A 230,686-nucleotide genomic window follows, 5' to 3' on the forward strand; every position below is an offset into this window, starting at 1 on the left:
GATTGTTCGTATTCGTAAAAGGAAATTTTTTATCTTATTTTATGAATGAAACAATGATTTTGTCCTGCATCTTGATATCTTTGCATGCACCACACACGTAACAGATGGGAATCCCTAAAACTTTTATAAAGAAGCACGAATGTTTTTTACAGTTTACCCTCAAAACAAAAAGAAAAGAATCCTGCATAAAGCAGAATCCTTCTATTAATGATTCCGTTTTAAATAATTTAATATTTCGTTCAAAACAAGTTGGAATACCGTTTCCATGTCCTGCTCGGCATCAATTTTTTTGATTCTTTCAGGAAATTCTTCTAAAAGATGATAGTAGCCTTCTCTCACTTTACGGTGAAAATCCAACGACTCCAAATCCAGACGATTGACTTCCCGGTCTCCGTTTTTCCGTATCCTTGAAAGCCCCACCTCGGGAGAGACATCCAAAAATAAAGTCAAATGAGGCATATAACCATCAATCGCAAATTGGTTAATGGTCAATATTTCTTCTATTCCAAGACCTCTGGCATATCCTTGATATGTTAAACTGCTGTCTATATATCGGTCACATAATACGATACTGCCTTTTTCTAATGCTGGAATAACCTTTTCTACAAGATGCTGTCTTCTTGCAGCAGCATACAAAAGCGCTTCTGTCTTTGCATCCATCCTTACATTCTTTTTGTCCAAAATGATATTTCGAATCTGTTCCGCAATTTCAATTCCTCCAGGTTCTCTCGTACAAACGACTTCATACCCCTGTTGAACCAAGTATTCCGCTAATCGTTTCAGGACCGTACTTTTTCCTGCACCTTCTCCACCTTCAAAACTGATTAAATATCCCACAAGTTGTTCCTCCAATGAATGTTTTTTTTCATGCCGATTAAGGCTTTACGACACAAAGGAGCTTTTCTTCAAGCCGAATTTCCCCTTGGAACGCAGCTCCTACTGCGATCAATTCTTCCAATTGACTCAGTTTTGACACCGTAATTTTTTCCCCGGATATAAACAAAGGGATTCCCGGTGGATATGGTATCACCATGCCCGCTGACACTCTGCCCATGGCTCGCACATAAGGAATCCATTCGGTCTCCATATCCGCCAATTCATCGAAAGAGTACTCGGGAATGGAGATTTTCTGGATTTCTTTCAACGGATTTGATAATACGTTTGTTTTTTCCCTTTTCTTCAAAGAAGCAACAGCTTCTTTTATTTGGATTCTTGTTTCTGCAAAAGGGAAATTTTGACCTTGCTTCAATAGAGGCAAGATCAATAACACTTGATGGACATCAGCCATTTCCGGATATATCCCACTATTCTCCAACGATTCTTTCAACTGGAAACCAGTGTAGCCTGGCACCCTAAGCAGCACTTTTAACGGATCGTCGACTTCGATAACTTCCAGCGGCTGGATTGAGCGCAATGCCTCAATCCATTGGTTCCGTTTTTCAAAGAAATAGCTTGCATCAATTTCTGAATACGTTTGAACATAATGCCTTGCATCATCCAATGATGCGAGCAATAAATAGGATGGACTGCTGGATTGCAACATGCGCAAATAACGGTTCACCCGTTCCGCATCCACAATGTTCGATTTAATATGTAAAAATGAAGCCATCGTCATTGCCGGCAATGTTTTATGGGCGGATTGGACAACAATATCCGCGCCGACATCCAATGCCGATTCCGGAAATCGTTTGCTCGCAGATAAATGGGCTCCGTGGGCTTCATCCACCAGCACCGGGATCCCCAATTCATGACATAGAGCTATTTGCTGTTTCAATTCCTTCGATACGGCTCCGTAATAAGTTGGGGAAGTTAAAATGACCGCTTTGACGTCTTGGTGAAGCAGTAACACCTCTTTCAAAGTCGATAACGACACATGGGTGGCCGTCCGGGTTTCCCCGTCCCATTCCGGCGAAACATAGATCGGTTTAGCCCCCACCAATTGAAGGCCGTGAAATATCGATTTGTGCGCATTTCTTTGCACAATCACTTTTTCATTTCTTTTGCACGTGGCATAAATCATTGCTAAATTTCCAACCGTTGAGCCATTCACTAAAAAGAAACTTCGATCTGCACCATAGGTTTGGGCCAATAGCTGTTCCGCTTCATAGATGGCCCCTTCCGGATGATGAAAATCATCAAGGCCCGTCAATTCCGTTAAATCAAAGGGGAGTGCCCCTTGCAATTCTTTAGGCAGTCCGGATATGAACCCATTTTTATGGCCCGGTACATGAAAGGATGTGGGCTGTTTTTCTACAAATTTCTTTAGTGTTTCAACTAATGGACGTCCTATTCTCATCGTCTTCCCCCCTGTACTACTGACTTTTATTATAGTCTGAATGGAAGAAAAACTCATCTTCTGATAATGAATTCATTGAATATGAATTCATCCATTCGGGGAAGCTCACTGTATCCCCGTTGTCAAAATATTAAGATGCCATTTTTTTTGGCACGATGAAAAATTTGATGACCAAAGACGGTTTGGCATAAAATATAGAAAAATTAGGAAACGAAAATTATGAATAAGCTATTGAATTTCTTTTATCCTAGGGGGAAGAAAAATGGCAGAAGACAAAAAATCACCTGAAGCGAGAAGAGAAAGCATGAGGCGAATGGAAAGATAACCAGCCAACTGGAAATTAAGAATGAATAGACTTTCGGTCTTTAATAGGAGGGGGCAAATAAATAATTAACCTCTAAATAACTTGTATCGTTTTTAATTCCATTCCGTTTCCTTATATAAATGAATGAAAAAGCAGAAAACTAAAATATAGTGATTTTTATTAACGGCGTCCTACTCTCGCAGGGGATCCCCCCAACTACCATCGGCGCGAACTCCGAAGCACGTTGACCGGCTACTCTCGTCAGCTTCGGCGGTCCGGTGCTCACGTACCCGACGCTTGCGCTCCGGGCCGCCTCGCTTCCTCGATCTTCTTGGTCCCCGTGCTTCTCGTCTGCTTCTAATCGGCTTGCCGCTTCACTTTTTGGTTCCTGCTACTGTATCGCGCCGAACTGACCTCCGGTCTTTGGTAGTTAAGGGCGTTTTTGGCAATTAAAAAGCACCACTTTTGCAGTGGTGCTTTCTTGCGAAGCGACGTCCTACTCTCGCAGAGGGAAGCCCTCAACTACCATCGGCGCTAAAGAGCTTAACTTCCGTGTTCGGTATGGGAACGGGTGTGACCTCTTTGCCATCGTCACTTCACCAAATTTAGTTGAGAGGTTGTTCTCTCAAAACTGGATAACGGCATTGAAAGCTTTTCTTTTGGTTAAGTCCTCGATCGATTAGTATCCGTCAGCTCCACACGTCACCGTGCTTCCACCCCGGACCTATCTACCTCATCGTCTTTGAGGGATCTTACTTGCTTATGCAATGGGAAATCTCATCTTGAGGGGGGCTTCATGCTTAGATGCTTTCAGCACTTATCCCGTCCACACATAGCTACCCAGCTGTGCCTTTGGCAAGACAACTGGTACACCAGCGGTGTGTCCATCCCGGTCCTCTCGTACTAAGGACAGCTCCTCTCAAATTTCCTGCGCCCACGACGGATAGGGACCGAACTGTCTCACGACGTTCTGAACCCAGCTCGCGTACCGCTTTAATGGGCGAACAGCCCAACCCTTGGGACCGACTACAGCCCCAGGATGCGATGAGCCGACATCGAGGTGCCAAACCTCCCCGTCGATGTGGACTCTTGGGGGAGATAAGCCTGTTATCCCCGGGGTAGCTTTTATCCGTTGAGCGATGGCCCTTCCATGCGGAACCACCGGATCACTAAGCCCGTCTTTCGACCCTGCTCGACTTGTAGGTCTCGCAGTCAAGCTCCCTTATGCCTTTACACTCTGCGAATGATTTCCAACCATTCTGAGGGAACCTTTGGGCGCCTCCGTTACCTTTTGGGAGGCGACCGCCCCAGTCAAACTGTCCACCTGACACTGTCTCCCAAGCCGATCAGGCTTGCGGGTTAGAATTTCAGTACAACCAGGGTAGTATCCCAAGGGCGCCTCCAGGGAAGCTGGCGCTCCCCCTTCTACGGCTCCTACCTATCCTGTACAAGTTGCACCGAAATTCAATATCAGGTTACAGTAAAGCTCCACGGGGTCTTTCCGTCCTGTCGCGGGTAACCTGCATCTTCACAGGTACTATAATTTCACCGAGTCTCTCGTTGAGACAGTGCCCAGATCGTTACGCCTTTCGTGCGGGTCGGAACTTACCCGACAAGGAATTTCGCTACCTTAGGACCGTTATAGTTACGGCCGCCGTTTACTGGGGCTTCAATTCGGAGCTTCGCTTGCGCTAACTCCTCCTCTTAACCTTCCAGCACCGGGCAGGCGTCAGCCCCTATACGTCACCTTGCGGTTTTGCAGAGACCTGTGTTTTTGATAAACAGTCGCCTGGGCCTATTCACTGCGGCTCATCGGGGCTTGCACCCCAATGAGCACCCCTTCTCCCGAAGTTACGGGGTCATTTTGCCGAGTTCCTTAACGAGAGTTCTCTCGCTCACCTTAGGATTCTCTCCTCGACTACCTGTGTCGGTTTGCGGTACGGGCACCTCCCGCCTCGCTAGAGGCTTTTCTTGGCAGTGTGAAATCAGGAACTTCGCCTCCAAAGAGGCTCCCCATCACCGCTTGGCGTTATGGGAAGCGGATTTGCCTACTTCCCCGCCTTGCGGCTTGGACACGCGCGACCAACGGCGTGCTTTCCCTATCCTCCTGCGTCCCCCCATTGCTCAAACGGCGGGGAGGTGGTACAGGAATATCAACCTGTTGTCCATCGCCTACGCCTTTCGGCCTCGGCTTAGGTCCCGACTAACCCTGAGCGGACGAGCCTTCCTCAGGAAACCTTAGTCATTCGGTGGATGGGATTCTCACCCATCTTTCGCTACTCATACCGGCATTCTCACTTCTAAGCGCTCCACCAGTCCTTCCGGTCTGACTTCTGCGCACTTAGAACGCTCTCCTACCACTCGTGCGAAGCACGAATCCACAGCTTCGGTGAACCGTTTAGCCCCGATACATTTTCGGCGCAGCGTCACTCGACCAGTGAGCTATTACGCACTCTTTAAATGATGGCTGCTTCTAAGCCAACATCCTGGTTGTCTAAGCAACGCCACATCCTTTTCCACTTAACGGTTACTTTGGGACCTTAGCTGGTGGTCTGGGCTGTTTCCCTCTTGACCACGGATCTTATCACTCGTAGTCTGACTCCCGCGTCTAAATAGCTGGCATTCGGAGTTTGTCTGAATTCGGTAACCCGAGGTGGGCCCCTAGTCCAAACAGTGCTCTACCTCCAGTATTCGTTACGCGAGGCTAGCCCTAAAGCTATTTCGGAGAGAACCAGCTATCTCCAAGTTCGATTGGAATTTCTCCGCTACCCACACCTCATCCCCGCACTTTTCAACGTGCGTGGGTTCGGGCCTCCAGTGAGTGTTACCTCACCTTCACCCTGGACATGGGTAGATCACCTGGTTTCGGGTCTACGACCACGTACTCTTTCGCCCTATTCAGACTCGCTTTCGCTGCGGCTCCGTCTCCTCGACTTAACCTTGCACGTAATCGTAACTCGCCGGTTCATTCTACAAAAGGCACGCCATCACCCGTTAACGGGCTCTGACTACTTGTAGGCACACGGTTTCAGGTTCTCTTTCACTCCCCTCCCGGGGTGCTTTTCACCTTTCCCTCACGGTACTGGTTCACTATCGGTCACTAGGGAGTATTTAGCCTTGGGAGATGGTCCTCCCGGATTCCGACGGAATTTCACGTGTTCCGCCGTACTCAGGATCCACTCTGGAGAGGATGGATTTTCGACTACAGGGCTGTTACCTTCTACGGCCGTCCTTTCCAGAACGGTTCGTCTAACCCATCCTTTTGTAACTCCGTATAGAGTGTCCTACAACCCCAAGAGGCAAGCCTCTTGGTTTGGGCTGTTCCCGTTTCGCTCGCCGCTACTCAGGGAATCGATGTTTCTTTCTTCTCCTCCAGGTACTTAGATGTTTCAGTTCCCTGGGTGTGCCCTCTTAACGCTATGAATTCACGTTAAGATACTGCTCCATTACGAGCAGTGGGTTGCCCCATTCGGAAATCTCCGGATCAAAGCTTACTTACAGCTCCCCGAAGCATATCGGTGTTAGTCCCGTCCTTCATCGGCTCCTAGTGCCAAGGCATCCACCGTGCGCCCTTACTAACTTAACCTTGCGGCTTACGATTTGCTTGCGCCTCGTAACCCTTGATGGTTTGCTTTTCTATCAGAAAAGCGTAAGAACTTTACAGTAAATTTCTTGCTTTCAATGTCGTTTATCCAGTTTTCAAAGAACAAGCCTACTGACTTCGTTCGCAACTTGAATTTACGTCAGCGAATCAGCTCCATGCAGGCTTGCGACGAGTAATGATTTCACTTCTCGAATACGCATCGCGCAGGAGCAACGTTTGAAGGTATGAACCTTCAAAACTGAACCCAAAACGTTAATGTTTTCCGTTTATATCCTTAGAAAGGAGGTGATCCAGCCGCACCTTCCGATACGGCTACCTTGTTACGACTTCACCCCAATCATCTGTCCCACCTTCGGCGGCTGGCTCCCGGAGGGTTACCTCACCGACTTCGGGTGTTACAGACTCTCGTGGTGTGACGGGCGGTGTGTACAAGGCCCGGGAACGTATTCACCGCGGCATGCTGATCCGCGATTACTAGCGATTCCGGCTTCATGCAGGCGAGTTGCAGCCTGCAATCCGAACTGAGAGTGGCTTTTTGGGATTCGCTCCCCCTCGCGGGTTTGCTGCCCTTTGTACCACCCATTGTAGCACGTGTGTAGCCCAGGTCATAAGGGGCATGATGATTTGACGTCATCCCCACCTTCCTCCGTATTTGTACGGCAGTCTCCTTAGAGTGCCCAACTGAATGATGGCAACTAAGGACAAGGGTTGCGCTCGTTGCGGGACTTAACCCAACATCTCACGACACGAGCTGACGACAACCATGCACCACCTGTCACCGCTGTCCCCGAAGGGAAGGCCATGTCTCCATGGCGGTCAGCGGGATGTCAAGACCTGGTAAGGTTCTTCGCGTTGCTTCGAATTAAACCACATGCTCCACCGCTTGTGCGGGCCCCCGTCAATTCCTTTGAGTTTCAGTCTTGCGACCGTACTCCCCAGGCGGAGTGCTTAATGCGTTAGCTGCAGCACTAAGGGGCGGAAACCCCCTAACACCTAGCACTCATCGTTTACGGCGTGGACTACCAGGGTATCTAATCCTGTTTGCTCCCCACGCTTTCGCGCCTCAGCGTCAGTTACAGGCCAGGAAGCCGCCTTCGCCACTGGTGTTCCTCCATATCTCTACGCATTTCACCGCTACACATGGAATTCCACTTCCCTCTCCTGCACTCAAGTCTCCCAGTTTCCAATGACCCTCCCCGGTTGAGCCGGGGGCTTTCACATCAGACTTAAGAGACCGCCTGCGCGCGCTTTACGCCCAATAATTCCGGACAACGCTTGCCACCTACGTATTACCGCGGCTGCTGGCACGTAGTTAGCCGTGGCTTTCTAGTAAGGTACCGTCAGGGCGCAGCCAGTGACTGCTGCGCTTGTTCTTCCCTTACAACAGAGCTTTACGATCCGAAGACCTTCTTCGCTCACGCGGCGTTGCTCCATCAGGCTTTCGCCCATTGTGGAAGATTCCCTACTGCTGCCTCCCGTAGGAGTCTGGGCCGTGTCTCAGTCCCAGTGTGGCCGATCACCCTCTCAGGTCGGCTACGCATCGTCGCCTTGGTAGGCCGTTACCCCACCAACTAGCTAATGCGCCGCGGGCCCATCCTATAGTGATAGCAGAACCATCTTTCAACCCCGAAGCATGCGCTTCGGTGTGTTATCCGGTATTAGCACGCGTTTCCGCGAGTTATCCCGGTCTATAGGGCAGGTTACCCACGTGTTACTCACCCGTCCGCCGCTAACCAATCAAAAAGCAAGCTTTCTAATTGGTCCGCTCGACTTGCATGTATTAGGCACGCCGCCAGCGTTCGTCCTGAGCCAGGATCAAACTCTCCATAAAAGAAAATTTGATTAGCTCAAACTTTTGTCCGTATCCAATCCGTCAACGAGGGTTAACGAATCGGAAAAATTTATAACATTAACGTTTCGGTGTTCAGTTTTCAAGGTTCATCCAGGTAATTTGTTGTGACATTACGAAATTATATCACATTTTTTTATTAATTCAAGTATTTTTTCGCTCTTTTTTAGCGAGCTTTTATATTGTAGCTAAATTACTTTCCGTTGTCAACATTTTTATTTCCTTTTCGACTTTCATCTCGAAGGGAAATCTATTGTATCAACTTATTCAAAAAGATGCAACATTTTTTATGGATTTATTGCAATAAAGTTAAGACCGCTATGCATAACACGCCTGGCAAACCCAGAATCGTGATTGTGAGTGCCGAAAAAAAGTTTACAGGGATGATAATATCAAATCCATCCAATGTAATGTGCGCAATATATAAAAAAGTGAAAGAACATGCCAGACGGAACCAAAAAACCGTCAGCTTTTCAATGATTAGACCGTAACCGATTTTTTTGCCCATTAAAAGTAAAATCATGAGTAGCACGCATATAGCACCCAAACCAAAGTATGTACCCATTCAATCCCCTTCCGAATTAAAGTACATAGGAAACATATGCTATTACGGCTACTCTTAGTATCGTTTTCAACAAACATTCCTTTTTGCCTTGACATGTATGAAATGCTTGCCTTTAACACCGTCTCTATGAATTGGCAAATTCCTTAATTAAAAATGATCCATATTTAACGAATCATTATTTTTCTGATTCGTGCTTCTTTGAACAAATAAAAATGAAGACTTTCCGCTATTTTGCTTTGAGCGATTACATCCAGATTATAATCTTCCGTCAGTTCTTCAAGCTGCTTTGCATAATTCCAATCATCTTTTGTTTCTTTTATCAAACGAATCAGTTGTTCATCAAATTCTTTTTTCAATTTCCCTTTACGACTGAATAAACCCACCTTATATTTCACGCCGCCCTTCCAAAGCTTTTGATAACGTCACTTCATCTGCATACTCAAGATCGCCGCCCACCGGTAATCCGTGTGCAATACGGGTTGTCCGGATTCCCGAGGGCTTCACAAGACGTGAAATATACATCGCTGTTGCTTCTCCTTCGATCGTTGGATTAGTCGCCAATATAAGTTCCTTTACCCTTTCATCTTTCAATCGGTTGATTAAAGACGCCACATTAATATCTTCCGGTCCAACGCCATCCATCGGTGAGATGGCTCCATGCAAAACGTGGTACAGACCATGGTAATCTTTCATTTTTTCCATGGCGATTACGTCTTTCGGATCCTGTACAACACAAATCGTTGATACATCCCGAGTTTGGTCGGAGCAAATGTGGCAAGGGTCCACATCTGTAATATGTCCACAAATCGAGCAGTAGGTCAAATCCCTCTTTGCATCGACTAATGCTTTGGCGAAGGATAAAACTTCATCTTCCTTCATGGTTAAAACGAAAAATGCCAGTCGAGCCGCAGTTTTCGGACCGATGCCTGGCAATTTCATAAAGCTATCAATGAGCTTTGATATTGGTTCAGGATAATACATGAAAAATTGCCCCCTAGAATGGAAGGTTTAAACCTTGAGTGAATTTGCCCATTGTTGCAGCAGTTTCTTCTTCCACTTTCTTTAATGCCTCATTCGTTGCAACGACAATCAAATCTTGCAGCATTTCCACATCTTCCGGATCCACAACGGAAGGATCTATGTTGACCTCAAGCACTTTGCGTTCCCCGCTTACAATTACCTTTACCATGCCGCCGCCAGCAGTACCTTCAAATTGTTTTGCATTTAATTCTTCCTGTGCCTGAAGCATTTCTTTTTGCATTTTTTGCACTTTTTTCATCATGTTTTGCATATTTCCCATTCCACGCATGAAAACGTCCTCCTTCATTGCATTCATTAAAAGGGATGCTGAATCTCCTCAATCATCCACTACCTCAACAAAATCTTTTCCAAACATCTTTTCCGCTTCTTTCACAATCGGATCTTCCGATTCCGCCTCTCTCACATCATCGATATAGGGCGCTTCCGGAGCACTTTCCTGAACCTTGTTTTCCGTATTTTGGGCTTTTTTGGAGTTTAAACCGTTCTCACGGATAAAATTTTCCCGCAAAACGGTCCATTGTCTTTCCGGAATACATAAAATTTCATACATGTTCCCGGTTTGTTGGAAAAGAATTTGTGAAAATGCAGCAGTGAGATCCCTGTTTTCAGCAACCATTTGACAATGTATATCATACTTGAATTTTATCACAAATGCACTAGAAGATGCTGCAACTGGTTCCGCTTCCGCGAAAAGGGCGGATTGGGATTTTTGCAGCTGGTTTAAAGCCGGCATCCAGGCATTTTTCACTTGCATAATATCCTTTTTCGTAGCCGCTTTTAATACCTCTTTTATTCTTCCCTCAGGCACTCTGTATCCATTCGTGATTTTTATTCTTTGGCGATTCTCTTCTTTTGCCGGTGTGTTTGAAGGAGAAATCGTTGCTCCATTTTCGAGTTGTTCTTTCAATTGAAAAATCATTTTCTCCAATTGGGCAACTTTATTGCCCAGAGCGGGATCCGCCTGCGGTGCATTAGACGTGCCGGCATTTGATATTTGGGCCATTTTCAACAAAGCCGTTTCCAAATACACCTTTGTATGATGGGAAAATCTCATATCCTGTTGGGTTTTCGAAAGTATATCTATATATCCATAAAGCTTATCCGCCGAAAACTCCCGGGACAGCTCCACAAATTTTTCCTCGGGCGTAACCAGCTCAAGCAATTCCTCCAAATCCCCGCTTGTTTGAAGCAACAATAAATCCCGGAAAAAAGTAATCAAGTCTTCCGATAACCTTAGCGGATCTTTCCCTTCCGCAATCAACTCTTCCAATAAGGAAAGAACATGAGCGATGTCCTTATCCTTTAAAGCGGCCGCCAAATCATAAAACACATCCTGGCTAATGGAACCGCTCACGAGCAATGCATTTTCCAGCGTCAACTTTTCTCCGCTGAAGGATACGACTTGATCCAATAAACTTAAAGCGTCCCGCATCCCGCCGCTTGCCGCTTGCGCAATCACTTTCAATGCCTGTTCTTCATAAGGCAGTTGGATATCTTCCAACACCAATTTCATCCGTTCCACGATATCGCTCGATGACAGGCGTTTAAAATCGAATCGTTGACAACGGGAAATGATGGTTGCCGGCAGCTTATGCGGCTCAGTGGTTGCCAAAATAAACACCGCGTGGGCTGGAGGTTCTTCCAACGTTTTTAACAATGCATTAAAAGCGCTCGTTGAAAGCATATGCACTTCGTCGATAATATACACTTTATAGCGGGCGCTTGCCGGAGCGAACCTTACTTTTTCAATAATGTCGCGGATTTCTTCAACGCGGGAATTGGAGGCGGCGTCGAATTCAATGACATCCGGATGCGAACCTTCCGTTATGCTGATGCAAGTGGGACATTCATTGCACGGTTCGTTTGTCGGTGCTTTTTCACAATTCAATGCTTTAGCAAAAATTTTGGCCGTACTTGTTTTCCCTGTACCCCGGGGGCCGGAGAACAAATACGCATGGGTTGTTTTATTTGCCAGGAGAGCATTTTGGAGCGTTCTTTTCACGTGGGTTTGACCGGACATTTCGCGGAAACTTTGCGGCCTGTAAACACGATAAAATGCTTGATACGTCAACGATTTCCTCTCCTTTTACTTTCTCGACATACTTGTAGCTTCATTATAACACTTCTTTTTGTCGAAGCGGTAACAAAGGATGATTGAAAAAGATGGTGCCACCTCTCCATGGCACCATCCCAAATCTATTTTTTCTTCATCCCTTTTAAAATTTGAGCCACGTTCGTTTCTTCTTCCGAAATTTCACGATCCGGCGAATCTTTCTTTGGCTGCGCCACCTGCTTGAAGAAAGACCAGCCAAATCGTCGAAGGGTTATATCAATAAAGAAAAACAACAAGCTGGCAAACAGGAGAATCGTGGAAATACTTTGACGCGTTGCACCCTGGTCTTTGAAGGCCCGGAACACTTCTTGCGGCTCTTCAATAAGTTTTCCGCCGGTTTTTTCAGCCATTTCTTTCAGCAGTTCTTTGTCCGCCGGCTGCAAATCATATTCCGCGCTATACGGCACCGTCAATCCTGCTTGATAGACATCGTCCCCTTTGGAAATGCTGAAAAACACAAGTCCCGGTTTTGCATCCACCACTGCCCGGACTTTACTTGCCGAAACCGGCTCCAATTGGACTTCTAACTCATTTCCAAGTTCATCAACGGCTGCCACATCGATAAAGGCTGCTTGATTTGTTGGATCCGTAATGACGAACGAGCCGTCCCGATCCATTTTGATGTCGTACGCAATTTCATTATAATTCGGCAATAATCTGGAAACGGCTGTATGCCAAAAATCCACCCATTTGTCCCAACGAGCCCAATCGCCTGTCCAGGCACCCGTTGAATCGGATGTAAACGCAATGGTCCGCCCTAAGCCATATTGCCATTCCACAAGCACCGGATCTTCCTTTTCGCTTTCCGCAATCACATGGGATGCCGCTTTTGCCGTTGTGGCAATATAGGCATTCATTTGTGGAACGCCCTCTTCAAACAATGGATTCCATCCTTCCGAGCGGTAAATAACCGGATAAAAAGGGTGATCTTCAATATATGTCCGGGAAATCATCGCCGTCTCCCGGGATAAAATTGATGGAATCGTTGTTGCATCCGACACGTCATAAAATCTACCGCCGGCCAGTTCACTCAAACTTTCCAGTAAACGCCGATCTGCATCCTCCCCGATGGCAACCGTTGACAATGTAACTAGATTGTCCTTTCCGTCTTCGATGAGAGCTTCATAACTTCCGGATGCGACCGACTGTCCATCGGTCAACAGAATAATATGTTTTCGCTGTAATTTTAAATGCGACAAATTTCCATAGGCCAATGAAAGGGCAGGATATATATTGGTGCCCCCTCCCGGCGGTATAGATAAGATCGTTTCGATGACTTCTTCTTTATTTTTTAACGGGCTTGTTTCAATGAGCTCCCATGGTTCGGAGTCGAAAGCGATAAGCCCGAACGTATCCCCGTTCCGGAGCAATTCCACAGAGCGAACAGCAGCTTCCCTTGCCAGTTCCATCTTCATTCCGGCCATACTGCCGGAACGGTCAATGACTAGAACAAGGCCCAAAGATGGCAATTGATGTTCCCCCTGCACTTCCATTTCAACCGGCAACAGGCGTTCAATCGGCGTTTTAAAATATCCTCCAAGGCCGAAACTGTTTTCACCGCCGACCATCATAAAGCCTACGCCAAAGTTCTTCACCGCCTGTTCGATGACGCCCATTTTCGCTTCCCCGACAAGATGGCCGGGGACATTGTCAAAAATGATGGCGTTATACTTCAAGATGCTGGATAAGGAACTTGGCAATTCTTCGGCAGCCACTTCATCAAACTGAATGGAAGAAGGGTTCAAAAGATCGGCGATTGGCGACCCTTCCTCCCGATTGCTCACAATCAGCAGCCGGGGAGCGCTTTGGACAATGGTTACGCTTGTCAATTTATTATTTTCCAAAATCGCATCTTCGTCCGTTTGAATGGACGCTTCGTATTTCACTAAACCTTCCTTGCTTCCTTTATGGCGGTACGTAAACACATTTTTTCCTTCTTGCAGCTGAACCTTTTCCCTGTGAATAAGCTGATCATTTTCATACAACAATAACTCACCGGTTGTATCTTTCGTCGACTCAATTTCCGCCGTCAATGGCTGTTCTTCCCCTTGATAGGACACTTGAGGCGTCGTAAAACTCCGAACGGCGACATCGTGAGCAACATCTCTGCTGAGCGGGACAACATCAACGGAAATTTTTGAACCGGCCATTTTCGCTATGCTTTCCAGTGCTTCCCCTTTTGTTTGCAATCCATCCGTCAGAAGTACGATACGTGCAGCCTTGTCCTTGTCAACGATGCCCGACGAAAGCTGTAAGGCTTGTTCGATGTTCGTTTCGTCCACTTCGTCCATTTCACTTAATTTTGGGGCATGTTCCAATGTTTTGGAAAGGATTGCTTCCGTTTGAAAATTTGATGCGAAGGAATAGATTCCCACCAAGTGGTTGTCTTTCTTCGATTCCAAACTTTCTTCAATGAAATCCAGCACTTCTTCTTCCGTGCCGGCCATCGAAGCGGAACGGTCAATCAGGAACAATACTTGCTCCTCTTTTACCGGCAAAAGTAAATAGGGGGAGGCAACGGCGAAAACAAGCATGGTCACAGCAATGATGCGGATAACGAAAACGATTTTATGTTCTTTCTTCAAAACCGCACGGTGATGCCGCCACGTCCAAATAAAATATGCCAAGAGTGGTATGAGCAAAAGCAGGAATATTGGATAATCAATTCGCAAATCCACGTCTTCTTTGCACCTCCCACTCTATGATGAGCAATAATAAAATGACGGGCACAATCCATCGCGCCAGGGATTCATTCCTTACTTCCTCCTGTCCGCCTTTGACATTACCCAACTCAAAACTGTCCCCTTCCTGAATCGTCCGTTCCGTCTTCGGCAATTGAACAATAAACGGTTTTTCTTCATGCTCAGAACGTGCAACATAATATCCAGGCTTTGCCGGCGCCCGAAACTCCTGCGACCGTTCAAAGGAAGACACGTATTTTCCATCCGCGGTGTAAATGGACCAATCGCCCGGAACCAACGATACGGCCCGTTGTTCATTTGGTGTGAATATGCCTAATGAACCTTTCCCTTCCGTCAGCTCATTTTGGACACTCCATAAAAATAAAGGGAACGAAGGATGTAGAGGCCAATCGGTTGATTGGATATCCGTCAAAATCACGATATCCCCTTTCGGCGACCGTTGGATCAGCGGATGACCATCCACCTTGGCAATCGTTTCAAAGTTTTCAAAAGGAGGATAAACGGCGCCTACATATACATCTTCCAATGAGCTGAAGGCAAACAGTTCATCTTGGGAAACTTCCACTTTTCCACTTACTTCGCTTTCTATCTCGTCATCACGTCCAATCAATATGATCGGTTCAACCCGTTCGAGAAGTTCTGTTTGATTCGTCACGACAATGGTTCCCTTCAACGACTTCAATTGTTGTTCCGGAACAGATTTCACATCTACGCCCAACGATTGGAATCCCACTTGCACCAATTTATGCATATCTTGCCCTATCGCAATTTCATACGGATCGCTTCCAACGATCGTCATGATCGAATTGTCCGCTTCATAATCATCGTTGACTTGAATCGCTGCATTAAGCACATCACTTTCAGGCAATGATTCAAAAGTGTTGATCCATTCTTCTTTTGGTTGCAACGTAATCGTTTTTTCCAAAAGTTCCTTGCCATCTCCATCGGAAAAAGAGAGGCGCACGGTTTGATTTTCTTCCGTTTCGTTTTTCAGCTGCAATAAAGCAAGAGTTTCACCATTTACGTTCGTTGCAGCCAAACGGGTAACGGATACATTCTCAAATTTTGCATCGGCCCCCTTTACAACCCATTTCACCTGTTCGCTTTCAATCGGCAATTCTGTACGGGAAACGGCGTCCGTAAATAAATAAATCGTTGTTGGCGTATTCCCCACAAAGGCATTAGCCATATCAATCGCTTTCGTTAACTGCTCTTCTTCATAGGTAACAGCCAATTCATCGATGGCTTTTTCAATTTGCCGCGCATTGGTTTCTTGCCGGAGAACCGCCTTTGGTTCACTTCCGGTTGTAATGATGGTTAAAGGCCTTTCACCCACCGATTTGACGAGAGAACGCATTTCATCCCGATGTTTCTCAAATATCGTTTTTTCTTTTCCCGCAAGCATTGTCGCAGATGTATCAACAATCCAGATCACTTGCTCACCGCTGATTTCCTTCGTTTTGACATATGGATTCATCAGTGCAAGGACGAATAAGAGCAGCGCCAACATTTGGAAATAAAACAACGCATTCCGCTGCAAATGTTTTAAGTAAGGTGATACTTTGGTTTCTTGCATCACTTGTTCCCAAAAAAGGGTGGAAGATACTTCTTGTTTTTTATATTTTTTCCGAAAGAAATAATATAAAAGAACAATGATTGGGAAAATTATCGCCCATAGAAAGAAGGTTTGACTAAAACCCAAAGTGTATCACCTCACTGTACCCACCGATTCTTTAATAGTTGATGAAAAATGGCCCGCTGAATCCCGTCTTCCGCAACTAATTGGATGGTTTTAATGCCAAAACGGTTACAGATGGCATAAAATGCTTTCTCATGCTCATCCCGTTCTTTTTGATACTGCTCCAGCACCTTATTCGACATCGAAACATTCAGTTCTTCATCGCTTTCTGCATCAATCAGCCGAACATCTCCGGTAAAGGTTGGATGCAATTCTTCTTCCGTCACAATTTGAATGCACCGGACATCCCCTGAAAAGCGGGGGAGCTTGCGGAAAAAATGTTCCCATTCTTCCAGAGGCTCCAAACCGTCCGTCACAACAAAAAGGACGGTGCAGTCTTTTGGAATGGCCTTTATACCATTTCGGGCAAAACTGCCTTTAATGTTTGCCTCCTGCATGTTTGTCACCATTTGCAAGTAGGCTTTCCGATAAGCGGCCCCTTTTTTTCTGAAAAACGTATTTTCTTCTAATGTGGAAAAGGAAAGCCGGTCGTCCCGGTTCAAGACCATAAAGCCTAAAGCACAGGCAATCTGCCTTGCAAACAGCCACTTTTTCCCCTCCCCCATCGAGCGGGAAGAATCCAGCAAAATATGGACCCTCATTTCTTGTTCATCCAAAAACCGCTTAATAAAATATTTTTCCGTTCTTGCATAGACATTCCAGTCCACTTGCCGCACGTCATCCCCCAAGGCATATTCCCGATAGTCGGAAAAATCAAGGGATGAACCGATACGCGAGGAGCGATGGGAACCTTTATGGTGTCCCCTCAATTTGGAAGATGTGGCAACCGATAAGCGCCCCAATTTTGCAATTAAATCATCCGGCAGAATGAAATGACTCATGATGAAGCTCCTTGAGGAATCTCATTTAAAATTTCTTCAATTAACGCGTCTGTCGTTTTTCCTGTTGCTTCCCCTTCATAATTCAATAGAATCCGATGGCGCAATGCCGGCTTGGCCACAGCTTTAATATCCGCAATGGCTACATGGAATCTTCCGTTATACACTGCCCGCGCTTTCGCAAGTTTAATGATGCTTTGGAATCCCCTTGGCCCGCTTCCGTACATGACGTATTGCTTCACAAACGGAAGGGCGCCGTCCTCTTTCGGATGGGTGGCCACCACCAAATCAGCTGCATATTCCAGCATTTCATCGGCCACCAATACTTCCTTGACCATTTGCTGCGCAACAATCAACCGCTCCGCATCCATCACTTTTTCCAACTGCACATTTTGCGAACCGGTTGTCCGTTTAACAATTTCGATCAACTCTTCTTTGCCAGGATAAGGTACCAATATTTTGCATAAAAATCGGTCCATTTGCGCCTCTGGCAAAGGATAGGTTCCTTCCATTTCAATCGGGTTTTGCGTCGCCAATACGAAAAACGGTTTCGCCATAGGCTTTGTATCGCCCAAAATCGTCACCGTCTTTTCCCCCATCGCTTCCAATAAGGCGCTCTGGGTTTTCGGCGTCGCCCGGTTGATTTCATCGGCCAACACCATTTGGCTGAAAATCGGGCCCGGCTGAAATTCAAATTGCTGCATGCCGCTTTCGGTGCGCTGAATGATATTTGTCCCTGTAATATCGGCAGGCATCAAATCCGGCGTAAATTGAATGCGGGAAAAAGATAAATCCAATACCTTTGAAATCGTCCGAATCAACATCGTTTTCCCCATGCCTGGCAAGCCTTCCAATAAGGCGTGGCCATCCGCTAAGATGGAAAACAGCGTATATTCGATGGCCTCTTCCTGGCCGACAATGAACTTGCCGATTTCTTCCCTTACCCGCTGCAATTGTTCGGCCATTTCCGCATATTGTTGTTCACTAAACAAACGAATTCCCCCTACTCCTCAGACTGAATCGATGAAAAATACGACTCCACGACATTTTGTAAATCCCTCGGCAATTGTAGACGTTTTGTACTTTGCATGTACCGCTCTTCATATTGTCCGACCACTTCTTCATATGGCCGTACCGTTCCTTTCGTCACCGGAACCGTTCCTTTTTGTTCTCCCGCAGAGTCTCCTTCACCTAATGGACCGCCGTCTACAGTAGGACCGCCGCTTTCTCCCACCCGTTCAGAAGGGATGGAGAGCAGGCTGCGGCCTCCCATTCCTGTTCCGGCACCGCTCCCAGCTGATGCTCCGCCTCCTTGTCCACCAGATCCGGAACCGCCGCCCTGTCCTTGGCCACTTGTCCCGCTGCCGCTTCCTTGTCCTTGACCACTTCCGGATCCGGTCCTTCCTTGCCCTTGATTGTTGCCGGAGCCGTTGTTTCCTTGGCCCTGATTGTTGCCGGAACCGGTACTTCCTTGACCTGTCTGACCGTTATTTTGCTGTTGGTTATTTCCTGTCCCGCTCGGATTGTTGGAAGTTTTTCCGCTGGTTGTGCCGTTTTGAGATTCAGCCATTTTGCTGATGGTGTTTTGCAGATCAATGCTGATCGGCTTTCCCAGTTTGCTTAAAGCCGTCTGAGTGCCGGATGCACTTTTCGCAAGCGCATTCTTGATTTCCGCAATATCTTTCAGCTTCTGCACTTCTTCATCCGTCAACCCTGCTCCTTCTCCATTTTCAGCCAGTTTCTTATCTTGCAGCTTTTGTTCTTGCAGGTTCAATTCCTTTTGCTTTTTCACCACTTCACGCAGGGCTTGTTCGGAAGTTTCCACTTCTTTCAACTTTTCAAGCAGCTCTTTCATTTCTTTTTTCGCATCTTCCGATTGGGCTTTTTTCTCCAGTTTGGCTACTTCCTTTTCAATTTCCCGGATGATTTCCTTTTCTTTTTCAGCCACTTGCGCATTCTGCTGCGTTTCTGAAGGAAAAATCAACAAAGTCCCCGTTATAATGGCGGCGATTAATATACCCACCAACGTTTTTGGCCGCCAATAATGTTTCTTGCGTTTTTTAAACCGTTCATAGGCTTCTTCCGACTCATTGGCCGCTTTATTCAGGATGGAATCTGCCAATGGGTGTTCATCCTGTTTAAAAGAAAAAGCCGTGACAAGCTCGTTATATGGATAAAAAGCGTCCAACTTTCTCAGCGCTTCTTTTGTGCGAACGCGCTTGAACCACATATATCCGACCGTTGCAACAAACGCCGCGCAGGCAATCATCAAAGCCGTTTCATCGTAATAGGCAAAAACAAAGAAGCGAGAAACGATGAGGATCGCCAAACCGGATATTAATGACAGGAAAATCCCGTATTGCAACATAGGCAGCAGTTTTTCGGCATTCAAGCTTCGTTGTGCCCGCTTTACATAGTTCATCAACTGTTTTTGACGATCCATCTTTCTCACTCCTTAGCGATTGGTTTTCATATTTGCCCGCAATTTGCGAATGGCGATGGTTAAACATACCACAGTGATCAGCACATAAAAGATTAAATATACAATCCAATTTGGAAAACTGATTCCCACCATTTCCTGCAATCCATTCTTTATGTCCGGGGAGAGCAAAGTGGCAATCAGTACGCCCGGATTGATACATGCCCAGAAATAGGAAATCGGCGAAAATGGCGTCAGATTTTGGGCGTTTTGATTTGTGACCATCATCTCCAATGAGTAGCCAATGAAAAAGAAGAATAAGGTAATAGCCCCCAAAAAAATCATTGACCCGTAGGTTGCAATCATGGAAACAATCGTTCTTTTCGTAATCGTGGAGAACATGATGCCGATGCTGCCAATGGCAATGAGCGTCACCAGATAAAAGAAAAACATGGTGACGAATTGCCATGGAGATACGCCTCCAAACAGAAACACGATGCTATAAAGCGGTAGCCCGGCAATCAGCATTAAAATAAGGAATGCCACGGACGACAGCAACTTTCCGACAATAATTTGCGACGACGTTTGGGTTGTTGTCAGCAAAATATTTAATGTTTGTTTTTCCCGCTCTGTACTGATGGCTCCGGCGGTTAGCCCCGGAGTAATGAACATAACAAGGGCCATTTGCAATACGGAAAGTACGACAAACATCGTAAAACTGTCGCTCGGTCTAAAAAAGCCGGACACCGAAAATTCAGTGAATACAAGCAGGAAGCCGGACACAAATATGATCAATGACGCCAAATAAAACATCAAACCGGAAAAGCTTTTAAAGGCGCGGAAACGCAATTTCAGTTCCTTCAGCAATACGGGATTCAATATCAGTCCTTTCATTTCGCATCCGCTCCTTTCGTAATCGCCATATAAACATCTTCCAAATCTTTTTGCTCCTCCATGAAAGCATAGATGGAAAGTCCCGCGGAAACCGCTTTTCTCAATAATTTCATTTGTTCCTCGGCAGATCCTTTATAAACAAAAGTGATTTCATTATTTCCTTCCAAGACTTCAATGGATGAAATAAACGGATCTTCCTCCAAAAACTTCACCGTCTTTTCAATTTCGTCCAATACTTTCACCGATATATGCTTATCGCCTTGCAATTGGGCCTGAATCGTTGCAACACTGCCTTGGGTAATCAACTTGCCGCGATCGATGACGCCTATTTCATCACACATCTCCGCAAGTTCAGGAAGAATATGGGATGAAATCAGGATGGTTTTTCCCATTTGTTTTAGCTGCTTGATGATTTCCCGCATTTCTACCCTCGCCCGCGGATCCAAACCGGAAGCGGGTTCATCCAAAATCAAAACTTTTGGATCATGGATGAGCGAGCGCGCCAAACATAGCCGTTGTTTCATCCCCCGGGATAATAAATCCACATACTCATACCGCTTATCCGACAAATTCACAAGCTCCAAAAGCTGCGGTATGAGCACTTTTCTCTCTTTTTCCGTAAGCCCGTAACAGGCGCCATAAAAATCTAAATATTCATCGGTTTTCAACTGGTCGTACACGCCGAAAAAGTCAGGCATGTAGCCTATCAATCTCCGCACTTCCTGAGGTTCTTTCACAACGCTTTTGCCATTAATGAACGCATCCCCTGATGTCGGCGAAAGAAGGGTGGCAAGGATGGAGAAGGTTGTGGTTTTTCCTGCCCCATTGGCACCGACAAAACCGAAAACAACTCCTTCTTCAACCGTCATATTCAAACCATCAAGCGCTTTAAAATTGCCAAACATTTTTGTGAGATTTTGAATTTCAATCATTCTTTTGCCACCCCCTTAACTTCAACAGACGGTATATGCATCAGCGATTCATCGGCATTCGCGCCGACTTGCAGCAATATCAAAATTTCCCGGCCTTCAGAAATGTATTGGTCAATCTTTTCGTTTATTTCATGTTCCTGCCCGGTAATGGCCTCATATTGATTTGTCGAATTGTTCCAAATTGACATGGTTATACTGTTCTTCTCATGATTTTTTATCTTTATTTGAGTCAATTCGAAGTTATGTTTATATACTTCTTCCGGAACTTGGATCCGATATTCATACTCTCCAGGGCTTATGCTCCATTCTTTTGTTTGCTCATCAACCAATTCGGCATATCCCTCATCCACAGGATACACCCATGTTTCCATCATGCTGTCATTGATTGAAAATTCCCCTTTGATTTCCATCTTCGGTTGGAATGTTTGAATAATGACCGCGATTGGGCTCACTTCAGCACTGCCTTCCAATTGGATGCCGACAAGCGATTCTTCCACCCAGCCGACCAATGCCGGTTGATTTTCATCGATCAGATTGAGAGCCTGGTAATTTAATTGATCGATCCTTTTCGGAATTAATTCATCCGCTTTTTTCGGCTCAAACCAATAGTTTGAAGGGGCAACCGGTTTTAATAAAATGGTGCTGTTCAACTGTTTTGAGACTTGCACGGTTTCATTCGGCCCGATATCCCCGATTTCAATTTTCCGGGAACCGGTCCAAATGGTTGCATCTTTTATCACAAATGGGAAATTATTTTTTACTGTTCCTTCAATTCCGGAATCTTTCACGGTTAAATCAATTTCAAAATTTCCGGCATCCGGGATATTTGTTTCCCCAATAACCGATTGCACAGACCAATAATTCAAATTTCTCAAATGAATGCTTGAGCCATTCCCCTGATTTTTTGTATAAGCTTTCTCATGCAACCTTCCCATATTGGCCACACTATAATCAACCGTTGCAAAAGCGGAGGTATTTTCATCCATCGTCAAAACAAAATCCCCGCCCCGGTTCGTTAAAATGGACTCCACATAATATCCCGACAGATCGTTTCCATCCACTTTATAAAAAGCGGACTGATTAATTTGCGACTGCATGATGCGGTCTTTGGCACCAACAATGAACATCAATAAAGTGAGCACAATCGAAAGTGCCGGGATCACCCACCATGCATGTTCCCTTTTGTCCATCTTTTTCAATAGGAAATATAAAATCGGTCCAACAATGAACATATAAAGGATGATTGTGGCGATGATCAATACGGTATTCACTTGGAAGTAAGGGAATAATTCGTTGAAATTTCTGACTTCATAAGATAATGAGTCCAAATAATCCCCGCTTACCCAACCTAATAAACTCGTTTGGACATCCAAAATTTCGTTTAACAATTTCCCGTATCCATCCATCGTGGAAAGAGGCTGATCCCCCAACGAAAAAGTCGTCTGAATAATTTTCCCTTTTCCTAAATCAACGGAAGAAGCGAGAACGGTATCCCCATCAGCAAGGATTCTTTTGCTCCCTTCCCGTTCGGTTGCCTGAAACACTTCAATATTTTCCGTAAAAAGGCCGCCTTTGGACAATGTGCCCAACGTTTCTTTTGTAACAACGTTTTTTTCATTGGACAGTTTTAAAGGAAGATATTCGCTGAATATTCCCATGGAACGCTCAACCTGCTCCGACGCCCCGACGAGAAGAATTCCTCCCTTCTTGACCCATTCAAAAATCGCCCGTTGTTCCTCTTCCGGTAAATCAGCTATGTTCATCTCATCCACAACGAATAAATCCGCCATTGCAAACCCTTTTACATCCGAAGGAAACTCATAACCGGAAATTTGGTTCAGATGAAAAATTTCAATATTATAGTTCGGCACATATTGGCTTAAACGCAACAGGGCTGCCAAACGGTCGCTATTTTCTGTATAGGTGAAAACAAAAGCGGTATCTCCGTCATGAAAATATCGAAACCGCGGATTTTTATCTCCTGAAAAGTCGATTGCTTTGCCCTTTTCAATTCCGCCTTCATAGAAAGTGAAAAGGGGGTCGTTTTGTGTGCGATAAATATAATCGTCAGAAAAACCATCCAAATAAATCGATAATGTCTTCGTTTCGCCTTCCGCCAAATCTAACGGAAATACTTGGGCAGATCCGGCTGAATAAGTGACAGCCGCATCAATGACCAAATCGCCGGAAAAGGAACTTCCGTTATTGGTGATGGTTAATTTTAACGGCAATGGTTGATATAATTTGACGGTATTATTGACCCCAATTTCGGCCTTCACTTCCAATTGGGGCGCAGCGCGAGCTGTATCAAGATGAATAAAAAAGGTTAAAAAAACCAACGTCATTAAAACAAAGAATTTTCTGTACACCCGTTCACATCTCCTTTACTTCGCCTTTTTAAATTAGTACGTTTATTTAATTGTATAGTTCCTAAAATTTAGAAAAAATAAGAAATTTTTAATAATTTATTAAGAAATTGTTCGCCTATGGATTTCTTATTACCGCTATTATCCCTGGAACAAATAAAAAAACTGTAGAAATCCAATTTAATTTGAATTTCTACAGTTATTTCAAAAAACCTTTTTTATTTTATCTCAACTTTCGCACACAGTAATATTTAAGCATTGCTTGATATAATTAGGTATAGTAACCAACCATTTATTCATTTGATTTTTAAAGATGTCCATGTTTAAAGAAACCTTGGATTCCGCCAAAGTTTGGAAAAGGTCAATAAGCGATTGAAGGGCAGTAATAAAATCTATGTCTTTTACATCTTCGCAAAGGATGTAAAAAAGGTTGCCAATCGTCTTAGGATCCTCCTCTTTTCGCATTTGCCAGGCAATGAGAATATATCGTGTAAAAACAATGGTTGTATGGCTAATTAACATGTCGTATGAACGACCCTGGAATTCTTTCCCTAAATTTAAAAAGGATTTATTGCATTTGAAGAAGACTTCAATGTCCCAACGCATGCCGTAAATACGAATGATCTCTTCATTTTCTAATGTTGTATCTGTGCTGAGAATAGCAAGCCATTCGCTCCGTTTATTACGGTTTCGTACAAATAGAATTTTTACTGGAATTCCATTGTCTAAAGTAGCATAAACGGATCCGAGAATGTCTTTTTTACCCATGTGCGTTTTTGCCAATTTGTAAAGTTGATTCAGTGTGAAACGTTCACCATTGTAAACGTATCGCTGCTTTAATTGCTTCACCATGCCAATGACAAATAACCCTTTGTTCGTAATCTTCTCAATTAAAGGCGCTTGTGTAAACCAGGAATCCATGAGAACATAGTCAGCTATAATCCCTTTTTCAAGCGCATGATCAAGTAAAGCTGAAGCCACGTCCGGTTTTGATTTCAGAGCTTCCTGGCGACGCTTATAGCCAGATGTTCGTTTATCAATATTGGTATTGATTTCTTGCAGGCGATTTTCCTTTTTCGGTGAACTTAGAAGAGCAAAATCAATAGGAATAAAAGTAAAACTATCGGTCCAGCCAAGGGTAAGCATTTGAAACCCTTTCAAGTACTGATGCGTAGAGTGATCAAAAACCTTAGCCAACAGTTCAACCGACTTACTACGGTTTCGTGAAAAGACAGAATCATCAATCACAAAAGCTGTGACACGATCTTTTGAAGTTAATGGTTGAAGCAGACGGATCATTTCACTGCTTAATGAAAGCAGAAACTTTCTCCAATGATAGGTTGGTGTATTTAAAAAGCGATAGACTGTATCCTTTCCGGGCAGATCCTGAGATCGTTTACTCATAAAAGCACGAAACCAGTTCTTATATTGGAAGACTAAAAGAAAAATCAGTTTGAAAACAGTAAGACAAGAATACCCGGAAAGTTTCGTAATATTCGCTTTTCTTATATGATATCCAATATTTAATTCGGAAAATCCTTGTTTAATTTCTTTTGGTAATTGCGCAAAGTAGTCTTTATTCGTTATCATAGTGGTGACACCTTTCTTTTGGATTTGGTTTCGTCACCAATATTTTACCAAAAGAATAGGTGTCTTTCTTTATGTTTTAAAAAATGTCAAATGATAATTTTGTACTTCCAAAACCCATTTACATCAAGCATTTAAACAAGATTTTGGACTGCGAAAGTTGAGTTTTATTATAAAAAACAATCATGAATTTTCATTCACAACCCTGGCATGAAAATGGATATTTCTTTCCCATAATGTAGATAACACAAACAGTTAACAATACGTAGGCTTTTATGGTGGATGATACCCTGAATAAAAAACTGTTTGAGTGGATTTGGTGAACAACCCATTGTTAGCTCATTCATTTGGAATGATGACTACGTACAGAAAAATGCTTATATTTCAAATTCACTCGCTGTTTGTGAATCTACTTTATGGGAGGGATTATATTGGATGTACTGATGACACGTTGTGCAGGATTAGATGTACATGCTGAAACAATTGTTGCTTGTGTCATGATTGGCGAACAGGACGATGAATTATTCATTGAAACAGAAACTTTCCCCACTTTAACAAAGGATCTCTTTCGTTTACTAAAGTGGTTGGAAAACCATGGCATTACGCACATTGCGATGGAGAGTACTGGAGTTTATTGGAAACCTGTTTATAACATTTTGGAGGATTACTTTGATATTACATTAGCGAATGCTCAAAGAATCAAGAATGTCCCTGGAAGAAAAACAGATGTTTCGGATGCAGAGTGGATTGCGAAGTTATTGCGTTATGGACTGATTGAAAAAAGTTTTGTTCCACCAGAAGATATACGAAACCTTCGTGATTTAACTCGGCTTCGTAAAAAATGGATCGGCCATTTGACTTCAGAAAAAAATAGGATTCTGAAAGTATTAGAATGCTCAAATGTTAAACTAAATTCAGTTATTTCAGATGTGTTTGGTGTTTCTGGAAGAAAACTTCTATCCAAATTAATTCAAAATGGATATGTTGATTCCATTGATGTAGAAATTAGTATTCACGGAAGAATGAAGCACAAAAAACAAATGATTACAGACTCTTTATTCGGTACTTTAAACGATCATCAAATCTTTCTAATCAAACAATCTTGGCAACACATCGTTTATTTAGAATCATTAATCAGCCAAATCGAGGAAAGAATAGATGAAATTCTGAAGAATTATAAAGAAGAAGTGGAGTTATTACTAACGATTCCGGGTATTAAAAAGGATTCCGCAGCAATTATTATTGCAGAGATTGGGGTGAACATGGAACAATTTCCTACCTCTCAACACTTAGCGTCTTGGGCCGGAGTTGCTCCAGGAAATCATGAAAGTGCAGGAAAACGAAAGTCAACTAAAACGACTAAAGGGAATCCTCATATCAAAACTGTACTGTGCGAAGTAGCATGGGCAATCTCTAGAAGTAGGAATCGTTGGTTAGCTGCTAAATATTGGTCGATTGCTGCAAGAAGAGGAAAGAAAAAAGCACTCGTTGCCATATCGCATCGAATGCTTCGAATCATTTACTCCATGCTAATTAATAAGGAGCCTTATAAAGAACCTTTAATTAATTAGTATAACCAAAGAAGAATAAGTTTAAACAAAGTTACCTTCCATTAGGTAGCTCTGCTTTCTTATTGTCTTTTTTAGGTTATTTATATATTACCCTCAATAGATTGAAGCTATTCATGGGCTAAGTGGAATTAAATTATTTTCACAGAAAAAGCCTGTACGGCACTCGATTCTTTAATCAATAATGCCGTGCACCTTTTCTCGACTGAGGCACATAGGTGCTACTCTTGTCGCCAGCTCGGGTCAGGCTACCCCACGGCACATGGGTGAAACCACTTAATGCTGCTTCCTTCCGGACCTGACATGGTTCATGGCTACCCATTGCGCGGGACCCAACCTTCAACGCTACGTGCAAGAGGCAAACCCTACATGCACACAGCCTCAAAAAGGAATTCAGTCTCGCTGGAGCGGATTGCGAGTTACAGGGCACCGCTACCTCCCCACCTAGCACGGCATAAATTAGTATACCTCATTTAAAAGAGGGTTTGCAATGTTTTGTTCTGGTGATTATTCAATTAATGACACAAACTACCTTTATCTCCCTATACATCCTTCAATTTTATAAAATTTGAATATTGACTTGTAAAAAAAATTATGATACATTACTTTTTGTCGAAATGGAGGAATACCCAAGTCTGGCTGAAGGGATCGGTCTTGAAAACCGACAGGCGGGTCAAACCGCGCGGGGGTTCGAATCCCTCTTCCTCCACCATACGAAGAAAGCTCAACCACTACTGAAAACAGTAGTGGTTTTTTTCATGCAAGCAATGAATGATTACTTTTTATTTTCCTTTTATTTTCGATTAGAATAGGGAAAGAACCATTTATTCAAGGAGTTTAAAATGGAACAATCAAAATCCATCATCAAACGGCATGATGTTTTGTTGATCTTCGCTGTTGCCATTGTAACCGCCATCGCCAGTGAAGTGAAAGTCATACCTTATGAGGGAGCTCCATTCCGCTTCGGATTGGGAACCGTCATGTTTTTATTGGCGGTATTAATTCTTCCTTTACCGCTGATTCATACCGGCTTCATTACCGGAATCGTCATTGTATTGTTCCGCACAATCTTGGACGTTGCCTTTTTTGAAAGCGCTTTTACAAATGCCATTTTTACACACTTGCCAGCCGGTCTGTTTTATATTTTATTTGCTTTCGGTTTATACATGATCAAACTTGAACAGCTTAAATCGAAACCGTTCCTGTTGGCCAGTTTGGTCACCATTATTGAATTTGCGAGCAATTCAGTTGAACAATTGGCAACTTCTTTATTTATAACCAACATTCCATTGACGATGAAAGAAATTGTATTGTTGCTTCTTGTTGCCTTCATCCGAAGTTTCTTTGTCGTGGGCATTTATAGTTCCATTACGGTAAAGGAACAAAAAAGGCAAGTGCAGCAATTATTAAATTTCATCTCCACTCTATACGTCGAAGCATTATATTTAAAAAAATCGATGAATGAAATCGAACAAATTACCGCGGATAGTTACAGTTTGTATGACCAATTAAAAAAGATCGACCCAATGTTGAGCATGAAAGCCCTGTCCATTGCCCAAGAAATTCACGAAGTAAAAAAAGATGAACAACGGATTTATGCAGGTCTCGCCAAAATACTGAATATGGAACAATTGGATGCTTATTTCATCTCAGAATTGCTTCAATATGTAAAAGAAGCAAATGAAAAATATAGTGAAATGCTAAACAAAAAGATTGAAATTGCCATTTCTTGCAATCATGATTTCCGTACGAAAGAACACATTCCATTACTGGCGCTCATGAATAATCTAGTCGCGAATGCCGTGGAAGCGATTGAAAAGGAAGGGACAATCCGTATCTCCATCAATACTTCGAAAGATTTTGCAACCATTACCGTGGAAGATACAGGAGCAGGAATTTCAAAAAATTTGATTCCTGTCATTTTCGACCCGGGATTTACGACAAAATTTAACCGCCAAGGAGTACCTTCAACGGGGATCGGCTTATCCCATGTGCAAGCAATCGTCGATAAATTCAACGGAACCATTCATGTGGAAAGCAATGAAACAACCGTATTTTCAATAAAAATTCCGATTAACAATTTATAAGAAGGGGTCTAAAGATGAGATATTTTATAGTGGATGACGATCGGGCAAGCCGTGCCATGCTCTCCCAAATCATTGAAGATAGTCAACTCGGAACGGTTATTGGAGAAGCTTCCAATGGGGAAGAAGCGATAAACCAAATTCTCGTGATGCAGCCGGACTTTGTCATCATTGATCTGTTGATGCCGAAATTGGACGGTTTGGCAACAATCGAACAGCTCCGTGAATACCATTACGATGGAAAATTCATCATGATCTCCCAAGTGGTCAATAAAGATATGGTTGCCCAAGCTTACGAAAAGGGGATTGAATTTTTTATCCATAAACCCATCAATAAAGTGGAAGTGGAGATGGTTTTGAGAAAAACGGAGGAACAATACCGGTTAAAAAACTCCATTTCCGCTATACGTGAGTCCCTTTCAAATATTGAAACACCGAATATCCATCAATCAAAAAAATCCACCCGCGACCATGTTTTAAGCATCCTGAATGATATGGGCATCATCGGGGAAGTGGGAAGCGAAGATATCACTAAAATTATTGAATTGTTGATGATGGATAGACAAAAAAATACTCCCCTTCCTCCATTAAAAGAATTATATGAACGGGTTGCAAAACTGACAAAAACAACCCCAGACGAAATCATAAAAGAAAGCAAATCGATTGAACAGCGTATACGCCGCACGATTTTGGCTGCAATGATCAATTTGGCCAATTTAGGTTTGGTGGATTATACAAATTCCGAGTTTGAATATTATGCCCCCCGCTATTTTGAATTTACAGAAATACGGAAATTGATGAGTCAAATCAAAAATAATGAAGAAAGAAAAGTAAAAATTAACATAAAAAAATTCATCCAAGTGTTGTTTGCAGATATCGCAAGTAAAACAAATTAAAAAAAATTTTTCTCGGATTTTGTCGGATTTTGTAAGTGTCTGATTATTATAAACTCGTATTTTTTTACTTAAACAGGGGGGGAATCTTTTGAAAAGAAAATTCAAACTCAGTTTAGCGGCACAGATTTTGATCGCGTTAGTATTGGGGATTGTTGTAGGGGCTGTATTTTATGGAAATCCAGCAGTCGAAACATATTTGAAACCACTTGGCACCATCTTTTTGAACTTGATTAAAATGATTGTTGTGCCAATCATCGTTTCGACGCTTATTGTCGGAGTTGCCGGCACTGGCGATTTGAAACAACTCGGCCGTCTTGGCGGTAAAACATTGATATATTTTGAAATTATCACGACCATTGCCATCATCCTCGGTTTACTGATCACAAACGTGTTTAAACCGGGCGAAGGCATCGATATGAATCAATTGGAGCAAACGGATATTTCATCCTATGTGGAAACCGCTGAACAAGTTGAACATGATGGAGGTTTCATCGATACCATCGTAGGAATTGTACCGACAAACTTCATTGATTCCATGGCTCAAGGTGACATGTTATCCGTCATCTTCTTCTCCGTATTGTTCGGTTTAGGTGTTGCAGCAATTGGAGAACGGGGAAAACCGGTTCTTGCCGTCGCACAAGGTGTGGCTGACGCCATGTTCTGGGTGACAAACCTTGTGATGAAATTCGCTCCATTCGGGGTATTCGGTTTAATGGCTGTAACCGTTTCAAAATTTGGATTGGCATCCTTGATTCCGCTTGGAAAATTGGTAATTGTCGTTTATGCAGCGATGATTTTCTTTGTCATCGTCGTATTGGGCGTTACAGCGAAAATTGTCAATGTGAATATTTTCCAAGTAATTAAAGTGCTAAAGGACGAGCTGATCTTGGCTTACTCCACATCCAGTTCCGAAACGGTATTGCCGCGCATTATGCAAAAAATGGAACGTTTTGGCTGTCCAAAGGATATTACATCCTTCGTCATTCCAACAGGATATTCATTTAATTTGGACGGTTCTACATTATATCAATCCATTGCCGCGATTTTCATTGCCCAGTTGTACGGAATCGATTTGTCCATTGTTGAACAAATTACGTTAGTGCTTGTATTGATGGTGACTTCCAAAGGAATTGCGGGAGTGCCGGGCGTATCTTTCGTCGTTCTACTTGCAACTTTGGGCTCTGTAGGAATTCCATTGGAAGGGCTTGCCTTTATCGCCGGTATCGACCGTATCCTCGACATGGCACGTACAGCTGTAAACGTTGTTGGTAACTCTTTGGCGGCGATTGTTATGTCAAAATGGGAACGCCGATTTGATGAGAATCAGATGAATGAATATGTAACCGAATTAGCAAAATAAAGTTGATTTCAAGCATAAAAAGGAGCCTTTTGACAGGCTCCCTTCAAATCATTTTATAACCATCCTGGAATATAAACGGTTTTATTTATATCGGCTGAATGGAAAGGATCAAACTTTCTATTCAGTTTTTATTTTGCCAAAGCTTTCTCAAGATATTTGCGGATGGATTCTTCTCCATTGGCCAAAGCCTCTTTTTCTCTTGCTTCATCTTTCGCCATTTTTTCTTCCGCTTTTTTCAAAATTTCTTCTTCTTCCCCTTGCGGAATGACAACGACCCCGTCCACATCCCCGACAATAAAGTCTCCTGGTTGGACGCTGACGCCGCCGATGGCAATCGGAACATTCACTTTTCCACCGCCGTGTTTATTTCCGCTTGCGACTGTTGTCCCTAAAGCGAAAATCGGGAAATCCAGTTCACGCATCGCAGCAATATCACGGATTACACCATTCACAACAAACCCTTGGATTCCTAATCCCTTTGCAAGAGAAGCGACAAAATCTCCTGCCACGGCCCGGTTGGTATTTCCTTTCGCATCAATTACGAGAATATCCCCTTTTTGTGCAATGCTGATGGCTTCAAGCACCGCTTTATTCTCCCCATCCGGCAATCGGACTGTAACAGCTCGTCCAGCAATTTTATAATGGTCGCTCAACGGCTTAATGTTTGCATCTAAATTTGTATGTCCTCCTGTCGCATCAGAAATGGCTGTAGTTGGCACCGCTAAAAATCGTTCGACTAAGTTTGACATTTCAACATAACCCCTTTGAATTCACTAAATATTTCAACAATTCTATATTATAGGATAAAGTTTCCTTTTTCCATATAATTTTCAATTTCCTTCGTTAAAATTTAAAAAGAAAATCTTTTTTTGTCTCATTGCTCCCGGGAAAGTCTGAAAAAAATCCCCACTATTCTTCATCCGCTTTTATTGGCGGCTGCTTGTTCCCATCAATGAATTTCTCGCCATGGCAAGTATCGCTTTTTGGAGCAATTCGAACAGATCATGGGTTGCATACAATCCATAGCGTCCAAGCAACTCATTCATCTTTTCAATGGGGTCTCCCGAAGCAATCTCCTCAAACAATTCCTTGCTGAAATGCCTGAATCCATGGCCGCTGATCCCTTCATGGCGCAAATCGATTAAACCGATCAGCCAATCTTGGGTGAAGTCCCGCACCAACTCTTGATAATATTTATTTCTTGGATTTTCTTTAGCCTTTTCCAAAATGATTTTTAAATAACTGTAAAAGTGACGGGATATCGGCCGTTTAAAAGGGACGCTTCTCTTCGCGTTTTTCCGCACCCAATAATAATTGCTGTCATTCACATCCCATCCCATGGCAAATAATAACGATTCCTCGGCCAGCCGGTAATAAAGCACAATGAAATCAATCAACTCTTCTGTTTTATACATTTGCTTGCAATAATTTTGCAAAAAGTAAATGAACGGACGTTGCTTGCCACTGGCCAGTCCCTTCATCACATGGATGAATTGCAATTCTTCCTTGTCATGATCAATGCTTTTTAATACCCTTTGCAATAAATTGAAATAGAATAATTCATTGTGGGAATCGATAAAAGTTGCATTGCCGTTGAGCAGATGTTGGCCAAACTGGAGCAAATGGAAAAGATCGTTGTCGCCTGAGTAATTCTTTAAAATCAACTCCGCAATTTGATATTTATTCAAATAAATTAAATGATGGACCAGTTGATAGATTTCCTCACCTTCCCCATGGATATCGGAGTTTCTCCATATCTCCTGCTTCATTCTCATCTCCGTTTTTAACGGAAAATGGGTCATGCAAAAATGAACGGCAGCATCCGTCAACACATTTCCATGGGGTTCCACGATCAGCCGAATTTTCTTTGCCTGCATTGCCAGGTTTTCCAGATATTCTTCCAAATCGTCCAATTTTTCCTGAAGCGTTTCACCATGAAGCCGAATGTTTTCAACATCCGGTATGTTTGCCGTTTCCATCGAGGAATGAATCATGATCATTTCCTCATCGGAAATCACATTCTCCCAAAATTTCTCTAAATTGATTTCTCCTTTTGCCGGAGGGATGATCCATATGGTTTTAATCAACTTTTACAGCCCCTTCCCGTGCCGCACTGAACATCAATTCGATCAGATACAGATTCATTGCTTCCAAATTATCATCCAATGCACCGCCCAAATCACGGAGCATGATGCGAGTATCTCCCAAAAACCGCTCTGTTGCTTGGGGAATTTTAATATTTTTTGAACCGTAATATTCATGGAAGATGGCATTTTTTGAAATTGATTTGCGATTATGTCCGATGAAACTTTTATTGCGGACATTCAGCGCATTGGCCACATTGGAACTTTTTATGTAAAAATAGACACCGAAATACCGATTGATTTTCCCCTCTTCATACAGTTCCTCCACTTGATTGATGAACTGATAAATGGAAGAAGCTCTGGGAATGTCGATTTTTTCATCAGGACCATACTTGACGATATATCGTAATACCGCTTCCCTTGCACGATAAAATCGGACCAAAAACGCAGGATAATCCCCTTTTAAAAGAAGGGCTTTAATATGGCGATACAGTTCCTGAATCTGTTCCAGTTCTTTTTTCTGTTCCCCCTGCTCGCCGTTTAAACATTGCAGGATTAGTTCCGTCTCCAACAACCGTAAATTGGAAGCTGGATGTATTTTCTTGGCTTCCATAAATTTTTCCAAGGCTTTTTCAAAATTGAAATTTTGCCGTAACAGCTGGACTTCCAAAAGATATTTAATAAACCGCGTTCGATCGTTTTTTTCAAGTCCTTCCATTAATTTTAAAGCTCCAACGTAATTGTAATCATGGATTAAATGTTGGAATAATTGAAGCCAGGACTTTTTATATGGGGAATCATGGAATTGTTGTCTGATCAGTTCCCCTGTTGCTTGATCTTGCAACATCAAACAGAAACGGTTCGCAAAAGTCTTGATTCCTCCGATAAGGACAGCCTGTTGCAATTGGGAATGTTCTCCTCTTGAAATCAATACCATTTCCTCAAAGGGTTCTTCAATGCAAATCCTATGGATCTCGCGATTGACTTCAATAAGTTCATTCTCAAACCATTTTCCTTTTTTTCTGTCGAGCACAATCAATTCCACATTCTGGTGGATTTTCTTTCGCAATTCTTTTTCCCATCGTTCCTCAAACTCCATTTGTTGCCGGATGGAAAAAGGGCGATGAAGACGTACCCAAATATAAACTTTCTTTATTTCATTCTGGTGCGCCAATGCAAATGCTTCCAATTGATGTATCGATTCTTCAATATCAACCCGGTATAAATCATCAATTTGGTTCACCTCATTCGGCAATACCCATTGCAATAACCAGCTCATCCTTCTCTCACCTCGTACAATTTCCCATATTTAAAATATCTTACAATTCAGAGCGATTTCGTACAATCAATATTTCCTTTTCCAACCCTCCAACGGAAAGATAAGAATGAAAAGAAAAACAGGCTGCCCACCTTCCAGACAGCCCGCTTTTCTATAACTATTAAAAAATATCAATTGCCTTCCTTCAATGCTTCGTTCAAGCCATCCAAAATAAAGAGCAATTCTTCCACCGTTGTCACTGCCTGAAACAGACTATGCTGATGTTCTCTCAAAAATCCTTCTTCCATCATCTTTTCAAAATGTTGTATAAGGGCATCATAAAAGCCGTTGACGTTGTATAAAATGACCGGTTTTGAATGGATGCCGATTTGCGCCCAAGTAAAAGCTTCAAAATATTCATCCAACGTTCCGCAACCACCCGGCAACGCGACAAATGCATGGGAAAGATCCGACATTTTCTTCTTTCGGGTATGCATGGAATCAACGATATATAGTTCCGTCAATCCTGTATGTAATTTTTCTTTTTTATTCATCAACTGTTTTGGCATCACTCCAATGACTTCCCCGCCTTCGGAAAGAGCCGCATCCGCCACTTTCCCCATCAATCCTTGGGTGGAACCGCCATAAACAACACCATATTTTTTCTTTGCCAATGCTTTCCCTAGTTCAATGGCCGCTTCCTCATAAACCGGTGATTTCCCCGAAGACGATCCGCAATAAACTGCTACACGCAAATATGTCACCTTCTCCTTTTTCTTTCATTATATCGAATGAATGTGTAGTCCATGTAACAGAATTATAAATTTTCCTGCTATTCAATACCAATATGGAGAAATTGGGAGGTTTCATGTTACACTTACACCGAAGGAGAGAGGAAAGTGGCATTACACGAAAAAGATCAATTTTTTATGAGAGAAGCGATGATCGAAGCAAAAAAAGCGGAAGCCCTCGGCGAAGTTCCCATTGGTGCTGTGATAGTTTATCAGGACAAAATCATTGCCCGTTCCCATAATTTAAGAGAATCGACTCAAAATGCTGTCACCCACGCAGAGCTTATGGCCATACAAGAAGCCTGCAAAGTTTTGGGAAGCTGGCGGTTGGAAGAAACCACATTATATGTGACGTTGGAGCCTTGTCCCATGTGCGCAGGAGCCATCTTACAATCAAGAATTCCCCGGGTTGTATACGGTGCCCGTGACCCGAAGGCCGGATGTGTCGATTCTCTATACCGCTTATTAAACGACCCTCGTTTCAACCACGAATGCGATGTGACGGAGGGTGTATTGGCCGATGAATGCGGCTCCCTGTTAACCCATTTCTTTAAAGGAATTCGCGAACGGAAAAAGGCGGAAAAAGAGAAACTGAAAAAAACGGAAGAAAAGGATAGTGATTGAGAGCATCAATCACTTTTTCTTTTTTGGAGGTTGATATTTTATTTGCAAAACGGGAAATCTATTATTTTATTAATATTTTTATAATAGAATCAATTTCATAAATCATAGTTTTTCTGAAGTATAGAGTACCCCTATACTAAAAACTTTGTTTTTTTTAAATTATGCAACTTGGTTTTGTTGCTGTAATAAAGCATTGATTCGATCAACTGCTAGTTTGCAGGTATTATAAATTAACGTCACCAGATTGAAATGCATTTTTGCTTTCTTTCCTGTACGATGACGGACATTGTTTAATTGAAAGTATTCCTTTAAATAAGCGTTAACGCGTTCGACTGCTGTACGTTCTTGATAAAGCTGTTTCCATCGTTCTGTCCCACGTGCTGGATAGGTAAATTTACGGATATCTATATCACATTTGATTTTGAAAACTTTTTGGCAAAGGGTGTCTTCTCGTAATGGGCAAGTTGCACATTCCTTTGGACGTGTGAATTTTAATGTATTGTACTTAGCGTCAAAGCTGTCATATTGGTAACTATGTTCACGCACACAGGTTGGACGAAAATGTTCATCGAATCCTATATATTCTCCTTCTCGGCGAACGTTGTAAGGAATCACGACTCGCATGGACTGTGATACGGCTTGACGGTAAATAGGTTCAACATCATAACCAGCATCAAATATAGCGATTGTAAATTGACCGTTTCCTAAGTGATGAAGTTTTTTCAATAATGGAATCGCAGCTTTACAATCACTTAAATTACCTGAGGACATCAAACGAGTGATGATATATTGACTTTTCGTCGAAACAGCTAAATGTGCTTTATAACCAAACCAGAATGTATTTTTTCCTTTACTATTCTTTTTCACACCCCATTTTGGCTCAATCGGTACATCCTTCCAAAGGGTTTCTAATGGGATATCCAGCTGTTCTTTCAGTTCTTTTTCATAGGTTGATTGATTTCCTTTTTTCTCTACTTGTTCGGCTAACCAAACAGCTCGTTCAGCTTTCGTTTTACGACCACGTTTTTTAGGAGTTTTAGGTGCTTTCTTTTCTGATGGTGTGAAAGCATCACGAGCTTCAAAGTGACTCGCATCGATGGCGACATGTTCATCATTTAGAAAGCCTTCCAACATCGCTGTTTTGATGAGTGTATCGTTCATTTTATCTAGCACATCTGATTCACTAATGACTTGAATCATGCGTGAATAAGAGCTTTCAGATGGTACGACATCAGACACAAGGAATCCACAGTCGAAACGAAATAAAGGATCATGGACCAAACGTTTGACTAAATCCTTCATTGTTGGAATTCGTTCGACAATACGAATAATCAGCGATTGAATCATTGCACCATAATTCAATTCACGTGGTGCACCTTTCAATGTCTTTTTAGAAAACAATTGAAATATAGGCTGAATGTCGATAGCACTAAAAATGGCTTCATAACGATGGGAACTTTCCATTTCTAATAATTGATGGATGTCAAAAAGAGAAATTTGTTTTACAATAGTCATAGGGTACTCACCTCTTTCGTATGGTTTGTTTGGTTACCTACCATTATAACGAAATTTGGGGAGGTACCCATTTTTTATTGTCTTGAATCCCTTGAAAATCAAGGGGTGAGAATTATGAAATTAACTCAATAAAAATAGTAATAAAAAATCATATTTTTACCTGATTCCTCGTATCTATGAAATATACAAGCTTTCAGAAAATCAGGAGGATCAGGAACACATGAAATTTTTAACAAGACTATCAAACACAATAATGGAAAAATATTTACCGGATCCATATATTTTCGTAGCAATATTAACAGTACTTGTTGTACTGCTGGGCATTGGACTCACACCATCTTCCCCCCTTGAGATGGTGATCTACTGGGGAGATGGATTCTGGGGTTTGTTGGCCTTTACAATGCAAATGGTCATTGTTTTGACGGCCGGCCACGTTTTAGCGAACAGCCCTTTATTTAAGAAATTTTTGACCGCTGTCGCAAGCAAAATCAAGTCCCCCGGGGCGGCCATCATTTTGGTCACATTCATTTCATTAATTGCCTGCTGGATCAACTGGGGCTTCGGTTTAGTCATCGGTGCCATCTTCGCAAAAGAAATTGCCCGACATGTGAAAAAAGTGGATTACCGGTTATTAATTGCCAGTGCCTATTCAGGATTTATTATTTGGCACGGTGGACTTGCAGGATCTATCCCGCTTTCTGTTGCAACGGAAGGACATCCTTTTGAAGAAATCATGGGTGTGGTTCCGACTTCCGGAACCCTTTTCACTCCATACAATCTATTTATTGTACTCGTGATTCTCTTTACGCTTCCATTCTTCAACCGTTGGATGATGCCGAAAGAAGAAGATGTAGTGGAAGTGGATCCAGCGTTATTGGCTGAGGAAGAGCAAAAACTCCCGCCGCCTGAAAACACGTTTGCTTCCCGTTCCGAAAGAAGCTATATTTTAACCATTTTAATCGGCATCATCGGTGTGGCTTATCTCATTTATCATTTTGCCACAAAAGGGTTTGCCCTTGATTTAAACATCGTAAATACCATCTTTGTCATCTTGGGGATCATTTTGCATGGAACGCCTCAGCGTTTCCTTGCCGCCACCCAAAATGCCATTAAAACCGCAAGCGGCATCGTATTCCAATTTCCGTTTTATGCAGGCATTATGGGCATGATGACAAATTCCGGACTTGCGGCAGTCTTTTCCGAATGGTTTATTGCCATTTCCAACGAAACGACGTTTTATTTATTTACATTCTTTTCCGCCGGTTTAGTCAACTTCTTTATCCCTTCCGGCGGTGGCCAATGGGCAGTTCAGGCGCCGATCATGCTGGAAGCGGCCCAAGTAATGGGGGCCGATTATGCAAAGACGGCGATGGCCATCGCCTGGGGAGATGCCTGGACGAATATGATCCAGCCTTTCTGGGCATTGCCGGCTCTTGCCATTGCCGGCTTAAAAGCGAAAGACATTATGGGATTCTGTGTGTTTGTTCTGATTTTTACAGGAGTGATTATCAGCATCGGCTTTTTATTCTTCTGACAATCGAGTAGGAGGGAGCGATTAACTCCCGTCCTCTCACACCACCGTACGTACGATTCCGTATACGGCGGTTCAATTAAGATCATTGACGCAAGTTTTTATAACTTCCGTGAATAGCTGTTCTCTTTATGCCAGTGGTCACTCCACCCTCCAAGAGGTCTCCCACGGGATTCACCGCTTCCTTCCTCAAGTGAGGTACTACGTTTTCTGTGTTCATCATGACTCACTGAATGCCAAGGGCTATTCTCTCTTCATTGTTCGGTCCTTCTTAGTAGTTCTAAACCAACTAATACTATGACCTCTGCTGACTTCTGACGGTTCAGCTACTGATCACTAAGTAGGTTATGAAGAGTATTTCACCTATCCGCCAGACCTCCCCGGGTAAGAATGTAATCTTTCCTTCCATCTATCTGCTTCATTTACTCTGTACCACCTTTGGCAGAAAGGACTTTGTTTTGTTTAGCAAACTCATCCAATGATACCTAGCCTTATATGAAGTTCGTGTTCCTCAGACCGGAAGTTTGCCGCTCGCTTCCTTCAGATTCCGCGTCACCACAGACACCCTTGCGTTAAGCTAACCGTTACTTCTGCCTTCACGGCTCGGGACTTGCACCCTATAGATTACATCCATGCCAGGCGCACACAAAAAAACAGCGGCAAGTTGGATGATACTTGTCGCTGTTTTAATTAAAACACGATTAAAGTTTCCTAAATTTTTTCAATGCTAGTGTGTTCAATATATAAAGGATGAATGTGTATCCAATCAACCCAAGAAGATAACCCCATATTTGAAGGAATCCTCCACCGTAAACCATTACACTCTTAATAGCTTCTACACCATAATAAACTGGCATGAGGTAACACAAATTCCCTAGATGGTATGGAATCAAATCTAATGGAATCAATCCCGAAAAGAATACTTGTGGAATAATCGTAAATGGTATTAGTGTAAACTTTCATTTTATCTCATCTAAAAAGAGTACGATTTTTTCAAATTCCTTCGGAATCATCTTTGCCATCCTCTGAAAAAATGTGCTAAATTTTTTGTGAATTATTTCATAGGGGGATGGAAGATCTGTGATCTTGATTCATGATTTTGGAGTCGATCTCGAAACCTATCATGAATTAGGAAAAAACAATGACTTTCCTATGGTGGAGGAGTGCCCACATTGTCATGCGAAGCATTCCCTTCATCGCCATGGTTTTTATGAACGGAATGCCATCACCGCAGAAAAGGAATATCGTCTCTTGATCTGCCGTTTTCGTTGTTCGATTTGTTTCCAAACGGTGTCCATCCTCCCTCACTTTCTTCTCCCATACTTTCAACATACGACTCGTACCATCGTTCAATGGCTCCATGATGTGCTTCATCAAACCGGCACAAATCCATCAAAAAGACAACTCATTTCTTTCTATCTCCGACGATTTATCCAAACAATTTCATGGATTTATATGTATTTTGCTTCTGTGAAGAAATCTTTCGGTTGGGAGCGAGATACCCAACAACAAGCTTGTCGATCGATCGGGAAAATCCAACAATGGGGAGAGGAACGGTTTGTCAAAGAGTCGTGGGGGTATTTGTCGACCTACTTTATGGCACATTGTTTTGGACGATAAGGAAGCGCATCTAGGTGTTGAGGCCGTCCCACATACCTTTTGCCTCGACAGGTAGAAAAGAAGAATTTATCATCAAAGGTGAAATGGATAGCCGGCTGTCCTTCGAAATGAAAAAGGAGGATGGAAACGATGGACGAACACATGAGAGAACAAATTGCCTTATTCCGATTCGGATTGATTGCCCCACTTTTGAATGAACAAGTAGATCCGAAGAGCTACCTCACTGAGATGGCTAATCGCATTCATGAAATGCCGTATTACGGAGAGAAACGGATCGCTGCGAAAACGATTCAAGACTGGTACTTGCGTTATCGGAAAATGGGATTTGAGGGATTAAAACCGAAGAAGCGCTCGGATCGTGGACATTCCCGAAAGCTGTCTCCAGAAGATGAGGATTATATTCTAGCGATGAGAAAAAAATTTCCCCAAGTGCCAGTGACGGTTTTTTACCAACAACTGGTACACCAAGGGGAAATCAACCCAAAACAAATTTCTTATTTTACTATATACCGATTATTAAAAAAATTCAACCTTGTCGGCAAAGAAATTTTACCGATGCCGGAGAGAAAACGTTTTGCGCATGATCAAGTGAACGCCTTATGGCAAGGAGACCTTTCTTACGGTCCGTATGTTCCAATCAACGGGAAGAAGAAAAGAACGTTTCTCATCGCTTACATCGATGATTGTTCACGCATCGTGCCATACGCTCAATTTTTCTCTTCCGAGAAATTTGATGGGCTGCGAGTTGTCACCAAAGAAGCGCTCATTCGGTATGGAAAGCCGAAAATGATTTACTCGGATAACGGAAAGATTTATCGTTCCGAAACTCTTCAGTATGCGTGTGCACAGTTAGGGATCACCCTCGTTCATACGCAGCCATATGACCCGCAAAGCAAGGGCAAAATTGAGCGCTTTTTCAAGACGGTGCAGACGCGTTTTTATCCGTTATTAGACATGAATCCGGTTCATTCACTCGAAGAGTTGAATGAACGATTTTGGAGATGGCTGGAGGAAGATTATCATCGTAAACCCCATGCATCGCTCAATGGAAAAACGCCTCATGAAATCTTTCTGTCTCAAAACCATACGGTTCAATTTCTAGAAGATCCGACGGTGTTGGATTCAATTTTTCTGAAACGCGAGTTTCGGAAAGTGAAGGCCGATGGAACGATTTCGCTCAACAAACAATTGTACGAAGTGCCTCCTCGTTTCATTGGCCAATCCGTCGATATTCGTTACGATGATCATGGTGTATATGTATATGAGGATGGCAAGGAAGTCGCTCAAGCCAAACCTGTATGCCTGCATGATAACGCCCATGTGAAACGAAATCGGTCCCCGTTTTCGTTGAATACAGAATGGGCAAAGGGGGAAGGAAATCATGTATAAAACCTTCTACTCCCTTTCTCATGAACCCTTTTCGAAAGAAATGAAGCCGTCGGATGCCTATCTCGCTACTTCGTATCGAGAAGCATTGGCGGGATTGGATTATATCAAACGAACGAGAGGAATCGGTCTATTCATTGGTGAACCGGGATCTGGAAAAACGTTTACGTTACGAACGTTTAAAGAGTCGTTGAATCCATCGTTGTATCATGTCGTCTATTTTCCTCTTTCCACAGGAGGAGTGATGGATTTTTACCGAGGGCTTGCGCTTGGGTTGGGAGAAGAGCCAAAATACCGGAAGGTCGATTTGTTTTATCAAATTCAGCAAGGAATCGAACGATTGTACACCGAACGAAGAATCACTCCTGTCTTGATTTTGGATGAGATGCATCTGGCTAAAGATGCCTTTCTGCAAGATCTTGCGATTTTGTTTAATTTTCAAATGGATTCGACGAATCCATTTGTCTTGATTTTAGCTGGCCTTCCGCATTTACAAACGCGGCTTCGGCTCAACCAGCATCGGCCGTTGAATCAACGTATCATCATGCGATATCAAATGGGGCCATTGACGAAAGAAGAAGTTGGTCAATATATAGAACAGCGAATGAAAATGGCGGGAGCGAAGATTCCGATTTTTACTCCAGCAGCGCTAGAGGCCATCGCTTTACAATCTCAAGGATGGCCAAGAGTGATCAATATCCTAGCCACGACTTGCCTCTTGTATGGATACCAAATGAAAAAAGAACAGATCGATGAAGAAATCGTTCGAATGGCGGCAGAGGAACATCATCTTTACTAAGCGATCGGAGCTCTTTGTACGGAGGGCTCCATTTTTTTCGAAGAGGGGCGGAAAAATCATCGAAAAACGACCGGAAAAATGTGCAAAGAACCTGGGGAAAATCGCAAAATCTAAAATAATCCGCAAAAAAATTGCACATTATTTCAGAAAACGAACCAAAATAATTTGAAAAAGTCAGCCTGAAATAATGTGAAAATTTACAGTATTAGTTGTACTACTTGTAACTCTGAAGTAGAGAACACAGAAATCATCGCACCAAACGAAACGGCAGTAATAGCTAATAATACCATGGCAACTACAATCCAACCTATGTTTCCAATGGAATCTAATTTCAGCACATAAAACGAATAGAAAACAATCAGTATGGCTTGTATAATAGCAAATACTCCATATCCTAACGTATACCCAAGTATAACCTCGCCTCGTTTGATAGGAGTCATCATTAATCTTTCTAACGTACCACCACTTCGTTCCCTAACAAGGGCCATACCTGAAATAATAAATACCAGTAAAAACGCGAATAAACCTAGAAACACATATCCAAGGGAATCAAACGTTGAATTGTCTTGTGCACCATATACATACGACATATTTATCTTTGCTGACGGGTTTAGGGAAGATAAAGCTTTTTGTATTTCAGATATTGCTTTTGCACTTTTTTTAGATGGTTCATACATGATAATATTTACACTGGCATTCTCTGAAATGGTAAAGACGGCATCCACGTCAAGATGATCCTTTAAATATTGCTTTGGATGTTGGAAATCATCATTCGGTACCTCTATTACCTTCAAATCTTGTGCTTTCAACTCTGTAACAAGAGGGGCTGGCATGGTATTTTCATTGATTCCAACTGTCGCTGTATAGTCTGAATCACCAAGCAAAAAGTAAATTAAAGTTAAAGCAAATAGTGGTGCAATGAAAATCATCATAACACTTCGTTTATCATTTAAAGTTTGAAGGATTACACGCTTGGCTAAATGGATCAATTTACACCACCGCCTCTACTCGAAGCCATTAAGAATAGTTCTTCCACTCGACCTGTATTGGTTTTTTTTAGTAATTTTTCAACACTATCGTATTCAATCAAAGAACCATTATAAATGAGAGCCGCTTTATCACACTCTGTTACTTCATCCATAACATGTGTGGAAACAATAATCGTCGTTCCAGATTTTTTAATTTCCTGAAACTGATCCCAAATGGTACGACGCAACACTGGGTCGATGCCTACTGTCGGTTCATCCAAAAATAAAACATCTGGTTGATGTAAAATGGAAGCGGCTAAAGAAAGTCGTTTTTTCATCCCACCAGAAAAATTCCTTACCAATTTCTTTCTATGCTCTGTTAAATCTACTAATTCAAGAACTTCTTCAATGCGCTGATCTAATTTACTTTTACCTAAATGATAAAGTCCTCCAAAAAACCGCAAATTGGATTCTGCCGATAAATCATCATACAAAGCATCATTCTGTGGCATATATCCGATCTTTTTTAATATTTTCAAATTAGGCATTTGAATAACCCGAACCGGAAGGTTCAAGCAAACAGCATATTTCTCCGGAAGGAATCGTAAATGTGATATCTTTAATAACTTCCTTTTTTTCAAAGCTTTTGCTAACATTTGAAATTTTAATATCCACCGGATTCTTCCCCCTCTAATTTAGAGTAATAACAACTCATAATAATTTATATATGAATCTACTCTCCCTCAAAAACGGACAACGTGTTGTTTTTATACTTTTTATTCATTATAATAAACCGTAATATATCATTACAATAATCAAAAATGCTGATTGTGTCGGATAACCAACACCATCTTCAAATGTGTTGAATAATGTTTGGGGGAACAATAATGCGTAATGGAAATATGGATATACGTGTCATACGTACAAAAGAAGCGATTAGAAATGCATTGGTGGAATTAATTGAAGAAAAAGGTTTAGATGCCCTTACTGTAAAAGAGATTACTACGAAAGCGAAAATTAACCGAGGAACTTTTTATGTTTATTACCAGGACAAGTATGATTTAGTTAACAAATGTGAGGATGAGTTTTTACAAGAGTTAGCTGATATGATCATAGAAAACTTTTCGAAAACCATGAATGAAAAGAAAACGAATCCTTCGGCAACGATTCCTGTTACCCTTGCTATCTCCATTTTTGAACATATAGACCGAAATAGAAAATTTATGAAAGCTATATTAGGACCAAAAGGAGATTTATCGTTCCATACAAAGATGAAAGAATTCATGTGGAAAACATTATTTGAAAACAACAAATTCATTCAGCAAGAAAATCTCTTAGTTCCTATCGAATACCTCATTTCCTATATTTCGTCTGCACATTTAGGCGTTATACAACAATGGTTGAATAGTGATAAAAATGAATCTCCTCAAGAGATGGCTCATATTTTATACACCATGACTGCTAATGGTCCTTTCTATGCTGCAGGCTTAAAACGTTAATAGATTAGGGGCAGTACTAAATTATGCAAAATGGTCCCAAATTTGGTCTTTGTTCGATTATAAATCGAGTAGGAGGGAGCGATTAACTCCCGTCCTCTCACACCACCGTACGTACGGTTCCGTATACGGCGGTTCAATTAAGATAATTGACGCAAGTTTTCATAACGAGCTTCAAGACTTTTCAGCCCTTGGTTTCTCCAATAGGAGTTACCAAGGGTTCTGTGTAATATTGGACTATTTGAAATACGCCAATAACTCTTCCGAGTATTTCCCCATTCATACGCTTGCCATTGTGCGAAGTCCTGCTCGTTTACTTTTCACGTAAATGTTACAGTCATCCGCATATCGAACGAATTTGTGTCCTCTTCTTTCCAATTCTTTATCTAGTTCATCTAGTACAATATTAGACAGTAGCGGACTTAATGGTCCTCCTTGTGGAGTTCCTTCTAATGTGCTTGACACCACACCATTTATCATGACTCCCGATTGTAAATACTTACGAATCAATTTCAGTAATGGTTTATCTTGGATTCTCTTCGCGAGTGTACCCATTAATCTGTCATGGTTGACCTTATCAAAGAATTTCTCCAAGTCCATATCTACAACCCATCGATGTCCATCTCTTATATATTCTTTCGCTTTCCTCACCGCATCATGGGCACTTCGGTTTGGTCTAAATCCGTAGCTGTTTTCAGAGAATGTAGGGTCATACACTTTTGAAAGTACTTGGGCGATTGCTTGTTGAATCAAACGGTCTGTTACGGTAGGGATTCCTAGTAAACGAACACCGCCGTCAGGTTTCGGGATTTCGACTCTGCGGACTGGCATTGGTTCATAAGTTCCCTTGAGAATTGCCTCCTTAATAGATAGCCAGTTTTCGACTATGTGCTGTCGTAGGTTTTGTACGGGCATCATATCTACTCCGTGGCTTCCTTTATTCTGTTCTACACGTTTTAGTGCTTGAAGCATGTTCTCCCGTGACAGGATTTGATTCAAAAGCATCGTTATTCTCCTTCCGTGAATAGCTGTTCTCTTTATGCCAGTGGTCACTCCACCCTCCAAGAGGTCCCCCACGGGATTCACCGCTTCCTTCCTCAAGTGAGGTACTACGTTTTCTGTTTCATCATGACTCACTGAATGCCAAGGGCTATTCTCTCTTAATTGTTCGGTCCTTCTTAGTTGTTCTAAACCAACTAATACTATGACCTCTGCTGACTTCTGACGGTTCAGCTACTTATCACTAAGTAGGTTATGAAGCGTACTTCACCTATCCGCCAGACCTCCCCGGGTAAGTACATGCACTTTCACACCATCTATCCGCCTCATTTACTCGATATGACCTTCGACAGAAAGAGCTTTGTTTTGTTTCGCAAACTCACTCAATCATACCTAGCCTTATATGAGGTTCGTGTTCCTCGGACCGGTGTTTTGCCTCCAGCTTCCTTCAGATTCCGCGTCACCACGGACACCCTTGCTCTTGGCTAACCTCTACTTCTGTCTTCGGGGTTCGGGACTTACACCCTATAGTGCATGTACATGCCGGGCGCACAAAAACACCATTTTCTCCCGGGAGAAAATGGTGTTTTTATCTTTTGTCCCAGCCTCTTTTTCATTATTTGTCAGGAGTAATAACTTCTTTTCCACCCATATAAGGTCTTAATACTTTTGGAATTACGACGCTTCCATCCTCTTGTTGATAATTTTCCAAAATGGCTGCAACTGTCCGGCCAATGGCTAGCCCTGAACCGTTCAATGTATGAACATATTCCGGTTTTGCCCCGTGTTCGCGGCGGAATCGAATATTGGCGCGTCTTGCTTGGAAGTCTTCAAAGTTAGAGCAAGATGAAATTTCGCGGTATTTATTTTGGGCCGGCATCCATACTTCCAAATCGTATTTTTTGGCAGCTGTAAAACCTAAGTCAGCTGTACACATTTTCACCCGTTGATAAGGAAGTTCCAATAATTGAAGCACTTTTTCCGCATGACTTGTCAACAATTCCAGCTGCTCATAAGATTCTTCCGGTTTGACAAAGCGGACAAGCTCCACTTTATTGAATTGGTGCTGACGAATCAATCCGCGCGTATCACGGCCTGCTGAACCTGCTTCAGAACGGAAACATGCACTATAGGCAGCAAAAGCTTTCGGCAACATATCGGCACTCAAAATTTCATCGCGGTAGAAGTTTGTCACAGGCACTTCTGCTGTTGGAATCATGAAATAATCCGTTTCCGCCAATTTAAATACGTCTTCTTCAAATTTTGGCAATTGTCCTGTTCCCAATAAACTGTCGCGGTTGACAATGACAGGAGGAAGCATTTCTTCATATCCATGTTCTTCCACATGCAAGTCCAGCATGAAATTTGCCAGTGCCCGTTCGAGTTTTGCACCTAAACCACGGTAGAATACAAAACGGCTTCCTGTTACTTTTGCCGCACGCTCAAAATCGATAATGCCCAAATCCGTTGCCAAATCCCAGTGAGGTTTCACTTCAAAATCAAATTTTGGCACGTCCCCCCAAGTGTATTCCACTACATTGTCGTCTTCGCTCTCACCAATCGGAACAGATTCATGAGGAAGGTTTGGAAGACGCATCATCATATCTTTGAACTTTTCTTCAATTTCTACGAGTTCCGCATCCAACTTTTTGATTTCTTCACCCACTTCACGCATGCGGGCAATCAAATCATCAGCATTTTCTTTATTGCGTTTCATGACAGCAATTTGTTCTGATACTTTATTGCGCTCAGCTTTTAATTCTTCCGTTTTTGCAATTAGTTCACGACGTTTGGAATCAAGGGTTTCAAATTCATCAAAATTTCCTAAATCTTCGTTGCGTGTTAAAAGAATTTTTTTCACTTCTTCATAGTTTTCACGGACACGTCTAATATCTAGCATGTTTATTCCTCCAAACTTGAAAAATTATTCCATATAAAAAGCTCTCAATCCCATAAAGGGACGAGAGCTACCCGCGTTGCCACCCTAGTTGATTAAACAAAATGTTTAATCCTCTTATTTCATAACGGCTTTACAACCGACCCAATCCTACTAAGCATTTCAGCTGGGCAACTCATGGATGGATTCACAAGGGTTTTTATCAGCTTCCACCAACCGCTGACTCTCTTAAAAAAACTGACTTGCTACTACTTCCAATCATCGCATTATCGTTAATCGATTTTAACCATAGCGTACTATATCCCGTTAAATTTTGCAAGAAAAGACTTTATTAACTTTATTTTGACAAATCTCATCTAACTTGCAAAAGTTCTTCTTTGGAAAGAGTAGCAATATCAATACCTTTCATAGGATTACCTAAATCCTTTGAAAGTTCAGCTATAAGTGGGTAATCATTATAATTTTTTGTCGCTTCAACAATAGCTCTTGCAAACTTTTCTGGATTTTCCGATTTAAATATACCGGAACCAACAAACACTCCATCTGCTCCTAATTCCATCATTAATGCGGCATCGGCTGGTGTGGCAACCCCTCCTGCTGCATAATTTAATACAGGCAACCGTCCTCGTTCTTTAATTTGTAGCAACAACTCATAAGGCGCACCTAATTTTTTTGCTTCCACCATTAATTCATCTTGACTCATGTTAACAATTTGACGTACTTGGGCATTTACTTTTCGAATATGACGTACAGCTTCTACAATGTTTCCTGTACCTGCTTCACCTTTCGTACGCAACATGACTGCCCCTTCTCCAATTCTCCGCGCTGCTTCTCCTAAATCGCGACACCCACAAACAAAAGGTACGTTAAACTCCTTTTTTAACAAATGGAATTCATCATCCGCTGGTGTTAATACTTCACTTTCATCAATCATATCTACACCTATTGATTCTAAAATACGTGCCTCCACAATATGGCCAATTCTTACTTTTGCCATCACCGGAATGGATATGGCATTCTTTACTTCCTCAATAATGCGAAGATCAGCCATCCTAGCTACTCCGCCTTCTTTTCGTATATCTGATGGAACTTTTTCTAATGCCATTACCGCAACAGCACCTGCCGCTTCTGCAATTTTTGCTTGCTCAGCATTCACAACATCCATGATTACGCCGCCTCGGGGGATATTAATTTCTTTAAAATTTTCCATATTATTACCTCCTATTATTTGTTGATTTTTAGTATAATGATTTTTGACAATATAAAAAGTTCCAAAATTACAAAAATTTATATGGTCAGTTGGAGGTATATACGATGGACATGCTGATCTTCCAATTGGAAAAAGAAAATGCTAAACCTTTGTATGAACAACTCTACAGCGGCATAAAAAATGCAATTATTCAAAAACAAATTGAAGTAGGAACGAAATTGCCATCTAAGCGAAAATTAGCGGAGTTTTTAAATATTAGTCAAACTACCATTGAAATTGCATATTCTCAATTATTAGCGGAAGGATATATTACATCTATTCCCCGTGTAGGTTATTTTGTTGAAGAAATTGATGAACTGCCTTACGTAGAAAAAAAACAAACGACAATCGAAATTCCCCAAAAAGAACAAAAACAATATCGATATGATTTTCATCCTGGTAAAGTTGATGAAGAATCCTTTCCTTTTGTTGTATGGAGAAAGTATGTAAAAGATATATTTGATATTACTTCAAAAGAGTTGTTACAAATGGGTGAACCCCAAGGAGAAGTAGAGTTACGAAAGGAAATCGCCAATTATTTATTTCAATCGAGAGGTATTCATTGCAAACCTGAGCAAATCGTTATTAGCTCTGGAACTGAGCTTTTATTACCGATGATTTTGCGCTTATTTGAAGATGATTTCATATTAGCCCTTGAAAACCCTGGTTACTCAGCAATACCGAGAATTCATTTAAATAATAATGCCATTCCTATTTCTGTGGATGAGGAAGGTTTAGTAGTTGATGAACTTGAACAAACAAATGCTAATATCGTCTATATTACTCCATCACATCAATTCCCGACAGGGGCAGTGCTGTCAGCTACAAGAAGAACTCAACTACTGAAATGGGCAAGCAAAGCACCTAATCGATATATTATTGAAGATGATTATGATAGTGAGTTTCGCTACATTGGCAAACCCATTCCAGCCCTACATGGTTTAGATCAAAATGATAAAGTGATTTATATGAGCACATTTACAAAATCATTGATGCCATCACTTAGGGTTGCTTATATGGTATTGCCTCATCATTTATTAATGAAATATAAAGAAATATTTAGTTATTACTCAGCAACGGTCCCACGTTTCGTTCAACACATATTAGCCAATTTTATGAAAGATGGTCATTTCTCTAAACATTTAAATCGCATGAGGAAAATTTATCGAAAAAAACATGATAAATTAAAACATACGCTAACTACTTTTTATCCTGATATAAAAATAACAGGAGACCAAGCTGGAATGCATGTGCTAATCTCGATTCCTAGCGGTAAAAATGTTGACCAACTGAAGCAAATTGCAAATCATCATGGCATCAACATTACTCCTGTAACCAATTATTTGTTAAAGCCCATTGAATATAAACATCCTACCTTCTTGCTTGGATTCGGAGGTATTCCTTTAAATCAAATAGAGGAAAGTATCCACCAATTGATGGAATGTTGGAACGTACAAAAAAATAAAAAACTCGCTAAACTATAGATGTCTTAGCGAGTTTTTTATATTAGTATATTATACATATATTTCCCATAAATATTTCCCAAGCAATATTTTTTCTTTAATCTGCATATTTCTTTTTTAATTGTTCTGAACCAGTTCCACCAATAATCATTAATACTAATGGTAAGAAATTTGAAATTACTTTAGGTAAACCATCGGGAATTGTTATATTCGTATAAAAAAATAAATTGGAACCTAGAATGATGATTTTAATGAGTATTAATAATACCCCTAGTAAAAATAAACTGTCAAAAAACGATTTTAATTTGGGGTGAGCTAATTTTTTACTATCTTGAATTACTTTTTCCTTCAAATCATTGTCACTCCTTAACATTTCATCTATTGTAATACCAAATAAATCGCTTAGTGCAATAATTACTTCAATACTTGGATAGTTCTTTCCAGTTTCCCATTTTGATACTGATTGACGACTGACATGAAGTTTATCTGCAAGATCTGCTTGTGTCCAACCTCGTTTTTCCCTTTCATTTTTTAATCGTTCACTAAATGTCATCGACGGCAACTCCTTTCTTATGTCAATATAAATTAAAAGTAGTATGAAGTAAAGAGAGCTATGGGCGCATGATGATGCAACGGATAGTTGCCATCACCAAACGCCAATTATATACCATTTTATATAAAATTTACATTTAATTTCCAAAAGTATTAGAATATATATCAAAGAAAAAAGCTAAGAATCCACATCTAGTGGTTCCTAGCTTTCTTGAAATAAATTCTATTAGCGAAAAGTTTTAATTGCCTAATTTGTTATGAAAATAAGCCTCCTACAAAACCAGTAATGCCTCCCCAAAGATTACTGAAGAAATTACCGATTCCTTGGAAGAATAATGAGATAAATCCTGCTCGTTCAACATCGTCTGCTGTTACTACATCAACAGCCATTTCTTTACCATCGATAAAACCGTAATCAGAACCTTCTTTTCTTTCAATTACAACTTTCCCAACTACCGTCCCTTTTTCAACTTTCGCTTCAAGGGACTCTTTATCTAACACTAACTTTGGTTGATATAAATCTTTTTCTGATGTTTTTACAAGCATGGATAAAGGTTCTTTTACAGCAATTTTTACTTTATCTTCTTTTCCTTTAATGACTTTAATAGATTCTTTTCCTTTTTCAGAAAAGTCGGCTGGAATAATTTCTTGTTTTGCAAATTGGCTAAAACCATAATCGAACAATTTTGCTGTTGCATCAAAACGCGCTTTATATGAACCAACACCGTTTGAATCAACAGCATTCATTACAACTGAAATTAAACGTGTACCATTTCGTTCAGCAGTTCCTGTGAAACAGTAACCGGCTAAATTTGTTGTACCTGTTTTTAATCCGTCAACACCTTGATATTGATATACCAACCCTGGCAACATGAAGTTCCAGTTTTCCATCTTAATGGCATCATCTGTACCTTCTCTGAACGTTTTTCTCGGAATGCTAGCAGTCTCTAAAACTTCAGGATAATCTTTCAGTAAATGATAGGCAAGTTTTGCAACTGAGCGAGCTGGCATTACGTTTTCATCTTCCGGACCTGTCCCAGCAGGATGCATGCCCATTAAATCAGCATTATTTAATCCTGTTGAATTGACAAATTTATAACCTTCAAGACCCAATTCTTTCGCTTTTTTATTCATTAATTTGACAAACTCTGTTTCCGTTCCAGCAACCATTTCGGCAATTGCCACTGTCGCCGCATTGGCAGAGTAGATTGCCATGGCTTCATATAATTCTCTTAATTTATAAGTTCCATCCGCTCTTAGTGGCACATTACTTAATGCGCGATTTTGTGACAATTTATACACATATTCTGAGACTTTATATTCCTGATCCCATGAAACTTTGCCATCTTTAATGGCATCTAATAGAATATACTCCGTCATCATTTTGGACATACTTGCAATTCCAAGGGGTGTGTCCGCATTTTGCTCATATAAAATTTTCCCTGAATCTGCGTCAATTAATATGGCAGCTCCTACCGTCAATCCTAAATCTGTTTCAGCATTTGCTTGTGGCGTCGTTACAAACATGCTAAAAAGCAGAATAGGAATTAATAATAAGCCAATCAAAGATGTCTTCCTAGCTTTTTTCACAAAACGTACCTCCACTCATTATTATCATCTTCGCTCATTTTATCATAGATTACGTTCCCTGTGTGTGAAAGAACGATAAAAAACCACTCTTCCAACATCTACCTTGACGTTGAAAGAGTGGCCAGGTTTCATCCAATTATTGTAGAGAGTAGTTTGGAGCTTCTTTAGTAATTTGAACAGTGTGTGGATGGGATTCACGAAGACCGGCATTGGTAATGCGGACAAATTGAGAATACTCGCGCAAATGTTCCAAGTTTGGCGCGCCGCAGTATCCCATACCTGAACGAACTCCGCCGACCAATTGATGGATTGTATCAGCAAGAGGCCCTTTGTATGGTACACGTCCTTCAATACCTTCAGGCACCAATTTTTTTGCATCTTCTTGGAAATAACGATCTTTTGAACCTTGTTCCATCGCAGAAAGGGAACCCATACCGCGGTATACTTTGAAACGGCGTCCTTGGAAAATTTCTGTTTCCCCTGGTGATTCAGTTGTACCGGCAAGCAATGAACCAAGCATTACGGCATGTCCACCTGCTGCAAGAGCTTTTACGATATCACCGGAATATTTGATACCACCGTCGGCAATAATCGTTTTGCCATATTCACGGGCTACTGTAGCACAATCGTAAATGGCTGTAATTTGTGGTACACCTACACCTGCAACAACCCGAGTCGTACAGATGGATCCAGGGCCGATACCTACTTTTACCACATCCGCTCCAGCTTCATATAATGCACGAGTTGCTTCTGCAGTCGCCACGTTACCAGCGATAATTTCCAAATCCGGATACTCTTTGCGAATATTTTTTACAGTATCAATAACGCCTTGGGAATGACCGTGAGCCGTATCGATCACAATAATATCCACTTGCGCTTCCACTAATTTTTTCACACGGGCATACGTATCACTTGAAACGCCAACCGCCGCGCCAACAATCAATCGTCCGATGCTGTCTTTTGCTGCATTAGGGAACTCAATCACTTTTTCAATATCTTTTATTGTGATTAACCCTTTTAATTTTCCTTCTTCATCTACAATTGGAAGTTTTTCGATTTTATATTTTTGCAGGATTTTTTCTGCTTCTTCCAATGTCGTTCCTACAGGAGCTGTGATCAAATCTTCTTTTGTCATGACTTCTTCGATTCTCAATGAATAATCGGAAATGAAGCGCAAATCACGATTCGTAATAATTCCAACTAATTTTTGTTCTTCTTCATTATTTACAATTGGAACACCCGAAATGCGATATTTACCCATTAAATGTTCAGCATCAAATACCTGATGTTGAGGTGTTAAAAAGAAAGGATTGGTAATAACCCCATTTTCTGAACGCTTTACTTTTTCGACTTCTTCTGCCTGTTCTTCAATGGACATGTTTTTGTGGATGATTCCAAGCCCACCTTGACGTGCCATGGCGATTGCCATTTTTGACTCAGTGACTGTGTCCATTCCCGCACTAATAATCGGAATATTTAATTTGATTTTTGGCGTCAGTTGCACAGATATATCAACTTCTCTAGGCAATACTGTTGAATGCGCTGGTACTAACAATACATCGTCAAACGTTAAGCCTTCTTTGGCAAACTTCGTCTCCCACATTTCGATTATTCCTCCTAGTATAAACGAATATTATTAGTAAGATTAACAACATGTTTTCCCAGTGTCAAGAATCTGATAAATAGAAAAAGTATTCGGATTATTGAAAATTGTCTACATGTTTTTTCAAATGATGAAGTGTGTCAAACTAGCTTTATTTTGTTCTTTTTCACATTAATTATGAAAATTGCTATTGTTTGATCAAAAATGGCTTGTGAAAGTGGAGTTTTTATGTACTGTTGATTTCTGTTTTTTAGACTAAAACAGAATAGTTGTTTTTTTGGTGGGGGGATGGTGGGTACGAAACTTTCTTGATTTTCTTGTATCTTCTTAATACTTTTTATTTTTATTTAAATTCTGCCTCCATATAAAAATGAATAAACTTTCGGTCTTTCTTTGTAAAGATTTTTAGTTTTAATAAATAAAATGCAGAAAACTAAAATAGTAATTTTTATTAACTACGTCCCACTCTCGCAGGGGATTCCCCCAATTACCATCGGCGCGAACTACGAAGCACGTTGACCGGCTACTCTCGTCAGTTTCGGCGGTCCGGTGCTCACGTACCCGACGCTTGCGCTCCGTGCCGCCTCACTTCCTTGATCTTCTTGGTCCCCGTGCTTCTCGTCTACTACTAATGGTTCTTCTGCTTGACTCTTTTATTCCTGTTTCTGTATCGCGCCGAGCTGACCTCCGGTCTTTGGTAGTTGGGGGCTTATTTTGGGCAATAAAAGAGGCTGGGACATAACTAATAAAGTGAACGAGCTGCAAAAAAAAATTTTGTAAAAAATTGATATCACAGAAAATTGATTGGAGTGACGGGGCGACTCCTGCGGGAACAGCCCGAGTCTCGAGACCCCGCAGGAGCGAAGGTTTGAGCTCCGAGGAGGCTCGAGCCGGGCCCGCGGAAAGCGTCCCCGGAACGGAAATCAATTTTCTTCAATTATCAAAAAAACACCATTTTTCTCCCGTGAGAAAATGGTGTTTTTTATCTTTTGTCCCAGCCTCCTGCTTGCGAAGCGACGTCCTACTCTCGCAGGGGGAAGCCCCCAACTACCATCGGCGCTAAAGAGCTTAACTTCCGTGTTCGGTATGGGAACGGGTGTGACCTCTTTGCCATCATCACTTCACAAGGACTGAGAGGTTGTTCTCTCAAAACTGGATAACGGCATTGAAAGCTTTTCTTTTGGTTAAGTCCTCGATCGATTAGTATCCGTCAGCTCCACACGTCACCGTGCTTCCACCTCGGACCTATCTACCTCATCGTCTTTGAGGGATCTTACTTGCTTATGCAATGGGAAATCTCATCTTGAGGGGGGCTTCATGCTTAGATGCTTTCAGCACTTATCCCGTCCACACATAGCTACCCAGCTGTGCCTTTGGCAAGACAACTGGTACACCAGCGGTGTGTCCATCCCGGTCCTCTCGTACTAAGGACAGCTCCTCTCAAATTTCCTGCGCCCACGACGGATAGGGACCGAACTGTCTCACGACGTTCTGAACCCAGCTCGCGTACCGCTTTAATGGGCGAACAGCCCAACCCTTGGGACCGACTACAGCCCCAGGATGCGATGAGCCGACATCGAGGTGCCAAACCTCCCCGTCGATGTGGACTCTTGGGGGAGATAAGCCTGTTATCCCCGGGGTAGCTTTTATCCGTTGAGCGATGGCCCTTCCATGCGGAACCACCGGATCACTAAGCCCGTCTTTCGACCCTGCTCGACTTGTAGGTCTCGCAGTCAAGCTCCCTTATGCCTTTACACTCTGCGAATGATTTCCAACCATTCTGAGGGAACCTTTGGGCGCCTCCGTTACCTTTTGGGAGGCGACCGCCCCAGTCAAACTGTCCACCTGACACTGTCTCCCAAGCCGATCAGGCTTGCGGGTTAGAATTTCAGTACAACCAGGGTAGTATCCCAAGGGCGCCTCCAGGGAAGCTGGCGCTCCCCCTTCTACGGCTCCTACCTATCCTGTACAAGTTGCACCGAAATTCAATATCAGGTTACAGTAAAGCTCCACGGGGTCTTTCCGTCCTGTCGCGGGTAACCTGCATCTTCACAGGTACTATAATTTCACCGAGTCTCTCGTTGAGACAGTGCCCAGATCGTTACGCCTTTCGTGCGGGTCGGAACTTACCCGACAAGGAATTTCGCTACCTTAGGACCGTTATAGTTACGGCCGCCGTTTACTGGGGCTTCAATTCGGAGCTTCGCTTGCGCTAACTCCTCCTCTTAACCTTCCAGCACCGGGCAGGCGTCAGCCCCTATACGTCACCTTGCGGTTTTGCAGAGACCTGTGTTTTTGATAAACAGTCGCCTGGGCCTATTCACTGCGGCTCATCGGGGCTTGCACCCCAATGAGCACCCCTTCTCCCGAAGTTACGGGGTCATTTTGCCGAGTTCCTTAACGAGAGTTCTCTCGCTCACCTTAGGATTCTCTCCTCGACTACCTGTGTCGGTTTGCGGTACGGGCACCTCCCGCCTCGCTAGAGGCTTTTCTTGGCAGTGTGAAATCAGGAACTTCGCCTCCTAAGAGGCTCCCCATCACCGCTTGGCGTTACGGGAAGCGGATTTGCCTACTTCCCCGCCTTGCGGCTTGGACACGCGCGACCAACGGCGTGCTTTCCCTATCCTCCTGCGTCCCCCCATTGCTCAAACGGCGGGGAGGTGGTACAGGAATATCAACCTGTTGTCCATCGCCTACGCCTTTCGGCCTCGGCTTAGGTCCCGACTAACCCTGAGCGGACGAGCCTTCCTCAGGAAACCTTAGTCATTCGGTGGATGGGATTCTCACCCATCTTTCGCTACTCATACCGGCATTCTCACTTCTAAGCGCTCCACCAGTCCTTCCGGTCTGACTTCTGCGCACTTAGAACGCTCTCCTACCACTCGTGCGAAGCACGAATCCACAGCTTCGGTGAACCGTTTAGCCCCGATACATTTTCGGCGCAGCGTCACTCGACCAGTGAGCTATTACGCACTCTTTAAATGATGGCTGCTTCTAAGCCAACATCCTGGTTGTCTAAGCAACGCCACATCCTTTTCCACTTAACGGTTACTTTGGGACCTTAGCTGGTGGTCTGGGCTGTTTCCCTCTTGACCACGGATCTTATCACTCGTAGTCTGACTCCCGCGTCTAAATAGCTGGCATTCGGAGTTTGTCTGAATTCGGTAACCCGAGGTGGGCCCCTAGTCCAAACAGTGCTCTACCTCCAGTATTCGTTACGCGAGGCTAGCCCTAAAGCTATTTCGGAGAGAACCAGCTATCTCCAAGTTCGATTGGAATTTCTCCGCTACCCACACCTCATCCCCGCACTTTTCAACGTGCGTGGGTTCGGGCCTCCAGTGAGTGTTACCTCACCTTCACCCTGGACATGGGTAGATCACCTGGTTTCGGGTCTACGACCACGTACTCTTTCGCCCTATTCAGACTCGCTTTCGCTGCGGCTCCGTCTCCTCGACTTAACCTTGCACGTAATCGTAACTCGCCGGTTCATTCTACAAAAGGCACGCCATCACCCGTTAACGGGCTCTGACTACTTGTAGGCACACGGTTTCAGGTTCTCTTTCACTCCCCTCCCGGGGTGCTTTTCACCTTTCCCTCACGGTACTGGTTCACTATCGGTCACTAGGGAGTATTTAGCCTTGGGAGATGGTCCTCCCGGATTCCGACGGAATTTCACGTGTTCCGCCGTACTCAGGATCCACTCTGGAGAGGATGGATTTTCGACTACAGGGCTGTTACCTTCTACGGCCGTCCTTTCCAGAACGGTTCGTCTAACCCATCCTTTTGTAACTCCGTATAGAGTGTCCTACAACCCCAAGAGGCAAGCCTCTTGGTTTGGGCTGTTCCCGTTTCGCTCGCCGCTACTCAGGGAATCGATGTTTCTTTCTTCTCCTCCAGGTACTTAGATGTTTCAGTTCCCTGGGTGTGCCCTCTTAACGCTATGAATTCACGTTAAGATACTGCTCCATTACGAGCAGTGGGTTGCCCCATTCGGAAATCTCCGGATCAAAGCTTACTTACAGCTCCCCGAAGCATATCGGTGTTAGTCCCGTCCTTCATCGGCTCCTAGTGCCAAGGCATCCACCGTGCGCCCTTACTAACTTAACCTTGCGGCTTACGACTTGCTTGCGCCTCGTAACCCTTGATGGTTTGCTTTTCTATCAGAAAAGCGTAAGAACTTTACAGTAAATTACTTACTTTCAATGTCGTTTATCCAGTTTTCAAAGAACAACAGCAATATTCTAATCCGGTATAACCTCGAGATGAATCATTTCATCTGCGAATGTCATACAAGTATGGAATATATGGTGGAGCATAGCGGGATCGAACCGCTGACCTCCTGCGTGCAAAGCAGGCGCTCTCCCAGCTGAGCTAATGCCCCAAAAATATGGTGGGCCTAAATGGACTTGAACCATCGACCTCACGCTTATCAGGCGTGCGCTCTAACCAGCTGAGCTATAGGCCCATATTTTGAGGTTTTATAAACCCTCAAAACTGAACACAAAACGCTAATGTTTTCCGTTTATATCCTTAGAAAGGAGGTGATCCAGCCGCACCTTCCGATACGGCTACCTTGTTACGACTTCACCCCAATCATCTGTCCCACCTTCGGCGGCTGGCTCCCGGAGGGTTACCTCACCGACTTCGGGTGTTACAGACTCTCGTGGTGTGACGGGCGGTGTGTACAAGGCCCGGGAACGTATTCACCGCGGCATGCTGATCCGCGATTACTAGCGATTCCGGCTTCATGCAGGCGAGTTGCAGCCTGCAATCCGAACTGAGAGTGGCTTTTTGGGATTCGCTCCCCCTCGCGGGTTCGCCGCCCTTTGTACCACCCATTGTAGCACGTGTGTAGCCCAGGTCATAAGGGGCATGATGATTTGACGTCATCCCCACCTTCCTCCGTATTTGTACGGCAGTCTCCTTAGAGTGCCCAACTGAATGATGGCAACTAAGGACAAGGGTTGCGCTCGTTGCGGGACTTAACCCAACATCTCACGACACGAGCTGACGACAACCATGCACCACCTGTCACCGCTGTCCCCGAAGGGAAGGCCATGTCTCCATGGCGGTCAGCGGGATGTCAAGACCTGGTAAGGTTCTTCGCGTTGCTTCGAATTAAACCACATGCTCCACCGCTTGTGCGGGCCCCCGTCAATTCCTTTGAGTTTCAGTCTTGCGACCGTACTCCCCAGGCGGAGTGCTTAATGCGTTAGCTGCAGCACTAAGGGGCGGAAACCCCCTAACACCTAGCACTCATCGTTTACGGCGTGGACTACCAGGGTATCTAATCCTGTTTGCTCCCCACGCTTTCGCGCCTCAGCGTCAGTTACAGGCCAGGAAGCCGCCTTCGCCACTGGTGTTCCTCCATATCTCTACGCATTTCACCGCTACACATGGAATTCCGCTTCCCTCTCCTGCACTCAAGTCTCCCAGTTTCCAATGACCCTCCCCGGTTGAGCCGGGGGCTTTCACATCAGACTTAAGAGACCGCCTGCGCGCGCTTTACGCCCAATAATTCCGGACAACGCTTGCCACCTACGTATTACCGCGGCTGCTGGCACGTAGTTAGCCGTGGCTTTCTAGTAAGGTACCGTCAGGGCGCAGCCAGTGACTGCTGCGCTTGTTCTTCCCTTACAACAGAGCTTTACGATCCGAAGACCTTCTTCGCTCACGCGGCGTTGCTCCATCAGGCTTTCGCCCATTGTGGAAGATTCCCTACTGCTGCCTCCCGTAGGAGTCTGGGCCGTGTCTCAGTCCCAGTGTGGCCGATCACCCTCTCAGGTCGGCTACGCATCGTCGCCTTGGTAGGCCGTTACCCCACCAACTAGCTAATGCGCCGCGGGCCCATCCTATAGTGATAGCAGAACCATCTTTCAACCCCGAAGCATGCGCTTCGGTGTGTTATCCGGTATTAGCACGCGTTTCCGCGAGTTATCCCGGTCTATAGGGCAGGTTACCCACGTGTTACTCACCCGTCCGCCGCTAACCAATTAAAAAGCAAGCTTTCTAATTGGTCCGCTCGACTTGCATGTATTAGGCACGCCGCCAGCGTTCGTCCTGAGCCAGGATCAAACTCTCCAAAAAAGAGATTTGATTAGCTCAAAAATTACTTGTCCGAATCCGGTTGTCAACGAGGGTTAACAACCGGAAGTATTATTACATCAACGTTTTAGTGTTCAGTTTTCAAGGTTCATATCCTATCGCCTCGCAGCGACTTAATTATAATAACAATTTTCAAAATGTATGTCAATAAAAATTTCAAATTATTTTTTTAACAAATCATTTTTAAGAAAAAACTTTTAATAAAAAACGATTTGTTCTTGGAAAACGGCTTTTTATTGACATGAAAAAGAAGTATTCAGATATGAAAATTATTTGGATCATTCACGAGATAGAATTCTATTATAGAATGATAAAAAAATCAAGCTTTATTATCATTTTTTAATCGTTTGGTATGACTCGGGAAATCATTAGCGCATTTTGTTTGGATAAATCGATAATCTCTCCATTTTTTAATAGCCTGATAATAGGGCGGGTTGGGTAAAACTGATTGACAAAAATTACTTCCGCTTTTTCCAGGTTTGTTAATTCCACCTTTGTTCCAATCGGCAAATCGGCCACTAAGTTTGTTAAAGTATTGACCACCTGGATATCAAATTTTCCAAATTCCGTTTCTTTAATCATTTCAATGACTTTGAATAAAGATTCCTTTGACCGATATACGCGATCGCAAGTCATGGCATGGAATGTATCAGCCACAGCAATGATTTGCGCCAATTGGGACACTCTTCCCATTTTAATTCCTATCGGGTAGCCGCTGCCATCCAAGCGTTCGTGATGTTGTAGTACGGCGAGTTTCATTTCAGGCTTTAAAGCGGCCAATTCTTTCACCATGTTATAACTATAAACCGGATGTCTACGGATTTCGTCGTATTCATTTTTCGTAAGGGCACCCTTTTTATTCCGTATAATCTTAGGAACTTTTGCCATCCCGCAATCTGCAAGGGCTCCAGCAATGCCGATTTGCAACGTATTTCCCCGGTCAAAGCCCAGCTTGTTTGCAAGTGTGGCCGCAATTAATCCTGTAGCGATGCAATGGTGGTACAGATAATCATTTGGTGTGGAATAATGGGTCAAATCAAAAAGATACGACCGGTCTTCCAAAACTTTTTCGATTAATGGGAAAATGACCTCTCTCACTTTAATCAGGTCAATTTTTGCGCCAGCTTCCCATTTACTGAATTCTTTTTTAAATATTTCTAAATTCGCCAAATATTCCTTCCCGAACGTACTAAGTTGATTATCTTGTTCGGCAATCACGCTTTCTTCTTTCTCCACTTTTTTATTTGAAACACGTTTTTTCTTCTCATCAAAAAGAATTGGCACTTCCTGAATATTGAACGCTCTGAATACATGCAAAAGTTCGGAAGTAATGGGTGTATTTTTTGCAACGATCGGATATCTAGTATTTGCGTAAATATCTTTTCCGACAATATCTCCAAAATCCAAATTATTGATGTGAACCATTGTTATCTTCAATCTGAAAACCCCCTTTTCTGATTATTCATAAATCCATCCTCCATGCAAAATTATACAATATTTTACTTATTCATTTTGGATATTTTTATGAATAAAAAAAACAGAAACATCATAATAAAGCGATGTTTCTGTTTAAGGAATTTATTCATGTTTTTATTTCATTTTCCTTTACATATCAGGCTTTATCATTTTCTTCTTTTTCTGTTATATCGTTTTCATCGGAATTTTCTTCTTTCTTCACTCTAGCTACTGTTGCCACGCATTCATCTTCGGCCAAGCGGATTAGCCGTACCCCTTGCGTATTTCTGCCGATACAAGATATATCATTCACGTCCATACGGATGAGTATGCCATTGTTTGTAATCAACATGATGTCTTCTGTGCCGTCCACGGTTTTTACCGCGCACATTGGGCCGTTTTTCTCTGTAATCTGAATCGTTTTTATGCCTACTCCACCCCGGTTTTGCAGGCGATATTCAGATTCAGGCGTCCGTTTTCCGTAACCTTTTTCAGTTACGACCAAAATATCTTGACCCGGTTCGACGATTTCCATACCGACTACCCAATCGCCTTCGCGAAGTTTAATACCGCGTACTCCGGCTGCGGTACGGCCCATTTCACGAATATCCTGTTCTTCAAAACGGATTAACATGCCGTTTCTGGTACCAATGACAACATGTTTTGAACCGTCTGTTAATCGGACAGAAATCAATTCATCATCTTCGTTCAAATGAATTGCAATTAAACCGTTATTGCGGATATTGGCAAATTGGGATAAAGAAGTGCGCTTTGTAATCCCCATTTTTGTCGTAAAGACGAAGAACGCATTTTCATCATATTCTTTTACACCAATCATCGCCGTAACTTTTTCTTCTTTCTCAAGATTTAACAAGTTAACGATTGGTAAACCTTTTGCTGTACGTCCGTATTCAGGGATTTCATATCCTTTTGCCCGATACACTTTCCCTTTGGAAGTGAAGAATAAAATGACGTCATGGGTAGATGTGAACAATAAATGTTCCACAAAATCATCTTCGTGGGTATTCATTCCTTGCACTCCGCGGCCGCCGCGTCTTTGACTGCGATATGTGTTGGCCGCCAATCTCTTAATATATCCTCTATGGGTCAATGTAACGACGGAATCTTCCCTTGGGATCAAATCTTCATCTTCAATCATTTCCGGACCGCCGGGAGCAATTTCAGTTTTGCGTTGGTCATTATATTTTTCTTTAATTTCTAACAGTTCTTTTTTAATAATGTCAATAATTTTTGACTCATCAGCTAAAATGGCTTTTAATTCGCCTATAAGTTTTTGCAAATCATGATATTCATTCTCTATTTTTTCTCTTTCCAGTCCGCTCAAACGAACGAGGCGCATATCGAGGATGGCTTGTGCTTGTTTTTCCGATAAGTTAAAGCGCTCCATTAAAATGGGTTTTGCTTCTTCTCCTGTGCGAGAAGAACGAATGATATTGATGATTTCATCGATATGATCAAGAGCAATGCGCAAGCCCTCTAAAATATGTGCCCGATCTTCCGCTTTCTTCAATTCATATTGAGTACGGCGGGTGATGACTTCTTTTTGATGTTCTAAATATTGATAAAGCACTTCTTTTAAACTTAATACTTTTGGTTGGCCGTGAACGAGGGCAAGCATGTTCACGCTAAAATTCATTTGCATGGCCGTTTGTTTGTATAAGTTGTTCAACACCACATTGGCATTGGCATCTTTTCTTACTTCTATAACAATCCGCATGCCCCGGCGGTCAGATTCATCACGAAGATTGGAAATTCCTTCGATTTTTTTATCCCGAACGAGCTCAGCAATTTTTTCAATTAACTTCGCTTTATTCACTTGATATGGAATTTCTGTTACAACAATGGTTTCTTTTCCAGTCGAACTTGTTTCAATTTCCACTTTTGCACGCACAACAATTGTGCCACGTCCTGTTTCATAAGCGCGACGAATTCCGCTTCGTCCTAAAATAATCCCGCCTGTCGGAAAATCTGGCCCTGGAATAATTTCCATCAACTCATCTGTTGTAATTTCAGGATTTTCCGCTACTGCGATAACCGCATCAATTGTTTCTCCCAATTGATGCGGAGGAATATTTGTTGCCATACCAACAGCAATTCCTGAAGCTCCGTTTACGAGCAAGTTAGGGAACCGAGAAGGCAATACTTTTGGTTCCTTTTCAGTTCCTTCATAGTTTGGATCATAATCAATCGTATTTTTATTGATATCCCGAAGCATCTCCATCGCAATTTTTGACATGCGGGCTTCCGTATAACGCATGGCAGCAGCGCCGTCTCCATCAACTGAACCAAAGTTGCCATGTCCATCCACTAAAACGTAACGATAGCTAAAGTCCTGCGCCATCCGCACAAGTGCATCATAGATGGAAGAGTCTCCGTGGGGATGGTATTTCCCCATTACATCTCCTACGATGCGGGCACATTTTTTATACGGTTTATCTGAATGGTTTCCCAATTCATACATGCCGTAAAGAATACGGCGTTGAACAGGTTTCAAGCCGTCTCTCACATCCGGCAGGGCACGGGAAACAATGACGCTCATTGCATAATCTAAAAAAGATTTTTGAACTTCTTCGCTAATTTTCACTTGTTTGATTTCTGAATTAATATTTTCAGCCATGGATGAGCCCTCCTTTCATGCATATTAAACGTCTAGATTTTCAACATATACTGCATTTTCTTCAATAAATTGTCTACGGGGCTCTACTTCATCGCCCATTAGTTGTCTAAAGATTTGATCGGCTTTAATGGCATCATCCAATTGGATTTGAAGCAACGTACGTCTTTCTGGATTCATCGTTGTTTCCCATAGTTGTTCAGCATTCATTTCTCCTAAACCTTTATATCGTTGAATTGTAGGTTTTGGATTATCTGGAAGGCGTTTTAAAATTTCCTGAAGTTCTTCATCTGAATAACAGTACTCTACATGCTTTCCTTGCTTTACTTGATAAAGAGGCGGTTGGGCAGCATATACATATCCTGCTTCGATAAGCGGACGCATGAATCGGAAGAAGAATGTTAGCAATAGAATGCGGATATGTGCTCCATCGACATCAGCATCGGTCATAATGATGATTTTATGATATCGGGCTTTTTCTAGATCAAATTCATCTCCGATACCTGTACCAAAGGCTGTGATCATGGCGCGAATTTCCGCATTGGATAAAATGCGGTTTAAATTGGCTTTTTCCACATTTAAAATTTTTCCGCGCAAAGGCAAGATGGCTTGGAAGTAACGGTCACGACCTGATTTAGCCGATCCGCCCGCTGAATCCCCTTCGACAATGAAAATTTCAGATTCTGCCGGATTTGTAGAAGTACAGTCAGCAAGCTTCCCTGGTAAATTTGAAATTTCCAACGCTGATTTTCTTCTTGTAAATTCCCGGGCTTTTTTGGCCGCAACACGAGCTCTAGCAGCCATTATTCCTTTTTCAACAATTTTTCTAGCAATCGATGGATTTTCTAATAAAAATCGTTCAAAGCTTTCCGAAAAGATTTGGTTTGTAATGGCACTTACTTCCGAATTTCCTAATTTCGTTTTTGTTTGCCCTTCAAATTGAGGATTCGGATGTTTTACAGATATAATGGCAGTTAAACCTTCGCGGACATCTTCACCTGTTAAATTTGCATCGTTATCTTTAATCATGCCGCTTTTTCGTGCATATTCATTAATGACACGAGTCAAAGCCATTTTAAACCCAGATTCATGGGTACCGCCTTCATAAGTGTTGATATTATTTGCAAAGGAATAAATGTCAGTGGAGTATCCCGCATTATATTGCAATGCAATTTCAACGGAAATTCCATCCTTTTCCCCCATAATATCAATCGTTTCATGAATCGGCTCTTTCGACTCATTTAGATGCTCTACATACTCTCGAATTCCGCCTTCGTAATAATAAGTATCAGAATGCACTTCATCCCCGCGCTCATCTGTCAATGTCAGCCTAATGCCGCGGTTTAAATAAGCCAGTTCACGCAAGCGGGTTGCCAATGTCTCGTAATCATATACAGTCGTTTCCTTAAAAATTTCCGGATCCGCTTTAAAACGTGTTGTCGTTCCAGTTTCATCTGTATCTCCCAACACTTTTAGCGGTACAACCGTATTCCCTCTAGCAAACTTAATATAATAAATATGACCATCCCGTTTTACATACACTTCAGTTTCTTCGGAAAGCGCATTTACTACAGAAGCTCCAACACCATGCAAACCTCCGGAAACTTTATAGCCGCCGCTTCCAAATTTTCCTCCAGCGTGGAGTACAGTCATAATTACTTCAACGGCAGGAATACCCATTTTTTCATGGATGCTTACCGGTATCCCCCTGCCGTTATCTTCCACACGAATCCAATTATCTTTTTCTATCGTTACATGAATTTTATCGCAATAACCAGCTAATGCTTCATCAATACTATTGTCTACAATCTCCCACACTAAATGGTGTAAACCTTTTGAATTTGTTGAACCAATATACATTCCTGGACGTTTGCGGACAGCTTCTAATCCTTCTAAAACTTGTATTTGTTCAGCATCATAATTTCCCTGAACTTTACTATCTTCTAAAGCCACCACGTTCACCTACTCTTTCATACCCTAGTATGCATTTATTTCATCACATAAAATCCTATAAAATCCAATGATCAACTATTCAGTCTCTATTTTTCCTTGTTTCACGTGAAACATTTTTGCGTGTTGTAATGTCTCATGGTGAATTCCATCAACACTTGTAGTCGTAACAAAGGTCTGAACTTCTCCTTGAATCGTGTTCAGCAAATGGGATTGACGGAAATCATCCAATTCTGACAATACATCATCCAAAAGCAATATAGGTGATTCTCCTGTTTCTTGCTTAATTAATTCAATTTCAGCCAACTTTAAAGAAAGGGCAGTTGTCCTTTGTTGTCCTTGCGATCCATAAACCTGAACATCATAATCGTTGACTAAAAATTGCAAGTCATCACGATGAGGTCCGATGAGTGTCAGGCCCCTTTCCATTTCCTTTTCTTTCACTTGAGCGAATTTTTCCGCTAAGTATGTAGATATATCGGTGATGGACCAATCTTTATCAATTCCTTTGGTTGTGAAGTATTTTATTTTTAACTTTTCCATTCCTTGAGAGATGCCGGAATGGATCTTTTCCGCCCATTCCTGTAATAGATCAACAAATTCAAAACGCTTACGAATAATTTGTACAGCGGATTGAATATATTGTTCTGTGTAAATATCAAATAATACTTCATCGATTTTTTGTTTTTCTTGATAACTTTTCAATAACTGGTTTCTCTGCTTTAAGAGCTTATGGAAATTCAGCAGTTCATGCAAATAAACGGGGGAAATTTGGCCAATTTCCATATCAATAAAACGTCTGCGCACTTGCGGACTTCCTTTTACGATGTTCAAGTCCTCCGGCGCAAACATGACAACGTTAATTTGACCTATATAGTTACTTAGTTTCGATTGTTCAATATGGTTAACTTTTCCCTTTTTCCCTTTTTTAGTAATTAAAAGCTCCAAAGGAAAGCTAACATGTCGTTTTTTGATTTCCCCTTTTATTTTACCATAGTCTGTTTCCCAACGTATCAATTCTTTATCATTGCTCGTCCGGTGGGATTTGGCCATCGCCAATACATAGATGGATTCTAAAATATTCGTCTTTCCTTGGGCATTTTCTCCAATGAGGACATTGATTTTTGGAGAAAACTCTAAATTGAGAGATTCATAATTGCGGTAATTGGTAAGTTGTAAACGTTCAATAATCATTCCTTTTCTCCGTTCTTGTTTACAATTACATATCTTCCACAACCAGGAATATTGATGAAATCGCCATGTCTTAATTTTCGTCCACGTCGTCTTTCAATTTCACCGTTGACATACACATTGTTTTCTTCCAAATACCATTTGGCCATACCACCAGAGCCGATCACATTGGTCACTTTCAACACCTGACCGAGCGTGATGAATTCCGTGTCAATAACTAATTCATTCAAATAAATTCAGCCTCCGTTAAACGAACATCTATCAATTAATCTTACCTTAATTTTCGCCAATAAGCCAGAAAAGCAACGGATGCCTACCTTAATTTTTGACGAAAAGCTTCTAATTCAAACCTTTATTCATGCTTACATACTTCTCCAATCAGAATTAAAAAACGAATATTAAAATCGTTTCAACTAAAATTTTTTGATTTTTAGTATAAAAAAAGTTTCACAACATATAATGTCGTAAAACCTGCCGCCAAATCCCGTGTTTTAATGAAAGACCCAATACGTTTTGAGTAAAAAAAATGTGTAGACAAGCCTGAAATTCGGCTATATCTACACTTTTCAAAAATTAATATGTTCTCACCGGCAGTATCAACTGAAGGATGGCATCATCATTCACTGAACGTAGAATGAATGGTCTCATTGCACCGGTAAATTGAATGATTACTTCCTGCCCTTGCCCATCAATCGCTTTTAATGCTTCCATCATGTATTTTGCACTAAATGAAATAACCAGTTCTTCACCTTCGTTTGAGTGAACCGGAATTTGTTCTTCCACTTTTCCGATTTCCGGTGAATTGGATGAAATTTTCACACCTTCATCTTCCAATGTTTCAAAACGGACAACGTTGTTCCGATCTTCTCTGGCCACAAGAGAGGCGCGGTCAATTGCTTGCAATAATGTTTTTCCATCCAACGTAATATTGGTTTTGAATTCCGTTGGTATTAAGCGGGAAGTATCCGGATAATTTCCTTCCAGCAAACGGGAGAAGAATAATACGTGATCCGTTTTGAATAAAATTTGTTGGTTGGACATTGTGATTTCAACAGGATTGCTTGTTTCATCCAAAATTTTATTCAATTCATTGAGACTTTTTCCAGGAATGACGATTGACTCAATATCGCCCGGTAAAGTTTCCAGTTTCACTTTTCTCCGCGCCAAACGATGGCTATCTGTTGCAACACAGATCAATTCGTCGTTTTCTATCATCCATTTTACCCCTGTGAGCACAGGTCTGCTTTCGCTTGTTGCAACCGCAAATACTGTTTCGCGAATAATCGCTTTCAATAAATCGGCCGGTATTTCGAATTTATTATCGTTGGAGATCTCCGGCAATAACGGATATTCGGATGCATCCAAACCGATCAAATGGAATTCCGTTTTTCCTGAGCGAATATGAGTTTGAAAATCATTCACCACTTCGATTTCAACATCATTTGTAGGAAGTTTTCTTACGATTTCGTTGAACATTCGGGCTTGTAAAACGATGGATCCAGTTTCCACAATGTTGATAATTTGATCGCCGTTTTCTTCGGCTGGAATAAATGTTTGGATGGTGATATCTGCATCTGATCCTGTCAACAGAATGCCGTTGTTTCTGACATCTATTTTTATCCCGGTCAGGATAGGGATCGTTGTTTTGGAACTGATGGCTTTTGTTACATCATTTAGCCCATCCAACAGTCGATCTCGCATGATTTCAAATTTCATCGTCATACCTCACTTATTAAATTATTATTTTTTAAAATAAAAAGAGTAGGAATAGTAATAGTCGCTGTGGATTTGTGGATAAGCGTGATTTTTTCTGTTCAGACAACATATCCACATGTTAATACATTGTGAATAACCCTGTAAAAGAAAATGAAGGTTATCCACAACCTTATTTGCCAAGCATGCTGCGAATCCGCTTGATTTCTTCCTGCAGATGTTGATCCACTTTTAACAATTTTTCAATCTTCTCATGAGCATGAATAACCGTTGTGTGATCTCTTCCACCAAATTCTTCCCCAATTTTAGGCAAAGAAAAATCCGTTAATTCTCTTGATAAATACATCGCCACTTGTCGGGGGAATGCAATGGATTTTGTGCGTTTTTTTGAAGTGAAATCCTCTAATCGGATATTGAAATGTTCCCCCACAACCTTTTGAATGTCCTGAATTGTTACTGTTTTTGGTTTTGTGTTAGGCATTATGTCTTTTAACGCTTCTTGTGCCAATTCTACGGTGATGTCCTGATTAACTAAAGACGAATAAGCGACGACACGAATCAATGCTCCTTCCAGCTCGCGAATATTCGTGTCAATTTGGTTTGCTATGTAATGCATCACTTCATTCGGTATATCAAGTCCATCCGCTTTTGCCTTTTTGCGCAAGATCGCTATCCGCGTTTCTAGATCCGGAGGGGTGATGTCCGTAATCAATCCCCATTCAAACCGTGAGCGCAGGCGATCTTCCAATGTCGGAATTTCTTTTGGTGGACGGTCACTGGAAATGACGATTTGTTTTGATTCCGTATGCAATGTATTGAATGTGTGGAAAAATTCCTCTTGAGTTGATTCTTTTCCAGCCAAAAATTGAATATCATCAATTAATAATACATCCACGTTGCGATATTTGTTTCGGAAGTCTTCGGCCTTATTATCCCGGATTGAGTTGATGAACTCATTTGTAAATTTTTCTGAAGATAAATAGACCACTTTCGCATTTGGATTATGTTCAAGAACATAATGGCCGATTGCATGCATTAAATGGGTTTTTCCTAAACCAACCCCACCGTAAATGAACAATGGATTGTAGGCTTTGGCAGGTGCTTCCGCAACCGCGAGAGATGCTGCATGGGCGAAACGGTTGCCCGAACCGATGACAAAGGTATCAAAGGTATATTTAGGATTAAGCATGCTATGTGGGCTTTCTTGAGGCTCATTTGACTTCGTTTGAATGACCGGTGCCGGAATATCAAAATCATCGTTGTCCTGATCCTTTTGAACAACAAATTTAATATACAGATCTTCTCCGGTTAATTCGGACAAGATTCCTGCAATTAAATGTACATAGTGGTTTTCGAGCCATTCACGCGCGAAAGAAGTGGGCGCCGCGATTGTCACATTATTTCCTTTGTAAGAGAGCAATTTAGTCGATTTTAACCACGTCTCAAAGCTTGGTTTTGAAATTTGTTGCTCTACTCGGGCCAGGACCTTGCTCCATAACTCGTCTAAATGTTCCAAGCTTGTGACTCCTTTACTAAATATTTTTTTACAGTTTATATGAAAAACGGATCCATCATTTATTATTAAAACACAAAATCACAACCTGTGGATAACTTTTTCCATAGGTTGTGTTTATTTTTATCCACAGGTTATTAACAGTTGGGGATAAAATATTTCCCAAGATACTTTTCCACAAGGTAAAGCACAATTATCCTATCAAAAAAATTAAGCAGTTTCAATAGCTCCATAAACTTATCCACATTATTCATACGAATCCGTAAATTTTTTTCCACAAGGTATGTTTATGTGAAAAAGTTGTCAATAACAATTGTGGATAAAAAAATGGTGAAAAAAATTATCCACAATCCTTGTGATTATCTACAACTATCCTGTGGATAATTTATTAAAATATTTTGAAAATATCCCAAGGGGTTTTTTCACTTTCCTGTAATTAATCGCTATTTGACAATCTGAATGTAGTTTTTATATAATAGTCAGGTCTATATGTAAAAATTGAAACTGAACAATCACTTTGGAGGTGTAAATATAGATGAAACGCACATATCAACCATCAAAACTTAAGCGCAAAAAAGAACACGGATTCCGTAAACGCATGAGCACAAAAAACGGTCGTAAAGTTTTAGCAGCACGTCGTCGTAAAGGAAGAAAAGTATTATCTGCATAAGTCCACTGATTCTTCAGTGGTCTTTTTTTTCTCAATTTTAGAAAAGAAAAGCAGGTGATCGAGTGAGGAAGCGCCAGAGGATAAAGAAAAATAAAGAATTTCAGCAAGTGTTTAAAGAAGGGAAATCTTACGCAAATCGCCAGTTTGTCATATATTGTTTGCCAAAGGAAGGACAAAAGGAATTTCGAATCGGCCTTTCGGTGGGAAAAAAAATCGGGAATGCCGTTACACGGAATCAAGTGAAGCGCTATATCCGCCAAGTTTTTTTTGAATTAAAAGATGAAATCCGTCAAGATATGGATTATGTCATTATCGCCAGATTGCCGGCGGCCGATTTAAATTACCATGAAACGAAAAAAAGTTTGGAACATGTATTAAAAATTTCTAAGGCATTGAATAGAAGAAAAGAGGAATAAGGCAAGTTTCCTTCGCTTTGTAAGCGCCATCAATTTTGTGCCGATGGAAAGAAACTATCTGTGGAGCAAAGGCGTAAAATCATGGTAAAATAGCTGAAGATGATGAAAAAAAGAAGAAAGATCTGTAAAACTGTAGGAGGAGCAGCGTTGAAAAAAAAATATTGGATACTGTTAACCTTATCTATAGCCACCATCTTGCTTAGCGGCTGTACCGAATATCGCGAACCGATTTCAGAAGACAGCGAAGGTTTTTGGAATCAATTTATTGTTTGGCCGATCGTCTCCATTATCAAATATTTCTCAGATCTATTAGGATCTTATGGATTGGGAATTATCGCTGTCACAATTATCATTCGATTGGCAATTCTTCCGCTCACAATAAAACAGGTGCAGAGTTCGAAAAAAATGCAGGAACTGCAACCAAAAATGCAGGAACTTCAAAAGAAATACAGTTCAAAAGATGCTGTAACACAACAAAAATATCAACAAGAATTGATGGAATTAATGAAAACAAGCGGCGTCAATCCAATGATGGGCTGCTTACCTGCTTTGATTCAAATGCCGATCATCATCGGACTCTATCATGCAATCAGCCGGATGAATGTGACACCGGAGTTTGAACTTGGCACGTTTCTCGTTTTCCCATTGGCGGAACCAAGTATTGTTCTAGCTATTGCGGCCGGCGTCATCCAATATATTGTATTAATGACTGGTCCGGCGGTGGACAATCCTCAAATGAAAATGATGTTATATATTATGCCTCTGATGATCATTGGATTTGGTATGGCCTTACCGGCGGCATTGTCATTATATTGGGTGGTCGGAAATATTATTTCAGTAGTGCAAAATATCTTTATTTATAAGAAACCTTGGGAAAAGAAGGAATCTGAAAAACCTGCGACAACTGGAGGAGCGAAAAAGTGAAACAAATAACACAAACTGGCTCAACGAAGGATGAAGCAATCGCTTTAGCGTTACAACAGCTTGGGGCGACACGGGATCAAGTGGAAATAGAGGTATTGCAAGAAGCAAAAAAGGGGTTTTTGGGATTTGGTGCCCGTCCTGCAGAGGTTCGGGTAACTTTAATTGAACCTTTGACAGAAGAAAAAGAAATTCAAGAAGAAATCCCATCGGAAAAGGATGAACCGGAAACAGTTGTTGAAGCGGTTGAACCAAATGAAATAAAGGGCGAGAATGCAATACAAACAATGGATGAGGTTCAGGAAGATTACGCTGATCCTATCGAAAGTGCCGTTCAATATTTGACAGACATCGCAAAAGCATTGGGAATTAACGATTTGAAAATTGAAACGGAAACGGAAGGTAAAACGATTCTTTTCAAACTGGAAAGTGAAAAGGCGGCACTCCTTATTGGAAAACACGGAAGCAATTTAAATGCTTTGCAACAATTAACCCAATTGGTTGTAAGCAAAAATGCAAAATCATATGTGACGGTAAGTCTGGATGTTGAAAACTATCGCGAGCGCCGTCAAATTGCTTTGGAGCAATTGGCTGAGCGAATGGCGGACAAGGCAATCCGGACAGGAAAAAAAGTTGCATTGGAACCGATGCCTTCTTACGAACGGAAAATTATCCATAATGCTTTAGCGAATCGGTTGGATGTGGAAACATATTCGGAAGGCGTGGAACCGAATCGCCATCTAGTCATCGAACCGGTGAAATAAATTTGAGGCTGGGACATAACTAATAAAGTGAACGAGCTGCAAAAAAATTTTTTGTAAAAAATTGATATCACAGAAAAATGATTGGAGTGACGGGGCGACTCCTGCGGGAACAGCCCGAGTCTCGAGACCCCGCAGGAGCGAAGGTTTGAGCTCCGAGGAGGCTCGAGCCGGGCCCGCGGAAAGCGTCCCCGGAACGGAAATCAATTTTCTTCAATTATCAAAAAAGAGGCTGGGACAAAACCCTCCTCTAATATGGAAACAGCCCATGAAATGTTGGAATGAAATTTCATGGGCTGTTCTTCATTTTTTCAATAAAAAATAAGGACCTCTTCTGTTAAAATTAAGTTACCACCAAAACTAACAGAAAGAAGGGTCCTTATGTTTAAATATTATAACATGAATCAATTAGTTTTACCTCTAGATTTAGAAATAAAATTACAAGAAAATGATATTGCCTTCCATATTCACTATTTAGTTGAAAGTATTCCAGATGAAGCCTTCCTGCCGTTTCTTCGAAATACAGGTTGTCCTGCTTATCATCCACGCATGATGCTAAAAATTATTTTGTGTGCCTATTCGCAGTCTGTCTTTTCAGGTCGAAAAATTGAAGCGCTATTAAAGGACAGTATACGAATGATGTGGTTGGCACAAGGATATGAACCAAGTTATCGGACGATCAATCGTTTTCGTGTGCATCCGGAAGTAAAAGAATTAATTCGTCAATGTTTTGTCCAATTCCGTTGCCAACTGGTGGAAGAAAAGTTAATCGATCAAGAAGCCATTTTTATCGATGGTACGAAGATTGAAGCGAATGCCAATAAATTTACTTTCGTATGGAAGAAATCCATTGAAAAATACAACCAAAGCTTAATTGAAAAATCCAATCAGCTCTACAACGAACTGTTAGAGAAGGAAATCATCCCTGAAATGGAGCGGGAAAATGAGGGAGAACTGTCCGTTGAAGAACTCGCTCAAATGGTGCAACAAGTCGATGAAGTGATTACGGAATATGACCAAAAGATAGAAGCATCGCCCGATGCCACAGAACGAAAAGCATTAAGAAGCGAACGGAAATATCCGAAGCGAGTGTACAAACAGTTGATTGACTTGATTTTACGTAAACAAAAGTATCAAAAAGACTTCGAAATCTTGGGTGAACGGAATAGTTATTCCAAAACAGACTTAGATGCGACGTTCATGCGAATGAAAGACGACTATATGAAAAACGGTCAATTGAAGGCTGGATACAACGTACAAATCGCAACAGAAGGTCAATACGCACTAGCTTATAGCATCTTTCCAAATCCTACTGATACACGTACATTAATTCCGTTCTTGAATAAGATAGAAAAGGATTATTTTCCGTTGCCAAAGTATATTGTCGCAGATGCTGGTTATGGTAGTGAACAAAACTATGAAGACATCCTTTCGAATCGAAAATGTGAGGCACTCATTCCATATACCATGTATGAGAAAGAACAAAAGAAGAAATATAAACAAAATCCATTTCATCCAGACAATTGGATGTACGACGAAGAAAGTGATACCTACATTTGTCCAAATCAGCAGCGAGTAACCTTCCGTTATCGTTCTGTACGTACAGATAAGACTGGTTTCAAACGAGAATTGAAAATCTATGAATGTGAAAACTGTTCAGGATGTCCATTTCGTTCATCATGCACAAAAGCAAAGGAAGGCAATCACCGAAAGGTCATGGTGAATGAAAAATGGGAACAACAAAAAGAATATGTAAGAGCGAAGCTTTCAGAAGAAAAAGCTGGTTCTATTTTCCGTCAACGTAAAATAGACGTAGAACCAGTTTTTGGATTCTTGAAGGCTAATTTGCGTTTCACTCGATTTTCCGTTCGAGGAAAATCGAAAGTGGAAAATGAAATGGGCATTGCCTTAATGGCCGTGAATTTACGAAAATACACGGCCAACAAAGATCAACTAACCAAAAATAATGGGGATAAATGGAAAAAGGAGAATTTGAGCCAACTCAAATTCTCCTTTTTCCTATCTAGAAGCTAGTTTTGTCCCAGCCTCTTTTTATCTTTTGTTCCAGCCTCTTTTTTTTTGGCTGTTTTTTGATGAAACATAACTATCCACATGTGGAAAAGTTACTATACTTTCGATTTAATGTGATTTGTGTTAATCTATTTTGTTAGTGAGAAGTTCGGAAAGTATCCACATGTGGATAGGTAAAGGAGTGAATGAATTGGAAACAGATACAATTGCTGCGATATCCACACCGATGGGAGAAGGGGCCATTGCCATCGTTCGTTTAAGCGGGGATGAAGCCGTTCAAATAGCGGATAAAATATTCAAATCCCCCAATAATAAAAAATTACAAGACCAACCAACTCATACAATTCATTACGGCCATCTAATCGATCCGAAAACGGAAAAAGCGGTGGAAGAAGTGATGGTATCGGTCATGAGGGCTCCGAAAACATTCACACGTGAGGATGTTGTGGAAATCAACTGTCACGGGGGAATTGTTTCCGTTAACCGGGTGTTGAACCTTGTGTTAAGAAATGGAGCACGTCTGGCTGAACCTGGCGAATTTACGAAGCGCGCTTTCTTAAATGGACGTATTGACTTATCGCAAGCTGAAGCGGTGATGGATTTAATCCGGGCAAAAACGGACCGAGCGATGAATATTGCCCTTAATCAAATGGAAGGAAAACTCTCAAAATTAATTAAAGAGTTGCGACAAGCGTTGATTGAAACATTGGCCCATGTGGAAGTGAACATCGATTATCCGGAATATGATGATGTGGAAGAAATGACCGTTCCAATGTTGCTTGAAAAATGTACATGGGTGCGGGATGAAATAAAAAAATTACTTCAAACCTCCAGCCAAGGGAAAATATTGCGTGAAGGCTTGTCAACGGTGATTTTGGGAAGACCGAATGTGGGAAAATCATCGCTATTAAATACATTGGTGCAAGAAAATAAAGCCATTGTCACAGATATCGCAGGGACAACTCGTGATATTATAGAAGAGTATGTCAACATCCACGGTGTCCCTTTACGTTTAGTGGATACGGCCGGAATTCGTGAAACCGAAGATATCGTTGAACGGATAGGGGTGGAAAGATCCCGGCAGGTGTTAAAAGAAGCGGATTTGATATTACTTGTATTAAATGGTGCTGAACCATTGACAGAGGAAGATGAACGTTTGTTTGAGACGATACGGAACATGAATTTTATCGTCGTTGTCAATAAAACCGATTTGCCGCAGCGGATCGATTTGGAAAAAGTGAAGGCCCTTGCAAACGGCAGAAGAATGGTAACGACTTCTTTATTAAAAGAAGAAGGCGTGGAGGAATTGGAAGAGGCGATCGCTGAATTGTTCTTTGAAGGGCAGATCGAATCCGATGACTTAACGTATGTTTCCAATGCACGGCATATTTCCGTATTGCAAAAGGCATTGGATGCCATTGAAGATGCCATTGAATCGGCCGAAGCCGGCGTGCCCGTGGATATTGTCCAAATTGATGTGACGAGAACGTGGGAATTGCTCGGTGAAATTATCGGTGACACCGTTCATGAAAGTTTGATTGATCAGTTGTTCTCACAATTCTGTTTAGGAAAATAAATTGAAACTTACGAATAGAAGGGAAGATTTTTTCGGCATGACAAATTACGAAGCAGGAATTTATGATGTCATAGTGGTCGGTGCCGGTCATGCTGGTGTGGAAGCAGCCCATGCTGCTGCAAAAATGGGGGCAAAAACCCTCATGTTGACAATCAGCTTGGAAAATATCGCTTTTATGCCTTGTAATCCATCCATCGGCGGTCCTGCAAAAGGGATTGTCGTACGGGAAATTGATGCATTGGGCGGTTTAATGGGGAAAGTCATTGATAGAACTCATGTTCAAATGAGAATGTTGAACACCGGAAAAGGTCCGGCGGTTCGGGCATTGCGGGCTCAAGCGGATAAAGTGTTATACCAACGGGAAATGAAACGCGTCTTGGAAAAACAGGAGAACCTTCATATCCAACAAGCGATGGTGGAAGAGTTAATTATTGAAGATGGAGAAGTAAAAGGGGTTATTACAAGAACAGGCGGAGTTTTCCGGGGAAACGCGGTCATTTTGACAACAGGGACGTATTTGCGCGGAGAAATTATCATCGGTGATATCAAATATTCTAGCGGACCTAACAACATGCAGCCTTCCATTAAGCTTGCCGATCAATTAAAAGAGTTGGGCTTTGACATTGTGCGCTTTAAAACGGGGACACCGCCTCGCTTAAACGGAAGAACGGTTGATTATAGCAAAATGGAAATTCAACCGGGTGATGATGTACCAAGGGCATTCAGCTATGAAACGACGGAATATATTATGGATCAAATCCCATGCTGGTTGACGTATACATCACCGGAAACCCATGAGATCATCAACAGCAATTTGGATAAAGCGCCGATGTTTACGGGTCTCATTACAGGTCCTGGCCCAAGATATTGTCCATCCATCGAAACAAAGGTCGTTCGTTTCAATGATAAACCCCGTCATCAAATCTTTATTGAACCGGAAGGACGGGAAACGGATGAAGTCTATGTGCAAGGTTTATCAACGAGCATGCCGGAAGATATTCAATTGAAGATGATCGCTTCCATTCCTGGATTGGAAAATGCCCAAATGATGCGTCCTGGTTACGCCATCGAGTATGATGCGATTGTTCCGACCCAATTGTGGCCAACCCTTGAAACAAAGCGGATCAAACACCTTTATACAGCCGGCCAAATCAATGGTACAAGCGGCTACGAAGAGGCGGCTGGCCAAGGAATCATTGCAGGAATCAACGCAGCAGCTAAAGTATTGGGAAAAGAAGAACTCATTTTGAAACGTTCAGAAGCCTATATCGGCGTGTTAATTGATGATTTGGTGACGAAAGGAACAAATGAGCCATACCGCTTGCTGACATCCCGTGCAGAATATCGCCTTCTTCTCAGACATGACAATGCAGACCTGCGCTTAACAGATATCGGTTATAAAGTGGGATTAATTTCAGAAGAACGTTATCAAAAATTCTTGAAAAAGAAAGAACAAATCGTAAATGAAATGGCCCGTCTCCGTGAAGTGATCATCAAACCGAATGAGAAAACGCAAGAAGTGATCCGTTCCGTTGGCGGTTCGGAATTAAAAGACGGTATCCGCGCGGCTGACTTGTTGAGACGCCCTGAAATGACTTATGACTTGGTGGCAACACTTACGCCGCCGGAAGAAGAATTAAGCGAAGAAGTAAAAGAGCAAGTGGAAATCCAAATCAAATATGAAGGTTACATCCAAAAAGCATTGCAACAAGTGGAACGTCTTCATAAATTGGAAAGCAAAAAAATACCTGAAGATATCGATTATGATGATGTGCCAAACTTGGCCTCCGAAGCCCGTGAAAAATTAAAAGAAGTGCGTCCGTTAACCATTGCCCAAGCTTCACGGATATCCGGAGTGAATCCGGCCGATATATCCATTTTGCTTGTGTACATTGAACAAGGAAAAATTGCAAGAATCAGCAACTCTTAACAAAATAAAGCGTTCGAGCAATCTTTATCTCGAACGCTTATTTGTTATATGCATAATAGAAAAACACTATTTGAAAAGGAGCAAGAAATGAACGAGCAACTTTTTATCCAAAGCTTAAAAGATAACGGGATTGAGTTGAACGGAACACAGGTCGAACAGTTTCGCAAATATTTTGAAATTCTTGTTGAATGGAACGAAAAAATGAATTTAACGGCCATTACCAATTTGGAAGGGGTATATTTAAAGCATTTTTATGACTCCATCAGTGCCGCTTTTTACTTTGACTTTACAAAAGTCGAAACCCTTTGCGATGTTGGGGCAGGTGCCGGATTCCCAAGCATTCCGCTGAAAATCTGCCACCCTCATTTAAAGGTCACGATTGTGGATTCTTTAAATAAACGCATTACATTTTTAAATCATTTAAGTGAACAATTAAACTTGGACAATTGCCATTTTGTCCATGCGAGAGCGGAAGAATTCGGTCAAAATCCAGCCTATCGTGAACAGTTTGATATTGTCACAGCAAGAGCCGTGGCCCGATTGAATGTGCTTTCGGAACTTTGCATTCCTCTGGCAAAAGAGGGCGGATATTTTCTTGCATTAAAAGCGGCTGCTGCCGATGAAGAGTTTAAAGAAGCGAAAAAAGCCATCCAAGTGCTCGGGGCAACTTTGAAAGAAAAATTTGATTATCATTTGCCAATTGAACATAGTGAACGAACAATCTTTGTTTTTGAAAAAATCAAAAAAACACCGAAAAAATATCCAAGAAAACCCGGTGTACCAAACAAATCGCCGATCAAATAAGGTAGTTGCGCTCAATCTCCTTTTAATTGTCCCATAATTCTTTTCGGTTAAAAGGAAATTTCATGTATAATTATTAATTAATTAATTATAGTAGGCCAATAATAGATTCAACCATTCTATTTCTTTAGATTCTGGATGGATCGTTTCACGTGAAACTTATTAAATAGATCCGGGACTGGAAAAATATAATTTATATTATTCATGACGATTTCATAGATTTTACTTCTATTAGACTCTGTACAAAACATATAGAATATTAAATAATAAAATATAGCGCAGATAGTTTCCAAAAGGTGGTGCCATTGAATGAAAAGTCCTTTTTCACGATTTTTTGGAGGCGGAGAAAAACTGGCTTCTGAAAAAAAAAGTGAAATAGAATTGGAAGATAAAGAGAAAAAGCATTCGGAAGAAGTAGTAAAAATTCCGATTGATCAAATTGTACCGAACCGATATCAGCCACGCACAGTTTTTGATGAAGAGAAAATTGAAGAATTATCTCGGACGATTCATACCCATGGAGTGATTCAACCAATCGTCGTTCGCCGTCTGGAAGATAACCGATACGAAATTATTGCGGGAGAAAGACGGTACCGTGCGATAAAAAAATTGAACTGGACGGAAGTACCTGCAATTGTTCGGGATTTAAATGATAAAGAAACCGCATCAATCGCGTTAATTGAAAACTTGCAACGGGAAGAATTGACGGCAATTGAAGAAGCTTTGGCTTATCAGCAGCTGATTGAGCTTCATCATTTGACGCAGGAAGCGCTGGCTCAACGCCTTGGAAAAGGGCAATCCACCATTGCAAATAAATTAAGGCTTTTAAAATTGCCGAAATATGTTCAAGACGCCATTTTAAAGCGGGAAATTACCGAGCGGCATGCGCGGGCGTTAATCGGCATCAAAGATGAAGAATTGCAAATGAAGTTGGTCGATTTAATCAAGGAAAATGATTGGAACGTTCGCCAACTTGAGGAATATATTCAGCAATTCACGAAAGCGAATGAAACGGAAGAAGAGAAAAAAGCGAAACCAAAACGCAAAGCAATCAGCAAAGATATCCGCATTGCGTTAAATACAATCAAACAATCTTTATCGATGGTATCAAAAAGCGGAATCCATATAAAAACGGAAGAAGAAGATACGGAAGATTATTATCAAATCACAGTGAAAATCCCTAAGAAAAAATCGTGATGGTTTCACGTGAAACGGAAGGTCGTCTCTTTATGACAGGAGGCGGCCGCTTTTTCTATATAAAATTTTTCAGAAATAATAGCATATAGAATACAACTTGGTTATAAATTTGATAGAATGAAAGAGGTAAAAAAATTATCATTGTACAATAGATTATCAATCATTTGATAAAGATGAAAGCAGGTGCACAAAATTGGGAAGAATTATTGCAATCGCCAACCAAAAAGGCGGTGTTGGTAAAACGACAACATCAGTGAATTTGAGCGCTTGCCTTGCTTATTTAGGAAAAAAAGTATTGCTGATTGACATCGATCCTCAAGGAAATGCGACAAGCGGAGTCGGCATAAGCAAAGGGGAAACATCCAGCTGTATATATGATGTACTGATCGATGATGAAGATGTAAAAAAAGTCATACAACAAACGAAAGTAGAAAATTTATATGTCATACCGGCCACGATTTCATTGGCAGGAGCAGAAATCGAACTAGTTTCCACCATTTCACGGGAAGTGCGTTTAAAACACGCATTGGAAGACATCAAAAGTGATTATGATTATATCATTATAGATTGCCCTCCATCTTTAGGCTTGTTGACAATCAACGCCTTGACAGCCTCCGATGCAGTCATCATTCCAGTTCAATGTGAATATTACGCCTTAGAGGGTCTCAGTCAATTATTATCAACGGTCAGATTGGTACAAAAACATTTAAATCCAAGTTTGACAATTGACGGTGTTTTATTGACGATGTTGGATGCTCGCACAAATCTGGGACTCCAAGTCATTGAGGAAGTAAAAAAATATTTCCAGGATAAAGTTTATAAAACCATCATTCCTCGAAATGTCCGGTTAAGCGAAGCACCAAGTTTTGGAGAACCGATTATCATCTATGATCCGAAATCTCGCGGCGCTGAAGTGTATTTAGAGTTGGCAAGGGAAGTGATTAAAAATGGCTAGAGGACTAGGAAAAGGGATAGGAGCTCTATTTCCTTCTGAAACGTTGGAGTCCATTCAAAAAGATGAACATGTTGAAAAAATTCCATTGCAAAAACTTGTAGCGAACCCGTTTCAACCACGGAAGAAATTTGATGATGAAGCGATTGGGGAATTGGCTCAATCCATTCGAGAACACGGCATCATCCAACCCATCGTAGTAAGAAAAAAAGGGAAAAAATATGAAATTGTCGTAGGAGAACGCAGATACCGCGCGGCAAAATTGGCAAACTTGGAAGAAATCCCGGCAATTATTAAAGAAATGACAGAAGAACAGATGATGGAACTGGCAATCTTGGAAAATTTACAGCGAGAAGACTTGACACCAATTGAAGAAGCGGAGGCCTATCAAAATCTGATTGAGAAATTAAATTTCACGCAGGATGATTTGGCCAAACGGTTAGGGAAAAGCCGTCCGCATATCACAAATATGATCCGATTGCTCCAATTGCCGGAAGAAGTAAGGCAAATGCTGAATGAGGGCCAACTTTCAATGGGTCACGGAAGGGCGTTATTAGGTTTAAAAAATAAAAGACAAATGATTGAGGTAGCGAAGAAAACGATTAATCAATCATTGAATGTACGCCAATTGGAAGCATTGATTAAACAATTGAATGAAAATGTTTCACGTGAAACAAAAAAGAAGACTCCGAAAAAGGATATTTTTGTCCAGGCTACTGAATCACAGTTAAGAGAATTCTTTGGAACAAATGTTCAAATAAAGAAAACAAAAAACAAAGGAAAAATCGAGATTGAATTTTACTCGGAAGATGATTTGGAACGAATTTTGGAAATATTAAATTTGGATCATGATGAGATGTAATAAGGGCGCCAGTTACGGCGCTCTATTTTTACAGAGAAAGAGGATCACTACATATGGTACTGTTTGGAACAATCGTTAATGCATTATTGATTATCATCGGTTCGATCATCGGCCGCTTTCTGGGCAATTTGCCGGAAAAAATGAAAAGCACTTTGCTTTCCATTATTGGCTTGGCTGTGGCTTTGCTGGGGATCCAAATGGGATTGGAAACGAGCAACTTTATTATCTTGATTTTCAGTTTGGTCGTTGGAGCAATTATAGGGGAATGGATTGATTTGGATTCCCTATTCAACAGATTTGGAAAATGGATGGAAAGTATAATTGTCAAAAATAAAGAATCAAACAGCAACATAGCAGAAGGATTCATTACAGCATCCCTTATTTTTGTCATTGGCTCAATGGGTATCATCGGTGCGTTGGACAGCGGATTAAGAAATGATCATGATATCCTCATTACCAAAGGAATTATTGACGGTTTTACATCCATTATCTTGACATCGACATTAGGGATGGGAGTATTATTGTCAGCTTTTCCGGTGTTGATTTATCAAGGCTTGATCGCCGTTTTTTCCGGATTGATCAGTAAATATATCCCTGAAGCGGCATTGAATCTTTTTATTCAAGAAATGACCGCAACGGGCGGCGTCATGATTTTGGCGATTGGCTTAAACATTGCAGGATTAACGAAAATTCGGATAGCCAATTTGCTTCCAGGCATTGTTGTAGTGGCCGTCATGGTTGCCATATTGTTTCCTTTTCAATAGATGACGTTGATAAGCAAGGAGCATCGCCCGGGCAATTTTATGGCTCATTGAATAAGTGACATGTAATCGGGTGTTTTGCAAAACAAGCATTTCCATAAACCCTCCCACGTTGACCACGCCTTTAATGGAAATGTCACCGATGGGAGGCAATTCTTTATTGACCGCTTTTCCAGGAAATAGAGGGCCTTGTTCCACAATGATTTGACCGATGCTTTTTTCCCTGCCAAGGCAAGCGTCAATAGCTACGACAAAAGGAAAAGTGGTCATTTGTTGTAATTCCTTGACAGTCAATGATAAATTGGTAGCATGAAGAGGATTTTCCAACGTTCCAATGATTCTGAATGGAAAATGATAATTGGAGAGCAAACTTCCCGTTAACGGTCCTAATGCATCACCGGTTGAGCGATCTGTACCGATGCAGCAAAAAACGAGATTCTCATGTTCAAAAGGGATATGCTGTAAAAACAATTCGCTTAAACGCCAGATTGCTCCGGTTTCTTCATAATGAATGGCCGTTTTCAGTGGTTCTTTGGAGATATTTTGCATACAATTCCTACTTTCATTTTATGTTTTAATCATGGAATGCCTATATTATTTTTTAGAAGTATAACCATTAATTTACTTTTATATTCCAGAGGTGGGGAAATGTCGGAAGATAAGGTAGAAATTGTGGAAACCGTGGAAAATGAAACAAAAGATTTTGTAAGTATCAGCCAAAAAATATGGGAATATTTTTCAAGCGAACAGTTTTGGGATTTCATTGTCGGTGCATCTATCAAAATCCTAGCCATTATGTTGGTTTCTTATATCGTTGTATTTATAGGAAAACGCATTATTGCGCGATTTTTTAAACTCAGAATGAAATCGCCATTAAAATATTCTGAACGAAGGCAAAAAACGCTCTTAAAATTGTCGCAAAGCGTGTTGTCTTACATCGTTTACTTTTCAGCGATCATCGGCGTATTGTCTTCATTGAATATCAATGTGGCAGGTTTGCTTGCCGGAGCAGGGATAGCCGGCCTTGCCATCGGTTTTGGCGCTCAAAACTTGGTCAAAGATGTGATTACCGGATTTTTCATTATTTTTGAAGATCAGTTCGGTGTCGGAGATTACGTTCGAATCAATACTGCAAGCGCAGCGGAAGGGACCGTTACGGAAATCGGGTTAAGAACGACAAAAATAATTGGTTCAACCGGGGAAGTTTATATTATTCCGAACGGACAGATTACGGAAGTGGTCAACTTTTCTTTGAACAACTCAAAAGCAATCATCGATATGCAAGTCGGCATTGAAGCGGATGTTGAAAAAATTGAAAAATTGGTGACGGAATATTTAAAAACGTTGCCTTCCAAATATGAAGAGTTGGTGGATGTACCGAAATTCGTTGGCGTCCAAAATGTGGCGGGGGCGGAAATGACGATTCGCATCACTGCCGAAACAAAACCTCAACAGCATTATGGCATCGCAAGAATCATTCGGAGAGATGTCAAAAAGATATTAGAGAAAAATGGAATTCCAATGGCTTATCCAAAAATGATGATATATGATTCTAGTAAAGCAATGTCGAGGGGAGATGAGAATGATGGAGACAAAAACGTTTAAATTGAATGACATTGTGGAAATGAAAAAGCCGCATCCATGCGGAACCAACGCCTGGAAAATTATCCGTATGGGGGCAGATATCAGAATCAAGTGTCAAGGATGCGGCCACAGTGTATTATTGCCTCGCAGGGAATTTGCGAAAAAAATGAAAAGGGTCATTCAAGAAGCGGAAGAATAATGTTTTCTCCAAAAATCATAAAAAAATGGCATCGTTCTGTTGATTATCCCCACCCAGCATCTTCAACGTGGGGATTTCATCATTTGGGGAAAAATGAATGGAAAATAGACTTTTTATGCCGAAATCCATATAATTAACACTAGTGTAAAAATAATAGTCATGTTTCTTATAAGAAAGGTAGTGAGTCGATGTCACTAACAGCTGGAATTGTCGGTCTGCCGAACGTAGGAAAGTCTACATTATTTAATGCGATTACAAAAGCGGGCGCCCTCGCGGCGAACTATCCTTTTGCGACAATTGATCCAAATGTGGGCGTTGTAGATGTGCCAGACCCTCGATTAGACAAACTGACAGAACTTGTAAAACCTCAGAAGAAAGTTCCAACATCTTTTGAATTTACAGATATTGCCGGTATCGTCAAAGGCGCTTCCAAAGGGGAAGGGTTAGGAAATAAATTTCTTTCCCACATTCGGGAAGTGGACGCGATTTGCCAAGTAGTGCGTTGTTTTGATGATGAAAACATCACCCACGTGGCAGGAAAAGTTGATCCAATTGCAGATATTGAAGTCATCAACTTGGAGCTGATTTTAGCCGATTTGGAATCGGTGGATAAACGTCTTCAAAGAGTAAGTAAAATCGCCAAACAAAAAGATAAAGACGCAATGATGGAAGAGCCGATTTTAATCAAAATCAAAGAAGCTCTTGAAAATGAAAAGCCGGCCCGCTCTGTGGAATTGACGGAAGATGAGAAAAAAGTAATCAAAGGATTGAATTTATTAACATTAAAGCCGATGCTTTATGTGGCAAACGTTTCGGAAGATGAAGTGGCGAATGCGGATGACAATGAATATGTAAAGCAAGTCCGCGCCTATGCAGAAGCGGAAGGCTCAAAGGTCATAACGGTTTGTGCAAAAATTGAGGAAGAAATTGCCCAATTAGATGAAGAGGAAAAGAAAATGTTCCTTGAAGAATTGGGTATCAAAGAATCAGGATTAGATCAGTTGATTCGCGCCGCTTATGATTTGCTTGGCCTTGCCACATACTTCACGGCGGGGGAAAAAGAAGTCCGCGCTTGGACATTCAAAAAAGGGATGAAAGCGCCGGAATGTGCAGGTATCATTCACTCCGACTTTGAACGCGGCTTCATCCGGGCGGAAACGGTTTCCTTTGAAGATTTATTGGCGGCAGGCTCTATGCAACAAGCGAAAGAACAAGGAAAAGTGCGCCTGGAAGGAAAAGACTACGTCGTGCAAGACGGCGATATCATGTTATTCCGATTCAATGTGTAATGAAAGCAAAGTGGAATTTACGTTAGGAGGAAGTAATGAACCCCTTAACCGTAAATCCCACTTTATTCTTTTGGATATACATACAATTTTGGCAGCTGGGGATCATCTTTTACAAGAGCGTCGTTTGGAAATTTCCGCAGCTCTTTATACATATAAAAATCACCAATCGCACCGGCAATCAAAAAAGCGCCTAATAAGAGAACCAACTGATTGTTGAATATTAACCCCATCACGGCTGGAATCATTCCCGTAGTCCAAAAGGGCAGCATCAGCGCTTTTTTCATTGCATGATTCGGCAACGATTTTTTCGTGGTTGCATAGGCGACTCCCAATTTTGCGTTAATCCCGTAATCCAGCTGTTTCCATTTGGCTTTGCCAAAAATCACAAATCCGATCAAATGAAATAATTCATGCAAAACAATCAGTGCAAAATACCCCGCAAGAAATAACATGAAATTCCAAAAGGTGATTTCAAAGCGGAATTGATGATGAGCGATGCTGTTCAACGCTAAAAACAGGATGCTTAATGATGCGGTCAACCAAAAATTCACTTTTGCGATTTTCATGATATCCAATTCAATAATGGTCGGTTCTTTTTCTTCCATAAAACATTCAGCCCCTTTTCCCCATTATATCGAAATGACAAAGCCCAGAAAATCTCCGATAGCCATTCGATGTTTGTTGCTATTCATAAAAGTATATGTTACAATTCAAAGATGTGAGTAATAGAAATTTACTCCTTGCTCCCTTGAAATAAAGGAGAGCCAAAGTCCATAAGGAGGTGCAAAAAGCGATGAGAAAATATGAATTAATGTACATTATCCGCCCAGACATCGAAGAGGAAGAAAAAAAAGCGTTAGTGCAACGTTTTGATGAAATCCTTACTTCAAATGGTGCGGAAATCATCGAGTCAAAAGAATGGGGCAAACGTCGTCTTGCTTACGAAATTAAAAAATATCGCGAAGGTATCTACCATATCGTGAAAGCAAACGCTCCAGCAAAAGCAATCGATGAATATAACCGTTTAGCAAACATTAACGAAGACATCATTCGTCATATCGCTGTTCGTGACGAAGAATAATTCTATTGGAATTTAATGCTGAAGAGGAGGTTGTCAAATTGATCAATCGTGTCGTATTAGTAGGTAGGCTAACAAAAGACCCTGAACTACGATACACGCCAAATGGAGTACCGGTAACCCGTTTTACGGTTGCTGTAAATCGTACATTTACGAACCAACAAGGTGAAAGAGAAGCGGATTTCATTAGTTGTGTAGCATGGCGAAAACAAGCTGAGAACCTCGCAAACTACATGAGAAAAGGAAGCCTCATCGGCATCGATGGACGCATCCAAACCGGCAGTTATGAGGGTCCGGACGGCAAACGTGTTTATACAACTGAAGTCGTAGCTGATTCCGTGCAATTTTTGGAACCTAGAAGTGCCCAAGGACAACCGCCTGGAGGACAACCATCCTACGGTGCAGGACAACCTTCATACGGTGTTCCGCAATCAGATCCATTTGGCACACCATTCCCAAGTCAACCTCCTCAAAATCAGCCGAATTATACACGTGTAGATGAAGACCCATTTGCTTCAAGCAAAGGTCCGATTGAAGTTTCGGAAGACGATTTACCGTTCTAAGGTATTCGGATAACGGAGAAAGCATTCAAAAAGGAGGGAAATTCGATGGCACAACGTCGCGGAGGTCGCAAACGTCGCAAAGTTTGCTACTTTACTTCAAATAACATTACACACATCGACTACAAAGATGTAGATTTACTTAAAAAATTCATTTCTGAACGCGGAAAAATCCTTCCACGTCGCGTAACTGGTACAAGTGCAAAATATCAACGCAAATTAACTACAGCGATTAAACGCGCTCGTATCATGGCGCTTCTTCCATTCGTAGCGGAAGATAAATAATAAATGGATGAAACCAACAGAGGCTGTGAATCAGCTTCTGTTGGTTTTTGTTTTTTTTTTTCCTAAATTCCCTTTGGCTTTATCGTAATTTTGTCCTACTTTATAAAAAATGGTACAATATACGAATGTAAAGATTTATTGAATTGTAAAAAAGGAAGGTATCTTATGCCGAACAATCAAACACAGAGGCTTACACATGGCGCAATGATGATTGCAATCTTTGCCATCCTCATTGCTATTGCATATTATGTACCAATCATCAGCTTAGTGGCGACATTGTTTGCACCATTGCCAATCGCTTGGTATAGCGCAAAATATGATCGCGCATCTTCCATTATTTTAGGAGTCCTTGGGTGCATTGTCACTTTTTTCTTTGGGGGAATCGTCATTTTGCCATTCTCCATGATTTTTGCTGTATGTGGCGTCGTCATGGGAGATGCATTGCGGACTGGAAAAAGTAAAGCATATTTATTTATGGCGACTGGAATATCGTTATTAATTACTTTTGCAATTCAATATATCATTTCTGTAAAGCTGTTTAATATGGATTTTATTAAAGAATCCTTTCAATTAATGCGCGACAGCTATATGCAATCTTTTCAATTCGCAGAAAATCTCACTGGTGAAACGCCCATCACCGAAGAAGTATTGAATTTAATGTTCCAACAGATGGAGATTGCCATTCCTGCTACGGTTACATTGGCCGTATTCTTCATGGCATTTCTTTTGATTTCAATAAATTTGCCGATATTAAAACGCCTGGGCATTGCTGTTCCAAAATTTAGCGCTTTTAAAGATTTACGCTTGCCTCGTACAATTTTATGGATTTATTTGATTGTTTTATCAATTCAATTGTTTGTTCGCCCTGAATTAGGAACATCACTATATATAATTATTTTGAATTTTTCAATGGTGTTATGGGTGTTGTTAACCATTCAAGGCATTTCTTTCCTGCACTTTGTATTGGATGCTTATAAGGCACCAAAGTTTCTGAAGGGATTAGCGACCGTCTTGTCGATTCCACTGTATAATTTTGTGATGCTCATTGGAATTTTAGATTTAGGTTTCGATATCCGTTCATACGTGTCAGGGAAGATTCGAAAGTAAGGGGCTGATTACATGGATACTTACAGGAAGCGGAAAATCCATTATCCACTTCTCCATTTGGCATTATTCGGGTTAGTGGGGATCGTTGGATTATTTGTTTTGAATGTCTGGATTGGAGCAGCTTTTACTTTATTGGTTGCCATTGTCATCATCCATGATTGGCGAAAAGAAAAAATATCCCATCTGGCGATTGAAAAATATATCGAATCTTTGGCATTTCGAATGAAAAAAGTCGGGCAGGAAGCTCTATTGGAGATGCCGATAGGAGTCGTATTAATCAACGATAAATATGAAATTGAATGGGCAAACCCGTACATGACGAGGCTTATGGGGATGCCGACGTTGACAGGTCAAGATTTGTTTGTTCTATCTGAAGAATTGCAAAATATTCGAAAATCCGATGAGAAACAAAATTGCGTTGTAACCATTCAGGATCGTAAATTCAAAGTCCTTCATAAACAAGAAGAAAAACTGCTCTATTTCTTTGATGTAACCGATCAAGTGGAAATCGAAAAACAATATCATGACGATCGGACGGTCATCGCCATTCTGTTCATTGACAACTATGATGATATTACCCAGGGAATGGATGATCAAACAAAGAGCATGACGAATTCAACGGTGACATCCATCATCAATGATTGGGCGGAAGAACACGACATTTATATCAAACGGATTGATACGGACCGCTTTTTGGCGGTTATGAATGAAGCCACTTTAAATGAATTGGAGAAAAAGAAATTCTCCATTTTGGATGATGTCCGTGAAAAAACAGCGAAGAAAAATCTATCTCTGACTTTGAGTATTGGAATAGGTGCAGGTTCTCCATCATTGATTGAACTGGGCGAACTGGCCCAATCGAGTTTGGACCTGGTGTTGGGCCGTGGCGGTGACCAAGTGGCCATAAAACAGCCGAATGGAAAAATTAAGTTTTATGGCGGCAAAACGAACCCGGTTGAGAAACGTACAAGAGTTCGGGCACGCGTCATATCCCACGCTTTGAAAGATTTGATCCAGGATAGCGATAGGGTCTTTATCATGGGCCATAAAAATCCGGATATGGATTCGATTGGAGCGGGAATCGGTGTACGGAAAATCGCTCAAATGAACAAGGTGGAAGGCTACATCGTTTTAGATTTTGATGAATTGAACGGCAGTGTTGAGCGGCTGGTCAAAGAAATTAAAAAGGAATCCAGTTTGGAAGAGTTTTTTATCTCACCGGATGAAGCACTGACGATCATGACGGAACAATCATTATTGGTGGTAGTGGACACCCATCGCCCGAGCCTTGTAGTGGATGAGACCTTATTAAAACGGTTTGAAAAGATAGTAGTCATTGACCACCATCGACGTGGTGAGGAGTTTATCAACAATTCGACCCTCGTTTATATGGAACCATATGCATCCTCCACTTCCGAACTTGTAACGGAGCTATTGGAATATCAGCCCGATGAAGAGAAACTTTCGAAATTGGAAGCGACTGCACTGCTTGCCGGAATCATTGTGGATACAAAAAGTTTCACCCTTAGAACGGGAGCGAGAACTTTTGAAGCAGCGTCCTATTTAAGAACGTACGGAGCGGACACGGTGCTCGTACAACGCCTTTTAAAAGAAGATATCGACACATTTATTGAACGGTCAAAAATCATTCAAAATGTCCGTTTTATATATCCAGGAATTGCAGTTGCCCATGGAGAAGAAGGAAAAGAATACGATTCTGTATTGATCGCCCAAACGGCAGATATTTTGCTTGCGATGAAAGATGTAAATGCTTCGTTTGTCATTGCCCGTCGCCAGGATGGTTTAATGGGAATCAGTGCCCGTTCATTGGGGGATGTGAATGTGCAAGTGATTATGGAGAAACTCGGTGGAGGCGGCCATTTAACAAATGCCGCATGCCAATTGAATGTTGAAACAATCGATGAAGCTTTATCATTATTGAAAAATGCCATTATCGAAACGTTAGAAGGGAGCCAGAAAGAATGAAAGTTGTATTTTTGAAAGATGTGAAAGGTCAAGGGAAAAAAGGTGAAGTGAAAAACGTTGCCGATGGGTATGCGCAAAACTATTTGATTAAAAGAGGTTTGGCTGTTGAAGCGACAAAAGAAGCTTTAAGCAAGTTAGAGGCCCAAAAAAGACATGAAGAGAAACTTGCGGCACAAGAACTGCAAGAAGCAAAAGCATTAAAAGAAAAATTGGAAAGCATCACGTTGGAAATCAAAGCAAAAGCGGGTGAAGGCGGACGCCTGTTTGGTTCCGTATCAACGAAACAAATTTCGGAAAGCTTACAAAAAAATTTCGGTATCAAAGTGGATAAAAGAAAAATGGAATGTAATGAAGGCATTCGCTCATTGGGCGTGACAAACGTTCCAGTGAAATTGCATCCGGAAGTAAAAGCGACTTTAAAAGTCCATGTGAAGGAAGAATAAGGAGCGAAATTCGATGAGTGATCTAATAGATCGCGTTCCACCGCATAATCACGAAGCTGAACAATCTGTTCTCGGTGCCATCTTTTTGGATCCGCAAGCGTTAATTACGGCATCGGAGATTTTAGTTCCGGAAGATTTTTATCGCATTGCCCATCAAAAAATTTTCCAAACCATGCTGGATTTGAGCGATAAAGGCAATGCCATTGACGTGGTTACCGTTACCGAAGAGCTGTCTGCAAGAAAAGAGCTGGAGGATGTCGGCGGCCTTTCCTATTTGATGGAACTGGCAAATGCCGTCCCTACGGCAGCCAATGTCAGCTACTATGCGAAAATCGTAGAAGAAAAATCCATTTTAAGAAGATTGATTCGTACTGCCACAAAAATTGTTGAAGAAAGCTTTACACGGGAAGATGAAGTAGAAGAACTATTATCCGAAGCTGAAAAAAGAATCATGGAAGTGGCCAATCGGAAAAATGCCGGCGACTTCAAACATGTGAAAGATGTTCTTGTGGAAACGTATGATAAAATTGAACAGCTTCAAAACCGTTCGGGAGATGTGACCGGCATTCCAACCGGGTTTACGGATTTGGATCGCATGACAGCCGGTTTTCAGAGGAATGATTTGATTATTGTAGCGGCCCGTCCATCTGTAGGGAAAACCGCTTTTGCATTAAATATCGCCCAAAATGTGGCGGTCAAAGCCCGTGAAAATGTGGCAATCTTCTCGTTGGAAATGGGTGCTGAACAATTAGTCATGCGTATGCTTTGTGCCGAAGGGAACATCGATGCCCAAGTATTAAGAACAGGGGCGCTCACTGCCGAAGATTGGAGCAAGCTGACAATTGCGATGGGCACGTTGTCGAATGCAGGAATTTATATCGACGACACGCCGGGCCTTCGTGTTAATGAAATTCGGGCAAAATGCCGCCGTCTGGCCCAAGAAAAAGGGCTGGGAATGGTGGTCATCGATTACTTGCAATTGATCCAAGGCAGCGGAAGAAGAGGAGAAAACCGTCAGCAGGAAGTATCTGAAATCTCCCGCTCCCTCAAAGCGTTGGCCCGTGAATTGCATGTTCCCGTCATCGCCCTGTCCCAGTTATCCCGCGGAGTGGAGCAGCGCCAAGACAAGCGCCCGATGATGAGTGATATTCGTGAATCAGGAAGTATCGAACAGGATGCGGATATCGTCGCTTTCCTATACCGCGATGATTATTATGATAAAGAAACAGAAAACAAAAACATGATTGAAATCATCATTGCCAAACAGCGGAACGGTCCTACGGGAACGGTGACCCTTGCCTTTAAGAAAGAGTTTAATAAATTTTTAAATATTGATTGGTCTCAACGGCAAGAGCCAATTCATGCATAACAGAGAGAAAAAAGCCGCATAATAATATAAACTTTTTAGAACACGAACAATAATTTATAATACAAATTATTTGTTCGTGTTTTTTTCTTGTTATGCATTGACGAATACTCTATTTCACTGTAAAATGAATCTGTTTGATAAAGGACGCATAATGCGCGGAGGTGCTGAAATGACTTCAGTTGTTGTTGTAGGAACTCAATGGGGAGACGAAGGAAAAGGGAAAATTACCGATTTCCTTTCAAAAAAGGCGGATGTGATTGCTCGTTTTTCAGGCGGTGACAATGCTGGACATACAATCAAAATCGGTGAAGAAACATATAAATTGCATTTGATTCCATCCGGTATTTTCTATAAAGAGAAAACTTCCGTGATGGGCAATGGAATGGTGATCAATCCGAAATCATTGGTAAATGAGCTGAAAGGTTTGCAGGCTCGCGGCATTGATACGTCAAACTTACGCATTTCCAACCGTGCCCATGTCATTCTTCCTTACCACATTTATCAAGATAAAATTGAAGAAGAATCCCGTGGCGACAAAAAAATCGGAACAACTTGCAAAGGGATTGGGCCATGCTATCAAGACAAAATCGCCCGCATGGGAATCCGAATTGCAGATTTATTGGATAAAGAAGTATTCGAACAAAAATTGAGAGAAAACCTCGAAAAGAAAAACCGTTTATTTGAAAAATATTACGAGGTGGAAGGCCTAAAATTTGAAGACATTTTTGAAGAGTATTATGGTTACGGTCAAGAAATCAAAGAATACGTGACAGACACATCAAAAGTGTTAAATGACGTTTTAGATCAAGGCGGACGTGTATTGTTTGAAGGTGCCCAAGGAGTCATGTTGGATGTGGATCACGGAACATATCCGTTTGTCACTTCTTCCAATCCGGTAGCCGGCGGAGTGACAACAGGTACGGGAATTGGCCCTTCCTATGTTTCAAGAGTGGTTGGGGTATGCAAAGCTTATACATCCCGCGTAGGCGATGGACCGTTCCCGACAGAATTATTTGATGAAGTTGGCCATCAAATTCGCGAAGTGGGCCGTGAATATGGCACAACGACTGGCCGTCCTCGCCGTGTAGGCTGGTTTGATGCAGTGGTCGTACGCCATTCCCGCCGCGTATCAGGCATTACGGACTTGGCTTTAAACTCCATCGACGTATTGACAGGTTTGGAAACTGTGAAAATTTGTACAGCATATAAATATAAAGATCAAATCATCACGGAATATCCTGCAAGCTTACATGTTCTTGAAGAATGCGAACCGGTGTATGAAGAACTTCCAGGATGGACGGAAGATATTACAGGTGTACGTTCATTTGATGAGTTGCCAAAGAATGCCCAAAATTATGTCAACCGCATCGTTGAATTAACAGGCATTCGGTTAATGACATTCTCCGTAGGACCAGCCCGTGAGCAAACTAATATTGTAAATGATGTATGGGAATAACATATTAGAAGCGATTGGCAGCTTTGGTGACGGCAGCTTCAAGTGTTAGAAATAAATAAGAACGGAAAATGATCGGGGCTGGGACAAAACTAATAAAGTGAACGAGCTGCAAAAAAAAATTTTTGTAAAAAATTGATATCACAGAAAATAGATTGGAGTGACGGGGCGACTCCTGCGGGAACAGCCCGAGTCTCGAGACCCCGCAGGAGCGAAGGTTTGAGCTCCGAGGAGGCTCGAGCCGGGCCCGCGGAAAGCGTCCCCGGAACGGAAATCAATTTTCTTCAATTATCAAAAAAACACCATTTTTCTCCCGTGAGAAAATGGTGTTTTTTATCTTTTGTCCCAGCCTCGATTTTTTTTATTTGCTCCGGACTTTTGAAAACCGCGTGTAAGTCCCCCTTCCTTTCGGCCTGCTCCTTTGATTTGATCTATTCACGAACTTCTTAAATGTAATAAACCGATAATATTCATTTCTCCATTTATATCAGCTAAAAAATAAGAGAAAATGTATAAACCTGATGAATATGGTGAATAATACTAAAAATTTTTCATATTTCAACATGATTTTTCATTTTGTAACAAAAGTTGCTAAAATAATACATTTTCATTACAAAACGCTGAAACGGTTCATTCCAAATTGGCGTTATGATACATTTTATAATTGTGAGAGTATGGAAGCAATTCCTTTGGTGAGCAGGACGAGATATTGGAAGGGGCTTGATTATGAATACGAAATGGAAAATTGGTCACCACAGTAGTCATAATGTAAGTCTTCTAAATCAGCATAAAAACGGATTATTGGTAAAGGCATTCGTAACTGCAGTACTTCTATCGACAATCACTTTCAATTTGGCATTTGCGAATGAGGGCGATGTCGGCTCCATCGACAAAATTTATCATGTGTATTTAGAAGACAAATATATCGGTTCAGTATCCGATGAAAAGAAAGTGAAAAAAGTTATTGAAGCCAAAGAAAAAGAGGCAAGTGAAAAATACAAAGGTTATGAAGTGGATGCAGATGCACTGGTCACAATTGTTCCTGAACAAGTGTTTTCTTATAAAACAAATGATTCAGAAACTCTAAAAATGTTAGACGAACAATTGGAAGTACAGACTGATGCTTATGCCTTTGAAGTAAATGGAAAAGCGGTTCTCTACTTGAAAAATAAAGAAGATTATGAAGAAACCCTTAAGAAACTGAAGCTTCAATATGTTCCGGAAGAAAAATTGAAAGTGTTTGAGGAATCAAAAGGATCTGCCCAAAACCAGCCATTAAAAGAAAATGATAAAAAAATCATCGATGTTCTGCTATCAGAAACTGTTTCAGGTAAAGAAGCAAAAATTAGTCCTGCAAAAATCCTTACACCTGATCAAGCGGTGCAATATATTAAGACTGGGTCAATCGAAAAGCAGGTTTATGTTGTGAAAAAAGGCGATGTTCTTGGAAAAATAGCGAAGGAGCATGGCTTGACAACAAAAGAATTATTGGCTCTAAATCCAGGTCTGACAGTGGATTCGCTTTTACAAATTGGACAAGAAATCAACGTTACGGTAGAAAAGCCTTTAGTTAACGTACAGGTTGTATATGAAACATTAAACACAGAAACAATTGACTACGAAAAAGTAGTTCAGGAAGATGCTTCCATGTTTAAAGGAGAAAAAGAAATCATCCAAAAAGGCAGCCCCGGTAAAAAAGAAGTGTCTTACCTGGTTACTGAAGTAAATGGACAAGTAGTAAATAAGAAAGTAACAAATGAAAAAGTATTGGTTGAACCTAAAAAACATATCGAAAAAGTAGGAACAAAGGTGATCTCATCCAGAGGTACAGGCAATTTTATTTGGCCAACGAGCGGCGGATACATTTCAAGCGGCATGGGATCGCGTTGGGGCAGCTTCCATAGGGGAATCGATATTGCCCGTCCGTCGAATTACAACATCAAAGCAAGTGATAATGGTGTTGTAACATTCGCTGGCTGGGATGGTACTTATGGAAATAAAATTGTGGTGAACCACAATAATGGATACCAAACATTATATGCCCATTTATCAGAAATTAAAGTTTCAGTGGGACAAGTAGTGCCACAAGGTGCCGTTATCGGTATAATGGGGTCTACCGGCAATTCCACTGGAGTGCATTTGCATTTTGAAGTGCTCAAAAATGGATCACTCATTAATCCATTAACCGTATTGAATTGATATAGGTAAAGGCAATGGACACAACAAGTGCCATTGCCTCTTTTTTTTGGGAAATATTCGAAATGAAAAATATGTCGAAATATTTCCCAGAAAATAATGCCCATTTTTCAAACACGGTAAAATAAAATGAATACACAATAATTTAGGACAATAATTTTTGTTATAATAGTTTTGGCATGCATGAAAACACGAAGCATGATAGATTTAATAATAATGGCATATTAGCAGATGACAGTTTTGATTGATATAGATTCACTTATTAGATAAAGGAGGATTATATAATGGACGGCAAAACAATCTTGGTTGTCGATGATGAAAAACCCATTGCGGATATTTTGCAGTTTAATTTAGTAAAAGAAGGATATAAAGTGATTTGCGCCTATGACGGAGAAGAAGCATTGAAAATGGTGGAAGAACAGCAACCGGATTTAATGTTGCTTGATATCATGCTTCCAAAAAAGGACGGCATGGAAGTTTGCCGCGAGGTTCGTAAAAAATACGATTTTCCCATTATCATGCTTACAGCAAAAGGATCCGAAATCGACAAAGTACTGGGCCTTGAAATGGGAGCGGATGATTATGTGACAAAACCTTTCAGCACGCGGGAATTGATTGCCCGCGTAAAAGCGAATATGCGGCGTCTGAAAGCCTCTGCGCAAAATGAGGAAGCGAAAGAGGAATCAAACAATATTACAGTTGGTTCATTAATCATCCAACCGGACGCTTATATTGTCCAAAAACGCGGTGAAACGATCGAATTGACCCACCGTGAATTTGAACTCTTGCATTACTTGGCAAAACATATTGGTCAAGTGATGACCCGGGAGCATTTATTGCAAACCGTTTGGGGATATGACTATTTCGGTGATGTCCGGACAGTGGATGTAACGATTCGACGTCTCCGTGAAAAAATTGAAGATAATCCAAGCCACCCGACATGGATTGTCACTCGCCGCGGCGTCGGCTATTACTTGCGAAATCCTGAACAGGAGTAGAATGAATGCAGAAAGTCAGTTTTTTCCGTTCGATTCATGTAAAGCTTGTATTAATTTACGTACTGCTTATTATTATCGCATTGCAAATTATCGGAATCTATTTCTCCAATAAGTTGGAAGACAGCTTAAAGTCCAACTTTGAAGATTCCGTTCTTCAACGAATCGATTTAATTGAATACAGTATCCGCGAAGAGTTGACAAAGGAACGGGATGAAACAACACCTACTTTGGAACAAAGTTTGAATGCCGCTTTGCGGGAATTTGCAACAGGCGATATCAATGAGATTCGGGTCATCGATCGGCGCAATCGGGTAATCGCCACTTCCGATTCGGAAAACCAGGCCATTATCGGGCAGCGTTCCAATGATGATATTGTAAAGAAAGTCATTTCTTCTGAAACGGACCAAGAGGAAATTGCTTTGGATCCGGAAACGAATACAAGGGTTTGGGTCATTGCAACGCCCATTTTAAGTACCGTTGATCCGAACAGCGAAGTGATCGGTGCAATTTATATAGAGTCCAACATTGAAAAAGTATATGACCAAATGAATGACATTAACCGCATATTCGCTGTTGGTACAGCCATTTCCTTGGTCATCACGGTCATCCTGGGTATTCTGATTGCAAGAACAATCACCAGACCCATTTTGGATATGCGTAAGCAAGCGCAAGCGATGTCCAGAGGAAACTTTTCAAGAAAAGTGCGAGTGTACGGCGATGACGAAATTGGTCAATTGGCGATTGCGTTCAACCACTTAACGAATCGCTTGCAGGAAGCCCAATCTTCAACGGAAGCGGAGCGAAGAAAATTGGCTTCCGTCTTGGCCAATATGACGGATGGGGTAATCGCTACAGACCGCAAAGGGAAAATCATTTTGATCAATGATCCTGCGTTAAACTTTTTAAAAGTGACCAGGGAGGATACGTTAAACCGACCGATTGCCTCTGTTCTGGGAATTGAAGATAACTACAGTTTCGAAGATTTGATTCATATGAAAGAACCAATCAATTTGGATATCAGCACAGAAGAATCACCGCTTATTTTGAGGGCGAGCTTCTCTGTGATCCAAAAAGAAACCGGTTTTGTGAACGGTTTGATTACGGTATTGCACGATATTACAGAGCAGGAAAAAATCGAGATGGAACGCCGTGAATTCGTAGCGAATGTTTCCCATGAACTGCGGACGCCTTTGACAACCATGAGAAGTTATTTGGAAGCTCTTGCGGATGGTTCTTGGCAGGACGAAAACATTGCTCCTCATTTTATCAATGTAGTACAGACGGAAACGGAGCGGATGATTCGCCTTGTGAACGATTTGCTGAGTCTATCCAAAATGGATTCAAAGGACTATCAATTGAATAAGGAAGTCGTTGAATTTAATAGTTTCTTCCATCGGATTATTGACCGGTTTGAGATGTCAAAATCCCAAAATGTGAAATTCATTCGCTATATACCGGAAACGCCTTATTTTGTGGAAATTGATACTGACAAGTTGACACAAGTCATCGATAATATCATTTCGAATGCCATCAAATACTCCCCTGACGGCGGCAACATTCGATTTGGCTTCACCGTTCAAGGGAATATGTTGAAAGTGATGATTTCCGATGATGGAATGGGAATACCAAAGGAAAATCTGGGTAAAATCTTTGACCGATTCTACCGTGTAGATAAAGCCCGATCCCGGGCGATGGGCGGAACCGGACTGGGACTTGCGATTGCCAAAGAAATGATTAAAGCCCACAACGGAACAATTTGGGCTGAAAGTGAAGAGGGAGTAGGTACAACGATATTCTTCACTTTACCGTATGAAATAGATGGGGCTGGTGATTGGGAATGAAGTATATCGAGCAAATCAAATCCATTGTTCTTCTTTTCCTTGTCCTATTAAGCATTGTTTTAACGTTTTCCATTTGGACCTATACACCAAGCCTCCAGGTAATTGAAGAATCATCGCAAGTGGATCAGTTGATGGTTGGAAAGAAAAAGAATCTTCAGGAGGTCATCAAACCTTACCGGATATTGGTCAGGGATCGAGGTGAATGGAAAGGAACGATTGGTTCAACAGCCATCAATGATTTGATGGACATTCTGCCAAACTGGAAAGGTTCCGAACTTATTCCGGTTCAAAATAATATGTCCATTAAAAAAATGAATGATTTTATTCGGATGGATCAACGCATTACGTTCTTCTTTTCCGAAGAAGTGCCAATCAAGGTATTCCACTCCATTGTTCCTTTTTCCCAGGATGATTTGCCGGAATTGACGTTCAACAAACTGATCATGGATTGGAGCAAAGTCGATTCGGAAAAGGTGCTGACGGTTTATTTTTTGAGCGGAACCCATCGGACTTTATATAGCACAGAAATCAAAATGAACGAAGTATATTTTCAATCGACGGTTTTACAAGCGTTGGAAGGATTGGTCGCTTATCAGGAAGTGGAGCGTTCCAATGGACTTTCATTATATGTGCCGAAAGATGAAATTGAATTGGTACAATATACGTACTATATTGATGAAATACATCCGGATACTTTCAGGGATATATTGTTCTATGACCCGGCGATTGTCCGGAAAAACGTTGAGAGTCAAGAATTGTTAAAATATACAGATGGTATGACGTTAATGACGGTGGATGTAAAAAATCGATATCTGAATTACGTGAACCCATCTACTGAAAGCATGGCGGAATTGCCGGCTTCCCGCTTACTGCTCGACAGTTTTGAATTTGTAAATGAGCACGGAGGTTTTACCGGGGATTACCGATTAACTTCCATCAATGAACAGAAACATATTGTCGAATATCAATTGTACAAGCAAGGTTTCCCTGTTTTCAGCACAGATACCACAACAAGGATTACAACGACGTGGGGGGAAAATCAATTATTCAGATATAAAAGACCGTATTTTCTGCTGGATTTGGATATAAACTCTGAAAAATCCCAACGGAAAGTATCGCCAGGGCTCTCGGCCGTCGATGTTCTTGAAAAATCAAAACAACTCCAGTTGAATGAAGTGGATGATATCATTCTTGGATACTATTTAAAACAAAATGACAATAATCTATTATTTACGTTGGAACCTGGTTGGTTTGCGTTAAGTCAAGACAGCTGGAAACGCATTGCGCCGGAAGCGACAGGAGGGGGAAAGAATGGACTGGAGTAAATCCAAAACCATATTCATTATCGTGTTCTTCATCTTGGATGTTTTCCTTTTCTCCCTCTATTTGAACCGTCATATCGAAGCCCAACAAGTGAAAGTTTCCGGTGGCAAAACCATTGAAGCGAGATTAAAAGATGATCACATTACGTTTAATTTGCTTCCGACGGTTGAAAGTGCCCCTTATATTTCAGCAAAGGTGACGGATTTCAACGAGGAAAACATTCAACTGAAAAACTATCAACAAATGACAGTAGAAAATGACAACAAACTGATCGTGACCTTGAAGGAACCGGTGAAACTTCGGAATATTAAAGAAAAATCGAGTTTCAATGAGTTCATCAGAAATAACGTATATAAAGGCTCCGCATATTCGGTGTGGAAAATAAACGAGGAAGAACGGACGGCGATTTTCTTTCAAAATTTCGATGACAAAACCATCTATTATAACATTCACGGCATCGTAAAAATTTATTGGAATGAAGATTTGGAAGTGACGAAATATGAACAGACGATGCTAAGCAATTTCGAAGAATTCGAGGAAGAAGAAACCCTTCTCCCTCCATATCAAGTTATTCAAATTTTATATGCGCGGGACTTGCTAAAACCAAATTCCCGGATTGCCGAAATCAAACTTGGCTATTCAACCCTCGTACAGCTGACGCAAACCCAAGTGTTTGTGCCTACATGGAAAGTAAGGGTTGTGACGGCTACTGGAACAGAAGAGGAATATTTCGTCAATGCTGTAGACGGAAAAATCATTGATGTACAATCTGATTTGACGGTAGATGTAGATGAAACAGATGAACTGGAACAATTGAAAGAAATAGAAGAAGAATAGGGTGTACAATATGCGGTTTAGTGTGTTAGCGAGCGGCAGTACCGGAAATGCCATCTATGTGGAAACAGATGAACATGCCTTTTTGGTGGATGTCGGATTGAGCGGGAAAAAGATGGAGCAGCTCTTTGCCAAAATCGGCCGCGAAATGGGCAAACTCTCAGGCATTTTAGTGACCCATGAACATAGCGACCATATAAAAGGGCTCGGTGTCATTGCAAGGAAATATAAACTGCCAATCTATGCAAACGAAAAAACATGGAAAGCATTGGATGAACATGTAGGAAATATTCCGGTGGATCAACGTTTTCTGTTTAACATGGAATCGGTAAAATCATTCGGCTCTTTGGATATTGAATCCTTTGCCGTATCCCATGATGCGATCGATCCGATGTTTTATGTATTCCATGAAAACGGAAGGAAGCTGGCCATCATCACGGATACAGGCTATGTAAGCGACCGGATGAAAGGAATCATCCGCGGCGCCGATGCATTCGTTTTCGAAAGCAATCATGACGTGGGCATGCTCCAAATGGGGAAATACCCTTGGTCCATCAAGCGCCGAATATTAAGCGATGTCGGACATGTTTCCAACGAAGATGCAGGAGTCGCCATCAGCGAAGTGGTTGAAGAGAAACCTACCCACGTCTATTTATCCCATTTAAGCAAGGAAAACAATATGAAGGAACTTGCCCGTATGACCGTCAAGCAAGTATTGGCCTCTTATGGCATCAAAGAAGGGGAATTTTTGCATTTGCATGATACGGATGCGGAAGAACCGACATTGCTTGTGCCGGTATAAAAATTTTGATGATCAGGAGGCTGGGACATAACTAATAAAGTGAACGAGCTGCAAAAAAAAATTTTTGTAAAAAATTGATATCACAGAAAATAGATTGGAGTGACGGGGCGACTCCTGCGGGAACAGCCCGAGTCTCGAGACCCCGCAGGAGCGAAGGTTTGAGCTCCGAGGAGGCTCGAGCCGGGCCCGCGGAAAGCGTCCCCGGAACGGAAATCAATTTTCTTCAATTATCAAAAAAACACCATTTTTCTCCCGTGAGAAAATGGTGTTTTTTATCTTTTGTCCCAGCCTCCTTTTTTGTTTATCAAGAATAATTGTTAAAATTTGAGTGTTAGGACCTTAATGAATGAAGATTTGAAATTTTTAGGTGCGCATTCATGTAATTTTATTGAATTAGATGTATCATATTGACGATGAGAGAATGAAAGGAGAAGGATTATGAGTTTTTATCAAAATGATGATCAGAATAAATCGGATAAGGATTTTTCATCGTACTCTCCTTTACAAGAACAATTAAGAAGAGAAGAAGAGGAAAAGAAAAGTCGGCAAAAGAACAAAAATCGGGGAGCATTCGGTTATTTCTTCGTCGGATTTTTTGGGGTCATTGTGGGCGCCCTGCTGGTTTGGCTACTTATGATCCCTTCTTTGGAAGATGATTCAGGCAGCATCGCAAATAATCGGACGGAAAATACGCCGAAAATTACACAAACGGCAACGGAAGTGACAACGGATGTAACGAAAGCCGTTGAAAAAGTGTCCAAAGCCGTTGTGGGAATTACAAACATTCAGGAAGTGTCAAACTTCTGGACGCGCCAATCACAGGAAACGGAGGCCGGCAGCGGTTCAGGGGTCATCTATAAAGTGGATGGAGGCAAAGCCTATATAGTTACCAACTACCATGTGGTGGAAAACGCCAAACAATTGGAAGTGACGTTACCTGATGGAACGAAAGAAAATGCGGAATTAGTGGGAAGCGATATTTGGACAGACTTGGCGGTTGTGACCATCCCAAGTAAAAACGTCGACACTGTTGCGCAGTTCGGCGACTCTGATGTCTTAAAACAAGGGGAAACGGTCATCGCCATTGGCAATCCTTTGGGATTAGATTTCTATGGTTCCGTGACGACCGGTGTCATTTCCGGTAAAGATCGATCTGTTCCTGTTGATTTGAATGGGGATGGTTATGAAGATTGGGAAACGGAAGTATTGCAAACAGACGCTGCCATCAACCCTGGTAACAGTGGAGGCGCCTTGGTCAACATCTCCGGTGAATTGGTGGGCATCAACTCAATGAAAATTGCGGAGTCCACTGTGGAAGGTTTAGGATTTGCCATCCCAATCAATACAGTGATTCCGATTATCGAAGAACTTGAGCGAAATGGTGAAGTCAAACGGCCGACAATGGGAATCGGTTTGTTGGATTTGACGGAAGTGCCAGCCTACTATCAAAAACAAACTTTGAGATTGCCTGATGATGTGACAACAGGTGTCGTTGTGACGGAAGTGGTACCAGGTTCTCCAGCTGATAAGGGGGGTATGGAGAAATACGATGTCATTGTGGAGATGGATGGAAAAACAATCGAAAACTCCATTGACTTGCGGCAACATCTATATAATGATACAAAAATCGGGGATACCATGAAAGTGAAAGTCTACCGCCAAGGAAAAATGATGGAACTTCAAGTGAAATTAACCGAGGGCAGTCAACTATAATTGTGGATAAATCCCACTTATCCACATGATTTATTCACAAAAGAGTAGGAATGAAAAAATCCATTATTTCCTACTCTTTTTTTGTTTGTTACAATGTTTTGTGGATAAAATAAGAAAAATGTGAATAACTTTGTGGAAAAATGAATCAAGAAGGAGGGATTGGAAATGAAAAAATTTTGCTGTGAAACGCACGTAAATCATGCATTGGACATGATGGTTGCTGAAACAAAAGAATATCCGATATTAGAGAAAGTGGATGAGGAACAACAATTATCCACAAAGTGCGATTACTGTGAAAACGAAGCGAAATATATTGTATCAAGAAAATAACTTTACACAAAATATAGATTTTGGTTGTGGATATGTGTAAAACTTTTGTGGATAACTTGTTTATAAATAAAAATCCAATGTGGATTGGCTGTGAATTTCTAAATTATATGATTTGTTAAACAATTGGAGTGAATCAAGTTAAAGGTGAGAAGATGAATATTTCAATTATTTCAGTCGGAAAGTTAAAAGAAAAATATTTAAAAATGGGTATGGATGAGTATGTGAAGCGCCTTTCCGGTTATGCAAAAATCGAACTGATCGAAGTGCCGGATGAAAAAGCGCCTGAAGAATTGAGCGAGGCGGAAATGGAGTTGGTGAAAAAGAAGGAAGGAGAAAGGATTTTATCTAAAATTCCAGATGGTACATATGTGTACGCCCTTGCTATCGAAGGAAAAATGAAAACATCCGAAGAATTTGCAGAAGGCTTGGAAAAACTGATGACCTATGGTACAAGCAAAATCGCCTTTGTCATCGGCGGCTCCCTCGGTTTACATAAAGATGTATTAAATCGGGCAAATGAAAAAATCAGCTTCGGCCGCATGACCTTTCCCCATCAACTCATGCGGCTCATCTTGCTAGAGCAAATTTACCGCGGTTTCCGGATTATGAAGGGGGAACCGTACCATAAGTAAGTGCGGTTTTGAATAAAACTACCTAGAAGTGTTGAATGTACATTCTAGGTAGTTTTTATTTTGACTATTCCGTTTAGATAATTTTTAAATTTTCCTCACAATCAATTGTCCTGTCGCTGCATCGATTCCCACAATCGGTTGCTTTGTTTCGAAGTGACCGAGTTTGTATGTTAATATTTCCTCCTCCTTTTCCTCATAGTTACTGGACCATTGTAAAAAGGCATCGACTCCTTTTAAAACAGGCATTATTTTTTCGAATGGTTGAATCGTTGAAGCTTCATAAGATTGAAGAAGCTCTAAGTCAATATGAGGAGACCATAAGAGATCGATGAATCCGGTCGTTTTGTTTACCCCAACGTAAAAACGTTCTCCTTCGATTGGCAAGCCTGGAGCTACGTGGAGTGGAAAATTGAAAAATGCGCAATTAGCTCTATTAAAGGATGGTTTCTTGCTTTGTAACTGTAAATAAGGAATATACTCTTCAAAATAGGTGGCAATAAAGGCACAAGCAATGTCACGGCAAGCTTCAAAGGAAAGATTAAGCCCCCCAGTACGCTCTTTAAACCATATGAATTCCTTTAACTTTCCCGAATGTTTATCAATAGTTGCCTTTACCGTATCTTCCATACGTTCAAGAAGGAAGCTTTCGATTGTTTTATCTTTTGGAGCTTGCCAATCTTTTACTCTCCATACAATACCAATTGTATTTTCATCTATTTCCGTTTCTCGCAACTTTATCATATCATCAGATACACCAATGATTTCCTCAATCGTTTTACGCTTTTCCAATACCCCTACTTTTGGAAAAGGAATGAATGTCTCTGGCTCTTCCGGTTCATGTTCAAAAGTAGTCTCTCCATTTACAGCATTAAAAGTCTGATATACAATCGGACTTTCATAAATCGGGTACAAACCGGATTTTGGAACGGAATAAAGGTCGCTTAATAAATACTTCACAGATAGCTTCCAAGGGGCTTCATAAACTTGTTGCAAAATAACTTCTTTATTAGCAAGCTGGGCTGGGGATGTCGGTGGTGATTTTGTGTAGCCACCGTATTTAAAGTCAATGATTTCACCGTATTTTGAAACGACCATTTTTGTCGTATAGCTTTCGAGAGGATAGCCTCCTACATATTGTTTATACAAAAAAGTAGTTTGTTCTTCCTTATCAATCATCCTAGACAAAGTTAAATAATCAAGTGCTTCGGGGTATTGGGATGCTAAAAATTGTTCTGCCATTGTTTGCCGTTTCTCTATTGATACAAGTGGCCCATTCGTTGAAGGCGGTCTAGTTAACTCGATTAATTTTCCGTTTTGATCAAGTGTCACTTGAATTCCGTTGTCTAAATCATCTGTTGACCACATAAAGGTCGCTTGATTATTTGAATAATCTTCTACAAGCAATTGGTGGTCTTGAGGAATGGACACAAAATGTAATGCCAATTTTGCTAGTTGATCTTTTAACAAATGGATCACCTCTGTCTCATGGATTGATTTGTTCATTTGCTGTTCTAGGAGCTTTTTCACTTGGATGCGACTGCGATGTAGATGGATTTTTATGGTATTGATTGGCTTATCTAAGAAATTCGCAATTTCTTGTATGGTAAAATCATAAAAATAAAATAAGATAAGTACGGTTTGATAATCCTTTCGAAGCATGGATAGTGCTTCATGGACAAATTCATATGTAGTGGATTCGTCATGCTCTATGAGTTGTTGCTGAAGATTGGTTTCCACTATGAGTGTTTTCTTTTTTTACGGAGGAAAGCAAAACATTGTCGTAACAAAATTTTAAATAGCCACGTAGAGAAATATTTTGGTTCTTTTAATTGATGAATCGATTTATAAGCCTGTAGCAATGTTTCTTGTACAATGTCTGCTGCGTCTTCTTTGGTGCCTACATAAGAGTAAGCTTTTGCGAAAAGCTTGGACTTTTCAGTTTTTATGAGTTGTTCAAATGCTTCTTGATGTCCTTCAATTGCTGCTCTTACCAATTGTTCCATTTAGCCACCTCCTATATAGTTAGAGTCATATTTAAGGTCAAAAGGTTTCACTAAAGAAAATAAGTATGTTTTAGAAAGTTGCACGAAACTAAGTAAGGGATTTTTTTCATCTTTATGCTACGAATGTTAACATCAATGTTATGCTCCGTTGGTAGATTTACTAATAACATAGCATTTTGTTTTTGGCAAGTAGAAAATGGCTCTTACGCAATTTTGGTGAAGGCCTATAATTTTACTTTTATAGTATAATAAAAGAAAAGGTGTGATGAATGATGAATCGTCAAATCCATTGGTCTTCACCGGATCCTTTCCTAGAAGTTCTGGATATTCAAGAAGAACCATCCTCCATTACCTTTATTGTTCGAAGCACTCATGAATCCTGCCCTTGTCCTCATTGCCAAGTGCCTTCCACACGTCCACACAGCCGATATACACGCATGATTCAAGATTTGCCGATTGCCGGAAAAGCTGTTTCCATCCTGCTTATCACAAGAAAATGGTTTTGCGACCAACCCAATTGCACCCAAAAAATTTTTACTGAACGGTATGATTGGATTTCCAAAAATGGACGCCGAACTTTACGGTCCGAAGAAGTATTACGTAAAATCGCGTTTTCCACCAGCTGCCTCAATGGCGAAAAAGTAGCGAAAGCCCTGTCCCTCCCTGTCAGCCATGACGTATTGCTCTCCCTTATTCGGAAAACGGAGATTCATCAAGAGGTGTCCCCCTTTTATCGGAATCGATGACTTTGCTTTTCGGAAAGGACACAGCTATGGCACGATCATTTGTGATCTGAGCACGCACAAGCCTGTTGCATTACTTCCGGAACGTTATCCGGAAACCATATCAGAATGGCTAAAAAATCATCAAAACATCCAAGTTGTCAGTCGTGATGGCTATCAGGCTTTTCGGAAAGGGATTCAGAACGCTTCGCAAAGTATTTTGCAAGTATATGACCGATGGCATTTTGTCCGGGCGGTAAAGAAGCAGATCGATGCTTGCCTCACCTCGATTCTTCCTTCCGTCATCACGTTGGAAAAAGAAGAAACGGACCAACAAACCTTTCCGCATGAAACCAAACTGCAAAGGAGACAAAAAGAAAGAGCCGAAAAGAAATGGATGATGATCAAAAGCATTCAACAGGAATACAAAAAAGGAAAGAAAAAAGTGGAGTTGGCCAGAGAATTTCATATGGATCCCCGAACCATTTCAAAATATCTCAACATAACCGAGATGCCGGTTCAAGTAAAAAGAAAGCGAAAACGGCAAACCGATGGTTTTGAGCAATACATTCAGCAACTCGAACAAGAGGGCAAGACCATCCGTGAAATTGATGAGCAACTTCGTAAATATGGATATACGGGGACACTTTCAGGTGTCCGCGTTGCAGTCGAAAGCATACGAAAAGAAAGAAAACGGCAGGGGATTAAGGAATCTTCCGTTCGAATTTCCAGACGGCAAATGATTTCATATGTTTGGAAACGAAAATCTAGACTTTTAGAAAAGGAACTGCAACTTCTTGAACAATCCTTTAAGATGTACCCATCCCTTCATTCTTTCCACCAAATGGTTCAAACATTTAGAGAAGCATTTGATGAACGGAACTATCCGGCATTTTTCAAATGGTTGGAAAAACAATTGTCTTCTCCAAACAATCATTTATATGATTGTGCACTTCGACTCCGTAGGGATTTACAGTCGATTAAGCTGGCATTTAGTACTTCCTACAGTAACGGAGTTGTGGAAGGCCATGTTCACCGATTGAAGCTGATGAAACGAATCATGTATGGCCGGGCAAAGCTGGATTTACTTGAAAAACGAGTGTTATATCATTTGAGTTAATTTCATAATTCTCACCCCTTGATTTTCAAGGGATTCAAGACAATAAAAAATGGGTACCTCCCCAAATTTCGTTATAATGGTAGGTAACCAAACAAACCATACGAAAGAGGTGAGTACCCTATGACTATTGTAAAACAAATTTCTCTTTTTGACATCCATCAATTATTAGAAATGGAAAGTTCCCATCGTTATGAAGCCATTTTTAGTGTGATCGACATTCAGCCTATATTTCAATAGTTTTCTAAAAAGACATTGAAAGGTGCACCACGTGAATTGAATTATGGTGCAATGATTCAATCGCTGATTATACGTATTGTCGAACGTATTCCAACTATCAAGGATTTAGTCAAACGTTTGGTTCATGATCCTTTATTTCGTTTCGACTGTGGATTCCTTGTGTCTGATGTCGTACCATCTGAAAGCTCTTATTCACGCATGATTCAAGTCATTAGTGAATCAGATGTGCTAGATAAAATGAACGATACACTCATCAAAACAGCGATGTTGGAAGGCTTTCTAAATGATGAACATGTCGCCATCGATGCGAGTCACTTTGAAGCTCGTGATGCTTTCACACCATCAGAAAAGAAAGCACCTAAAACTCCTAAAAAACGTGGTCGTAAAACGAAAGCTGAACGAGCTGTTTGGTTAGCCGAACAAGTAGAGAAAAAAGGAAATCAATCAACCTATGAAAAAGAACTGAAAGAACAGCTGGATATCCCATTAGAAACCCTTTGGAAGGATGTACCGATTGAGCCAAAATGGGGTGTGAAAAAGAATAGTAAAGGAAAAAATACATTCTGGTTTGGTTATAAAGCACATTTAGCTGTTTCGACGAAAAGTCAATATATCATCACTCGTTTGATGTCCTCAGGTAATTTAAGTGATTGTAAAGCTGCGATTCCATTATTGAAAAAACTTCATCACTTAGGAAACGGTCAATTTACAATCGCTATATTTGATGCTGGTTATGATGTTGAACCTATTTACCGTCAAGCCGTATCACAGTCCATGCGAGTCGTGATTCCTTACAACGTTCGCCGAGAAGGAGAATATATAGGATTCGATGAACATTTTCGTCCAACCTGTGTGCGTGAACATAGTTACCAATATGACAGCTTTGACGCTAAGTACAATACATTAAAATTCACACGTCCAAAGGAATGTGCAACTTGCCCATTACGAGAAGACACCCTTTGCCAAAAAGTTTTCAAAATCAAATGTGATATAGATATCCGTAAATTTACCTATCCAGCACGTGGGACAGAACGATGGAAACAGCTTTATCAAGAACGTACAGCAGTCGAACGCGTTAACGCTTATTTAAAGGAATACTTTCAATTAAACAATGTCCGTCATCGTACAGGAAAGAAAGCAAAAATGCATTTCAATCTGGTGACGTTAATTTATAATACCTGCAAACTAGCTGTTGATCGAATCAATGCTTTATTACAGCAACAAAACCAAGTTGCATAATTTAAAAAAAACAAAGTTTTTAGTATAGGGGTACTCTATACTTCAGAAAAACTATGATTTATGAAATTGATTCATTTATAGAGTTAATTTCATAATTCTCACCCCTTGATTTTCAAGGGATTCAAGACAATAAAAAATGGGTACCTCCCCAAATTTCGTTATAATGGTAGGTAACCAAACAAACCATACGAAAGAGGTGAGTACCCTATGACTATTGTAAAACAAATTTCTCTTTTTGACATCCATCAATTATTAGAAATGGAAAGTTCCCATCGTTATGAAGCCATTTTTAGTGCTATCGACATTCAGCCTATATTTCAATTGTTTTCTAAAAAGACATTGAAAGGTGCACCACGTGAATTGAATTATGGTGCAATGATTCAATCGCTGATTATTCGTATTGTCGAACGAATTCCAACAATGAAGGATTTAGTCAAACGTTTGGTCCATGATCCTTTATTTCGTTTCGACTGTGGATTCCTTGTGTCTGATGTCGTACCATCTGAAAGCTCTTATTCACGCATGATTCAAGTCATTAGTGAATCAGATGTGCTAGATAAAATGAACGATACACTCATCAAAACAGCGATGTTGGAAGGCTTTCTAAATGATGAACATGTCGCCATCGATGCGAGTCACTTTGAAGCTCGTGATGCTTTCACACCATCAGAAAAGAAAGCACCTAAAACTCCTAAAAAACGTGGTCGTAAAACGAAAGCTGAACGAGCTGTTTGGTTAGCCGAACAAGTAGAGAAAAAAGGAAATCAATCAACCTATGAAAAAGAACTGAAAGAACAGCTGGATATCCCATTAGAAACCCTTTGGAAGGATGTACCGATTGAGCCAAAATGGGGTGTGAAAAAGAATAGTAAAGGAAAAAATACATTCTGGTTTGGTTATAAAGCACATTTAGCTGTTTCGACGAAAAGTCAATATATCATCACTCGTTTGATGTCCTCAGGTAATTTAAGTGATTGTAAAGCTGCGATTCCATTATTGAAAAAACTTCATCACTTAGGAAACGGTCAATTTACAATCGCTATATTTGATGCTGGTTATGATGTTGAACCTATTTACCGTCAAGCCGTATCACAGTCCATGCGAGTCGTGATTCCTTACAACGTTCGCCGAGAAGGAGAATATATAGGATTCGATGAACATTTTCGTCCAACCTGTGTGCGTGAACATAGTTACCAATATGACAGCTTTGACGCTAAGTACAATACATTAAAATTCACACGTCCAAAGGAATGTGCAACTTGCCCATTACGAGAAGACACCCTTTGCCAAAAAGTTTTCAAAATCAAATGTGATATAGATATCCGTAAATTTACCTATCCAGCACGTGGGACAGAACGATGGAAACAGCTTTATCAAGAACGTACAGCAGTCGAACGCGTTAACGCTTATTTAAAGGAATACTTTCAATTAAACAATGTCCGTCATCGTACAGGAAAGAAAGCAAAAATGCATTTCAATCTGGTGACGTTAATTTATAATACCTGCAAACTAGCAGTTGATCGAATCAATGCTTTATTACAGCAACAAAACCAAGTTGCATAATTTAAAAAAAACAAAGTTTTTAGTATAGGGGTACTCTATACTTCAGAAAAACTATGATTTATGAAATTGATTCTTATAAAATGTTTTTTTAAAAAATTAATAAAGAGATGAAGGACTGTACATATATGGTTTCACCAAAAGAACGTAAGAGCCATTTTTAGTTTGCCATAAACACTAATCAATGAGGCGTTTAAAGAAATTGAAAAAATTAAACCGGATACATCTTATGAAAAAGAATGGATTAAAAAACAATAAAAATAAGAGACCATTGCGGACAAAGGCTGTGACTTCAAACCCTTTTTCTAATGCTTGTTTTACGACATGACGTCCCACAGCGCCAGTTGCTCCAAAGACAATAATTTTCATTGCGCTCCCCCCTTCCGTTCGACGGTAAATCTCCCTTGTGAATCAATAGAATTGAGAGATTTGAACGCTAGCAAGCTGCCTAGTTTGGGGCATTAAAAAAGCGGCAAAATGTTGTGCAATCAACATCCTGCCGTTTTCATAGAAAATGTTTATTGATCTTCAATGACAATATAAGTTGCTTTTACGGGGCCATGCACGCCGACAATCAATACGGATTCTATATCTGCTGAATTGCTTGGTCCTGACATAAATAAAATGCAGGATGGCACTTGTTGACCCTTTTCGATTTGCTTGCGGATTTTTTGGGCAGCTTGCGTCATTCTAGGGACAATGGAACTTTTCGGAATAAGCACGATCACTTTTTGCGGCAAAAAGTTCATTGTGCGTCCCCGGTTTGGATGACTGGTAAGCATAGCGGTGGCGGATTCGGCCAATGTCGTTTCGCTGATCGTTATACCGATATTCGCCTTTTCGGCCTGGCGAATGTTTTCCTCAGGGGTGTCCGGATTCCACTCGTAAAAGTGGATGCCGTTTTCCGGCAAATTTTCCATCCATTTCTTCACCCCGAATTTTTCAAAGCGGTCGTCTTTCCATGTGATGACCGATTCACCTCCATAATCGTTCACCACTTGATGAAGTACATTCGGCAAATCCGCGGTTGTTGTTTGGACGAACGTTGTATGGATGTTTTCGCATTGCTGTTTCAACACTTCCACCAGTTCATCTTGGGATGCATTTTTTAACACTTCATGTTGGGGGCAATATTTCCAAACGGGAAGTTCCACTTTTGTTCGAACAGGGCGGCCGAGGCTTTTGGCAATTTGATTTAGGAATTCATCGCGATTTTGAATCGTCATGATTGCTCTCCTTTCTGACGCTGCTTCATCCAATGGCGGAAGCTTTCTTTATTTGGGGCAGGAAAATCCCGCACTTCCGTCCAAGCTTTTAATGGGCCTGGTCCGCTTGTGATTTTGTCATCTTTTACAAAAGGAGACATGATAGGTGAAGCGACTTTTGTTGCCATATTAAAGAGCGGCGAAGTTGATGCCCCTAGCCCAAAGGCTTTCATAATTAAACGTTCTGAAATCGGGGCTTTTCCTTCCTGTTCCACTATTTTTTGGCGATGCAAATGTAATAATTGATGCAAAGGGATTTTTACAGGGCAAACTTCTGTACAAGCACCGCAAAGGCTTGATGCATACGGCAGTTCTTTGAAATCTTCATATCCTCCAAGCAGCGGAGATAAAACAGCGCCGATTGGGCCAGAATAAATTGACCCGTAAGTGTGGCCGCCTACATGGCGATACACTGGGCAAACATTGACACATGCTGCACAGCGGATGCATTGTAGTATAGGCTGGAATTCCGTGCCTAAAATTTTCGAGCGTCCATTATCTACAATGACTAAGTGGAATTCTTCCGGACCGTCTGTTTCGTTTTCTCCTTTTGGGCCTGTCAGCAATGTGATATAGCTTGTTAATCGTTGGCCGACCGAGCTGCGAGTTAATAGGCTGACGAGAACTTCCATTTCCTCAAAGGTTGGTACAATTCTTTCCATCCCCATTACCACGATTTGAGTTTTTGGCAGAGCTGAGACAAGGTCTGCATTTCCTTCATTTGTCACTAAAGTCACTGTGCCGCTTTCGGCAATGGCAAAGTTGCATCCTGTAATGCCGATGTCTGCTGTTAAATATTCCTCGCGCAGCTTTTTGCGGGCAAACAGCGCCATTTCTTCAGGTTGTTCTGATTTGTCGTAGCCAACTTTTGCAAAGATTTCCCGTATTTGATGGCGGTTTTTATGCAATGATGGCACAATAATGTGTGAAGGTGGTTCATGGTCATTTAATTGTAAAATGAACTCTGCCAGATCGGTTTCCACCACTTTGCAGCCGGCTTCTTCCAACGCTGCGTTTAGATTGATTTCTTCTGTCACCATCGATTTAGATTTAACAATTTTTTTCGCTTCTTTTTGAATGGCGATGTTTTTTATATAGTTCGATGCGTCTTCTTTTGTTTTCGCGAAAAATACATGGCCGCCGCGTTTGACCACATTTTCGCTCAACTCATAAAGATATGCATCTAAATTTTCTAAAACGTGTTTTCGAATTTCTTCTCCATGGGCTCTCCATTCTTCCCAATTTCCTAATTCCTCCACGCGAGCTTGACGGCGGGTTTGAAATCGGGCTTGGGCAGCGGATATGGCGCCGCGCATAAAGGTATCGTTTAAGTTCGTCTCTACGCGCTCTTTAAATTGCTCATCACTTGTTTTCATAGCCATAACTAATCCCCCCTTAGCGACTATTTAACACTTCTGCAATATGCATGACTCGAATCGGTTTTCCGGTGCGGCTAATTCGTCCACCGATATTAATGAGGCATCCGGCATCTGCACCAACTAAAATGTCTGCCCCTGTTTCCTCAATATTGCGCACTTTTTCATCGACCATTTCACCGGAAATATTCCCCATTTTCACGGAGAATGTACCGCCAAATCCACAGCAGCGCTCTTTTCCTGGAAGTTCAACATATTCCAGTCCTTCTACATTTTTGAGTAATCGGATGGGTGCATCTTTTACCCCTAAAAGCCTCGTCATATGGCATGAGGTATGATATGTGGCTTTGCCTTTTAACCGGGCTCCGACATTTTCAATTTTTAAAACGTTTACAATAAAGTCGGTTAATTCATAGGTTTTATCTGCTAAATTTTGGGCTTTTTGTTCCCATTCCGGATCCCCTTTAAAAATATGCGGATACTCTTTGAACATATATGCGCAGGAACCGGATGGCGTTACAACATATTCTGCATGTTCAAATGCTTTAATCATGTTTTTCATGGAACCTTTTGACTTTTCTACATATCCGCTGTTATAAGCCGGCTGTCCGCAGCAAACTTGTGATGTTGGGAAATCGATTTCACAACCAAGTCGCTCAAGAAGTTCCACAGTCGCCTTTCCTACATTTCCTTGAAACATATCTACAAGGCATGTCACAAATAATGAGACTTTCATTATGAATCCCCCTATAATTCCTTCAAAAATCAACAGGTCATCAGATGACTAAAATAGTATCACGTTTTTTCAAATTCTACTATAATTTTTTGAAAATACAAAACATAAAAGTGCAGAAGCTGGATAAACTTCAACACCTTTTCTCATTCTGTCGTATCGAAATATTTCATTAAAATTTCTTCTACGTTATTTAAATGGGAATACATGGCGAGTTCTGCTAGTTCGGGATTTTGTTGTTTGATAGCTAAATAAATTTGCATATGTTCATCATATAATTGTTCAATCGTGGTTTGTTTAGAAAATAACCAAATGCGCCTTGTTTCTCGCATTAATTCAATCGTAAGCCCGGATACTTGGTTTAGTAAATTAGGTAGCAGAGGGTTGTGGGAAGCATTTGCAATGGCCTTATGGAATTCGAAATCCGCTTTTTCACCAAGCTCTTCATCCCCTTCTACGTTTTTCATTTCCTCAAGGATTCCTTCTAAAATGACAAGATCTTCTTTTGTTCTGTTTTTCGCTGCGCTTCTTGCCGTCCCAACTTCAAGAATTTTTCTTAATTCAAGCAAATGAGGGACGTATTCTCTGTATGTAATAATGGCCGTAGAAAGAGGAAATTCCAGTTTTTGTTTAGGGAAGTTTTTCACAAATGTGCCAGAGCCTTGTTTTATTTCAATCAGCCCCATTGCTTTTAAGGCTGATAATGCTTCACGGACAGCGGATCTACTGACTTGTAATTGCTCTGCTAAATATTCAACAGAATTTAAACGGTCACCTGGTTTTAGTTCGCCTGTACGGATTTTTTCATAAAGAATTTCACAAACTTCTTCGTAAATTTTTTTCGTTTTTACTTTTGCAAGTTTCAAATAGTCCACCTCGTTTTTCAAGCAAAATCGGTAAATTAATTATACATTATACCGAAAGTACAATGAAAAATCTTCTCGTTCAGAGAAGATAAAAGTGTAACTCAAGTAAAACAACATTGAATTTTAAAAAAATTCAATTTATAATCTAAGTCATAAGGTCATCAGATGACTTGATAGGGGATATTTTGAAACATTGGGGGAAAGAGAATGACGTTTACGCAAAATTTTACAGCAGTTGGAAACAGTTTAGGGTGGACAGCCCTGGTTGCAACAATTCCTATTTTATATTTTTTCTGGGCGCTTGCTATTAAAAAAATGAAAGGGTATATGGCGGGACTGACCACCTTAATTATAGCTATCGTCATTGCAGTTTTCGCGTTTAAGGTGCCGGTTGTGACTGCAATGGCATCTGCTTCGCAAGGGGCTGTGTATGGAATTATTCCAATTGGTTGGATTATCATTACATCCGTTTTTTTATATAACTTGACGGTAAAAACCGGGTACTTTGATGTAATTCGTTCATCGGTGTTATCTATTACAGAAGACCGTCGTATTCAAGCTCTATTGATAGCGTTTTCCTTTGGAGCATTTTTGGAAGGGGCAGCGGGATTTGGTGCACCGGTTGCCATTACAGCGGCATTGCTAGTAGGTTTGGGCTTTAAGCCGTTGCAAGCGGCAGGTCTTTGTTTAATTGCAAACACAGCTCCTGTGGCTTTCGGTGCTATTGGCGTACCAATCACGGTAATGGAAGGGATTACTGGAATTTCTGCTTTAGAAATTTCAAAGATGGTTGGCCGTCAATTGCCTTTGATTGCCGTATTTATTCCATTTGTTTTAGTAGTGATTATGGTCGGCTTTAAACGGGCTTTTGAAGTGTTGCCTGCGGTTTTAGTATCCGGTATTTCATTTGCAGTGGCACAATTTTTAAGTTCCAATTATTTGGGTGCCGAATTACCGGATATTATTTCATCCTTAGTATCCTTAGTAGCTTTAGCGATTTTCTTACGCTTTTGGCAGCCGAAAAATATTTATCGTTTTGAAACGGACAGCCAAGTGGAGGATACAAAAAATCACTATACGGGTGGGCAAATTTTAAGAGCTTGGTCTCCATTTATTGTATTAACGCTATTTATATCTGCTTGGGGAATTCCATCCTTCAAAAAGGCGTTATTAGGTACATATGAAGGCGGGAACGCATTTTTAACCTTTGTGAATAACATTGGTGGTGCGCTCACGTTCTATCCAGAAGTCCCGTTTTTACACAATCAGGTAATCGATGGTTCAACAGGTAAGGAAATTGCAGCAGTGTATAAATTTGAATTATTAGGTGCTGCGGGAACAGCCATTTTATTTGCTGCTATACTCTCTAAGTTTCTATTAAAAGTTTCTTGGGGTAAATGGGTAAAAACTTTTGGCGAAACTATCAACGAAATTAAATTCCCGCTTTTAACTATTTGTTGTGTTGTTGGTTATGCCTATGTAGCAAACACAGCCGGCATGATGACTACTTTAGGTTTAGTGTTGGCAAAAACAGGGGCTTTATTCCCGTTCTTCTCGCCGGTGCTTGGATGGATTGGTGTGTTTGTTACAGGTTCCGATACTTCTTCCAACGTATTATTTGCCAAGTTGCAGCAAGTTACTTCTGAATCTATCGGGATGGATCCGGTTCTTGCGCTGGCTGCCAATACTGCAGGAGGCGTGACAGGAAAAATGATTTCGCCGCAAACATTAGCTGTGGCTGCTGCAGCTGTGGGATTAATTGGAAGAGAATCAGAGTTGTTAAAATTCGCCTTAAAATACAGTGTCATTTTACTTGTCTGCATGTGTATCATTACATTTTTGCAAAGCACCGTACTTACATGGATGATTCCATAAGTTTTGAAGTCTTGGCAGTATCGTCTGTTATAGATGATGCTGCTAGCAATTTTGAGTAATGGGGGGAGACTTATGAAAAAAATTGAAAAAGTCTTAGTCGCAAACCGCGGTGAAATCGCTATCCGCATTTTCCGCGCATGTACTGAATTAAAACTAAAAACGGTCGCTATTTATTCCCACGAGGATAGCGGTGCCATTCATCGTTTTAAAGCGGATGAATCCTATTTGGTAGGCAAAGGGAAAAAGCCAATTGATGCTTATTTAGATATTGAAGGAATTTTAGAAATAGCAAAAGATGCAAATGTAGATGCTATTCACCCGGGATATGGCTTTTTATCAGAGAATGTAGAGTTTGCTCGCCGTTGCGAAGAAGAAGGAATCATCTTCATTGGCCCAAAATCAAAACATTTAAGCATATTTGGGGATAAAGTAAAGGCTCGCGAACAAGCCATCGCTGCTGGAATTCCTGTCATTCCAGGTACAGATAGGCCAGTAAAAAGTTTGGAAGAAGTTGAACAGTTTGCAGATTCATACGGCTACCCCATTATGATTAAAGCAGCCCTTGGCGGTGGAGGCAGAGGAATGCGCCTTGTGGAAAAGGCAAGCGATTTAAAAGAGGCTTTTGAACGGGCCAAATCCGAAGCAAAAGCGGCTTTTGGTTCGGATGAGGTTTACGTGGAAAAAGCCATTGTTAAACCAAAACATATAGAGGTTCAAATTTTAGGGGATGAAGCCGGCAATATCGTGCATTTATATGAACGAGATTGCTCAATTCAACGCCGCCATCAAAAAGTGGTAGAGATTGCGCCATCTATCTCAATTTCAGAAGAGTTGCGCCGCCGCATTTGCGAAGCAGCTGTAAAATTGATGAAAAATGTGCAGTATGTGAATGCAGGGACAGTGGAGTTTTTAGTAACGGGCGATAATTTTTACTTTATTGAGGTAAACCCGCGCATTCAAGTGGAACATACCATTACCGAAATGATTACAGGAGTTGATATTGTTCAGGCGCAAATTAAAATTGCGGAAGGTTATGAGCTACACAGTCAAGCAATTGGGATTCCTGAGCAAGAAAAGATTCCTTTATTTGGCTATGCCATTCAATCACGGATTACAACGGAAGATCCAAAAAATCATTTTATGCCGGATACAGGAAAAATTATGGTGTATCGCTCATCTGGCGGTTTTGGTGTCCGTTTAGATGCAGGGAACGGTTTCCAAGGCGCAGTCGTTACGCCGCACTATGATTCGCTGCTTGTGAAACTATCGACTTGGGGAAGAACCTTTGAAGAAGCAGCGCAAAAAATGGATCGCAATTTGCGGGAGTTCCGTATTCGAGGTGTGAAAACCAATATTCCGTTTTTAGAAAATGTCGTAAACCATGAGAAATTTTTAAGCGGCCAATTCGATACAAGCTTTATTGATACAACACCGGAATTATTTGAATTTAAAGAACGGAAAGACCGTGCGACAAAGCTGTTAAACTATATCGGCAATGTGACATTAAATGGCTTCCCTGGAATCGAAAAGCGGCCAAAACCAATCTTTGTTCAGCCTCATATTCCGACTGTACCTGAAAAAAAGGTAACTGGTACAAAACAAATTTTAGATGAACAAGGCGTGGCTGGACTTATCCAATGGATTAAAGCCCAAGATGATGTACTGCTTACTGATACAACATTCCGGGATGCCCATCAATCGCTCCTTGCCACACGCGTTCGTTCGAAAGATATGTTTGAAATTGCCGATGCTACAAGCCAATTGATGAACGATTTCTTCTCCCTTGAAATGTGGGGAGGTGCAACTTTCGATGTAGCGTATCGCTTTTTAAAAGAAGACCCTTGGGATCGGTTGGAAACATTACGCAAAAAAATTCCAAATATCTTGTTCCAAATGTTATTTAGAGGAAGCAATGCGGTAGGGTATTCCAACTATCCGGATAACGTCATCCGCGAATTTATTAAATTATCCGCTCAGTCCGGTATTGACGTATTCCGCATTTTCGATTCATTGAACTGGGTAAAAGCGATGGAAGTGGCCATCGATGAAGTTCGCCTCAATGGAAAAGTGGCAGAAGCAGCAATCTGCTATACGGGCGATATTTTAGATGATGGAAGAGCAAAATATACGGTGCAATATTACAAGGAAATGGCCAAACAATTAGAACAAGCCGGCGCGCATATTTTAGCCATTAAAGATATGGCAGGGCTGCTCAAACCAAATGCCGCTTACCGTTTAATTTCCGAATTGAAGGAAACAACCGATTTGCCAATTCATCTCCATACTCATGATACAAGCGGAAATGGTATTTTCGTTTATGCAAAAGCCATTGAAGCTGGAGTGGACATCATTGATACGGCATTAGGTTCCATGGCAGGTTTAACATCTCAACCAAGCGCCAATTCGCTCTACTATGCCTTAAGTGGCGAAAAACGGCAAGTCAGAGCGGATATTGAATCCCTTGAAAAGCTGTCATATTATTGGGCGGATGTGCGCAAATATTATGTGGATTTCGAAAGCGGTATGAATGCCCCTCATTCAGAAGTGTATGTACATGAAATGCCTGGCGGACAATATAGCAACTTGCAGCAACAAGCGAAAGCAGTTGGACTAGGGGACCGCTGGGAGCAAGTGAAGAAAATGTATTCCCGCGTCAATTTAATGTTTGGCGATATTGTAAAAGTAACGCCATCTTCAAAAGTGGTTGGCGATATGGCGCTCTTTATGGTGCAAAATGATTTAGATGAAGAAAATATTTTTGAACGCGGGAAAACGCTTGACTTCCCTGATTCCGTCATTGAATTTTTCCAAGGTTATCTAGGACAGCCTTATGGCGGATTCCCAGAAAAACTGCAAAAGCTCATACTAAAAGACCGCAAGCCAATTACAGTGCGCCCTGGTGAACTACTTGAGCCAGTTGATTTTAGTAAACTTGCTGTTGAGCTGGAAGAAAAAGTCGGATTCAAACCGACAGAGAAAGACTTAATCGCCTACGCACTATATCCAAAAGTATTTGAAGAATACGCTAAAGTGCGTGCCCAATACGGTGACATTTCTGTATTAGATACGCCGACATTCCTATACGGTTTGCGCCTAGGCGAAGAAATTGAAGTGGAAATTGAAAAAGGAAAAACATTGATTATTAAATTAGTGTCCATTGGTGAGCCGCAACATGATGGTACACGAGTGATATACTTTGAAATTAACGGTCAACCTCGGGAAATTATCGTACAAGATATGACGGTGGAGGTAAAGGGTAATAAAGCCGTCAAAGCGGACCCATCCAATCCAAATCAAATTGGCGCAACGATGCCAGGTACAATATTGAAAGTGGTAGTATCTAAAGGCAGTCCGGTAAAACGGGGCGACCATCTATTAATTACAGAAGCCATGAAGATGGAGACAACTGTGCAAGCGCCAAAAGATGGTGTGGTAAAAGAAATTTACGTTAAAGAGGGCGACTCCATTTCCACTGGCGACCTATTAATTGAAATCGAATAACAAAGGTGATTTAAGCCAGCAAGGATATCTTCTTGCTGGCTTGAAATGTTAATGGAAGAATTTGGCCTTGCAAAACTTAAAAGAATCCCCATATCCCTTGTATGAAATCCTCCTTTAAATGAAAAGATAAAAATATAAGGAGGTATGATAATGAAAGTTTTGCAAAGAATTGCTCTTGTACTAGCCATTATCGGTGCCATCAATTGGGGACTCATTGGATTTTTTAATTTTGATTTAGTTGCTACTTTGTTTGGAGGGCAAGATTCCGTTATCTCACGTATTATTTATGGCTTGGTAGGGTTGAGCGGTTTATTTTGCTTAACGCTCTTGTTTGAGCCTTGGGATGAATTAGATCGGGAAGATACAACGAGTTCTGTCAGCCAGCCAAATCAAAGTCAGATGAACTACAGAACAGAATTTGGTGAAGAAGAAGATCTCTCTTCATTAAAGAAATCAAACGAGAATGAACAATGAATTTTTCGCGGTGCAGTACTTTGCAGGAAAGATGGCAGAGTGCTGCACTTTTTTATGCAGCATCCGAAAAATAGACAATGGCACATTTTTCGCGAACATTGCATATATTGCAATGGACTTGTGAAAAGGGGTGTTGCAGTATGAATGGAAATTGGAAGCTCAGCGATCCGTATGTATATGAATCATTAAAAAGTCTGCAAAATCAATCTATCGCTGTTCAAACAATTCGAGGCAGTTTACGCGGCACATTAAAAACAGTGATGCCAGACCATGTTGTTGTTGAAATGGGAGGATCACCGTTTTATGTAAGAACGGAGCAAATTATTTGGGTACAACCAATAAAAGAGTCATAATTCAATCTCCATCCAACATAAGATACAATTGGTTAAAATTTATGGATGGAGGCATACTCAAATTATGTTTAAACGAGTAAATAAAATTCTTATTGAATTGCCGATTCCGAAGCATGGCGATATGAATGCAGCGGCTGCTGTTCAAGAATTGCTTGGCGGAAAATATGGTGAAATGTCTACGTTAAACAATTATATGTTTCAATCCTTTAATTTCCGAGGCAAGAAAAAGTTCAAACCTTTTTATGATTTAGTAGCAAGTATTACGGCAGAGGAATTTGGCCATGTAGAATTAGTATCGACGGCCATCAACCTTCTCTCCACAGGAAATACTGTTCCAACAGGACCTGACACAGCCCCACTACAAAACGGAAAAGATGCCCGTTATTCCCTCCACTTTACGTCAACTGCTCAAACCGCTTATCCAGGAGATTCAATGGGAAGACCATGGACTGGTGAATTTGTTACAAATACAGGCAACCTCGTAGCAGATCTTCTTTTCAATTATATGTTGGAAATCGGTGCAAGAACCCATAAAATGCGGGTTTATGAGATGACGACCCATCCGACGGCACTCACAATGATTGGATACTTGCTTGTTCGAGGCGGCACGCACATTATCGCTTATGCCAAAGCCATTGAAATGGTAACAGGAGTCGATGTATCAAAAATGCTCCCAGTTCCAAGCTTAGACAACAGCAAATTTGATTACGCCAAACCATTTATGGAACAAGGATTATTTAATGTTTTATACACATGGGGAGAAGAAGATTACCGGGATATTAATCAAATTTGGAAAGGGAAAAACCCCGAAACGGGAGAAGAGTTAAGAGTAATTCACGGAACTCCGGAAGGTGCGCCAGTTCCGGATCTTCCAGAACTTCCGGAAGAATTTGCTCCTGGAATTGATCGGGATGATTATCTCCGCATCTTAAAAAGACTCCAGAGTAACTTGTAAAAACAATTGCATGAAAGTAAAAAATCGCCGTTCCACGTACAAATCCTTGTGGAACGGATTATTTATGTTATTCAACAACCAAATGGAATTTCCTTTTAAAACAGAAAAATGTATGTTTTTTCGAGAATAAATGAAACTGAAAGAAGGTTAAATCGTACTACTAATAAATAGATTGTTTTTTAAGATTGGCAGGTATTTACTGTAAAAAATGATGGAATGAATTCCAAATAAAAAACGGTTCACCATAGGTTGAGGGGGCTTTTTGTGGAAAAAAGAATCCAAGTATTAGATATAGCCAGAGGATTGGCCATTATTGGAACCTTGGGTACAAATATTTGGATTTTTAGTAAACTGGGAAACTATGATTTTATGCTCGGTTTTGGAATGAATGACTATTCACTCGATACCATATTAGAATCACTCGTATGATTTTTAACCAATGGCAAGTTTTTGGGGCTGTTGACCATTTTATTTGGCATGGGACTGGAGCTGAAACGTCAGTCTTTCGTCAAACGGAATCAAGAACACATATGGCTATGGTTATACATTTGGAGCATGTTGTTGCTATTAGCGGATGGTTTCCTCCATTTTTTATTTGTTTTTGAGTATGATATTCTGATGAGCTATGCTGTAACGGGAATCATCGTAGCCCTACTTGTCCGACGCAAAATAAAGTTAATCAAAATTTTGGCTTTGATACTGGGAATTCTTCATATTGCAGGTGTATTACTGATCTCTTTCATATTAGAGGCAGGAATGAGATTTCCCGGGTCACAAGAAGAATTCTCCCTTGCATTAAATGAGATTGCCGCCGTCTACTCTACAGGTTCGTATTTGGATCAAGTATTATTTCGATTCGATGGGATATTTCAGATGAGATTGGAAGCCATTGCCGTCATCCCAATGAATATCCTGCTATTTTTGTTCGGTGTGTATCTTGTGCGTGCGGGAATTTTCCGTCAAACCAAAAGAAGTGAAGAACTGAGAAAAAAATTTTTTCTGGGGTTTAGTTGTGGGCATTCCGCTTAATGCGTTAGTATTTTTACCATTCTATTCAATGGTGACGCTGGTTCGTTACTTATTTGCGCCGCTGATGGCGGTAGGATATCTCATGGCGATTCATTGGATATTGGAGCGGAAAGCCAATCATTTTCTTCTGCAAAGACTTTCAGAGGTGGGAAGGACAGCCCTCAGCTGCTACATTTTGCAAAATATCACGGCTTCTGTATTGTTCTATAGCTGGGGATTCTCCCTTGGCGGGAAGTTGAATTCGGTTGGAACGATTGTTGTGTTTATATTCATTACTTTATTGATGATGATTTTTGCCCATTTCTGGCTGAGAAAGTACAATCGCGGACCTTTTGAAATGATTTGGAGACGGCTGACGAATGCTCCATTTGCTCGATTCATGAAAGAGACTGCCTAATGTAAAAAGAAGGTATACAAACGCTCTATTGTTTGCATACCTTTTTAGCTTTCCTTTCAAACCCGAATCATTTTATATGTTTAAAGGCATTGTATGCAAAAAGAATGGTGCCTAACAAGAAAGCTCCGCCGCCTATATATGTGAAAATATGTGCTGTGTCGAGCAAGCCGGGAACCTGGACTAAAAAGGCGCTGAGTAGGAAGATGGGGATTCCTAGATTATGGAGCCAAAAATGAGCCTTTCCGATTGAATTGACCGCTGCTTTTGGATAAACGCTATAAATAACTCCGAACAATGTTGTTGTTACGAACCCTACCAGGTTTACGTGGGCATGGGCAGAACCCCATTGAAGATTAAGAGTGATCGACATGAATAAACCTACACAAAGCCCGAAGATCAAATAAAGAATGGCCAGTCGAATCCAAATGGCTCCCCTCATGTATACACCCCTTTATGTTTTTTCACATGCTCTCCCCTACGAAGACAACATTCCCCTTCCCGGTGCCGATGAGTTCCTCCTTTATGTTTTTCTTATTTCATCATAATGTGAATCGCCAAAAATTATGAATGGAATCAGTGAATTTATTGAAAGTGCATTCAGGGTTTTCCAAATAAAAGTTTCAGTGAAATAAAATGGACCAACGAGCCTTCTAATGATGGGGAAAAAATAAAGGGAGAAGCGATTGTTCTCCCTGAGAATTAATATAAAAACAATTCCACGATCAATACAGCTGTACAAGTGAGCAACGCCACGCTGACAATGTTCCCTCCCAAATAAGCGGAAATGATGGCAACCAAAAATCCTACAAGTGCTGACCAAGGTGAGGCGGTGGACTCCAAAATTCCGGGAAAAACCATCACAGCCAATGTTACATATGGCACATAGTGCAAAAAAGACCGGATATAAATATTTTTGATTTCTTTTCTTACAAGGGTTAGAGGCAATACCCGTATCAAATAGGTAACAACAGCCATCACGAGAATATAAAAAACAGTATGATTCATGCCTCCTCCTCCTTTATTGGGAAGAGAAATGCGGCTGCGCCTGCAATCACCAGGGTGATTCCGATGATTTTTACAGCGGATGAGACGCTTTTTAAAGCGGGAATAACGGCAAAAATGGCGCTGCACAGCATCGAAACAACGATAACTCCGGCAATGATTTTATTCTTTTTTGCCGGTGGGACGATCACCCCAAGGAGCATGCCGTAAAGGGCAATGCTCAGAGCGCTCGTAATTCTTTCCGGGAAAATATTCCCCGAAATCACTCCGGAAAGCGTTCCCAATGCCCAACCAGGAACGGCCACCGTCATCACGCCATACATAAAATAAGGATTTAATTTTCCCGGTTCCGCAATGGAAACACCGAATATTTCATCGGTAATTCCATAGGACATCAATAATCGGTGATAGATAGGTGTATCTGTTGGAATCTTTTGTGACAGAGAAAAGGACATTAACAAATATCTGGAGTTGATGATCAGCTGTGCAACCGCAATTTCAATAACCGTCGCCATCGCGGCAATCATGGTAAGCCCGGCGAATTGCCCGGCGGAAGTTAAATTCGTTGCAGACATCAAGACCGCTTCAAAGGGATTCAATCCTGCCTGTTTACAAAGAATCCCGAAGGAAAAGGAGACCGCGAAATAACCAAATGCAATGGGGATGCCTGTTTTGATCCCCCTTTTCCATGCCGCTATATTCGTTTTCATCTTATTATGTCCTCCATTAGATTATCAATTGCTTTTTAGAAGATTCTAACAAAGGGATAAACATCAGTAAAATTAATGTTTATAATTATTACATAAGGAATATTGATGGAAGGTGTCAACGTGAAATGAAACAATATTATGCCTTTTTAAAAGTGATAGAAAAAGGCAGCTTTACCAAAGCGGCAGCAGAACTGGGTTATACCCAGTCCGCCATCAGCCAGATGATTCAAGCCCTCGAAGAAGAGCTGGGAACGACGTTAATTTATCGCTCCCGGAAAGGGATTATGTTAACGCCGGATGGAGAGGAATTTTTGCCTTTTATTACGAGGGTGGCAAATTCCCATGCGGAATTAATGGAAAAAGCGAGGGAAATGCAAGGACTGGCCACTGGGAATATTCGCATAGGAACCTTCACAAGCGTTTCAAGTAATTGGCTGCCCAGTCTGATGCAAGATTTTAAGAAGCTGTATCCATCGGTACAATTTCAATTGCAACAAGGAGAATATACAAGCATCGTCAAATATATTAAAGAAGGCAGTGTGGATTTCGGATTTGTAAATCCTGATGCGGCAGAGGATTTGGAAACGGTCGCTTTGAAGCAGGACCATATGCTTGCCATTTTACCGGAAGATCATCCCCTTGTATCCCAACCAACCGTTTCATTGGAGGACTTGGCGGAAGAGCCTTTTATTCTGCTGGAAGAAGGGGAATTGAATGAACCATTGGAAGCTTTTAAGAAAAAAGGATTGAGGCCGAATATCCAATTCCGGGTGATTGATGATTATACCATCATGTCGATGGTGGAAAACGGCCTTGGTGTTTCGATTCTTTCCGAGATGGTGATGAATAAAGTCCGATATCGCTTTGTCAAAAAGAAAGTGGAACCGCCAATTACCCGAACTTTGGGCATCGCCTATAAAAATAAGAAAACATTGCCGAGCGCCAGCCGTTATTTTATCGATTTCATCATCCGGCAATTATCGGCAACGCGATGAAAGGAGAGACCCTGATGAAACAGCTTTATATTAAACAAAAGTTTCTAAGTCTTACCGATCGATTTAAGGTGAAAGATGAGCAGGGGAATGAAGTGTATTATGTGGAAGGCAGCTTTTTGAAAATACCTAAGACCTTTACAATCTATGACATGGAGGGGCATGAAGTGGCGGTTATTACGAAGAAAGTATTCGCCTTTTTGCCGAAGTTTATTGTTGAAATGGAAGGAAGACAGGTAATCACCATCAAAAAGGAATTCACTTTCTTCCGTTCCCGCTATACCATTGATGCTGCCGGAATTGAAGTGCGCGGCAATTGGTGGGATATGACCTTCCAAGTGTTCCAACATGGTGAAAAAATCGGCCAAGTAAGCAAAGAGTGGTTTACTTGGGGAGACAGCTACAAAGTGGAAATTTTAAATGAAGAAATGGAACAGATCATTATTGCGCTTGTCATTGCCATAGACTGTGTGAAAGAAGAGCAAAATACCGCAGCGGCGGCCAGTTCATCCGTCTAATAGGAGTCTTCCCGAATAAAAAGACATTAGTAATCCCTTTTACTAATGTCTTTTTCATTTAAGATTCGGTTGAGTCAACGGAAATCCATTGCTGTGACCATTTTTCAATCGATGTCAAAATCGGTTCCATCGAACGCCCTTTTTCCGTCAATGAATACTCGATGATGACGGGTGTGGCGGGGATTACTTTACGGTTGATAATCTCCATTTGCTCCAACTCTTTTAAGCGGTCTGATAATACTTTTCCGCTTATGCCGATAGATGATTGAATTTCACTAAAACGTTTTGGTCCTGAAAGCAATTGATATATCACTAACGCAGTCCATCTTTGGCTGATGATGGAAACCGCTTTTTCAAATTTCGGGCAAATTGTTGGTTGATTCATTTATGACAACACCTCTCTACTATGTATTTTATCAAACAAATGATGAGAATAACAAAACAAGTGATAATAAGAAACGTTATATGATAAAAACACATTGTTACAATAAGTAACTGATAAGAGAAAAGAGGAGAGATTCGTTAGGATATGAAAAAATATCACCCATTTTTATGGCTGATATTTTTCGCATTTTCTTATGCCCATTGAAGTTTCATGATTTTAGGGAAGGAATCTTCAACACTTCTCAAAACCAAAAGCATCAATTCCACAATGATATCACTTATATCCTGATTTTCTATAAGGGGCAAAGAGTAATTTGCCTGTATTTCGTTATCGACTTTCGCAAATTTCGTATAACGGTATTGATTGTTCAATTCATTTAGAAGATTTAAGTACATTTCCACCTTTAAAGGGTTTGTTATTTTTGCTATATTAAAAACTGTTATGTCAACAATTGAATCATTCGCATTAAATAGAACTCCCAATAATAGCTGCGGTCCATTTTCTAATTGTTGATAGAATCGGAAACCTTTGGCACCGTCTTCAAAAGGAATCAAATCGTAGCCAATATTCGATTGTGTAATATAGCGTTCAAAGTTTTGTGCATGATTCACGGCTTTGTGCCTCCTTATTAATAAATACTTCCAAAGTGTATCATTTTTTTCAGGAGGAAAATATAAAAATTTTCATAGAAATGAAAGTGAAATTTTTAATCGCATTTAAATGAAAAAAACAGCCCTGAAAATTCAGGACTGTTTGAAGATAGAGCCGAATTAATTGCGGATGAGATAGTCAAAGGCACTTAATGCAGCAATTGCTCCAGAACCCATGGAAATGATGATCTGGTTATATGGGCCATCTGTACAGTCACCGGCTGCAAATACGCCTGGGATTGTTGTGGCGCCTTTTTTATCTACGATGATTTCACCGATTTTATTGCGTTCAAGTGTACCTTCCAGCCAATCCGTATTTGGAACAAGACCGATCTGAACGAATACTCCGGCTAATTCAATATGTTTTTCTTCACCTGTTGCACGGTCTACATATGTAAGGCCGTTTACTTTATCTGTGCCGGTGATTTCTTTTGTGGCAGCATTTGTGATGACTGTCACATTTGGTAAGCTGCGAAGGCGACTTTGCAAGATTTCGTCAGCTCTTAGGTGGTCATTGAATTCAAGTACTGTCACATGGTTAGTGATACCTGCGAGGTCAATGGCCGCTTCCACACCGGAGTTGCCACCGCCGATTACCGCAACGTCTTTTCCTGCGAATAATGGTCCGTCGCAGTGAGGGCAATATGCAACACCTTTGTTTTTGAATTCCTGTTCTCCAGGAACATTGATGTTGCGCCAACGTGCACCTGTGGCAATAATCACTGTTTTACTTTTTAGAACGGCACCGTTTTCAAGTTCCACTTCAATAAGGTCGCCTTTCTTTTCAAGGTGTTTGGCACGTTGCAAATTCATGATATCAACTGGATATTCTTTAACATGCTCTTCAAGGGCTTTCGCAAGTTTTGGCCCTTCCGTTTCTTTTACACTGATGAAGTTTTCAATTGTTAATGTATCTAAAATTTGTCCTCCAAAACGCTCAGCCACGATACCTGTGCGGATTCCTTTGCGGGCAGCGTAAATTGCCGCGCTGGCACCCGCAGGACCTCCACCGATGACTAAAACATCAAACGGTTCTTTATTGGACAATTCCTCAGCATCGGAGCCTTGGCCGAGTTTATCAAGGATTTCTTCAATTGTCATACGGCCGCTGGCAAACGGTTCACCGTTTAAGTAAACGGTTGGCACAGCGAGAATGTCTTTGCTTTCCACTTCTTCTTTGTATGCAGCGCCATCAATCATTGTATGCGTGATATTAGGATTTAACACGCTCATGATGTTGAGAGCTTGCACAACGTCAGGACAATTGTGGCAAGTTAAGCTGACATACGTTTCGAAGTTGTATTCGTCTTTGATGGATTTGATTTGGTCAATGACTTTTTGATCCACTTTTGGAGGACGGCCGCTTACTTGCAATAATGCCAATACTAATGAAGTGAATTCATGACCCAATGGAACACCTGCAAAAGTGATGCCAGTGTCTTCACCGACACGGTTTACGCTGAAGCTGGGTGTTCTTTTTAATTCCGCTTTTTCCACTTTGATTTTTGGAGTCATGGATGCCAGCTCATCAATCAAAGCCAGCATCTCTTGGGAAACCTCGTCAGTACCTGCGCTCACTTTTAAAACGATATCGTTTTCGAGCAGCTGCAAGTACTGATTTAGTTGGGCTTTAATTTCCGCATCTAATGCCATGTTGAATCGTCTCCTTAGATTTTACCAACTAGGTCAAGGCTTGGTTTAAGTGTTTTTCCTGTTTCTTTCCATTTTGCAGGGCAAACTTCGCCTGGATTGTTGCGTACGTATTGTGCAGCTTTGATTTTGTCGATTAATGTGCTAGCGTCACGGCCGATACCGTCAGCGTTGATTTCCACTGCTTGGATTACGCCGTCCGGATCGATGATGAATGTACCGCGGTCAGCAACACCTTCGCCTTCTCTTAATACTTCAAATTGTGTTGAAAGAACGTGTGCTGGGTCACCAATCATTGTGTAAGTGATTTTGCTGATCGCTTCTGAAGTATCATGCCATGCTTTGTGAGTGAAGTGAGTGTCTGTTGATACAGAATATACTTCAACGCCAAGTTCTTTTAATTTTGGATATTGTTCTTGAAGATCTTCCAATTCTGTTGGACAAACGAATGTGAAGTCAGCTGGATAGAAGCATACAACAGACCATTTACCTTTGAAATCTTGTTCTGTTACAGTTACGAATTCGCCGTTTCTGTAAGCTTGGGCAGTGAATGGTTGAACTTGTTTACCGATTAATGACATACTCTTTACCTCCAAATTTTAATTTTATTCTTTTTGTAATAATTATTACCTGAAATAAATTATTATATACATATTCTTTTTTGTCAAACAGAATTCATTAAATATTTCATGGATAGTCTAAATTTTTGACAAAAATGTATACGTAAAAATGCCAAATATATTACATTACTATAAAAGAATAAAGATTCCAATATCTATTTTAGAGGAAATAATTAGGTAATACAAGAAACAAGCACCATCTTCAATCATCGTTTATGATTAGGAAGAAAGCAGGTTTTATATAGATGAAGAGAGGGAGATTTCATGTTTCTGGAACAGTTAAAGAGTAAGTTGGAGGAACAACGATTCCGGTTTATCGGTGAAGAACAGGCCTTTCGTTCGGCAGTATTGATTCCCCTCGTACAAATTGATAGAGACTGGCATATTCTTTTTGAAGTACGTTCATTTCATTTAAGGAAGCAGCCTGGGGACATCAGTTTTCCAGGCGGTCGAGTAGATGCGGAGGAATCCCCTTTGCAGGCGGCGTTAAGGGAGACCCGGGAAGAGTTGGGAATTGATCCGTCAAAAATCGAGGTAATAGGGGAATTGAGTCCGCTGGTGACTTCTCCTTCTTTTGTCATTTATCCGTATGTCGCGACCATCGATTATGACGTTCTTCAACCTTCTTATAATAGGGAGGAAGTGGAAGAAGTTTTTACAATTCCAATCAAGTGGTTTCTCAATTACAAGCCTTATTCTCATTTAGTCCAACTAAAAATTGTTCCGCCACCCGACTTTCCTTTTGAAAAAATTGTGAATGGAAAGGAATACAAATGGAGAACGAGGGAAATGGAAGAATGGTTTTTTGATTATGAACAGTATACAATTTGGGGGTTAACTGCCAGAATTTTAAAACATTTTATTGAAATACTTAAAAATATAAAATGAAACCAACTTGCTCTCATATTCGGTTGTGGAAATCAAGTTTGAAAATGTGCTTCTTAAAATATCCATATCCTTTATTTTTGATGTTGTTTTCTATGTGATACAAAGTAAATAAATGGATAAAACGTTATTTCGATATAATGAAAATAATAAATTTCCAAATATTTCGTTAATTTTTTTACATATACTTTATCCATTTCCGTCAATAATATCATTAATAAAAGAAAGATATTTCATAGCAGGAGCATTTGTTGATGAAAAAATTTGTCAACATGTTCAGATTTTCGCTTTGCAAAGCATATATATAATATTTAAATCTCAAATTAAAAGTGTTATACTATAATAAGGTTAAAATGTATGTTCAAAAAGTTGCTGGCTATGTGAAATAGTCCACATACTTTTTGAAAAAATAGGGGAGATAAGGATGGTTATAAAATGAGTAGCAGTCAAAGCAAAAAAAATGTCGTTTTAATCGGTGCCGGAATCATGAGTGCAACTTTGGGAACGTTACTAAAAGAGCTAGCTCCGGACTGGAATATCACCATTTATGAAAAATTGGACAAACCGGGCGAAGAAAGTTCCAATGAATGGAACAATGCCGGTACGGGACATGCTGCATTGTGTGAGTTGAACTACACAGTAGAAAAACCAGATGGCTCCATCGACATTTCAAAAGCGATCAATGTTAATGAGCAATTCCAAATTTCTAAACAATTTTGGGCTTACCTTGTCAAAAATAATTTGATTCAAAACCCTCATGAATTCATTATGCCTTTGCCACATTTGAGCTTTGTTACAGGCGAAAATAATGTCAACTTCTTAAGAAAACGCTTTGAAGCGCTTTCAAAACTGCATTTATTTGAAGGAATGGAATTTACGGATGATCCGGAAAAATTAAAAGAATGGATTCCATTGATGATGGAAGACCGTGTTATCACAGAACCAATCGCGGCTACGAAAATCGATTCAGGTACAGACGTGAACTTTGGTGCATTGACACGTACGTTGGTTAAACATTTGCAAAACCAAGGCGTACAAGTGCATTACAACCACATGGTTGAAGGAATCAAACGTTCAAAAGACGGCCGTTGGGAGTTAAAAGTGCACGATTTGGACAGCATCAAAATGAATTACGTGTCTGCCGATTTCGTATTCATCGGTGCAGGAGGCGGAAGCTTACATTTACTTCAAGATACAGGTATTCCTGAAAGCAAACATATCGGTGGTTTCCCTGTAAGCGGATTGTTCTTGGTATGTAAAAATCCTGAAATCATTAAAAAGCACCATGCAAAAGTGTACGGTAAAGCAAAAGTGGGTGCACCGCCAATGTCCGTTCCTCACTTGGATACACGTTATATCGATGGCCAAAAATCATTATTGTTCGGACCATTTGCAGGATTCTCGCCTAAATTCTTGAAAACGGGTTCATACATGGATTTATTCGCATCCATTAAAGGCAACAACATCGTTACATTGCTTGCTTGCGGTGCGAAAAACATTCCGTTGACAAAATATTTGATCGGCCAATTATTGTTGACTAAAGAACAACGCATTGAAGAATTGCGCGAATTCGTTCCAAACGCGAAAAGCGAAGATTGGGAAATCGTTATCGCGGGTCAACGCGTGCAAGTTATTAAAGATACTGAAACTGGCGGAAAAGGTACATTGCAATTCGGTACGGAAGTCATCACTTCATCCGACGGTTCCGTTGCTGCATTGTTAGGGGCTTCCCCAGGTGCTTCTACAGCAGTAAAAGTAATGCTTGACGTAATTAACCGCTGCTTCCCGGATGACATGAAAAAATGGGAAGGCAAAATTAAAGAAATGATTCCATCCTATGGCCAAAAATTATTGGACAATCCTGAATTATTCAGAAAAGTTCAAGATTCTACAGATGAAATTTTAGGTTTAGGAAAAGAAAATATCGAAAAAGAATTACAAGCGGTCCAATCATAAGAAAAGATTCAATACATGTTTAAGACATACCAGATCTCCGTCAAGGAAATCTGGTATATTTTTTTACAATATTTATGAGACGGATGTGAATTTGGGTGAACTACAAAAAAATCAAGAAGGCGATCTTTCATCGACGTTTAAACCGTTTTGTTGCGGAAGTCTATCTGGATGAACAAATTGAAAAAGTGCATGTGAAAAACACGGGCCGGCTAAAAGAATTGCTGCTTCCGAATGCCGAGGTGCTTTTGGAAGAGAGCGACCAGCCCAACCGGAAAACGAAATTTTCCCTCATTGCGGCAAAAAAAGGCAACCTTTGGGTCAATATTGATTCACAGGCGCCGAACACCGTTGCGTATGAAGCGATATCGGGAGGGGAAATTGCCGAAATCCGTAATCTCCGACAATTAAAAAAGGAAGTCAAATATGGGGATTCCCGATTTGATTTATACTTTGAAACAGAACAAGAAAAAGGTTTTGTTGAAGTGAAAGGCGTCACGTTGGAAAAGGATGGTGTTGCCATGTTCCCGGATGCTCCCACAGCAAGGGGGACTAAGCATGTTTGGGAGCTGGCAAAAGCGGTCTCGGAAGGTTATAAAGGGATTATCTTGTTTATTATCCAATTGGAGGGCTGCCGTTATTTCACACCAAATAGCGAAACGGATCCTTCTTTCACCGATGCACTGGTGCAAGCATCCAAACAGGGTGTACGAATTTTGGCATATGAAACACATGTGGATGAACATCAAATGTCCATCGGCAAGCAAATTCCCGTCATTTTATAGGTTACATAAAAAGATGAATTTGAAGCATTTTAAAAATGAACAAACTTTGGTTTTGTTCCAATTTGGCCATTGAGGAGGATTGAAATGTCCAACGAACAACAAACAGGCGGGTTGCAAAGCAAACAGAAGCTTCAGGTTCATCCATCCGAAAACAAAGAGTCCACCGAATTTGCCTCTGACATGACCATTGAATCAAGTTCCCACGAGGGCAAAAAACGCATACAAGAGCCGGTCAGTGAAAGAACCCTATGGCATTAATCGGCTATGGCAAATCTCCCATTGAATAATGGGTTGTGTTAATAATTCACTTTTATGCTGGTTTTTTATCAAAATAAACCTTTTCAGAATGCACAAAATACTCTTGAGAAATGGTACAGCTGTTTCTCATTTTAACTTGATGAGGAGGATTGCCTTGCCAAATGTAGTCGTAAACTGTACAGTCTCCAATTGTTATTTCCACAAAAAAGGGAATGTTTGTGGTGCTGAAAAAATTCTGATTGACACGGATTCAAAAGATAAGTCATCGGAGTTTGGTTCGGAAATCGATTTCCGCGAGGCTGCTGAAAAGGCCAAATCATCAGAAGAAACTTGCTGTAAAACCTTCAGACCAAAAAATGAACGCAAATAAAGGCTGGCGATTTTGGGGGACTAAGGTTGTTTAGTCCCCTCTTTTTCTTTGGAGGAGGTGCATAAATTGTTTGAAAACATTGTCGCCCGATTAAGGGAGATTGAGCGGAAATACCAGGTAATAGTGTTATATGCCGTTGAATCCGGCAGCAGAGCTTGGGGGTTGGCATCAAAAACCAGTGATTATGATGTGCGTTTTATTTATGTGCATCCGGTGGATTGGTATCTTACCATCGATCCTCAAGGAATGGGGAAAAAACGGGATGTAATTGAGCTGCCAATAGAGGATCATCTCGATATTAGCGGTTGGGAAATAACGAAAGCATTAAGGCTGTTTCGAAAAAGCAATCCCGCCATATTGGAATGGATGAGAAGCGGTGAAGTTTACTTGCAGCAAACGGGTTTTATTTCCGGGCTGCGCTTATTGGAAAAAGAGGTGTTTAACCCTCAATCGATGCTTTTCCATTACATAAAAATAACGAAAAACAATTGGTCTTCACTCCATGGAAAGGATGTGAAGATAAAAAATTACTTGAACGCTTTTCGGTCCTTGTTGGCCGGCAAATGGATCGTACAATTTCAAGAAATTCCGCCGCTGAATTTTCAATCGTTGTTTGAACATGCGCATCTGCCTAAACAGTTGAAAAAGGAACTGGAGCATTTGGTCGAAGTGAAAATTTGCGGTGAGCAGGATGCAGTCCATCCGATTCCCTGTCTGAATGATTATATAGAGAAAGAATTGAATTTCTTGATTGAAGCAGCCGGAACATGGCATGGAGAGAAAAAGGATCCGACAGCCCAACTGGATGAATTATTCCGAATGATATTAAAAGAGGCATGGGGCGAATTTTAAAAAAGCCTTTCGGGCCATACATTTTGATAAGGACATTTCGAAAAAGATCTTTAAGTTTTTTTCAAAATAAAAATGATGGAATCCACAGGACGAAAAGCTTGCCGCTTCCGTTGTGAATTCCACCATGATTGCCGTTATTTTTTAATTTTTCCCCTTCTTTTCAATACCAACTTTTCAAGTTCTGACAATTCACGGGAAAACTCTTCCCTTGCAAGTCTGGCCGGAATTTTTTCTTGTTTTGGTGTTTGCGGTAAAGCCTCGGCGTTCTTTGTTTTGCCTTGTTTGTTATCTCTTCCCATAGTAGACCTCCTTTTTGTTCAGGTAATTTTAATATGGGAAGAAGCGATTTTTTTATCACACCAAAGAGTGTATTAATTGAAGGAGAAAGAGGAATAATTTAAAACGAATGAAGCTCCTTTCAGGCATAAAAATGGGGATGCTTGAATTGGACAAGCATCCCCGACCATGATGATGAACTAATGTTTTGGAAGAAATTTTTGTTTATAGATGCTGTATACATTGTTTGGTTTTTCATGTTTGCTTCCTGTGAATTCAATATATGTCTTATGGATGTATGGAGATGTCATTAAAGAAAGTACCGCTGCATAGTTTGGAGTGAAAGTGATTTCATCTCCAACCTCAAATTGGTGTTTTTTCCCGTCTATTACAATGTGGTCGCTGGTTGCCCCAAGGATTTTTATCGGCTTCGTCGGCGATAAACCAGGGACAAACACATCCTGTCTGCCTGCATTCACGAGAATATGGTTGATCCATCCATGCTCTTGGAACTCGATGGATTCGCCAAAGCCGTTTTTTCCCCGATAGCCATAAGGGGAAGAAGGTTTTTGTTTGGCTTCAATGACTTCTGCAACAAATTTGAAAGTATCGGGATAAAGATTGGGTATAATCCCGCCTTCAGTGGTTTCTCTTCCTAACAGAATCGATTCGCCGAGGCGTATATCATTGACTGATCCGATATCATCCGTTTCAAGAAGCCATTTTAAATTGGCGGAGTTGCCTCCGGAAACAATCGGAAGTTGCAAAGCGAATTGACGTTTTATTTTTTCCACAATGGAAGAGAATTCCCTCATTTTTTCTTCTGTAGGCAGAACGCCTCCGAAACAAGCGAAGTTCGTGCCGATACCGGCAATTTCTATTGCCGGAAGCTGCATTACCTCACTTATAAATGCCGGAAGATCTTTCGGCATTACACCTTCACGAAGGTCCCCCATTTCCACCATCACTATGATTTTATGGGTTTTCCCCTGTTTCACCGCTTCATTGGACAATGCGCGAATAACATCCATTTCTGAGTTCATGCTGATATCCGCATATTTGACGACAGCCGGAACTTCCGATATTCCAGGGGTTCGAAGCAATATGAGGGTAGCGTTGATTTTTGCCTTTTTCAATTTTTCCAAATGAAACGTTTTTGATACGGCAAGTCTCGTGATGCCTGCCTGAATCAACGCATTAACGATTTGCAAATCCGCGCAAACCCCTTTTACAACCCCCGTTACTTCCACCCCTTTTGCTTCACATAAATGTTTTAAGACCGCAGCGTTGTGTTGAATTTTATCCAGATTGATTTCAATTCGAGGTACCGGTTTCAATTTCATTTTGAACTCACAACCTTTTCTTTGGCTTTTAAAGATGGGAAGAAATCGATGATTGCATTAATAATTTTTTCGTCGCCCTTTTTCAACACATCGCTGACAGGCAAATGCAATTTCTTTTCATATTCCACAATGGTTTGGTCGATTTCTTCATCTGTCATATTTTCGTGGTTCAACGTGATGGCAATGACTTTCGTGTTTCCGTAATGTTCAATCAGGTTAATTTCTTCTTGGAGATCCGGCATCGGCATAAACGGAAAATCGCCTAATACTTTCCGTTTTGGTGGATGCTGCAAAATGATCGCTTGTGGCCGTGCCCCTTTTAAAATACCGCATGAGCTGGCATAGGCGGGATGACTGAGTGCCCCTTGCCCTTCCACAATGATGATGTCTGGATTTTCGTTTTTGTGCGCCCGCAATATCTCCCCTTCCAGTTCTCCGATTAGATACTGAAGCGGGAAAGCGTCCATTGCAAAACCATATTCTGCACCTTGAATTAAACCGGTTTGTCCGGTTGCGATAAAGACAGGTTTAAACCCGCGGTTCCTGAATCCTTTTTCAAGTATTTTCGCGGTAGTCCGTTTTCCGCAAGCGCTGTCTGTCCCTAAAACGGCAATAATGGGCGTATGGATATTTAAGATGCCGCCAGTAAATAAATGCCACTCTTTTTTTGGTTTCGGCTTTCGAATGTCGCGAATTGTGACGTTGTATTTTTTGGCGGCATTCATCATTTCTTCATCTTCAGTCAGAAATTCTTGCAATGGGTTGATAATATTTAAACCGGCCTTCATGGCTTCGAAAATGACAGACCTTTCTTCATCTTTTAAAAAAGCGTCACCAGGGGCGATTCCGAGGATGAAATGAGTTGGTTTTTCTTTGGAAATTGATAAAGCTTCTTCGAGGTTTTTGCATAAAGGGATGCCATTTTTGACTCCATCGAGATACTCGCCGGCATCCAAACCGCTCTTTGTACTGTCTATGACGGCAATGATGTCGTAGTATCCCGGCTCGCGAACCAGACCATTCGCGGTTTTCCCATCCATAGAGCCAAATTGGCCTTCACAATAGATGATTGCTTTTTTCTTCATGTTTCATCCCTCCATAAACCGAAGAATCACGACAATATTTCTACTGCTTTTGGAAGTGTAAAATCATGAAGCAAAAACATGATGTAATAAGATGTTAGAAATAAATAGTTCATCATTTAATTTTTTAATTATTTCGTTAATTTAAATTATATGGATATTAAATTTTTTACGCAAAAAATAGAAACAAAATTCATTAAAATTTCCTTTTTTTAGCTAAAAACTTTAGAAATTTTGTAACTTTTGTATCTTTAGTCTGCATAAATATTGAGAATTGAAACATAAAAGGAGCGGATAATGGCAAAAAATAGCGGCACAAACAATAATGTATGTTTGCACCGCTTATAGTAGAATATTATTTTTAAAGTTTAATAATGTTGAAATAATCATTTAATAATGCCCAATTTTGCGGAAAAGGATATCCTAAAGCCCAATAACTGATACCGCGCAATTTATATTCGATGGCCAGTTTGAATTTGGCGGCGGCGCTTCTTGCATCTTCAAACCATACTTCATGGGCTTGCCCGTTTTGATCCACATATCGGAAAAAGGGGGATTGGGCGGTTTCGTCATATAAGATTTCTGCTTTATATTGGGTTGCCCGTCGAATGGCTTCCTGAGGGCTGAAGGTTTCAGCAATTGCACCTTCCACATGCGGCACTTTCCAATCCCTTGCATAAATTTGGAACCCCAAAAAGATTTTCTCGGGAGGAATGATGGTTACCGCATACTCCACCACACGTCTTATTTGGTTGATCGGCGAAATGGCTTGCGGCGGACCTCCCCTCCAACCCCACTCATAAGTCATCAAAATGACAAAGTCGACAATGCGCCCGTGGGCTTCATAGTCGTGGGCGGTATAAAGCAGACCTTCCTGTTCCGAACCCGTCTTCGGCGCAAGAGCGGTTGAAACGAAATATCCCTTCTCATGAAGCCGGTTAACGGCCAGTTGCAAAAATTCATTATAATTTTCCCGATCTTCCGGCAGCACATATTCAAAATCGATGTTTAACCCGCGGTAGCCTTTTTCATCCATGACCTTTATGCAACTGTCGATTAATTTTTCCTTCAATTCCTGATTCGATAAAATGGCGTGGGCCAAGTTTGAACCTGTGCTGGTTGATGAAAAATTCGAGATCGCCAACATCGGCACCGCTTGTTTGGATTTTGCCGCGCTGAGCATCAACTCATCAGCAAAAGGTTCCAACGTTCCATCTTCTTTGATCATGTAGGAAAACGGGGTGAAATACGTAAGCAAGTTGCCCACCGCATTGACGGAATCCGCCCCGTTTGCATCCTGCTGATAGGAATAAGCATTGACTTCGATGGATGGTTTTGGTCTTGGGATGATGAGCATCATTCCAGGGTAGATGTTATCCGGGCTTCGCAGACCGTTTTGTTTTACAATGGCTTCTGTTGTTGTTCCGTAATAAGCTGCAATTTGCCACAGGGCTTCTCCTGGTTGAACCATGTGTAACCGTGGAGGGATGTAAATCGTTGTTCCGGGGATTAAATTGTAAGGATTGATGGCAGGGTTTGCTTGTTGAATGGACTGGATAGATACGCCGTAAGCACTTGCAATCGACCACAATGTTTCTCCGAATTGAATGATGTGGGGAGTTGTTGTATCCGGGATCAGAATTGCTTGGCCAATGAGCAATGATTGGGGATTTGGAAGTTGATTAAGCTGGACAATGGCATTCATGCTCGTATAGTATAAATTAGCTAATTTCCAAAGGGTGTCTCCTTGCTGAATAACGTGAATTCTCAGATAAAAACCTCCTTTCTTCTTTTCATACTGCAATATATGTTCCAGCCGGCAATTTCATATGCATATTGAAAAAAGAAAGTCTCCCGCAGTTGAAGGCTTTGATTACGGCAGCCTCCTTGCACCTGTAGGGGACGGAACAAATGCTTTTAAAACCGATGCCCCGAAAGAAATCGGACGAGTTTTCTCTTCGTAAACCGGATTTATCATTCAAGGGGCAAATAAAGTGAAATAGGCAGCGCCAATCAGCCGATGTGGCCATAAAAAAGAGGCTGGGACATAACTAATAAAGTGAACGAGCTGCAAAAAGAATTTTTGTAAAAAATTGATTGGAGTGACGGGGCGAGTTTCTGTCGCGCACGCTTAGTCGCAAAGCAAAAGCTTTCCTGCGACGAGCCCTCTCGAGACCCCGCAGGAGCGAAGGATTGAGCTCCGAGGAGGCTCGAGCCCAATGTCATCAACTTAACGTTACATTTAATGGAAAATAATATTTAATTTAACTTTTATAAAATTAGGTAATAAGCCTCTTGTAATTTTAAAAAGTCCACCAAAATCGTTTTAGAATCCAATTTTTGGTTAATAAAACGAGGATGGTGGTTTTTTTGAAAACAAAAAGTACTTTTTTAGGGGCAATTGAGATTACTCGAAAGTTGCTGAATGATGTGATGTTTATGCTTGAATCTCGGACAAAAGAAACGTATTTTACACGAAAAGAAAAGAAGTTAAATTTTAAAAATACTATTCTATTTAGCTTAAACTTTGTTAAAAAGAGCCTCCAAATTGAACTTGACGACTTTTTCGACAAATTTAATTTATCAGAAATTAGTATTTCCAAACAAGGCTATTCAGCCGCACGAAAAAAGATTTCTCCTCTCGCTTTTGTAAAACTTACAAAAGCGATTGTGAATTGGTATTATGAAGAAAATTCCTTTAAAACTTATCGTGGATTTAGACTTTGCGCAATCGATGGAAGTGTGCTCCAAATTCCTGATACTGAGGAGCTTCGAAATTATTTTGGGTATGGAAAAAATCATAAGACAAGTTATGCAAGAGCTAGTGCCTCTTGTATTTACGATCTTGAGAATGGAATCATTATTACTTCTAGAATCAATCCATATAAGGTAGCTGAGCGAGATAGTGCAAAGGATATGATTGAAGAACTCGTACAAATTGGATTAAAAAATGATCTTTTTTTATTTGATCGAGGGTATCCATCGAGAGATTTTATTGCCTATTTAGATGCCCTTGGTATCAAATATGTGATGCGATGTCAAAAAAATACGATAAAGGAAATTGTCGAAGCGAAAGATGCTGATCAAAACATTCATATAATACATAGGAAACAAGTGATTACTGCTCGTGTAGTTAGATTCCCACTGGATTCTGGCACGGAAGAAATACTTGTCACAAATTTAACCGAGGAAGAGTTTGATATCTCTGAGTTTAAATCTCTTTATTTTAAACGCTGGGGAATTGAAACAGAATATAATGATGTGAAAAATAAAATCGAAATAGAAAATTTCACGGGTAGTTCGAAAATCGCAATTGAACAAGATTTCTATGCATCAATATATTTATCGAATATGGTCAGTTTATTGAGAAATGATGCCAATGAAACAATTAATGAGGAGAGTAAGAAAAAAAGACGAAAACATGATTATCAAGTAAACACAAATATCTTAATAGGAAAATTAAAAGATAGGATGGTTCACTTATTATTAGAAGATTGTCCAATCAAAAGAGAGAGAATGTTTACAAAAATCATGAAAGTGATTATAAGAAATAAGACACCTATTCGGTTTGGGAGAAGTTACCCACGAAGGAATGGTCTGTCCTCAACAAAGTATCCCCTAAACCAAAAAAGGTGTCTATAAACAATACGTAGGATAAATATAACCTATTTGTTTATTAAATGTAAATAAATTAGGGGCTTAAAAAAATAAAAATTTAAGCCCCGGGCATCCTATTGCCTTTTTTAGCCGATTTTAGAAAATTATCAACACTTTGTAGGTTGAATAGTATTTTTAAAAGTAGACAACCAGATGGTTGCCTACTAACTGTAAATTATTGGTTGTATAAGTTTCTGACATTGGGCTCGAGCCGGGCCCGCGGAAAGCGTCCCCGGAACGGAAATCAATTTTCTTCAATTATCAAAAAAACACCATTTTCTCCCGGGAGAAAATGGTGTTTTTTATCTTTTTTCCCAGCCTCTTTGTTTATGCTTTTTTCATGATGAAAGTCAAATGGCGACCGGCTTTTTTATCTTCCCGGTAGGAAAAGCCCTGTGGATTTTTGAAGGTGCATGTGGCATCAATGAAGATTTGTTCTGAAGGTATACCGCTCAGTTCACATTGTCTTTTTACCGTTAGTTGGTTGTCGATATGGTATTTCCCGGTTTCCGCATTAAAATAAACGAATTCATCCGCATATCCCAAGTTTTTAAATTTTTCGTATACATCTTCATCGACTTCAAACTTTTCTTGGCTGATGGCGGTGCCGATAAGCACATGGAAGTCTTGCAAATCGCATTGCTCGTTGTTCCGGATATATTCAAAAACTTTTCTTGTGATTTCCTTCACAGTTCCTTGCCATCCGGAATGGATGACTCCGATGATCCCGCTTTTTTCGCTATAGAAAATGACCGGTACGCAATCGGCGGTAAAGGTGCAAAGGACAATGCCGGGTTCTGTAGTATAAAGGGCGTCTGTATTTGGGATGGCGGTATCTTTGGACAGGGCGCCCCGTCCGCGGTCTTGTGCGGTCACTTTGTAAACGTTGTCGCTATGGGTCTGATTGGCACAAACAAATTGCCGGATATCACACCCGATGTAAGCGGCAAGTTTTTTGCGGTTTTGGATGATTTCTTCTTCCTTTTCGCAAACATGAAGAGCCATGTTATGTTGTTCCAATTCCTCTTCATTTTTTAATGTTATGCCGGCAATGAAATGATCGTTATTGATATAAAATTTTGTCGTCATATCTTCACTCCCATAGACAGTTCGTCGTTTTGGATGGCAACTTTTATTATATCCTGTTCTTTCGGGAGAGTCATAAGAATATTCCATATTGGACAAAAGCGGAAACATTACCGCTTCACACAGTAAACGTTAAAGCATAAGAAAATCCTATCAGGTAACGTTTTACCCGATAGGATCGTTTATGATTAACTTTGTTGATACCGGTGGATTAAATCGTTGTTTTGTCCCCGGGCAAAGACATCTGTCCGGTTCGGCCCCCAAGAAACAGCGGCTGGTGCACTCGTGATTTGTGTAGTGCCAAGGTTTACCCAAGGTTCCCAACGAGTGCCGTTCCAAGTTCTCTTATATAATCGATTGCCCACGCCTCTTACAAAGACATCCAGGTGGTTTGCCCGTTTGGATGAAACTGTCGGCGCACTTGTCAAAGTGCCGCCGAGACTTTCCCAATCACTCCAGCGGTTGCCGTCCCACCATTTATGAATTAAATCGTTATTTGCCCCTCTCGCAAAGACGTCAATCCGGTTCGGTCCCCAAGAAATTGCGGCAGGTTCGGAAGCCAGATTTCCTCCAAGGTCTTCCCAAGGTTCCCAATTGGATCCATTCCAAGTTCTTTTATATAAGCGATTTCCGGTTCCTCTTACGAAGACATCCAATTGATTTGCCCGTTGTGAAGAGGCGCTAGGACCGCTCGTCAAAGTGCCGCCGAGGCTTTCCCAACTGCTCCAGCGGCTGCCGTCCCACCATTTGTGGTACAATGCATCATCTGTCCCTCTTACAAAGACGTCAATCCGGTTTGGCCCCCAGGAAACAGATCCGGGAGCAGAAGTCAATACACCGCCAAGGCTTTCCCAGTTGCTCCAGCGGTTGCCATCCCACCAGATATGGTACAGCGTATTGTCGCTCCCTCTTGCAAAGACATCCAACCGGTTGGGAGCCCATGAACTTACACTCGGCGCGCTTAATAATGTGCCGCCAAGGCTTTCCCAATCGGACCATCCTGCTTCCGGCCTTGGTCCAGGTTCTGGAGTGGGACTTTCCCCTCGGATATAGGACAGAGCTAATTCAATAACTCTTATTAAAATGCGGTTCACTGTATTTTCTGGGAAATTCATCGAGCGAATAAATGGCAGGAACCAAGGATTATCACGCTGGAACTGATTGTAAATTTGGGTTGGAGTGCGGTTCAAGTTTTGTTGGCTTTGCAAATAGGAGATGGTTAAAAAGATGAGGGTATCAACCATTTGAGGATTTACCCCTGCTTGTTCCAGCTGGGTATATAAGTTGCTATGTTCCGTGCGGATGCGTTGGATCAGTTGTTGCACGCCTGGTCTTGAGGATTGTTGGGGGATTTGTTGTGCATACAGAGGGTACTGATAAGGGTGGTAATAATTGACCGGTACATAAACGTAGTAATAAGGATAGCCATTATTATACATGTACATATGCATACCTCCGTTTCTCTGAATAGTGTATGCAGGAAGAGAAAAAAAGGAACTTTCAGGGTTCGAATCTGGAATAGTATTTTTATCCCATGAATATGTTCTTAAAAATAGTAGTTGTTACATACTATTGAAACAAAAAATTGTAAATTTTTATAATCGAAAATTATTGATAGAAAAATATAAAAATTTGATAAAAAAAATAATAAACGAGATATAATATCAATATTTTATTAATTAAAAATTCCATATAATACGAAATATTTAAATTTACCAAAAAATCGCACTAGACTAAATAAAGAGAATGTTTTAAAATACTTAAAGCTAAACATTTTAATTAGATATTAGAGACGGAATCTTATTTCAGAAAATTATGATATTAGTTTTCTGGGGTAGGTGTCATTATTTTTTGAAAAATCTAATATCTATAAATTATCTACAAAAATTTAGTAACGGGGGGAGTTAATAATGATGGAGGAAACAAAAAAACTTAAAAAATACGCCTCTCTCTTTCTGGCATCTTCGCTGGTATTAGGAGCTCTAGCTGGTTGTAGTGGGGGTTCTGACGGAGGTGACGATGCATCAAAAGACAGCGGTTCAGATAACGGAGGAGACGGCGGCGTTATCAAAATTGGTGCGAACTTGGAGTTGACTGGAGGAGTTGCTTCCTACGGTTCATCCATCAAACAAGGTGCAGAACTTGCGATTGAAGAAATCAATGCCAATGGCGGAATTGACGGCAAAAAGATTGAGTTTGTTCCTGTGGATAACAAATCAGAGAACGCAGAAGCAACATCCGCTGCGATTCGACTAGCGACACAAGAAAAAGTAGATGTAATGATTGGACCTGCAACGAGCGGTAACGTTCTTGCCACTGTGCAAATTGCGAACGATAATAAAATTCCTTTAGTGACTGCTTCAGGTACTGCGCCAAACGTTACTGAAAATGAAGACGGATCTATCAACGAATACGTATTCCGTACTTGCTTCATCGACCCATTCCAAGGAGTTATTGCTGCAAACTTTGCAACAGAAGAACTTGGAGTGAAAAATGTAGCGATTTTTGCGGATAACTCTTCAGACTATGCCAAAGGTTTGGCGGCTGCATTCAAAGAGCAAATCGAAGCTAATGGCGGCAAAGTGGTTGCTGAAGCGGCATATGTGGCAAAAGACACAGACTTCAAATCAACATTGACAACGCTTAAATCCAAAAATCCAGAGTTCATCTTCATTCCTGGATATTATGAAGAAGTTGGTTTGATTGTAAAACAAGCGCGTGAATTGGGAATTGACGTTCCATTGATGGGTGCTGACGGATGGGATTCTCCAAAATTGGTTGAATTGGCCGGTGCCGACAACTTAAACAACTCATTCATCATCAACCACTATTCATCTGAAGACCCAGATCCAAAAATCCAAGACTTTGTTAAAGCGTTCAATGATAAGTACGGTGAAGCGCCAAATGCATTCCACGCCCTTGGATACGATACAGTTTACTTCATCAAAGATGCGATTGAGCGCGCTGGTTCTGTAGATGGCGAGAAAATTAAAGATGCACTTGCTGCAACGAAAGATATTTCGCTTGTGTCTGGTACAATCTCAGTGGATGAAAAGCATAACGCAGTTAAATCCGCAACGATCCTTGAGTATAAAGATGGAAAACAAGTATTTAAAACTAAGATTGAACCTTAATGTTTTAAGAAAGGGGGGCACACCGCCTCCCTTTTCCCTTTCGTAGTGTAAAATTCCAAATATTAGTTGACCATTATGGTGCCTGCAGTTGACAGAATTACATAGGCTACAAAAAGGAGTGTGACTTTATGGATTGGTTGCAGCAGCTCATTAACGGTATTTCCGTGGGAAGTATATACGCCTTGATTGCGTTGGGATATACGATGGTTTATGGGATTATTAAATTAATCAACTTTGCTCATGGAGACGTTTTCATGCTTGGGGCATTTATCGGCTTTTTCGCCATCACCCGATGGGAAATGGGGTTTATTCCCGCATTAATTACGGCAATGATTGCCTGTGCGATCATCGGGGTTATCATCGAACGGGTTGCTTATAAGCGTTTAAGAAATGCGACTCGGATCGCAGCGTTAACCACAGCCATCGGGGTGTCATTTTTAATCGAATATACCATGATTTTCTTTAGAGGTGCGACACCTGAAGCGTATCCGAAAGAAGTGCTGCCGGACAAAACTATTGAAATTTTGGGTGCGAAGTTAGATTCTAAAGTAATTTTCATTTTGATCGTAACCATTATTCTTATGATTCTTTTGCAATTCATCGTACACAAAACGAAAATCGGAAAAGCGATGCGTGCAGTTTCTCACGATGCGGATGCTGCCAGATTGATGGGGATTAACGTTGATAATACCATCTCTGCAACGTTTGCGATTGGTTCTGCCTTGGCAGGGGCAGCGGGAGTCATCTTTGGTTCCTATTACACAAGAATCGATCCGTTAATGGGTGTTCTTCCAGGGTTGAAAGCTTTCATCGCAGCGGTATTAGGCGGAATTGGAAGCATTCCAGGCGCGATGGTCGGAGGATTCATTTTGGGAATCGTCGAAACGATTGTAAGCTCTATTGGTTTCTCGCTATGGCGCGATGCAGCAGCTTTCGTTATTTTGATATTGATTTTGATTTTAAAACCAGCAGGATTATTTGGTAAAAACATCCGTGAGAAAGTGTAGGTGACTGGGGTAATGAAAAAATCAAAAGCCTTTTGGATTTATTTAGCATTTGCGCTGGTAATCTATGCAATTGTACAAGTAATGCTTACTAATGGAATGCTAGATTTGTATTATCAAAACATGTTAATTACAATTTGCATCAACGTTATGCTGGCAGTAAGTTTGCATATTGTTATTGGGATTACAGGGCAATTTTCCATTGGACATGCCGGATTTATGGCGGTAGGTGCGTATATTAGCGCCATTTGTACGATGAAATTGGGCTTGCCGTTTATTGTTGGGATCATCTTGGCAGGTGTTGTGGCGGCTGTTGCCGGCGTACTTGTTGGTGTGCCTTCATTGCGTTTGAAGGGTGATTACCTGGCCATCTGTACATTAGGTTTTGCAGAGATTATCCGAATTGTTTTCTTAAATGTGGATTATGTAGGCGGGGCAGCTGGGATGGTTGTAAATCACGCAACTACTTGGACTTATGCCTTTGTTGGTGTTGTGATTACCATCATGGTTATTTCCAACTTTACAAAGTCACGGCATGGACGCAGCTGTTTGGCGATCCGTGAAGATGAAATCGCCGCCGATGCAATGGGGATTAATACAACTTATTATAAAGTGGTTGCTTTTGTTATCGGTTCACTTTTTGCGGGAGTTGCAGGCGCGCTTTATGCACATAACTTCTATATCATTCAACCGACAGCATTTAACTTCCTAAAATCCTTTGAAATTTTGATTTACGTTGTGTTGGGAGGTTTAGGAAGTCTTTCAGGTTCTGTCATTGCAGCGATCTTCTTAACAGCTGTTTCACAATATTTGCAGGCATTCCCGGAAACACGTATGATTATTTACTCCGTCGTGTTGATTCTTGTGATGTTGTACCGACCAGCAGGACTCATGGGAACGAAAGAGCTGAAAGATGTATTCAAAATGAAAAAAAGAGGAGGTTCTGAAGCATGAGCAATCCTCTTGTAAAGTTAGAGAACATCGGCATACAGTTTGGCGGATTAAAAGCGGTTCAAAATGTAAACATGTATATCAATAAAGGTGAACTTATCGGCCTTATTGGTCCGAATGGAGCCGGAAAAACAACAACATTCAACATGTTGACCGGCGTATATACGCCAACTGAAGGTGAAATTACCTTTGACGGCAAAAGCATTAAAGGGTTAAAACCGTATCAAGTAACCCATAAAGGGATCAGCCGGACTTTCCAAAATATCCGCTTGTTCAAAGATTTGACTGTATTGGATAACGTAAAAATTGCAAACCATCACCTTGCAAACCATTCCATCCTTTCTTCCATCCTCCGATTGCCAAGCCATTTTAAAGGCGAAGCGGAAATGGAGAAAGAGTCCATTGAGTTCTTAAAAATTTTCGGACTCGATGTTTATAAAGATGAATTGGCCAAAAACTTGCCTTATGGGATGCAACGTCGCCTTGAAATCGCCCGGGCGCTTGCTGCGGGGCCAAAGCTGCTTTTGTTGGACGAGCCCGCAGCAGGTATGAACCCGCAAGAAACACAAGATTTAATGGATTTGATTGCATTAATCCGAAAAGAATTTGATTTGACAATATTATTGATCGAACACGACATGAGTTTGGTCATGGGGATTTGTGAACGGATTTACGTGCTGGACCATGGCCAATTGATAGCGGAAGGAACACCGGAAGAAATACGTAACAATCCTAAAGTTATCGAAGCTTACCTTGGCGAGGAGGTTAAGAACTAATGTTACAAGTAAATAATATTGATGTATATTATGGGAATATCCATGCATTAAAAGATGTCTCCTTGGAAGTAAATGAAGGTGAGATTGTTACGTTAATCGGTGCGAACGGCGCAGGAAAAACAACCTTATTAAAAACATTGTCCGGTTTGTTGAAACCAAAACATGGCACAATCACATATAACAAGCAACAAATCGGGGGCAAACCGGCACAGGTGATTGTGAAAAACGGTATTATCCATGTACCGGAAGGCCGCAGAGTATTCGCCAATATGTCCGTTGAAGAGAATTTGGATTTGGGCGCATATCTTCGGAAAGATCGGGAAGGGATCAAAAAAGATTTGAACCATGTATTTGAAATGTTCCCAATCTTAAAAGAGCGTAGAAAACAATTGGCCGGTACTTTATCCGGTGGGGAACAACAGATGTTGGCGATTGGAAGAGCCATCATGTCTAAACCAAAGCTGTTGCTTTTGGATGAACCATCGATGGGGTTGGCTCCATTAATCGTTCAGCAAATCTTTGAAATCATTCAATCCATTAATAAAGAAGGAACAACGATTTTGCTTGTCGAACAGAACGCCCACATGGCACTATCAATTGCAGACCGGGCTTATGTTATTGAGACGGGAAGAATCGTATTGTCAGGAGAAGCGAAAGAACTTCAAGAAAGTGAGCAAGTAAAAGCTGCATATTTGGGTGGCATATAATGAAAAAGGCTTATCCGAAAAGAGAACGGATCTTTTCGGTAAGCCTTTTTCACTTTTTATGGCGATCTGATTCAGCGGAGCATGATTTTTACCATTCAATATGGTCAGGATATTTCATTTGAATAGGCAATTCATGGATTTCGTGTTTTGTAAGATTTGCAGTGGCCAATATTTCATCTTTTAATGCAATGTATTCATCATCCTCCACCATCAGCCGGATGGCAAAGGCGCCTAAATTCTCCTTTCTTTCTTCAAACGAAAGTTTCAAATACTCCAAGTTTAAAACATCTACATATTGGGTGGCATAACGGTAGTACTTTGGTGACTTATTGAACATGAGATGAATAAATACATTGAAATGTTCTTCCGGCAAATGCTCCCTTAAACAATCCGTAACAACAGACTGGAATTTCCGGATCGTTGTTATATGTGGATTCCATGGATTGCCGTCGATGAATTCATTATACAAATCGATGAAGTCATTTAAAGCAAGCGTGGTAAAAATTAATTCCGGCCATAAAATTTCAACGGAAAAATAGACATTTTTTTGTGGGGCAAGAATGTCTTTTTTCTTTTCGATTCCTTTATGTATTCCATTTGCAACAAATTCGATATTGCATTCGCCTTGCGTCGCTTTTCTCAAATGAAGGCAAACTTTTAAAATGCGTTGTCTGGCCCCTTGGTAATCGTAATATTTATTTTCATCCCCAATGACTTCATAGATGGAATTGATCAGCTCATCTAAATCCCAATAGTCGCCGCTGATTCGGCCCCCCGTCAATCGTTCAGTGCTTTGAATGGATAACATATTGATCCCACCTTTTTTATCTCTGAAAACCGGAACCTATTAAATATATTGTACAACCATTTGACTAGAAAAGACTATATATTTCTATGAATCAATGAAAAATAAAGTAAGAGAAAGTTTTGGGAAAAAGAGAAAAAACGGAAATAAAAAAGAAAAAATAAAAATTTTCGAGCAATAAGTAGTTTATTGCCGTTAAGGGTTGGGTAAAGATAAGAAACTGATTGAATTAGTTCATAGGGGGTATGTTTGAAAGAAAGGATAACAAGGCAAAAAATTTTATATTATTCAGAAATAAACCAGGAAGTTTCTGAATAAATAATTATTAAATACCTTTTAGTAGACAATGATGGGTCTGCAAGGAGAAGGTATAAAATTTTTTAAGGGGGAGTAGTAGAAATGTCAGTTTTAACTGCCGCATATGCATTTCCAAACACGGAAGGAGCAATTGTAAACTTTAAGGAGCGATACGACAACTATATCGGAGGAAAATGGACACCGCCAGTGAATGGTGAGTATTTTGACAACATTTCGCCGGTCACTGGGAAACCTTACACGAAAGTGGCTCGTTCCACAGCGGAAGATATTGAACTTGCCCTTGATGCAGCTCATAATGCGAAGGATGCTTGGGGAAGAACTTCCGTTGCGGAAAGAGCAAAAATTTTGAACAAAATCGCCGATCGCATGGAAGAAAATTTAGAATTGCTAGCAGTTGCTGAAAGCTGGGAAAATGGTAAGCCGGTCCGTGAAACATTAAATGCGGATATACCTCTGGCTATCGATCATTTCCGCTATTTTGCAGGAGTCATTCGGGCTCAAGAAGGCGGCATCAGCCAAATTGATGACAATACGATAGCATACCATTTTCATGAACCAATTGGTGTAGTTGGACAAATTATTCCATGGAACTTCCCAATTTTAATGGCAACATGGAAACTGGCACCAGCCCTTGCGGCAGGAAACTGCGTGGTTTTAAAACCGGCTGAGCAAACTCCAACTTCCATTTTGGTGTTGATGGAGCTTATTGAAGATTTATTGCCACCGGGTGTTGTCAATATTGTAAACGGTTTTGGTTTGGAAGCCGGAAAACCATTGGCATCCAATCCGCGCATTGGAAAAGTGGCTTTTACCGGTGAAACAACGACAGGCAGACTCATTATGCAATATGCATCACAAAATATTATTCCAGTAACATTGGAGCTGGGTGGAAAATCGCCAAATATCTTCTTTGAAGATGTTTTTGATGCGGATGATGAATTTTTGGATAAAGCGATTGAAGGCTTTGTATTGTTTGCCCTAAACCAAGGGGAAGTATGTACATGCCCTTCAAGAGCGTTAATCCAGGAATCCATTTACGATAAATTTATGGAACGGGCCCTTGAACGGGTGAAAGCCATTAAGCAAGGAAACCCGCTTGATCCGTCGACAATGATTGGGGCTCAGGCTTCAACGGAACAGATGGAGAAGATTTTATCTTACATTGATATTGGCAAGCAGGAAGGTGCGGAACTGCTTATTGGTGGTGAGCGCAACAAATTGGATGGCGAACTGGCGGATGGCTACTACATTAAGCCGACTGTTTTCAAAGGCCATAACAAAATGCGCATTTTCCAAGAAGAAATTTTCGGACCGGTTGTGGCAGTCACAACATTTAAAACGCCGGAAGAAGCGTTGGAAATCGCAAACGATACAATGTACGGTTTAGGCGCAGGCGTATGGACTCGCGACATCAATACCGCTTATCGAATGGGACGCGGCATCCAAGCGGGACGTGTATGGACAAACTGTTACCATCAATATCCTGCTCATGCAGCGTTCGGCGGATACAAAATGAGCGGAATCGGCCGTGAAACGCACAAAATGATGCTTTCACACTATCAACAAACGAAAAACTTGCTGGTGAGCTACGATCCAAATAAACTTGGCTTCTTCTAATTTCTATCCAGGGAGGGATGGCTTTGGTGGAACGCGTTGTTGCGACGGATGCAGCCCTTGCCCTCATTGAACAGTTAAAGAAAAAACATGGTCCAATTATTTTCCATCAATCAGGCGGATGTTGCGATGGCTCTTCTCCTATGTGTTATCCTGAAGGGGATTTAATCATCGGAGACAATGATATATTATTAGGGGAAATTGGTGGAGCCAAATTTTATATGCATAAAACCCAATTTGAATATTGGAAGCATACGCAACTGATCATTGATGTTGTAGAAGGCCGCGGTGGCATGTTCAGTTTGGAAGGTGTGGAAGGAAAACGCTTCTTGACCAGATCAAGGGCATTCACTTCCGATGAACTCGCGGAATTAAAAAAGGTAAGTTCATAAATAAAAGAGGCTGGGACAAAAGATAAAAAACACCATTTTCTCACGGGAGAAAAATGGTGTTTTTTTGATAATTGAAGAAAATTGATTTCCGTTCCGGGGACGCTTTCCGCGGGCCCGGCTCGAGCCCAATGTCATCAACTTAATGTTACATTTAATGGAAAATAATATTTAATTTAACTTTTATAAAATTAGGTAATAAGCCTCTTGTAATTTTAAAAAGGACACCAAAATCGTTTTAGAAGCCAATTTTTGGTTAATAAAACGAGGATGGTGGTTTTTTTGAAAACAAAAAGTACTTTTTTAGGGGCAATTGAGATTACTCGAAAGTTGCTGAATGATGTGATGTTTATGCTTGAATCTCGGACAAAAGAAACGTATTTTACACGAAAAGAAAAGAAGTTAAATTTTAAAAATACTATTCTATTTAGCTTAAACTTTGTTAAAAAGAGCCTCCAAATTGAACTTGACGACTTTTTCGACAAATTTAATTTATCAGAAATTAGTATTTCCAAACAAGGCTATTCAGCCGCACGAAAAAAGATTTCTCCTCTCGCTTTTGTAAAACTTACAAAAGCGATTGTGAATTGGTATTATGAAGAAAATTCCTTTAAAACTTATCGTGGATTTAGACTTTGCGCAATCGATGGAAGTGTGCTCCAAATTCCTGATACTGAGGAGCTTCGAAATTATTTTGGGTATGGAAAAAATCATAAGACAAGTTATGCAAGAGCTAGTGCCTCTTGTATTTACGATCTTGAGAATGGAATCATTATTACTTCTAGAATCAATCCATATAAGGTAGCTGAGCGAGATAGTGCAAAGGATATGATTGAAGAACTCGTACAAATTGGATTAAAAAATGATCTTTTTTTATTTGATCGAGGGTATCCATCGAGAGATTTTATTGCCTATTTAGATGCCCTTGGTATCAAATATGTGATGCGATGTCAAAAAAATACGATAAAGGAAATTGTCGAAGCGAAAGATGCTGATCAAAACATTCATATAATACATAGGAAACAAGTGATTACTGCTCGTGTAGTTAGATTCCCACTGGATTCTGGCACGGAAGAAATACTTGTCACAAATTTAACCGAGGAAGAGTTTGATATCTCTGAGTTTAAATCTCTTTATTTTAAACGCTGGGGAATTGAAACAGAATATAATGATGTGAAAAATAAAATCGAAATAGAAAATTTCACGGGTAGTTCGAAAATCGCAATTGAACAAGATTTCTATGCATCAATATATTTATCGAATATGGTCAGTTTATTGAGAAATGATGCCAATGAAACAATTAATGAGGAGAGTAAGAAAAAAAGACGAAAACATGATTATCAAGTAAACACAAATATCTTAATAGGAAAATTAAAGGATAGGATGGTTCACTTATTATTAGAAGATTGTCCAATCAAAAGAGAGAGAATGTTTACAAAAATCATGAAAGTGATTATAAGAAATAAGACACCTATTCGGTCTGGGAGAAGCTACCCACGAAGGAATGGTCTGTTCTCAACAAAGTATCCCCTAAACCAAAAAAGGTGTCTATAAACAAAACATAGGATAAATATAACCTATTTGTTTATTAAATGTAAATAAATTAGGGGCTTAAAAAAATAAAAATTTAAGCCCCGGGCATCCTATTGCCTTTTTTAGCCGATTTTAGAAAATTATCAACACTTTGTAGGTTGAATAGTATTTTTAAAAGTAGACAGCCAGATGGTTGCCTACTAACTGTAAATTATTGGTTGAATAAGTTTCTGACATTGGGCTCGAGCCTCCTCGGAGCTCAAACCTTCGCTCCTGCGGGGTCTCGAGACTCGGGCTGTTCCCGCAGGAGTCGCCCCGTCACTCCAATCATTTTTCTGTGATATCAATTTTTTACAAAAATTTTTTTTGCAGCTCGTTCACTTTATTAGTTATGTCCCAGCCTCTTTATTCATTTTGAAACTTGTCCTCCTGGAAAACGTATAACAACTAGGAGTGATTAGAAATGGATACACAATTTACCGAAGAACTTCAAAACAATTACAACCGGGTCGTCAATTATTTTGGAAATCAATTTAAAGTAAGCGCGGTTATTTCCCTTGCCAGCAAGTATACCCTTGAAAAAAGGGAATTCAGCGGAGTGGCGCTGCAAAAAATCGTCGACCAAATGGCGGAATACTCAAAAAAGGCTTTGTCCATCCAAAAAAATTCGCCGATTCCCTATTACATAGCCGCCCGGTTTTTGGGGCAAGATTTGGAAGCATGCTTTGAAAATTTATTGCAAAGGGATGGGGCGTTAAAAGAAGCCGGGTTTCATAACTCCCCTTTCCGGTTGGCGGGTGCGATGATGCTGGATGAAGATATTCATCTTCACGCAAAACGGGCAAAAACGTTATATGATGAAATGCACAGGAAACAATTCATTTTAACGTCCAAAGAAGATGTACCTTATGCAGTTTTATTATCAAAAGTAAATGAACCCCCTCAATTACAAGTAGAAACAATGGTGCAATATTACAAAGCTTTAAGAAAACAAGGGTTTCTGTTGGGCAATTCCCTTCAATCCCTTGCGCAAATTTTAACAATGTACAGCGCCGATTATAACGAAACGCTTCTCCAGTATGTGGCAGAGCTGCGGCATTCATTGAATCATAGAGGCATCAAAGTAAAACCGATACACTATCCGTATTTGGGGATTTTAGCGTTAAATGCAACAGATAATGAAAAAATAGATGAAATAGCGGAATGGCAGAAAGCTTTATTGGAATTAAAAATATTCCGCATGGCAAAGGAATTGGCACTAATTGTCGCCATCCAAAAAATCATGAGAGAGCTGGTTGAGGTGCAAAATATGGTCGATATGAAAGAGCTTTTTATTGAAGATTTAATTGATGTTATGGAAATTACGCTGGATGTTGTGGATATTATTTTTTTGCCTGGAATTGATTTGTTGGATTTCTTCCGTTGATTCACTCAAAAATTGTTGGGAGTGATAAAATGGAAATAAATCATAATGGAGGTGTAGGAGATGAAAGAAACAAAATTATGGATTAACGGTCAATGGGAGGAAGCGAAAGAAAACTATGACTTAACGGCTCCTTATACTGGCGAAGTGATTGCCAAAGTGGCAAAGGCTTCTGTACAAGATGTGGAACGGGCCATCCAGGGAGCTCATGAGGCTTTCCAAACGTTTAAAAAAACATCTGCGTATGAAAGAGCGGAAATCTTATATAAAGTTGTGGACATCATGAAGAAAAGAAAACAAGAATTTGCAGAAATTCTTGCCAATGAAGCTGGAAAGCCGATTACCGCCGGACTTGCTGAATTGGACCGTACGATTGCCACTTATCAGTTTTCGGCAGAGGCGGCAAAAAATGTTTTTGGCGAAACCGTGCCGATGGATGCAGCTCCGGGTGGAAAAAATCGCCTCGGCTTTACAAAACGTATCCCTCTAGGAGTTGTTTCGGCCATTACGCCATTTAACTTTCCGTTCAATCTCGTTGCCCATAAATTGGGGCCAGCCTTTGCAGTCGGAAATACGGTTGTTTTAAAACCGGCCACTCAAACACCGTTAAGCGCATTGGCGATGGCGGAAATTTTTAAAGAAGCCGGTCTTCCTGATGGCGCATTGCAAATCGTGACCGGCTCAGGCGGAGAATTGAGCGATGTGCTAGTGACCCATCCTTTTGTGAAAAAAGTGACGTTCACTGGCAGTGGCGCGGTTGGAATGAAAATCAAAGAAAAAGTGGGCTTAAGAAAAGTGACATTAGAATTGGGTTCCAATGCGGCGGTTATCATCGAACCGAGCACGCCGATCGAAAAAATCGTCCCTCGCACGGTGAGCGGCGCATTCGGCTTTTCCGGACAAGTATGCATTTCGCTGCAACGAATTTATGTTCATGAATCCATTTACGATCAATTTACAGAGGCTTTTGTGAAAGAAACGAAAAAATTGAAACTGGGAGATCCGTTTGACCCGACGACGGATTTAAGCGCCATGATTCATCCGAAAGAAGTCGAGCGCATCAAAGCTTGGATAGAAGAAGCGAAAGCGCAAGGGGCGGAAGTGGCGACAGGTGCGGAATTCACTGAACGCACGATGACTCCAACCGTGATGGTGAACGTGAAACCGGATATGAAAATCATGTGCTTGGAAACCTTTGCGCCGATTGTTTCCATCGTCCCTTACAAAACATTGGATGAAGCGATTCAATATGTCAATGCCTCCGATTTAGGTTTAAATGCGGGAATATATACTAACGTTCTTACAGATGCTTTAAAAGCGGCGGATGAATTGGAAGCGGGGGCGGTTGTCATTAATGATATCCCGACATTCCGCATAGATAATATGCCATATGGCGGTGTGAAAAATAGCGGATATGGGCGGGAAGGTATTAAATATGCCATTGAAGAAATGACGGATTTGAAATTTATAACGATTAAAACAGACCTGTAAAAAAAGTTGCAATGCTCATCTGTATGAAATTAATATTATGTTTGCATAATAATCGCAATGTATTGGAATAATATACAATGAATTGGAGGACATAAAATGAGCAATGCATATCCAATGAGCCAGTCACGTACGGTTCAGAACCGACTCGTATTACCTCCTGATGCGAATCAATATGGTTCCATTTTCGGAGGAAAGATCTTGGCGTATATTGATGAAATAGCGGCACTTTCTTGCATGAAACATTGTAAGAAAGAAGTGGTAACCGCTTCATTTGATTCCGTCGATTTCGTTTCTCCCGCTTATGTGGGGGATATGTTGGAGTTGGAAGCCATCGTCACTTCCACAGGAAGGACATCCATGGAAGTGTATGTGCGTGTCTTGTCCCGCAACATCAAAACCGGAGAGGAAAAATTGACAACAGAATCTTTTGTAACGATGGTGGCCATTGATGAAGAAGGGAAACCGACGCCGGTTCCGGAAGTTTATCCGGAGACGGTGGAAGAAGAGAGATTACACAAAGCCGGATTAGAAAGACAAAAGTTGAGGAAGGAAAAAAGAAAAAAATTAAAAGAGGTTGCCCTCTTAAAATAAATATTGAAGCTGTCCGGAAATATTTTTCCAGACAGCTTCGGTTTTTATAAGCAGGTTGAAGTTCTTTTATCCATTAATTCGAAAAATCGTGAACCGCTTTAATTAAAGTATCCGAAGATTTGGCTATAAGAGAAGTGCTTTCCACCAGGTTTGCAATATTATTGGAAATTTGTTCAATATCTTTGGAAGTGGAAGCATACTGATTGCGGATTCCCGACACTTTCTTGGCAATTTGTTCAAAGGATTCCGCCAAATGCTCCTGAGTTTCCACACTTAGTTTCACTTGTTCATCCACGTTATTTACACTGGATGTCATTTCAGAAATATTCGCTTCCATTTCTTTTATTAATGTAGAAACGCTTTGCACGGCTTTCTTCGTTTCTTCCGCAAGCTTTCGCACTTCTTCCGCTACAACGGCAAACCCTTTCCCGTGTTCGCCTGCACGGGCGGCTTCAATGGAAGCGTTTAAAGCGAGCAAGTTTGTCTGATCGGCAATGCCAGTCACCAAATTGACAATTTCAGAAATCTTTTGGGAAGACGAACGTAAATGAATCATGGAATCTTCCAATAAATTGACACTGTTTAAAATCATATTCATCAAGTCTGTTTGTTTCGCCAATTGGGATTTACCCTGATTTGATTTTTCTTCTGTATCCGCAACATAATCCAAACCTTGCGATGTGGATGAAGCAATATTTTGAGATTGCTCTGAAATGATTTGGATGGATGTCGTCGTTTCTTGATTCATCATATTCAGTTCTTGGGCGATTTGTTGAATGGATGCGATCAGAGATTGTTTTATTTTGTCATTTTCTTTGCGGACCCGTTCTTGTTCTTTTTCATAGGCTTCAATTACGAGCTGCTGTTCCAAATTGATAATCTTTGAGAAGGCATTGGTTGCGCGCAATGCTTCTTCATTCGAAAGATTCAATTCTTGGATGAACTGTGCAAAAGAAGAATTCAGAGATTGGAATGATGAAAGATACCATTTTGACATCAGTCCAATCTTGATATGCGCAAGAGCAATCCTAGTCCGGTTTTCGATATATTTTTTATCAATCTGCCCTTCGAAAATATCATTTATATGTTTGGTGAGCGTTTTTTTTAATCGGTCCATTGTTGAATATCGATTGATAAGATCAACGAGTTGGCGATTAATCGAAATGTTATCGTAAAAAGTATTCACCATTTTTGGAATATAGTTTTTAATGAGAGGTTTTAACTGGCGCAGGATAGCCAAATCATTTTTGGTCAATTGAATTGTTTCAATTTGCTTAGCTATGCCGGGATACTCGGAAACCTCGATTAATACATCGTGAACATATGTTTCAAGATCAAAAAACCGTTCCTCCATTGACTTGCCGTCTTTACTGAATGGCACAAACTTCATATGTATCCCCCACTCTAATCATTTTTTATTAAAATCATTCTTGCAAACTCAATACCTGAATTTGTATTTTCCTTGGATACGTTGTAAAATACGATTAGTTTATGTATTTAAAAGTAAGCGCAAAGGATGTTTGTCAAGATGAACCAGCGAAGGCTTGCATATATCATAGTTTCAATGGTGACAGTGGCAGTATTTGCTGCCCTGATGTTGAATCATATGTTTGAAGAAGTACCAAAGAACCATAAAATATTGATTATCATCAGTGCTACCCTATTTTCGGGTCTTTTTGCCCGCTTTCTATTCCCTACAGAACATCCTGATTATGTAGATCCGAAAAATGTGGATGGACAAAAAAAGGATAAGTAAAGCCGCTCATATGGGCAGGCTTTTTTCTTTTTTCAAATAATAGCATACAACATTGAAATTTCTAAAGAACTTTTTGTCTATTAATTGAAAACAATGGAAAAAATAAGTGGTGAATTAAGCAATAAATTTAAAAAAATTTCAAGAAGTTGAAACTATTAAAAGAATCATCCGTATATGTATATAGCAAGTAATTAATAAATATGAACAAAAAGAAACGGGAGTTGACAAATATATGGAAGAAAAGTGGGCGAAAGTAATCATACATGCAAGTGCGTTTTTTGCTCCGGTTTTAGTGCCAATTTTATTTTTCTTAATCAGCAGTGATGAAAGTGTGAAGCGGCTTTCCGTCCAAGCGTTGTTATTCCAATTCGTCATGTGGGTATTGATTGGCATATCGACGGTGTTAAGTTTCGTATTGATTGGCATTCCATTCTTAATCATTTTCGGCATTATGACAATTGTTGTTCCAATTATCGGTATTATCAATGCCCTTCAGGAGAACGATTGGAACTATCCTTTTGTAGGCCGTTGGGTGTAATCGGCAGGACCTTTTCATGACCCTGCATCTTTAAGCAAAGATGAATATATTAGATAAAAATCGGCAAAACGTAAAGTAATACGTATTGTCGATTTTTTTAACCTCCATTTTGTCGAGGGTTTTTATTTGCACATGAGCGAAAAAGGAAATATAATAAAGTCAAAGAAAGTCAAAGTCAAAAAAGCGAGGTGAATTGTAAAAAAAATGAAAAATATTTCCGACTTGATTGAAGGGTATTTAAAAAGGGTTATCGAATTAGATGGTAAAGGACATATTGAAATCAAACGCAGCGAATTGGCCGATAAATTCCAGTGTGTTCCCTCGCAAATTAATTATGTAATCAATACACGATTCACGGTGGAAAAAGGCTACCTTGTTGAAAGTAAACGGGGTGGCGGTGGATATATCCGGATTTTCCGTGTGAAACCGAGCTCAAAAGTTGAGTTGATAGATCATTTAATAAAGCAAATCGAAAAAGGCGCCACCCAAAATATGGCGGAAGATATCATTTATCGCTTGCTGGAAGAAGAAATGATCAATGAAAGAGAAGCAACATTGATGCTCGCAGCCGTCAATCGGGATACATTAAAGCTGCAACTACCAACTCGCGATGAATTGAGGTCGGCGATTTTAAAAGCGATGTTATTAACTTTAAAATATGAAAAATGAAGAGGTGGTAGGTCATGCTTTGTGAACACTGTAAGCAACGGAAAGCAACGGTTACAGTCACACAAATCATCAATGGACATAAAAGCGAGAAACATTATTGCGAAGTATGTGCCGCACAATTTCATCCATTCAGCCTGGATTTTCCCAAAGAAGAACAATTCCCGATCCATCAATTGCTTTCGAACTGGTTCGGCATGCCTCTCTGGAAAAACGATTTGCAGGAAAGAACTGTTCAGCCTTCCGTGCAAACGGTCGCATGCCCCGCTTGTGGATTTACTTTCCGCAAGTTTTTAAACGAAGGAAAATTAGGCTGCCCGCAATGTTATGAAACCTTTAGCGAAAAACTTCCTCAAGTACTTGAAAAATTCCAGGCCGGAACGAAACATACAGGAAAAAGACCAGGACAAAAAGTGGATAACAACCGCATTTTGAAAAAACAGATCGAACATGCCCGTGAGCAGCTGCAATTGGCGATCCAAGACGAACGTTTTGAGGATGCGGCAAAATTCAGGGATGAAATCAAGGAATTGGAACGTAAGCTGGAAATGGGAGGTGTGGATACACCATGAATCTTGAATATTTCTTAAAAGCGGAGGCGCCAAGTTGGATGGGAACTGATGGTGCGGAAGATGACATTGTGATTTCCACACGCATCCGGTTGGCAAGAAATTTGGAGGGTTTCCGTTTTCCGATCATCTTTTCAGATGAAGAAGCGAAAACAATCGATCAAATGGTGACGCAGGCGTTTTACCAATTGAAAGATAACAATCATGATTTTTCCCATTTCACAATACAGGAAATGCCTGTACTGCAACGCCAAGTACTCGTGGAAAAACATCTGATCAGTCCAATGCTTGCAAAAAGGGAAAAGTTTGCATCCGTCATCATTTCGCAGGATGAAGCCATCAGCGTCATGGTCAACGAAGAAGACCATTTAAGAATCCAATGCTTATCCCCTGGACTTAAGCTCATGGAAACTTATGAAATGGCAAATAAATTGGATAGTCAACTTGAAAAATTATTGCCGTTTGCTTTCCATAATGAATTCGGCTATTTAACAAGCTGCCCAACCAATGTAGGTACAGGGATGAGAGCATCCGTCATGATGCATTTGCCTGGACTTTCCATGACGAAACAGATCAAAGCATTGACCCAAATGCTTGCCCGCTTTGGCATGGTCGTGCGAGGCATCTACGGTGAAGGCAGCGAAAACTTAGGAAACATGTATCAAATTTCAAATCAAGTGACTCTCGGCAAGTCGGAAGATGAAATTGTCGATGATTTGCAAACAGTCGTGACACAAATTATTGAACAGGAACGAAACGCAAGACAAACTCTTTTGGCACAATCCAGAGTCGCTTTGGAAGACCGCATTCACCGGGCTTATGGAACTTTGAAACATGCGCGGATCATGACAAGCGAAGAAGCGGCGACATGTTTATCCAATGTCCGGTTAGGTGTTGATTTAGGAATCATTAAAGATGTTTCAAAGCATATTTTAAATGAGTGTACGATTCTTATTCAACCGGGGTTTGTACAACAATATGCAGGCACTACCTTGGAACCGGCTGAACGGGATGTATATAGAGCAAAACTGATACGCGAAAAATTAAACAGTGGTAATTCAAAACCTAGAGGAAAAGGAGAGGAAAGATATGATGTTTAATCGATTCACTCAACGCGCCCAAAAAGTGTTGCAGTTGGCACAAGAAGAAGCGATCCGTTGGAAACATGAATCCATCGGCACAGAGCACATCTTGCTTGGGCTTATCCGGGAAGGCGGAGGCATCGCAGCAAAAGCTTTGGAAGCCATCGATGTAACGCCGGAAATGATTGAACGGGGCATCGAAGAATTAGTCGGAAAAGGAACGAAAGATGTAGGGCCAATTGTTCACTATACACCTAGAGCGAAAAAAGTCATTGAACTCGCCGTTGATGAATCGCGGAAATTGGGCCATGCTTACATCGGCACAGAACATATCCTGCTTGCATTGATTCGCGAAGGCGAAGGTGTTGCCGCGAGAGTGCTTGCAAACGCTGGTGTGAGTCTCAATAAAGCCCGCCAACAAGTTCTATTGCTTTTGGGCAACAATGATGTTTCCCAAAACGCCAATCCGACTCAAACAGTCAGCACACCAACACTGGACAGCTTAGCCCGGGATTTGACTGCTATTGCCCGTGAAGGCGGCCTTGATCCAGTGATTGGACGAAGCAAAGAGATCACACGTGTGATCGAAGTGCTTTCACGCCGTACAAAAAACAACCCTGTGTTGATTGGTGAACCGGGTGTAGGTAAGACAGCCATTGCAGAAGGACTTGCCCAGCAAATCGTCAATAACGAAGTGCCTGAAACATTGCGTGATAAACGCGTGATGACGCTTGATATGGGTACGGTTGTAGCAGGTACAAAATATCGTGGTGAATTCGAAGACCGCTTGAAAAAAGTGATGGATGAAATTCGCCAAGCAGGTAACATCATTCTGTTCATCGACGAATTGCACACATTGATTGGAGCAGGTGGTGCGGAAGGTGCGATTGACGCTTCCAACATTTTAAAACCGGCCCTTGCCCGCGGAGAATTGCAATGCATTGGTGCCACAACATTGGATGAATATCGAAAATACATTGAAAAAGATGCCGCTTTGGAACGCCGTTTCCAACCAATTCAAGTCGATGAACCGACAGTGGAAGAAACAATCCAGATCATCAAAGGTTTGCGTGACCGTTATGAAGCGCATCACCGTGTAAAAATTACAGATGAAGCGATTGAAGCGGCGGCAAAATTATCCGATCGTTACATTTCAGACCGTTTCTTGCCGGACAAAGCCATTGACTTGATTGATGAAGCGGGATCAAAAGTGCGTTTACGCTCATTCACAGTGCCACCAAATCTAAAAGCTCTCGAAGATAAATTGGAACATGTGCGCAATGAGAAAAACGCAGCCGTTTCAAGCCAGGAGTTTGAAAAAGCGGCAGCATTGCGCGATACAGAACAAAAAATTAAAGAAGAACTCGAGCAATTGAAAAAATCATGGAAAGAAAAACAAGGCAAAGAAGAATCCAAAGTGACAGTGGAAGATATTGCCGAAGTCGTTTCCATGTGGACGGGAATTCCGGTAAACAAAATTGCTCAAGAAGAGTCTGAAAAACTGCTTAACTTGGAAGAAGAATTGCATAAACGCGTTGTCGGCCAACATGAAGCGGTTGAGGCAATCTCCAGAGCGATCCGCCGTGCACGTGCAGGACTTAAAGATCCAAAACGTCCAATTGGTACATTCATCTTCTTAGGGCCAACTGGCGTAGGGAAAACAGAACTTGCAAAAGCATTGGCAGAAGTGATGTTTGGAGATGAAGATGCAATGATCCGCATCGACATGTCCGAATATATGGAAAAACACTCCACTTCCCGCCTTGTTGGTTCACCTCCAGGATATGTAGGATTTGAAGAAGGCGGCCAATTAACGGAAAAAGTGCGCCGAAAACCATACTCTGTCGTGCTTTTGGACGAAATTGAAAAAGCCCATCCAGATGTATTCAATATTTTATTGCAAGTGCTCGATGATGGACGCTTAACGGATTCAAAAGGACGCACAGTGGATTTCCGCAACACGGTTGTCATTATGACATCCAACATCGGTGCGGAAGCCTTAAAATATCAAAAAAGCTTAGGATTCGGCGTAGGAGAAAAAGACAGCAAATATAAAGATATGAAATCTACTATGATGGAAGAATTGAAAAAAGCCTTCCGTCCAGAGTTCCTAAACCGTATTGATGAAATCATTGTGTTCAAACCGTTGGAAAAAGATCAATTAAAACAAATCGTATCCTTGATGGCAAAATCTTTGGTGAAACGATTAAAAGATCAGGATATCGATTTGGAATTAACGGATGCCGCTTTAGAGAAAATCGCGGAAGAAGGATACGATCCTCAATACGGTGCCCGTCCAATCCGCCGTGCTTTACAGAAAAATGTTGAGGACCGTTTATCCGAAGAGTTGTTGAAAGGCACTATTTCAAAAAATAGCAAAGTCGTCTTTGACTACGTGGATGGCGCGTTTGTCGTAAGAGAAAAAGATACTGTTGAAAGTGCATAAAATTTTATAAACGAAGCTGTCCGCAAGCCAACTGCGATTGACTTGCGGCACAGCTTATTTTAATACATATGAAAATCGAATCAATTTCATAAATCATAGTTTTTCTGAAGTATAGAGTACCCCTATACTAAAAACTTTGTTTTTTTTAAATTATGCAACTTGGTTTTGTTGCTGTAATAAAGCATTGATTCGATCAACTGCTAGTTTGCAGGTATTATAAATTAACGTCACCAGATTGAAATGCATTTTTGCTTTCTTTCCTGTACGATGACGGACATTGTTTAATTGAAAGTATTCCTTTAAATAAGCGTTAACGCGTTCGACTGCTGTACGTTCTTGATAAAGCTGTTTCCATCGTTCTGTCCCACGTGCTGGATAGGTAAATTTACGGATATCTATATCACATTTGATTTTGAAAACTTTTTGGCAAAGGGTGTCTTCTCGTAATGGGCAAGTTGCACATTCCTTTGGACGTGTGAATTTTAATGTATTGTACTTAGCGTCAAAGCTGTCATATTGGTAACTATGTTCACGCACACAGGTTGGACGAAAATGTTCATCGAATCCTATATATTCTCCTTCTCGGCGAACGTTGTAAGGAATCACGACTCGCATGGACTGTGATACGGCTTGACGGTAAATAGGTTCAACATCATAACCAGCATCAAATATAGCTATTGTAAATTGACCGTTTCCTAAGTGATGAAGTTTTTTCAATAATGGAATCGCAGCTTTACAATCACTTAAATTACCTGAGGACATCAAACGAGTGATGATATATTGACTTTTCGTCGAAACAGCTAAATGTGCTTTATAACCAAACCAGAATGTATTTTTTCCTTTACTATTCTTTTTCACACCCCATTTTGGCTCAATCGGTACATCCTTCCAAAGGGTTTCTAATGGGATATCCAGCTGTTCTTTCAGTTCTTTTTCATAGGTTGATTGATTTCCTTTTTTCTCTACTTGTTCGGCTAACCAAACAGCTCGTTCAGCTTTCGTTTTACGACCACGTTTTTTAGGAGTTTTAGGTGCTTTCTTTTCTGATGGTGTGAAAGCATCACGAGCTTCAAAGTGACTCGCATCGATGGCGACATGTTCATCATTTAGAAAGCCTTCCAACATCGCTGTTTTGATGAGTGTATCGTTCATTTTATCTAGCACATCTGATTCACTAATGACTTGAATCATGCGTGAATAAGAGCTTTCAGATGGTACGACATCAGACACAAGGAATCCACAGTCGAAACGAAATAAAGGATCATGGACCAAACGTTTGACTAAATCCTTCATTGTTGGAATTCGTTCGACAATACGAATAATCAGCGATTGAATCATTGCACCATCATTCAATTCACGTGGTGCACCTTTCAATGTCTTTTTAGAAAACAATTGAAATATAGGCTGAATGTCGATCACACTAAAAATGGCTTCATAACGATGGGAACTTTCCATTTCTAATAATTGATGGATGTCAAAAAGAGAAATTTGTTTTACAATAGTCATAGGGTACTCACCTCTTTCGTATGGTTTGTTTGGTTACCTACCATTATAACGAAATTTGGGGAGGTACCCATTTTTTATTGTCTTGAATCCCTTGAAAATCAAGGGGTGAGAATTATGAAATTAACTCAATCAATAATAATGACATTTAGTGCAGATGTTAAGCCGTCTTTGTTATCATCGCCGTACTAATAAGAATAATAGGAGGAACCAATGGCCAAAAAGAAAACAAAATTTTGCTGTCAAAGCTGCGGCTATGAATCGCCGAAATGGTTGGGAAGATGCCCTGGATGCGGGGAATGGAACAGCTTTGTGGAAGAAATAGAAGTCATTTCAAAATCCCGTGGAGTGTTTCAGCATTCAGAAGCCTCCAGTCAGAAAGCCGTACCGATTGTCAGCATTGAAACGCAGGAAGAACAAAGATTTGAAACGAGCATGGTGGAACTGAACCGGGTACTTGGGGGCGGCATTGTGCCAGGTTCTCTTGTGCTCATTGGCGGAGACCCGGGAATCGGAAAATCCACCCTTCTTATGCAGCTATCGGCGGATTTATCCAACAGGGGACATCGCGTGCTTTACGTATCCGGGGAAGAATCGCTGAAACAAACGAGACTCCGGGCATCAAGACTCGGCGTACAATCAAAGGAATTATTCATCTATGCGGAAACGGATCTGGAACTGATTCGTCATAGTATTGAGGAAGTACAACCCCGGTTTATCATTGTGGACTCCATCCAAACGGTTCATCATCCGGAAGTCACAAGCGCTCCCGGCAGCGTATCCCAGGTGAGAGAATGTACTTCGGAGCTTATGAGAATCGCAAAAACGAAGGGCATCGCAACTTTCCTGGTCGGGCATGTAACGAAAGAAGGGCAAATTGCAGGTCCGAGAATATTGGAGCATATGGTGGATACGGTTCTTTACTTTGAAGGGGAGAGACATCACACGTACCGGATTTTAAGAAGCCATAAGAACCGATTTGGCTCCACAAATGAAATTGCCATTTTCGAGATGATTCACTCCGGTTTAAAAGAAGTATTAAATCCTTCTGAACTCTTTTTGGAAGAACGTTCACAAGGTGCTGCAGGCTCTACGGTGGTGGCTTCCATGGAAGGGACAAGGCCGATTTTGGTTGAAATCCAATCGTTGGTAACGCCGACAAGTTTCAACTATCCAAAACGGATGGCGACAGGCGTGGATCAAAACCGGGTTCAATTATTGATGGCCGTTTTGGAAAAAAGAATGGGAATGCTTTTGCAAGCCCAAGACGCATACGTGAAAGTGGCAGGCGGGGTAAAATTGGATGAACCGGCCATTGACTTGGCTGTTCTTACATCGATTGTTTCCAGTTACAAAAATCAGCCTGTGAATGTCACGGATGTGTTCATTGGGGAAGTGGGGCTTACTGGAGAAGTAAGACGGGTATCCCGTATAGAGCAGCGGGTTTATGAAGCTGCAAGACTTGGTTTTAAACGTGTATTCATCCCGGCTTCCAATCTGGGAGGATGGGAAAATCCAAAAGAAATTGAAGTGATCGGTGTTCAAACAATCAATGAAGCGCTGAAACTTTGTTTTGGCAATTGAGGGAATTTTACCATGTTTTGAGAAAAATGGGCATTTTTTCTTCAGGAATTGGAAAAAAATAAAGAAGAAGTTGATTTAATTTGCGAAAAAAAGGTAAAAAAGTCCAAAAAATGCGATGAAGCGTTCTTACAAATCGCAAAGGATTCATGAACCATGTATAATTATCAGTAAGATAATATATCAGAAAAAAGGAGGTGGCAGGATGCTGAAGAGAATCATTCAAATTGCGTTTCTGTTTATTGGTGGTGCTTTGGGTTTTGTCTTTTTACCGCCATTATACGAAATTATTAATTTATCATCTAGTCCATGGTTAAATAATCCATACACATCGGTAGCAATAGGGGCGTTATTGTTATTTCTTCTTTCGTTTTCATTATCAGACTATTGCGTGAAATTTATCAACTGGATGGAAGAGGTGCTTTTTAAAATTCCGGCAGCGGACTTATTCTTTGGTACTCTAGGGTTGATTATCGGTTTAATTGTAGCATATTTTGTGGGATTTGCGATTGAACGAATTAACATTCCGGTTATTACCGATTTCTTGCCGATTATTTTATCCATCATTCTGGGATATTTGGGATTTAGAGTCGGCTTTAAAAAAAGGGACGAACTTTCACAACTATTTACAAAATCAGGAGTCGGTGCGAAAAAGAAAGCCGGAGAAGCCGGCCAGCCCGGATCTGAAAAAACGTTATATAAACTGCTGGATACAAGCGTTATCATCGACGGCCGCATTGCGGATATTGCGACTACAGGATTTATTGAAGGGGTATTGGTGGTGCCGCAATTCGTTTTGACGGAATTGCAGCATATTGCGGATTCCAGCGATACGTTGAAACGCACCCGTGGACGCCGGGGGCTTGATATGTTGAAAAAATTACAGGACGGAAAATCGGTAAATGTGATTATTTCAGAAGAGGACTTTGATGATATCCAAGAAGTTGATTTAAAATTAGTGCGGCTGGCGAAAAAAATGGGCGCGAAAATTTTAACGAACGATTTTAATTTAAATAAAGTGTGCGAACTTCATCATGTACAAGTATTGAATATCAATGAACTGGCAAACGCGGTGAAACCTGTTGTCATCCCCGGGGAAGATATGCAGGTTGTTGTCATCAAAGATGGAAAGGAACAAAATCAAGGAGTCGCCTATTTGGACGATGGCACAATGATTGTTGTTGAAGGTGGCCGTAATTATATCGGCCAAGCAATAACGGTTACGGTGACAAGCGTATTGCAAACATCCGCCGGTCGCATGATTTTTGCAAAACCGAAAGACGAACAAGTAGCATAAAAACACGCAACAATTGTAGGAGTTGAGCTTGTGGATTATGAAGTGGTGTTGCCGGCAGCCGGCAGCGGAAAACGGATGGGGGCAGGAAAAAACAAATTATTTTTGCCATTGGCCAATAAGCCGATTTTGATCCATACTCTCGAAGTCTTTGAAAAGGATCCAAAATGCACAGGGATCTACTTGGCGGTTAAGCCGGAAGAAAGAGAATATATTCAAAACTTATTGAATGAATACGGTATTACTAAGGTAAAGGGGTTGCCGAATGGAGGGGAAGAACGCCAACATTCCGTTCATGCATGTTTAAAAGTCATGAAGGATGTGGAAATCGTTCTTGTCCATGATGCCGCAAGACCCTTTATACTTCAGTCGGTGATTGACCGTTTAGTGGAAACGGCTTATGAAAAAGGGGCTGCCATTGCGGGAGTCCGCGCAAAGGATACGATGAAAAAAGTGCGGGACGGCATCATCGTTGAAACGGTGGAGCGGGATGACTTATGGGCCATCCAGACGCCGCAAGCTTTCCGTTTCGAACTGTTGCTTCATGCAGAGGATGTCGCAGAAAAAGTGGGTTTTTTAGGAACGGACGAAGCGATGCTTGTGGAACGTCTCGGCTATGAAATTCACATCGTCGAAAGCAGCTATGAAAATATTAAAATTACCACAAAAGAGGACTTGGTCTTTGGTGAAGCGATATTAAGAAACCGGCAGCTGAAAACCTCACAAATCTGATCGATTCGTGAGGTCTTTTCTTGTTTAATGATCTAAAAGGATTGTTTGGGAAAAATGCTTACAATCCATACAAATGGGAAATATGTTAATATATGAAGTGGTCATTTGGATTCAGATATTATAGTAAAGGATGGTGAACGCTGCATAATAGACAGAAAGCGTCTAGTACATGCAGCTGATATATGTTTCGGGTTGGACAAGGATTTGACGTTCATGCATTTCAAGAAGGGCGTCCGCTGATTATCGGCGGTATAGAAATCCCCCATACAAAAGGGCTTTTAGGGCATTCCGATGCAGATGTACTATTACACGCGATTACAGATGCGGCCCTTGGAGCGATTGGTGAAGGGGATATCGGCCGCCATTTTCCGGACACAGATCCGCAATATAAAGATGCGGACTCAGCAAAATTATTGGAATATATCTGGAAAATCGTTGAGGAAAAAGGGTATGTTCTTGGAAATGTGGACTGTACGATTATGGCACAAAGACCAAAGATGGCTCCGTATATTGAACAAATGAAAAACCGGATCGCTCAATTATTACATGCGGAACCTTCCCAAGTGAACGTGAAAGCGACGACAACGGAAAAACTGGGTTTTGTTGGACGGGAAGAAGGCATTGCAGCGCTTGCGACCATTTTATTGATCAAAAAACAGTAGTACTTACATGTAAGGAAAAATCATTACGTTTCAGAAATGACAAAATTTCTTTCCTACCATCAACTTTTCAATGCTGCACTGGAGTGGTAAAATGTACAAAAGTCGAGGGAAGCATTGGAAATAGTAAGATTTTAGCAATGTAATAACGAAAAACACAGTTTGTCAACTGCACAACTTAGGAGGAAAATAAGATGGCAAAAGAAGTTCGTGTTCGGTATGCACCAAGTCCTACCGGTCATTTACATATCGGTGGAGCACGCACAGCGTTATTCAACTATTTATTTGCAAAACATTACAACGGAACATTTGTTGTGCGCATTGAGGATACGGATATAGAGCGCAATGTAGAAGGCGGTGAAGCATCCCAGCTTGACAATTTGAGATGGTTGGGCATTATTCCTGATGAATCCGTTGATATTGGTGGACCTTATGCACCTTACCGCCAAACAGAGAGATTGGATATTTATAAAAAACATGCGGAAGAGTTGTTGGAACGCGGTTTGGCTTATAAATGCTTCTGTACGCCCGAAGAATTGGAAGCTTCAAGGGAAGCGCAAAGAGCAAAAGGTATTGCGGCTCCAACATATGACGGTAAATGCCGCCATTTGACGAAAGAAGAAATCGCGGAAAAAGAAGCGCAAGGAATTCCATATACAATCCGCTTCAAAGTGCCTGAAAATGTCACTTATAAATTCAATGATATGGTGCGCGGAGAAGTATCGTTTGAATCAAAAGATATCGGCGATTGGGTCATTATGAAAGCGAACGGAATCCCTACCTATAACTTTGCGGTTGTACTTGATGATCATTATATGGATATCACGCATGTATTCCGCGGCGAAGAGCATTTATCAAACACACCGAAACAAATGATGATTTTTGATGCGTTCGGTTGGGAATATCCGGAATTTGGCCATTTGACGATCATTGTGAATGAAAATCATAAGAAATTATCAAAACGTGACGAATCCATTATTCAATTCATCTCTCAATATAAAGAGCTGGGATATTTGCCTGAAGCGATGTTCAACTTCTTCGCATTGCTCGGTTGGTCTCCGGAAGGGGAAGAAGAAATCTTTACGAAAGAACAGCTTATTGAAATGTTTGATGAGAAACGTTTATCCAAATCACCTTCCATGTTTGACCGGAATAAACTAACATGGATGAATAACCAATACATCAAAAAATTGACTTTGGAAGAAGTGGTGGAACTGGCGCTTCCTCACTTGCAAAAAGCGGGGCTGCTTCCTGAAGAGTTGAATGAAGAACAAAAAGAATGGGCGACAAAATTGATCGGCTTGTATCATAATCAAATGAGCTATGGCGCAGAGATTGTGGAACTATCAAGCCTATTCTTTAAAGACGAAGTGGAATATGATGAAGAAGCGCAAGAGGTATTAGGTTGGGAGCACATCAAAGAAGTGGTTTCATCATTCAAACAGCAATTGGTGTCCTTGGAAACATTCGATGCCCCTTCCATTAAAGCGGCGCTTAAAGCGGTGCAAAAAGAGACAGGATATAAAGGGAAAAACTTGTTTATGCCAATCCGGGTGGTGACAACCGGCCAAACTCATGGACCGGACTTGGCTAGTACGATTGAGTTGGTTGGTAAAGAAAAAGTGTTGGCCCGTTTAGAAAAATTGGCAAACTAAGATGTTCTTAATGAATGGTGCGAATGGTCGATAATTAAATAAAAGCGAAAGCGTTGAAAAGGAGAAGTACGTAAAATATGTTTGAAAGAGAGGGTCACCATTGGCTGAAAGTGACCTAAACCTCTGTTTTACGGAAATGCACCTTTGAGCACTTGGCTGAAATGGAGTAGGCAAGTCGGCTGGTCACCGTTACAGGCCGCAGAGTGGAAAGCGTTTATGCTTTCAATCAGAGTGGAACCGCGCGACTTTGGCGTCTCTGTCATAGAAATATGATGGAGGCGTTTTTTATTTAAATAATCCAAAACCAATGTTTTGATTTATTGGCTTCTTTCATAGAAAAGATGGTAATTTAAAAATAGGAGAAAAATGTACGGAAAATTCGATGATTCAACAAACAAATGGAATTTTGTAAAGGAGAGACTGGCATGGCAATTCAAATTTACAATACGTTGACACGGAAAAAAGAACCTTTTGTTCCTCTCGAAGAAGGAAAGGTGAAAATGTACGTATGCGGTCCGACCGTTTATAACTATATACACATTGGAAATGCCCGTCCGGCGATCGTGTATGATACAGTGCGGAGATACTTGCAATATAAAGGGTATGATGTGAAATACGTTTCCAACTTTACGGATGTGGACGACAAAATCATCAAGGCGGCCAATGAATTGGGAGAAGAGGTTTCAGGGCTTACGGAACGTTTCATTAAAGCTTATTTTGAAGATATTACGGCTCTCGGCTGCAAGAAGGCGGATGTGCATCCCCGGGTAACGGAGCATATGAACGATATCATCGAATTTATAAAAGTATTGGTTGATAAAGGATATGCTTACGAGTCCCAAGGAGATGTCTATTTCCGCACACGTAAATTTGAAGACTATGGAAAGCTCAGCCATCAATCTATTGATGATTTAAAAGTGGGTGCCCGCATTGAACCGGGTGAAAAGAAAGAAGACCCGCTGGATTTTGCCCTTTGGAAAGCGGCAAAACCTGGGGAAATCTTCTGGGAGAGCCCTTGGGGAAAAGGGCGGCCTGGTTGGCATATCGAATGCTCTGTGATGGCCCGGGCGCATTTGGGCGATACCATTGACATCCATGCTGGAGGGCAAGATTTGACTTTCCCGCATCATGAAAACGAAATTGCCCAATCAGAAAGTTATACCGGAAAAACTTTCGCCCGTTATTGGATGCATAATGGGTATATTAATATCGACAATGAAAAAATGTCAAAATCCTTGGGGAACTTTGTATTGGTCCATGATATTATCCAAAAAATCGATCCGCAGGTATTGAGATTTTTCATGTTGTCCGTTCATTATCGCCATCCAATCAATTTCTCGGAAGAATTGATCGAATCGGCGCGCAGCGGGTTGGAACGCTTGCGCACAGCGTACTTGAACCTGCAGCATCGTTTGCAATCGACGACAAACCTTGCTGATGAGAGCGAAGAGTATTTAGAAAAAATTGATGAATTGAAAAAAGAATTTGAAAAGGAAATGGATGACGATTTCAATACGGCCAACGCAATCAGTGTTTTATTTGAACTGGCCCGTACGGCAAACACGTATTTGAACGAAACCAATACCGATGAAAAGGTGTTGAAAGCATTTATCGAAACTTTTGATGTGCTTAGTGAAGTATTGGGAATTAAACTGGCCCAAGAGACGGAAATTTTGGATGAAGACATTGAGAAATTAATCGAAGAGCGGAACATAGCAAGAAAAAACCGGGATTTCAAACGTGCGGATGAAATCCGGGATCAATTATTGAAGATGAACATCATTTTGGAAGATACGCGTCAAGGTACCCGTTGGAAACGAGGTTCATAATATGGCTCCATTAGTAGATGTCAATCAAATGAACGCGCTTGCCCTGGCCTATATGGGGGATGCGGTGTTGGAGGTGCGCATCAGGGAACATTTGCTGTTGAGCGGACGGATGAAGCCGAATACGCTGCACCACGAAGCGACAAAATATGTTTCCGCCAAAGCCCAATCCATGATTGTGCACCGCATGATCGAAGAACATTTTTTGACGGATGAAGAGCTGGCCATCTTTAGAAGGGGCCGCAATGCAAAGTCCGGCACCGTTCCGAAAAATACGGATGTCCAAACGTATCGCAACAGTTCAGGATTTGAAGCAATTCTGGGTTCTCTTTACTTAACGAAACAATATGAACGCATCGATAAGATTATTGATTACGCCATACAAATTGTGGAGGAAACGAAAGGAGTCGCGAAATGAGCGGGAATGGAGAGATTATTGCTGGAAAGAACCCGGTATTGGAAGCACTTCGTTCAGGCCGCGAAATGAACAAAATTTGGATCAGTGAAGGCGTGAAAAAATCGGGAATCAAAGAAGTGCTCGATTTGGCCCGTGAGCGCGGAGTATTTGTACAATTTGTTCCAAAGAAAAAAATCGATCAACTGTCAAACGCCAATCATCAGGGAATCGTCGCTTCCGTTGCTGCATACAAGTATGCGGAACTTGATGATTTATTTCAAGTGGCGAAAGAAAGAAATGAAGATCCATTTTTCATCATTTTAGATGAGTTGGAAGATCCCCATAATCTCGGTTCGATTATGAGAACTGCCGATGCGATCGGGGTTCATGGTATAATAATACCAAAAAGGCGTTCTGTAGGTCTTACAGCAACGGTGGCGAAAGCTTCAACCGGAGCAATTGAACATGTGCCCGTTTGCAGAGTGAACAACTTGGCGCAAACGGTGGATGAATTAAAAGAAAGAGGACTTTGGATTGCAGGGACAGACGCAAAGGGCAGCATCGATTACCGGAACATGGATGCTGCCTTGCCCCTGGCTATCATCATTGGAAGTGAAGGGAAAGGAATGAGCCGGCTTTTGAAGGAAAAATGCGATTTCCTCTATTCGTTGCCAATGGTCGGCCATGTCAATTCATTGAATGCTTCTGTCGCTGCGGCATTGTTGATGTATGAAGTGTACCGAAAACGGCAAGAAGTGAATGGTTAGTTATGGAAAACATTTTGATCGTTGATGGATACAATATGATCGGCGCTTGGAAAACGTTGCGCGCTTTAAAAGACACCAATTTGGAGGAAGCGAGGAACCGTTTGATCGAGCTTTTGGCCGAATTTCAAGCGGTGATGGGCTGGCGCGTCATTGTCGTCTTTGATGCTTATCACGTTTCGGGAGCCGAAAAGTCATATGTTCAAAATTCGGTGGAAGTCATATTTACGAAAAAGAATGAGACCGCCGATGAACGGATTGAAAAGTTATCCAATGAACTCAAGGGAAGAAAAGTCCAAATCTATGTGGCTACTTCCGACATGACGGAACAAAACGTCATTTTCGGAAATGGCGCGCTGAGAAAATCGGCCCGCGAATTGGAAATCGAGATGGAGATCATCCAATCAAATATATCAAAAAAAGTGGAAACATCGCAGAAAGAAAAACCGAAATCTAGAATCCCCTTATCGAAAGAAGTAGAGTTAGCCTTTGAGAAATGGAGAAGAGGTTTAAAATAACTCATTGACCTGTATTTTCCAACTCATTTATACTGTTCCTAATACGATTTATACGTCTGGGGTGAGGCCGTTGCTAAAAACAGAGCAATCGCAAACAGCACAATCCTTTGAAGAGATGACGGATGAACAACTTGTTGAACTGGTGCACCAAGGGAATACAGAGGCGTTGGATTTTTTGATTAATAAATATCGGGTGTTCGTAAAAGCGAAGGCGCGTTCTTATTTTTTGATTGGAGCGGATAAGGAAGACATCGTCCAAGAGGGGATGATTGGTTTATATAAAGCTGTCAGGGATTTTAAAGAGGATAAGCTGACATCCTTTAAAGCCTTTGCGGAATTATGTATTACGCGCCAAATTATTACAGCGATAAAAACGGCAACGCGTCAGAAACATATTCCGCTCAATTCTTATGTTTCGCTCGACAAACCCATTTATGATGAGGAGTCGGATCGGACGCTATTGGATGTCATCACAGGTGCGGAGTCGGAAAATCCGGAGCATCTGATGATCAACCGTGAAGAATATTCCCATTTGGAAGAAAAAATCAGCGAAATATTAAGCGAACTTGAACAACAAGTCCTTTCATTATATTTGGATGGACAATCCTACAATGAAATCTCCGAAGAATTAAACCGGCATGTCAAGTCGATTGATAATGCCTTGCAAAGGGTGAAACGGAAATTGGAGCGCCATTTGGAAAATGGGGAAATTATTTGAAACTCTGTTCGCAATTATTGACAGCGAGTTTTTTTGGTGTTAGTCTTTAAAAGATAAAATGCCAGAATAGAGGTTATTCCTGTGGCAAAGAAAATCGTTTTATGCTGTGAAGAGTGTGGTTCGCGGAATTACACTTACCCTGAAAAAGAGAACGCAACTAGAATAGTGCTCAAAAAGTATTGTCCACGCTGCAATCGACACACGTTACACAAACAAACGCGCTAGTTGATATAGAGAATATAGATAAGTTATTCGGAGGTTACGCGAGAATGGGCAAAATCAAGAAATTTCTGCAAGAAGTCATGTCAGAAATGCGTAAGACAAGCTGGCCAAAGAGCAAGGAGCTTACAAAATATACAATCGTTGTAGTAACGACAGTCATTTTTGTAGCCCTCTATTTTGTGCTGGTGGATTTGGGGATTTCTGAATTGTTCCGCTGGTATTTAAATATATAATGAATCTTTAGCAAGCGATAGCTTAGAAAATAGCCCGTTCCTTATCCTACGGGTTTTTTTCATTTATTTTGTAAATTATAATATTAAACACGGAAAAGCCGTCAGCGGGTATGCGCATTTGTAAAGGAGGGAAGGACGAGGAGTCCGACAGGCATTATGGAAAAACAATGGTATGTAGTTCATACTTATTCTGGTTATGAAAATCGAGTGAAAGCAAATCTCGAAAAGCGTGTAGAAACAATGGGAATGCAGGATCTTATTTTCCGGGTCATTATCCCTGAACACGAAGAAACGGATTTGAAAGACGGAAAAAAACGAACAGTGATGCGTAAAGTATTCCCTGGTTATGTATTGGTTGAGATGATTTTGACGGATGAATCCTGGTATGTTGTCCGCAATACCCCAGGAGTGACAGGATTCATCGGGTCTTCAGGCGGCGGCGCGAAACCGACACCGCTACTTCCGGAAGAAGCGGATCGTTTGCTCCGTTCCATGGGCTTGCACAAAAAAGCGATTGGCGAGTTGGATATTTCGGTCGGCGATTTGGTGGAAGTGTTGGACGGTCCATTCAAGAACTTCAAAGGAAACGTGGAAGAAATCGATGTGGACAAAGGAAAAGTAAAAGTTTCTGTGGACATGTTTGGACGGGAAACAAAAATGGAATTGGATTTTGAACAAGTTCAGAAGGTATAACGGCGCAAAGCGTTCATCCTGACCGGTTTCATGCCGGAAACAGGCTGGAATATCAAATAATTTATCCCTTCGTAACATTTTTGCTTGCTTCATAATAAGAAAAATGGTATCATTTCAAAGGTCAGACTAGTTTTTCAGTCTGAGAAATGAGTTAAAGATATTTTATCGGCATGGCTGATAAATGGATATTTGAGTGGGAGGGGCAACCCAATATACCACATCACGGACTTTAAGGAGGTGTGTCTCGTGGCTAAAAAAGTAATTAAAATCGTTAAACTTCAAATCCCTGCTGGTAAAGCGAATCCGGCTCCACCGGTTGGTCCTGCGTTAGGTCAAGCTGGTGTAAACATCATGGGATTCTGTAAAGAATTTAACGCTCGTACTGCTGATCAAGCAGGTTTGATTATACCTGTTGAAATTACAGTATTCGAAGACCGTTCATTCACTTTCATTACGAAAACTCCACCTGCAGCTGTATTACTTAAAAAAGCAGCAGGCATCGAATCAGGTTCTGGTGAGCCAAATCGTAAAAAAGTTGCAACGGTTAAACGCGATAAAGTTCGCGAAATCGCAGAACTTAAAATGCCTGACTTAAATGCTGCGTCTGTTGAAGCGGCTATGAGAATGGTAGAAGGTACAGCACGAAGCATGGGTATTGAAATCGTTGACTAATCCCTTTTAAATCGTGTTGTGTTTCTGAGGTTGCGCAAGTTCTGTAGAACCCGCAACCTTTATTCGTGGGAGGTAAATTCCGCTAAAACCACAAAGGAGGAAAAAACAATGGCAAAACGTAGCAAAAGAATGCAAGAACTTTTAAAATTAGTTGATCGCACAAAATTGTATCCTGTTGAAGAAGCAATTGCATTAGCTCAAAAAACTAGCAATGTAAAATTCGATGCGACAGTAGAAGTGGCATTCCGCTTAAATATCGACACTCGTAAAAACGATCAACAAATCCGTGGAGCAGTTGTGCTTCCAAACGGAACTGGTAAAACTCAACGCGTGTTAGTGTTTGCGAAAGGCGAAAAAGCGAAAGAAGCCGAAGCTGCAGGAGCAGACTATGTAGGCGATTCAGATTATATCAACAAAATCCAACAAGGTTGGTTCGATTTCGATGTAATCGTAGCTACACCTGATATGATGGGTGAAGTTGGTAAACTTGGTCGTGTATTAGGTCCAAAAGGATTAATGCCAAACCCTAAAACAGGAACAGTAACTTTCGATGTAGCAAAAGCAATCGCAGATATCAAAGCTGGTAAAGTGGAATACCGCGCTGACAAAGCTGGTATCGTTCACGCTCCTATCGGTAAAGTTTCCTTTGATACACAAAAATTGGTTGAAAACTTCTTGGCTGTATTTGATGCAATCCAAAAAGCAAAACCTGCTGCAGCCAAAGGTACTTACATGAAGTCAGTAAACATCACTACTACAATGGGGCCATCCATTAAAGTTGATGCTTCAAGCGTAGTAGTTAACTAATAAATAAAAAAGGATAAAACTATTGACAATTATCCTATCCATGATTATTATGGATGATGTTCTGAATTAAATATAGCGACTCATTTGTACCGTAGACAGTAGGGGTGCATTCGCACTTAAACTTTCCCTACCGAGGTCATAAATCGATTCTTTTGATGATGACGTTTTATGCCTTCGTGTGTCTACACGGAGGCTTTTGTTTTATCGGTATGAATGACCCAATCCACAGGAGGTGTCAAAATGTCTAAAGCAATTGAAGCCAAAAAAGCGCAAGTACAAGAAATCGCGGATAAATTCAAAAACGCTGCTTCAGTAGTGATTGTTGACTACCGCGGTTTGAACGTAGCTCAAGTGACAGAATTGCGTAAACAACTTCGCGAAGCAGGCGTAGATTTCAAAGTGTACAAAAACACTTTAACACGCCGCGCTGTTGAAGAAGTTGGATTAGAAGGACTTAACGATTACTTAACAGGTCCAAATGCGATCGCTTTCTCAAGCGAGGATGTTGTAGCGCCAGCAAAAATTCTTAACAACTTCGCAAAAACTAACGAAGCGCTTGAAATCAAAGCTGGTGTGATCGAAGGTAACATCGCTTCTGTTGAAGAAGTGAAAGCTCTTGCCGACCTTCCATCCCGCGAAGGCTTGCTTTCTATGTTGCTTTCTGTATTGCAAGCTCCAATCCGCAACTTCGCTCTTGCTGCAAAAGCGGTTGCAGAACAAAAAGAAGAACAAGGCGCGTAATGATCGCTTAACCCATTATTTCGAAATCAGGCAAATTGCCTAACAAAATTACCAATATAGGAGGAATAAAGAATGACTAAAGAACAAATTATTGAAGCTATTAAAGAAATGACAGTTCTTGAATTAAATGATTTAGTAAAAGCAATCGAAGAAGAATTCGGTGTAACAGCTGCTGCTCCAGTAGCAGTGGTAGGTGGCGCTGCTGCAGGTGCTGCTGCTGAAGAAAAAACTGAATTTGATGTGGTACTTGCTAACGCTGGCGACCAAAAAATCAAAGTTATCAAAGTTGTACGTGAAATCACTGGCCTTGGCTTAAAAGAAGCTAAAGACTTAGTTGACAACGCTCCAAAACCACTTAAAGAAGGCGTATCTAAAGAAGAAGCAGAAGAAATCAAAGCTAAACTTGAAGAAGTTGGCGCTTCTATCGAACTTAAGTAATAATCGCTTAAGGATTGTTTATACTAAAAATAAAAAAGCTCGTCGTATTTGGCGAGCTTTTCTTCATTTCTTTAGGGGGGCCGCCGAAATGACTGAACATTATTATTCCAAAAAGCCTCAAGTACAGAGTAATCCGCAGCAATGGCGTTATACGCTTTTGGGACATTCTTTTTTATTTGAAACGGATTCTGGAGTATTCAGCAAAGGCGAAGTAGATTTTGGGTCCCGTTTGTTGATTGAAACATTTGAGATGCCGGACATGGATGGGGCCGTATTGGATGTGGGTTGCGGCTACGGTCCAATCGGGTTGGCGATCGCAAAACAATACCCTGACCGCACAGTGTTCATGATGGACATAAATGAAAGAGCAGTGGAATTGGCGAAAAAGAATGCGGAAATGAACGGAATTCAAAATGTACGTATCTATGAAAGCGATGGAGTTTATATTGATAAAGGGGTCAAAGTTGCAGCCGTTTTAACAAATCCGCCGATTCGTGCGGGCAAAGAAACGGTCTTCAAAATTTATGATGGAGCGTTCCACCATTTGAGCGACGGCGGAGAGCTTTGGGTGGTCATCCAGAAAAAACAAGGCGCACCATCAACGCAGAAGTATTTGGAAGAAAAGTTTCGTTCAGTGGAAGTAGTCGAGAAGAAAAAAGGCTATTGGATTATCAAAGCTGAAAAGTAAATGGAATGACCATAAAATATTGACTTGACAAATTGGCTATGATAACATAATAAAATGCAAAAATATTATTTTTTGGGAGTATGTCCTTTTGTATGCAATGATTTCTAAGTGGGTATACTTGCCGTGGATAAATTAAGTTTAATCGAAAATGAGGTTTTAGAAAAGTCTCGTTTTCTTTTTGTCTTTGGAAAATCATACACCATTTATTTGATTTTGCAAAGACCTATTATCGCTTTATTGAGGGGTGAATAAGTTGACAGGTCAACTAGTTCAGTACGGACGACACCGCCAGCGTAGAAGCTTTGCGCGCATTAAAGAGGTGTTGGAGCTTCCAAATTTGATTGAGATTCAGACATCCTCTTATGACTGGTTCCTTAAAGAAGGATTGCTTGAATTGTTTAAAGAAATTTCTCCAATCGAGGATTTCACAGGTAATCTTTCTCTTGAATTCATCGATTTTTCATTGGGCGAACCAAAATATGATGTCGATGAATGCAAGGAACGTGATGTAACTTATGCTGCTCCATTGCGCGTGAAGGTACGTCTTCATAACAAAGAAACTGATGAAGTAAAAGAACAAGATGTTTTTATGGGTGACTTCCCATTAATGACAGAAACAGGAACATTTATTATCAATGGCGCCGAACGTGTTATCGTATCACAATTGGTACGTTCACCAAGCGTATATTACCATGATAAAACGGACAAAAACGGCAAAAAAGGATTCGGTGCAACAGTCATTCCAAACCGTGGTGCATGGTTGGAATTTGAAACGGACGCAAAAGATATTGTCTATGTCCGCATCGACCGCACTCGTAAATTGCCTGCTACCGTTTTATTAAGAGCGTTAGGATTCGGTTCCGATCAAGAAATCATTGATATTCTCGGTGATAATGAATATTTGCGTAATACGCTTGAAAAAGACAATACAGACAGCACGGAAAAGGCGTTGATCGAAATTTACGAACGCCTTCGTCCAGGCGAACCACCGACTGTTGACAGCGCAAAAAGCTTGCTGTATTCCCGTTTCTTTGATGCGAAACGATATGATTTGGCAGCCGTTGGTCGCTATAAAATGAACAAAAAACTTCATATTAAAAACCGTTTGTTCAATCAAAAAATTGCAGAAACATTGGTCGATCCTGAAACAGGAGAAATCATCGTTGAAAAAGATACAATTATCGACCGACGCACATTGGATAAAATTCTTCCTTACCTGGAAAAAGGTGTCGGATTCCGTACTTTATCCCAAGCAGGTGGTGTATTGGATGGAGACGTTACAGTCCAATCCATTAAGATATATGCTCCTAATGATGAAGACGGTAAAGTCATCAATGTAATTTCCAACGCGAACGTTGAAGAAGAAGTGAAACATTTGACGCCGGCCGATATCATTGCCGCACTATCCTACTTCTTCAACTTGCTGTACGGTGTAGGAAATGTTGACGATATCGACCATTTAGGTAACCGCCGTTTACGCTCTGTTGGTGAGCTGTTGCAAAACCAATTCCGTATTGGATTATCCCGTATGGAACGGGTTGTACGTGAACGCATGTCCATCAACGACACAGCTTCCATCGTACCGCAACAGTTGATCAATATCCGTCCTGTCATTGCCGCGATTAAAGAGTTCTTCGGAAGCTCTCAATTATCGCAATTCATGGACCAAACAAACCCATTGGCAGAATTGACGCATAAACGCCGTCTTTCCGCTTTGGGACCAGGCGGTTTGACAAGAGAACGTGCCGGTATGGAAGTGCGTGACGTTCACTATTCCCACTATGGCCGCATGTGTCCAATTGAAACGCCAGAGGGTCCGAACATCGGATTGATCAACTCGCTATCAACTTATGCGAAAGTGAATAAATTTGGTTTTATCGAAACTCCATACCGCAGAGTCGACCCTGAAACTGGGCGAGTAACAGATCAGATTGATTACTTGACAGCCGATGAGGAAGACAACTATATCGTGGCTCAAGCAAACTCACCATTAAATCCAGACGGTACATTTGCCAAAGAAGAAGTTTTAGGTCGTTTCCGTGGGGACAATACAGTTTTCAAAAGAGAATTGGTTGACTACATGGACGTATCACCTAAACAAGTCGTATCTGCTGCGACAGCATGTATCCCGTTCCTGGAAAACGACGACTCCAACCGTGCGTTGATGGGTGCAAACATGCAGCGTCAAGCAGTGCCTTTAATTCAGCCTGAGGCCCCTTATGTGGGAACAGGAATGGAATATGTAGCTGCCCGTGACTCTGGAGCTGCGGTAGTCAACAAATATGACGGTATCGTGGAACATGTTGAATCCCGTGAAATCCGTGTTCGCCGCATTGAAATCAAAGACGGCAAAGAAGTAAAAGGCGAATTGGATGTTTATAAACTTCAAAAATTCCAACGTTCCAACCACGGTACATGCATCAACCAACGTCCAATCGTGAAAGTTGGAGATCGCGTAAAACCAAAAGATATTTTGGCTGACGGACCTTCCATGGATAAAGGTGAACTCGCTTTAGGCCGCAACGTCCTTGTTGCTTTCATGACTTGGGAAGGTTTCAACTACGAAGACGCGATTATTATGAACGAACGTCTTGTGAAAGACGATGTCTATACTTCCATTCATATTGAAGAATATGAATCTGAAGCCCGTGATACAAAATTGGGACCTGAAGAAATTACACGCGATATTCCAAACGTGGGTGAAGATGCGCTCCGCAATCTTGATGATCGCGGTATTGTCCGCATTGGTGCGGAAGTCCGCGATGGCGATATCCTGGTTGGTAAAGTGACGCCAAAAGGAGTTACTGAACTTACTGCCGAAGAACGTTTGTTACATGCAATTTTCGGTGAAAAAGCCCGTGAAGTCCGTGATACATCATTGCGTGTACCGCACGGTGCTGGAGGAATCGTTCTTGATGTAAAAGTCTTCAACCGCGAAGACGGAGATGAATTGCCACCAGGCGTTAACCAACTCGTGCGTGTTTACATTGTGCAAAAACGGAAAATCCGCGTCGGGGATAAAATGGCCGGACGCCACGGTAACAAAGGGGTTATTTCCCGCATTTTGCCTGAAGAAGATATGCCGTTTTTGCCGGACGGAACTCCGGTTGACATCATGTTGAACCCATTGGGCGTGCCATCTCGTATGAACATCGGACAAGTGTTGGAACTTCACTTAGGTATGGCTGCCCGCAGATTGGGCGAATACATGGCAACGCCTGTATTTGACGGAGCAAACGAAGAAGACGTTTGGAGCACAATGGAAGAAGCGGGATTGGCTCGGGATGGTAAGACAATCCTTTATGATGGACGTACCGGCGAACCATTCGATAACCGGGTATCTGTCGGTATCATGTACATGATTAAATTGGCTCACATGGTTGATGATAAACTTCATGCCCGTTCAACAGGTCCATACTCTCTTGTAACGCAACAACCACTTGGCGGTAAAGCGCAATTCGGTGGGCAACGTTTTGGTGAGATGGAAGTTTGGGCGCTTGAAGCATACGGTGCAGCCTATACACTACAAGAATTGCTAACAATCAAATCTGATGACGTGGTAGGTCGCGTAAAAACATATGAAGCGATTGTAAAAGGAGAAAGCGTTCCGGAACCGGGCGTGCCTGAAAGCTTCAAAGTGTTGATCAAAGAACTTCAATCTCTCGGGTTAGACGTGAAAATGCTCACGGTCGATGAAGAAGAAATTGAATTGAGAGATATGGATGAAGATGATGATCTGCAACCAGCTGATGCTCTCAATATCTTGCCGGCTAAAGAAGAAAAACCTGTTGAAACACAAAAATAATGCATGCGGGCAGGAATTGTCCTGCCCCATTAAAACTTTACGGTTTTGATTAAAATAGGAATGCCAAAAGGACTTATTAAGGGAGGTAGGCTCCTTGGTTGACGTAAATGAATTTGAATTTATGAAAATTGGTTTGGCTTCACCGGATAAAATCCGTTCTTGGTCCTATGGAGAAGTAAAAAAACCTGAAACAATTAACTATCGTACATTAAAACCTGAAAAAGACGGTCTTTTCTGCGAACGCATCTTTGGTCCGACAAAAGACTGGGAATGCCACTGCGGAAAATATAAACGCGTTCGTTATAAAGGTGTCGTTTGTGACCGATGCGGTGTAGAAGTAACACGTGCGAAAGTTCGCCGTGAACGCATGGGACACATTGAACTTGCTGCGCCGGTTTCCCACATCTGGTATTTCAAAGGAATTCCAAGCCGTATGGGCCTCATTCTTGACATGTCGCCTAGAGCTTTGGAAGAAGTTATTTATTTTGCATCTTATGTAGTGATCGATCCAGGTGCCACAACACTTGAAAAGAAACAGTTATTGTCTGAAAAAGAATACCGTGCATATCGTGAAAAATTCGGCAACAGCTTTGAAGCCGGAATGGGAGCGGAAGCAATTAAAAAGCTCCTGGAACAAATTGATTTGGAAGAAGAAGCAAATAAATTAAAAGAAGAATTGAAAACCGCTCAAGGCCAACGCCGTACTCGTGCCATCAAACGCCTTGAAGTCATCGAATCTTTCCGCAGTTCCGGAAACAGACCGGAATGGATGGTGTTGGAAGTTCTTCCGGTTATTCCGCCTGAACTTCGGCCAATGGTGCAACTCGATGGTGGACGATTCGCTACATCCGACTTGAACGATTTATATCGCCGTGTGATTAACCGTAACAATCGTCTAAAACGACTACTTGATTTAGGTGCTCCAAGCATCATCGTCCAAAACGAAAAACGTATGTTGCAAGAAGCGGTGGATGCATTGATTGACAACGGACGCAGAGGCCGTCCTGTAACAGGTCCTGGTAACAGACCATTAAAATCTTTATCCCACATGTTAAAAGGGAAACAAGGCCGTTTCCGCCAAAACTTGCTTGGTAAGCGTGTTGACTACTCAGGACGTTCCGTTATTGTCGTAGGTCCAAACTTGAAAATGTATCAATGCGGTCTGCCAAAAGAAATGGCGATCGAATTGTTCAAACCATTTGTTATGAAAGAGCTTGTTGAAAGAGGATTGGCTCACAATATAAAAAGCGCAAAACGCAAAATTGAGCGCATGCACAATGAAGTATGGGATGTATTGGAAGATGTAATCAAAGAACATCCGGTACTTTTAAACCGTGCCCCAACCCTTCACAGATTGGGAATCCAAGCGTTCGAACCAACGTTGGTTGAAGGCCGTGCGATCCGCTTGCATCCACTTGTATGTACAGCTTATAACGCAGACTTCGACGGTGACCAAATGGCCGTACACGTGCCATTATCAGCGGAAGCTCAAGCGGAAGCGCGTCTCTTAATGCTTGCGGCACAAAACATCCTGAATCCAAAAGACGGTAAGCCAGTTGTAACACCATCCCAAGACATGGTATTAGGAAACTACTATCTAACACTTGAACGTAAAGGCGCCCGTGGAGAAGGTTCCGTATTCTCCAGCCCGGATGAAGTGTTGATTGCTTACCAAAACGGAAATGTGCACCTGCACAGCCGGATTGCCGTTAAAGCAGGCTCTCTAAACAACAAAACGTTCACGGAAGAACAAAATAAAAAATTCTTAATCACGACTGTTGGTAAAATCATTTTCAATGAAATTTTGCCAGAATCATTCCCATACATTAACGAACCAACATCTTACAACTTGGAAGTGGCAACACCAGACAAATATTTCGTCGACTTGAAAATTGACGATGAAATGTTGAAAGAACTGGAAGCTTCCGAAGAATACAACCAACTTTCCGAAAAAGAAAAAATCGAATATCAACGGAAAGCGGTATTGAAAAAATATATCGAAGATCAAGAACTCATTACACCTTTCCGTAAAAAATTCTTGGGAAGCATTATCGCGGAAGTGTTCAAACGTTTCCATATCACGGAAACATCCAAAATGCTTGACCGCTTGAAAGACTTAGGATTTAAATATTCAACACGTGCTGGTATTACGGTAAGTATCGCTGATATCCTCGTATTGCCAGAAAAGAAAGAAATCTTGGATAAAGCTCAGAAAAAAGTGGATAAAGTTATGCAACAATTCCGCCGTGGTTTAATCACGGAAGAAGAACGATATGACCGAGTGATTTCAAGTTGGTCTGAAGCGAAAGACGAAATTCAATCTAAATTGATGGACTCCTTGCCAAAATTGAACCCAATCTTCATGATGAGTGACTCCGGTGCCCGTGGTAACGCATCGAACTTTACTCAGCTTGCCGGTATGCGTGGTCTGATGGCCAACCCGGCCGGTCGAATTATCGAACTTCCAATCAAATCTTCCTTCCGTGAAGGTTTGAGCGTATTGGAATACTTCATTTCGACGCACGGTGCCCGTAAAGGTCTTGCCGATACAGCGTTAAAAACAGCGGACTCCGGATATTTGACTCGTCGTCTCGTGGACGTAGCCCAAGACGTAATTATCCGCGAAGAAGATTGCGGTACAGACCGTGGATTAACAATTGGCGCATTAATGGATGGAACAGAAGTCATCGAATCATTGGAAGAACGTATTATTGGACGATACGCGAAGAAAACAGTACGTCATCCTGAAACGGGAGAAGTGCTTGTAGAACGTGACAAACTTATCACACAAGATATCGCTAGAAAAATTGTGGAAGCCGGCATTGAAAAAGTGACAATTCGTTCAGCCTTTACATGCAATACAAGACATGGTGTATGTAAAAAATGCTACGGCATTAACTTGGCGACTGGTGAAGAAGTTGAAGTGGGTGAAGCGGTCGGTATTATTGCAGCCCAATCCATTGGTGAACCAGGTACCCAATTAACGATGCGTACATTCCACACTGGTGGGGTTGCCGGTAACGACATCACGCAAGGTCTTCCACGTATCCAAGAAATCTTTGAAGCCCGCAATCCAAAAGGGCAAGCGATTATTTCTGAAATTCGTGGTATCGTCACAGACATTGAAGAAAGTCGCGATGGTTTAAGAGAAATTACCGTTGTCGGCGAAATTGAAACCCGCAAATATCAAGCGCAGTATAATGCACGCTTGAAAGTAGCGGTTGGAGATGAAGTGGAACCTGGCCAAGTGCTTACAGACGGTTCAATCGATCCAAAACAATTGTTGAAAGTAAAAGACGTGGCCACAGTTCAAGAATATCTGTTAAAAGAAGTTCAAAAAGTATACCGTATGCAAGGGGTGGAAATCGGCGACAAACACATCGAAGTAATGGTTCGCCAAATGCTTCGAAAAGTGCGTGTCATCGAAGCGGGAGATACAGAACTGCTTCCTGGAACGCTTCTTGATGTTCATCAATTTACAGACGCGAACAGAGAAGCGATTATGAGTGGAAAAATTCCTGCAACTTGCCGCCCAGTGATTCTCGGTATTACAAAAGCATCTCTTGAAACAGAATCATTCTTGTCAGCTGCATCCTTCCAAGAAACAACTCGCGTGTTAACGGATGCCGCAATCAAGGGCAAACGGGATCCATTGCTAGGACTCAAGGAAAACGTCATCTTGGGTAAACTTGTCCCAGCAGGTACTGGTATGCAAAGATACCGTCAAATAAAAATCAAAGAAGATCCGGTGGATGCACAGGAAGAAATGACATCCGTCGAATGATCGGCAATGAACGGGCTGTCAAATCCCTAATTTGAGTATCCGGTTATCCAGCGGAAGGCCACTGCCGCTTATAGAGAATAGCGGCGGACAGGATCCTTCTGCTGGATTAACTAAATATAAATAATGTTAGAAATTATTTTTATCACCCACATAAAAAATGAATTGACAGATTGAAATGATAATGATAATATACTTAGGGTTGATAGCAACTGTTTCTACTTCGGAGGATATGTAAATGTCTTATGAAAAAGTAAAACAGGCAACTAAAACAATCATAGGAACAAAGCAAGCAGTAAAAGCAATAAAGGCTGGCCGAGCCAAAGAGATTATCGTCGCACAAGATGCAGAAGAACGAGTGACTCAACCCGTTATCGCTCTTGCGGAAGAATACGGAATTCCGGTCGATTATGTGCAATCGAGAAAAGAGCTAGGCAAAGCGTGCGGAATCCAAGTTGGAGCTGCCGTTGTTGCAATTGCTGCGGATTAGTTTTTGTGAAAAACACAAAAGCTTTGTTTTTACCCTAAAAATGAACCACCTGGATGTGTGGAATTAAAAGATGAAATGAAGGGAGGAAAAAACAGATGCCTACAATTAACCAATTAGTGCGCAAACCTCGTAAATCTAAAATTACTAAATCTAAATCACCTGCGTTAAACAAAGGTTACAATAGCTTCAAAAAATCTCTTACTAACGTTAATTCACCACAAAAACGCGGAGTATGTACACGTGTTGGTACAATGACACCGAAAAAACCAAACTCTGCGTTACGTAAATATGCCCGTGTTCGCTTAACAAACCAAATCGAAGTTACAGCTTACATTCCAGGTGAAGGTCATAACCTTCAAGAACACAGCGTTGTATTAATTCGTGGTGGACGTGTAAAAGACTTACCAGGGGTACGTTATCATATCATCCGTGGTGCTCTTGACACTGCAGGTGTAACTGATCGTAAACAATCCCGTTCTCTATACGGTACGAAAAAACCAAAAGAGAAAAAATAATTAAAATAGATACAATCACATTCATCGAAAGGAGGAAAACACATGCCACGTAAAGGTCCTGTTCCAAAACGCGACGTGTTACCAGATCCACTTTACAATTCAAAATTAGTGACACGTTTAATCAATAAAATCATGATCGATGGTAAAAAAGGTACTGCCCAAAGAATTCTTTACGGTGCGTTTGACATCGTTAGAGAACGTACAGGTAAAGATCCACTAGAAGTGTTCGAAGAAGCATTAAATAACGTAATGCCAGTTCTTGAGGTACGTGCTCGCCGTGTTGGTGGTTCCAACTATCAAGTACCGGTTGAAGTTCGCCCAGACCGTCGTATCACTTTAGGTCTTCGCTATCTAGTGAACTATGCGCGTCTTCGCGGTGAAAAAACAATGGAAGAGCGCTTAGCGAATGAAATTTTGGATGCTGCAAACAATACAGGTGCTGCAGTGAAAAAACGCGAAGATATGCACAAAATGGCAGAAGCAAACAAAGCATTTGCACACTATCGTTGGTAATCTGAATTTTGTACTAGCTCTATGCTAGTACAAAATTTAAACATATTATTAAGTCTAAACCCAATATGGAAGGAGACAATTCCCTATGAAACGCGAATTCTCCCTAGAGAATACACGTAATATTGGGATTATGGCTCATATTGATGCTGGTAAAACAACAACAACTGAGCGGATCCTTTATTACACTGGTAAGATTCACAAAATTGGTGAAACTCACGAAGGTGCCTCTCAAATGGACTGGATGGAGCAAGAGCAAGAACGTGGTATTACAATCACTTCTGCTGCGACAACAGCTCAGTGGAAAGGCCATCGCATTAACATTATCGACACACCAGGACACGTAGACTTCACTGTGGAAGTTGAACGTTCTTTGCGTGTACTTGACGGTGCGGTAACAGTACTTGATGCTCAATCCGGCGTTGAGCCACAAACTGAAACAGTATGGCGCCAAGCAACAACATACGGCGTTCCACGTATCGTATTTGTTAACAAAATGGATAAAATCGGTGCCGACTTTTTATATTCAGTAAGTACTCTTCGTGATCGCTTGCAAGCGAATGCACACCCAGTTCAATTACCAATCGGTGCAGAAGATCAATTCTCTGCAATTATCGATTTGGTTGAAATGAAAGCTTATTTCTACACAAACGACCTTGGAACTGATATCCAAGTAGGTGAAATTCCAGAAGAATACCAAGCACAAGCTGAAGAATACCGTGAAAAACTCATTGAAGCGGTTGCTGAACTAGACGAAGAATTAATGGAAAAATACTTCGCTGGTGAAGAAATCACTGTTGAAGAGTTGAAAGCGGCTATTCGTAAAGCGACAATCGCAGTAGAATTCTATCCAGTTCTTTGCGGTAGTGCGTTCAAAAACAAAGGTGTTCAATTAATGCTTGATGCAGTAGTTGATTACTTGCCTTCACCAGTAGATATTCCTTCAATTAAAGGTACTACACCTGATGGTGAAGAAGTAGAACGCCATGCTAGCGATGATGAGCCATTCTCAGCATTAGCGTTCAAAGTTATGACTGACCCATATGTTGGTAAATTAACATTCTTCCGTGTGTACTCAGGTATATTGGAATCTGGTTCATACGTTCTAAACTCTACAAAAAATAAACGCGAACGTATCGGACGTCTCCTTCAAATGCATGCAAATCACCGTGAAGAAATTTCAAAAGTATTTGCAGGAGATATCGCAGCTGCAGTTGGTTTAAAAGACACAGTAACTGGTGACACGCTTTGCGACGATAAAAATCCTGTTATCTTGGAATCAATGGAATTCCCAGAGCCAGTTATCTCAGTTGCTATTGAACCAAAATCTAAAGCAGACCAAGATAAAATGAGTACAGCGCTTGGTAAACTTCAAGAGGAAGACCCAACATTCCGTGCGCATACAGACCAAGAAACTGGTCAAACAATCATCTCCGGTATGGGTGAGCTTCACCTTGACATCATCGTTGACCGTCTAAAACGCGAATTCAAAGTGGAAGCAAACGTTGGTGCTCCTCAAGTTTCATATCGTGAAACATTCCGTACGACTGCTCAAGTTGAAGGTAAATTCGTTCGCCAATCTGGTGGTCGCGGTCAATATGGTCACGTTTGGATCGAATTCTCTCCAAACGAAGAAGGAAAAGGTTTCGAATTCGAAAACGCTATCGTCGGTGGGGTAGTTCCTCGCGAATATATTCCAGCTGTTGAAGCAGGATTAAAAGACGCTATGGAAAACGGTGTTCTTGCCGGATACCCTCTTATCGACATCAAAGCGAAATTATTCGATGGTTCATACCACGATGTGGACTCCAGTGAAATGGCGTTCAAAATCGCTGCATCTATGGCATTGAAAAATGCAGCTCAAAAATGTAACCCTGTATTACTTGAGCCAGTAATGAAAGTGGAAGTTGTAGTTCCTGAAGAATATCTTGGTGATATCATGGGTCACGTAACTGCCCGTCGCGGTCGCGTTGAAGGTATGGAAGCCCGCGGTAACGCACAAGTGGTTCGTGCGATGGTGCCACTAGCAGAGATGTTCGGATATGCGACTACACTACGTTCCGCAACTCAAGGACGCGGTGTATTCTCAATGGTATTTGACCATTACGAAGAAGTGCCAAAATCCATTGCGGAAGAAATCATCAAAAAAAATAAAGGTGAATAATAATTGAAATCTCACCTTTTATCAAGTATAAATAATTTGTAAGCTATGATTGTATGACAAGGAAACAATTTCTTGTCAGCAGTTGTAAAATATAAAAAAATACTAGTAATAGGAGGCTTTCTCTAATGGCTAAAGAAAAATTCGATCGTTCAAAACCACACGTTAACATTGGTACAATCGGTCACGTTGACCACGGTAAAACTACTTTAACTGCTGCTATCGCAACAGTTCTTGCGAAAAAAATTGGTGGTGAAGCTAAATCTTACGACCAAATCGACAACGCACCAGAAGAAAAAGAACGTGGTATCACAATCAACACTTCTCACGTTGAATATGAAACAGACAAACGCCACTATGCACACGTAGACTGCCCAGGACACGCTGACTACGTTAAAAACATGATCACTGGTGCGGCTCAAATGGACGGCGGTATCCTAGTAGTATCTGCTGCTGACGGTCCAATGCCACAAACTCGTGAACACATCCTTCTTTCTCGCCAAGTAGGTGTGCCATACTTAGTAGTATTCTTAAACAAATGTGATATGGTAGACGATCCAGAATTATTAGAATTAGTAGAAATGGAAGTTCGCGACTTACTTTCAGAATATGATTTCCCAGGTGATGAAGTACCTGTAATCAAAGGTTCTGCTCTTAAAGCTCTTGAAGGAGATCCTGAATGGGAAGCAAAAATCATCGAATTAATGGATGCAGTTGACGAATACATTCCAACTCCACAACGTGAAGTTGATAAACCATTCATGATGCCAGTAGAAGACGTATTCTCTATCACTGGTCGTGGTACAGTTGCAACTGGTCGTGTAGAACGCGGTCAACTTAAAGTTGGTGACGAAGTAGAAATCATCGGTCTTGCTGACGAACCAACAAAAACAACTGTAACTGGTATCGAAATGTTCCGTAAATTACTTGACTATGCAGAAGCTGGTGACAACATCGGTGCACTTCTTCGCGGTATCTCTCGTGACGAAGTACAACGTGGTCAAGTATTAGCGAAACCAGGTTCAATCACACCACACACTGCTTTCAAAGCACAAGTGTACGTATTATCAAAAGAAGAAGGTGGACGTCATACTCCATTCTTCTCTAACTACCGTCCACAATTCTACTTCCGTACAACAGACGTTACTGGCGTAATCACATTACCAGAAGGCGTAGAAATGGTTATGCCTGGCGACAACGTTGAAATGACTGTAGAATTGATCTCTCCTATCGCGATTGAAGAAGGTACTAAATTCTCTATCCGCGAAGGTGGACGTACAGTAGGTGCAGGTTCTGTATCTGAAATCATTAAATAATTGAAGTGAAATAGCTTACAATTTCAACCATCTTGTAGATTTTCTACAAGATGGTTATTTTTTTGCGATTCTATAGATAAAGTGAATATTGCTTATTCAAAATATGTATTTCATTTATGCAATGTTTTACTATTATAATTAAATTGAGAAGATTAAGAAATCTTCAAAAAATAGATTGTCAAAAACTTGAGGGGGATGCGGTGAATGGCAAATTACGTACAAGTAGGAAACTTACAAGTTGAAAAAATTTTATATGATTTTGTAAATGAGGTTCTGCCTGAAGCGGAAGTTGACAAAGATGAATTCTGGGCAGGATTCGACCAAATCATTCATGACTTGGCTCCAGAAAACAAGGCGCTTCTTGAAAAACGGAGAGAATTGGAAGAAGCAATTCATAATTGGCATAAAGAAAATCGGGGAAACTTTGATTTTGACAAATATAAAAAGTTTTTGGAAGAGATCGGCTACATTGAGCCAAAAGTGGAAGACTTTGAAGTGACAACGGAAAATGTTGATGATGAAGTGGCTGTTCAAGCGGGTCCTCAATTAGTAGTGCCGGTGAGCAACGGACGTTACGCACTAAACGCAGCGAATGCCCGTTGGGGAAGCCTTTACGATGCATTATATGGAACAGATGCCATCAGTGAAGAAGATGGAGCGGAAAAAGGAAGCAGCTACAACCCGGTACGCGGCCAAAAAGTAATCGAATATTCGAAGAAATTTTTGGATCAAGCGGTTCCATTAAAAGACGCTTCCCATGCGGATGCTGTAAAATATGCGATTGAAAATGGCAAACTTGTTGTGACTCTTTCAAACGGCAACCAAACAGGCCTTGTGGATGAGTCAAAAGCGGCAGGGTATACTGGTTCTCCGGAAGAGCCGACTGCGGTTCTGTTAAAAAACAATGACTTGCATATCGAAATTCAAATCGATCGCAATCATCCTGTTGGTAAAGACGATCCTGCAGGCATCAAAGATATCGTTTTGGAAGCAGCTATTACAACAATTATGGACTGCGAAGACTCTGTTGCAGCCGTTGATGCGGAAGACAAAGTGCTAGTATACAGCAACTGGTTGGGATTAGTTCGTGGCGATTTAACCGCAACTTTTGAAAAAGGTTCAAAAACGTTGACTCGTACACTAAATCCTGACCGTGCCTATAAAGATTTGAATGGAAATGAATTTACCCTACCAGGCCGTTCGTTGATGTTTGTCCGCAATGTAGGTCACTTAATGACGACGAATGCCATCTTGGATAAAAACGGGGAAGAAATCCCTGAAGGAATTATGGATGGCGTGATTACAAGCCTAATTGCGAAACTTGATATTATCGGCAAATCAAAATACAAAAACTCCAAAAAAGGGTCCATTTACATCGTAAAACCGAAAATGCACGGTTCAAAAGAAGTGGCATTCACAAACAAATTATTTGGCCGCATTGAAGATTTGCTGGGCCTTGAACGCTACACATTGAAAGTGGGTGTCATGGATGAAGAGCGCCGTACATCATTGAACTTGAAAAACTGCATCAATGAAGTGAAAGAACGCATCATCTTCATCAATACTGGTTTCTTGGACAGAACAGGCGATGAAATCCATACATCAATGGAAGCCGGCCCAATGATCCGCAAAAACGAAATGAAATCATCCGTTTGGTTGAATGCTTACGAAAAATCCAATGTATTTGTCGGATTACAATGCGGCTTGCAAGGCCATGCCCAAATCGGTAAGGGAATGTGGGCTATGCCTGACTTGATGGCGGCAATGCTTGAACAAAAAATCGCCCATCCAAAAGCGGGTGCCAACACGGCTTGGGTGCCATCACCAACAGCTGCCACATTACACTCAATCCACTATCACCTAGTAAACGTAAAAGAAGTACAAAAAGGCATTACAGATTTCGAAGATTTACAAGATGCCATTTTACAAATTCCTGTAGAGAAAAATCCAAACTGGAGCCCAGAAGAAATCCAAGAAGAGTTGGACAACAACTGCCAAGGAATTTTAGGATATGTAATCCGTTGGGTTGAACAAGGCGTTGGATGTTCCAAAGTGCCTGACATCAACAACATCGGCTTAATGGAAGACCGGGCAACACTCCGCATTTCCAGCCAACATATCGCCAACTGGCTGCACCATGGCATTGTGACAAAAGAACAAGTGTATGAAACACTTAAACGCATGGCTGTTGTCGTTGATAAACAAAACGAAGGAGATCCAAACTACCGTCCAATGGCTCCAAACTTTGAAGATTCTGTTGGTTTCCAAGCAGCTTGCGACCTTGTCTTCAAAGGATATGAACAGCCAAACGGTTACACTGAACCAATTCTTCATAAACGCCGTCTTGAAGCAAAACAAAAATATGGCGTAGTAAGTGCCAATTAAAAAATAAGAGACATGTCTTCCTTTGAAGGCATGTCTTTTTTTTATTTCGTGATAAACGCCTGCGCCAAATCGATAAATTCCCGTACGGCGAAGGATAAATATTTATTTTTCCTCCAAGTCAACCCCAACTCCAGAAAGAGGTTTTCCTGTTTAAAGGGGATGGAAACGATTTTATCGTTTTGAAGTTTCTCACATATTGTTTTCGGAAGCAATGCAATGCCCACTTTGGCTGCCACCATTTCAACAATTAAATCTTTTTGGGATGATTCGCAGGCAATGGTTGGGTAGAAACCATGTTTTGAGCATTCTTCGATAATCCGATCGTACAAAGTGAAGTCTTTTCGGTAGATGATAAAAGCCTCCCTTTCCAACATGGACATATCCACAGTAGGGAGTTCAGCAAGCGGATGATCTTTATGAACAATTAACATGAGGGGATCTTTTAATATACTGATGGTCTGCAATTGATCGTTAGGCACACATAAATTGCAAATCAACCCTATATCCAATTCCCCTTCTTCAACCCCTTGCCGGATTTTTTTCGTGCCCACTTCGGTCAATTTTATTTCAATATAAGGATGCTTTTCTTTGTACAAACTGATCAGTTTTGAAAAAAACTCCACCCCCACAATGGGAGGAATGCCGATACGTATTTCCCCTTTTTTCAATTCCATTAAATCCGTCAATTCAGAGCGCAAATTTTTGAAAGCGGCTAGCACATGCTGGGCATTTGCCAAAACAGCCTTTCCTGCATCCGTCAACTCCAGCTGTTTGGATGAACGGTAAAACAGAGGAACACCCAGCTCAGCTTCCAAATTTTGAATCGCCTTGCTGATGGAAGGCTGGGAAACATGCAGGGTGGAAGCGGCTTTCGTAAAACTTAAATGTTTTGCAACTTCAGTGAAATATTCGATTTGGCGGATGTCCACAAGCAACATCTCCTTTTAACGCACGATTGTCCTTTGTTCCATTATACTGATTAAAAGAGAATTTTCTAATGAAAAAGAATTTAAATGTGGATTTTCATACACAAATGGCAAAATAAATTACAATAAAAGTAGAACATTTGATGGAGAGGTTGAAAAAATGAAAATCTTTCTGATAGAAGATGACCCGTCAATCTTCAATTTAATCAAAGAACGTTTCAGCCAATGGTCGATGGAAGTCGTAGGTCCAAAAGATTTTAAAAAGGTGATGGATGATTTTTTGAAAGAACAGCCGCATCTTGTCATCATCGATATTCAACTCCCTGCTTTTGATGGCTTTCATTGGTGCCGTGAAATTCGTGCCATTTCCCAAGTGCCGATTTTGTTTTTATCGTCGAGGGATCATCCAATGGATATGGTGATGGCGATGCAAATGGGAGCGGATGATTTTGTGCAAAAACCTTTCCATATGGAAGTGTTGCTTGCAAAGGTACAAGCCATTTTAAGAAGAACCTATGATTATGGGGACAAAACGCAACATGTCGCAAGATGGAATGGAGCTGTGATCGATTATGACAAAGGAACGGTTCAATACGGGGAAAAAACGGTGGAACTGACGAAAAATGAATTATTTATATTGAAAACATTATTGGCTTCCGTTGACAAAATTGTTTCCAGGGATGAACTGATGCGCAAACTTTGGGATGACGAGCGATTTGTGAATGACAATACTTTGACGGTCAATGTCAATCGTCTGCGGCAACGTTTGGAGGAGATTGGCTTAAAAGATGCGATTGTCACGAAAAAAGGACTTGGTTATATGGCGGTGACAAAATGATTGGACTATTTTTGAAAGAAAGAAGAGCGTGGATTTTATTTTTCCTGTTTTTGCAAATATGGCTGAATGGATTGTTTTTCATCGATAGCGGTTTGTCCAAGGTATCCATCCTATATGTGAACATCATGAATTTTTTGTTGTTTTTCCTTTTTATACTTTGGCGTTATGTGAAAGAAACAAAACAACTGAAAGCCATTTGTGAACAACCGGTCAATCGAGAGCTTCTATCGCCTTTTCAGCAAAAGTACATCGACCACTTTCAAAAGCAATACGAAAGATTGGAAGAATCGTTCCAACAAATGAAAATAGAAGTGCTCGAACAACAGGATGAGGTGCTGGCATGGGTGCATGAAATGAAATCGCCGATGACGGCCATGAAATTAATCGTGGAACAAGTAGAACCTTATGCATTGAGAGAGAAGATTGAAAAAGAATGGATTCGCCTTTTTTTGCTGCTTGATCAAAAAATCCATGAAACAAGGCTTTCAACGATTGAAAAAGATAACCGTCTGGAGAAGGTTTGTTTGGAAACGGTCGTTCATCAACAAATCAAGGATTTCCGTTCATGGTGTATTGAAAAAGGGATTGGCGTGGAAACGAAAAGCCTGGATGAAACCGTGACAACCGATGCCAAATGGCTTGGGTTCATCATCCGCCAGATCTTTTCCAATGCAGTGAAATACAGTCGTGAAAACAGTGAAATCCATATATTCACAACCCGGGATCCAAAGGGGCATCTATTATTACATATACAAGACTTCGGTGTCGGGATCCGGGCTGAAGACTTGCCCCGAATTTTCCAACGGTCCTATACGGGAACGATTGGAAGGGAAACAACCGCTGCGACAGGGATGGGTCTATACTTGGCAAGGGAAGCGGCTGAAAAACTCGGGCTTACGTTGAAGGTAGAATCGCAAGTGGATGTCGGCACAACATTCACCATCCAATTTCCTCTTGAGAATCAATACATCCAATCTTATGGTATGTGACAAAATTGTCATTTACCATTTTTTATTTGTCACGAGAATCGAACGATTGTAAGGGGACGAAAGTGTACAATTTAGGTAACGAAACAATACAAGGGGCTGATGAAATGGCTGTTTTAGTGGCAAGAAAAATAAGAAAAACCTATGGAAAACGCACGTTAAAACAAGAAGTGTTAAAAGGGATTGACCTGGAAGTGCATGAAGGGGAATTTGTCGGAATCATGGGGCCTTCCGGTTCAGGAAAAACGACTTTATTAAATGTCCTTTGCTCCATTGATTTTCCGACAGAAGGGATTGTGGAAATCAACGGGAAACCGTTACAAAAAATGAAAGAACGGGATTTGGCAAAATTCCGCCGGGAACATTTAGGATTTATCTTCCAGGACTATAACCTGCTGGATACATTAACGGTGAAAGAAAACATCCTGTTGCCATTATCCATTAGCAAGGTGCCAAAGAAAGTGGCGGAACAACGCTTGGCCATGCTGGTTGAATATTTAGGCATTGCGGATATTTTAAATAAATATCCGAATGAAATATCCGGCGGACAAAAGCAAAGAACATCGGCGGCAAGGGCTTTGATTACAGAACCTTCCATCGTTTTTGCCGATGAGCCGACCGGGGCGCTCGATTCGAAATCGGCGACGGCCTTACTGACGAATTTGGAAAGCATCAATAAGGAAAGAGGAGCAACCATCATGATGGTGACCCATGACCCGGTTGCCGCCAGTTTCTGTAGCCGTGTATTGTTCTTAAAAGATGGTCAAATCTATACGGAACTTTATAAAGGGGATAAAACGAGACAGGCGTTTTTCCAGGATATTTTGAATACCCAAAGCGTGCTTGGCGGTGATGGTTATGACGTTAACTAATTTAGTGTTTAAAAGCATGAAGAAGAATATAAAGCATTACTACTTATACTTCTTTGCATTAATTTTTAGTGTGACCCTTTGCTTTTCGTTCATCACCATCCAATATAACCATTCTGTCACCAAGGCATTGGAAGCAAGCGGCACCGCCACGGCAGGTTTTGAATCCATTACGTATGTTTTATATTTTATTCTGATCTTTTTTATCCTTTATGCGAACCAACTATTTATGAAACGCCGCAGTAAAGAAATTGGCTTATATCAATTAATCGGGATGACCAAGGGTTTGATCTTCCGGCTATTATTGATTGAAAATGTGGTGCTATTCACGTTGGCTGTTGGAGTCGGAATGGTGCTGGGATTTTTAACTTCGCGGTTTTTTGCGATGATATTGATGAAGTTAATAAAAAACGATGCAATTGTCAGTTTATCGTTTTCCATGACCGCCTTTTCAAAATCGCTCATCATCTTTGCAATTCTATTAGTGGTGGTCTTGATTCAAATTTTTATCATGATTCGAAAAGCATCGCTATTATCGCTATTTAACGCGGCAAAAAAAGCCGATGAACGAATTAAGAAGTTCAGCATTTTCCATATGGTAATGGGAGTCATCGGAATCGGTTTGATTGCTTATGGGTATTACGATTCCACAAGATTGTTCAGCGTGGAGGGCGCCACAACAAGCAACTTGTTGATCAATATGCTGCTTATTTTAGGTTCAACGATTTTGGGCACCTATTTATTTTTCCGATATTCCGTGGCGCTGATCATGAACCTGATCCGTAAAAGCAAACAGGGATATTTAAAAATAACGGACGTTTTAGGAGTCACAACGATTATGCACCGTATGAAGGGAAATGCCAATTCCTTAACACTCATTACGGTGTTGACGGGATTAGCCGTCGGGATTATGACGCTGTCTTATATTTCCTACTATTCTTCGGAATCCGATGCAAGACGGTTCTCTCCCTTTGATTACACTTTATTGAATAATAAAGGAATTGAATTTTTAGATCAGCTCGAGGCAGAAGGAATTGAATATGAAAAAGCAAGTTTTCAAATTTCTGTGGTAAATGTGAAAATGGCTGATTTATTTAATTTGGATGAAAAGAATGCCGAGTATATCAATGTCAATCAAGAGGCAACATCATCGGTCGTTCCTCTGTCGGATTATAAAAAAATCAATCCGGATGCCCAATTGAAAGACGGGGAGACCATTATTACAAGCTATGCCGATGTATTATCTGAATTGCTGCCGTTGGAAAGCAAAAAGAACATACAAGTAAAAACAAGCGGGAAAAATTACTCTTTATTCATCAAAGAAGTAAGGGAAGATGAGTTTTTCTTATCGGTGTTGGCAAGCGCCGGTTCGCCGGTATTGATAGTGACAGATGAATTATTCGATGAAATACAAAAGGTTCAAAAACCGGAAATTACAAGTCAAATCGGTATTAATTTAGTAAACGAAAAAGACCGTGAAAAGGCCGAATCATTATTTAAAAACTTGAGGGAAAGAAAAGCCTTTGAATATGATTATCAAAAAACTTACAAAGAATATTATGATGGCAACATAGCCCTTGGCGGAATGACCATTTTTGTGACAGGATTTTTGGGGTTGGCCTTTTTACTGACAACAGGAAGCATACTTTACTTTAAACAAATGGGTGAAGCGGAAGATGAAAGAGAGTCCTATACGATTTTACGGAAAATCGGATTCTCCAATGGCGAGTTAATGCGCGGAATTTATGTCAAACAATTGTTCAATTTCGGCATGCCGCTCTTGATTGGCCTCCTTCACAGTTACTTTGCGGTGAAATCCGGCTGGTGGCTGTTCGGTTCAGAGATGACAACGCCAATGATCATCATCATCCTGTTCTATGTAGCGATGTACACGGTATTTGGCATATTATCCGTTTTGTATTATAAAAAAATCGTAAAAGAAGCATTATAAGAACAGGAAACTATTTAAATAGGAAGAGAATAAGTTTCTGGATTCGATGAGCAAGTGGTTGGCAAAATTCGCTGACCACTTTTTTTGCTTTCATCCGGCATCCCTCCCGGCTTTTTTGCTGGTCAAAAAATTGTTCCTATTTATAATAGGAAACATGTTTAATTTGATGAAAGAGAAGCTAAATATTTAAATGAGATAGCGGAAAATTTTCAGAATTTTATTGGAGTTGATTTATATAAACTCCTCTTATATACTATAAAACAGCTTAGAAAGTACAAAATGAAAGGCCAATAAATTATTATAAATTTACGAAAACACTTGCTATCCGCTATGTTATTGTATATAATGTTGAATGTTGGTCTTTGACTGCGATGAAGCGGGAGGTTGCCGACACACCCGGCCGCTTTGCCATGGCGAGTGTGTGGGAAATTTCCGTGGAGAATGTCTAGTAATTAGGCGAAAAGGAGGGAAAATAATGGCAAAACAAAAAATTCGTATCCGTTTAAAAGCGTATGATCATCGTGTATTAGATCAATCCGCAGAGAAAATTGTTGAAACTGCTAAACGTTCAGGTGCTAGTGTATCGGGTCCGATTCCGCTACCAACTGAAAAAACAGTGTACACAATTCTTCGAGCTGTTCACAAGTACAAAGATTCCCGTGAACAATTCGAAATGCGTACGCACAAACGTTTAATCGACATCATTAACCCAACTCCTCAAACAGTGGATGCGTTAATGAAGCTTGATTTACCATCTGGCGTTGACATTGAAATCAAACTTTAATTGTCATAATAAAAATTTTTAACAATCACAGGAGGTGTGACAAATGACCAAAGGAATCTTAGGTAGAAAAATCGGTATGACGCAAGTTTTTGCTGAGAACGGCGATTTAATACCGGTAACAGTGATCGAAGCTACTCCAAACGTAGTGCTTCAAAAGAAAACTGTTGAAAATGATGGCTACGAAGCAATCCAACTAGGTTTCGAAGACAAGCGCGAAAAGCTTGCAAACAAACCTGAAAAAGGACATGTAGCAAAAGCAAACACTGCTCCTAAGCGCTTCATTCGTGAAATTCGCGGAGTAAACTTAGAAGAGTATGAAGTTGGTCAAGAAGTCAAAGTAGATATTTTCGCTGAAGGCGATTGGGTAGATGTAACAGGTACATCAAAAGGGAAAGGTTTCCAAGGTGTAATCAAACGCCACGGACAATCTCGTGGACCTATGTCCCACGGTTCTCGTTATCACCGTCGTCCTGGTTCAATGGGTCCGATTGCTCCTAACAGAGTATTCAAATCCAAAAACTTACCTGGACAAACTGGCGGTAATCGAGTAACAATCCAAAACTTGCAAATCGTAAAAGTAATTCCAGAACGCAACTTGCTATTAATCAAAGGGAATGTTCCTGGTTCTCGCAAATCTTTAGTAACAGTAAAATCTGCTGTGAAAAAATCTAAATAATTCACTGGAGAAAGGAGGAAACAGGAATGACAAAGGTAACTGTACTTAGTCAAACAGGTGCTTCAGTTGGAGAAATCGAATTAAAAGATGAAATTTTCGGCATCGAACCAAACGAAGCAGTTTTATTCGACGCAGTAATCGCTCAACGCGCTTCTCTACGTCAAGGTACACATAAAGTGAAAAACCGCTCTGAAGTTTCTGGTGGTGGTAGAAAACCATGGCGCCAAAAAGGAACTGGCCGTGCTCGTCAAGGTTCAATCCGTGCTCCTCAATGGCGTGGTGGTGGTACAGTATTCGGTCCACAACCAAGAAGCTACAGCTATAAATTACCGAAAAAAGTTCGTCGCTTAGCGCTTAAATCCGCTTTATCCGCTAAAGTGAACGAGCAAAACTTCCTAGTTTTAGATGCGTTAAAATTAGACGCGCCAAAAACAAAAGACTTCAAAGAAATCTTAAATAACTTGAAAATTGATTCAAAAGCTTTATTCGTTACAGCTGATTTAGATGAAAACGTGGCATTATCCGCACGTAACATCCCAGGCGTAACTGTGATCACAGCTAACGGAATCAACGTACTTGACTTATTAGGTCATGACAAAGTTGTATTCACGAAGGCTGCAGTAGAAAAGGTTGAGGAGGTGCTTGGATAATGGATGCACGTGATGTCATTAAACGTCCTGTCATTACTGAGCGTTCTTCTGAACTAATGGCTGAGAAAAAATACACTTTCGAAGTAGATCTTCGTGCGAATAAAACGCAAGTGAAAGATGCGGTTGAAGAAATCTTCGGTGTAAAAGTGGCGAAAGTCAACATCATGAACTACCAAGGTAAAGTAAAACGTGTTGGTAAATTCCAAGGATTAACAAACAGACGTCGTAAAGCTATCGTAACATTGACACCTGATAGCAAAGAAATTGAAATTTTTGATTTCTAATCGGGAAACGTAAGGATTTTGAAATGTAAAGAAGGAGGGAAACAAAATGGCGATCAAAAAGTATAAACCAACCTCAAATGGCCGTCGTAACATGACGTCGTTTGACTTTGCGGAAATCACAACAGATAAGCCGGAAAAATCATTGTTAGCGCCATTAAAACGCAAAGCTGGTCGCAACAACCAGGGTAAAATTACTGTTCGTCATCACGGTGGTGGACATAAACGCCAATATCGTATTATCGACTTCAAACGTGATAAAGATGGCATTCCAGGACGCGTTGCTACAATCGAATACGATCCAAACCGTTCAGCAAATATCGCATTAATCAACTATGCTGATGGTGAAAAACGTTACATCATTGCTCCAAAAGGATTACAAGTAGGTCAAGAAATTATTTCTGGTCCAGATGCTGATATTAAAGTGGGTAACGCTTTACCATTAGCAAACATTCCAATGGGTACTACAATCCATAACATCGAATTGAAACCAGGAAAAGGTGGACAATTAGTTCGTTCTGCCGGTGCATCCGCACAAGTATTAGGACGCGAAGGCAAATACGTAATTGTACGTCTTCAATCTGGTGAAGTTCGTTTGATCTTGGCTGCTTGCCGTGCGACAATCGGTCAAGTTGGTAACGAATCCCATGAGTTAGTAAACATCGGTAAAGCAGGTCGTTCACGTTGGTTAGGTAAACGCCCTACAGTTCGCGGTTCTGTAATGAACCCTAATGATCACCCACACGGTGGTGGTGAAGGTAAAGCGCCAATCGGTCGTAAGTCACCTATGACACCATGGGGTAAACCGGCTCTTGGTTATAAAACACGTAAAAAACGCAATAAATCTGATAAGTTAATTATTCGTGGACGTAAAAAATAATGTGATAAAGCTACGGTTCGATCGCAGAGCCGTGGTGAAATCACGGAGGGAGGTTACTAAATGGGTCGCAGCTTGAAAAAAGGACCATTTTGTGATGAACATTTAATGAAAAAAGTAGAAGCACAACAAGGTCAAGAAAAGAAACAAGTAATCAAAACTTGGTCTCGCCGTTCTACAATCTTCCCTAACTTCGTTGGACTTACAATTGCTGTTTATGACGGACGCAAACATGTTCCAGTATACATTACGGAAGATATGGTAGGTCACAAATTAGGCGAGTTCGTACCAACTCGGACTTATAAAGGCCACGGTAATGATGATAAGAAAACAAGACGCTAATTTTGAGAGGAGGTAGATCCTGATGACAACAAAAGCTAAAGCTGTTGCTCGCACAGTCCGAATTGCACCTCGCAAAGTGCGTTTAGTGGTTGATTTAATCAGAGGTAAGCAAGTAGGAGAAGCAGTTGCGATTTTACGTCATACTCCAAAAGCGGCGTCTCCAGTCGTTGAGAAAGTATTGAAATCCGCAGTTGCAAACGCTGAGCACAATTACGATTTAGATCCAAATAACTTATATATTTCTGAAATTTACGTTGATGAAGGACCAACATTAAAACGCTATCGTCCACGTGCGCAAGGACGTGCAAGCGCAATTAACAAACGCACAAGCCACATCACTGTAGTGGTATCTGAGAAGAAGGAGGGTTAATTTTGGGTCAAAAAGTACATCCAAACGGATTGCGTATCGGCATCATTCGTGACTGGGAATCCAGATGGTACGCTGAAAAAGACTTTGCCGATTTGCTTCATGAAGATCTCAAAATCCGTAAATATATCGAAACGACATTAAAAGATGCAGCTGTTTCCAAAGTGGAAATTGAACGCGCTGCAAATCGTGTGAACATTACAATCCACACTGCGAAACCAGGAATGGTTATCGGTAAAGGTGGTACTGAAGTAGAAAACCTACGCAAATACTTAAGCGATCTTACGGGCAAACGTGTACACATCAATATCGTTGAAATCAAAAAACCGGATCTTGATGCAAAATTGGTTGCTGAAAATATCGCACGTCAACTTGAAAACCGTGTTTCATTCCGTCGTGCCCAAAAACAAGCAATTCAACGTACAATGCGCGCTGGTGCAAAAGGGATTAAAACTCAAGTGTCTGGTCGTCTAGGCGGTGCAGATATCGCTCGTGCAGAACATTATAGTGAAGGAACTGTACCACTTCATACGCTTCGTGCTGATATCGATTACGCTCATGCAGAAGCGGATACAACATACGGAAAATTAGGCGTAAAAGTATGGATTTATCGTGGTGAGGTCCTTCCTACGAAGAAAAACTCTGCGGAAGGAGGAAAATAATTATGTTAATGCCAAAACGCGTGAAATATCGTCGCGAACATCGCGGTAAAATGCGTGGTCAAGCAAAAGGCGGCCGCGAAGTACAATTTGGTGAATGGGGCCTTCAAGCTACAACAGCTAGCTGGGTGACAAACCGTCAAATCGAAGCAGCCCGTATTGCGATGACTCGTTACATGAAACGTGGCGGTAAAGTTTGGATTAAAATCTTCCCACATAAACCTTATACGAAAAAACCTCTTGAGGTACGGATGGGTTCCGGTAAAGGTTCTCCAGAAGGTTGGGTAGCTGTAGTAAAACCAGGAAAAGTTATGTTTGAAGTTGCCGGTGTATCTGAAGAAGTTGCACGCGAAGCTCTTCGATTAGCATCACATAAACTTCCTGTAAAATGTAAAATTGTGAAACGTCAAGAAACTGGTGGTGATTCTAATGAAAGCTAATGAAATCCGTGAACTTGCCACTTCTGAAATCGAAATGAAAATCAAATCACTTAAAGAAGAGCTTTTCAACCTTCGCTTCCAATTAGCGACTGGTCAATTAGAAAATACAGCTCGCATTCGTGAAGTTCGTAAAGCGATTGCGCGCATGAAAACTGTGATTCGTGAAAGAGAAATCAGTGGAGATAACTGATAAAGGAGGTCCGGTATATGTCTGAGCGTAAACAGCGCAAAGTTTACACTGGCCGTGTAGTTTCAGATAAAATGGACAAAACAATTGTCGTTTTAGTTGAAACTTACAAAAAACACAAATTATACGGCAAACGTGTAAAATACTCTAAAAAATTCAAAGCTCATGATGAGCATAACGAAGCTAAAGTTGGCGATATCGTGCGCATTATGGAAACACGCCCACTATCAGCTACAAAACATTTCCGTCTTGTTGAAGTTGTAGAAAAAGCGGTTGTTATTTAATAGAAATTCGGAAATAACGGAAATTCCGAAGGGAGGTAACCTAAATGATCCAACAAGAATCTCGTTTAAAAGTTGCTGACAACTCTGGTGCACGTGAAGTGTTAACAATTAAAGTGCTTGGTGGTTCTGGACGCAAAACTGCTAATATCGGTGATATTATCGTTTGCACAGTTAAGAAAGCAACACCAGGAGGCGTTGTTAAGAAAGGCGATGTTGTAAAAGCCGTAGTAGTACGCACAAAATCTGGTGTACGTCGCAAAGATGGTACTTATATCAAATTTGACGAAAACGCATGTGTGATCATCAGAGACGATAAATCACCACGTGGTACTCGTATTTTCGGACCGGTTGCACGTGAGTTACGTGATAAAAACTTTATGAAAATCATTTCCCTAGCTCCAGAAGTTCTTTAATCATTTGATAGTACCAATTAAGGAGGTGCGACACATAATGCATGTTAAAAAGGGCGACAAAGTAAAAGTTATTACTGGTAAAGATAAAGGCAAAGAAGGTATTGTACTTGCCGCATTCCCTAAAAAAGATCGGGTAATCGTTGAAGGCGTTAATATTGTGAAAAAACATATGAAGCCTAACCAATTAAACCCGCAAGGTGGTATTGTAAGCCAAGAAGCACCAATCCACGTTTCGAACGTTATGCTAATCGATCCAAAAACTGGCGAGCCGACTCGTGTAGGTTATAAAATCGAAAATGGCAAAAAAGTTCGTGTTGCAAAAAAATCAGGTGCAGTTATCGACTAATAAGAAATTTTGAAAGGAGGTACAAACATGAGCCGCCTAAAAGAAAAATATAAAAATGAAGTAGTTCCTGCTTTAATGAATAAGTTTGGGTATAAATCTGTAATGCAAGTTCCTAAAGTTGAAAAAATCGTAGTAAACATGGGTGTTGGTGACGCTGTACAAAACTCCAAAGCGTTAGATGCAGCTGTTGAAGAACTAGCGATCATCACTGGTCAAAAACCTGTTGTAACTAGAGCGAAAAAATCAATCGCCGGATTCCGTCTACGTGAAGGTATGCCAATTGGCGCGAAAGTTACTTTACGTGGTGACCGTATGTATGAATTTCTTGATAAATTAATTTCTATCGCACTTCCACGTGTACGTGACTTCCGCGGTGTTTCTAAAAAAGCGTTCGATGGTCGCGGTAACTACACTTTAGGAGTTAAAGAACAATTGATTTTCCCAGAAATCGATTACGATAAAATTTCAAAAGTACGCGGTATGGATATCGTGATCGTAACGACAGCGAATTCTGATGAAGAAGCTCGCGAGTTATTGACACAATTCGGTATGCCGTTCCAAAAATAATAAAAGGAGGGCGAAATCGTGGCAAAAAAATCAATGATTGTTAAACAAAAACGCAAACCTAAGTTCCAAGTGCAAGCTTACACACGTTGTGAACGCTGTGGTCGTCCACACTCCGTATATCGCAAATTTAAACTTTGCCGTATTTGTTTCCGTGAACTTGCATATAAAGGACAAATTCCTGGTGTGAAAAAAGCTAGCTGGTAATGCCCAAAAAATGGGAAGGAGGTAAAAGGAATATGACAATGACAGATCCAATTGCAGATATGCTAACTCGCATCCGTAATGCGAACATGGTTCGTCACGAGAAGCTTGAAGTACCGGCTTCCAAAATCAAGAAAGAAATCGCTGAAATTCTTAAGCGAGAAGGCTTCATTCGTGATGTAGAATATATCGATGACAACAAGCAAGGTATCATCCGTATTTTCTTGAAATACGGAAAAAACAATGAACGTGTAATCACTGGATTAAAACGTATTTCCAAACCAGGTTTACGCGTATATGCAAAAACTGACGAAATTCCAAAAGTATTAAACGGATTGGGAATCGCTATACTTTCAACTTCTCAAGGTGTGTTGACTGACAAAGAAGCACGCGCTAAAAAAGTTGGCGGAGAAGTATTAGCTTACGTTTGGTAATAAGTAATATGCGAATGGAGGTGCAATGAAATGTCTCGTGTAGGAAAAAAACCGATTGAGGTTCCTTCTGGCGTTACAGTGACAGTTAGTGATGACAATACTGTAACAGTAAAAGGACCGAAAGGCGAATTAACTCGTCAATTCAACCAAGAAATGAAAATTGAACAAGAAGGAAATATCATTACAGTTGTTCGCCCTTCTGATTCAAAAGAACACCGTACAGTTCACGGTACAACTCGCGCGTTACTCGCTAACATGGTAAAAGGTGTATCTGAAGGATTCTCCCGTTCTTTAGAATTGATCGGGGTTGGGTACCGTGCTCAATTACAAGGTAAAAAGCTTGTACTAAACGTTGGTTACTCACATCCTGTAGAATTCACACCTGAAGCTGGTATCGAAATCGAAGTTCCTTCAAATACAAAAATCGTTGTAAAAGGAATCGATAAAGAACGTGTAGGTGCATTTGCAGCCGATATCCGCGCTGTACGTCCACCTGAACCATACAAAGGTAAAGGTATTCGCTACGAAGGTGAATATGTACGTCGTAAAGAAGGTAAAACAGGTAAGTAATTAGATTGAGCGTTAGAAAGGAGTGACCGCTATGATTACGAAACTAGACAAAAACAAAGTTCGTAAAAAACGTCATGCACGCGTGCGTACTAAAGTACACGGTACACCTGAACGTCCACGTTTGAACGTATATCGTTCTAATAAACATATTTACGCACAAATCATTGACGATGTTGCAGGACATACACTTGTAAGTGCATCAACATTGGAAAAAGGTTTCGAAGGTCCTGGCAGCAATAAAGAAGCTGCAGCTAAAGTTGGCGAATTGATCGCTAAACGTGCATTAGAAAAAAATATTACTTCCGTTGTATTTGACCGTGGTGGTTATTTATATCATGGACGTGTGAAAGCATTAGCAGAAGCTGCACGCGAAAACGGTTTACAATTCTAATAAGAAGGAGGGACATACTTCATGAGTCGTATTGACGCAAGCAAATTGGAACTTGAAGAACGCGTTGTTGCGGTAAACCGCGTTGCGAAAGTTGTAAAAGGTGGACGTCGCTTCCGCTTCTCAGCGCTAGTAGTAGTAGGTGACAAAAACGGTCACGTAGGATTCGGTACTGGTAAAGCTCAAGAAGTACCAGATGCGATCCGCAAAGCTGTAGAAGACGCGAAGAAAAACTTGATCGAAGTACCACGTGTGGGTGGAACAATTCCACATGAGGTGATTGGTCACTTCGGTGCAGGAAAAATTTTAATGAAACCTGCTTCAGAAGGTACTGGAGTTATCGCTGGTGGTCCAGTTCGTGCAGTACTTGATTTAGCTGGAATTTCTGATATCTTATCAAAATCTTTAGGATCCAACACACCTATCAATATGGTACGTGCTACTGTTGATGGATTAAAACAATTAAAACGTGCTGAAGAAGTTGCAAAGCTTCGAGGTAAGACAGTAGAAGAGCTACTAGGATAAGGGGGGATAATCATGGCAAACAAATTAGAAATCACCCTTACAAGATCTGTAATCGGCGCGAGCGAAAAACAGCGCAAAGTAGTTGAAGCTTTAGGTTTAAAAAAGGTGAATTCTACTGTAGAACATGCAGATAATCCTGCTATTCGTGGTATGATCAATAAAGTATCACATTTAGTTACTGTTAAAGAAATTTAATGGCTGAATTAAATATATAAGGAGGTGCCACCTAAGATGAAACTTCATGAGCTAAAACCAGCGGAAGGTTCACGTAAAAAACGTAACCGCGTTGGTCGTGGTATCGGTTCAGGTAATGGTAAGACTGCAGGACGCGGTCACAAAGGTCAAAACGCTCGTTCTGGAGGCGGAGTTCGTCCAGGATTTGAAGGTGGTCAAAACCCACTGTTCCGTCGTTTACCAAAACGTGGCTTTACTAATGTAAACCGTAAAGAATACGCAATCGTGAACCTTGACGCGTTAAATCGTTTCGAAGACGGTGCGGAGATCACTCCTGCATTGTTAATCGAAACAGGTGTTGTGAGCAAAGAAAAAGCTGGTATTAAGATCCTTGGAAACGGAACTCTTAACAAAAAGCTTACTGTAAAAGCTCACAAGTTCTCTGCTTCAGCAAAAGAAGCGATCGAGAACGCTGGCGGAACAGCTGAGGTGATTTAATGTTTCGTACTTTCGCAAACTTTATGCGCGTCCGCGATATTCGCAATAAAATTATCTTCACTTTACTAATGCTGATCGTTTTTCGTATAGGAACTTTTATCCCTGTACCGAACGTGGATTCAGATGTGTTAAAAGTAACGGATGATCTTAACTTGGTTGGTTTTCTGAACGTGTTTGGCGGCGGTGCTTTATCGAATTTCTCCATCTTTGCGTTGGGGATTATGCCTTACATCACTGCTTCCATCATCGTTCAATTGTTACAAATGGATGTCGTGCCTAAGTTTGCAGAATGGGGACGCCAAGGTGAAGTAGGCCGGCGTAAGTTGGCTCAATTTACTCGCTACTTTACCGTAGTATTGGCTTTCATCCAAGCCCTCGCCATGTCATTTGGTTTTAACCAATTATATGGTGGATCGTTAATTACGAATACAAGCTTCCTTTCCTATTTAACGATTGCAATCGTGCTTACTGCCGGTACAGCATTTTTGCTTTGGCTCGGTGAGCAGATTACCGCTCATGGCGTTGGAAACGGAATTTCAATCATCATCTTTGCAGGTATCGTTGCCGCGATACCTACTACAATTAACCAAATTTATGCCCAACAAATTGAAGGTGCAGGGGATCAACTATTCATCCGTATAATCGTTTTAGTGCTACTTGCATTAATTATGTTGGCTATCGTTGTTGGAGTCATTTACTTCCAACAAGCATTGCGTAAAATTCCAATCCAATATGCAAAACGGGTATCAGGCCGAGTACCGCATGTTGGAGCACAACAAACGCACTTGCCATTGAAAGTGAATGCTGCAGGGGTTATTCCGGTAATCTTCGCGGTGGCATTCATCATTACACCTCAGACGTTAGCGGCGTTTTTCGGTCAAAACAAAGTGACAACGTTCATTATCAACACGTTTGACTATACAAAACCTGTTGGAATGATCATCTATATCGCATTGATTGTTGCGTTCACATATTTCTACGCATTTGTTCAAGTGAATCCTGAACGCATTGCGGATAACTTGAAGAAACAAGGTGCGTATATCCCTGGAATCCGTCCAGGAAATGATACACAAAATTACTTAACGAAAGTGCTATACCGTCTAACATTTGTCGGTGCACTATTTTTATCCGTTGTTGCGATATTGCCTATTTTGTTTATTAACTTTATGAATTTACCAGCTTCCGCCAAAATTGGTGGAACAAGCGTCATCATCATCGTTGGTGTCGCGCTGGAAACAATGAAACAATTAGAAGCACAATTAGTAAAACGTCATTATAAAGGTTTCATGAAATAAAGGTTGGTTAGGAAACATTTTTTTGTTTCCTAAGCCAGCACCTTGGGGAGGGAAATGTCCGTATGAATATTGTTTTAATGGGCTTGCCAGGTGCCGGTAAAGGTACACAAGCAGAAAAAATTGTAAACAAATACGAAATCCCTCATATTTCTACAGGTGATATGTTCCGCGCTGCCATCAGTCAAGGCACTGAACTTGGTCTTAAAGCGAAATCCTATATGGATCAAGGTGCGCTGGTTCCTGATGAAGTAACTATCGGTATCGTTCGTGAAAGACTGGCTCAAGAGGATTGTGAAAAAGGATTCTTGCTTGATGGATTTCCACGTACGGTTGCACAAGCAGAAGCTTTAGACAACATCTTAGAGGAACTTGGCAAAAAAATTGATCACGTGATCAATATTCAAGTGGAAAAAGATGAGCTGGTAAAACGTTTGAGCGGTCGTCGCATTTGCAAAACATGTGGAGCTACTTATCACGTGGTTTTCAACCCTCCTAAAGTAGAAGGAAAATGTGATAAGGACGGCGGAGAATTATATGTTCGTGCAGACGACAATCCTGAGACAGTTGCTAATCGCCTGGAAGTAAATATGAAACAAGCACAACCTTTACTTGATTTCTATGAATCAAAAGGATTGTTAACTAATATTAACGGACAGCAAGATATCGAAAAAGTGTTTGCTGATCTCGACGCTCTACTCTTACAGGGCAGCCGCAGCTGATACCCGTCATTCTTTCGAAAGTCATAATACTTTTCGCGAGGGGTATTCGGAGGCAATATAACGAAAAAAAGTTGCAAAAGCATATAGTGCCCGGTATACACTGCTTGCGAAAGTGCTTATACTTACAAAAGAGTTCTTTTGTGAAGAGTGTTATGGGTTTCGTGGAAGCATCTAGTGAACGGGTATGAATTACTTGTGTTTCCGGACATCCTTAACAAAGGAGTACAGCTCTATACCGGATTGTTCATTCCCTGGATTGTGTGAAGCGAAACCAGCGAGCGTCTTTCGAACATCTCTCATACAATCCAATGTTTGTTAATGGAGTTGCTTCTAACCTGCAAAATTGTTGCGAGTGTTCTCAGACGGGAACCGTTTAGCACATAAAGAAGGGAGACAGGTTGATGGCGAAAGACGATGTAATTGAAGTTGAAGGAACAGTTGTTGAGACTTTGCCAAACGCGATGTTTAAGGTACAATTAGAGAATGGGCACACAGTGCTTGCACACGTTTCTGGAAAGATCCGTATGCATTTCATCCGAATTCTGCCTGGAGATAAAGTGACAATCGAATTATCTCCGTACGATTTGACTCGCGGTCGTATCACATACCGCTTTAAATAATCTTTGCACTCCGAAGACTTAAGGAGGTTGAGTTGAATGAAAGTGAGACCATCAGTAAAACCGATTTGCGAAAAATGTAAAGTTATTCGCCGACGCGGTAAAGTAATGGTAATCTGTGAAAATCCAAAACATAAACAAAAACAAGGATAATTTTTAAGGAGGTGCGAAAAATATGGCACGTATTGCTGGTGTTGATATTCCTCGCGATAAACGCGTAGTGATTTCATTAACTTATATTTATGGTGTTGGTAAAGCAACTGCTAAAAAAGTATTAGCTGCTGCTGGTGTTTCTGAAGATACTCGTGTACGTGATCTTACTGAAGACGAATTGGACAGAATTCGTACAGAATTAGATAAATATAAAATTGAAGGTGACTTACGCCGAGAAGTATCACTTAACATTAAACGCTTAATGGAAATCGGCTGCTACCGTGGTATCCGTCACCGTCGTGGTCTACCAGTCCGCGGACAAAATACGAAAAACAATGCACGTACTCGTAAAGGTCCTCGTAAAACTGTAGCAAACAAGAAAAAATAATAAGTAAAGGGGGTTTACCGAAATGGCTCGTAAACAACAATCACGTAAACGTCGCGTGAAAAAAAATATCGAATCAGGTATTGCGCACATCCGTTCAACATTTAACAATACAATCGTAACGATCACTGATATGCAAGGGAATGCAGTTTCCTGGTCAAGCGCAGGTGCTCTTGGATTCAAAGGTTCTCGTAAATCCACTCCATACGCTGCTCAAATGGCTGCCGAAGCTGCTGCAAAAGCGTCCCTTGAACATGGTTTAAAAACGTTAGAAGTAACTGTTAAAGGTCCAGGTGCAGGTCGTGAAGCAGCTATCCGTGCACTTCAAGCTGCAGGACTTGAAGTAACAGCAATTAAAGATGTTACACCAGTTCCACATAACGGTTGCCGTCCGCCAAAACGTCGTCGTGTGTAATGGGTGCAACTCTTTGGAGTACATCATTCTTGTGCAAGAAGAATTGTACAAATTTATAAAGTCAAGTTTTTTTGACTATTATGATGGTATGACCTATACAGTCGATGTTTTGAAGGAGGGTAAATTGAATGATCGAAATTGAAAAACCAAGGATTGAAACTGTTGAGATCAGCGAAGATTCCACATATGGTAAGTTTGTAGTAGAACCGCTCGAACGTGGATATGGAACTACTTTGGGAAATTCATTACGGCGTATCCTTCTATCCTCATTACCTGGTGCAGCGATTACATCTGTACAAATTGATGGGGTATTACATGAATTTTCAACAATTGAAGGGGTAGTAGAGGATGTTGCTTCCATCATTTTAAATCTTAAAAAACTTGCTCTGAAAATCTACTCTGATGAAGAAAAAGTTCTTGAGATTGATGTAAAAGGTGAAGCAACAGTAACAGCTGCTGATATCACTCATGATAGTGACGTTGAAATTTTAAATCCAGATTTGTATATTGCAACAATCGCAAGCAACGGTCATTTGCGTATGCGCATGTATGCAAGAAGAGGCCGTGGTTATACTCCTGCTGATCAAAACAAACGTGAGGATCTTCCTATCGGTGTGATCCCGATCGACTCTATTTACACTCCAGTTTCACGCGTTAATTATCAAGTGGAAAATACTCGTGTAGGACAAAACTCTGACTACGATAGATTATCCCTTGATGTGTGGACTGATGGAAGCATCGGTCCGAAAGAGGCGATTTCACTCGGAGCGAAAATTTTAACGGAACATTTAAATATTTTTGTTGGTCTAACTGATGAAGCACAAGCAGCGGAAATCATGGTAGAAAAAGAAGAGGACCAAAAAGAAAAAGTATTGGAAATGACAATCGAGGAATTGGATCTTTCTGTTCGTTCCTATAACTGTTTAAAACGTGCAGGTATCAATACAGTATTAGAACTTACGAATAAATCAGAAGACGATATGATGAAAGTTCGCAACCTTGGTCGTAAGTCTTTGGAAGAAGTAAAAGCAAAACTTGCAGAACTTGGCTTGTCTTTACGCAAAGAAGACTAAGCAATCGTTATTTATTATGTTCGAATAAAGGAGGGAACATTCATGGGTTACAGAAAACTTGGCCGTACTAGCTCTCAACGTAAAGCGTTATTACGTGACTTAGCAACTGATTTGATTATTAATGAACGCATTGAGACAACTGAAGCTCGTGCAAAGGAATTACGTTCAGTTGTAGAAAAAATGATTACTTTAGGTAAACGCGGGGATTTACATGCTCGCCGTCAAGCTGCAGCATTCATTCGCCGTGAAGTAGTGACAACAACTGATGAAGAAGGCAATGAAAAAACAAAATTTGCTCTTCAAAAATTATTCGATGATGTTGCGCCACGTTACGCTGATCGCCAAGGTGGTTATACACGAATTCTAAAAGTGGGTCCTCGTCGTGGAGATGGAGCACCTGTTGTAATCATCGAACTAGTTTAATTCTCAAGGGGGTATCCGGATAAACCGGCTAGGCTTGCCCCCTTTTTTACAAATGAATGATTTATACGACAATAAAGGCATCTGAGCGTTATGATGATCGAATGTTTCCATTCGTATCGTCTAGCTCTCCGCACCTCATTCATCCGGTTACGGCACGAAAAGGGAACGTTAATCGTTAACTGAAGGTTATTAGCGCATTTCTCCTGAATGAGGTGCGCGCTTTTTTATTCACATCAATTTCTCTATCAATATGTAAAAATAAAATACGTTTAAGGATCTGGCAGAATTAAACGTGTTTTATTTTTATATATAGAAGTTTTCCAAGCAAACAGAGAAGGAGAGCCCTGTAGAGAGGAGCATAGAAATGACCGAAATTTTATCGTTTCAAAATGTATCTTTTTCATATACACCAGAAAAACCGGATGCCCGCAAAGCTGTCGACAACGTCTCATTTACGGTTCGTGAAGGCGAATGGATCGCCATTGTCGGTCATAATGGATCAGGCAAATCTACAATGGTGAAAATGGTTTGCGGCCTTCTCTTCCCTCAACAAGGAGAAATCCGCGTCATGCAAAATGTATTGAGCGAAGAAAACTTGTGGGATATCCGTTCGAAAATCGGGATGGTTTTTCAAAATCCGGATAACCAATTTGTGGGGGCAACCGTGCAAGATGACGTGGCTTTTGCTTTAGAAAATAACGGGATCCCTTATGAAGAAATGGTGGAGCGGGTTTCAGCATCTTTGAAAAGAGTGAAGATGTATGAATTCCTGAACCATGAGCCCCATCATTTATCCGGTGGGCAAAAACAGCGTGTGGCCATTGCCGGAGCTCTTGCAATGCACCCTAAACTGTTAATTTTGGATGAGGCCACTTCCATGCTGGATCCCCAAGGTCGCGCGGAGGTGCTGCAGACGGTTCTCGAATTAAGAAAAGAAATCGGGTTGACCGTATTATCGATCACCCATGACGTCGAGGAGGCGCTTCTTGCGGACCGCATCATTTTTATGAACCAAGGAAAAAAATACGCGGAAGGAACACCGGAAGAGATATTTGCATTAGGGGACAAGCTGATTGAATTTGGATTGGAATTGCCTTTTGCCATGAGAATGACAAAGCTGCTTCAAGCAAAGGGTGTGCCGCTTATAGGAAAAAATCTGACAGAAGAAGAGTTGGTGAATGATTTATGGACATCAAACTTCAACAAGTAAGCTTTGCATATTCAGTAGGTACACCATTTGAGAAGTACGCTTTATTTGATGTGGATTTAACGATTCCATCCAAAACATACCATGCCATTATCGGACATACCGGTTCCGGTAAATCGACGATTCTGCAACATTTCAACGGGCTCTTGAAGCCGACGAAAGGAACCGTACAGATCGGGGACCGTAAAATTGAGGCGGGAAAAAAGGCGAAAGATTTAAAACCTGTTCGCCAAAAAGTGGGCATTGTTTTTCAATTTCCGGAGCATCAGTTATTTGAAGAAACGGTGTTAAAAGATATCATGTTTGGTCCGATGAATTTCGGCGTTTCTGAAGAAGAAGCGGAAAAGAGGGCGCGTGAAGGCATCAAACAAGTAGGATTGCCTGAGGAAGTGCTCGAGAAGTCGCCTTTCGATTTATCCGGCGGGCAAATGAGACGTGTGGCCATTGCTGGTGTACTGGCGATGAATCCCGAAGTCATCGTTTTGGATGAACCGACTGCAGGGCTCGATCCAAGAGGACAAAAAGAAATCATGGATTTGTTTTATCGCTTGCACAAAGAAAGAGAATTGACGACGATTCTTGTTACCCACAGCATGGAAGATGCGGCCAAATATGCAGATCAAATTTCCATCATGCATGAAGGCCGCTGTGTGCGGACCGGAACTCCCCGGGAAATCTTTTCTGACAGCGAAACCCTTAAGAAATACCGGTTGGAAGTGCCGCGCATCGTCAATTTTCAGCAAAAGATAGAAAAGTTGATCGGAACGCCGCTCTCAAAAATATGTTTAACAGAGGAAGAATTGGCGGAAGAAATTGCCCGGGTGATAAAGGAGCGTGATCGTTGATGATGGAGAAAATGATTTTTGGGCGCTTTATTCCAGGCGATTCTTTTGTCCATCAATTGGATCCACGTTCCAAATTGATTTTTACTTTTATTTTTGTCATCATCGTGTTTTTGGCAAACAATACAATCACTTACTGCTTATTATTGGCATTTACTTTGCTGGCCATTCTTATTTCCAAAATTCGTCTCTATTTTTTAGTGAATGGGTTAAAACCTGTGATCATTTTGATCATTTTCACGTTTCTGATCCACATTCTCTTTACGAGAGAAGGCAGTGTCTTATTTGATCTTGGTTTTCTTAAAGTATATGAAGGCGGTTTGAGACAAGGAATTTTCATTTCCATCCGCTTCACCGTGCTTGTATTCATGACAACGATATTGACATTGACAACTTCGCCGATTTCCATAACGGATGGACTTGAGGTGCTGTTAAATCCTTTAAAGAAACTTAAATTGCCCATCCATGAATTGGCCTTGATGATGTCCATTGCGTTGCGCTTCATTCCGACTTTGATGGATGAAACGGACAAAATCATGAAAGCGCAAATGGCGAGAGGATCCGATTTGGGTTCAGGCCCAATCAAAGATCGGGTCAAAGCGGTTGTCCCGCTGCTGGTTCCACTATTCGTCAGCGCATTTAAACGGGCGGAAGATTTGGCGACTGCGATGGAGGTGCGGGGATACCGCGGAGGAGAAGGCCGCACACGTTATCGGAAATTAAAATGGGATGCGAAAGATACAATCTGCATTTTTGCACTAGTATTCATAACGGCCCTTTTAATCTTTTTCCGCAGTTAGAAAAGGGTGATCGAATTGCGACGAATGAAAGCGGTCATTGCTTATGACGGAACAAATTTTTCCGGCTATCAGGCACAACCGGGAAAACGGACCGTGCAATCGGAAATTGAAAACGTATTGACGGAAATGCATAAAGGTGAAAAGGTGCGCATTTATGCCAGCGGGCGTACAGATGCGCGGGTGCATGCCACTGGACAAGTGATTCATTTTGATACTAGGCTTTTCATCCCAAGCGAAAATTATAAAATTGCATTGAACGCGCAGCTTCCTGGTGACGTGCGCATATTGGAAATGGAAGAGGTATCGCCGGATTTCCATGCCCGTTTCAGCGCGAAGGGAAAACGGTATCGATATAAGTGGAATTGCGAGGAAGTGCAAAGTCCATTTAAAAGGCACTATACCGTTGAAACAAAAGGGAGAAAACCGGACGTCGGCAAAATGAAGGAGGGCGCGGGGTATCTCATCGGCACCCATGACTTCACAAGTTTTTGTGCCGCCAGCACCCCCGTGGAGGATAAAGTGCGTACCATCCATTCCCTTGATTTTGAATGGCACAACCAGGAGCTTCATATGGTCATTGAAGGAAGCGGCTTTTTATATAATATGGTCCGCATTATCGCAGGCACTTTGTGGGAAGTGGGGATCGGAAAAAGGGAGCCGGAATCCGTAAAGGAAGCCCTTGAAGCCAAAAACCGTGAAATGGCCGGCACAACCGCTCCACCCCACGGATTGTATTTGGAAAAAGTGTTTTATGAATAAGAAAACAACTTACCCTTGTGTATGACATTTTTCTTGACTAATGTTTTAATCTATAATATTATAACATATGGTATTTTCATTCCACTTATAAGCCCCGAAACTTATTAGTGTGAAAAATGGAAAATTAACGGTTCATGAAATCGATTAGGAGGATATATACATGCGTACAACATTTATGGCGAAAGGTCATGAAGTAGAGCGTAAATGGTTAGTGGTTGACGCAGAAGGCAAAACGTTAGGGCGTTTAGCTTCTGAAGTTGCGGCTATTTTACGCGGTAAACATAAACCAATCTATACACCACACGTTGACACTGGTGATCATGTCATCGTAATCAACGCTGAAAAAATTCAATTAACAGGTAAAAAATTAACTGACAAAATCTACTACCGTCACTCACTTCATCCTGGCGGTTTAAAGAAACGTACAGCAGGCGAAATGCTTGAAAAAGATCCAACAAGAATGATCGAACTTGCAGTAAAAGGTATGCTTCCTAAAAACTCTTTAGGACGCAAAATGTTCAAAAAGCTTCATGTTTATGCAGGTCCAGAACATCCACATGCTGCACAAAAACCAGAAAGCTATGAGCTTCGCGGATAATTAATTAGAGGAGGATATTCACTTGGCACAAGTTCAATATACTGGCACAGGTCGTCGTAAAAGCGCAGTAGCTCGTGTACGTTTAGTACCTGGCGAAGGCAAAATCATCATTAACAAACGTGATGTAGAAGAATATATTCCATTTGAAACATTACGTGAAGTGATTAAACAACCATTAAAATTAACTCAAACTTTAGGTAGCTACGATGTATTAGTAAACGTTCAAGGTGGCGGTTTTACTGGTCAAGCTGGCGCTATCCGTCATGGTATCGCTCGTGCGTTACTTCAAGTTGACCCAGATTTCCGTCCAACTTTAAAACAAGCTGGTTTACTAACACGTGACCCACGTATGAAAGAACGTAAAAAATACGGTCTTAAAGGCGCTCGTCGCGCACCACAATTCTCAAAACGTTAATTTATCAACGTTTACAGCCCATTCTGGATTTTTTAGAATGGGCTGTATATTTAATAAAAAGGGCTCTATAATATTTGGTGTTGGTGGATACAACCAGCACCAATTTTTTTACACAAAAAAATGAAACATGTGACAAACTCTGGTAAAATGTAATCGCCAAACCACATTTCCCAAAGGAGTTGTGTCGTAAGCCCGAATTCAAACGACGCATATCAATCGATCGTACCTCCCTGTAAGATAGAGTTATCGATTACAGAGGAGGTGTTTTTGTTTGGCAGTTGAAAAACTAAATATCGTCCCTGTCAATTTGGAATCCGATTCTGATTCAACTCCACCCTCAACGAGTCGTGGTCCTCTCAAACCTGTATGCGTTATTCAAGCAACAAATTTTAAAATCTCCTTTTACCCCGGTGTAAAACCTCACATCATTCAAACGGTCATCAAGGAGTTGAATAGCAGTGATTCATGATTTTACTAAGTGAAAAAATATCTATATCATTTGTGGTCGTACGGATATGAGAAAAGGAATTGATGGTCTTGCCACCTTAATTCAGGATTCTTTCGAACTGGATCCATATAGCAACGCCATTTTCTTATTTTGTGGACGGAAGAAAGACCGCTATAAATGTTTGTATTTTGATGGAGATGGCTTCGCCATGTTATACAAACGAATCGATAACGGCAAACTCCAATGGCCCAGAAATGAAAATGAGGTTCGAAATTTGACTCAACAGGAGCTTCGATGGTTGCTCGAAGGGCTCTCGATTCAACAACCTAAAGCCATCCAAAAATCGAAAAAAGGTGCCTTCTAAATACCGATTCATGATATAATCAACTCTATATAGAATCAGTACGGAAAAGTGGTGGATGTTGTGAACAATGATTCAAACGAAAAGTTAATTCAGTTATTAGAAGAGCAACTAGCTCATGCCAATCAAAAAAATGATGAACTGTTGAAACAAATTGAATTATTGTCACAACAAGTTCGTTATTTAACTAAACGGCTTTATGGCTCAAAATCTGAAAAATCAAAGTATCAAGCTCCAGACGGACAGTGTTCTTTGTTTGATGACGACTCTTTTTTTAATGAACCTGAGCACACAGGAGAAAAAAGCACGGACACTGTGACATACACAGTTGTTCGTAAACGACATAACAAGAAAAAACGAAATGATTCTTTTATGGATGGTTTAGAAATTGAAGAAATTCATCATCATCCAGAAAACTTACAATGCGAGTGTTGTCAATCACCTATGACAGAGATTGGCAGCACGATTGTACGAGAAGAAGCAAAATTCATACCAGTTACTATGAAGCGTGTTCAGCATATTGAACACGCTTATGAGTGCAGGTCTTGTAAAAAAGATTCGAATAAAGACTCACAAATCAAACGTGGAAAAGCACCGCAACCTGCCATTCAGCGAAGTATCGCAGGACCAACGGTCTTAGCAAAACTCATCTATGATAAATTTATTCTTTATTTACCTTTATATAGGCAGGTAAAGGAATGGCATCGTTATGGTTTACTAACCAATGATAAGAACCTATCCAACTGGGTGATTCGCACTGCAGAAGATTGGCTTCTTCCATTATATAATCGGATGAAAGAAACGCTCTTGAAAAAATCTATCCTTCATGTCGATGAAACCTATGCCCAAGTTTTGAACCGCTCTGATGGGATGCCAGCCCAGTCTAAGGCTTACAACTGGGTATTCCGTAGCGTAGCATCTCAAGGTCCAGCAATTGTTCTGTTCCATAGTGCTTTATCTCGAAGTCGGGAAATTTTGACTGACTTTATAAAAGGCTTTAAAGGAACGATGATCTGCGATGGATATTCTGCATATCATGATGTATCGAATATTCATTTTGCCAACTGCTGGGCTCATGTTCGTCGATACTGGTTAAAAGCTGATAGTAAAAATGGACGGATTGGTGTGGATTATTGCAATCAACTTTATCGGTTAGAACGTAAATTTAAAAAACTTCGACCGAGTGAACGTAGAAAAGCAAGACAAAAGGAGTCCAAACCAATCGTCGAGGCATTTTTCAAATGGATTGATGAATCTCCTTTCTATGGAAAGAATGCCCTTGCCAAAGCTGCGGAGTATACATTGAAGCATGCCGAAGGCTTAAAAGCTTTTCTGTATGATGGGCGCATTGAAATGGACAATAACCCAGCTGAAAATGCGATTCGGCCAAATGTCATTGGAAGAAAAAACTGGCTGTTTTCCGTCAGTGAATCTGGAGCCGATGCGAATGCCATCTGTTTAAGCTTGGCTGAAACGGCAAAAGCTAATGGAATTGATTTTTATCAATACTTAGTGAAAGTATTGTCGGAACTCCCAAGTTTACCAATCCATCAACAGCCAGAAATATTAGATCGCTATTTGCCATGGTCGAAAACAATTCGTGAATCATGAGCAATGGCAAAATAGCCCTCAATCCGAAAAAACTTGGGATTGAAGGGCTATTCGTCGTGTGTACCAGAAGGGTGCGCATTTTTTTATTTATCTCACATATTTCGGGCTTACGTTGTGTCACATGTCTCACCATCATTCTATACGAAACCTACTCAATATAAAAGACAAAAATATCACATTTGATGAAAATTTTTGTGCAGAAGAACTCATTAAAGGGGTCCAATCAAAAGTCTTTTATGGCCAATTAACTTACCAACCAAAAGCGTGCTATGCTTGTGGACATGTCTTTGATGATCAAATCATTAAACACGGTTTTAAAACGTCTCTCATTAAAATGCCTAGTGTTTCAGGTTTTCATACCTACTTAAAATTGCGTAAACAGCGTTATTTCTGTAAACATTGTCATTCCACGTTTACTTTAAAAACGAGCGTCGTGGCTAAAAACTGTTGTATTTCCAACAATACCAAAGTATCGATTGCTTTAAACGCCAAAGATAAAATCTCCGAAAAAGATATTGCCATCAAACACAATGTATCTCATGCCACTGTCAGTAGAGTCATTGACAGCTTTTATAGCTACTATCAACCAAATGTTCACTACCTTCCAAAGCATTTGTGTTTTGATGAGTTTAAATCAGTGAAATCCGCAGCTGGAGCGATGTCCTTTATTTTCTGCGACTCTGAAACGGGGGAGATTGTGGATATCGTGGAGGACCGGAGATTACATGTCCTCAAAGAGTATTTCTTACGGTATTCCAAGAAGGCGAGAGATGCGGTAAAAACGATTGTCATCGATATGTACAGCCCTTATATTTCCTTAATCCAAGAAGTTTTCCCTAAAGCGGAAATCGTACTCGACAAATTCCATATCCTCCAACTATTTAGCAGAGCTTTAAACAAAACGCGCATCAACGTCATGAATCGGGATAAAAAGAATTACAATAAATTAAAAAAATACTGGAAGCTCCTTCTGAAAGATCAAACAAAACTTGATTATAAGAACTATAAATATCATCGTTGCTTTAAAAAGCATATGTGTGAGGTGGAGATTCTCCACGATCTCATTGATTTAGATTCTGAATTAAAAGCGTCCTATGAGTTATATCAATACGTGCAACATTGCATAAAAATCAAAGACTTTGAGCTCCTAAAGAAAACATTAGAGAATAAACAAAATATCGTTTCCAGCTATATGAAAACCGCCATCAAGACAATCAACAAATACATCAATTACGTCGAGAATACGCTAAAGTACGATTATAATAACGGCATTTTAGAGGGGATTAATAACAAAATCAAAGTGATTAAACGCATTTCTTTCGGTTATCGATCCTTCTATCACTTTAGAAACCGAATATTCATTACCCAAAACTTAGCGAAAATAAAAACAGCTTAGGGGAACCTCGAATTTCCCCTAAGCCATCCGATTACATATTACCAAATAATGTCACTAAAATTTATTCACCAACACCATTTGACAAAGAACCCTCAAATGAAGCATTTGAGTTGGGGTTTGTCGACAGTCTGAAACCTTCGAAAAATTATATTCGAAGGTTTTTATTTTACCAAAGTTCGTTCAATAAAAATATAAAGATATATACATAATGAAAATATAAGCATTCCAAAACTAATGACACCTATTCCCATGCCTAACCATTCACCAATAATCAACGAGGTTAGTAAAACAATTGCAAAAAAGCCTAATGTTATATTTGTAGCTTTCAATTTATTTTTTACAATCAGAAAACTAATTACGAATACGACAATATTGGAAAGAAAACCAATTCCTATTGGAATGAGTATATCCATTTTGCTTTTCCCCCTTTTAAAGAACGAGTGAAGGGTTCTCCCTTACATTATCAATGATAAGGGATAGATACCTCGATGTGAAGGTAAAATGCAACAAAAAACAGATAGAAACATCCCATTTCTATCTGTTTTTATTCATATTATTCGTTATTGATTGTTTTTAATAACCGCTCTTTGTTAAATCCTAATAATTTTGTTTTGATTTCGTTATTTTCCTTTATAATGGTGAAAGGAGTACCGCCTCCACCAAGTTCTAAAAACTCTTCAAAGTATTTTTTGTTTTTTCGAATATCCTTTTCCGTAAAATCAATCCCTTGTTCATCTAAAAATTCCTTTTGTCGTATACAATGTCCGCAACTACTACTGGAATATACGATAATCTCCACTGATCATTCCTCCTAAATAACATTTTCTTTATATTAAAGAAGAACAAAAAGATGCATTCACAACCTGTTTTTTGTCATTTTTTCTTGAAGGTCCCAGAATCCCGGTATAGAATCAATATCATATTTTTTAATACTGATTACTAATTTGTATTTTAATTCCTGCGAGAGATTTTCCCTTTCCTTATATTCTGTAAGGGTTAACGATTTTTTTAGCTTTGGTTCAAATAAATCAATGATTTGCTGAATCGCATTTTCATCATCCTTTGATCTTTTTGCAAGGTCATATAACGTTTCCGTCACATGTTTCAATCCTTTCTTGTATTTTTAATAATTTCTCCTAGATGCAAGATGACTTCCTCTAAACTTTCTAACTTTTTCTCAAAACGAATAAACAGGTAAACTGTTATCGCGATAGGAAAACCAAAATTACCTAAAATCATAATCCACTGTGGCATTTCAACTGTCATTTAAATCAACCCCATTCTCTTCGATAGAATCATGAATTCGTTTTAGCGCTTTTTTATGAAGTTTTGAAATTCCTTGTTGGGATTTCCCTAACCTTTTTGCGATTTCAGTGTCAGAAAGTCCTTTAACGTAAGCGAGGTCTATAACCTCTTTTTGTTTTGGTGTGAGTTTATTGATTGCCTGTACTAGAGAAGGTTCTGTTACATAATCCTTAATATCCGTGCTGTCTAAGATGTCATCTATGGTAAGATTCGAATTCGAATCTTCAATTAAATCTTTAAAGGTTCGTTCTTCCTCTTCATCCCCTATTGATTGATCAAGCGTTAATTGATAACGGTTACTAAGTTTTCGATGGCGTTTATCATAGTTGATGGCATTAAAGTATAACGTTGAGGATAAAAATGCGGTAAATCGTATATTGAAATAAAATCTTTTAAACTCTTCGTCTAACTTCTTTTTATTTACCGACGTCGGATAACATATAACCTCGAAAAACAGACGCTTATTTTCTTCATTACTTAAAAAAGATTTTACAACTCGATGCTCTAAAAAATAGCGATTTTCCTCAACAAAACGATTCAATTTCTCTCTACAAATCAGTTCTTTCTCTCTATTTTCGATTATCGCCACCCCCACATAGTTCAAAATAAAACACTGATAGGAACGTACGTTCTATTTACGTTCAAAAAAAATACCAGTCCTTCAGTAGAATTGGTGTTTTGATATTTATCCTCTTGTTATATCGAATTATAACATTATTCGTTATTTCTCCGATATACTTCCATGCAATAATCTTTAATTTTATTAGAAGTTTTTGCGGTTTCTTGTACTAGTTCTAACAGAAATTCCCTTCCTTCTTCAGAAATATCTTCAGTTAAACAATTGGAATAGAATGCTTGTGTTCGTCTTGATTCACAAAAGCATTTTAATATTAATTCCTTCTCTTTTTCAGTCATTATGGTCACTCCTTTACTTTTTAAAATCCAACGAACGGCGATTATTAAAAAACGCACTTAATATGTTTTTGGCAAGTAGAAAATGGCTCTTACGTATATTTGGTGAAGGTCCATAATTTTACTTTTATAGTATAATAAAAGAAAAGGTGTGATGAATGATGAATCGTCAAATCCATTGGTCTTCACCAGATCCTTTCCTAGAAGTTCTCGATATTCAAGAAGAACCATCCTCCATTACCTTTATTGTTCGAAGCACTCATGAATCCTGCCCTTGTCCTCATTGCCAAGTGCCTTCCACACGTCCACACAGCCGATATACACGCATGATTCAAGATTTGCCGATTGCCGGAAAAGCTGTTTCCATCCTGCTTATCACAAGAAAATGGTTTTGCGACCAACCCAATTGCACCCAAAAAATTTTTACTGAACGGTATGATTGGATTTCCAAAAATGGACGCCGAACTTTACGGTCCGAAGAAGTATTACGTAAAATCGCGTTTTCCACCAGCTGCCTCAATGGCGAAAAAGTAGCGAAAGCCCTGTCTCTCCCTGTCAGCCATGACGTATTGCTCTCCCTTATTCGGAAAACGGAGATTCATCAAGAGGTGTCCCCCTTTTATCGGAATCGATGACTTTGCTTTTCGGAAAGGACACAGCTATGGCACGATCATTTGTGATCTGAGCACGCACAAGCCTGTTGCATTACTTCCGGAACGTTATCCGGAAACCATATCAGAATGGCTAAAAAATCATCAAAACATCCAAGTTGTCAGTCGTGATGGCTATCAGGCTTTTCGGAAAGGGATTCAGAACGCTTCGCAAAGTATTTTGCAAGTATATGACCGATGGCATTTTGTCCGGGCGGTAAAGAAGCAGATCGATGCTTGCCTCACCTCGATTCTTCCTTCCGTCATCACGTTGGAAAAAGAAGAAACGGACCAACAAACCTTTCCGCATGAAACCAAACTGCAAAGGAGACAAAAAGAAAGAGCCGAAAAGAAATGGATGATGATCAAAAGCATTCAACAGGAATACAAAAAAGGAAAGAAAAAAGCGGAGTTGGCCAGAGAATTTCATATGGATCCCCGAACCATTTCAAAATATCTCAACATAACCGAGATGCCGGTTCAAGTAAAAAGAAAGCGAAAACGGCAAACCGATGGTTTTGAGCAATACATTCAGCAACTCGAACAAGAGGGCAAGACCATCCGTGAAATTGATGCGCAACTTCGTAAATATGGATATACGGGGACACTTTCAGGTGTCCGCGTTGCAGTCGAAAGCATACGAAAAGAAAGAAAACGGCAGGGGATTAAGGAATCTTCCGTTCGAATTTCCAGACGGCAAATGATTTCATATGTTTGGAAACGAAAATCTAGACTTTTAGAAAAGGAACTGCAACTTCTTGAACAATCCTTTAAGATGTACCCATCCCTTCATTCTTTCCACCAAATGGTTCAAACATTTAGAGAAGCATTTGATGAACGGAACTATCCGGCATTTTTCAAATGGTTGGAAAAACAATTGTCTTCTCCAAACAATCATTTATATGATTGTGCACTTCGACTCCGTAGGGATTTACAGTCGATTAAGCTGGCATTTAGTACTTCCTACAGTAACGGAGTTGTGGAAGGCCATGTTCACCGATTGAAGCTGATGAAACGAATCATGTATGGCCGGGCAAAGCTGGATTTACTTGAAAAACGAGTGTTATATCATTTATAAAATGTTTTTTTAAAAAATTAATAAAGAGATGAAGGACTGTACATATATGGTTTCACCAAAAGAACGTAAGAGCCATTTTTAGTTTGCCATAAACATAATGGTACAAGATGAATTCGTAATGTGGTATTTGTTTTTTTAGGAAGGCGTTTATGGCACACCATTTACGATTAAAAAAGAAAATGGTACCGTTGTCTCTAAAATTATTGGCTTTAATCAAAAAAGCTATTAGATGAATTAACACAGTAGAGTAGAAAACAGGAATTAGATATTG

Annotated in this window: 217 protein-coding genes, 3 tRNA genes, 6 rRNA genes, 1 other RNA gene, 6 pseudogenes and 3 other annotated features; of the genes and pseudogenes, 155 read left to right on the top strand and 78 right to left on the bottom strand. The window is 40.9% G+C overall.

Annotated elements, in window-relative coordinates; all coding sequences use genetic code 11:
* Positions 1 to 204: 204 nt before the first annotated feature.
* From tmk to NSS77_RS05435, 19 genes are all read right to left on the bottom strand, one after another.
* Entirely contained in the window at positions 205 to 837 is a 633-nt protein-coding gene (gene tmk / locus NSS77_RS05345) for a dTMP kinase (RefSeq protein ID WP_342470715.1), read from the bottom strand.
* A gap of 37 nt (positions 838 to 874) precedes the next feature.
* On the bottom strand, positions 875 to 2,296 hold the full coding sequence (locus NSS77_RS05350) for an aminotransferase class I/II-fold pyridoxal phosphate-dependent enzyme (protein WP_342470716.1): 1,422 nt from the start codon (positions 2,294 to 2,296) through the stop codon (positions 875 to 877).
* A 787-nt stretch (positions 2,297 to 3,083) separates the two neighbouring features.
* A 5S ribosomal RNA gene (gene rrf / locus NSS77_RS05355) occupies positions 3,084 to 3,199 on the bottom strand.
* Positions 3,200 to 3,259: 60 nt separating this feature from the next.
* Positions 3,260 to 6,186 (bottom strand): 23S ribosomal RNA (locus NSS77_RS05360).
* A gap of 296 nt (positions 6,187 to 6,482) precedes the next feature.
* Positions 6,483 to 8,035, bottom strand: a 16S ribosomal RNA gene (locus tag NSS77_RS05365).
* Together the 16S, 23S and 5S rRNA genes form the textbook arrangement of a ribosomal RNA operon.
* Positions 8,036 to 8,348: 313 nt before the next feature.
* Positions 8,349 to 8,618 carry a pro-sigmaK processing inhibitor BofA family protein gene (locus tag NSS77_RS05370; protein ID WP_342470717.1) on the bottom strand — a complete coding sequence of 90 codons (270 nt, stop codon included), beginning with the start codon at positions 8,616 to 8,618 and terminating at the stop codon, positions 8,349 to 8,351.
* A gap of 164 nt (positions 8,619 to 8,782) precedes the next feature.
* Entirely contained in the window at positions 8,783 to 9,013 is a 231-nt protein-coding gene (locus NSS77_RS05375; RefSeq protein WP_342470718.1) for a YaaL family protein, read from the bottom strand.
* Positions 9,003 to 9,599, bottom strand: a complete 597-nt coding sequence (gene recR / locus NSS77_RS05380; RefSeq protein ID WP_342470719.1) for a recombination mediator RecR — start codon at positions 9,597 to 9,599, stop codon at positions 9,003 to 9,005. Before recR ends, NSS77_RS05375 begins: the two co-directional genes overlap by 11 nt.
* A gap of 13 nt (positions 9,600 to 9,612) precedes the next feature.
* Positions 9,613 to 9,927: a YbaB/EbfC family nucleoid-associated protein gene (locus NSS77_RS05385; RefSeq protein ID WP_342470720.1), complete on the bottom strand. Its 315-nt coding sequence runs from the start codon at positions 9,925 to 9,927 to the stop codon at positions 9,613 to 9,615.
* 48 nt (positions 9,928 to 9,975) lie between these two features.
* Positions 9,976 to 11,730: a DNA polymerase III subunit gamma/tau gene (gene dnaX, locus NSS77_RS05390; RefSeq protein WP_342470721.1), complete on the bottom strand. Its 1,755-nt coding sequence runs from the start codon at positions 11,728 to 11,730 to the stop codon at positions 9,976 to 9,978.
* Positions 11,731 to 11,855: 125 nt separating this feature from the next.
* Positions 11,856 to 14,450, bottom strand: a complete 2,595-nt coding sequence (locus NSS77_RS05395; protein WP_342470722.1) for a VWA domain-containing protein — start codon at positions 14,448 to 14,450, stop codon at positions 11,856 to 11,858.
* Positions 14,434 to 16,176, bottom strand: coding sequence for a BatA and WFA domain-containing protein (locus NSS77_RS05400; protein WP_342470723.1), 1,743 nt, complete (start codon positions 16,174 to 16,176; stop codon positions 14,434 to 14,436). The genes NSS77_RS05395 and NSS77_RS05400 overlap by 17 nt, the downstream gene beginning before the upstream one ends.
* Before the next feature lie 11 nt (positions 16,177 to 16,187).
* Positions 16,188 to 17,054: a DUF58 domain-containing protein gene (locus NSS77_RS05405; protein ID WP_342470724.1), complete on the bottom strand. Its 867-nt coding sequence runs from the start codon at positions 17,052 to 17,054 to the stop codon at positions 16,188 to 16,190.
* On the bottom strand, positions 17,051 to 18,016 hold the full coding sequence (locus tag NSS77_RS05410; protein ID WP_342471207.1) for a MoxR family ATPase: 966 nt from the start codon (positions 18,014 to 18,016) through the stop codon (positions 17,051 to 17,053). The genes NSS77_RS05405 and NSS77_RS05410 overlap by 4 nt, the downstream gene beginning before the upstream one ends.
* A gap of 38 nt (positions 18,017 to 18,054) precedes the next feature.
* A complete protein-coding gene (locus NSS77_RS05415; RefSeq protein ID WP_342470725.1) occupies positions 18,055 to 19,494 on the bottom strand; it encodes a hypothetical protein in 1,440 nt (479 codons plus the stop codon).
* A 12-nt stretch (positions 19,495 to 19,506) separates the two neighbouring features.
* The gene (locus NSS77_RS05420; RefSeq protein ID WP_342470726.1) at positions 19,507 to 20,364 is read right to left on the bottom strand and encodes an ABC transporter permease subunit; all 858 of its coding nucleotides are present in this window, start codon (positions 20,362 to 20,364) and stop codon (positions 19,507 to 19,509) included.
* Complete coding sequence (locus NSS77_RS05425; protein WP_342470727.1) at positions 20,361 to 21,296, bottom strand: ABC transporter ATP-binding protein; 936 nt, start codon at positions 21,294 to 21,296, stop codon at positions 20,361 to 20,363. Before NSS77_RS05425 ends, NSS77_RS05420 begins: the two co-directional genes overlap by 4 nt.
* Positions 21,293 to 23,665 carry a hypothetical protein gene (locus NSS77_RS05430; protein WP_342470728.1) on the bottom strand — a complete coding sequence of 791 codons (2,373 nt, stop codon included), beginning with the start codon at positions 23,663 to 23,665 and terminating at the stop codon, positions 21,293 to 21,295. Before NSS77_RS05430 ends, NSS77_RS05425 begins: the two co-directional genes overlap by 4 nt.
* A 225-nt stretch (positions 23,666 to 23,890) precedes the next feature.
* Positions 23,891 to 25,252 carry a transposase gene (locus NSS77_RS05435; protein WP_342468410.1) on the bottom strand — a complete coding sequence of 454 codons (1,362 nt, stop codon included), beginning with the start codon at positions 25,250 to 25,252 and terminating at the stop codon, positions 23,891 to 23,893.
* Positions 25,253 to 25,680: 428 nt separating this feature from the next.
* On the opposite strand from NSS77_RS05435, the gene NSS77_RS05440 reads away from it, so the two are divergent.
* Positions 25,681 to 26,820, top strand: coding sequence for an IS110 family transposase (locus NSS77_RS05440; RefSeq protein WP_342468460.1), 1,140 nt, complete (start codon positions 25,681 to 25,683; stop codon positions 26,818 to 26,820).
* Between the two features lie 184 nt (positions 26,821 to 27,004).
* Here NSS77_RS05440 and ffs read toward each other — a convergent pair.
* Positions 27,005 to 27,270: signal recognition particle sRNA large type (gene ffs, locus NSS77_RS05445), an RNA gene on the bottom strand.
* A gap of 166 nt (positions 27,271 to 27,436) precedes the next feature.
* On the opposite strand from ffs, the gene NSS77_RS05450 reads away from it, so the two are divergent.
* The 4 genes from NSS77_RS05450 (at position 27,437) to gltP (ending at position 31,157) form a co-directional block, all read left to right on the top strand.
* Positions 27,437 to 27,529, top strand: a tRNA-Ser gene (locus NSS77_RS05450).
* Positions 27,530 to 27,659: 130 nt separating this feature from the next.
* Complete coding sequence (locus tag NSS77_RS05455) at positions 27,660 to 28,904, top strand: ATP-binding protein (RefSeq protein WP_342470729.1); 1,245 nt, start codon at positions 27,660 to 27,662, stop codon at positions 28,902 to 28,904.
* 14 nt (positions 28,905 to 28,918) lie between these two features.
* On the top strand, positions 28,919 to 29,797 hold the full coding sequence (locus NSS77_RS05460) for a response regulator (RefSeq protein ID WP_342470730.1): 879 nt from the start codon (positions 28,919 to 28,921) through the stop codon (positions 29,795 to 29,797).
* Positions 29,798 to 29,885: 88 nt separating this feature from the next.
* Positions 29,886 to 31,157 (top strand): glutamate/aspartate:proton symporter GltP, encoded by a 1,272-nt coding sequence (gltP, locus tag NSS77_RS05465; RefSeq protein WP_342470731.1) that lies wholly within the window; start codon positions 29,886 to 29,888, stop codon positions 31,155 to 31,157.
* A gap of 128 nt (positions 31,158 to 31,285) precedes the next feature.
* On the opposite strand, the gene NSS77_RS05470 is transcribed toward gltP, so the two are convergent.
* From NSS77_RS05470 to NSS77_RS05485, 4 genes are all read right to left on the bottom strand, one after another.
* On the bottom strand, positions 31,286 to 31,906 hold the full coding sequence (locus NSS77_RS05470) for an RraA family protein (RefSeq protein WP_342470732.1): 621 nt from the start codon (positions 31,904 to 31,906) through the stop codon (positions 31,286 to 31,288).
* A 177-nt stretch (positions 31,907 to 32,083) separates the two neighbouring features.
* Positions 32,084 to 33,244 carry a hypothetical protein gene (locus NSS77_RS05475; protein WP_342470733.1) on the bottom strand — a complete coding sequence of 387 codons (1,161 nt, stop codon included), beginning with the start codon at positions 33,242 to 33,244 and terminating at the stop codon, positions 32,084 to 32,086.
* Positions 33,237 to 34,520, bottom strand: a complete 1,284-nt coding sequence (locus NSS77_RS05480) for a hypothetical protein (RefSeq protein WP_342470734.1) — start codon at positions 34,518 to 34,520, stop codon at positions 33,237 to 33,239. Before NSS77_RS05480 ends, NSS77_RS05475 begins: the two co-directional genes overlap by 8 nt.
* Positions 34,521 to 34,690: 170 nt before the next feature.
* Complete coding sequence (locus NSS77_RS05485) at positions 34,691 to 35,254, bottom strand: TIGR00730 family Rossman fold protein (protein WP_342470735.1); 564 nt, start codon at positions 35,252 to 35,254, stop codon at positions 34,691 to 34,693.
* A gap of 144 nt (positions 35,255 to 35,398) precedes the next feature.
* On the opposite strand from NSS77_RS05485, the gene tadA reads away from it, so the two are divergent.
* Entirely contained in the window at positions 35,399 to 35,914 is a 516-nt protein-coding gene (tadA, locus tag NSS77_RS05490; protein ID WP_342470736.1) for a tRNA adenosine(34) deaminase TadA, read from the top strand.
* A 159-nt stretch (positions 35,915 to 36,073) separates the two neighbouring features.
* On the opposite strand, the gene NSS77_RS05495 is transcribed toward tadA, so the two are convergent.
* Complete coding sequence (locus NSS77_RS05495; RefSeq protein ID WP_340714247.1) at positions 36,074 to 37,429, bottom strand: transposase; 1,356 nt, start codon at positions 37,427 to 37,429, stop codon at positions 36,074 to 36,076.
* 220 nt (positions 37,430 to 37,649) lie between these two features.
* On the opposite strand from NSS77_RS05495, the gene NSS77_RS05500 reads away from it, so the two are divergent.
* Positions 37,650 to 38,963: a short-chain fatty acid transporter gene (locus NSS77_RS05500; protein ID WP_342470737.1), complete on the top strand. Its 1,314-nt coding sequence runs from the start codon at positions 37,650 to 37,652 to the stop codon at positions 38,961 to 38,963.
* Between the two features lie 82 nt (positions 38,964 to 39,045).
* Here NSS77_RS05500 and NSS77_RS05505 read toward each other — a convergent pair whose 3' ends face one another.
* A complete protein-coding gene (locus tag NSS77_RS05505; RefSeq protein WP_342468482.1) occupies positions 39,046 to 39,183 on the bottom strand; it encodes a hypothetical protein in 138 nt (45 codons plus the stop codon).
* Between the two features lie 857 nt (positions 39,184 to 40,040).
* On the opposite strand from NSS77_RS05505, the gene NSS77_RS05510 reads away from it, so the two are divergent.
* From NSS77_RS05510 to NSS77_RS05520, 3 genes are all read left to right on the top strand, one after another.
* Positions 40,041 to 40,580 (top strand): DUF6431 domain-containing protein, encoded by a 540-nt coding sequence (locus NSS77_RS05510; protein WP_208651667.1) that lies wholly within the window; start codon positions 40,041 to 40,043, stop codon positions 40,578 to 40,580.
* A gap of 129 nt (positions 40,581 to 40,709) precedes the next feature.
* Positions 40,710 to 41,969 (top strand): IS481 family transposase, encoded by a 1,260-nt coding sequence (locus NSS77_RS05515; protein ID WP_342470738.1) that lies wholly within the window; start codon positions 40,710 to 40,712, stop codon positions 41,967 to 41,969.
* Positions 41,962 to 42,765, top strand: coding sequence for an AAA family ATPase (locus NSS77_RS05520; protein ID WP_342470739.1), 804 nt, complete (start codon positions 41,962 to 41,964; stop codon positions 42,763 to 42,765). Before NSS77_RS05515 ends, NSS77_RS05520 begins: the two co-directional genes overlap by 8 nt.
* 197 nt (positions 42,766 to 42,962) lie before the next feature.
* On the opposite strand, the gene NSS77_RS05525 is transcribed toward NSS77_RS05520, so the two are convergent.
* Together NSS77_RS05525 and NSS77_RS05530 are read right to left on the bottom strand one after the other, a co-directional pair.
* Positions 42,963 to 43,754, bottom strand: a complete 792-nt coding sequence (locus NSS77_RS05525) for an ABC transporter permease (protein WP_342470740.1) — start codon at positions 43,752 to 43,754, stop codon at positions 42,963 to 42,965.
* Positions 43,751 to 44,408: pseudogene (locus NSS77_RS05530) on the bottom strand (ABC transporter ATP-binding protein). Before NSS77_RS05530 ends, NSS77_RS05525 begins: the two are co-directional and overlap by 4 nt.
* 212 nt (positions 44,409 to 44,620) lie before the next feature.
* Here NSS77_RS05530 and NSS77_RS05535 point away from each other — a divergent pair.
* Positions 44,621 to 45,232, top strand: coding sequence for a TetR/AcrR family transcriptional regulator (locus NSS77_RS05535; protein ID WP_163183403.1), 612 nt, complete (start codon positions 44,621 to 44,623; stop codon positions 45,230 to 45,232).
* A gap of 137 nt (positions 45,233 to 45,369) precedes the next feature.
* On the opposite strand, the pseudogene ltrA reads toward NSS77_RS05535, so the two are convergent.
* The 3 genes and pseudogenes from ltrA to pdxS form a co-directional block, all read right to left on the bottom strand.
* Positions 45,370 to 46,234, bottom strand: a pseudogene (ltrA, locus tag NSS77_RS05540) (group II intron reverse transcriptase/maturase).
* Between the two features lie 610 nt (positions 46,235 to 46,844).
* Positions 46,845 to 48,128: a serine--tRNA ligase gene (serS, locus tag NSS77_RS05545; RefSeq protein WP_342470741.1), complete on the bottom strand. Its 1,284-nt coding sequence runs from the start codon at positions 48,126 to 48,128 to the stop codon at positions 46,845 to 46,847.
* 53 nt (positions 48,129 to 48,181) lie between these two features.
* Positions 48,182 to 48,396, bottom strand: a binding site (T-box leader).
* 81 nt (positions 48,397 to 48,477) lie between these two features.
* Positions 48,478 to 49,335 (bottom strand): pyridoxal 5'-phosphate synthase lyase subunit PdxS, encoded by an 858-nt coding sequence (pdxS, locus tag NSS77_RS05550; protein ID WP_168412816.1) that lies wholly within the window; start codon positions 49,333 to 49,335, stop codon positions 48,478 to 48,480.
* Between the two features lie 104 nt (positions 49,336 to 49,439).
* Here pdxS and NSS77_RS05555 point away from each other — a divergent pair, with 104 nt between their 5' ends.
* Positions 49,440 to 50,858, top strand: a complete 1,419-nt coding sequence (locus tag NSS77_RS05555; RefSeq protein ID WP_340709623.1) for a PLP-dependent aminotransferase family protein — start codon at positions 49,440 to 49,442, stop codon at positions 50,856 to 50,858.
* Between the two features lie 76 nt (positions 50,859 to 50,934).
* Here the strand turns inward: NSS77_RS05555 and NSS77_RS05560 are convergent, their stop codons facing one another.
* The 15 genes from NSS77_RS05560 to dnaA all read right to left on the bottom strand — a co-directional run bounded on the left by NSS77_RS05560 (position 50,935) and on the right by dnaA (position 71,147).
* A complete protein-coding gene (locus NSS77_RS05560; RefSeq protein ID WP_340709624.1) occupies positions 50,935 to 51,390 on the bottom strand; it encodes a helix-turn-helix transcriptional regulator in 456 nt (151 codons plus the stop codon).
* A gap of 254 nt (positions 51,391 to 51,644) precedes the next feature.
* On the bottom strand, positions 51,645 to 52,979 hold the full coding sequence (locus tag NSS77_RS05565) for a serine hydrolase (protein ID WP_342470742.1): 1,335 nt from the start codon (positions 52,977 to 52,979) through the stop codon (positions 51,645 to 51,647).
* Between the two features lie 136 nt (positions 52,980 to 53,115).
* Positions 53,116 to 54,582 (bottom strand): IMP dehydrogenase, encoded by a 1,467-nt coding sequence (gene guaB / locus NSS77_RS05570; protein WP_342470743.1) that lies wholly within the window; start codon positions 54,580 to 54,582, stop codon positions 53,116 to 53,118.
* A 1,008-nt stretch (positions 54,583 to 55,590) separates the two neighbouring features.
* Positions 55,591 to 55,706: ribosomal RNA gene (rrf, locus tag NSS77_RS05575) — 5S ribosomal RNA — on the bottom strand.
* A 56-nt stretch (positions 55,707 to 55,762) separates the two neighbouring features.
* A 23S ribosomal RNA gene (locus NSS77_RS05580) occupies positions 55,763 to 58,689 on the bottom strand.
* Positions 58,690 to 58,887: 198 nt separating this feature from the next.
* Positions 58,888 to 58,963 (bottom strand) — tRNA-Ala (locus tag NSS77_RS05585).
* Positions 58,964 to 58,970: 7 nt separating this feature from the next.
* A tRNA-Ile gene (locus NSS77_RS05590) sits at positions 58,971 to 59,047 on the bottom strand.
* Positions 59,048 to 59,116: 69 nt separating this feature from the next.
* A 16S ribosomal RNA gene (locus tag NSS77_RS05595) occupies positions 59,117 to 60,669 on the bottom strand.
* Between the two features lie 357 nt (positions 60,670 to 61,026).
* Positions 61,027 to 62,124: an HD-GYP domain-containing protein gene (locus NSS77_RS05600; RefSeq protein ID WP_342470744.1), complete on the bottom strand. Its 1,098-nt coding sequence runs from the start codon at positions 62,122 to 62,124 to the stop codon at positions 61,027 to 61,029.
* A 175-nt stretch (positions 62,125 to 62,299) separates the two neighbouring features.
* A complete protein-coding gene (gyrA, locus tag NSS77_RS05605) occupies positions 62,300 to 64,780 on the bottom strand; it encodes a DNA gyrase subunit A (protein WP_342470745.1) in 2,481 nt (826 codons plus the stop codon).
* A gap of 24 nt (positions 64,781 to 64,804) precedes the next feature.
* On the bottom strand, positions 64,805 to 66,730 hold the full coding sequence (gene gyrB / locus NSS77_RS05610; RefSeq protein WP_342470746.1) for a DNA topoisomerase (ATP-hydrolyzing) subunit B: 1,926 nt from the start codon (positions 66,728 to 66,730) through the stop codon (positions 64,805 to 64,807).
* Positions 66,731 to 66,805: 75 nt separating this feature from the next.
* The gene (recF, locus tag NSS77_RS05615; RefSeq protein ID WP_342470747.1) at positions 66,806 to 67,921 is read right to left on the bottom strand and encodes a DNA replication/repair protein RecF; all 1,116 of its coding nucleotides are present in this window, start codon (positions 67,919 to 67,921) and stop codon (positions 66,806 to 66,808) included.
* Positions 67,918 to 68,148, bottom strand: coding sequence for a S4 domain-containing protein YaaA (gene yaaA, locus NSS77_RS05620; protein ID WP_342470748.1), 231 nt, complete (start codon positions 68,146 to 68,148; stop codon positions 67,918 to 67,920). Before yaaA ends, recF begins: the two co-directional genes overlap by 4 nt.
* Positions 68,149 to 68,491: 343 nt before the next feature.
* Positions 68,492 to 69,634 carry a DNA polymerase III subunit beta gene (gene dnaN / locus NSS77_RS05625; protein ID WP_342470749.1) on the bottom strand — a complete coding sequence of 381 codons (1,143 nt, stop codon included), beginning with the start codon at positions 69,632 to 69,634 and terminating at the stop codon, positions 68,492 to 68,494.
* A 169-nt stretch (positions 69,635 to 69,803) separates the two neighbouring features.
* Complete coding sequence (gene dnaA / locus NSS77_RS05630; RefSeq protein ID WP_342470750.1) at positions 69,804 to 71,147, bottom strand: chromosomal replication initiator protein DnaA; 1,344 nt, start codon at positions 71,145 to 71,147, stop codon at positions 69,804 to 69,806.
* 532 nt (positions 71,148 to 71,679) lie between these two features.
* On the opposite strand from dnaA, the gene rpmH reads away from it, so the two are divergent.
* The 13 genes and pseudogenes from rpmH (at position 71,680) to NSS77_RS05695 (ending at position 84,025) form a co-directional block, all read left to right on the top strand.
* A complete protein-coding gene (gene rpmH, locus NSS77_RS05635) occupies positions 71,680 to 71,814 on the top strand; it encodes a 50S ribosomal protein L34 (protein ID WP_208651115.1) in 135 nt (44 codons plus the stop codon).
* A 62-nt stretch (positions 71,815 to 71,876) separates the two neighbouring features.
* The gene (gene rnpA / locus NSS77_RS05640) at positions 71,877 to 72,230 is read left to right on the top strand and encodes a ribonuclease P protein component (RefSeq protein ID WP_342470751.1); all 354 of its coding nucleotides are present in this window, start codon (positions 71,877 to 71,879) and stop codon (positions 72,228 to 72,230) included.
* A 147-nt stretch (positions 72,231 to 72,377) separates the two neighbouring features.
* Positions 72,378 to 73,154: a membrane protein insertase YidC gene (yidC, locus tag NSS77_RS05645; RefSeq protein ID WP_342470752.1), complete on the top strand. Its 777-nt coding sequence runs from the start codon at positions 72,378 to 72,380 to the stop codon at positions 73,152 to 73,154.
* Positions 73,151 to 73,915: an RNA-binding cell elongation regulator Jag/EloR gene (gene jag / locus NSS77_RS05650; RefSeq protein WP_342470753.1), complete on the top strand. Its 765-nt coding sequence runs from the start codon at positions 73,151 to 73,153 to the stop codon at positions 73,913 to 73,915. Before yidC ends, jag begins: the two co-directional genes overlap by 4 nt.
* Positions 73,916 to 74,011: 96 nt before the next feature.
* Positions 74,012 to 74,197 (top strand): annotated as a pseudogene (locus NSS77_RS05655) (hypothetical protein); the annotation flags it as partial.
* Between the two features lie 96 nt (positions 74,198 to 74,293).
* On the top strand, positions 74,294 to 75,946 hold the full coding sequence (locus NSS77_RS05660; protein ID WP_342470754.1) for an IS1182 family transposase: 1,653 nt from the start codon (positions 74,294 to 74,296) through the stop codon (positions 75,944 to 75,946).
* Between the two features lie 187 nt (positions 75,947 to 76,133).
* Entirely contained in the window at positions 76,134 to 77,519 is a 1,386-nt protein-coding gene (gene mnmE, locus NSS77_RS05665) for a tRNA uridine-5-carboxymethylaminomethyl(34) synthesis GTPase MnmE (protein ID WP_342470755.1), read from the top strand.
* A 37-nt stretch (positions 77,520 to 77,556) separates the two neighbouring features.
* Positions 77,557 to 79,449 (top strand): tRNA uridine-5-carboxymethylaminomethyl(34) synthesis enzyme MnmG, encoded by a 1,893-nt coding sequence (gene mnmG, locus NSS77_RS05670; protein ID WP_342470756.1) that lies wholly within the window; start codon positions 77,557 to 77,559, stop codon positions 79,447 to 79,449.
* A gap of 87 nt (positions 79,450 to 79,536) precedes the next feature.
* Positions 79,537 to 80,253: a 16S rRNA (guanine(527)-N(7))-methyltransferase RsmG gene (gene rsmG / locus NSS77_RS05675; protein ID WP_342470757.1), complete on the top strand. Its 717-nt coding sequence runs from the start codon at positions 79,537 to 79,539 to the stop codon at positions 80,251 to 80,253.
* Positions 80,254 to 80,559: 306 nt separating this feature from the next.
* Positions 80,560 to 81,447 (top strand): nucleoid occlusion protein, encoded by an 888-nt coding sequence (noc, locus tag NSS77_RS05680; protein WP_342470758.1) that lies wholly within the window; start codon positions 80,560 to 80,562, stop codon positions 81,445 to 81,447.
* Between the two features lie 193 nt (positions 81,448 to 81,640).
* Positions 81,641 to 82,402, top strand: a complete 762-nt coding sequence (locus NSS77_RS05685; protein WP_342470759.1) for an AAA family ATPase — start codon at positions 81,641 to 81,643, stop codon at positions 82,400 to 82,402.
* Positions 82,395 to 83,261, top strand: a complete 867-nt coding sequence (locus tag NSS77_RS05690; RefSeq protein ID WP_342470760.1) for a ParB/RepB/Spo0J family partition protein — start codon at positions 82,395 to 82,397, stop codon at positions 83,259 to 83,261. Before NSS77_RS05685 ends, NSS77_RS05690 begins: the two co-directional genes overlap by 8 nt.
* Before the next feature lie 53 nt (positions 83,262 to 83,314).
* On the top strand, positions 83,315 to 84,025 hold the full coding sequence (locus tag NSS77_RS05695) for a DUF554 domain-containing protein (RefSeq protein WP_342470761.1): 711 nt from the start codon (positions 83,315 to 83,317) through the stop codon (positions 84,023 to 84,025).
* Here the strand turns inward: NSS77_RS05695 and yyaC are convergent.
* Positions 83,942 to 84,571, bottom strand: a complete 630-nt coding sequence (yyaC, locus tag NSS77_RS05700) for a spore protease YyaC (protein ID WP_342470762.1) — start codon at positions 84,569 to 84,571, stop codon at positions 83,942 to 83,944. The two genes, NSS77_RS05695 and yyaC, sit on opposite strands and share 84 nt — an antisense overlap.
* Positions 84,572 to 84,670: 99 nt before the next feature.
* On the opposite strand from yyaC, the gene NSS77_RS05705 reads away from it, so the two are divergent.
* The 3 genes from NSS77_RS05705 to ychF all read left to right on the top strand — a co-directional run bounded on the left by NSS77_RS05705 (position 84,671) and on the right by ychF (position 87,094).
* Positions 84,671 to 85,627: a mechanosensitive ion channel family protein gene (locus NSS77_RS05705; protein ID WP_342470763.1), complete on the top strand. Its 957-nt coding sequence runs from the start codon at positions 84,671 to 84,673 to the stop codon at positions 85,625 to 85,627.
* Positions 85,608 to 85,805: a DUF951 domain-containing protein gene (locus tag NSS77_RS05710; RefSeq protein ID WP_342471208.1), complete on the top strand. Its 198-nt coding sequence runs from the start codon at positions 85,608 to 85,610 to the stop codon at positions 85,803 to 85,805. The genes NSS77_RS05705 and NSS77_RS05710 overlap by 20 nt, the downstream gene beginning before the upstream one ends.
* Positions 85,806 to 85,993: 188 nt before the next feature.
* Positions 85,994 to 87,094, top strand: coding sequence for a redox-regulated ATPase YchF (gene ychF, locus NSS77_RS05715; RefSeq protein WP_342470764.1), 1,101 nt, complete (start codon positions 85,994 to 85,996; stop codon positions 87,092 to 87,094).
* 62 nt (positions 87,095 to 87,156) lie between these two features.
* Here the strand turns inward: ychF and NSS77_RS05720 are convergent, their stop codons facing one another.
* Positions 87,157 to 87,699, bottom strand: coding sequence for a DUF3267 domain-containing protein (locus NSS77_RS05720; RefSeq protein WP_342470765.1), 543 nt, complete (start codon positions 87,697 to 87,699; stop codon positions 87,157 to 87,159).
* A gap of 188 nt (positions 87,700 to 87,887) precedes the next feature.
* Between NSS77_RS05720 and rpsF the strand changes: the two genes are divergently transcribed.
* The 18 genes and pseudogenes from rpsF (at position 87,888) to rlmH (ending at position 106,044) form a co-directional block, all read left to right on the top strand.
* The gene (rpsF, locus tag NSS77_RS05725; RefSeq protein ID WP_342470766.1) at positions 87,888 to 88,175 is read left to right on the top strand and encodes a 30S ribosomal protein S6; all 288 of its coding nucleotides are present in this window, start codon (positions 87,888 to 87,890) and stop codon (positions 88,173 to 88,175) included.
* A 38-nt stretch (positions 88,176 to 88,213) separates the two neighbouring features.
* On the top strand, positions 88,214 to 88,735 hold the full coding sequence (gene ssb / locus NSS77_RS05730) for a single-stranded DNA-binding protein (protein WP_342470767.1): 522 nt from the start codon (positions 88,214 to 88,216) through the stop codon (positions 88,733 to 88,735).
* A gap of 45 nt (positions 88,736 to 88,780) precedes the next feature.
* Positions 88,781 to 89,017, top strand: coding sequence for a 30S ribosomal protein S18 (rpsR, locus tag NSS77_RS05735; protein ID WP_016838914.1), 237 nt, complete (start codon positions 88,781 to 88,783; stop codon positions 89,015 to 89,017).
* Positions 89,018 to 89,182: 165 nt separating this feature from the next.
* Positions 89,183 to 90,124 (top strand): YybS family protein, encoded by a 942-nt coding sequence (locus tag NSS77_RS05740; RefSeq protein ID WP_342470768.1) that lies wholly within the window; start codon positions 89,183 to 89,185, stop codon positions 90,122 to 90,124.
* A 12-nt stretch (positions 90,125 to 90,136) separates the two neighbouring features.
* Complete coding sequence (locus tag NSS77_RS05745) at positions 90,137 to 92,110, top strand: DHH family phosphoesterase (RefSeq protein ID WP_342470769.1); 1,974 nt, start codon at positions 90,137 to 90,139, stop codon at positions 92,108 to 92,110.
* The gene (rplI, locus tag NSS77_RS05750; protein ID WP_342470770.1) at positions 92,107 to 92,553 is read left to right on the top strand and encodes a 50S ribosomal protein L9; all 447 of its coding nucleotides are present in this window, start codon (positions 92,107 to 92,109) and stop codon (positions 92,551 to 92,553) included. Before NSS77_RS05745 ends, rplI begins: the two co-directional genes overlap by 4 nt.
* Before the next feature lie 13 nt (positions 92,554 to 92,566).
* Complete coding sequence (gene dnaB, locus NSS77_RS05755) at positions 92,567 to 93,922, top strand: replicative DNA helicase (protein ID WP_342470771.1); 1,356 nt, start codon at positions 92,567 to 92,569, stop codon at positions 93,920 to 93,922.
* A gap of 169 nt (positions 93,923 to 94,091) precedes the next feature.
* Positions 94,092 to 95,378 carry an adenylosuccinate synthase gene (locus tag NSS77_RS05760; protein ID WP_342470772.1) on the top strand — a complete coding sequence of 429 codons (1,287 nt, stop codon included), beginning with the start codon at positions 94,092 to 94,094 and terminating at the stop codon, positions 95,376 to 95,378.
* 723 nt (positions 95,379 to 96,101) lie between these two features.
* Positions 96,102 to 97,574 (top strand): M23 family metallopeptidase, encoded by a 1,473-nt coding sequence (locus tag NSS77_RS05765; protein ID WP_342470773.1) that lies wholly within the window; start codon positions 96,102 to 96,104, stop codon positions 97,572 to 97,574.
* Between the two features lie 281 nt (positions 97,575 to 97,855).
* Positions 97,856 to 98,569 (top strand): response regulator YycF, encoded by a 714-nt coding sequence (gene yycF / locus NSS77_RS05770; protein ID WP_342470774.1) that lies wholly within the window; start codon positions 97,856 to 97,858, stop codon positions 98,567 to 98,569.
* Between the two features lie 5 nt (positions 98,570 to 98,574).
* Positions 98,575 to 100,410, top strand: a complete 1,836-nt coding sequence (gene walK / locus NSS77_RS05775) for a cell wall metabolism sensor histidine kinase WalK (RefSeq protein ID WP_342470775.1) — start codon at positions 98,575 to 98,577, stop codon at positions 100,408 to 100,410.
* Complete coding sequence (gene yycH, locus NSS77_RS05780; protein WP_342471209.1) at positions 100,407 to 101,735, top strand: two-component system activity regulator YycH; 1,329 nt, start codon at positions 100,407 to 100,409, stop codon at positions 101,733 to 101,735. The genes walK and yycH overlap by 4 nt, the downstream gene beginning before the upstream one ends.
* Positions 101,722 to 102,570 carry a two-component system regulatory protein YycI gene (gene yycI, locus NSS77_RS05785; RefSeq protein ID WP_342470776.1) on the top strand — a complete coding sequence of 283 codons (849 nt, stop codon included), beginning with the start codon at positions 101,722 to 101,724 and terminating at the stop codon, positions 102,568 to 102,570. Before yycH ends, yycI begins: the two co-directional genes overlap by 14 nt.
* Positions 102,571 to 102,580: 10 nt before the next feature.
* A complete protein-coding gene (locus tag NSS77_RS05790; protein WP_342470777.1) occupies positions 102,581 to 103,369 on the top strand; it encodes an MBL fold metallo-hydrolase in 789 nt (262 codons plus the stop codon).
* A 109-nt stretch (positions 103,370 to 103,478) separates the two neighbouring features.
* Positions 103,479 to 103,697, top strand: a pseudogene (locus NSS77_RS05795) (hypothetical protein); the annotation flags it as partial.
* A 110-nt stretch (positions 103,698 to 103,807) separates the two neighbouring features.
* Entirely contained in the window at positions 103,808 to 105,082 is a 1,275-nt protein-coding gene (locus tag NSS77_RS05800; RefSeq protein ID WP_342470778.1) for a trypsin-like peptidase domain-containing protein, read from the top strand.
* 165 nt (positions 105,083 to 105,247) lie between these two features.
* Entirely contained in the window at positions 105,248 to 105,412 is a 165-nt protein-coding gene (locus NSS77_RS05805; protein WP_096549987.1) for a CxxH/CxxC protein, read from the top strand.
* 152 nt (positions 105,413 to 105,564) lie between these two features.
* Positions 105,565 to 106,044, top strand: a complete 480-nt coding sequence (rlmH, locus tag NSS77_RS05810) for a 23S rRNA (pseudouridine(1915)-N(3))-methyltransferase RlmH (RefSeq protein ID WP_340704718.1) — start codon at positions 105,565 to 105,567, stop codon at positions 106,042 to 106,044.
* Positions 106,045 to 106,128: 84 nt separating this feature from the next.
* Here the strand turns inward: rlmH and NSS77_RS05815 are convergent, their stop codons facing one another.
* Entirely contained in the window at positions 106,129 to 107,781 is a 1,653-nt protein-coding gene (locus NSS77_RS05815; protein WP_342470779.1) for a YcdB/YcdC domain-containing protein, read from the bottom strand.
* A complete protein-coding gene (locus NSS77_RS05820) occupies positions 107,781 to 108,047 on the bottom strand; it encodes a sigma-70 family RNA polymerase sigma factor (protein WP_342470780.1) in 267 nt (88 codons plus the stop codon). Before NSS77_RS05820 ends, NSS77_RS05815 begins: the two co-directional genes overlap by 1 nt.
* A gap of 269 nt (positions 108,048 to 108,316) precedes the next feature.
* On the opposite strand from NSS77_RS05820, the gene NSS77_RS05825 reads away from it, so the two are divergent.
* The 4 genes and pseudogenes from NSS77_RS05825 (at position 108,317) to NSS77_RS05840 (ending at position 112,928) form a co-directional block, all read left to right on the top strand.
* Positions 108,317 to 108,793, top strand: coding sequence for a transposase family protein (locus NSS77_RS05825; protein ID WP_340714495.1), 477 nt, complete (start codon positions 108,317 to 108,319; stop codon positions 108,791 to 108,793).
* Positions 108,720 to 109,889, top strand: coding sequence for an ISL3 family transposase (locus NSS77_RS05830; protein ID WP_342470781.1), 1,170 nt, complete (start codon positions 108,720 to 108,722; stop codon positions 109,887 to 109,889). Before NSS77_RS05825 ends, NSS77_RS05830 begins: the two co-directional genes overlap by 74 nt.
* Before the next feature lie 120 nt (positions 109,890 to 110,009).
* A pseudogene (locus NSS77_RS05835) lies at positions 110,010 to 111,365 on the top strand (transposase).
* Positions 111,366 to 111,572: 207 nt separating this feature from the next.
* A complete protein-coding gene (locus NSS77_RS05840) occupies positions 111,573 to 112,928 on the top strand; it encodes a transposase (protein WP_340714247.1) in 1,356 nt (451 codons plus the stop codon).
* Between the two features lie 270 nt (positions 112,929 to 113,198).
* Here NSS77_RS05840 and NSS77_RS05845 read toward each other — a convergent pair.
* The 5 genes and pseudogenes from NSS77_RS05845 to NSS77_RS05865 all read right to left on the bottom strand — a co-directional run.
* Positions 113,199 to 113,294 (bottom strand): annotated as a pseudogene (locus tag NSS77_RS05845) (NAD(P)H-binding protein); the annotation flags it as partial.
* A gap of 149 nt (positions 113,295 to 113,443) precedes the next feature.
* Entirely contained in the window at positions 113,444 to 114,151 is a 708-nt protein-coding gene (locus NSS77_RS05850) for a lactate utilization protein C (RefSeq protein WP_342470782.1), read from the bottom strand.
* Positions 114,148 to 115,572: a LutB/LldF family L-lactate oxidation iron-sulfur protein gene (locus NSS77_RS05855; RefSeq protein ID WP_342470783.1), complete on the bottom strand. Its 1,425-nt coding sequence runs from the start codon at positions 115,570 to 115,572 to the stop codon at positions 114,148 to 114,150. The genes NSS77_RS05850 and NSS77_RS05855 overlap by 4 nt, the downstream gene beginning before the upstream one ends.
* A 13-nt stretch (positions 115,573 to 115,585) precedes the next feature.
* Positions 115,586 to 116,302 carry a (Fe-S)-binding protein gene (locus NSS77_RS05860; protein WP_342470784.1) on the bottom strand — a complete coding sequence of 239 codons (717 nt, stop codon included), beginning with the start codon at positions 116,300 to 116,302 and terminating at the stop codon, positions 115,586 to 115,588.
* A gap of 143 nt (positions 116,303 to 116,445) precedes the next feature.
* On the bottom strand, positions 116,446 to 117,165 hold the full coding sequence (locus NSS77_RS05865; RefSeq protein WP_342470785.1) for a FadR/GntR family transcriptional regulator: 720 nt from the start codon (positions 117,163 to 117,165) through the stop codon (positions 116,446 to 116,448).
* A 207-nt stretch (positions 117,166 to 117,372) separates the two neighbouring features.
* Here NSS77_RS05865 and NSS77_RS05870 point away from each other — a divergent pair, with 207 nt between their 5' ends.
* From NSS77_RS05870 to NSS77_RS05905, 8 genes are all read left to right on the top strand, one after another.
* Positions 117,373 to 119,040, top strand: a complete 1,668-nt coding sequence (locus tag NSS77_RS05870; RefSeq protein WP_342470786.1) for an L-lactate permease — start codon at positions 117,373 to 117,375, stop codon at positions 119,038 to 119,040.
* Positions 119,041 to 119,112: 72 nt separating this feature from the next.
* Positions 119,113 to 122,541 carry a pyruvate carboxylase gene (pyc, locus tag NSS77_RS05875; RefSeq protein ID WP_342470787.1) on the top strand — a complete coding sequence of 1,143 codons (3,429 nt, stop codon included), beginning with the start codon at positions 119,113 to 119,115 and terminating at the stop codon, positions 122,539 to 122,541.
* Between the two features lie 150 nt (positions 122,542 to 122,691).
* Complete coding sequence (locus NSS77_RS05880) at positions 122,692 to 123,015, top strand: DUF378 domain-containing protein (RefSeq protein WP_342470788.1); 324 nt, start codon at positions 122,692 to 122,694, stop codon at positions 123,013 to 123,015.
* 140 nt (positions 123,016 to 123,155) lie between these two features.
* On the top strand, positions 123,156 to 123,368 hold the full coding sequence (locus NSS77_RS05885) for a YuzF family protein (RefSeq protein WP_342470789.1): 213 nt from the start codon (positions 123,156 to 123,158) through the stop codon (positions 123,366 to 123,368).
* Positions 123,369 to 123,432: 64 nt separating this feature from the next.
* Positions 123,433 to 124,323, top strand: coding sequence for a manganese catalase family protein (locus NSS77_RS05890; protein WP_342470790.1), 891 nt, complete (start codon positions 123,433 to 123,435; stop codon positions 124,321 to 124,323).
* A gap of 264 nt (positions 124,324 to 124,587) precedes the next feature.
* Entirely contained in the window at positions 124,588 to 124,752 is a 165-nt protein-coding gene (locus NSS77_RS05895) for a hypothetical protein (RefSeq protein ID WP_342470791.1), read from the top strand.
* 189 nt (positions 124,753 to 124,941) lie between these two features.
* Entirely contained in the window at positions 124,942 to 125,352 is a 411-nt protein-coding gene (locus NSS77_RS05900; RefSeq protein ID WP_342470792.1) for a hypothetical protein, read from the top strand.
* Positions 125,336 to 125,749: a DUF418 domain-containing protein gene (locus NSS77_RS05905; RefSeq protein WP_342470793.1), complete on the top strand. Its 414-nt coding sequence runs from the start codon at positions 125,336 to 125,338 to the stop codon at positions 125,747 to 125,749. Before NSS77_RS05900 ends, NSS77_RS05905 begins: the two co-directional genes overlap by 17 nt.
* Positions 125,750 to 125,816: 67 nt before the next feature.
* Here NSS77_RS05905 and NSS77_RS05910 read toward each other — a convergent pair whose 3' ends face one another.
* The 3 genes from NSS77_RS05910 to NSS77_RS05920 all read right to left on the bottom strand — a co-directional run bounded on the left by NSS77_RS05910 (position 125,817) and on the right by NSS77_RS05920 (position 127,461).
* Positions 125,817 to 126,188: a hypothetical protein gene (locus NSS77_RS05910; protein WP_342470795.1), complete on the bottom strand. Its 372-nt coding sequence runs from the start codon at positions 126,186 to 126,188 to the stop codon at positions 125,817 to 125,819.
* Between the two features lie 260 nt (positions 126,189 to 126,448).
* Positions 126,449 to 126,754 (bottom strand): AzlD domain-containing protein, encoded by a 306-nt coding sequence (locus NSS77_RS05915; protein WP_342470796.1) that lies wholly within the window; start codon positions 126,752 to 126,754, stop codon positions 126,449 to 126,451.
* Positions 126,751 to 127,461, bottom strand: a complete 711-nt coding sequence (locus NSS77_RS05920) for an AzlC family ABC transporter permease (RefSeq protein ID WP_342470797.1) — start codon at positions 127,459 to 127,461, stop codon at positions 126,751 to 126,753. Before NSS77_RS05920 ends, NSS77_RS05915 begins: the two co-directional genes overlap by 4 nt.
* A gap of 125 nt (positions 127,462 to 127,586) precedes the next feature.
* Here NSS77_RS05920 and NSS77_RS05925 point away from each other — a divergent pair, with 125 nt between their 5' ends.
* Positions 127,587 to 128,456 (top strand): LysR family transcriptional regulator, encoded by an 870-nt coding sequence (locus tag NSS77_RS05925; RefSeq protein WP_342470798.1) that lies wholly within the window; start codon positions 127,587 to 127,589, stop codon positions 128,454 to 128,456.
* Between the two features lie 14 nt (positions 128,457 to 128,470).
* Positions 128,471 to 128,971 carry an LURP-one-related family protein gene (locus NSS77_RS05930; RefSeq protein WP_342470799.1) on the top strand — a complete coding sequence of 167 codons (501 nt, stop codon included), beginning with the start codon at positions 128,471 to 128,473 and terminating at the stop codon, positions 128,969 to 128,971.
* Between the two features lie 58 nt (positions 128,972 to 129,029).
* Here the strand turns inward: NSS77_RS05930 and NSS77_RS05935 are convergent, their stop codons facing one another.
* The 4 genes from NSS77_RS05935 to ahpC form a co-directional block, all read right to left on the bottom strand.
* Positions 129,030 to 129,356, bottom strand: a complete 327-nt coding sequence (locus tag NSS77_RS05935) for a helix-turn-helix domain-containing protein (protein WP_342470800.1) — start codon at positions 129,354 to 129,356, stop codon at positions 129,030 to 129,032.
* 191 nt (positions 129,357 to 129,547) lie between these two features.
* Complete coding sequence (locus NSS77_RS05940) at positions 129,548 to 129,967, bottom strand: hypothetical protein (RefSeq protein ID WP_342470801.1); 420 nt, start codon at positions 129,965 to 129,967, stop codon at positions 129,548 to 129,550.
* A 159-nt stretch (positions 129,968 to 130,126) separates the two neighbouring features.
* Positions 130,127 to 131,659: an alkyl hydroperoxide reductase subunit F gene (gene ahpF / locus NSS77_RS05945; RefSeq protein ID WP_342470802.1), complete on the bottom strand. Its 1,533-nt coding sequence runs from the start codon at positions 131,657 to 131,659 to the stop codon at positions 130,127 to 130,129.
* A 14-nt stretch (positions 131,660 to 131,673) separates the two neighbouring features.
* On the bottom strand, positions 131,674 to 132,237 hold the full coding sequence (ahpC, locus tag NSS77_RS05950) for an alkyl hydroperoxide reductase subunit C (protein WP_342470803.1): 564 nt from the start codon (positions 132,235 to 132,237) through the stop codon (positions 131,674 to 131,676).
* 303 nt (positions 132,238 to 132,540) lie between these two features.
* On the opposite strand from ahpC, the gene NSS77_RS05955 reads away from it, so the two are divergent.
* The 6 genes from NSS77_RS05955 (at position 132,541) to NSS77_RS05980 (ending at position 137,379) form a co-directional block, all read left to right on the top strand.
* On the top strand, positions 132,541 to 133,164 hold the full coding sequence (locus NSS77_RS05955; protein WP_342470804.1) for a CoA pyrophosphatase: 624 nt from the start codon (positions 132,541 to 132,543) through the stop codon (positions 133,162 to 133,164).
* Positions 133,165 to 133,596: 432 nt separating this feature from the next.
* Positions 133,597 to 135,117, top strand: a complete 1,521-nt coding sequence (locus tag NSS77_RS05960) for a malate:quinone oxidoreductase (RefSeq protein ID WP_342470805.1) — start codon at positions 133,597 to 133,599, stop codon at positions 135,115 to 135,117.
* Positions 135,118 to 135,212: 95 nt separating this feature from the next.
* Positions 135,213 to 135,899 carry a DNA/RNA nuclease SfsA gene (gene sfsA / locus NSS77_RS05965; RefSeq protein ID WP_342470806.1) on the top strand — a complete coding sequence of 229 codons (687 nt, stop codon included), beginning with the start codon at positions 135,213 to 135,215 and terminating at the stop codon, positions 135,897 to 135,899.
* An 84-nt stretch (positions 135,900 to 135,983) separates the two neighbouring features.
* Positions 135,984 to 136,157, top strand: coding sequence for a hypothetical protein (locus NSS77_RS05970; RefSeq protein ID WP_342470807.1), 174 nt, complete (start codon positions 135,984 to 135,986; stop codon positions 136,155 to 136,157).
* Positions 136,158 to 136,311: 154 nt separating this feature from the next.
* Positions 136,312 to 136,527 carry a DUF1540 domain-containing protein gene (locus NSS77_RS05975; RefSeq protein ID WP_342470808.1) on the top strand — a complete coding sequence of 72 codons (216 nt, stop codon included), beginning with the start codon at positions 136,312 to 136,314 and terminating at the stop codon, positions 136,525 to 136,527.
* A gap of 66 nt (positions 136,528 to 136,593) precedes the next feature.
* A complete protein-coding gene (locus NSS77_RS05980; RefSeq protein WP_342470809.1) occupies positions 136,594 to 137,379 on the top strand; it encodes a nucleotidyltransferase domain-containing protein in 786 nt (261 codons plus the stop codon).
* Positions 137,380 to 137,513: 134 nt separating this feature from the next.
* On the opposite strand, the gene NSS77_RS05985 is transcribed toward NSS77_RS05980, so the two are convergent.
* From NSS77_RS05985 to NSS77_RS06000, 4 genes are all read right to left on the bottom strand, one after another.
* Positions 137,514 to 137,678 carry a hypothetical protein gene (locus tag NSS77_RS05985; RefSeq protein WP_342470810.1) on the bottom strand — a complete coding sequence of 55 codons (165 nt, stop codon included), beginning with the start codon at positions 137,676 to 137,678 and terminating at the stop codon, positions 137,514 to 137,516.
* 177 nt (positions 137,679 to 137,855) lie between these two features.
* Positions 137,856 to 138,998 carry an alanine/ornithine racemase family PLP-dependent enzyme gene (locus NSS77_RS05990; protein WP_342470811.1) on the bottom strand — a complete coding sequence of 381 codons (1,143 nt, stop codon included), beginning with the start codon at positions 138,996 to 138,998 and terminating at the stop codon, positions 137,856 to 137,858.
* The gene (locus NSS77_RS05995) at positions 138,995 to 140,083 is read right to left on the bottom strand and encodes a DUF1611 domain-containing protein (protein ID WP_342470812.1); all 1,089 of its coding nucleotides are present in this window, start codon (positions 140,081 to 140,083) and stop codon (positions 138,995 to 138,997) included. The genes NSS77_RS05990 and NSS77_RS05995 overlap by 4 nt, the downstream gene beginning before the upstream one ends.
* A 358-nt stretch (positions 140,084 to 140,441) precedes the next feature.
* Entirely contained in the window at positions 140,442 to 141,851 is a 1,410-nt protein-coding gene (locus NSS77_RS06000; protein ID WP_342471210.1) for a LysM peptidoglycan-binding domain-containing protein, read from the bottom strand.
* A gap of 590 nt (positions 141,852 to 142,441) precedes the next feature.
* On the opposite strand from NSS77_RS06000, the gene NSS77_RS06005 reads away from it, so the two are divergent.
* The gene (locus NSS77_RS06005) at positions 142,442 to 143,722 is read left to right on the top strand and encodes an IS4 family transposase (protein WP_340715701.1); all 1,281 of its coding nucleotides are present in this window, start codon (positions 142,442 to 142,444) and stop codon (positions 143,720 to 143,722) included.
* 342 nt (positions 143,723 to 144,064) lie between these two features.
* Here NSS77_RS06005 and pgeF read toward each other — a convergent pair whose 3' ends face one another.
* The gene (gene pgeF / locus NSS77_RS06010; RefSeq protein ID WP_342470813.1) at positions 144,065 to 144,826 is read right to left on the bottom strand and encodes a peptidoglycan editing factor PgeF; all 762 of its coding nucleotides are present in this window, start codon (positions 144,824 to 144,826) and stop codon (positions 144,065 to 144,067) included.
* 185 nt (positions 144,827 to 145,011) lie between these two features.
* On the bottom strand, positions 145,012 to 146,268 hold the full coding sequence (locus tag NSS77_RS06015) for a sialidase (protein ID WP_342470814.1): 1,257 nt from the start codon (positions 146,266 to 146,268) through the stop codon (positions 145,012 to 145,014).
* 468 nt (positions 146,269 to 146,736) lie between these two features.
* Here NSS77_RS06015 and NSS77_RS06020 point away from each other — a divergent pair, with 468 nt between their 5' ends.
* From NSS77_RS06020 to NSS77_RS06040, 5 genes are all read left to right on the top strand, one after another.
* A complete protein-coding gene (locus NSS77_RS06020) occupies positions 146,737 to 147,957 on the top strand; it encodes an ABC transporter substrate-binding protein (protein WP_342471211.1) in 1,221 nt (406 codons plus the stop codon).
* A gap of 128 nt (positions 147,958 to 148,085) precedes the next feature.
* Positions 148,086 to 148,964, top strand: a complete 879-nt coding sequence (locus tag NSS77_RS06025) for a branched-chain amino acid ABC transporter permease (protein ID WP_342470815.1) — start codon at positions 148,086 to 148,088, stop codon at positions 148,962 to 148,964.
* Between the two features lie 12 nt (positions 148,965 to 148,976).
* The gene (locus tag NSS77_RS06030) at positions 148,977 to 149,915 is read left to right on the top strand and encodes a branched-chain amino acid ABC transporter permease (protein WP_342470816.1); all 939 of its coding nucleotides are present in this window, start codon (positions 148,977 to 148,979) and stop codon (positions 149,913 to 149,915) included.
* Positions 149,912 to 150,688: an ABC transporter ATP-binding protein gene (locus NSS77_RS06035; protein WP_342470817.1), complete on the top strand. Its 777-nt coding sequence runs from the start codon at positions 149,912 to 149,914 to the stop codon at positions 150,686 to 150,688. The genes NSS77_RS06030 and NSS77_RS06035 overlap by 4 nt, the downstream gene beginning before the upstream one ends.
* On the top strand, positions 150,688 to 151,395 hold the full coding sequence (locus NSS77_RS06040) for an ABC transporter ATP-binding protein (protein WP_342470818.1): 708 nt from the start codon (positions 150,688 to 150,690) through the stop codon (positions 151,393 to 151,395). Before NSS77_RS06035 ends, NSS77_RS06040 begins: the two co-directional genes overlap by 1 nt.
* Before the next feature lie 88 nt (positions 151,396 to 151,483).
* Here the strand turns inward: NSS77_RS06040 and NSS77_RS06045 are convergent, their stop codons facing one another.
* Positions 151,484 to 152,203: a hypothetical protein gene (locus NSS77_RS06045; RefSeq protein WP_342470819.1), complete on the bottom strand. Its 720-nt coding sequence runs from the start codon at positions 152,201 to 152,203 to the stop codon at positions 151,484 to 151,486.
* Positions 152,204 to 152,599: 396 nt separating this feature from the next.
* Here NSS77_RS06045 and adh point away from each other — a divergent pair, with 396 nt between their 5' ends.
* The 6 genes from adh (at position 152,600) to NSS77_RS06075 (ending at position 159,559) form a co-directional block, all read left to right on the top strand.
* Complete coding sequence (adh, locus tag NSS77_RS06050) at positions 152,600 to 154,135, top strand: aldehyde dehydrogenase (RefSeq protein WP_342470820.1); 1,536 nt, start codon at positions 152,600 to 152,602, stop codon at positions 154,133 to 154,135.
* Between the two features lie 23 nt (positions 154,136 to 154,158).
* On the top strand, positions 154,159 to 154,524 hold the full coding sequence (locus NSS77_RS06055; protein ID WP_141602024.1) for a DUF779 domain-containing protein: 366 nt from the start codon (positions 154,159 to 154,161) through the stop codon (positions 154,522 to 154,524).
* A 270-nt stretch (positions 154,525 to 154,794) separates the two neighbouring features.
* Positions 154,795 to 156,075, top strand: a complete 1,281-nt coding sequence (locus NSS77_RS06060; RefSeq protein ID WP_342471212.1) for an IS4 family transposase — start codon at positions 154,795 to 154,797, stop codon at positions 156,073 to 156,075.
* Positions 156,076 to 156,517: 442 nt separating this feature from the next.
* Positions 156,518 to 157,480 carry a DUF4003 family protein gene (locus NSS77_RS06065; protein ID WP_328215854.1) on the top strand — a complete coding sequence of 321 codons (963 nt, stop codon included), beginning with the start codon at positions 156,518 to 156,520 and terminating at the stop codon, positions 157,478 to 157,480.
* Positions 157,481 to 157,540: 60 nt separating this feature from the next.
* Positions 157,541 to 158,968, top strand: coding sequence for an aldehyde dehydrogenase family protein (locus tag NSS77_RS06070; protein WP_342470821.1), 1,428 nt, complete (start codon positions 157,541 to 157,543; stop codon positions 158,966 to 158,968).
* 96 nt (positions 158,969 to 159,064) lie between these two features.
* Positions 159,065 to 159,559: an acyl-CoA thioesterase gene (locus NSS77_RS06075; RefSeq protein ID WP_342470822.1), complete on the top strand. Its 495-nt coding sequence runs from the start codon at positions 159,065 to 159,067 to the stop codon at positions 159,557 to 159,559.
* A gap of 73 nt (positions 159,560 to 159,632) precedes the next feature.
* On the opposite strand, the gene NSS77_RS06080 is transcribed toward NSS77_RS06075, so the two are convergent.
* Positions 159,633 to 160,949 carry a globin-coupled sensor protein gene (locus tag NSS77_RS06080; protein WP_342470823.1) on the bottom strand — a complete coding sequence of 439 codons (1,317 nt, stop codon included), beginning with the start codon at positions 160,947 to 160,949 and terminating at the stop codon, positions 159,633 to 159,635.
* Between the two features lie 138 nt (positions 160,950 to 161,087).
* Between NSS77_RS06080 and NSS77_RS06085 the strand changes: the two genes are divergently transcribed.
* The 6 genes from NSS77_RS06085 to NSS77_RS06110 all read left to right on the top strand — a co-directional run bounded on the left by NSS77_RS06085 (position 161,088) and on the right by NSS77_RS06110 (position 166,616).
* Positions 161,088 to 161,315, top strand: a complete 228-nt coding sequence (locus tag NSS77_RS06085; RefSeq protein WP_342470824.1) for a hypothetical protein — start codon at positions 161,088 to 161,090, stop codon at positions 161,313 to 161,315.
* Positions 161,316 to 161,547: 232 nt separating this feature from the next.
* Positions 161,548 to 161,853 (top strand): DUF4870 domain-containing protein, encoded by a 306-nt coding sequence (locus NSS77_RS06090; protein WP_342470825.1) that lies wholly within the window; start codon positions 161,548 to 161,550, stop codon positions 161,851 to 161,853.
* A gap of 204 nt (positions 161,854 to 162,057) precedes the next feature.
* Positions 162,058 to 162,522, top strand: coding sequence for a CtsR family transcriptional regulator (locus tag NSS77_RS06095; protein WP_342470826.1), 465 nt, complete (start codon positions 162,058 to 162,060; stop codon positions 162,520 to 162,522).
* Positions 162,523 to 162,536: 14 nt separating this feature from the next.
* Positions 162,537 to 163,091, top strand: coding sequence for a UvrB/UvrC motif-containing protein (locus tag NSS77_RS06100; RefSeq protein ID WP_342470827.1), 555 nt, complete (start codon positions 162,537 to 162,539; stop codon positions 163,089 to 163,091).
* A complete protein-coding gene (locus tag NSS77_RS06105; RefSeq protein WP_342470828.1) occupies positions 163,088 to 164,188 on the top strand; it encodes a protein arginine kinase in 1,101 nt (366 codons plus the stop codon). Before NSS77_RS06100 ends, NSS77_RS06105 begins: the two co-directional genes overlap by 4 nt.
* The gene (locus NSS77_RS06110) at positions 164,178 to 166,616 is read left to right on the top strand and encodes an ATP-dependent Clp protease ATP-binding subunit (RefSeq protein ID WP_342470829.1); all 2,439 of its coding nucleotides are present in this window, start codon (positions 164,178 to 164,180) and stop codon (positions 166,614 to 166,616) included. Before NSS77_RS06105 ends, NSS77_RS06110 begins: the two co-directional genes overlap by 11 nt.
* Positions 166,617 to 166,766: 150 nt before the next feature.
* Here the strand turns inward: NSS77_RS06110 and NSS77_RS06115 are convergent, their stop codons facing one another.
* Complete coding sequence (locus NSS77_RS06115) at positions 166,767 to 168,122, bottom strand: transposase (RefSeq protein WP_342470830.1); 1,356 nt, start codon at positions 168,120 to 168,122, stop codon at positions 166,767 to 166,769.
* Positions 168,123 to 168,332: 210 nt separating this feature from the next.
* On the opposite strand from NSS77_RS06115, the gene radA reads away from it, so the two are divergent.
* The 26 genes from radA (at position 168,333) to NSS77_RS06245 (ending at position 197,720) form a co-directional block, all read left to right on the top strand.
* Positions 168,333 to 169,703 (top strand): DNA repair protein RadA, encoded by a 1,371-nt coding sequence (gene radA, locus NSS77_RS06120; protein ID WP_342470831.1) that lies wholly within the window; start codon positions 168,333 to 168,335, stop codon positions 169,701 to 169,703.
* Between the two features lie 202 nt (positions 169,704 to 169,905).
* Positions 169,906 to 170,997: a PIN/TRAM domain-containing protein gene (locus tag NSS77_RS06125; RefSeq protein ID WP_342470832.1), complete on the top strand. Its 1,092-nt coding sequence runs from the start codon at positions 169,906 to 169,908 to the stop codon at positions 170,995 to 170,997.
* 30 nt (positions 170,998 to 171,027) lie between these two features.
* Positions 171,028 to 171,726 (top strand): 2-C-methyl-D-erythritol 4-phosphate cytidylyltransferase, encoded by a 699-nt coding sequence (ispD, locus tag NSS77_RS06130; protein ID WP_342470833.1) that lies wholly within the window; start codon positions 171,028 to 171,030, stop codon positions 171,724 to 171,726.
* Positions 171,727 to 171,908: 182 nt separating this feature from the next.
* Positions 171,909 to 172,388: a 2-C-methyl-D-erythritol 2,4-cyclodiphosphate synthase gene (ispF, locus tag NSS77_RS06135; protein ID WP_342470834.1), complete on the top strand. Its 480-nt coding sequence runs from the start codon at positions 171,909 to 171,911 to the stop codon at positions 172,386 to 172,388.
* Between the two features lie 191 nt (positions 172,389 to 172,579).
* On the top strand, positions 172,580 to 174,040 hold the full coding sequence (gene gltX / locus NSS77_RS06140; RefSeq protein WP_342470835.1) for a glutamate--tRNA ligase: 1,461 nt from the start codon (positions 172,580 to 172,582) through the stop codon (positions 174,038 to 174,040).
* A 44-nt stretch (positions 174,041 to 174,084) separates the two neighbouring features.
* Positions 174,085 to 174,301, top strand: a binding site (T-box leader).
* A gap of 164 nt (positions 174,302 to 174,465) precedes the next feature.
* Positions 174,466 to 175,869: a cysteine--tRNA ligase gene (cysS, locus tag NSS77_RS06145; RefSeq protein WP_342470837.1), complete on the top strand. Its 1,404-nt coding sequence runs from the start codon at positions 174,466 to 174,468 to the stop codon at positions 175,867 to 175,869.
* Position 175,870: 1 nt separating this feature from the next.
* Positions 175,871 to 176,284: a Mini-ribonuclease 3 gene (locus NSS77_RS06150; protein WP_342470838.1), complete on the top strand. Its 414-nt coding sequence runs from the start codon at positions 175,871 to 175,873 to the stop codon at positions 176,282 to 176,284.
* Positions 176,281 to 177,030, top strand: coding sequence for a 23S rRNA (guanosine(2251)-2'-O)-methyltransferase RlmB (gene rlmB, locus NSS77_RS06155; protein ID WP_342470839.1), 750 nt, complete (start codon positions 176,281 to 176,283; stop codon positions 177,028 to 177,030). The genes NSS77_RS06150 and rlmB overlap by 4 nt, the downstream gene beginning before the upstream one ends.
* A 2-nt stretch (positions 177,031 to 177,032) precedes the next feature.
* The gene (locus NSS77_RS06160; protein WP_342470840.1) at positions 177,033 to 177,545 is read left to right on the top strand and encodes an NYN domain-containing protein; all 513 of its coding nucleotides are present in this window, start codon (positions 177,033 to 177,035) and stop codon (positions 177,543 to 177,545) included.
* A gap of 70 nt (positions 177,546 to 177,615) precedes the next feature.
* Positions 177,616 to 178,263, top strand: coding sequence for an RNA polymerase sporulation sigma factor SigH (gene sigH / locus NSS77_RS06165; RefSeq protein WP_342470841.1), 648 nt, complete (start codon positions 177,616 to 177,618; stop codon positions 178,261 to 178,263).
* Between the two features lie 81 nt (positions 178,264 to 178,344).
* Positions 178,345 to 178,488 carry a 50S ribosomal protein L33 gene (gene rpmG, locus NSS77_RS06170; RefSeq protein ID WP_342470842.1) on the top strand — a complete coding sequence of 48 codons (144 nt, stop codon included), beginning with the start codon at positions 178,345 to 178,347 and terminating at the stop codon, positions 178,486 to 178,488.
* A 44-nt stretch (positions 178,489 to 178,532) separates the two neighbouring features.
* Positions 178,533 to 178,718, top strand: a complete 186-nt coding sequence (secE, locus tag NSS77_RS06175) for a preprotein translocase subunit SecE (protein ID WP_342470843.1) — start codon at positions 178,533 to 178,535, stop codon at positions 178,716 to 178,718.
* A 156-nt stretch (positions 178,719 to 178,874) separates the two neighbouring features.
* Entirely contained in the window at positions 178,875 to 179,411 is a 537-nt protein-coding gene (nusG, locus tag NSS77_RS06180; RefSeq protein ID WP_342470844.1) for a transcription termination/antitermination protein NusG, read from the top strand.
* A 246-nt stretch (positions 179,412 to 179,657) separates the two neighbouring features.
* Positions 179,658 to 180,083 carry a 50S ribosomal protein L11 gene (gene rplK, locus NSS77_RS06185; protein WP_208651246.1) on the top strand — a complete coding sequence of 142 codons (426 nt, stop codon included), beginning with the start codon at positions 179,658 to 179,660 and terminating at the stop codon, positions 180,081 to 180,083.
* Positions 180,084 to 180,191: 108 nt separating this feature from the next.
* Positions 180,192 to 180,890, top strand: coding sequence for a 50S ribosomal protein L1 (gene rplA / locus NSS77_RS06190; RefSeq protein WP_342470845.1), 699 nt, complete (start codon positions 180,192 to 180,194; stop codon positions 180,888 to 180,890).
* A gap of 71 nt (positions 180,891 to 180,961) precedes the next feature.
* Positions 180,962 to 181,099 (top strand) — a sequence feature (ribosomal protein L10 leader region).
* A 31-nt stretch (positions 181,100 to 181,130) separates the two neighbouring features.
* Complete coding sequence (gene rplJ, locus NSS77_RS06195; RefSeq protein WP_342470846.1) at positions 181,131 to 181,631, top strand: 50S ribosomal protein L10; 501 nt, start codon at positions 181,131 to 181,133, stop codon at positions 181,629 to 181,631.
* A 72-nt stretch (positions 181,632 to 181,703) separates the two neighbouring features.
* Positions 181,704 to 182,069: a 50S ribosomal protein L7/L12 gene (rplL, locus tag NSS77_RS06200; RefSeq protein WP_342470847.1), complete on the top strand. Its 366-nt coding sequence runs from the start codon at positions 181,704 to 181,706 to the stop codon at positions 182,067 to 182,069.
* Between the two features lie 88 nt (positions 182,070 to 182,157).
* Positions 182,158 to 182,757 carry a class I SAM-dependent methyltransferase gene (locus NSS77_RS06205; protein ID WP_342470848.1) on the top strand — a complete coding sequence of 200 codons (600 nt, stop codon included), beginning with the start codon at positions 182,158 to 182,160 and terminating at the stop codon, positions 182,755 to 182,757.
* 244 nt (positions 182,758 to 183,001) lie between these two features.
* Positions 183,002 to 186,562 (top strand): DNA-directed RNA polymerase subunit beta, encoded by a 3,561-nt coding sequence (gene rpoB / locus NSS77_RS06210; protein WP_342470849.1) that lies wholly within the window; start codon positions 183,002 to 183,004, stop codon positions 186,560 to 186,562.
* Between the two features lie 94 nt (positions 186,563 to 186,656).
* Positions 186,657 to 190,346 carry a DNA-directed RNA polymerase subunit beta' gene (gene rpoC, locus NSS77_RS06215; RefSeq protein ID WP_342470850.1) on the top strand — a complete coding sequence of 1,230 codons (3,690 nt, stop codon included), beginning with the start codon at positions 186,657 to 186,659 and terminating at the stop codon, positions 190,344 to 190,346.
* A gap of 235 nt (positions 190,347 to 190,581) precedes the next feature.
* Positions 190,582 to 190,833, top strand: a complete 252-nt coding sequence (locus tag NSS77_RS06220) for a 50S ribosomal protein L7ae-like protein (protein ID WP_342470851.1) — start codon at positions 190,582 to 190,584, stop codon at positions 190,831 to 190,833.
* A 95-nt stretch (positions 190,834 to 190,928) separates the two neighbouring features.
* The gene (gene rpsL / locus NSS77_RS06225) at positions 190,929 to 191,348 is read left to right on the top strand and encodes a 30S ribosomal protein S12 (RefSeq protein WP_208651254.1); all 420 of its coding nucleotides are present in this window, start codon (positions 190,929 to 190,931) and stop codon (positions 191,346 to 191,348) included.
* 42 nt (positions 191,349 to 191,390) lie between these two features.
* On the top strand, positions 191,391 to 191,861 hold the full coding sequence (rpsG, locus tag NSS77_RS06230; protein ID WP_342470852.1) for a 30S ribosomal protein S7: 471 nt from the start codon (positions 191,391 to 191,393) through the stop codon (positions 191,859 to 191,861).
* An 85-nt stretch (positions 191,862 to 191,946) separates the two neighbouring features.
* Complete coding sequence (gene fusA, locus NSS77_RS06235; protein ID WP_342470853.1) at positions 191,947 to 194,022, top strand: elongation factor G; 2,076 nt, start codon at positions 191,947 to 191,949, stop codon at positions 194,020 to 194,022.
* A 125-nt stretch (positions 194,023 to 194,147) separates the two neighbouring features.
* Complete coding sequence (gene tuf / locus NSS77_RS06240) at positions 194,148 to 195,335, top strand: elongation factor Tu (protein ID WP_342470854.1); 1,188 nt, start codon at positions 194,148 to 194,150, stop codon at positions 195,333 to 195,335.
* A 204-nt stretch (positions 195,336 to 195,539) separates the two neighbouring features.
* Positions 195,540 to 197,720, top strand: coding sequence for a malate synthase G (locus NSS77_RS06245; protein ID WP_342470855.1), 2,181 nt, complete (start codon positions 195,540 to 195,542; stop codon positions 197,718 to 197,720).
* 41 nt (positions 197,721 to 197,761) lie between these two features.
* On the opposite strand, the gene NSS77_RS06250 is transcribed toward NSS77_RS06245, so the two are convergent.
* The gene (locus NSS77_RS06250) at positions 197,762 to 198,649 is read right to left on the bottom strand and encodes a LysR family transcriptional regulator (protein WP_342470856.1); all 888 of its coding nucleotides are present in this window, start codon (positions 198,647 to 198,649) and stop codon (positions 197,762 to 197,764) included.
* Between the two features lie 157 nt (positions 198,650 to 198,806).
* On the opposite strand from NSS77_RS06250, the gene NSS77_RS06255 reads away from it, so the two are divergent.
* The 43 genes from NSS77_RS06255 (at position 198,807) to NSS77_RS06465 (ending at position 226,470) form a co-directional block, all read left to right on the top strand.
* The gene (locus tag NSS77_RS06255; RefSeq protein ID WP_342470858.1) at positions 198,807 to 199,484 is read left to right on the top strand and encodes a response regulator transcription factor; all 678 of its coding nucleotides are present in this window, start codon (positions 198,807 to 198,809) and stop codon (positions 199,482 to 199,484) included.
* Complete coding sequence (locus NSS77_RS06260) at positions 199,481 to 200,473, top strand: sensor histidine kinase (protein ID WP_342470859.1); 993 nt, start codon at positions 199,481 to 199,483, stop codon at positions 200,471 to 200,473. Before NSS77_RS06255 ends, NSS77_RS06260 begins: the two co-directional genes overlap by 4 nt.
* Positions 200,474 to 200,577: 104 nt before the next feature.
* On the top strand, positions 200,578 to 201,342 hold the full coding sequence (locus NSS77_RS06265; protein ID WP_342471213.1) for an ABC transporter ATP-binding protein: 765 nt from the start codon (positions 200,578 to 200,580) through the stop codon (positions 201,340 to 201,342).
* Entirely contained in the window at positions 201,329 to 203,290 is a 1,962-nt protein-coding gene (locus tag NSS77_RS06270) for an FtsX-like permease family protein (RefSeq protein WP_342470860.1), read from the top strand. Before NSS77_RS06265 ends, NSS77_RS06270 begins: the two co-directional genes overlap by 14 nt.
* A 475-nt stretch (positions 203,291 to 203,765) precedes the next feature.
* Positions 203,766 to 204,074, top strand: coding sequence for a 30S ribosomal protein S10 (gene rpsJ, locus NSS77_RS06275; protein WP_016839367.1), 309 nt, complete (start codon positions 203,766 to 203,768; stop codon positions 204,072 to 204,074).
* 43 nt (positions 204,075 to 204,117) lie between these two features.
* Positions 204,118 to 204,750 (top strand): 50S ribosomal protein L3, encoded by a 633-nt coding sequence (gene rplC, locus NSS77_RS06280; RefSeq protein ID WP_342470861.1) that lies wholly within the window; start codon positions 204,118 to 204,120, stop codon positions 204,748 to 204,750.
* 26 nt (positions 204,751 to 204,776) lie between these two features.
* Positions 204,777 to 205,400: a 50S ribosomal protein L4 gene (gene rplD, locus NSS77_RS06285; protein ID WP_342470862.1), complete on the top strand. Its 624-nt coding sequence runs from the start codon at positions 204,777 to 204,779 to the stop codon at positions 205,398 to 205,400.
* Positions 205,400 to 205,684, top strand: a complete 285-nt coding sequence (gene rplW, locus NSS77_RS06290) for a 50S ribosomal protein L23 (protein WP_342470863.1) — start codon at positions 205,400 to 205,402, stop codon at positions 205,682 to 205,684. Before rplD ends, rplW begins: the two co-directional genes overlap by 1 nt.
* 46 nt (positions 205,685 to 205,730) lie before the next feature.
* On the top strand, positions 205,731 to 206,561 hold the full coding sequence (gene rplB / locus NSS77_RS06295; protein ID WP_342470864.1) for a 50S ribosomal protein L2: 831 nt from the start codon (positions 205,731 to 205,733) through the stop codon (positions 206,559 to 206,561).
* Positions 206,562 to 206,621: 60 nt separating this feature from the next.
* A complete protein-coding gene (gene rpsS / locus NSS77_RS06300) occupies positions 206,622 to 206,900 on the top strand; it encodes a 30S ribosomal protein S19 (RefSeq protein ID WP_141601979.1) in 279 nt (92 codons plus the stop codon).
* A 22-nt stretch (positions 206,901 to 206,922) separates the two neighbouring features.
* Complete coding sequence (gene rplV / locus NSS77_RS06305) at positions 206,923 to 207,270, top strand: 50S ribosomal protein L22 (protein WP_141601978.1); 348 nt, start codon at positions 206,923 to 206,925, stop codon at positions 207,268 to 207,270.
* A gap of 2 nt (positions 207,271 to 207,272) precedes the next feature.
* The gene (gene rpsC, locus NSS77_RS06310; RefSeq protein WP_342470865.1) at positions 207,273 to 207,929 is read left to right on the top strand and encodes a 30S ribosomal protein S3; all 657 of its coding nucleotides are present in this window, start codon (positions 207,273 to 207,275) and stop codon (positions 207,927 to 207,929) included.
* Positions 207,930 to 207,931: 2 nt separating this feature from the next.
* Positions 207,932 to 208,366, top strand: coding sequence for a 50S ribosomal protein L16 (rplP, locus tag NSS77_RS06315; protein WP_208651269.1), 435 nt, complete (start codon positions 207,932 to 207,934; stop codon positions 208,364 to 208,366).
* Positions 208,356 to 208,556: a 50S ribosomal protein L29 gene (gene rpmC / locus NSS77_RS06320; protein ID WP_342470866.1), complete on the top strand. Its 201-nt coding sequence runs from the start codon at positions 208,356 to 208,358 to the stop codon at positions 208,554 to 208,556. Before rplP ends, rpmC begins: the two co-directional genes overlap by 11 nt.
* A gap of 17 nt (positions 208,557 to 208,573) precedes the next feature.
* On the top strand, positions 208,574 to 208,837 hold the full coding sequence (gene rpsQ / locus NSS77_RS06325; RefSeq protein WP_342470867.1) for a 30S ribosomal protein S17: 264 nt from the start codon (positions 208,574 to 208,576) through the stop codon (positions 208,835 to 208,837).
* Between the two features lie 44 nt (positions 208,838 to 208,881).
* Complete coding sequence (gene rplN / locus NSS77_RS06330) at positions 208,882 to 209,250, top strand: 50S ribosomal protein L14 (protein ID WP_342470868.1); 369 nt, start codon at positions 208,882 to 208,884, stop codon at positions 209,248 to 209,250.
* 37 nt (positions 209,251 to 209,287) lie between these two features.
* Positions 209,288 to 209,596, top strand: coding sequence for a 50S ribosomal protein L24 (rplX, locus tag NSS77_RS06335; protein WP_342470869.1), 309 nt, complete (start codon positions 209,288 to 209,290; stop codon positions 209,594 to 209,596).
* 27 nt (positions 209,597 to 209,623) lie between these two features.
* The gene (rplE, locus tag NSS77_RS06340; RefSeq protein ID WP_342470870.1) at positions 209,624 to 210,163 is read left to right on the top strand and encodes a 50S ribosomal protein L5; all 540 of its coding nucleotides are present in this window, start codon (positions 209,624 to 209,626) and stop codon (positions 210,161 to 210,163) included.
* A gap of 18 nt (positions 210,164 to 210,181) precedes the next feature.
* A complete protein-coding gene (locus NSS77_RS06345) occupies positions 210,182 to 210,367 on the top strand; it encodes a type Z 30S ribosomal protein S14 (protein WP_342470871.1) in 186 nt (61 codons plus the stop codon).
* Between the two features lie 32 nt (positions 210,368 to 210,399).
* Positions 210,400 to 210,798: a 30S ribosomal protein S8 gene (rpsH, locus tag NSS77_RS06350; protein ID WP_342470872.1), complete on the top strand. Its 399-nt coding sequence runs from the start codon at positions 210,400 to 210,402 to the stop codon at positions 210,796 to 210,798.
* Positions 210,799 to 210,828: 30 nt separating this feature from the next.
* On the top strand, positions 210,829 to 211,368 hold the full coding sequence (gene rplF / locus NSS77_RS06355) for a 50S ribosomal protein L6 (protein WP_342470873.1): 540 nt from the start codon (positions 210,829 to 210,831) through the stop codon (positions 211,366 to 211,368).
* Between the two features lie 31 nt (positions 211,369 to 211,399).
* Positions 211,400 to 211,759 carry a 50S ribosomal protein L18 gene (gene rplR, locus NSS77_RS06360; protein WP_342470874.1) on the top strand — a complete coding sequence of 120 codons (360 nt, stop codon included), beginning with the start codon at positions 211,400 to 211,402 and terminating at the stop codon, positions 211,757 to 211,759.
* A 21-nt stretch (positions 211,760 to 211,780) separates the two neighbouring features.
* A complete protein-coding gene (rpsE, locus tag NSS77_RS06365) occupies positions 211,781 to 212,281 on the top strand; it encodes a 30S ribosomal protein S5 (protein ID WP_342470875.1) in 501 nt (166 codons plus the stop codon).
* Between the two features lie 12 nt (positions 212,282 to 212,293).
* Positions 212,294 to 212,476: a 50S ribosomal protein L30 gene (rpmD, locus tag NSS77_RS06370; RefSeq protein ID WP_342470876.1), complete on the top strand. Its 183-nt coding sequence runs from the start codon at positions 212,294 to 212,296 to the stop codon at positions 212,474 to 212,476.
* A 36-nt stretch (positions 212,477 to 212,512) separates the two neighbouring features.
* On the top strand, positions 212,513 to 212,953 hold the full coding sequence (gene rplO / locus NSS77_RS06375; protein WP_342470877.1) for a 50S ribosomal protein L15: 441 nt from the start codon (positions 212,513 to 212,515) through the stop codon (positions 212,951 to 212,953).
* Positions 212,953 to 214,248: a preprotein translocase subunit SecY gene (secY, locus tag NSS77_RS06380; protein ID WP_342470878.1), complete on the top strand. Its 1,296-nt coding sequence runs from the start codon at positions 212,953 to 212,955 to the stop codon at positions 214,246 to 214,248. Before rplO ends, secY begins: the two co-directional genes overlap by 1 nt.
* 62 nt (positions 214,249 to 214,310) lie before the next feature.
* Entirely contained in the window at positions 214,311 to 214,967 is a 657-nt protein-coding gene (locus tag NSS77_RS06385) for an adenylate kinase (protein ID WP_342470879.1), read from the top strand.
* A gap of 401 nt (positions 214,968 to 215,368) precedes the next feature.
* Positions 215,369 to 215,587, top strand: a complete 219-nt coding sequence (gene infA / locus NSS77_RS06390; RefSeq protein ID WP_208651283.1) for a translation initiation factor IF-1 — start codon at positions 215,369 to 215,371, stop codon at positions 215,585 to 215,587.
* Between the two features lie 36 nt (positions 215,588 to 215,623).
* A complete protein-coding gene (rpmJ, locus tag NSS77_RS06395; RefSeq protein WP_000868344.1) occupies positions 215,624 to 215,737 on the top strand; it encodes a 50S ribosomal protein L36 in 114 nt (37 codons plus the stop codon).
* 22 nt (positions 215,738 to 215,759) lie between these two features.
* On the top strand, positions 215,760 to 216,125 hold the full coding sequence (gene rpsM, locus NSS77_RS06400; RefSeq protein WP_208651284.1) for a 30S ribosomal protein S13: 366 nt from the start codon (positions 215,760 to 215,762) through the stop codon (positions 216,123 to 216,125).
* 22 nt (positions 216,126 to 216,147) lie between these two features.
* Entirely contained in the window at positions 216,148 to 216,537 is a 390-nt protein-coding gene (gene rpsK, locus NSS77_RS06405) for a 30S ribosomal protein S11 (protein WP_016839392.1), read from the top strand.
* Between the two features lie 128 nt (positions 216,538 to 216,665).
* Positions 216,666 to 217,610: a DNA-directed RNA polymerase subunit alpha gene (locus NSS77_RS06410; RefSeq protein WP_342470880.1), complete on the top strand. Its 945-nt coding sequence runs from the start codon at positions 216,666 to 216,668 to the stop codon at positions 217,608 to 217,610.
* Between the two features lie 42 nt (positions 217,611 to 217,652).
* Positions 217,653 to 218,033 (top strand): 50S ribosomal protein L17, encoded by a 381-nt coding sequence (rplQ, locus tag NSS77_RS06415; protein WP_016839395.1) that lies wholly within the window; start codon positions 217,653 to 217,655, stop codon positions 218,031 to 218,033.
* Positions 218,034 to 218,397: 364 nt separating this feature from the next.
* A complete protein-coding gene (locus NSS77_RS06420; RefSeq protein ID WP_342470881.1) occupies positions 218,398 to 219,243 on the top strand; it encodes an energy-coupling factor ABC transporter ATP-binding protein in 846 nt (281 codons plus the stop codon).
* Entirely contained in the window at positions 219,219 to 220,085 is an 867-nt protein-coding gene (locus tag NSS77_RS06425; RefSeq protein WP_342470882.1) for an energy-coupling factor ABC transporter ATP-binding protein, read from the top strand. Before NSS77_RS06420 ends, NSS77_RS06425 begins: the two co-directional genes overlap by 25 nt.
* Entirely contained in the window at positions 220,085 to 220,882 is a 798-nt protein-coding gene (locus tag NSS77_RS06430) for an energy-coupling factor transporter transmembrane protein EcfT (RefSeq protein WP_342471214.1), read from the top strand. Before NSS77_RS06425 ends, NSS77_RS06430 begins: the two co-directional genes overlap by 1 nt.
* Before the next feature lie 15 nt (positions 220,883 to 220,897).
* Positions 220,898 to 221,641, top strand: a complete 744-nt coding sequence (gene truA / locus NSS77_RS06435) for a tRNA pseudouridine(38-40) synthase TruA (RefSeq protein WP_342470883.1) — start codon at positions 220,898 to 220,900, stop codon at positions 221,639 to 221,641.
* A 160-nt stretch (positions 221,642 to 221,801) separates the two neighbouring features.
* The gene (gene rplM / locus NSS77_RS06440; RefSeq protein WP_342470884.1) at positions 221,802 to 222,239 is read left to right on the top strand and encodes a 50S ribosomal protein L13; all 438 of its coding nucleotides are present in this window, start codon (positions 221,802 to 221,804) and stop codon (positions 222,237 to 222,239) included.
* 22 nt (positions 222,240 to 222,261) lie between these two features.
* Entirely contained in the window at positions 222,262 to 222,654 is a 393-nt protein-coding gene (gene rpsI / locus NSS77_RS06445) for a 30S ribosomal protein S9 (RefSeq protein WP_342470885.1), read from the top strand.
* A 271-nt stretch (positions 222,655 to 222,925) separates the two neighbouring features.
* Positions 222,926 to 223,123, top strand: a complete 198-nt coding sequence (locus tag NSS77_RS06450) for a hypothetical protein (protein ID WP_016839676.1) — start codon at positions 222,926 to 222,928, stop codon at positions 223,121 to 223,123.
* 28 nt (positions 223,124 to 223,151) lie between these two features.
* The gene (gene tnpB, locus NSS77_RS06455; RefSeq protein WP_342471215.1) at positions 223,152 to 223,466 is read left to right on the top strand and encodes an IS66 family insertion sequence element accessory protein TnpB; all 315 of its coding nucleotides are present in this window, start codon (positions 223,152 to 223,154) and stop codon (positions 223,464 to 223,466) included.
* A gap of 60 nt (positions 223,467 to 223,526) precedes the next feature.
* Positions 223,527 to 225,074 (top strand): IS66 family transposase, encoded by a 1,548-nt coding sequence (locus NSS77_RS06460; RefSeq protein ID WP_342470886.1) that lies wholly within the window; start codon positions 223,527 to 223,529, stop codon positions 225,072 to 225,074.
* A 121-nt stretch (positions 225,075 to 225,195) separates the two neighbouring features.
* A complete protein-coding gene (locus NSS77_RS06465; protein WP_342470887.1) occupies positions 225,196 to 226,470 on the top strand; it encodes an ISL3 family transposase in 1,275 nt (424 codons plus the stop codon).
* Positions 226,471 to 226,631: 161 nt separating this feature from the next.
* Here the strand turns inward: NSS77_RS06465 and NSS77_RS06470 are convergent, their stop codons facing one another.
* From NSS77_RS06470 to NSS77_RS06495, 6 genes are all read right to left on the bottom strand, one after another.
* Complete coding sequence (locus tag NSS77_RS06470; protein ID WP_342470888.1) at positions 226,632 to 226,883, bottom strand: hypothetical protein; 252 nt, start codon at positions 226,881 to 226,883, stop codon at positions 226,632 to 226,634.
* A gap of 140 nt (positions 226,884 to 227,023) precedes the next feature.
* On the bottom strand, positions 227,024 to 227,269 hold the full coding sequence (locus tag NSS77_RS06475; protein ID WP_342470890.1) for a glutaredoxin family protein: 246 nt from the start codon (positions 227,267 to 227,269) through the stop codon (positions 227,024 to 227,026).
* 57 nt (positions 227,270 to 227,326) lie between these two features.
* Entirely contained in the window at positions 227,327 to 227,569 is a 243-nt protein-coding gene (locus NSS77_RS06480) for a helix-turn-helix domain-containing protein (protein WP_342470891.1), read from the bottom strand.
* A 5-nt stretch (positions 227,570 to 227,574) separates the two neighbouring features.
* Positions 227,575 to 227,736 carry a YvrJ family protein gene (locus NSS77_RS06485; protein ID WP_342470892.1) on the bottom strand — a complete coding sequence of 54 codons (162 nt, stop codon included), beginning with the start codon at positions 227,734 to 227,736 and terminating at the stop codon, positions 227,575 to 227,577.
* Entirely contained in the window at positions 227,726 to 228,364 is a 639-nt protein-coding gene (locus NSS77_RS06490; protein ID WP_342470893.1) for a sigma-70 family RNA polymerase sigma factor, read from the bottom strand. Before NSS77_RS06490 ends, NSS77_RS06485 begins: the two co-directional genes overlap by 11 nt.
* Positions 228,365 to 228,489: 125 nt before the next feature.
* Positions 228,490 to 228,690 carry a hypothetical protein gene (locus NSS77_RS06495; protein ID WP_342470894.1) on the bottom strand — a complete coding sequence of 67 codons (201 nt, stop codon included), beginning with the start codon at positions 228,688 to 228,690 and terminating at the stop codon, positions 228,490 to 228,492.
* A 155-nt stretch (positions 228,691 to 228,845) separates the two neighbouring features.
* On the opposite strand from NSS77_RS06495, the gene NSS77_RS06500 reads away from it, so the two are divergent.
* Together NSS77_RS06500 and NSS77_RS06505 are read left to right on the top strand one after the other, a co-directional pair.
* Positions 228,846 to 229,322 carry a transposase family protein gene (locus NSS77_RS06500; RefSeq protein WP_340714495.1) on the top strand — a complete coding sequence of 159 codons (477 nt, stop codon included), beginning with the start codon at positions 228,846 to 228,848 and terminating at the stop codon, positions 229,320 to 229,322.
* On the top strand, positions 229,249 to 230,415 hold the full coding sequence (locus NSS77_RS06505) for an ISL3 family transposase (protein ID WP_340714494.1): 1,167 nt from the start codon (positions 229,249 to 229,251) through the stop codon (positions 230,413 to 230,415). The genes NSS77_RS06500 and NSS77_RS06505 overlap by 74 nt, the downstream gene beginning before the upstream one ends.
* Positions 230,416 to 230,686 lie beyond the last annotated feature (271 nt).

It is taken from the genome of Ureibacillus sp. FSL K6-3587, from assembly GCF_038593165.1.
GTDB classification, from domain to species: domain Bacteria; phylum Bacillota; class Bacilli; order Bacillales_A; family Planococcaceae; genus Ureibacillus; species Ureibacillus suwonensis.

Bases quoted from the DNA above. Each gene is read 5' to 3' on its own strand.
- NSS77_RS05350 (WP_342470716.1), bottom strand. From the start codon at position 2,296: ATGAGAATAGGACGTCCATTAGTTGAAACACTAAAGAAATTTGTAGAA.
- NSS77_RS05370 (WP_342470717.1), bottom strand. From the start codon at position 8,618: ATGGGTACATACTTTGGTTTGGGTGCTATATGCGTGCTACTCATGATT.
- recR (WP_342470719.1), bottom strand. From the start codon at position 9,599: ATGTATTATCCTGAACCAATATCAAAGCTCATTGATAGCTTTATGAAA.
- NSS77_RS05385 (WP_342470720.1), bottom strand. From the start codon at position 9,927: ATGCGTGGAATGGGAAATATGCAAAACATGATGAAAAAAGTGCAAAAA.
- NSS77_RS05405 (WP_342470724.1), bottom strand. From the start codon at position 17,054: ATGAGTCATTTCATTCTGCCGGATGATTTAATTGCAAAATTGGGGCGC.
- NSS77_RS05410 (WP_342471207.1), bottom strand. From the start codon at position 18,016: ATGGCCGAACAATTGCAGCGGGTAAGGGAAGAAATCGGCAAGTTCATT.
- NSS77_RS05415 (WP_342470725.1), bottom strand. From the start codon at position 19,494: ATGGATCGTCAAAAACAGTTGATGAACTATGTAAAGCGGGCACAACGA.
- NSS77_RS05420 (WP_342470726.1), bottom strand. From the start codon at position 20,364: ATGAAAGGACTGATATTGAATCCCGTATTGCTGAAGGAACTGAAATTG.
- NSS77_RS05425 (WP_342470727.1), bottom strand. From the start codon at position 21,296: ATGATTGAAATTCAAAATCTCACAAAAATGTTTGGCAATTTTAAAGCG.
- NSS77_RS05435 (WP_342468410.1), bottom strand. From the start codon at position 25,252: ATGATAACGAATAAAGACTACTTTGCGCAATTACCAAAAGAAATTAAA.
- NSS77_RS05455 (WP_342470729.1), top strand. From the start codon at position 27,660: ATGGAACAATCAAAATCCATCATCAAACGGCATGATGTTTTGTTGATC.
- NSS77_RS05460 (WP_342470730.1), top strand. From the start codon at position 28,919: ATGAGATATTTTATAGTGGATGACGATCGGGCAAGCCGTGCCATGCTC.
- NSS77_RS05470 (WP_342470732.1), bottom strand. From the start codon at position 31,906: ATGTCAAACTTAGTCGAACGATTTTTAGCGGTGCCAACTACAGCCATT.
- NSS77_RS05480 (WP_342470734.1), bottom strand. From the start codon at position 34,520: ATGAGCTGGTTATTGCAATGGGTATTGCCGAATGAGGTGAACCAAATT.
- NSS77_RS05495 (WP_340714247.1), bottom strand. From the start codon at position 37,429: ATGACTATTGTAAAACAAATTTCTCTTTTTGACATCCATCAATTATTA.
- NSS77_RS05500 (WP_342470737.1), top strand. From the start codon at position 37,650: ATGAAATTTTTAACAAGACTATCAAACACAATAATGGAAAAATATTTA.
- NSS77_RS05505 (WP_342468482.1), bottom strand. From the start codon at position 39,183: ATGATGAACACAGAAAACGTAGTACCTCACTTGAGGAAGGAAGCGGTG.
- NSS77_RS05515 (WP_342470738.1), top strand. From the start codon at position 40,710: ATGGACGAACACATGAGAGAACAAATTGCCTTATTCCGATTCGGATTG.
- NSS77_RS05520 (WP_342470739.1), top strand. From the start codon at position 41,962: ATGTATAAAACCTTCTACTCCCTTTCTCATGAACCCTTTTCGAAAGAA.
- NSS77_RS05535 (WP_163183403.1), top strand. From the start codon at position 44,621: ATGCGTAATGGAAATATGGATATACGTGTCATACGTACAAAAGAAGCG.
- serS (WP_342470741.1), bottom strand. From the start codon at position 48,128: ATGCTAGATATTAGACGTGTCCGTGAAAACTATGAAGAAGTGAAAAAA.
- pdxS (WP_168412816.1), bottom strand. From the start codon at position 49,335: ATGGAAAATTTTAAAGAAATTAATATCCCCCGAGGCGGCGTAATCATG.
- NSS77_RS05555 (WP_340709623.1), top strand. From the start codon at position 49,440: ATGGACATGCTGATCTTCCAATTGGAAAAAGAAAATGCTAAACCTTTG.
- NSS77_RS05560 (WP_340709624.1), bottom strand. From the start codon at position 51,390: ATGACATTTAGTGAACGATTAAAAAATGAAAGGGAAAAACGAGGTTGG.
- guaB (WP_342470743.1), bottom strand. From the start codon at position 54,582: ATGTGGGAGACGAAGTTTGCCAAAGAAGGCTTAACGTTTGACGATGTA.
- gyrA (WP_342470745.1), bottom strand. From the start codon at position 64,780: ATGGCTGAAAATATTAATTCAGAAATCAAACAAGTGAAAATTAGCGAA.
- recF (WP_342470747.1), bottom strand. From the start codon at position 67,921: ATGATTATTGAACGTTTACAACTTACCAATTACCGCAATTATGAATCT.
- dnaN (WP_342470749.1), bottom strand. From the start codon at position 69,634: ATGAAATTTGAAATCATGCGAGATCGACTGTTGGATGGGCTAAATGAT.
- rpmH (WP_208651115.1), top strand. From the start codon at position 71,680: ATGAAACGCACATATCAACCATCAAAACTTAAGCGCAAAAAAGAACAC.
- NSS77_RS05660 (WP_342470754.1), top strand. From the start codon at position 74,294: ATGTTTAAATATTATAACATGAATCAATTAGTTTTACCTCTAGATTTA.
- mnmG (WP_342470756.1), top strand. From the start codon at position 77,557: ATGACAAATTACGAAGCAGGAATTTATGATGTCATAGTGGTCGGTGCC.
- rsmG (WP_342470757.1), top strand. From the start codon at position 79,537: ATGAACGAGCAACTTTTTATCCAAAGCTTAAAAGATAACGGGATTGAG.
- noc (WP_342470758.1), top strand. From the start codon at position 80,560: ATGAAAAGTCCTTTTTCACGATTTTTTGGAGGCGGAGAAAAACTGGCT.
- NSS77_RS05690 (WP_342470760.1), top strand. From the start codon at position 82,395: ATGGCTAGAGGACTAGGAAAAGGGATAGGAGCTCTATTTCCTTCTGAA.
- NSS77_RS05695 (WP_342470761.1), top strand. From the start codon at position 83,315: ATGGTACTGTTTGGAACAATCGTTAATGCATTATTGATTATCATCGGT.
- yyaC (WP_342470762.1), bottom strand. From the start codon at position 84,571: ATGCAAAATATCTCCAAAGAACCACTGAAAACGGCCATTCATTATGAA.
- NSS77_RS05705 (WP_342470763.1), top strand. From the start codon at position 84,671: ATGTCGGAAGATAAGGTAGAAATTGTGGAAACCGTGGAAAATGAAACA.
- NSS77_RS05710 (WP_342471208.1), top strand. From the start codon at position 85,608: ATGGAGACAAAAACGTTTAAATTGAATGACATTGTGGAAATGAAAAAG.
- ychF (WP_342470764.1), top strand. From the start codon at position 85,994: ATGTCACTAACAGCTGGAATTGTCGGTCTGCCGAACGTAGGAAAGTCT.
- NSS77_RS05720 (WP_342470765.1), bottom strand. From the start codon at position 87,699: ATGGAAGAAAAAGAACCGACCATTATTGAATTGGATATCATGAAAATC.
- rpsF (WP_342470766.1), top strand. From the start codon at position 87,888: ATGAGAAAATATGAATTAATGTACATTATCCGCCCAGACATCGAAGAG.
- rpsR (WP_016838914.1), top strand. From the start codon at position 88,781: ATGGCACAACGTCGCGGAGGTCGCAAACGTCGCAAAGTTTGCTACTTT.
- NSS77_RS05740 (WP_342470768.1), top strand. From the start codon at position 89,183: ATGCCGAACAATCAAACACAGAGGCTTACACATGGCGCAATGATGATT.
- NSS77_RS05745 (WP_342470769.1), top strand. From the start codon at position 90,137: ATGGATACTTACAGGAAGCGGAAAATCCATTATCCACTTCTCCATTTG.
- rplI (WP_342470770.1), top strand. From the start codon at position 92,107: ATGAAAGTTGTATTTTTGAAAGATGTGAAAGGTCAAGGGAAAAAAGGT.
- dnaB (WP_342470771.1), top strand. From the start codon at position 92,567: ATGAGTGATCTAATAGATCGCGTTCCACCGCATAATCACGAAGCTGAA.
- NSS77_RS05760 (WP_342470772.1), top strand. From the start codon at position 94,092: ATGACTTCAGTTGTTGTTGTAGGAACTCAATGGGGAGACGAAGGAAAA.
- NSS77_RS05765 (WP_342470773.1), top strand. From the start codon at position 96,102: ATGAATACGAAATGGAAAATTGGTCACCACAGTAGTCATAATGTAAGT.
- yycF (WP_342470774.1), top strand. From the start codon at position 97,856: ATGGACGGCAAAACAATCTTGGTTGTCGATGATGAAAAACCCATTGCG.
- walK (WP_342470775.1), top strand. From the start codon at position 98,575: ATGCAGAAAGTCAGTTTTTTCCGTTCGATTCATGTAAAGCTTGTATTA.
- yycH (WP_342471209.1), top strand. From the start codon at position 100,407: ATGAAGTATATCGAGCAAATCAAATCCATTGTTCTTCTTTTCCTTGTC.
- yycI (WP_342470776.1), top strand. From the start codon at position 101,722: ATGGACTGGAGTAAATCCAAAACCATATTCATTATCGTGTTCTTCATC.
- NSS77_RS05790 (WP_342470777.1), top strand. From the start codon at position 102,581: ATGCGGTTTAGTGTGTTAGCGAGCGGCAGTACCGGAAATGCCATCTAT.
- NSS77_RS05800 (WP_342470778.1), top strand. From the start codon at position 103,808: ATGAGTTTTTATCAAAATGATGATCAGAATAAATCGGATAAGGATTTT.
- NSS77_RS05805 (WP_096549987.1), top strand. From the start codon at position 105,248: ATGAAAAAATTTTGCTGTGAAACGCACGTAAATCATGCATTGGACATG.
- rlmH (WP_340704718.1), top strand. From the start codon at position 105,565: ATGAATATTTCAATTATTTCAGTCGGAAAGTTAAAAGAAAAATATTTA.
- NSS77_RS05820 (WP_342470780.1), bottom strand. From the start codon at position 108,047: ATGGAACAATTGGTAAGAGCAGCAATTGAAGGACATCAAGAAGCATTT.
- NSS77_RS05825 (WP_340714495.1), top strand. From the start codon at position 108,317: ATGATGAATCGTCAAATCCATTGGTCTTCACCGGATCCTTTCCTAGAA.
- NSS77_RS05830 (WP_342470781.1), top strand. From the start codon at position 108,720: ATGACGTATTGCTCTCCCTTATTCGGAAAACGGAGATTCATCAAGAGG.
- NSS77_RS05840 (WP_340714247.1), top strand. From the start codon at position 111,573: ATGACTATTGTAAAACAAATTTCTCTTTTTGACATCCATCAATTATTA.
- NSS77_RS05850 (WP_342470782.1), bottom strand. From the start codon at position 114,151: ATGACGATTCAAAATCGCGATGAATTCCTAAATCAAATTGCCAAAAGC.
- NSS77_RS05855 (WP_342470783.1), bottom strand. From the start codon at position 115,572: ATGGCTATGAAAACAAGTGATGAGCAATTTAAAGAGCGCGTAGAGACG.
- NSS77_RS05860 (WP_342470784.1), bottom strand. From the start codon at position 116,302: ATGAAAGTCTCATTATTTGTGACATGCCTTGTAGATATGTTTCAAGGA.
- NSS77_RS05870 (WP_342470786.1), top strand. From the start codon at position 117,373: ATGACGTTTACGCAAAATTTTACAGCAGTTGGAAACAGTTTAGGGTGG.
- pyc (WP_342470787.1), top strand. From the start codon at position 119,113: ATGAAAAAAATTGAAAAAGTCTTAGTCGCAAACCGCGGTGAAATCGCT.
- NSS77_RS05880 (WP_342470788.1), top strand. From the start codon at position 122,692: ATGAAAGTTTTGCAAAGAATTGCTCTTGTACTAGCCATTATCGGTGCC.
- NSS77_RS05885 (WP_342470789.1), top strand. From the start codon at position 123,156: ATGAATGGAAATTGGAAGCTCAGCGATCCGTATGTATATGAATCATTA.
- NSS77_RS05890 (WP_342470790.1), top strand. From the start codon at position 123,433: ATGTTTAAACGAGTAAATAAAATTCTTATTGAATTGCCGATTCCGAAG.
- NSS77_RS05900 (WP_342470792.1), top strand. From the start codon at position 124,942: ATGAGCTATGCTGTAACGGGAATCATCGTAGCCCTACTTGTCCGACGC.
- NSS77_RS05910 (WP_342470795.1), bottom strand. From the start codon at position 126,188: ATGAGGGGAGCCATTTGGATTCGACTGGCCATTCTTTATTTGATCTTC.
- NSS77_RS05915 (WP_342470796.1), bottom strand. From the start codon at position 126,754: ATGAATCATACTGTTTTTTATATTCTCGTGATGGCTGTTGTTACCTAT.
- NSS77_RS05920 (WP_342470797.1), bottom strand. From the start codon at position 127,461: ATGAAAACGAATATAGCGGCATGGAAAAGGGGGATCAAAACAGGCATC.
- NSS77_RS05925 (WP_342470798.1), top strand. From the start codon at position 127,587: ATGAAACAATATTATGCCTTTTTAAAAGTGATAGAAAAAGGCAGCTTT.
- NSS77_RS05930 (WP_342470799.1), top strand. From the start codon at position 128,471: ATGAAACAGCTTTATATTAAACAAAAGTTTCTAAGTCTTACCGATCGA.
- NSS77_RS05935 (WP_342470800.1), bottom strand. From the start codon at position 129,356: ATGAATCAACCAACAATTTGCCCGAAATTTGAAAAAGCGGTTTCCATC.
- ahpF (WP_342470802.1), bottom strand. From the start codon at position 131,659: ATGGCATTAGATGCGGAAATTAAAGCCCAACTAAATCAGTACTTGCAG.
- ahpC (WP_342470803.1), bottom strand. From the start codon at position 132,237: ATGTCATTAATCGGTAAACAAGTTCAACCATTCACTGCCCAAGCTTAC.
- NSS77_RS05955 (WP_342470804.1), top strand. From the start codon at position 132,541: ATGTTTCTGGAACAGTTAAAGAGTAAGTTGGAGGAACAACGATTCCGG.
- NSS77_RS05960 (WP_342470805.1), top strand. From the start codon at position 133,597: ATGAGTAGCAGTCAAAGCAAAAAAAATGTCGTTTTAATCGGTGCCGGA.
- NSS77_RS05970 (WP_342470807.1), top strand. From the start codon at position 135,984: ATGTCCAACGAACAACAAACAGGCGGGTTGCAAAGCAAACAGAAGCTT.
- NSS77_RS05985 (WP_342470810.1), bottom strand. From the start codon at position 137,678: ATGGGAAGAGATAACAAACAAGGCAAAACAAAGAACGCCGAGGCTTTA.
- NSS77_RS05990 (WP_342470811.1), bottom strand. From the start codon at position 138,998: ATGAAATTGAAACCGGTACCTCGAATTGAAATCAATCTGGATAAAATT.
- NSS77_RS05995 (WP_342470812.1), bottom strand. From the start codon at position 140,083: ATGAAGAAAAAAGCAATCATCTATTGTGAAGGCCAATTTGGCTCTATG.
- pgeF (WP_342470813.1), bottom strand. From the start codon at position 144,826: ATGACGACAAAATTTTATATCAATAACGATCATTTCATTGCCGGCATA.
- NSS77_RS06015 (WP_342470814.1), bottom strand. From the start codon at position 146,268: ATGTACATGTATAATAATGGCTATCCTTATTACTACGTTTATGTACCG.
- NSS77_RS06020 (WP_342471211.1), top strand. From the start codon at position 146,737: ATGGAGGAAACAAAAAAACTTAAAAAATACGCCTCTCTCTTTCTGGCA.
- NSS77_RS06025 (WP_342470815.1), top strand. From the start codon at position 148,086: ATGGATTGGTTGCAGCAGCTCATTAACGGTATTTCCGTGGGAAGTATA.
- NSS77_RS06030 (WP_342470816.1), top strand. From the start codon at position 148,977: ATGAAAAAATCAAAAGCCTTTTGGATTTATTTAGCATTTGCGCTGGTA.
- NSS77_RS06035 (WP_342470817.1), top strand. From the start codon at position 149,912: ATGAGCAATCCTCTTGTAAAGTTAGAGAACATCGGCATACAGTTTGGC.
- NSS77_RS06040 (WP_342470818.1), top strand. From the start codon at position 150,688: ATGTTACAAGTAAATAATATTGATGTATATTATGGGAATATCCATGCA.
- NSS77_RS06045 (WP_342470819.1), bottom strand. From the start codon at position 152,203: ATGTTATCCATTCAAAGCACTGAACGATTGACGGGGGGCCGAATCAGC.
- adh (WP_342470820.1), top strand. From the start codon at position 152,600: ATGTCAGTTTTAACTGCCGCATATGCATTTCCAAACACGGAAGGAGCA.
- NSS77_RS06065 (WP_328215854.1), top strand. From the start codon at position 156,518: ATGGATACACAATTTACCGAAGAACTTCAAAACAATTACAACCGGGTC.
- NSS77_RS06070 (WP_342470821.1), top strand. From the start codon at position 157,541: ATGAAAGAAACAAAATTATGGATTAACGGTCAATGGGAGGAAGCGAAA.
- NSS77_RS06075 (WP_342470822.1), top strand. From the start codon at position 159,065: ATGAGCAATGCATATCCAATGAGCCAGTCACGTACGGTTCAGAACCGA.
- NSS77_RS06080 (WP_342470823.1), bottom strand. From the start codon at position 160,949: ATGAAGTTTGTGCCATTCAGTAAAGACGGCAAGTCAATGGAGGAACGG.
- NSS77_RS06085 (WP_342470824.1), top strand. From the start codon at position 161,088: ATGAACCAGCGAAGGCTTGCATATATCATAGTTTCAATGGTGACAGTG.
- NSS77_RS06090 (WP_342470825.1), top strand. From the start codon at position 161,548: ATGGAAGAAAAGTGGGCGAAAGTAATCATACATGCAAGTGCGTTTTTT.
- NSS77_RS06095 (WP_342470826.1), top strand. From the start codon at position 162,058: ATGAAAAATATTTCCGACTTGATTGAAGGGTATTTAAAAAGGGTTATC.
- NSS77_RS06100 (WP_342470827.1), top strand. From the start codon at position 162,537: ATGCTTTGTGAACACTGTAAGCAACGGAAAGCAACGGTTACAGTCACA.
- NSS77_RS06105 (WP_342470828.1), top strand. From the start codon at position 163,088: ATGAATCTTGAATATTTCTTAAAAGCGGAGGCGCCAAGTTGGATGGGA.
- NSS77_RS06110 (WP_342470829.1), top strand. From the start codon at position 164,178: ATGATGTTTAATCGATTCACTCAACGCGCCCAAAAAGTGTTGCAGTTG.
- NSS77_RS06115 (WP_342470830.1), bottom strand. From the start codon at position 168,122: ATGACTATTGTAAAACAAATTTCTCTTTTTGACATCCATCAATTATTA.
- radA (WP_342470831.1), top strand. From the start codon at position 168,333: ATGGCCAAAAAGAAAACAAAATTTTGCTGTCAAAGCTGCGGCTATGAA.
- NSS77_RS06125 (WP_342470832.1), top strand. From the start codon at position 169,906: ATGCTGAAGAGAATCATTCAAATTGCGTTTCTGTTTATTGGTGGTGCT.
- ispF (WP_342470834.1), top strand. From the start codon at position 171,909: ATGTTTCGGGTTGGACAAGGATTTGACGTTCATGCATTTCAAGAAGGG.
- gltX (WP_342470835.1), top strand. From the start codon at position 172,580: ATGGCAAAAGAAGTTCGTGTTCGGTATGCACCAAGTCCTACCGGTCAT.
- cysS (WP_342470837.1), top strand. From the start codon at position 174,466: ATGGCAATTCAAATTTACAATACGTTGACACGGAAAAAAGAACCTTTT.
- NSS77_RS06150 (WP_342470838.1), top strand. From the start codon at position 175,871: ATGGCTCCATTAGTAGATGTCAATCAAATGAACGCGCTTGCCCTGGCC.
- rlmB (WP_342470839.1), top strand. From the start codon at position 176,281: ATGAGCGGGAATGGAGAGATTATTGCTGGAAAGAACCCGGTATTGGAA.
- NSS77_RS06160 (WP_342470840.1), top strand. From the start codon at position 177,033: ATGGAAAACATTTTGATCGTTGATGGATACAATATGATCGGCGCTTGG.
- secE (WP_342470843.1), top strand. From the start codon at position 178,533: ATGGGCAAAATCAAGAAATTTCTGCAAGAAGTCATGTCAGAAATGCGT.
- nusG (WP_342470844.1), top strand. From the start codon at position 178,875: ATGGAAAAACAATGGTATGTAGTTCATACTTATTCTGGTTATGAAAAT.
- rplA (WP_342470845.1), top strand. From the start codon at position 180,192: ATGGCAAAACGTAGCAAAAGAATGCAAGAACTTTTAAAATTAGTTGAT.
- rplJ (WP_342470846.1), top strand. From the start codon at position 181,131: ATGTCTAAAGCAATTGAAGCCAAAAAAGCGCAAGTACAAGAAATCGCG.
- rplL (WP_342470847.1), top strand. From the start codon at position 181,704: ATGACTAAAGAACAAATTATTGAAGCTATTAAAGAAATGACAGTTCTT.
- NSS77_RS06205 (WP_342470848.1), top strand. From the start codon at position 182,158: ATGACTGAACATTATTATTCCAAAAAGCCTCAAGTACAGAGTAATCCG.
- NSS77_RS06220 (WP_342470851.1), top strand. From the start codon at position 190,582: ATGTCTTATGAAAAAGTAAAACAGGCAACTAAAACAATCATAGGAACA.
- rpsL (WP_208651254.1), top strand. From the start codon at position 190,929: ATGCCTACAATTAACCAATTAGTGCGCAAACCTCGTAAATCTAAAATT.
- rpsG (WP_342470852.1), top strand. From the start codon at position 191,391: ATGCCACGTAAAGGTCCTGTTCCAAAACGCGACGTGTTACCAGATCCA.
- fusA (WP_342470853.1), top strand. From the start codon at position 191,947: ATGAAACGCGAATTCTCCCTAGAGAATACACGTAATATTGGGATTATG.
- tuf (WP_342470854.1), top strand. From the start codon at position 194,148: ATGGCTAAAGAAAAATTCGATCGTTCAAAACCACACGTTAACATTGGT.
- NSS77_RS06245 (WP_342470855.1), top strand. From the start codon at position 195,540: ATGGCAAATTACGTACAAGTAGGAAACTTACAAGTTGAAAAAATTTTA.
- NSS77_RS06255 (WP_342470858.1), top strand. From the start codon at position 198,807: ATGAAAATCTTTCTGATAGAAGATGACCCGTCAATCTTCAATTTAATC.
- NSS77_RS06260 (WP_342470859.1), top strand. From the start codon at position 199,481: ATGATTGGACTATTTTTGAAAGAAAGAAGAGCGTGGATTTTATTTTTC.
- NSS77_RS06265 (WP_342471213.1), top strand. From the start codon at position 200,578: ATGGCTGTTTTAGTGGCAAGAAAAATAAGAAAAACCTATGGAAAACGC.
- NSS77_RS06270 (WP_342470860.1), top strand. From the start codon at position 201,329: ATGACGTTAACTAATTTAGTGTTTAAAAGCATGAAGAAGAATATAAAG.
- rpsJ (WP_016839367.1), top strand. From the start codon at position 203,766: ATGGCAAAACAAAAAATTCGTATCCGTTTAAAAGCGTATGATCATCGT.
- rplC (WP_342470861.1), top strand. From the start codon at position 204,118: ATGACCAAAGGAATCTTAGGTAGAAAAATCGGTATGACGCAAGTTTTT.
- rplD (WP_342470862.1), top strand. From the start codon at position 204,777: ATGACAAAGGTAACTGTACTTAGTCAAACAGGTGCTTCAGTTGGAGAA.
- rplW (WP_342470863.1), top strand. From the start codon at position 205,400: ATGGATGCACGTGATGTCATTAAACGTCCTGTCATTACTGAGCGTTCT.
- rplB (WP_342470864.1), top strand. From the start codon at position 205,731: ATGGCGATCAAAAAGTATAAACCAACCTCAAATGGCCGTCGTAACATG.
- rpsS (WP_141601979.1), top strand. From the start codon at position 206,622: ATGGGTCGCAGCTTGAAAAAAGGACCATTTTGTGATGAACATTTAATG.
- rplV (WP_141601978.1), top strand. From the start codon at position 206,923: ATGACAACAAAAGCTAAAGCTGTTGCTCGCACAGTCCGAATTGCACCT.
- rplP (WP_208651269.1), top strand. From the start codon at position 207,932: ATGTTAATGCCAAAACGCGTGAAATATCGTCGCGAACATCGCGGTAAA.
- rpmC (WP_342470866.1), top strand. From the start codon at position 208,356: ATGAAAGCTAATGAAATCCGTGAACTTGCCACTTCTGAAATCGAAATG.
- rpsQ (WP_342470867.1), top strand. From the start codon at position 208,574: ATGTCTGAGCGTAAACAGCGCAAAGTTTACACTGGCCGTGTAGTTTCA.
- rplN (WP_342470868.1), top strand. From the start codon at position 208,882: ATGATCCAACAAGAATCTCGTTTAAAAGTTGCTGACAACTCTGGTGCA.
- rplX (WP_342470869.1), top strand. From the start codon at position 209,288: ATGCATGTTAAAAAGGGCGACAAAGTAAAAGTTATTACTGGTAAAGAT.
- rplE (WP_342470870.1), top strand. From the start codon at position 209,624: ATGAGCCGCCTAAAAGAAAAATATAAAAATGAAGTAGTTCCTGCTTTA.
- rpsH (WP_342470872.1), top strand. From the start codon at position 210,400: ATGACAATGACAGATCCAATTGCAGATATGCTAACTCGCATCCGTAAT.
- rplF (WP_342470873.1), top strand. From the start codon at position 210,829: ATGTCTCGTGTAGGAAAAAAACCGATTGAGGTTCCTTCTGGCGTTACA.
- rplR (WP_342470874.1), top strand. From the start codon at position 211,400: ATGATTACGAAACTAGACAAAAACAAAGTTCGTAAAAAACGTCATGCA.
- rpsE (WP_342470875.1), top strand. From the start codon at position 211,781: ATGAGTCGTATTGACGCAAGCAAATTGGAACTTGAAGAACGCGTTGTT.
- rpmD (WP_342470876.1), top strand. From the start codon at position 212,294: ATGGCAAACAAATTAGAAATCACCCTTACAAGATCTGTAATCGGCGCG.
- rplO (WP_342470877.1), top strand. From the start codon at position 212,513: ATGAAACTTCATGAGCTAAAACCAGCGGAAGGTTCACGTAAAAAACGT.
- secY (WP_342470878.1), top strand. From the start codon at position 212,953: ATGTTTCGTACTTTCGCAAACTTTATGCGCGTCCGCGATATTCGCAAT.
- NSS77_RS06385 (WP_342470879.1), top strand. From the start codon at position 214,311: ATGAATATTGTTTTAATGGGCTTGCCAGGTGCCGGTAAAGGTACACAA.
- infA (WP_208651283.1), top strand. From the start codon at position 215,369: ATGGCGAAAGACGATGTAATTGAAGTTGAAGGAACAGTTGTTGAGACT.
- rpmJ (WP_000868344.1), top strand. From the start codon at position 215,624: ATGAAAGTGAGACCATCAGTAAAACCGATTTGCGAAAAATGTAAAGTT.
- rpsM (WP_208651284.1), top strand. From the start codon at position 215,760: ATGGCACGTATTGCTGGTGTTGATATTCCTCGCGATAAACGCGTAGTG.
- rpsK (WP_016839392.1), top strand. From the start codon at position 216,148: ATGGCTCGTAAACAACAATCACGTAAACGTCGCGTGAAAAAAAATATC.
- NSS77_RS06410 (WP_342470880.1), top strand. From the start codon at position 216,666: ATGATCGAAATTGAAAAACCAAGGATTGAAACTGTTGAGATCAGCGAA.
- rplQ (WP_016839395.1), top strand. From the start codon at position 217,653: ATGGGTTACAGAAAACTTGGCCGTACTAGCTCTCAACGTAAAGCGTTA.
- NSS77_RS06420 (WP_342470881.1), top strand. From the start codon at position 218,398: ATGACCGAAATTTTATCGTTTCAAAATGTATCTTTTTCATATACACCA.
- NSS77_RS06425 (WP_342470882.1), top strand. From the start codon at position 219,219: ATGGACATCAAACTTCAACAAGTAAGCTTTGCATATTCAGTAGGTACA.
- NSS77_RS06430 (WP_342471214.1), top strand. From the start codon at position 220,085: ATGATGGAGAAAATGATTTTTGGGCGCTTTATTCCAGGCGATTCTTTT.
- rplM (WP_342470884.1), top strand. From the start codon at position 221,802: ATGCGTACAACATTTATGGCGAAAGGTCATGAAGTAGAGCGTAAATGG.
- NSS77_RS06465 (WP_342470887.1), top strand. From the start codon at position 225,196: ATGTCTCACCATCATTCTATACGAAACCTACTCAATATAAAAGACAAA.
- NSS77_RS06470 (WP_342470888.1), bottom strand. From the start codon at position 226,883: ATGGATATACTCATTCCAATAGGAATTGGTTTTCTTTCCAATATTGTC.
- NSS77_RS06485 (WP_342470892.1), bottom strand. From the start codon at position 227,736: ATGACAGTTGAAATGCCACAGTGGATTATGATTTTAGGTAATTTTGGT.
- NSS77_RS06495 (WP_342470894.1), bottom strand. From the start codon at position 228,690: ATGACTGAAAAAGAGAAGGAATTAATATTAAAATGCTTTTGTGAATCA.
- NSS77_RS06500 (WP_340714495.1), top strand. From the start codon at position 228,846: ATGATGAATCGTCAAATCCATTGGTCTTCACCAGATCCTTTCCTAGAA.
- NSS77_RS06505 (WP_340714494.1), top strand. From the start codon at position 229,249: ATGACGTATTGCTCTCCCTTATTCGGAAAACGGAGATTCATCAAGAGG.